At 69.8% G+C, this 230,686-nt stretch carries 198 protein-coding genes and 14 pseudogenes (1 of these 212 cut by a window edge); 104 read left to right on the top strand and 108 right to left on the bottom strand.

Annotated features, from left to right (window positions below):
- Positions 1–73 carry the beginning of a histidinol-phosphate transaminase gene (locus CPH93_RS34910; RefSeq protein WP_096215172.1) on the bottom strand. Its footprint begins 1,025 nt before the window's first position, so the window shows 73 of its 1,098 coding nt (coding positions 1–73); the start codon lies at positions 71–73; the stop codon falls past the left edge of the window.
- A gap of 469 nt (positions 74–542) precedes the next feature.
- Between CPH93_RS34910 and CPH93_RS34905 the strand changes: the two genes are divergently transcribed.
- From CPH93_RS34905 to CPH93_RS34880, 6 genes are all read left to right on the top strand, one after another.
- Positions 543–7,976 (top strand): type I polyketide synthase, encoded by a 7,434-nt coding sequence (locus CPH93_RS34905; protein ID WP_231977091.1) that lies wholly within the window; start codon positions 543–545, stop codon positions 7,974–7,976.
- 123 nt (positions 7,977–8,099) lie between these two features.
- Positions 8,100–18,170, top strand: a complete 10,071-nt coding sequence (locus CPH93_RS34900) for a type I polyketide synthase (RefSeq protein ID WP_096215171.1) — start codon at positions 8,100–8,102, stop codon at positions 18,168–18,170.
- Between the two features lie 128 nt (positions 18,171–18,298).
- A complete protein-coding gene (aroA, locus tag CPH93_RS34895) occupies positions 18,299–21,301 on the top strand; it encodes a 3-phosphoshikimate 1-carboxyvinyltransferase (RefSeq protein WP_096215170.1) in 3,003 nt (1,000 codons plus the stop codon).
- Between the two features lie 23 nt (positions 21,302–21,324).
- Positions 21,325–22,491, top strand: a complete 1,167-nt coding sequence (locus CPH93_RS34890; RefSeq protein ID WP_093481355.1) for an acyl-CoA dehydrogenase family protein — start codon at positions 21,325–21,327, stop codon at positions 22,489–22,491.
- Positions 22,488–23,330, top strand: a complete 843-nt coding sequence (locus tag CPH93_RS34885; RefSeq protein ID WP_096215169.1) for an SDR family oxidoreductase — start codon at positions 22,488–22,490, stop codon at positions 23,328–23,330. Before CPH93_RS34890 ends, CPH93_RS34885 begins: the two co-directional genes overlap by 4 nt.
- Before the next feature lie 19 nt (positions 23,331–23,349).
- On the top strand, positions 23,350–25,428 hold the full coding sequence (locus CPH93_RS34880; RefSeq protein ID WP_096215168.1) for an oxidoreductase: 2,079 nt from the start codon (positions 23,350–23,352) through the stop codon (positions 25,426–25,428).
- 68 nt (positions 25,429–25,496) lie between these two features.
- Here CPH93_RS34880 and CPH93_RS34875 read toward each other — a convergent pair whose 3' ends face one another.
- Together CPH93_RS34875 and CPH93_RS37705 are read right to left on the bottom strand one after the other, a co-directional pair.
- Positions 25,497–28,316 (bottom strand): helix-turn-helix transcriptional regulator, encoded by a 2,820-nt coding sequence (locus CPH93_RS34875; RefSeq protein WP_231977090.1) that lies wholly within the window; start codon positions 28,314–28,316, stop codon positions 25,497–25,499.
- Positions 28,300–28,923, bottom strand: a complete 624-nt coding sequence (locus CPH93_RS37705; RefSeq protein ID WP_443031477.1) for a BTAD domain-containing putative transcriptional regulator — start codon at positions 28,921–28,923, stop codon at positions 28,300–28,302. The genes CPH93_RS34875 and CPH93_RS37705 overlap by 17 nt, the downstream gene beginning before the upstream one ends.
- 1,215 nt (positions 28,924–30,138) lie before the next feature.
- Between CPH93_RS37705 and CPH93_RS34865 the strand changes: the two genes are divergently transcribed.
- Positions 30,139–31,329, top strand: a complete 1,191-nt coding sequence (locus CPH93_RS34865; protein WP_096215166.1) for a 3-deoxy-7-phosphoheptulonate synthase — start codon at positions 30,139–30,141, stop codon at positions 31,327–31,329.
- A 449-nt stretch (positions 31,330–31,778) separates the two neighbouring features.
- Here the strand turns inward: CPH93_RS34865 and CPH93_RS34855 are convergent, their stop codons facing one another.
- The 4 genes from CPH93_RS34855 to CPH93_RS36015 form a co-directional block, all read right to left on the bottom strand.
- Positions 31,779–32,978: a cytochrome P450 family protein gene (locus tag CPH93_RS34855; RefSeq protein WP_096215165.1), complete on the bottom strand. Its 1,200-nt coding sequence runs from the start codon at positions 32,976–32,978 to the stop codon at positions 31,779–31,781.
- On the bottom strand, positions 32,972–33,892 hold the full coding sequence (locus CPH93_RS34850; protein ID WP_093481362.1) for an alpha/beta fold hydrolase: 921 nt from the start codon (positions 33,890–33,892) through the stop codon (positions 32,972–32,974). The genes CPH93_RS34855 and CPH93_RS34850 overlap by 7 nt, the downstream gene beginning before the upstream one ends.
- A gap of 167 nt (positions 33,893–34,059) precedes the next feature.
- On the bottom strand, positions 34,060–35,304 hold the full coding sequence (locus CPH93_RS34845) for an MFS transporter (protein ID WP_159395123.1): 1,245 nt from the start codon (positions 35,302–35,304) through the stop codon (positions 34,060–34,062).
- 133 nt (positions 35,305–35,437) lie between these two features.
- Entirely contained in the window at positions 35,438–35,629 is a 192-nt protein-coding gene (locus CPH93_RS36015; RefSeq protein WP_159395122.1) for a hypothetical protein, read from the bottom strand.
- A 255-nt stretch (positions 35,630–35,884) separates the two neighbouring features.
- Here CPH93_RS36015 and CPH93_RS37135 point away from each other — a divergent pair.
- The 12 genes and pseudogenes from CPH93_RS37135 to CPH93_RS34790 all read left to right on the top strand — a co-directional run.
- A pseudogene (locus tag CPH93_RS37135) lies at positions 35,885–36,181 on the top strand (urease subunit gamma); the annotation flags it as partial.
- A gap of 21 nt (positions 36,182–36,202) precedes the next feature.
- Positions 36,203–36,670 carry an urease subunit beta gene (locus CPH93_RS37130; RefSeq protein ID WP_231977509.1) on the top strand — a complete coding sequence of 156 codons (468 nt, stop codon included), beginning with the start codon at positions 36,203–36,205 and terminating at the stop codon, positions 36,668–36,670.
- Positions 36,667–38,661, top strand: a complete 1,995-nt coding sequence (locus CPH93_RS34835) for an urease subunit alpha (protein ID WP_096215162.1) — start codon at positions 36,667–36,669, stop codon at positions 38,659–38,661. Before CPH93_RS37130 ends, CPH93_RS34835 begins: the two co-directional genes overlap by 4 nt.
- A gap of 93 nt (positions 38,662–38,754) precedes the next feature.
- Entirely contained in the window at positions 38,755–39,429 is a 675-nt protein-coding gene (locus tag CPH93_RS34830) for an urease accessory protein UreF (protein ID WP_096215161.1), read from the top strand.
- A gap of 34 nt (positions 39,430–39,463) precedes the next feature.
- On the top strand, positions 39,464–40,162 hold the full coding sequence (ureG, locus tag CPH93_RS34825; RefSeq protein WP_096215160.1) for an urease accessory protein UreG: 699 nt from the start codon (positions 39,464–39,466) through the stop codon (positions 40,160–40,162).
- Positions 40,159–41,004: an urease accessory protein UreD gene (locus CPH93_RS34820; RefSeq protein WP_096215159.1), complete on the top strand. Its 846-nt coding sequence runs from the start codon at positions 40,159–40,161 to the stop codon at positions 41,002–41,004. The genes ureG and CPH93_RS34820 overlap by 4 nt, the downstream gene beginning before the upstream one ends.
- Before the next feature lie 685 nt (positions 41,005–41,689).
- Positions 41,690–42,706: a GlxA family transcriptional regulator gene (locus CPH93_RS34815; protein ID WP_231977089.1), complete on the top strand. Its 1,017-nt coding sequence runs from the start codon at positions 41,690–41,692 to the stop codon at positions 42,704–42,706.
- The gene (locus CPH93_RS34810; RefSeq protein WP_096215157.1) at positions 42,703–44,475 is read left to right on the top strand and encodes a thiamine pyrophosphate-binding protein; all 1,773 of its coding nucleotides are present in this window, start codon (positions 42,703–42,705) and stop codon (positions 44,473–44,475) included. Before CPH93_RS34815 ends, CPH93_RS34810 begins: the two co-directional genes overlap by 4 nt.
- The gene (locus CPH93_RS34805; RefSeq protein ID WP_096215156.1) at positions 44,447–45,100 is read left to right on the top strand and encodes an SRPBCC family protein; all 654 of its coding nucleotides are present in this window, start codon (positions 44,447–44,449) and stop codon (positions 45,098–45,100) included. The genes CPH93_RS34810 and CPH93_RS34805 overlap by 29 nt, the downstream gene beginning before the upstream one ends.
- A complete protein-coding gene (locus CPH93_RS34800) occupies positions 45,097–46,116 on the top strand; it encodes a ketoacyl-ACP synthase III family protein (RefSeq protein ID WP_096215155.1) in 1,020 nt (339 codons plus the stop codon). Before CPH93_RS34805 ends, CPH93_RS34800 begins: the two co-directional genes overlap by 4 nt.
- Positions 46,117–46,384: 268 nt before the next feature.
- A complete protein-coding gene (locus CPH93_RS34795; protein ID WP_096215154.1) occupies positions 46,385–47,566 on the top strand; it encodes a PP2C family protein-serine/threonine phosphatase in 1,182 nt (393 codons plus the stop codon).
- A gap of 161 nt (positions 47,567–47,727) precedes the next feature.
- A pseudogene (locus CPH93_RS34790) lies at positions 47,728–48,066 on the top strand (IS5 family transposase); the annotation flags it as partial.
- A 98-nt stretch (positions 48,067–48,164) separates the two neighbouring features.
- On the opposite strand, the gene CPH93_RS34785 reads toward CPH93_RS34790, so the two are convergent.
- Positions 48,165–49,430 (bottom strand): trans-sulfuration enzyme family protein, encoded by a 1,266-nt coding sequence (locus tag CPH93_RS34785; RefSeq protein ID WP_231977088.1) that lies wholly within the window; start codon positions 49,428–49,430, stop codon positions 48,165–48,167.
- A gap of 60 nt (positions 49,431–49,490) precedes the next feature.
- Here CPH93_RS34785 and CPH93_RS34780 point away from each other — a divergent pair, with 60 nt between their 5' ends.
- The 5 genes and pseudogenes from CPH93_RS34780 to CPH93_RS37700 form a co-directional block, all read left to right on the top strand.
- The gene (locus CPH93_RS34780) at positions 49,491–50,027 is read left to right on the top strand and encodes an Lrp/AsnC family transcriptional regulator (RefSeq protein ID WP_096215152.1); all 537 of its coding nucleotides are present in this window, start codon (positions 49,491–49,493) and stop codon (positions 50,025–50,027) included.
- A gap of 351 nt (positions 50,028–50,378) precedes the next feature.
- A complete protein-coding gene (locus CPH93_RS34775; RefSeq protein ID WP_231977087.1) occupies positions 50,379–51,989 on the top strand; it encodes an alpha/beta hydrolase in 1,611 nt (536 codons plus the stop codon).
- A 152-nt stretch (positions 51,990–52,141) separates the two neighbouring features.
- Positions 52,142–52,953 (top strand): IS5 family transposase gene (locus CPH93_RS34770; RefSeq protein ID WP_231977508.1). Its coding sequence is split into 2 segments (ribosomal slippage): positions 52,142–52,465 and positions 52,468–52,953, totalling 810 coding nucleotides; the frame shifts between segments, so codons are not numbered across the junction.
- A 134-nt stretch (positions 52,954–53,087) separates the two neighbouring features.
- Positions 53,088–53,639, top strand: coding sequence for a DinB family protein (locus CPH93_RS34765; protein WP_173909938.1), 552 nt, complete (start codon positions 53,088–53,090; stop codon positions 53,637–53,639).
- 344 nt (positions 53,640–53,983) lie between these two features.
- Positions 53,984–54,088 (top strand): annotated as a pseudogene (locus CPH93_RS37700) (integrase); the annotation flags it as partial.
- A 42-nt stretch (positions 54,089–54,130) separates the two neighbouring features.
- Here CPH93_RS37700 and CPH93_RS34755 read toward each other — a convergent pair.
- Positions 54,131–54,478 (bottom strand): ASCH domain-containing protein, encoded by a 348-nt coding sequence (locus tag CPH93_RS34755; RefSeq protein WP_096215147.1) that lies wholly within the window; start codon positions 54,476–54,478, stop codon positions 54,131–54,133.
- Positions 54,479–54,680: 202 nt separating this feature from the next.
- On the opposite strand from CPH93_RS34755, the gene CPH93_RS34750 reads away from it, so the two are divergent.
- On the top strand, positions 54,681–55,580 hold the full coding sequence (locus tag CPH93_RS34750; protein ID WP_197708724.1) for an aminoglycoside phosphotransferase family protein: 900 nt from the start codon (positions 54,681–54,683) through the stop codon (positions 55,578–55,580).
- A 296-nt stretch (positions 55,581–55,876) separates the two neighbouring features.
- Here the strand turns inward: CPH93_RS34750 and CPH93_RS36010 are convergent, their stop codons facing one another.
- The 4 genes from CPH93_RS36010 to CPH93_RS34730 form a co-directional block, all read right to left on the bottom strand.
- Positions 55,877–56,020, bottom strand: a complete 144-nt coding sequence (locus CPH93_RS36010; RefSeq protein WP_159395120.1) for a hypothetical protein — start codon at positions 56,018–56,020, stop codon at positions 55,877–55,879.
- 245 nt (positions 56,021–56,265) lie between these two features.
- Positions 56,266–57,477 (bottom strand): hypothetical protein, encoded by a 1,212-nt coding sequence (locus tag CPH93_RS34745; RefSeq protein ID WP_093481371.1) that lies wholly within the window; start codon positions 57,475–57,477, stop codon positions 56,266–56,268.
- A gap of 1,046 nt (positions 57,478–58,523) precedes the next feature.
- The gene (locus tag CPH93_RS34735) at positions 58,524–58,745 is read right to left on the bottom strand and encodes a hypothetical protein (protein WP_096215144.1); all 222 of its coding nucleotides are present in this window, start codon (positions 58,743–58,745) and stop codon (positions 58,524–58,526) included.
- 143 nt (positions 58,746–58,888) lie between these two features.
- A complete protein-coding gene (locus tag CPH93_RS34730) occupies positions 58,889–59,338 on the bottom strand; it encodes an SRPBCC family protein (protein ID WP_096215143.1) in 450 nt (149 codons plus the stop codon).
- A 300-nt stretch (positions 59,339–59,638) separates the two neighbouring features.
- Between CPH93_RS34730 and CPH93_RS34725 the strand changes: the two genes are divergently transcribed.
- A complete protein-coding gene (locus CPH93_RS34725) occupies positions 59,639–60,289 on the top strand; it encodes a LysE family translocator (protein WP_096215142.1) in 651 nt (216 codons plus the stop codon).
- Positions 60,290–60,478: 189 nt separating this feature from the next.
- Positions 60,479–60,691, top strand: a pseudogene (locus tag CPH93_RS34720) (epoxide hydrolase); the annotation flags it as partial.
- A gap of 170 nt (positions 60,692–60,861) precedes the next feature.
- On the opposite strand, the gene CPH93_RS34715 reads toward CPH93_RS34720, so the two are convergent.
- Positions 60,862–61,314, bottom strand: a complete 453-nt coding sequence (locus CPH93_RS34715; RefSeq protein ID WP_231977084.1) for a DUF3237 domain-containing protein — start codon at positions 61,312–61,314, stop codon at positions 60,862–60,864.
- Entirely contained in the window at positions 61,311–62,477 is a 1,167-nt protein-coding gene (locus CPH93_RS34710) for a flavin-dependent oxidoreductase (protein ID WP_096215140.1), read from the bottom strand. Before CPH93_RS34710 ends, CPH93_RS34715 begins: the two co-directional genes overlap by 4 nt.
- A 74-nt stretch (positions 62,478–62,551) precedes the next feature.
- Here CPH93_RS34710 and CPH93_RS34705 point away from each other — a divergent pair, with 74 nt between their 5' ends.
- A complete protein-coding gene (locus CPH93_RS34705) occupies positions 62,552–63,055 on the top strand; it encodes a MarR family winged helix-turn-helix transcriptional regulator (protein WP_231977083.1) in 504 nt (167 codons plus the stop codon).
- Positions 63,056–63,324: 269 nt separating this feature from the next.
- On the opposite strand, the gene CPH93_RS36005 is transcribed toward CPH93_RS34705, so the two are convergent.
- Positions 63,325–63,546 (bottom strand): hypothetical protein, encoded by a 222-nt coding sequence (locus tag CPH93_RS36005; protein WP_096215139.1) that lies wholly within the window; start codon positions 63,544–63,546, stop codon positions 63,325–63,327.
- 29 nt (positions 63,547–63,575) lie between these two features.
- On the opposite strand from CPH93_RS36005, the pseudogene CPH93_RS34695 reads away from it, so the two are divergent.
- Positions 63,576–64,286 (top strand): annotated as a pseudogene (locus CPH93_RS34695) (Tn3 family transposase); the annotation flags it as partial.
- 19 nt (positions 64,287–64,305) lie between these two features.
- Here CPH93_RS34695 and CPH93_RS34690 read toward each other — a convergent pair.
- The 3 genes and pseudogenes from CPH93_RS34690 to CPH93_RS37480 form a co-directional block, all read right to left on the bottom strand.
- Complete coding sequence (locus CPH93_RS34690; protein WP_093648321.1) at positions 64,306–65,031, bottom strand: dienelactone hydrolase family protein; 726 nt, start codon at positions 65,029–65,031, stop codon at positions 64,306–64,308.
- Between the two features lie 546 nt (positions 65,032–65,577).
- Positions 65,578–65,955 carry a DUF6193 family natural product biosynthesis protein gene (locus CPH93_RS34680; protein ID WP_231977081.1) on the bottom strand — a complete coding sequence of 126 codons (378 nt, stop codon included), beginning with the start codon at positions 65,953–65,955 and terminating at the stop codon, positions 65,578–65,580.
- Between the two features lie 535 nt (positions 65,956–66,490).
- Positions 66,491–66,639 (bottom strand): annotated as a pseudogene (locus CPH93_RS37480) (IS5/IS1182 family transposase); the annotation flags it as partial.
- A 476-nt stretch (positions 66,640–67,115) separates the two neighbouring features.
- Between CPH93_RS37480 and CPH93_RS34665 the strand changes: the two are divergent.
- The 8 genes from CPH93_RS34665 (at position 67,116) to CPH93_RS34630 (ending at position 75,570) form a co-directional block, all read left to right on the top strand.
- Positions 67,116–68,978, top strand: coding sequence for an FAD/NAD(P)-binding protein (locus CPH93_RS34665; protein ID WP_159395119.1), 1,863 nt, complete (start codon positions 67,116–67,118; stop codon positions 68,976–68,978).
- 189 nt (positions 68,979–69,167) lie between these two features.
- Entirely contained in the window at positions 69,168–70,232 is a 1,065-nt protein-coding gene (locus tag CPH93_RS34660; RefSeq protein ID WP_093648327.1) for an ATP-grasp domain-containing protein, read from the top strand.
- Entirely contained in the window at positions 70,225–71,505 is a 1,281-nt protein-coding gene (locus CPH93_RS34655; protein ID WP_096215137.1) for an ATP-grasp domain-containing protein, read from the top strand. The genes CPH93_RS34660 and CPH93_RS34655 overlap by 8 nt, the downstream gene beginning before the upstream one ends.
- A gap of 11 nt (positions 71,506–71,516) precedes the next feature.
- Complete coding sequence (locus CPH93_RS34650; protein ID WP_159395118.1) at positions 71,517–72,728, top strand: MFS transporter; 1,212 nt, start codon at positions 71,517–71,519, stop codon at positions 72,726–72,728.
- The gene (locus CPH93_RS34645; protein WP_231977080.1) at positions 72,725–73,162 is read left to right on the top strand and encodes a cobalamin B12-binding domain-containing protein; all 438 of its coding nucleotides are present in this window, start codon (positions 72,725–72,727) and stop codon (positions 73,160–73,162) included. Before CPH93_RS34650 ends, CPH93_RS34645 begins: the two co-directional genes overlap by 4 nt.
- Positions 73,163–73,176: 14 nt before the next feature.
- Positions 73,177–74,409 (top strand): methylaspartate mutase, encoded by a 1,233-nt coding sequence (locus tag CPH93_RS34640; RefSeq protein WP_096215134.1) that lies wholly within the window; start codon positions 73,177–73,179, stop codon positions 74,407–74,409.
- A gap of 85 nt (positions 74,410–74,494) precedes the next feature.
- Positions 74,495–75,142, top strand: a complete 648-nt coding sequence (locus CPH93_RS34635; RefSeq protein WP_096215133.1) for a GNAT family N-acetyltransferase — start codon at positions 74,495–74,497, stop codon at positions 75,140–75,142.
- Positions 75,143–75,201: 59 nt separating this feature from the next.
- Positions 75,202–75,570 carry a VOC family protein gene (locus CPH93_RS34630; protein WP_096215132.1) on the top strand — a complete coding sequence of 123 codons (369 nt, stop codon included), beginning with the start codon at positions 75,202–75,204 and terminating at the stop codon, positions 75,568–75,570.
- A 35-nt stretch (positions 75,571–75,605) separates the two neighbouring features.
- On the opposite strand, the pseudogene CPH93_RS34625 reads toward CPH93_RS34630, so the two are convergent.
- Together CPH93_RS34625 and CPH93_RS35590 are read right to left on the bottom strand one after the other, a co-directional pair.
- A pseudogene (locus tag CPH93_RS34625) lies at positions 75,606–75,854 on the bottom strand (IS5/IS1182 family transposase); the annotation flags it as partial.
- A pseudogene (locus CPH93_RS35590) lies at positions 75,799–75,981 on the bottom strand (IS481 family transposase); the annotation flags it as partial. The pseudogenes CPH93_RS34625 and CPH93_RS35590, both read right to left, overlap by 56 nt.
- Positions 75,982–76,184: 203 nt before the next feature.
- On the opposite strand from CPH93_RS35590, the gene CPH93_RS37125 reads away from it, so the two are divergent.
- Complete coding sequence (locus CPH93_RS37125; RefSeq protein WP_231977079.1) at positions 76,185–77,570, top strand: LmeA family phospholipid-binding protein; 1,386 nt, start codon at positions 76,185–76,187, stop codon at positions 77,568–77,570.
- A 149-nt stretch (positions 77,571–77,719) separates the two neighbouring features.
- Here CPH93_RS37125 and CPH93_RS34610 read toward each other — a convergent pair whose 3' ends face one another.
- The 9 genes and pseudogenes from CPH93_RS34610 to CPH93_RS34565 form a co-directional block, all read right to left on the bottom strand.
- A complete protein-coding gene (locus CPH93_RS34610) occupies positions 77,720–78,688 on the bottom strand; it encodes an alpha/beta fold hydrolase (protein ID WP_093648339.1) in 969 nt (322 codons plus the stop codon).
- 692 nt (positions 78,689–79,380) lie between these two features.
- A complete protein-coding gene (locus CPH93_RS34605; protein ID WP_096215130.1) occupies positions 79,381–80,538 on the bottom strand; it encodes an FAD-dependent oxidoreductase in 1,158 nt (385 codons plus the stop codon).
- Between the two features lie 234 nt (positions 80,539–80,772).
- Complete coding sequence (locus tag CPH93_RS34600; protein WP_096215129.1) at positions 80,773–81,051, bottom strand: helix-turn-helix domain-containing protein; 279 nt, start codon at positions 81,049–81,051, stop codon at positions 80,773–80,775.
- Entirely contained in the window at positions 81,051–81,542 is a 492-nt protein-coding gene (locus CPH93_RS34595; RefSeq protein ID WP_096215128.1) for a DUF2975 domain-containing protein, read from the bottom strand. The genes CPH93_RS34600 and CPH93_RS34595 overlap by 1 nt, the downstream gene beginning before the upstream one ends.
- 348 nt (positions 81,543–81,890) lie before the next feature.
- Positions 81,891–82,853: pseudogene (locus CPH93_RS34585) on the bottom strand (IS481 family transposase).
- Between the two features lie 182 nt (positions 82,854–83,035).
- Positions 83,036–83,701 carry a nitroreductase gene (locus CPH93_RS34580; RefSeq protein WP_096215127.1) on the bottom strand — a complete coding sequence of 222 codons (666 nt, stop codon included), beginning with the start codon at positions 83,699–83,701 and terminating at the stop codon, positions 83,036–83,038.
- Between the two features lie 427 nt (positions 83,702–84,128).
- Positions 84,129–84,710 carry a GNAT family N-acetyltransferase gene (locus tag CPH93_RS34575; RefSeq protein ID WP_096215126.1) on the bottom strand — a complete coding sequence of 194 codons (582 nt, stop codon included), beginning with the start codon at positions 84,708–84,710 and terminating at the stop codon, positions 84,129–84,131.
- A 504-nt stretch (positions 84,711–85,214) separates the two neighbouring features.
- Complete coding sequence (locus CPH93_RS36000; RefSeq protein WP_159395116.1) at positions 85,215–85,388, bottom strand: hypothetical protein; 174 nt, start codon at positions 85,386–85,388, stop codon at positions 85,215–85,217.
- A 196-nt stretch (positions 85,389–85,584) separates the two neighbouring features.
- Complete coding sequence (locus tag CPH93_RS34565; RefSeq protein ID WP_096215125.1) at positions 85,585–86,220, bottom strand: TetR/AcrR family transcriptional regulator; 636 nt, start codon at positions 86,218–86,220, stop codon at positions 85,585–85,587.
- A 107-nt stretch (positions 86,221–86,327) separates the two neighbouring features.
- Between CPH93_RS34565 and CPH93_RS34560 the strand changes: the two genes are divergently transcribed.
- The 4 genes from CPH93_RS34560 (at position 86,328) to CPH93_RS34540 (ending at position 91,455) form a co-directional block, all read left to right on the top strand.
- Positions 86,328–87,239, top strand: a complete 912-nt coding sequence (locus tag CPH93_RS34560) for an alpha/beta fold hydrolase (RefSeq protein WP_443031419.1) — start codon at positions 86,328–86,330, stop codon at positions 87,237–87,239.
- A 391-nt stretch (positions 87,240–87,630) separates the two neighbouring features.
- Positions 87,631–88,617 (top strand): TIGR01777 family oxidoreductase, encoded by a 987-nt coding sequence (locus CPH93_RS34555; protein WP_096215124.1) that lies wholly within the window; start codon positions 87,631–87,633, stop codon positions 88,615–88,617.
- Positions 88,618–89,009: 392 nt separating this feature from the next.
- Positions 89,010–89,228, top strand: coding sequence for an EF-hand domain-containing protein (locus tag CPH93_RS34550; protein ID WP_006607097.1), 219 nt, complete (start codon positions 89,010–89,012; stop codon positions 89,226–89,228).
- A gap of 1,186 nt (positions 89,229–90,414) precedes the next feature.
- Positions 90,415–91,455: a VWA domain-containing protein gene (locus CPH93_RS34540; RefSeq protein ID WP_096215122.1), complete on the top strand. Its 1,041-nt coding sequence runs from the start codon at positions 90,415–90,417 to the stop codon at positions 91,453–91,455.
- Between the two features lie 180 nt (positions 91,456–91,635).
- On the opposite strand, the pseudogene CPH93_RS37695 reads toward CPH93_RS34540, so the two are convergent.
- Both CPH93_RS37695 and CPH93_RS34530 read right to left on the bottom strand, forming a co-directional pair.
- Positions 91,636–91,827 (bottom strand): annotated as a pseudogene (locus tag CPH93_RS37695) (transposase); the annotation flags it as partial.
- 25 nt (positions 91,828–91,852) lie between these two features.
- Positions 91,853–92,542, bottom strand: coding sequence for a TetR/AcrR family transcriptional regulator (locus CPH93_RS34530; protein ID WP_096215121.1), 690 nt, complete (start codon positions 92,540–92,542; stop codon positions 91,853–91,855).
- Between the two features lie 98 nt (positions 92,543–92,640).
- Between CPH93_RS34530 and CPH93_RS34525 the strand changes: the two genes are divergently transcribed.
- Together CPH93_RS34525 and CPH93_RS34520 are read left to right on the top strand one after the other, a co-directional pair.
- Complete coding sequence (locus CPH93_RS34525; RefSeq protein WP_096215120.1) at positions 92,641–93,570, top strand: alpha/beta fold hydrolase; 930 nt, start codon at positions 92,641–92,643, stop codon at positions 93,568–93,570.
- Between the two features lie 515 nt (positions 93,571–94,085).
- Complete coding sequence (locus CPH93_RS34520) at positions 94,086–94,301, top strand: hypothetical protein (RefSeq protein ID WP_096215119.1); 216 nt, start codon at positions 94,086–94,088, stop codon at positions 94,299–94,301.
- Positions 94,302–94,379: 78 nt separating this feature from the next.
- On the opposite strand, the gene CPH93_RS35995 is transcribed toward CPH93_RS34520, so the two are convergent.
- Positions 94,380–94,547, bottom strand: coding sequence for a hypothetical protein (locus CPH93_RS35995; RefSeq protein WP_159395115.1), 168 nt, complete (start codon positions 94,545–94,547; stop codon positions 94,380–94,382).
- A gap of 328 nt (positions 94,548–94,875) precedes the next feature.
- Positions 94,876–95,062 (bottom strand): annotated as a pseudogene (locus tag CPH93_RS34515) (GntR family transcriptional regulator); the annotation flags it as partial.
- Positions 95,063–95,327: 265 nt separating this feature from the next.
- Between CPH93_RS34515 and CPH93_RS34510 the strand changes: the two are divergent.
- Positions 95,328–96,479, top strand: a complete 1,152-nt coding sequence (locus tag CPH93_RS34510; RefSeq protein ID WP_093481407.1) for an ABC transporter substrate-binding protein — start codon at positions 95,328–95,330, stop codon at positions 96,477–96,479.
- Between the two features lie 1,022 nt (positions 96,480–97,501).
- Positions 97,502–99,154 carry an APC family permease gene (locus tag CPH93_RS34505; RefSeq protein WP_096215118.1) on the top strand — a complete coding sequence of 551 codons (1,653 nt, stop codon included), beginning with the start codon at positions 97,502–97,504 and terminating at the stop codon, positions 99,152–99,154.
- A 146-nt stretch (positions 99,155–99,300) separates the two neighbouring features.
- On the opposite strand, the gene CPH93_RS34500 is transcribed toward CPH93_RS34505, so the two are convergent.
- Positions 99,301–99,714: a cytidine deaminase family protein gene (locus tag CPH93_RS34500; protein ID WP_096215117.1), complete on the bottom strand. Its 414-nt coding sequence runs from the start codon at positions 99,712–99,714 to the stop codon at positions 99,301–99,303.
- Between the two features lie 452 nt (positions 99,715–100,166).
- On the opposite strand from CPH93_RS34500, the gene CPH93_RS34490 reads away from it, so the two are divergent.
- Positions 100,167–100,604: a hypothetical protein gene (locus CPH93_RS34490; protein ID WP_093481410.1), complete on the top strand. Its 438-nt coding sequence runs from the start codon at positions 100,167–100,169 to the stop codon at positions 100,602–100,604.
- A gap of 427 nt (positions 100,605–101,031) precedes the next feature.
- Here the strand turns inward: CPH93_RS34490 and CPH93_RS34485 are convergent, their stop codons facing one another.
- Complete coding sequence (locus CPH93_RS34485; RefSeq protein WP_096215116.1) at positions 101,032–101,574, bottom strand: helix-turn-helix domain-containing protein; 543 nt, start codon at positions 101,572–101,574, stop codon at positions 101,032–101,034.
- Between the two features lie 66 nt (positions 101,575–101,640).
- Between CPH93_RS34485 and CPH93_RS34480 the strand changes: the two genes are divergently transcribed.
- Complete coding sequence (locus tag CPH93_RS34480) at positions 101,641–102,576, top strand: alpha/beta fold hydrolase (RefSeq protein WP_159395114.1); 936 nt, start codon at positions 101,641–101,643, stop codon at positions 102,574–102,576.
- 149 nt (positions 102,577–102,725) lie between these two features.
- On the opposite strand, the gene CPH93_RS34475 is transcribed toward CPH93_RS34480, so the two are convergent.
- On the bottom strand, positions 102,726–103,853 hold the full coding sequence (locus tag CPH93_RS34475; RefSeq protein ID WP_159395113.1) for a hypothetical protein: 1,128 nt from the start codon (positions 103,851–103,853) through the stop codon (positions 102,726–102,728).
- A 437-nt stretch (positions 103,854–104,290) separates the two neighbouring features.
- Between CPH93_RS34475 and CPH93_RS34470 the strand changes: the two genes are divergently transcribed.
- Entirely contained in the window at positions 104,291–104,476 is a 186-nt protein-coding gene (locus CPH93_RS34470) for a hypothetical protein (protein WP_096215113.1), read from the top strand.
- 132 nt (positions 104,477–104,608) lie between these two features.
- On the opposite strand, the pseudogene CPH93_RS34465 reads toward CPH93_RS34470, so the two are convergent.
- A pseudogene (locus CPH93_RS34465) lies at positions 104,609–105,062 on the bottom strand (acetolactate synthase large subunit); the annotation flags it as partial.
- A gap of 69 nt (positions 105,063–105,131) precedes the next feature.
- Here CPH93_RS34465 and CPH93_RS34460 point away from each other — a divergent pair.
- Entirely contained in the window at positions 105,132–105,551 is a 420-nt protein-coding gene (locus tag CPH93_RS34460; RefSeq protein WP_159395112.1) for a MarR family winged helix-turn-helix transcriptional regulator, read from the top strand.
- Complete coding sequence (locus CPH93_RS34455) at positions 105,548–106,843, top strand: MFS transporter (RefSeq protein ID WP_159395111.1); 1,296 nt, start codon at positions 105,548–105,550, stop codon at positions 106,841–106,843. Before CPH93_RS34460 ends, CPH93_RS34455 begins: the two co-directional genes overlap by 4 nt.
- 132 nt (positions 106,844–106,975) lie before the next feature.
- Here CPH93_RS34455 and CPH93_RS34450 read toward each other — a convergent pair whose 3' ends face one another.
- Positions 106,976–107,515, bottom strand: coding sequence for an NAD(P)H-dependent oxidoreductase (locus tag CPH93_RS34450; protein WP_096215111.1), 540 nt, complete (start codon positions 107,513–107,515; stop codon positions 106,976–106,978).
- 11 nt (positions 107,516–107,526) lie between these two features.
- On the opposite strand from CPH93_RS34450, the pseudogene CPH93_RS34445 reads away from it, so the two are divergent.
- From CPH93_RS34445 to CPH93_RS34425, 5 genes and pseudogenes are all read left to right on the top strand, one after another.
- Positions 107,527–108,038, top strand: a pseudogene (locus CPH93_RS34445) (IS5 family transposase); the annotation flags it as partial.
- 30 nt (positions 108,039–108,068) lie between these two features.
- Positions 108,069–108,752 carry a hypothetical protein gene (locus tag CPH93_RS34440; protein ID WP_096215110.1) on the top strand — a complete coding sequence of 228 codons (684 nt, stop codon included), beginning with the start codon at positions 108,069–108,071 and terminating at the stop codon, positions 108,750–108,752.
- Between the two features lie 862 nt (positions 108,753–109,614).
- Complete coding sequence (locus CPH93_RS34435; RefSeq protein WP_231977078.1) at positions 109,615–110,115, top strand: ImmA/IrrE family metallo-endopeptidase; 501 nt, start codon at positions 109,615–109,617, stop codon at positions 110,113–110,115.
- Between the two features lie 5 nt (positions 110,116–110,120).
- Positions 110,121–111,314, top strand: coding sequence for an MAB_1171c family putative transporter (locus CPH93_RS34430; protein ID WP_096215109.1), 1,194 nt, complete (start codon positions 110,121–110,123; stop codon positions 111,312–111,314).
- A 75-nt stretch (positions 111,315–111,389) separates the two neighbouring features.
- Complete coding sequence (locus CPH93_RS34425) at positions 111,390–112,163, top strand: class I SAM-dependent methyltransferase (protein WP_096215716.1); 774 nt, start codon at positions 111,390–111,392, stop codon at positions 112,161–112,163.
- 12 nt (positions 112,164–112,175) lie between these two features.
- Here the strand turns inward: CPH93_RS34425 and CPH93_RS34420 are convergent, their stop codons facing one another.
- The 9 genes from CPH93_RS34420 to CPH93_RS34380 all read right to left on the bottom strand — a co-directional run bounded on the left by CPH93_RS34420 (position 112,176) and on the right by CPH93_RS34380 (position 121,580).
- Positions 112,176–112,865 carry a DUF998 domain-containing protein gene (locus CPH93_RS34420; RefSeq protein ID WP_231977077.1) on the bottom strand — a complete coding sequence of 230 codons (690 nt, stop codon included), beginning with the start codon at positions 112,863–112,865 and terminating at the stop codon, positions 112,176–112,178.
- 348 nt (positions 112,866–113,213) lie between these two features.
- Entirely contained in the window at positions 113,214–113,648 is a 435-nt protein-coding gene (locus tag CPH93_RS34415) for an ester cyclase (protein ID WP_096215107.1), read from the bottom strand.
- Between the two features lie 208 nt (positions 113,649–113,856).
- A complete protein-coding gene (locus tag CPH93_RS34410; RefSeq protein ID WP_096215106.1) occupies positions 113,857–114,528 on the bottom strand; it encodes a DUF6445 family protein in 672 nt (223 codons plus the stop codon).
- Positions 114,529–114,692: 164 nt separating this feature from the next.
- A complete protein-coding gene (locus tag CPH93_RS34405; protein ID WP_096215715.1) occupies positions 114,693–115,349 on the bottom strand; it encodes a class I SAM-dependent methyltransferase in 657 nt (218 codons plus the stop codon).
- Positions 115,350–115,510: 161 nt separating this feature from the next.
- Positions 115,511–116,302: an alpha/beta fold hydrolase gene (locus CPH93_RS34400; RefSeq protein WP_096215105.1), complete on the bottom strand. Its 792-nt coding sequence runs from the start codon at positions 116,300–116,302 to the stop codon at positions 115,511–115,513.
- Positions 116,303–116,573: 271 nt separating this feature from the next.
- A complete protein-coding gene (locus CPH93_RS34395; RefSeq protein WP_173910041.1) occupies positions 116,574–117,491 on the bottom strand; it encodes a DUF1259 domain-containing protein in 918 nt (305 codons plus the stop codon).
- A 288-nt stretch (positions 117,492–117,779) separates the two neighbouring features.
- Positions 117,780–119,180 carry an erythromycin esterase family protein gene (locus tag CPH93_RS34390; protein ID WP_173909937.1) on the bottom strand — a complete coding sequence of 467 codons (1,401 nt, stop codon included), beginning with the start codon at positions 119,178–119,180 and terminating at the stop codon, positions 117,780–117,782.
- Between the two features lie 249 nt (positions 119,181–119,429).
- Positions 119,430–119,630, bottom strand: coding sequence for a DUF1918 domain-containing protein (locus CPH93_RS34385; RefSeq protein WP_093481425.1), 201 nt, complete (start codon positions 119,628–119,630; stop codon positions 119,430–119,432).
- Positions 119,631–120,410: 780 nt separating this feature from the next.
- Complete coding sequence (locus CPH93_RS34380) at positions 120,411–121,580, bottom strand: FAD-dependent oxidoreductase (protein ID WP_096215103.1); 1,170 nt, start codon at positions 121,578–121,580, stop codon at positions 120,411–120,413.
- A gap of 183 nt (positions 121,581–121,763) precedes the next feature.
- On the opposite strand from CPH93_RS34380, the gene CPH93_RS34375 reads away from it, so the two are divergent.
- Together CPH93_RS34375 and CPH93_RS34370 are read left to right on the top strand one after the other, a co-directional pair.
- Positions 121,764–122,369 (top strand): TetR/AcrR family transcriptional regulator, encoded by a 606-nt coding sequence (locus CPH93_RS34375; RefSeq protein WP_096215102.1) that lies wholly within the window; start codon positions 121,764–121,766, stop codon positions 122,367–122,369.
- Positions 122,370–122,733: 364 nt separating this feature from the next.
- Entirely contained in the window at positions 122,734–123,327 is a 594-nt protein-coding gene (locus CPH93_RS34370; RefSeq protein WP_231977075.1) for a phosphotransferase, read from the top strand.
- A 147-nt stretch (positions 123,328–123,474) separates the two neighbouring features.
- On the opposite strand, the gene CPH93_RS34365 is transcribed toward CPH93_RS34370, so the two are convergent.
- From CPH93_RS34365 to CPH93_RS34345, 4 genes are all read right to left on the bottom strand, one after another.
- Positions 123,475–123,906 (bottom strand): TIGR03668 family PPOX class F420-dependent oxidoreductase, encoded by a 432-nt coding sequence (locus CPH93_RS34365; RefSeq protein ID WP_093481426.1) that lies wholly within the window; start codon positions 123,904–123,906, stop codon positions 123,475–123,477.
- A gap of 16 nt (positions 123,907–123,922) precedes the next feature.
- Positions 123,923–124,747: an LLM class F420-dependent oxidoreductase gene (locus CPH93_RS34360; protein WP_096215101.1), complete on the bottom strand. Its 825-nt coding sequence runs from the start codon at positions 124,745–124,747 to the stop codon at positions 123,923–123,925.
- 354 nt (positions 124,748–125,101) lie between these two features.
- Positions 125,102–125,599 (bottom strand): GNAT family N-acetyltransferase, encoded by a 498-nt coding sequence (locus CPH93_RS34350; RefSeq protein WP_096215100.1) that lies wholly within the window; start codon positions 125,597–125,599, stop codon positions 125,102–125,104.
- A 271-nt stretch (positions 125,600–125,870) separates the two neighbouring features.
- Positions 125,871–126,371, bottom strand: coding sequence for a lamin tail domain-containing protein (locus tag CPH93_RS34345; RefSeq protein ID WP_093481430.1), 501 nt, complete (start codon positions 126,369–126,371; stop codon positions 125,871–125,873).
- A gap of 584 nt (positions 126,372–126,955) precedes the next feature.
- Here CPH93_RS34345 and CPH93_RS34340 point away from each other — a divergent pair.
- Together CPH93_RS34340 and CPH93_RS34335 are read left to right on the top strand one after the other, a co-directional pair.
- Positions 126,956–127,648 (top strand): RraA family protein, encoded by a 693-nt coding sequence (locus tag CPH93_RS34340; RefSeq protein ID WP_096215099.1) that lies wholly within the window; start codon positions 126,956–126,958, stop codon positions 127,646–127,648.
- A gap of 237 nt (positions 127,649–127,885) precedes the next feature.
- Positions 127,886–128,767: an IS5 family transposase gene (locus CPH93_RS34335; RefSeq protein ID WP_096215098.1), complete on the top strand. Its 882-nt coding sequence runs from the start codon at positions 127,886–127,888 to the stop codon at positions 128,765–128,767.
- Between the two features lie 38 nt (positions 128,768–128,805).
- Here CPH93_RS34335 and CPH93_RS34330 read toward each other — a convergent pair whose 3' ends face one another.
- Complete coding sequence (locus CPH93_RS34330) at positions 128,806–129,528, bottom strand: hypothetical protein (RefSeq protein WP_096215097.1); 723 nt, start codon at positions 129,526–129,528, stop codon at positions 128,806–128,808.
- A gap of 392 nt (positions 129,529–129,920) precedes the next feature.
- Here CPH93_RS34330 and CPH93_RS34325 point away from each other — a divergent pair, with 392 nt between their 5' ends.
- Together CPH93_RS34325 and CPH93_RS34320 are read left to right on the top strand one after the other, a co-directional pair.
- On the top strand, positions 129,921–130,373 hold the full coding sequence (locus CPH93_RS34325) for an acyl-CoA thioesterase (protein ID WP_096215096.1): 453 nt from the start codon (positions 129,921–129,923) through the stop codon (positions 130,371–130,373).
- Between the two features lie 141 nt (positions 130,374–130,514).
- Positions 130,515–130,931 (top strand): ester cyclase, encoded by a 417-nt coding sequence (locus CPH93_RS34320; RefSeq protein WP_096215095.1) that lies wholly within the window; start codon positions 130,515–130,517, stop codon positions 130,929–130,931.
- 360 nt (positions 130,932–131,291) lie between these two features.
- Here the strand turns inward: CPH93_RS34320 and CPH93_RS34310 are convergent, their stop codons facing one another.
- From CPH93_RS34310 to CPH93_RS34300, 3 genes are all read right to left on the bottom strand, one after another.
- Positions 131,292–132,173 carry an NmrA family NAD(P)-binding protein gene (locus tag CPH93_RS34310; RefSeq protein ID WP_096215094.1) on the bottom strand — a complete coding sequence of 294 codons (882 nt, stop codon included), beginning with the start codon at positions 132,171–132,173 and terminating at the stop codon, positions 131,292–131,294.
- A 33-nt stretch (positions 132,174–132,206) separates the two neighbouring features.
- Positions 132,207–132,413 (bottom strand): ATP-binding protein, encoded by a 207-nt coding sequence (locus CPH93_RS37690; protein WP_093481434.1) that lies wholly within the window; start codon positions 132,411–132,413, stop codon positions 132,207–132,209.
- Positions 132,414–132,511: 98 nt separating this feature from the next.
- Positions 132,512–133,627, bottom strand: a complete 1,116-nt coding sequence (locus CPH93_RS34300) for an amidohydrolase family protein (RefSeq protein WP_096215093.1) — start codon at positions 133,625–133,627, stop codon at positions 132,512–132,514.
- A 99-nt stretch (positions 133,628–133,726) separates the two neighbouring features.
- Here CPH93_RS34300 and CPH93_RS34295 point away from each other — a divergent pair, with 99 nt between their 5' ends.
- Together CPH93_RS34295 and CPH93_RS34290 are read left to right on the top strand one after the other, a co-directional pair.
- Positions 133,727–134,401 carry a TetR/AcrR family transcriptional regulator gene (locus tag CPH93_RS34295; protein ID WP_093481436.1) on the top strand — a complete coding sequence of 225 codons (675 nt, stop codon included), beginning with the start codon at positions 133,727–133,729 and terminating at the stop codon, positions 134,399–134,401.
- A 272-nt stretch (positions 134,402–134,673) separates the two neighbouring features.
- Positions 134,674–135,552 (top strand): COG4705 family protein, encoded by an 879-nt coding sequence (locus CPH93_RS34290; RefSeq protein ID WP_096215713.1) that lies wholly within the window; start codon positions 134,674–134,676, stop codon positions 135,550–135,552.
- 107 nt (positions 135,553–135,659) lie between these two features.
- Here the strand turns inward: CPH93_RS34290 and CPH93_RS34285 are convergent, their stop codons facing one another.
- The 5 genes from CPH93_RS34285 to CPH93_RS34265 all read right to left on the bottom strand — a co-directional run bounded on the left by CPH93_RS34285 (position 135,660) and on the right by CPH93_RS34265 (position 138,025).
- Positions 135,660–135,833 carry a CsbD family protein gene (locus tag CPH93_RS34285; protein ID WP_093481437.1) on the bottom strand — a complete coding sequence of 58 codons (174 nt, stop codon included), beginning with the start codon at positions 135,831–135,833 and terminating at the stop codon, positions 135,660–135,662.
- An 82-nt stretch (positions 135,834–135,915) separates the two neighbouring features.
- Positions 135,916–136,167: a DUF5133 domain-containing protein gene (locus CPH93_RS35990; protein WP_269460132.1), complete on the bottom strand. Its 252-nt coding sequence runs from the start codon at positions 136,165–136,167 to the stop codon at positions 135,916–135,918.
- A gap of 70 nt (positions 136,168–136,237) precedes the next feature.
- Positions 136,238–136,408: a hydrophobic protein gene (locus CPH93_RS34275; RefSeq protein WP_093481439.1), complete on the bottom strand. Its 171-nt coding sequence runs from the start codon at positions 136,406–136,408 to the stop codon at positions 136,238–136,240.
- Positions 136,409–136,585: 177 nt separating this feature from the next.
- Complete coding sequence (locus tag CPH93_RS34270; protein ID WP_096215091.1) at positions 136,586–137,572, bottom strand: IS481 family transposase; 987 nt, start codon at positions 137,570–137,572, stop codon at positions 136,586–136,588.
- Between the two features lie 87 nt (positions 137,573–137,659).
- Positions 137,660–138,025 carry a VOC family protein gene (locus CPH93_RS34265; protein WP_030981285.1) on the bottom strand — a complete coding sequence of 122 codons (366 nt, stop codon included), beginning with the start codon at positions 138,023–138,025 and terminating at the stop codon, positions 137,660–137,662.
- Positions 138,026–138,120: 95 nt separating this feature from the next.
- On the opposite strand from CPH93_RS34265, the gene CPH93_RS34260 reads away from it, so the two are divergent.
- The gene (locus CPH93_RS34260; RefSeq protein ID WP_096215090.1) at positions 138,121–139,086 is read left to right on the top strand and encodes a helix-turn-helix transcriptional regulator; all 966 of its coding nucleotides are present in this window, start codon (positions 138,121–138,123) and stop codon (positions 139,084–139,086) included.
- Positions 139,087–139,135: 49 nt separating this feature from the next.
- On the opposite strand, the gene CPH93_RS34255 is transcribed toward CPH93_RS34260, so the two are convergent.
- The gene (locus CPH93_RS34255; RefSeq protein ID WP_231977074.1) at positions 139,136–140,236 is read right to left on the bottom strand and encodes a cation diffusion facilitator family transporter; all 1,101 of its coding nucleotides are present in this window, start codon (positions 140,234–140,236) and stop codon (positions 139,136–139,138) included.
- Between the two features lie 307 nt (positions 140,237–140,543).
- Here CPH93_RS34255 and CPH93_RS34250 point away from each other — a divergent pair, with 307 nt between their 5' ends.
- The gene (locus tag CPH93_RS34250; protein WP_093481442.1) at positions 140,544–141,089 is read left to right on the top strand and encodes a ferritin-like domain-containing protein; all 546 of its coding nucleotides are present in this window, start codon (positions 140,544–140,546) and stop codon (positions 141,087–141,089) included.
- 127 nt (positions 141,090–141,216) lie between these two features.
- Here the strand turns inward: CPH93_RS34250 and CPH93_RS34245 are convergent, their stop codons facing one another.
- Entirely contained in the window at positions 141,217–142,419 is a 1,203-nt protein-coding gene (locus tag CPH93_RS34245; protein WP_173909936.1) for a PP2C family protein-serine/threonine phosphatase, read from the bottom strand.
- Positions 142,416–143,981 carry a sensor histidine kinase gene (locus tag CPH93_RS34240; RefSeq protein WP_096215088.1) on the bottom strand — a complete coding sequence of 522 codons (1,566 nt, stop codon included), beginning with the start codon at positions 143,979–143,981 and terminating at the stop codon, positions 142,416–142,418. The genes CPH93_RS34245 and CPH93_RS34240 overlap by 4 nt, the downstream gene beginning before the upstream one ends.
- A 265-nt stretch (positions 143,982–144,246) precedes the next feature.
- On the opposite strand from CPH93_RS34240, the gene CPH93_RS34235 reads away from it, so the two are divergent.
- Positions 144,247–145,038, top strand: a complete 792-nt coding sequence (locus CPH93_RS34235) for a response regulator (protein WP_231977073.1) — start codon at positions 144,247–144,249, stop codon at positions 145,036–145,038.
- Between the two features lie 143 nt (positions 145,039–145,181).
- On the opposite strand, the gene CPH93_RS34230 is transcribed toward CPH93_RS34235, so the two are convergent.
- Entirely contained in the window at positions 145,182–145,475 is a 294-nt protein-coding gene (locus CPH93_RS34230; protein WP_162501019.1) for a hypothetical protein, read from the bottom strand.
- Positions 145,476–145,709: 234 nt separating this feature from the next.
- On the opposite strand from CPH93_RS34230, the gene CPH93_RS34225 reads away from it, so the two are divergent.
- Both CPH93_RS34225 and CPH93_RS34220 read left to right on the top strand, forming a co-directional pair.
- A complete protein-coding gene (locus CPH93_RS34225) occupies positions 145,710–146,645 on the top strand; it encodes an ABC transporter ATP-binding protein (protein WP_093481444.1) in 936 nt (311 codons plus the stop codon).
- On the top strand, positions 146,642–147,460 hold the full coding sequence (locus CPH93_RS34220) for a hypothetical protein (RefSeq protein ID WP_159395109.1): 819 nt from the start codon (positions 146,642–146,644) through the stop codon (positions 147,458–147,460). The genes CPH93_RS34225 and CPH93_RS34220 overlap by 4 nt, the downstream gene beginning before the upstream one ends.
- Before the next feature lie 299 nt (positions 147,461–147,759).
- Here CPH93_RS34220 and sufU read toward each other — a convergent pair whose 3' ends face one another.
- From sufU to CPH93_RS34205, 3 genes are read right to left on the bottom strand one after another with little or no spacing between them, the layout of a single operon-like run.
- Positions 147,760–148,197, bottom strand: coding sequence for a Fe-S cluster assembly sulfur transfer protein SufU (gene sufU, locus CPH93_RS34215; protein ID WP_096215085.1), 438 nt, complete (start codon positions 148,195–148,197; stop codon positions 147,760–147,762).
- The gene (locus CPH93_RS34210; RefSeq protein WP_231977072.1) at positions 148,188–149,498 is read right to left on the bottom strand and encodes a cysteine desulfurase; all 1,311 of its coding nucleotides are present in this window, start codon (positions 149,496–149,498) and stop codon (positions 148,188–148,190) included. The genes sufU and CPH93_RS34210 overlap by 10 nt, the downstream gene beginning before the upstream one ends.
- A gap of 5 nt (positions 149,499–149,503) precedes the next feature.
- Complete coding sequence (locus CPH93_RS34205; RefSeq protein ID WP_096215083.1) at positions 149,504–150,124, bottom strand: hypothetical protein; 621 nt, start codon at positions 150,122–150,124, stop codon at positions 149,504–149,506.
- A 433-nt stretch (positions 150,125–150,557) separates the two neighbouring features.
- On the opposite strand from CPH93_RS34205, the gene CPH93_RS34200 reads away from it, so the two are divergent.
- The 3 genes from CPH93_RS34200 to CPH93_RS34190 all read left to right on the top strand — a co-directional run bounded on the left by CPH93_RS34200 (position 150,558) and on the right by CPH93_RS34190 (position 152,686).
- Positions 150,558–151,178 (top strand): HD domain-containing protein, encoded by a 621-nt coding sequence (locus CPH93_RS34200; RefSeq protein WP_096215082.1) that lies wholly within the window; start codon positions 150,558–150,560, stop codon positions 151,176–151,178.
- 282 nt (positions 151,179–151,460) lie between these two features.
- Positions 151,461–151,832 (top strand): hypothetical protein, encoded by a 372-nt coding sequence (locus CPH93_RS34195; RefSeq protein WP_159395107.1) that lies wholly within the window; start codon positions 151,461–151,463, stop codon positions 151,830–151,832.
- A 251-nt stretch (positions 151,833–152,083) separates the two neighbouring features.
- Positions 152,084–152,686, top strand: coding sequence for a chloramphenicol phosphotransferase CPT family protein (locus tag CPH93_RS34190; RefSeq protein ID WP_231977071.1), 603 nt, complete (start codon positions 152,084–152,086; stop codon positions 152,684–152,686).
- 133 nt (positions 152,687–152,819) lie between these two features.
- On the opposite strand, the gene CPH93_RS34185 is transcribed toward CPH93_RS34190, so the two are convergent.
- The gene (locus CPH93_RS34185) at positions 152,820–153,122 is read right to left on the bottom strand and encodes a hypothetical protein (protein WP_006607039.1); all 303 of its coding nucleotides are present in this window, start codon (positions 153,120–153,122) and stop codon (positions 152,820–152,822) included.
- Positions 153,123–153,551: 429 nt separating this feature from the next.
- Here CPH93_RS34185 and CPH93_RS34180 point away from each other — a divergent pair, with 429 nt between their 5' ends.
- A complete protein-coding gene (locus CPH93_RS34180) occupies positions 153,552–153,725 on the top strand; it encodes a CsbD family protein (protein WP_096215079.1) in 174 nt (57 codons plus the stop codon).
- Positions 153,726–153,941: 216 nt separating this feature from the next.
- Complete coding sequence (locus tag CPH93_RS34175; RefSeq protein ID WP_006607038.1) at positions 153,942–154,244, top strand: hypothetical protein; 303 nt, start codon at positions 153,942–153,944, stop codon at positions 154,242–154,244.
- Positions 154,245–154,295: 51 nt separating this feature from the next.
- Here CPH93_RS34175 and CPH93_RS34170 read toward each other — a convergent pair whose 3' ends face one another.
- Both CPH93_RS34170 and CPH93_RS34165 read right to left on the bottom strand, forming a co-directional pair.
- Positions 154,296–154,919, bottom strand: a complete 624-nt coding sequence (locus CPH93_RS34170; protein ID WP_093648354.1) for a sigma-70 family RNA polymerase sigma factor — start codon at positions 154,917–154,919, stop codon at positions 154,296–154,298.
- Positions 154,920–155,278: 359 nt separating this feature from the next.
- A complete protein-coding gene (locus CPH93_RS34165) occupies positions 155,279–156,109 on the bottom strand; it encodes a hypothetical protein (RefSeq protein WP_096215078.1) in 831 nt (276 codons plus the stop codon).
- Positions 156,110–156,423: 314 nt separating this feature from the next.
- On the opposite strand from CPH93_RS34165, the gene CPH93_RS34160 reads away from it, so the two are divergent.
- Together CPH93_RS34160 and CPH93_RS34155 are read left to right on the top strand one after the other, a co-directional pair.
- Positions 156,424–157,659, top strand: coding sequence for an MFS transporter (locus CPH93_RS34160; RefSeq protein ID WP_096215077.1), 1,236 nt, complete (start codon positions 156,424–156,426; stop codon positions 157,657–157,659).
- On the top strand, positions 157,659–158,789 hold the full coding sequence (locus CPH93_RS34155; RefSeq protein ID WP_096215076.1) for a sugar ABC transporter permease: 1,131 nt from the start codon (positions 157,659–157,661) through the stop codon (positions 158,787–158,789). Before CPH93_RS34160 ends, CPH93_RS34155 begins: the two co-directional genes overlap by 1 nt.
- Here CPH93_RS34155 and CPH93_RS34150 read toward each other — a convergent pair.
- Positions 158,779–160,032, bottom strand: a complete 1,254-nt coding sequence (locus CPH93_RS34150; RefSeq protein ID WP_096215075.1) for an acyl-CoA dehydrogenase family protein — start codon at positions 160,030–160,032, stop codon at positions 158,779–158,781. The genes CPH93_RS34155 and CPH93_RS34150 overlap by 11 nt on opposite strands.
- Positions 160,033–160,283: 251 nt before the next feature.
- Here CPH93_RS34150 and CPH93_RS34145 point away from each other — a divergent pair, with 251 nt between their 5' ends.
- Together CPH93_RS34145 and CPH93_RS34140 are read left to right on the top strand one after the other, a co-directional pair.
- Entirely contained in the window at positions 160,284–162,068 is a 1,785-nt protein-coding gene (locus CPH93_RS34145; protein ID WP_173910040.1) for a CoA transferase, read from the top strand.
- The gene (locus tag CPH93_RS34140) at positions 162,065–163,738 is read left to right on the top strand and encodes a class I adenylate-forming enzyme family protein (RefSeq protein ID WP_096215074.1); all 1,674 of its coding nucleotides are present in this window, start codon (positions 162,065–162,067) and stop codon (positions 163,736–163,738) included. Before CPH93_RS34145 ends, CPH93_RS34140 begins: the two co-directional genes overlap by 4 nt.
- A 102-nt stretch (positions 163,739–163,840) precedes the next feature.
- Here the strand turns inward: CPH93_RS34140 and CPH93_RS34135 are convergent, their stop codons facing one another.
- The 3 genes from CPH93_RS34135 to CPH93_RS34125 are packed head-to-tail and all read right to left on the bottom strand — an operon-like array spanning position 163,841 to position 166,064.
- The gene (locus CPH93_RS34135; RefSeq protein ID WP_096215073.1) at positions 163,841–164,641 is read right to left on the bottom strand and encodes an ABC transporter substrate-binding protein; all 801 of its coding nucleotides are present in this window, start codon (positions 164,639–164,641) and stop codon (positions 163,841–163,843) included.
- Positions 164,599–165,462 (bottom strand): metal ABC transporter permease, encoded by an 864-nt coding sequence (locus CPH93_RS34130; RefSeq protein ID WP_096215072.1) that lies wholly within the window; start codon positions 165,460–165,462, stop codon positions 164,599–164,601. The genes CPH93_RS34135 and CPH93_RS34130 overlap by 43 nt, the downstream gene beginning before the upstream one ends.
- Positions 165,459–166,064, bottom strand: coding sequence for an ATP-binding cassette domain-containing protein (locus CPH93_RS34125; protein WP_173910039.1), 606 nt, complete (start codon positions 166,062–166,064; stop codon positions 165,459–165,461). Before CPH93_RS34125 ends, CPH93_RS34130 begins: the two co-directional genes overlap by 4 nt.
- A gap of 504 nt (positions 166,065–166,568) precedes the next feature.
- Here CPH93_RS34125 and CPH93_RS34120 point away from each other — a divergent pair.
- Positions 166,569–167,330: a GNAT family N-acetyltransferase gene (locus tag CPH93_RS34120; RefSeq protein WP_096215071.1), complete on the top strand. Its 762-nt coding sequence runs from the start codon at positions 166,569–166,571 to the stop codon at positions 167,328–167,330.
- 161 nt (positions 167,331–167,491) lie between these two features.
- Positions 167,492–169,018, top strand: a complete 1,527-nt coding sequence (locus tag CPH93_RS34115; protein WP_096215070.1) for a GMC family oxidoreductase — start codon at positions 167,492–167,494, stop codon at positions 169,016–169,018.
- A gap of 103 nt (positions 169,019–169,121) precedes the next feature.
- Here CPH93_RS34115 and CPH93_RS34110 read toward each other — a convergent pair whose 3' ends face one another.
- The 4 genes from CPH93_RS34110 to CPH93_RS34095 form a co-directional block, all read right to left on the bottom strand.
- Positions 169,122–169,397: a hypothetical protein gene (locus CPH93_RS34110; RefSeq protein WP_093481464.1), complete on the bottom strand. Its 276-nt coding sequence runs from the start codon at positions 169,395–169,397 to the stop codon at positions 169,122–169,124.
- A gap of 138 nt (positions 169,398–169,535) precedes the next feature.
- A complete protein-coding gene (locus CPH93_RS34105) occupies positions 169,536–171,359 on the bottom strand; it encodes a beta strand repeat-containing protein (protein ID WP_231977070.1) in 1,824 nt (607 codons plus the stop codon).
- A 167-nt stretch (positions 171,360–171,526) separates the two neighbouring features.
- Positions 171,527–172,279, bottom strand: a complete 753-nt coding sequence (locus tag CPH93_RS34100; protein ID WP_096215068.1) for an IPT/TIG domain-containing protein — start codon at positions 172,277–172,279, stop codon at positions 171,527–171,529.
- 122 nt (positions 172,280–172,401) lie between these two features.
- Positions 172,402–173,082, bottom strand: coding sequence for an autotransporter adhesin family protein (locus CPH93_RS34095; protein ID WP_231977069.1), 681 nt, complete (start codon positions 173,080–173,082; stop codon positions 172,402–172,404).
- 549 nt (positions 173,083–173,631) lie between these two features.
- Between CPH93_RS34095 and CPH93_RS34090 the strand changes: the two genes are divergently transcribed.
- The 3 genes from CPH93_RS34090 to CPH93_RS34080 all read left to right on the top strand — a co-directional run bounded on the left by CPH93_RS34090 (position 173,632) and on the right by CPH93_RS34080 (position 177,347).
- Positions 173,632–174,834 carry an acyltransferase family protein gene (locus tag CPH93_RS34090; protein ID WP_231977068.1) on the top strand — a complete coding sequence of 401 codons (1,203 nt, stop codon included), beginning with the start codon at positions 173,632–173,634 and terminating at the stop codon, positions 174,832–174,834.
- 88 nt (positions 174,835–174,922) lie between these two features.
- Complete coding sequence (locus CPH93_RS34085) at positions 174,923–175,981, top strand: class I SAM-dependent methyltransferase (RefSeq protein WP_093481471.1); 1,059 nt, start codon at positions 174,923–174,925, stop codon at positions 175,979–175,981.
- 103 nt (positions 175,982–176,084) lie between these two features.
- Positions 176,085–177,347 (top strand): glycosyltransferase, encoded by a 1,263-nt coding sequence (locus CPH93_RS34080; protein ID WP_093481472.1) that lies wholly within the window; start codon positions 176,085–176,087, stop codon positions 177,345–177,347.
- Between the two features lie 28 nt (positions 177,348–177,375).
- Here CPH93_RS34080 and CPH93_RS34075 read toward each other — a convergent pair whose 3' ends face one another.
- Positions 177,376–177,960, bottom strand: a complete 585-nt coding sequence (locus CPH93_RS34075; RefSeq protein WP_096215065.1) for a GNAT family N-acetyltransferase — start codon at positions 177,958–177,960, stop codon at positions 177,376–177,378.
- 201 nt (positions 177,961–178,161) lie between these two features.
- On the opposite strand from CPH93_RS34075, the gene CPH93_RS35985 reads away from it, so the two are divergent.
- Positions 178,162–178,320 (top strand): hypothetical protein, encoded by a 159-nt coding sequence (locus tag CPH93_RS35985; protein ID WP_159032194.1) that lies wholly within the window; start codon positions 178,162–178,164, stop codon positions 178,318–178,320.
- A gap of 30 nt (positions 178,321–178,350) precedes the next feature.
- Here the strand turns inward: CPH93_RS35985 and CPH93_RS34070 are convergent, their stop codons facing one another.
- Positions 178,351–179,550 carry an AI-2E family transporter gene (locus CPH93_RS34070; protein WP_096215064.1) on the bottom strand — a complete coding sequence of 400 codons (1,200 nt, stop codon included), beginning with the start codon at positions 179,548–179,550 and terminating at the stop codon, positions 178,351–178,353.
- A 327-nt stretch (positions 179,551–179,877) separates the two neighbouring features.
- On the opposite strand from CPH93_RS34070, the gene CPH93_RS34065 reads away from it, so the two are divergent.
- Together CPH93_RS34065 and CPH93_RS34060 are read left to right on the top strand one after the other, a co-directional pair.
- Entirely contained in the window at positions 179,878–180,231 is a 354-nt protein-coding gene (locus CPH93_RS34065) for a YciI family protein (protein ID WP_006607010.1), read from the top strand.
- A gap of 8 nt (positions 180,232–180,239) precedes the next feature.
- The gene (locus CPH93_RS34060; RefSeq protein WP_096215709.1) at positions 180,240–181,472 is read left to right on the top strand and encodes an RNA polymerase sigma factor; all 1,233 of its coding nucleotides are present in this window, start codon (positions 180,240–180,242) and stop codon (positions 181,470–181,472) included.
- Positions 181,473–181,542: 70 nt separating this feature from the next.
- Here the strand turns inward: CPH93_RS34060 and CPH93_RS34055 are convergent, their stop codons facing one another.
- On the bottom strand, positions 181,543–182,796 hold the full coding sequence (locus CPH93_RS34055) for an MFS transporter (protein ID WP_231977067.1): 1,254 nt from the start codon (positions 182,794–182,796) through the stop codon (positions 181,543–181,545).
- 322 nt (positions 182,797–183,118) lie between these two features.
- Here CPH93_RS34055 and CPH93_RS34050 point away from each other — a divergent pair, with 322 nt between their 5' ends.
- Together CPH93_RS34050 and CPH93_RS34045 are read left to right on the top strand one after the other, a co-directional pair.
- The gene (locus tag CPH93_RS34050) at positions 183,119–183,967 is read left to right on the top strand and encodes an alpha/beta fold hydrolase (RefSeq protein ID WP_231977066.1); all 849 of its coding nucleotides are present in this window, start codon (positions 183,119–183,121) and stop codon (positions 183,965–183,967) included.
- Positions 183,964–185,265 (top strand): cytochrome P450, encoded by a 1,302-nt coding sequence (locus CPH93_RS34045; protein WP_096215063.1) that lies wholly within the window; start codon positions 183,964–183,966, stop codon positions 185,263–185,265. Before CPH93_RS34050 ends, CPH93_RS34045 begins: the two co-directional genes overlap by 4 nt.
- Here the strand turns inward: CPH93_RS34045 and CPH93_RS34040 are convergent.
- Genes CPH93_RS34040 through CPH93_RS33995 form a run of 10 tightly spaced genes read right to left on the bottom strand, consistent with a single transcriptional unit; the run spans position 185,198 to position 196,875 of the window.
- Positions 185,198–186,838, bottom strand: coding sequence for an ABC transporter ATP-binding protein (locus CPH93_RS34040; protein ID WP_096215062.1), 1,641 nt, complete (start codon positions 186,836–186,838; stop codon positions 185,198–185,200). The two genes, CPH93_RS34045 and CPH93_RS34040, sit on opposite strands and share 68 nt — an antisense overlap.
- The gene (locus CPH93_RS34035) at positions 186,835–187,734 is read right to left on the bottom strand and encodes an ABC transporter permease subunit (protein WP_096215061.1); all 900 of its coding nucleotides are present in this window, start codon (positions 187,732–187,734) and stop codon (positions 186,835–186,837) included. Before CPH93_RS34035 ends, CPH93_RS34040 begins: the two co-directional genes overlap by 4 nt.
- Positions 187,731–188,684, bottom strand: coding sequence for an ABC transporter permease (locus tag CPH93_RS34030; RefSeq protein ID WP_093481482.1), 954 nt, complete (start codon positions 188,682–188,684; stop codon positions 187,731–187,733). The genes CPH93_RS34035 and CPH93_RS34030 overlap by 4 nt, the downstream gene beginning before the upstream one ends.
- On the bottom strand, positions 188,681–190,264 hold the full coding sequence (locus CPH93_RS34025) for an ABC transporter substrate-binding protein (RefSeq protein WP_096215060.1): 1,584 nt from the start codon (positions 190,262–190,264) through the stop codon (positions 188,681–188,683). Before CPH93_RS34025 ends, CPH93_RS34030 begins: the two co-directional genes overlap by 4 nt.
- A 49-nt stretch (positions 190,265–190,313) precedes the next feature.
- Entirely contained in the window at positions 190,314–191,105 is a 792-nt protein-coding gene (locus CPH93_RS34020; protein ID WP_093648378.1) for a class I SAM-dependent DNA methyltransferase, read from the bottom strand.
- Positions 191,102–192,490, bottom strand: a complete 1,389-nt coding sequence (locus CPH93_RS34015) for an MFS transporter (RefSeq protein ID WP_093648380.1) — start codon at positions 192,488–192,490, stop codon at positions 191,102–191,104. Before CPH93_RS34015 ends, CPH93_RS34020 begins: the two co-directional genes overlap by 4 nt.
- Positions 192,487–193,575: a dipeptide epimerase gene (locus CPH93_RS34010; RefSeq protein ID WP_096215059.1), complete on the bottom strand. Its 1,089-nt coding sequence runs from the start codon at positions 193,573–193,575 to the stop codon at positions 192,487–192,489. The genes CPH93_RS34015 and CPH93_RS34010 overlap by 4 nt, the downstream gene beginning before the upstream one ends.
- Entirely contained in the window at positions 193,572–194,759 is a 1,188-nt protein-coding gene (locus CPH93_RS34005) for a PLP-dependent cysteine synthase family protein (protein WP_096215058.1), read from the bottom strand. Before CPH93_RS34005 ends, CPH93_RS34010 begins: the two co-directional genes overlap by 4 nt.
- Positions 194,756–195,622: a Rossmann-like domain-containing protein gene (locus CPH93_RS34000; RefSeq protein WP_096215057.1), complete on the bottom strand. Its 867-nt coding sequence runs from the start codon at positions 195,620–195,622 to the stop codon at positions 194,756–194,758. Before CPH93_RS34000 ends, CPH93_RS34005 begins: the two co-directional genes overlap by 4 nt.
- Complete coding sequence (locus CPH93_RS33995; protein WP_096215056.1) at positions 195,619–196,875, bottom strand: ATP-grasp domain-containing protein; 1,257 nt, start codon at positions 196,873–196,875, stop codon at positions 195,619–195,621. The genes CPH93_RS34000 and CPH93_RS33995 overlap by 4 nt, the downstream gene beginning before the upstream one ends.
- A gap of 172 nt (positions 196,876–197,047) precedes the next feature.
- Between CPH93_RS33995 and CPH93_RS33990 the strand changes: the two genes are divergently transcribed.
- Both CPH93_RS33990 and CPH93_RS33985 read left to right on the top strand, forming a co-directional pair.
- Positions 197,048–198,535: an alpha/beta hydrolase gene (locus CPH93_RS33990; RefSeq protein ID WP_231977065.1), complete on the top strand. Its 1,488-nt coding sequence runs from the start codon at positions 197,048–197,050 to the stop codon at positions 198,533–198,535.
- Positions 198,536–198,792: 257 nt separating this feature from the next.
- Entirely contained in the window at positions 198,793–199,200 is a 408-nt protein-coding gene (locus CPH93_RS33985; RefSeq protein WP_096215055.1) for a hypothetical protein, read from the top strand.
- Positions 199,201–199,296: 96 nt separating this feature from the next.
- Here CPH93_RS33985 and CPH93_RS33980 read toward each other — a convergent pair whose 3' ends face one another.
- Genes CPH93_RS33980 through CPH93_RS33970 form a run of 3 tightly spaced genes read right to left on the bottom strand, consistent with a single transcriptional unit; the run spans position 199,297 to position 202,116 of the window.
- Positions 199,297–200,514 carry a cytochrome P450 gene (locus CPH93_RS33980; protein ID WP_096215054.1) on the bottom strand — a complete coding sequence of 406 codons (1,218 nt, stop codon included), beginning with the start codon at positions 200,512–200,514 and terminating at the stop codon, positions 199,297–199,299.
- 38 nt (positions 200,515–200,552) lie between these two features.
- On the bottom strand, positions 200,553–201,917 hold the full coding sequence (locus CPH93_RS33975; RefSeq protein WP_096215053.1) for an NAD(P)/FAD-dependent oxidoreductase: 1,365 nt from the start codon (positions 201,915–201,917) through the stop codon (positions 200,553–200,555).
- Positions 201,907–202,116, bottom strand: coding sequence for a ferredoxin (locus CPH93_RS33970; protein WP_096215706.1), 210 nt, complete (start codon positions 202,114–202,116; stop codon positions 201,907–201,909). The genes CPH93_RS33975 and CPH93_RS33970 overlap by 11 nt, the downstream gene beginning before the upstream one ends.
- Before the next feature lie 660 nt (positions 202,117–202,776).
- On the opposite strand from CPH93_RS33970, the gene CPH93_RS35980 reads away from it, so the two are divergent.
- A complete protein-coding gene (locus CPH93_RS35980) occupies positions 202,777–203,430 on the top strand; it encodes a hypothetical protein (RefSeq protein WP_159395106.1) in 654 nt (217 codons plus the stop codon).
- A 358-nt stretch (positions 203,431–203,788) separates the two neighbouring features.
- Complete coding sequence (gntA, locus tag CPH93_RS33955; RefSeq protein WP_093481496.1) at positions 203,789–204,466, top strand: guanitoxin biosynthesis heme-dependent pre-guanitoxin N-hydroxylase GntA; 678 nt, start codon at positions 203,789–203,791, stop codon at positions 204,464–204,466.
- Positions 204,467–204,562: 96 nt separating this feature from the next.
- Here the strand turns inward: gntA and CPH93_RS33950 are convergent, their stop codons facing one another.
- Both CPH93_RS33950 and CPH93_RS33945 read right to left on the bottom strand, forming a co-directional pair.
- Positions 204,563–205,204, bottom strand: coding sequence for a DUF2238 domain-containing protein (locus CPH93_RS33950; protein ID WP_443031418.1), 642 nt, complete (start codon positions 205,202–205,204; stop codon positions 204,563–204,565).
- Positions 205,205–205,583: 379 nt separating this feature from the next.
- Positions 205,584–205,970, bottom strand: coding sequence for a DUF7144 family membrane protein (locus CPH93_RS33945; RefSeq protein WP_096215050.1), 387 nt, complete (start codon positions 205,968–205,970; stop codon positions 205,584–205,586).
- A 415-nt stretch (positions 205,971–206,385) separates the two neighbouring features.
- Between CPH93_RS33945 and CPH93_RS37470 the strand changes: the two genes are divergently transcribed.
- Both CPH93_RS37470 and CPH93_RS33935 read left to right on the top strand, forming a co-directional pair.
- Positions 206,386–206,574 carry an SHOCT domain-containing protein gene (locus tag CPH93_RS37470; protein WP_093481499.1) on the top strand — a complete coding sequence of 63 codons (189 nt, stop codon included), beginning with the start codon at positions 206,386–206,388 and terminating at the stop codon, positions 206,572–206,574.
- Positions 206,575–206,743: 169 nt separating this feature from the next.
- Positions 206,744–207,385 (top strand): hypothetical protein, encoded by a 642-nt coding sequence (locus tag CPH93_RS33935; protein ID WP_231977064.1) that lies wholly within the window; start codon positions 206,744–206,746, stop codon positions 207,383–207,385.
- Positions 207,386–207,433: 48 nt separating this feature from the next.
- Here CPH93_RS33935 and CPH93_RS33930 read toward each other — a convergent pair whose 3' ends face one another.
- The 3 genes from CPH93_RS33930 to CPH93_RS33920 all read right to left on the bottom strand — a co-directional run bounded on the left by CPH93_RS33930 (position 207,434) and on the right by CPH93_RS33920 (position 208,947).
- Entirely contained in the window at positions 207,434–208,162 is a 729-nt protein-coding gene (locus CPH93_RS33930; protein WP_096215705.1) for an alpha/beta fold hydrolase, read from the bottom strand.
- Positions 208,163–208,199: 37 nt separating this feature from the next.
- Positions 208,200–208,403 carry a DUF2180 family protein gene (locus CPH93_RS33925; protein ID WP_093481501.1) on the bottom strand — a complete coding sequence of 68 codons (204 nt, stop codon included), beginning with the start codon at positions 208,401–208,403 and terminating at the stop codon, positions 208,200–208,202.
- Positions 208,404–208,704: 301 nt separating this feature from the next.
- The gene (locus CPH93_RS33920) at positions 208,705–208,947 is read right to left on the bottom strand and encodes a hypothetical protein (protein ID WP_093481502.1); all 243 of its coding nucleotides are present in this window, start codon (positions 208,945–208,947) and stop codon (positions 208,705–208,707) included.
- Between the two features lie 289 nt (positions 208,948–209,236).
- Here CPH93_RS33920 and CPH93_RS33915 point away from each other — a divergent pair, with 289 nt between their 5' ends.
- Positions 209,237–210,853, top strand: coding sequence for a phospholipase D-like domain-containing protein (locus CPH93_RS33915; protein WP_231977063.1), 1,617 nt, complete (start codon positions 209,237–209,239; stop codon positions 210,851–210,853).
- A gap of 603 nt (positions 210,854–211,456) precedes the next feature.
- Positions 211,457–212,095: a CAP domain-containing protein gene (locus CPH93_RS33910; protein ID WP_096215048.1), complete on the top strand. Its 639-nt coding sequence runs from the start codon at positions 211,457–211,459 to the stop codon at positions 212,093–212,095.
- A gap of 325 nt (positions 212,096–212,420) precedes the next feature.
- Here the strand turns inward: CPH93_RS33910 and CPH93_RS33905 are convergent, their stop codons facing one another.
- A complete protein-coding gene (locus CPH93_RS33905; protein ID WP_231977062.1) occupies positions 212,421–212,792 on the bottom strand; it encodes a MerR family transcriptional regulator in 372 nt (123 codons plus the stop codon).
- 48 nt (positions 212,793–212,840) lie between these two features.
- Here CPH93_RS33905 and CPH93_RS33900 point away from each other — a divergent pair, with 48 nt between their 5' ends.
- Complete coding sequence (locus tag CPH93_RS33900; protein ID WP_096215047.1) at positions 212,841–213,722, top strand: SDR family oxidoreductase; 882 nt, start codon at positions 212,841–212,843, stop codon at positions 213,720–213,722.
- A pseudogene (locus tag CPH93_RS37115) lies at positions 213,723–213,908 on the top strand (IS481 family transposase); the annotation flags it as partial. It lies immediately after the preceding gene.
- A 115-nt stretch (positions 213,909–214,023) separates the two neighbouring features.
- Here the strand turns inward: CPH93_RS37115 and CPH93_RS33890 are convergent.
- From CPH93_RS33890 to CPH93_RS33880, 3 genes are read right to left on the bottom strand one after another with little or no spacing between them, the layout of a single operon-like run.
- A complete protein-coding gene (locus CPH93_RS33890; RefSeq protein WP_096215046.1) occupies positions 214,024–216,360 on the bottom strand; it encodes an ABC transporter permease in 2,337 nt (778 codons plus the stop codon).
- 5 nt (positions 216,361–216,365) lie between these two features.
- Entirely contained in the window at positions 216,366–217,127 is a 762-nt protein-coding gene (locus CPH93_RS33885; protein WP_093481508.1) for an ABC transporter ATP-binding protein, read from the bottom strand.
- Positions 217,124–217,630, bottom strand: coding sequence for a PadR family transcriptional regulator (locus CPH93_RS33880; RefSeq protein ID WP_093481510.1), 507 nt, complete (start codon positions 217,628–217,630; stop codon positions 217,124–217,126). The genes CPH93_RS33885 and CPH93_RS33880 overlap by 4 nt, the downstream gene beginning before the upstream one ends.
- 170 nt (positions 217,631–217,800) lie before the next feature.
- Between CPH93_RS33880 and CPH93_RS33875 the strand changes: the two genes are divergently transcribed.
- The 6 genes from CPH93_RS33875 to CPH93_RS33850 all read left to right on the top strand — a co-directional run bounded on the left by CPH93_RS33875 (position 217,801) and on the right by CPH93_RS33850 (position 225,415).
- On the top strand, positions 217,801–219,072 hold the full coding sequence (locus CPH93_RS33875) for an ABC transporter substrate-binding protein (RefSeq protein ID WP_096215045.1): 1,272 nt from the start codon (positions 217,801–217,803) through the stop codon (positions 219,070–219,072).
- Positions 219,073–219,266: 194 nt separating this feature from the next.
- Positions 219,267–221,036 carry a glycoside hydrolase family 13 protein gene (locus tag CPH93_RS33870; RefSeq protein ID WP_096215044.1) on the top strand — a complete coding sequence of 590 codons (1,770 nt, stop codon included), beginning with the start codon at positions 219,267–219,269 and terminating at the stop codon, positions 221,034–221,036.
- Between the two features lie 46 nt (positions 221,037–221,082).
- Positions 221,083–222,417: an ABC transporter substrate-binding protein gene (locus CPH93_RS33865; RefSeq protein WP_096215043.1), complete on the top strand. Its 1,335-nt coding sequence runs from the start codon at positions 221,083–221,085 to the stop codon at positions 222,415–222,417.
- Positions 222,418–222,434: 17 nt separating this feature from the next.
- Entirely contained in the window at positions 222,435–223,841 is a 1,407-nt protein-coding gene (locus CPH93_RS33860; RefSeq protein ID WP_231977061.1) for an ABC transporter permease, read from the top strand.
- Positions 223,838–224,719 carry a carbohydrate ABC transporter permease gene (locus tag CPH93_RS33855; protein ID WP_231977060.1) on the top strand — a complete coding sequence of 294 codons (882 nt, stop codon included), beginning with the start codon at positions 223,838–223,840 and terminating at the stop codon, positions 224,717–224,719. The genes CPH93_RS33860 and CPH93_RS33855 overlap by 4 nt, the downstream gene beginning before the upstream one ends.
- 123 nt (positions 224,720–224,842) lie before the next feature.
- A complete protein-coding gene (locus CPH93_RS33850; RefSeq protein ID WP_093481516.1) occupies positions 224,843–225,415 on the top strand; it encodes a GNAT family N-acetyltransferase in 573 nt (190 codons plus the stop codon).
- 46 nt (positions 225,416–225,461) lie between these two features.
- Here the strand turns inward: CPH93_RS33850 and CPH93_RS33845 are convergent, their stop codons facing one another.
- The 4 genes from CPH93_RS33845 to CPH93_RS33830 all read right to left on the bottom strand — a co-directional run bounded on the left by CPH93_RS33845 (position 225,462) and on the right by CPH93_RS33830 (position 230,595).
- Positions 225,462–227,702, bottom strand: coding sequence for a HelD family protein (locus CPH93_RS33845; protein ID WP_096215042.1), 2,241 nt, complete (start codon positions 227,700–227,702; stop codon positions 225,462–225,464).
- Positions 227,703–227,970: 268 nt separating this feature from the next.
- Positions 227,971–228,546 carry an AMIN-like domain-containing (lipo)protein gene (locus tag CPH93_RS33840; RefSeq protein ID WP_173909934.1) on the bottom strand — a complete coding sequence of 192 codons (576 nt, stop codon included), beginning with the start codon at positions 228,544–228,546 and terminating at the stop codon, positions 227,971–227,973.
- A 181-nt stretch (positions 228,547–228,727) separates the two neighbouring features.
- A complete protein-coding gene (locus CPH93_RS33835) occupies positions 228,728–229,516 on the bottom strand; it encodes a DeoR/GlpR family DNA-binding transcription regulator (protein WP_096215041.1) in 789 nt (262 codons plus the stop codon).
- 38 nt (positions 229,517–229,554) lie between these two features.
- Positions 229,555–230,595, bottom strand: a complete 1,041-nt coding sequence (locus tag CPH93_RS33830) for an NAD(P)-dependent alcohol dehydrogenase (protein ID WP_173909933.1) — start codon at positions 230,593–230,595, stop codon at positions 229,555–229,557.
- Positions 230,596–230,686: the final 91 nt, after the last annotated feature.

Raw genomic sequence — 230,686 nt, 5'->3', positions numbered from 1 at the left:
GCGCGCCGCCCGACCGGCTCGCCGCGTGCACGGCAATGGAGTGCAGTTCTGGACGCGGCCGTGGTCCTGGCATATCAGAACACACACCTTCCCTGAAATCGAAATGGCTTGGAAGACACGTAAGGGAACGCTGGGCCAAGGGAATAGCGTTGGTACAACGGAAACCGGACATCGGCATGCCGGAGTCGCGGGCGGTTGAGGATTCCGCTCGCTTCCGCGCACGGTGGAATGGGCACGTGGCCGGCGGCGTCCGGTGCTGACGGCCCGTTCGTTTTTATCCCCCGCCGTCCCAGCAGCGGTATCGTCAGACCTTGTCAACAACCTGCCGGTCGGCGTCGTTGCCGGGCAACCCCCTATGCCCCCCTCACATCACGTACTGCCGACTATGTTTTCCAGCCTGCGCTGGAATTCGCTCCGCGGCACCCCTGACTTCCTGGCAGCGCATTACCGACCCGGCGAATCGGCAAACCGCAGCCCCGCGCACGGCATTCGGGGGTGATAGGGGTGTTGCGACCAGGCCCCTCTTGCTTGGGTTGTTCGGTATGACAGCAGGAATTCAGCGCGTCGTCGTCGTGGGTGTGGGCCGCCAGGAGGAATTCGGCGTCGCTTCGGTGTCGTCGGCGCTCTGGGCCGCGATCGAGGACGCCCACGTGGTTCCGTCCGCCCGCAGCCGTGTGGTGGTTCTGCTCGCACGGACGGACGAGGAGGACCAGCCGGACTGGGGCGACATCCCCGGTGTGAGCGTGCGTGCTCCGCGGGACTCCGGCCCGATTTTCGCGGCGGCCGAGACGTGTCTGCGCGCAGATCGCCCCGCGCTGGTCGTCGTCCGCGACAGGCCCGGCGGCGTGGCGGTGGCGCTGGCTCTGGAGACGGCCGGTGCCGAGCACTACGGCCCGCTCGCCGACGACGCCGAGGAGCGCGCGGCGCAGCTGCGCGCACTCAGGCCCCGGGACCGCACGAGTGCCCCGGATGCCACGGGTACCGGCACCGTCCCGCTGCTGCTGTCCGGCCGTACCGAGGCCGGTCTGCGCGCCCATGCCGGCCGGCTGGCGACCCACCTCCAGGAGCGTACGGACATCTCCGTGGCCGACGCCGCCTTCACCCAGGCCACGGCCCGCACGCTCTGGCCGCACCGGGCGATGGTCGCCGCGACCGACCGGGATGCCGTCGTCTCAGCTCTTCGGGCGGTGGCCGAGGGCCGGGCGGGCGACGCGGCGGTACGGGCCGGGAGCGGTGGACCAAAGTCCGCGGTGTTCGTCTTCCCGGGCCAGGGCGCCCAGTGGGTGGGGATGGCTCGCGAACTCGCCGCGACGGCCCCGGTCTTCCGCGACAAACTGGCCGAATGCGCACGGGAGTTGCGCCCGTTCGTGGACTTCGAGCTCGCCGACGTGCTCTCCGGGGCCGTCCCGCTGGAGCGGGTCGAGGTGATCCAGCCGGCCCTGTTCGCCGTCATGGTCTCGCTCGCGGAGCTGTGGCGGTCGAACGGCGTCACGCCCGCCGCGGTCGTGGGCCACAGTTTCGGCGAGATCGCGGCGGTGACCGCCGCCGGAGCGCTCACCGTGGCGGACGGCGCGCGGCTGGTCGCCGCCGTCAGCAAGGCGCTGGCGCGGCTCCAGGGCAACGGGGAGATGGTCGCCGTGGCGCTCCCCGCCGAGCAGGTCACCGCACTGGTCGCCGAGTGGGATCTGGACCTGGACATCGCGGTCGTCAACGGCCCCAGCTCCACGGTCGTCGCGGGCACCACCGAGTCCGCGGCGGCCTTGTTGGAGCGGCTGCGCGCCCGGGACGTGCGGGCCACACTGCTGCCCATCGGGATCGCCGGGCACTCGTGGCGCATGGAGCCCGCCCACGAGTACCTCGTGCAGGAGGCCGCTGCGGTTCGGCCGCGCGCCACCGGGATACCCGTGTACACGTCCACCACGACCGATCCGCTCGACACCGGCGGCCTGGATGCCGAGCACTGGTTCCTCAGCCTTCGCGAGCCCGCCCGGTTCCAGCAGGTCATCGAGGAACTGCTCGGCCAGGGCCACCGGGTGTTCGTGGAGATGAGCCCGCACCCGGTGCTCACCCTGCCGATCGAGGAGACCGCCGCGCACCTCGGCCGCGACGTCGTCGTCCTCGACACGATGCGTCGTGACGACGCGGGCCACGACCGCTACCTGCGCGCCCTGGCCGAGGCACACCTGCACGGCGTCGCCCCCGACTGGAGCACCGTCCTGCCCGACGCCCGCCGCGTCACGCTGCCTCCCTACCGGCTCGACCTGGACACGGCGGACACCGCCGGCAGCGGCGGCACCGGGCCCGGCACCGGACTGCGCGAGCGGCTGCTGGGGTGCACCCCGGCACAACGCATCGATAAGGCCCTCCGCCTCGTGGCGGACGCCGTGTCCGGGCAGATCGAGCCGTCGGCGACGGCCATCGGCGCGGACGAGGCGTTCCGGTCGCTGGGGGTGGACTCCGCCGGCGCCCTCCGGGTCCGCAACCGGCTGGTCGAGATGACCGGACTGCGGCTGCCCGTGACGGTCTTGTTCGACCACCCCACTCCGCGATCGCTGGCGGAGGAACTGGTGCGCGCGGTGCTCGGTGGCGACGCACCGGCGCCGGCCCCGGCCGCGACGGCGTCGGCCGACCCCGACGAGCCGCTCGCCATCGTCGGCATGGCCTGCCGGTTCCCCGGCGGGGTCAGGTCCCCGGACGAGTTGTGGCAGCTGGTGCACGAAGGGCGGGACGCGGTCGCGGCCTTCCCGGCCGACCGCGGCTGGGACCTCACCGCGCTGTACGACGCCGACGCCTCGCAGCCGGGCACCTCGTACCAGCGCGAAGCCGCCCTGCTCGACGGCGTGGCCGAGTTCGACGCCGCCTTCTTCGGCATCTCCTCGCGTGAGGCACGGGCGATGGACCCGCAGCAGCGGCTGCTCCTGGAGACGTCGTGGGAGGCGCTGGAACGCGGCGGAATCGACACCACGACGCTGCGGGGCAGCCGGACCGGCGTGTTCACCGGCGTCATGAGCCTGCCGTACGGCAGGCCGCTGCACCAGGCACGACCCGAGCTCGAAGGCTATGTGATGACGGGTACCACCTCCAGCGTGGTCTCCGGTCGGCTGTCCTACGTCCTGGGCCTGGAAGGTCCCGCCCTCACCCTCGACACGGCCTGCTCCTCCTCCTTGGTGGCGCTGCACCTGGCGGGTCAGTCGCTGCGCCGCGGCGAGAGCGACCTGGCCCTGGTCGGCGGGGCGACGGTGATGGCCGAACCCGGACTGTTCATCGAGTTCAGCAGGCTCCGCGCGCTCGCGCCCGACGGCCGTTCCAAACCGTTCTCCGCCGATGCCGACGGCTTCGGCATGGCCGAGGGCGTGGCTGTCCTGGTGGTGGAGCGGCTGTCCGACGCGCGGCGACTGGGCCATGACGTACTGGCGGTGGTCCGGGGCAGCGCCGTCAACCAGGACGGCGCCTCCAACGGCCTCACCGCGCCCAACGGCCCCGCCCAACAACGGGTGATCCGGGCCGCGCTGGACAGTGCCGGCCTCCGCGCCGCGGACATCGACGTGGTGGAGGCGCACGGCACCGGGACGCGGCTGGGCGACCCCATCGAGGCACAGGCGCTGATCGCGACGTACGGCAGCGACCGCCCCGCCGAACGGCCGTTGTACGTCGGGTCCTTGAAGTCGAACATCGGGCACGCGCAGGCGGCGGCCGGGGTGGCCGGGGTGGTGAAGATGGTGCAGGCGCTGCGGCACGGTGTGATGCCGCGCAGCCTGTACGCGGACAATCCGACGAAGGAGGTGGACTGGTCGTCGGACACCGTCGAGCTGCTGGCCGAGGAGCGCGCGTGGGAGCGTGGCGACGGCCGCCCGCGCCGGGCCGGTGTTTCCGCCTTCGGGATCAGCGGGACGAACGCGCACGTCATCCTGGAGGAGTTCGCCCCTGAGACTCCCGGGACCCCCGAGGGCGCGGAGTCCGCCGTCCCCTGGGCCGATGTGGCGGTGCCGCTGGTGCTCTCCGGCAAGACGCCGGACGCCGTGCGCGGGCACGCGCTGGCACTGCGGGAGCACCTCGCGTCGCACCCGGAGCTGCCGCTGGCACACGTCGCCCGGGAGCTGGCCACGCGCCGTACGGCGTTCGAGCACCGTGCCGTGGTCACGGGCGACCGGGAGGGGGTCCGGGCCGGTCTCGGCGACGTCTCCCCGGTGCTCGCCGGGTCCGGCCGGGTGGCGGCCGTGTTCTCCGGCCAGGGCGCGCAGCGCGCGGGTATGGGCCGGCAACTGGCGGCGGACTTCCCGGTGTTCGACCAGGCCTTGACGGAGGTGTGCGGCCACCTCGACCCGGTGCTCGGACGTGGACTGCGGGAAGTGATGTGGTCTGACGATCCGGAACTACTGGGCCGGACGGAGTTCGCCCAGCCCGCGCTGTTCGCGTTCGAGGTGGCGCTGGCCCGGCTGTGGCAGTCCTGGGGCGTGTCGTTCACGGCTGTCGTCGGCCACTCGGTGGGCGAGATCGCCGCCGCCGTCGTCGCCGGGGTGCTGACGGTGCCGGACGCGGCGCGGCTGGTGGTGGCCCGGGGCCGGCTGATGCAGTCCCTGCCCGGCGGGGGCGCCATGCTCGCCATCGCCGCGGGCGAGGACGAGGTGGCGGCCACGCTGGGCGATTCCGCGCTCGTCGGAATCGCCGCGGTCAACGGGCCCAAGGCGGTCGTCGTCTCCGGCGCCCGCGACGAGGTGGCACGTGTGGGCAAGATCTGGCGTGCACGCGGCCGGCGGGTCGCCGAGCTCCGGGTGAGCCACGCCTTCCACTCACCGCTCATGGAGCCGGTCCTCGACGAGTTCCGCGCGGTGGTGGAGGAACTGCGCTTCCGTCCGCCGACCGTCCCGATCAGTGCCACCGCCGACACCACCCACCCCGTCGACACCGCTGCCTACTGGGTCGACCACGCGCGCAACGCCGTACGGTTCGGCGACGCGACAGGGCGGCTCACCGAAGCCGACATCCTGATCGAGGTCGGCCCGGACGCCGCCCTGGCCCCGCTGATCGAGACCGGTCACACCGTCCTGGCCAGCACCCGGCGCGACCGGTCCGAGACGCACACCGTCCTCACCGCGCTGGGCCAGGCCCACGCCCATGGCGCCGACGTCGACTGGGCCGCCCTCCTGCCGCCCGCTCCCCGCACCGACCTGCCCACGTACGCCTTCCAGCGGCAGCGCTACTGGGACTCCGCGTCGGACACCCTCGCCCGTGTCTCCGCGGGCGCGGATCCGCAGCCGCACCCGATGCTCACCTCGCGCACGGATCTGCCGGGTGCGGGCGGCCTGCTGCTGTCCGGCAGGCTGGCACCCGGCAGCGATCCGTGGCTGTCGCACCACGTCGTCATGGGCACGATGCTGCTGCCCGGCACGGGCTTCGTCGAGCTCGCGCTCGAAGCGGCCCGCGCGGCCGGCGCCGGGTCGGTCGACGAACTCGTCCTGCGCGCGCCGATGGTGTTCGCCGAGGGCAAGCCCCGTGACCTTCAGGTGTGGGTGGGGCCGGGCCAGGACGCCGAGCGTGAACTGCAGATCCGTACCAGGGAGACCGGCGGCGACTGGACGCTGCACGCCACCGGTCTCCTCGCGGCGCGGACCGCCGACACCGCAGGCTTCAGCGACGGCGACTGGACCGGCGGGGTCTGGCCCCCGGCCGGTGCGCGGCAGCTCGTCGGCCGCTCCTTCTACGAGGAGCTCGCGGCCCGTGGCTACGAGTACGGCCCGGCTTTCCGGGGCACCAAGGCCCTCTGGGAGCGCGCCGGCGACCTCTTCGCCGAGGTCATGCTCCCCGAGAGGCAGCCGCGCGGGTTCGGTATCCACCCCGCACTGCTGGACGCCGCCCTGCATGCCCTGCCGATCACCGGCAGCCTCTACGAGGCCGGCGAGGTCCGGCTGCCGTTCTCCTTCAACAGCGTGTCCCTGTTCTCCTCGGATGCCCGGCGGCTGCGTGTGCGGATCCGGGCGGACGCCGACTCCGCCGCCGTGTGGATCGCGGACGACACCGGGTCCCCCGTCCTCGCCATGGAGGGCCTCATCTTGCGCTCCATCGAGCGCGCACAGCTGGAGACGGCGGGGGCGACCGGCCGCACCGGGTGGTTTTCCGTGACGTGGCGGCAACTGGGGCGGGCCGCCACGGCCGACCGGGTGCCCGGGAACTGGCTCCTGCTCGGCGAGGTGCCCCCGGCGCTCGGCGCCCTCTTCGACGACCCGCTCACCGCCGCTTCCTGGGACCGCTCGACCGCGCCGGACGGGGTGCTGGTCGGCGCCGGAGCCGCGGAGGATCTGCTCGCCGCCCTGCACGAGGTCGCCGGGCAGCCGACCGGCCCGGTCTGGTGCGTCACGAACGGTGCCGTCGGAGTGGGGACGGCCGACGACCCCGCCGCCGACGTGCGGGCGGCGGGTGTCTGGGGGCTCGGCCGGGTCGTCGCACTGGAACTGCCCGACCGGTGGGGCGGACTGGTGGATCTGCCCGAGCGGATCGACGATGCCACCCGGCGGGCGCTCGCCGGGATCCTCACCAGCGACGGCGCCGACGACCATGGCGCCGAGGACCAACTCGCCGTTCGCGACGGACAGCTGTGGGCTCGTAGGCTCGTGCCCGCGTCGGCGCCGCAGACCGGTACCTGGACGCCCAAGGGCACCGTGCTGATCACCGGCGGGACCGGCGGTCTCGGCGGGCACGTCGCCCGCCGGATCGCCGAGCAGGGCAGCGCCGACCGTATCCTCCTCCTCTCCCGTCAGGGTCCGGCGGCCCCCGGCGCCACCGAACTGCTGGAGGACATCTCCGCGTTCGGCGCCACGGCGGAGGCCGTCGCCGTCGATGTGACGGATCGTGCCGCGATGAGCGGCCTGATTGCCGCCCTGGCAGCGGAGGGGGCCCCCGTACGCACCGTGGTCCATGCCGCGGGCGTGGTCCGGGACGTGCGGATCGCGGAGACCGGGGCCGAGGAGCTGGCGGCCCAGATGGCGGCCAAGGTCGAAGGTGCCCTGCTGCTCGACGAACTGCTGCCGGACCTCGACGACTTCGTCCTGTTCTCCTCCATCTCCGGGGTCTGGGGCGCCGCGGGCCAGGCCGGGTACGCCGCGGGCAACGCCTGCCTCGATGCGCTCGCCCGGCGTCGGCGCGAGCAGGGCCAGCGCGCGGTCTCCGTCGCCTGGGGGCCGTGGGCGGGCGGCGGCATGCTGACGGAGCACGAGGAACGGGAGCTGCGCAAGCGTGGTCTGGCCCCTCTCCTGGTGCCGGCCGCCCTCCGGGCCATGGAGCAGAGCCTCATGGCCGACAGCACGGGGGACCCGGTGGTGGCCGACATCACCTGGTCGCGCTTCCTGCCCGCGTTCACCGTGTCCCGGCCCAGTCCGCTGCTCGGCTCGTTCGAGGAGAAGGCCGCCCCTGAGCCCCTGGCACACTCGGACGGCGGGCGGGCCGAGGGCGAGACGCAGAGCCTCACGCAGCGGCTCGCCGCGCTGCCGGACGCCGAACGGCTCCCCGCCCTGACCGAGGTCGTGCAGACCCATGTGGCGGCGCTCATCGGAGAGTCGGGGCCCGAGCGGGTCAGTCCCGACCGTGCGCTCAAGGAGATCGGGTTCGACTCCCTGATGTCCGTGGAACTGCGCAACAGGTTCGCCGGTCTCATCGGCGTCAAGCTGCCCGCCACGCTGGTCTTCGACCATCCGACGCCGAACGCGCTGGCCCGGCACCTTCTGGGGCACCTCGACCTCGGCGCGGCCGGCGCCGCACCGGCCGAGAAGCCGCTGCTGGAGGTGGTCGAGGACATCCACAGCAGGGTCCTGTCCCCGCTCACCGACGCCGCCACCCGCAAGGCCCTGGCCGGCCGTCTCACCGAGCTGCTGGACCAGCTGGCCGCACTCGACGCCAGGCCGGTCGCCGAGACGGACGGGCTCGCCTCGGCAAGCGCCGCCGAGCTGATGCAGTTCATCGACACCGAGTTGGGGGACGTCTGACGCCGGGCGGCCCCCCGGCCCCGCCGGCCCCGGGCGGAGCCGCCACCGGTCCTCTGCCACCCCTCCTGTTCCCGTCGCGCCCTGTTCCGGGCGGACAGCCGCGAAGCCGATAGGTGCTAGCTCATGACAACGGACGACAGCCAGCTCGTCGCATACCTGCGCAAGGTCACCACCGATCTGCAGAAGACCCGATTGCGGCTGCGGGACGCCGAGACGAAGAACCACGAGCCGATCGCGATCGTGGGCATCGGTTGCCGGTACCCGGACGGGGTGCACGGCGCCGATGACCTGTGGCGGCTCGTCGTGGAGGGACGCGACGCCATCGGCGGCTTCCCGCAGGACCGCGGCTGGGACGTGGCCGGCCTCTACGACCCAGACCCGGACGCCCTCGGGAAGTCGTACACCCGCGAAGGCGGCTTCCTCACCGACATCGACCTCTTCGACGCCGACTTCTTCGGCCTCAGCCCACGAGAAGCGCTGGCCATGGACCCGCAGCAGCGGCTGCTGCTGGAGACGTCCTGGGAGGCGCTGGAGAGCGCGGGCATCCGCCCCGCCACCCTGCGTGGCAGCCGCACGGGCGTGTTCACAGGTGTGATGCACCACGACTACGGCAGCCGATTCACCAAAGCCCCCGACGGGTTCGAGGGCTACGTCCACATGGGCAGCGCGGGCAGCATGGCCGTCGGCAGGGTCGCCTACCACTTCGGCCTGGAGGGGCCCGCCGTCACCGTCGACACCGCATGCTCCTCCTCGCTCGTCTCCCTGCACCTGGCATGTCAGTCGCTCCGCGCGGGCGAGTGCGATCTGGCGCTGGCCGGCGGCGTTGCGATCATGAGCGGCCCCACCTTCTTCGTCGAGTACAGCCGTCAGCGGGTGCTGTCCACCGACGGCCGTTGCCACTCCTTCGCCGACGACGGGGACGGAACCGGCTGGTCCGAGGGTGTGGGCGTGCTGGCCGTGGAGCGGTTGTCGGACGCGCGGCGGCTGGGGCACGAGGTCCTGGCGGTGGTGCGGGGCAGCGCGGTCAACCAGGACGGTGCCTCGAACGGGATGACGGCGCCGAGTGGTCCCGCTCAGGAGCGCGTCATCGACTCGGCGCTGCGCAATGCGCGTCTGAGCGCGGACGAGATCGACGTGGTGGAGGCGCACGGGACGGGAACGCGGCTGGGCGATCCCATCGAGGCACAGGCCTTGATGGCGACGTACGGCCGGGGGCGTTCGGCACAACGGCCGCTGTGGCTCGGTTCGTTGAAGTCCAACATCGGGCACACCCAGGCGGCCGCGGGCGTCGGTGGCGTGATCAAGATGGTGCAGGCGCTGCGGCACGGCGTACTGCCACGGAGCCTGTACGCGGAGCGTCCGTCGACGGAGGTCGACTGGTCCGCGGGGACGGTCGCGCTGCTGGCGCAAGAGCGGGCGTGGGAGCCCGTCGAGGACCGCCCGCGTCGGGCCGGTGTGTCCTCCTTCGGAATGAGCGGCACGAACGCGCATCTGATCGTGGAGGAGTTCGTCCCCGAGCCCGCCGAAGAGCACGAGGCGGAGCCCTCGGCCCCGTGGGCGGAGACATCGGTGCCGCTGGTGCTGTCGGGCAGGACACCGGGGGCCGTGCGCGCACAGGCGGCGGCGCTGCGGGAGCACCTGGCGGCCCGGCCGGAGCTGTCCCTCGCGCGGGCGGCGCGGGAGGCGGCCGTGCACCGGACGGCGTTCGAGCATCGTGCGTCGGTCACGGGTGACCGCGACGCCGTGCTGGCCGGGCTCGGCAGCGTCACTCCGGTGGCCGCCGGCGGCGGCCGGGTGGCGGCCGTGTTCTCCGGCCAAGGCGCTCAGCACGTCGGGATGGGCCGTCAACTGGCTGCGGAATTCCCGGTGTTCGCCGGTGCGCTGGACGAGGTGTGCGCGGTGGTGGATCCGTTGTTGGGGCGGTCGTTGCGGGAGGTGATGTGGTCGGGGCCCGCGGAGCAGTTGGAGCGGACGGAGTTCGCGCAGCCGGCGTTGTTCGCGTTCGAGGTGGCGTTGGCCCGGTTGTGGCAGTCGTGGGGCGTGGAGTTCTCCGTGCTCGCGGGGCACTCCGTGGGGGAGATCGCCGCCGCGGTGGTGTCCGGGGCACTGTCCCTGGACGACGCGGCCCGGTTGGCCGTGGTGCGCGGCCGGCTGATGCAGCGGTTGCCGGAGGGCGGAGCGATGCTGGCGGTCGCCGCCGGCGAGGAGGAGGTCGCCGCGACGCTGGGGGATCCGGCGCTCGTGGGCATCGCCGCGGTCAACGGCCCTGAGGCGGTGGTGGTCTCCGGTGCCCGTGAGGAGGTTGAGCGGGTCGCCGGGATATGGCGCGAGCGTGGTCGGCGCACGAGCCGGCTACGGGTCAGCCACGCGTTCCACTCGCCGTTGATGGATCCGGTTCTGGACGAGTTCCGGGTGGTGGCCGACGAGCTGGACCGGAGGGAGCCGACGCTGCCGGTGATGGCGTCGGCCGAGACCGCGCATCCGTTCGCCACCGCGGCCTACTGGGTCGACCACGCCCGTCGGGCGGTGCGGTTCCATGACGCCGCCGCGCGCCTTGCGGAGGCGGACGTCGTCGTCGAGATCGGCCCCGACGCGGTCCTGGCACCGCTGATCGACACCGGTCGTCCGGTTCTGCCGAGTTGCCGCCGTGAGCAGAGCGAGACCCTGATGCTGCTGACCGCGCTCGGCGAGGCCCATGCGCACGGCGTCGAGGTCGACTGGACGGCTCTCTTCCCGGCCGCTGCCCGTGCCGACCTGCCCCCCTACCCCTTCCAGCACCGACGCTACTGGCTCGCGCCCCCCGCCCTCACGGCTGCCGGTGCCGACGCGCTGGACCACCCCCTGCTGTCCGGCATCGTGGAACTGCCGGGCCAGGGCGGCGTGGTGCTCAGCGGCAGGATCTCGCCCGACCGGGACCCCTGGCTCGCCGACCACGCGGTCTCCGGTGCCGTGCTCTTCCCCGGTACCGGCTTCCTGGAACTCGCCCTGCGGGCCGCCCGGCAGGTGGGGTCGCGGCAGGTCGCCGACCTCGTCGTCCAGACCCCGCTCGTGCTGCCCGCCCCCGGCACCGACATCCAGGTCTGGGTCGAACCGCCGGGCGAGCCGGAGCGCGCGCTGGTCGTCCGGGGCCGGAGCGGCGACGGCGACTGGGTGGAGTACGCCACCGGAAGGCTCGTGGAAGAGCCCTCCGAGCCCTCCCCTCAGGGGGACCCGCCCACCGACGCCGAGTGGGCCACGGGACAGTGGCCGCCGCAGGGCGCCGAGGAGCTGCCGGTCGAGGAGCTCTACGACACCCTCGCCGCCCGTGGCTACGGCTACGGCCCGGTCTTCCGCGGTCTGCGGGCACTGTGGCGGTCCGGCGACGAGCTGTACGCCGAGGTCGTCCTCCCCGAGCGGGCCCACGACGGCCGGTACGGCTGCCACCCCGCGCTGTTGGACGCCGCCCTGCACCCGCTGGCAGCCGCCGCCGGCTCCGGTCAGCAGGTCCGGCTGCCATTCGCCTTCGGCCGGGCCACCGTGCACTCCCCCGGCGCCGCCGAACTGCGCGTACGTCTGAGGACCGGCTCCGAGACCATTCGCCTGGACGCGGCCACCAGCACCGGGGACCCGGTCCTCACTGTCGGGGAACTGGTGCTGCGGGCGGCTGACACCGCCCGGCTGACGGCACAGGCGGACGAACAGCTCCATCGCCTCGGTTACGAGGTCACCTGGCAGCTCCTGCCCGACCCACCGCGTGCCGACCGGCTCCCCGGCACCTGGATCGTCCTCGCGCCACCGGCGACGGACGTCTCCTGGACCCGGGACCTGGCCGAGCACACGCTCGCCGTCGATCTCGATGCCACCTTGGACCGCCCCGCTCTCGCGGCACGGCTGACCGACGCCACACACACCGCCACCGACCCGGACGGTGTGCTGCTCTTCGCCGCCCACCCGGACATCCTCGTCACCGCGCTGCAGGCGCTCACCGACGCCGGTGTGGACGCCCCGGTGTGGTGCCTGACCCATGAGTCCGAGGACGCGCTCGACACGGCCGCCGTGTGGGGCGCGGGCCGGGCGGCGGCCCTGGAACTCCCGGACCGCTGGGGCGGCCTGGTCGATCTGCCGCCGGCCGGCGTACGGCCCCAGCTCGACTGCCTGGCCGGCCTGCTCCGCGCGGAAACCGGCGAGGACCAGATCCGCCTCAGGGCTGACGGGGTGTCCGTACGCCGCCTGATCAAGCCGGACCGGCCGACGCAACCGCCCGCCGACTGGACGCCGTCCGGCACAGTGGTGATCACCGGGGGCACCGGGGCGCTGGGCGGTCATGTCGCGCGCTGGGTCGCGGGGCTCGGCGGCTGCTCGCTGCTGCTCGTCTCCCGCCGGGGTCCCGAGGCGCCCGGCGCGCAGGAACTGCTGGCCGAGCTGGCCGCCACCGGCACCCCGGTACGGATCGTCGCGGCCGATGTCGCCGACCGGTCCGCCATGGCCGGGCTGGTGCGTGAGGCGGCGGACACGGGCACCCCCGTCCGCGCGGTGTTCCACGCGGCGGGCGTCGCCGACGAGACACCGCTGCTGGAGACCACCCCCGACCGGTTCCACGCCGTCCTGGAGGGCAAGGCGGGCGGTGCCCGGGTCCTCGACGAGGTGCTCGGCGAAGCCGACTTGGACGCCTTCGTCGTCTTCTCCTCCGTCTCCGGTATCTGGGGAGGTTCGGGGCAGAGCGCGTACGGGGCGGGCAACGCCGTGCTGGACGCGCTGGCCGCCAGGCGCCGGGCACGCGGTCTGGCCGGCACGGCGCTCGCCTGGGGCCCATGGTCGGGCGGCGGCATGGTCGACGCCGACCTGGAGCGACGGCTGCGACGCCAGGGCCTCGTCCCGCTCCCGGTCGACGACGCCGTGGCGGCGCTGTCGACGGCGGTGTCCCTCGGCGAGAACCGGGTTCTGGCCGACGTGGCGTGGCCGCGTTTCCTGCCGGTGTTCACCGCCACCCGTCCCGCCCCGCTCTTCACCGCTCTCCGTCCCACGCCCCGCACGACGGCGTCCGCCGCGACGGCCGCGCCCGGACCGACGGCCGAGAGGCTGGCCACCCTCCCGGCCGCGGACCGCGGCAAGGCCTTGTCCGACCTCGTACGGGCCGAGATCGCCTCGGCCGTCGGGCACCACGACATGAGCGCGGTCGACGCGGAGCGCCCGCTGGGTGAGTTCGGTTTCGACTCCCTCATGTCCGTGCAACTGCGCAACCGGCTCTCGGCCGTGACCGGAGTCCGTCTGCCCGCGACGCTGGTCTTCGACCATCCGACCGCCGGCGCACTCGCCCGGCACCTGGAGAGCGAGCTCGCCACCGAGCCGTCGCCACGGCCCCGGCAGCCCGCCACACCCAGGACGGCCGTCGCCGACGAACCCATCGCCATCGTCGGGATGGCCTGCCGCTACCCGGGCGCCGTCGCCTCTCCCGAGGATTTGTGGCAACTCGTCGCGCAGGGCCGGGACGCCGTCACCGACTTCCCCACCGACCGGGGATGGGACCTGTCGGGCCTCTACCACCCGGAGCGCTCCCGGGCCGGTACCACGTACACCACTCAAGGTGGATTCCTCGACGACCCCGCCGGATTCGACGCGGAGTTCTTCGGTATCTCGCCCCGTGAGGCGCTGGCCATGGACCCGCAACAGCGGCTGCTGCTGGAGGCGTCCTGGGCAGCCGTGGAGCATGCGGGGATCGCTCCCGGGACACTGCGCGACAGCCGTACCGGTGTGTTCGTCGGCACCATGTACAACGACTACTTGTCGCGTCTGAGCAGCACGCCGGAGAGCCTTGAGGGGATCATCGGCATAGCCAACAGCAACAGCGTCATGTCGGGGCGTATCTCCTACCTGCTCGGGCTGCAGGGCCCGGCGGTCACGCTCGACACCGCCTGCTCGTCCTCGCTGGTCGCCCTGCACCTCGCCTGCCAGGCGCTGCGCCGGGGCGAGTGTGATCTCGCGCTGGCGGGCGGAGCCACGGTGATGGCGTCACCGCACATCTTCGTCGAGTTCAGCCGCCAGGGCGGGCTGGCCGTGGACGGCCGGTGCAAGTCGTTCTCCGCCGACGCGGACGGCACCGGCTGGTCGGAGGGCGTCGGCCTGCTCGCCGTGGAACGGCTGTCCGACGCGCGTCGGCTGGGACACGAGGTCCTCGCCGTGGTCCATGGCTCCGCCGTCAACCAGGACGGCGCGTCCAACGGCCTGACCGCCCCGAGCGGTCCCGCGCAGCAACGCGTCGTCGCGGCCGCGCTCGCGCAGGCGGGCATCGCAGCCACCGAGGTCGACGCCGTCGAGGCGCACGGCACCGGCACCCGGCTGGGCGATCCGATCGAGGCCCAGGCCCTGATCGCGACCTACGGCCGGGAGCGCGAGCCGGAGCGGCCGCTGTACCTCGGGTCACTGAAGTCGAACATCGGCCACGCACAGGCGGCGGCCGGAGTCGGCGGTGTGATCAAGATGGTGCAGGCGCTGCGGCACGAACTGCTGCCCCGCACGCTGCACGCCGACACGCCGTCACCCGAGGTGGACTGGTCGTCGCAGGCCGTGCGACTCCTCACCGAGGAACGCCCCTGGCCCCGGGGCGACCGGCCGCGCTTGGCCGGCGTGTCGTCGTTCGGTATCAGCGGCACGAACGCGCACGTCGTGCTGGCGGAGGGCGATCCCCTCGACGGCGAGCCCGCCGCGGAAGCACCTGTGCACGGCACGTCCGCGGGGAGCGGCACTCCCATGGACACGTCGGACTCCCCCACGGCCCGGACCCCGCTGCCGTACGTGCTCACCGCCCGCAGTGCGGCCGGCCTGCCGGCACAGGCCCGCGCCCTGCACTCCCACCTGCTCGACCACCCGGGGCTCGAACCGGCCGATGTGGCCCGGTCGTTGGTCACCACCCGGTCCCTTCACGACCATCGGGCGGTCCTGGTGGCCGAGGACCGGCAGGAACTGCTCGACGCCCTCGCCACACTCGCGGACCCGGCCGCGACGACGCCGAGCCGGGCGGTGTCCATCGGCACGGCCGGCCCCGGGCGGGTGGCGGGCCTCTTCTCCGGTCAGGGTGCGCAGCGACCGGGGATGGGGCGTGAACTGGCGGGGCGTTTCCCGGTGTTCGCCGCCGTGCTGGACGAGGTGTGCGCGGTGGTGGATCCGTTGTTGGGGCGGTCGTTGCGGGAGGTGATGTGGTCGGGGCCCGCGGAGGTGCTGGAGCGGACGGAGTTCGCGCAGCCGGCGTTGTTCGCGTTCGAGGTGGCGATGGCACGGTTGTGGCAGTCGTGGGGCGTGGAGTTCACCGTACTGGTGGGGCATTCGGTGGGCGAGATCGCCGCCGCGTGTGTGTCGGGGGCCCTGTCGTTGGCGGACGCAGCGCGGATGGCGGTGGCGCGGGGCCGGTTGATGCAGGCGTTGCCGGAGGGCGGAGCCATGGTCGCGATCGCCGCGAGCGAGGACGAGGTGGCCGCGAGCCTCGCGGACGTGCCCGACGTGGCGATCGCCGCCGTGAACGGCCCCGAAGCCGTCGTCGTCTCCGGGACGGAGGCCGACGTGCTGCGGATCGCCGACCAGTGGCGTGAACAGGGCCGCCGCACCACCCGGCTGCGGGTCAGCCACGCCTTCCACTCACCGCTCATGGACCCGATGCTCGACGACTTCGCAGCCCTCCTCGACGAGCTGACCTTCCACGATCCGACCCTCCCCATCAGCCCCTCGGCCGACAGCTCGCACCCCTTCGCGTCCGCCGGATACTGGCTCGACCACGCCCGCCACACCGTCCGCTTCGCCGACGCCCTCGGCGCCCTGGACGGCGCCGACGTGCTCGTCGAACTCGGCCCGGACGCCGCGCTGGCGCCCCTGGCAGGGACGGACAAGCCGGTCCTCCCCTCCGCGCGACGCGATCACCCGGAGGTACGTACCGTGGTCACGACGCTGGCCTCCGCGCACGCCCACGGCGTATCCGTCGACTGGACGGCGGCGCTCGGGGCGGGCCGGCAGGTCCGGCTCCCCACGTACGCCTTCCAGCACGAGCGCTACTGGCTGGACGAGGGCCCGGCGGCGGGCCGAGGCAGCGGCTCCGCGGGCGACCCGACGCAGGCACGCTTCTGGCAGGTGGTCGAAAACCAGGACCTCGACGGCCTGACCCGCACCCTCGGTCTCGACGCGGAGACGTCCCTGCGGGCTGCGTTGCCGGTGCTGCACGACTGGCACCGCACCAGCACCACGCTCGCCCGGGCCGCGGGCTGGCGCTACCGCGTCGCCTGGGACCGGCTGCCCACGGACGACACGGCCGTGGCGCTCGGCGGCACGTGGTGGATCGTCGTACCCAGGGATGCCGCCGACACCACGACGGCCGACGCCGTGCGGCGGGCGCTCGCCGCCGCAGGTGCGAACCCCCGGGTCCTCACCATCGATCCGCACCGCGCGGACCGCGCGACGTTGGCGAAGGAACTTGCCGCGGCCGCCGACGGCACGGTGGCGGGGACGGTGTCCCTGCTGGCGGAGTCCGGCGGTGAGCACACCAGGCACCGCGGCGTCGCGGCCGGGGCCCTGGCCACCCTGGTGCTCCTGCAGGCTCTGCACGACGCGGACATCTCGACCCGTCTGTGGACGCTGACGCGGGGCGCCGTACGCACCGGGCCGGCGGACACCGCACCGGACCCCTGGCACGCCCAGGTCTGGGGCCTCGGTCGCGTCGCCGCCCTCGAACACCCGGCGCTGTGGGGCGGTCTGATCGATCTCCCCGCCGAAGGGGAGCCGGCCGGCTTGGCCGCCGTCCTCTCCGGGACCGCCGGGGAGGACCAGGTGGCACTGCGCGGGGACGGCGTTCGTGCGCGTCGCCTCACCCCTGCCGACACGCACGACGCCCCGGGAGCCGACGCCCACACATCCGGTGCGTACCGGTGGACGGACGGGGCGGTTCTGATCACCGGCGGTACCGGAGCGCTCGGTGCGCACACCGCCCGCATGCTTGCCTCGCGGGGTGCATCCCGGCTGGTCCTCGTCAGCCGTCGCGGTCCCGCCGCTCCCGGCGCCGAGGCACTGCGCGCCGAACTGGAAGCGCTCGGCGCGACGGTCGACCTGACGGCCTGTGACGTGACCGACCGCGACGCCGTCGGCCGGCTGGCCGAGGGCCTCGCCGCTGAGGGCACCCCGGTCCGCGCGGTGGTCCACGCGGCGGGTGTCGCCGCCGAACAGCCGTTGACGGAACTCGTCGGGGACGACTTCTCGGCGGTGACCGACGCGAAGGTCACCGCCGCGGAAATCCTCGACGACGTGCTGGGGGACGACCTGGCGGCGTTCGTCGTCTACTCCTCCATCGCCGGCACCTGGGGCAGCGCGGGCAACGGCCCGTACGCCGCCGCCAACGCTCACCTGGACGCACTGGTCGAGCGGCGTCGGGCCCGCGGCGCCGCCGGCACGGCCGTCGCCTGGGGACCCTGGAGCGGGGGCGGCATGGCGGACGACCGCTTCCAGGAGGAGATGCTGCGCCGCGGAGTCCGCGCCCTCTCCCCCGAAGGTGCCACCGCCGCCCTGGCTCAGGCCCTGGAGCACGACGACACCACGGTCACCGTCGTCGATGTCGACTGGGACGGCTTCGCCCGCGTCTTCGCCAGCAACCGGCCCAGCCCGCTGCTCGGGCACCTGACGGAGCCCGCCGCCGCTGCCGATGAGGCCCCCGCCCGGACGGAACTGGCCGAGCGCCTCGCGGCCCTGGATGCCGAGGCGCGGCGCGGCGCGGTACTGGATCTGGTGCGCGCGGAGGTCGCGGGGGTGCTGGGCCATGCCACGTCGCAGGCCGTCGCCGTGGACCGCGCCTTCACCGACATGGGGTTCGACTCCCTCATGGCCGTCGAACTGCGCACCCGGCTCGGCGTGGTCAGCGGCCTCGCGCTGCCGACCACCCTCGTCTTCGACCACCCGAGTCCCGCCGAGGTCGCCGACTTCCTCTGCGCCCGATTCGAACCCGACCGGGACGCCCTCACCCACGAGATCCTGGAGAAGCTCGACTGGCTGGAGAACACCCTGCTGGACGCCGCGCACAGCCAGGGCGCCCGCGCACGGTTCGGCTCCCGGCTCGACGCCCTGCTCGCCCGACTCGACCGTACGACGACCCCGCCCGAGAGCCGGCTGTCGGACCCGGCCACGGACGCCATCGAATCGGCGACCGCCGAAGAACTGCTCGCATTCGTCGAGGAGCATTTCGACTAGTTCCCCGGTCCCACACATGGCGGGCCAACTCCCGCTGCGTTAGGGGGCGTTAGGGGATGTGAATCGATCTGATACTGGAGAACATTCATCAAGAGGATTTGCGAAATGTCTAGGAGTGAACAGATCCCATGCATCTTCTCGTCAAGGGAATTCAGCACCGGATTTCCAGCGAAATCCTCGTACCGAACTCCAAATATCATGCACACCGTGCGCTGATCCTCGCCTCGCTCGCGGACGGAGTGAGCCGGATCCATGGCCTGTCCGACGCCCGGCACATCGAGTACACCGTTCGGCTGCTGCGTGACCTCGGCGTACAGATCGTCCGCGAGGGCGACACCTTCGTGGTGCGGGGGCTCGGCGGCCACTACCGGCCGGTCCAGGACACCGTCTCGGCCGGCAGCTCGGGCACCACCCTCTATTTCATGACCGGGCTCGCGTCCCTGTCGAACCGCGCGGTCACGATCACCGGGCAGAAATACTTTCGGAATCGTCCCGTGGGCCCGCTGCTGCACGCACTGGAAAGGATGGGCGTACGCCTGGAGTCGGCGAATGACTGCCCGCCCATTCACGTCCTCAGCCATCGGCCCACGGGCGGCGAGGTGACCATTCCGGGCACCTTGTCCCAGTGGATATCCGGACTGCTGCTGCTCGCGCCGTTCGCCACCGGCCCCACCACCGTCACCGTGACGGGCGCGCTCAACGAACGCACCTATCTGGAGCTGACCGTCGCGATGATGCGGCAGTTCGGCCTGGAAGTGACTGTGGCCCCCGACTGGCGGCGCTTCGATGTGGCGCCGCACCAGAGCGTGCGGCCCACCGAGCTGACGTTGCCCCCCGACATCGGTTCCGCGGCCTTCGGCATCGCCACCGCCGCGCTGCACCCTTGTGACGTACTCCTGCGCGGCATCCCGAGCCTGACCGGTGGGCCCGCCGACCACCCCGAGTTCCACTTCATCGACATAGCACGCTCGATGGGCGTCCCCATGGAACTGGACCCGGTGGCCGGCGGTGTCCGGATCCAGCAGGACGCCCCTCTCCTGAAGGCCGTCGACGTCGACTGCCGTGACGTGCCGGACATGCTTCCCGTCCTCTCCACCCTCGCCACCTTCGCGCACGGCGAGTCGGTGTTCCGCAACGTCGCGCACACCCGGCTGAAGGAGTCCGACCGGGCCGGCTCGATGCTCCAGCTCAACTCCATGGGCGCCGAAATGGAGTTGGCGGACGACACGCTGCGGGTGACCGGGGTGGACTCTCTGGTCGGCGCGGAGCTGTCGTCGTACAACGACCACCGGGTGCTGATGTCGCTGGCCGTCGCCTCCTCGCGCGCCCGGGGCCACTCCACGCTGTCGTACCCCAACGCCTACCGCATCTCGTATCCGGGCTTCCTCGACATGATGAACGCCGTCGGCGTGCCGACGTCCGTGGAGAAGGGCCCCGGACGCTCCGCCAGGAGCCGTGCCCGCAAACCCGTCCGGCCCGCCGCGGACCCGGACTACGCCTGCGAGGTCACCCTGCCGGAGTGGCTGGCCCGGCACGCCGCGTCCCGCCCCGGTGACACCGCCGTCGTGGACGTACGCCCGGAGGGCGATTCCGTCGTCACCTGGAGCGACCTGGCCGGCCAGGTGGACAAGGCCGCCGCGCTGCTGCTCGAACTCGGCGTGCAGCCGGGCGAGAACGTGGCGTACCAGCTGCCCAACCGCCTGGAGTGCGTGGTGCTGTCGCTGGCGGCGCTGCGGATCGGTGCCGTCTGCTGCCCGGTCATCCCGTTCTTCCGGGAACGCGAACTCGGCTTCGTCCTGCGCCGCTCGCTGGCCCGCGTCCTGGTCGTCATGGACGAGTACCGGTCCCGGCGCCCCGCGGAGGAGGCACTCGCCCTCGCCGCCACCGGTGGCCCGGACACGGCAAAGCTGGAGCATGTCGTGGTGCTGGCCCGGTCGGGCGGCAGCAGCCGACTGCCCCAGCTGCCCCCGGACGGCGTCCGCCTGCACGACTGGGAGACCGCCCTGAAGGCGACGACGGTCGACCGGACGGTCCTCGACGCGATCCACCCGACGGCCGCGACGACGGCGCAGCTGCTGTTCACCTCGGGCACCACCGGCGAGCCCAAGGGGGTCATGCAGCCGTCCTCGAACCTGGTCCGGGCCGTCTCGATGGAGATCCGGCATCTCGGCCTCGGTCCCGAGGACGCCGTCTGGGTGCCTTCTCCGCTCTCCCACCAGACCGGGTTCCTGTACGGAATGACACTGGCGACCGTGCTGGGCGTGCCCCAGATCCTGCAGTCCGAGTGGGACGCGCGGCGCGCCCTCACCTCGCTGAACACGCACCGGGCGACGTTCGTGCAGGCCGCCACGCCGTTCCTGGCCGACCTGGTGAAAGCGGTCGAGGAGATCGGCGAGGCACCCCGGCACCTGCGGATCTTCGTGGCCACCGGCGCCACCGTGCCCCGCTCGCTGGCCGAGCACGCGAGCGGGGTGTTGGGCACGAAGGTGTGCGGCGCCTTCGGCACCACCGAAACCTGCCTCGCCGCGCTGTCCACACCGACCGACGCACCGGAGCGGCGCTGGGGCACCGACGGGCGCGTCCTGTACGGCGTACGGCTGCGGGTCACCGACGACCGGGGCGAGGTGCTGGCACCGGGCGCCGAGGGCAACTTCGAGATCCTTTCGCAGACGACCTTCGAGGGCTATCTCGACCGCCCCGACCTGACCGCCGAGGCCTTCACTCCGGACGGCTGGTTCCGCACCGGCGACCTCGCGGTGCTCGACGAGTCGGGCTATGTCCGTATCACCGGCCGGGTCAAGGACGTGATCAACCGCGGCGGCGAGAAGATCCCGGTCGGCGAGATGGAGCAGCTGCTGTTCGGTCACCCCGCCGTCGACGACGTGGCCATCGTGGCCATGCCCGACGAGCGTCTCGGCGAGCGTGCCTGCGCGTTCGTCGTGCTCAAGGACGGCGCGCTGCTCGGCTTCGAGGAGATGTGCCACTACCTGGACGGACATCAGGCAGCCAAGCAGTACTGGCCGGAACGGCTCCAGCTCGTCCCGGATCTCCCACGTAACCCGATCGGCAAGGTCCAGAAGTTCGAACTGCGGGCCAGGGCACGCCACCTGCGCCCCCATACCGTGCAGTGACAGGAGAAGACGGAGTGCGACAGATGATGGACCAGCAGCAGTTCGGAAAAGTCCGTGACGTGGTCGAGCGGTGGGTGGAAGGCCCGGGCGAGCGTTGGGCAGAACACATCGAGGAGACCGGGGAGGTCCCCGAGTCGGTGTGGACCGAGCTCAACGAGCTCGGGTTCCTGCGGCTGGCCGCCCCGGTGGAGTACGGCGGCCAGGGCCTCGGGTTCACCCAGTGGATGGAGCTGATGGAGATCTTCTCCCGCTCCCACGGTTCCCTGCGCATGATCGTGCACGTCGTCAACGGCATCTGGCGGTCGATGGACGGTCACGCCTCCGACGAACAGCGCAAGCGGTTCGTCGTGCCGGCCGTCCTGGGCGAGATCAAGATCGCGTTCACCCTGACCGAGCCGGACAACGGCACCGGAGCGGACATCACCACCTCGGTGGTCCGCGAGGGCGACACCTACTACCTGTCGGGCCGCAAGCACTTGATCACGTTCGGGATGCGCTGTGACTACTACCTCCTGGCGGCACGCGTCGCGGGCACCACGGGCCACGAGGGCACAGTCGCCCTGCTGGTGCCGCGGGACGCGCCGGGAGTCCGGGCCGAAGACTCCTCCCACACGATGGGCGTCACCGGTACCGACCACGCCTCGCTCGTCTTCGACCGCACCCCTGTGCCCGTGGACCACCGGCTCGGCGAGGAGGGCCAGGGCCTGGAGGTGTTTCTCGGCGGATTCCTCACCCCGTCGCGGATATCCGTCGCGATGAGCTGCGTCGGCCTCGCCCAGCGCGCCCAGCAGCTCGCCGTCGACTACGCCCGCTCCCGGGTGACCTTCGGCAAGACGCTGACAGAGCGTCAGGCCATTCAGTTCATGCTTGCCGAGAACGCGGCGGACATCGAGGCGGCCCGGCAGCTCGTGCTGCACGCCGCGCGCCGCTTCGAGGAGGGCGCCGACGACGCGTCCATGCAGTCCTCGATGGCCAAGATGCACGCGGTGACGATGCTGACCACCGTCACGGACAAGGCACTGCAGATCCACGGCGGCCGCGGCTACTGGAAGTCCCAGAAGATCGAGCGCGTCTACCGTGACGCCCGCGCGCAACGCTTCGAGGAGGGCTCCAACGAGGTGCAAAAAGCCGTGGTCTTCCGCGAACTGCTGCGGCAGACCGGGACCGTCACCGAGGGAGCTGCGCGATGAACGAGATCCGACAGGACCACACGACCGGCGGCGCCAAGATCTCCCTCATCACGGGCGCTTCGCGCGGCATCGGACGCGCCCTGGCACTGACCTTGGCCCGTCAGGGCGGCACCGTGGTCGTCAACTACAAGAAGAACGCCGAACTGGCCGAGAAGACCGTCGCCGACGTCGAGGAGGCCGGCGGCCGGGGCGCTGCCGTCCAGGCCGACGTCGAGACGACGGAAGGCGTCACGGCACTGTTCGACGAGGTCGCACGTCGCTACGGACGCCTGGACCACTTCGTCTCCAACGCCGCCGCCAGCGTCTTCAAGAACATCCTCGACCTCGGCCAGCACCACCTGGACCGCTCCTACGCCATGAACCTGCGCCCCTTCGTGCTCGGCGCCCAGCAGGCGGTCCGGCTCATGGACGCCGGCGGCCGGATCGTCGCGCTGTCGTCCTACGGATCGGTCCGCGCCTACCCGACATACGCCGCGCTCGGCGGGATGAAGGCGGCGATCGAGGCGTGGGTGCGTTACATGGCGGTCGAGTTCGCGCCGTACGGCATCAACGTCAATGCCGTGAACGGCGGCCTGATCGATTCCGACTCGCTCGCCTACTTCTACGGCATCGAGGGCATGCCCGACATGCGCGGCGTCCTGGACCGCATCCCTGCCGGGCGACCCGGCACCGTGCAGGAGATGGCCGACACCGTCGCCTTCCTGCTGGGTGAGGGCGCCGGATATGTCACCGGCCAGACTCTGGTCGTCGACGGGGGCCTGAGCGTGGTCGCCCCGCCGTTCTTCACGGACGCCGGCGAAGCACTGCGTCTGCCACCCCGCCCGACACGGGAATCCTGAGAGACGAGGGGCGTGCGACGTGTACGACCATGTCTTCCGGGCCGGCTCCATCGGCACCATGAGGCTTCCGCATCGCATCGTCATGGGCGCCATGCACCTCAACCTGGAGACCAGGGACGATGACGGCGCCGCCCTGGCCGCGTTCTACGCCGAGCGCGCGGCCGCGGGCGCGGCACTCATCGTCACCGGAGGAGTGGCCGTGAACGCCGTGGGCGCGGGCGGCCCGGGGTACGGGGTGATCGGCGACTCCCGGGACAGGGCGGCCCTTTCGGCGGCGGTGCGTGCGGTGCACGACCGCGGTGGACGGATCGCTCTTCAGCTCTTTCACGCGGGGCGGTACGCCCAGCCCGGCGCCCGCGAGGGGGTCGGTCGCCCCGTCGCCCCGTCGCCGGTGTACAGCGGCTTCTCCCGCTGCACCCCCCGGGAGATGTCCCCCAGGGACATCACCACCACGATCGACGACTTCGCCGAGGGTGCGTGCACCGCACGCGCCCTCGGGTTCGACGCCGTGGAGGTGATGGGCTCCGAGGGCTATCTGATCAACCAGTTCACGGCACCGCTGACCAACCTGCGCGACGACGCGTGGGGCGGTGACGCCGAACGACGGCGCAGGTTTCCGCTGGCGGTGCTGCGCGGGGTCCGCGCGGCCGTGGGCCGGGACTTCCCGGTGCTCTTCCGCATCTCCGGGAACGACTTGGTGGCCGGGGGCACTCCGCCGGGCGAGGTCACCGCGCTCGCGGTGGCGCTTGCCGAAGCCGGGGCCGACGCGCTCTCCGTCGGCGTGGGCTGGCACGAGTCACCGGTGCCCACCGTGCAGTCCCAGGTCCCCGCCGGTACCTGGGCGGCCGGCGGCAAGGAACTGAAACGCCGTCTGCTGGCCGCCGGCCACAAGGATGTCGCGGTGATCGCCTCCAACCGCTTCCACCACATCGCGCAGGCCGAAGACGCCCTGTCCGGTGGCGAGTTGGACTTCGTGGCCATGGCGCGGCCGTTCCTGGCCGACCCGGAGATCGTCGCCAAGTCGGCCGCCGGCCGCCCCGACCAGGTCAATCTGTGCATCGCCTGCAACGAGGCGTGCATCGACCGCTCCTTCGGCACCGAAAGGGTGTCCTGCCTCGTCAACCCCAGAGCCGGACACGAAGAGGAGTTTCCCCCACCACAGTCGACCCGCCACCGCAGTGTGCCGTTCGGCCGCTATGCCGTGATCGGTGCGGGCATCGCCGGACTGGAGGCCGCCCGTACGCTGGCCTGCCTCGGCCACCGTGTCGAGGTGTACGAAGCCGCGGCCCACACCGGCGGGCAGTTCCGGCTGGCCTCCCAGGTGCCGGGAAAGGCGGAATTCGCCGGGACCATCCACCACCACGTACGGGAACTACGGGACGCCGGTGTGCCGTTGCACTTGGGCCGTCGCATCGGCGGCGCGGACGTCCCGGAGCTGCGGTCGTTCGACGGTGTGGTGCTGGCCACCGGTGTGCTCCCCGCCGGATTGTCCCTCTCCGGCGCGGAGCTGCCCCACGTCCGCAACTACGCCCAGGCGTTCGCCGATCCCGAAGCGCTCGGCGGACAGATCGTCATCATCGGCGGGGGTGGTATCGCGGTCGATCTGGCGCACACCCTGACCACCGACCCGAATACCGAGGTGACGCCGGAGGAGTTCCTGGCCCGGCACGCCGTGGCCGGGAGCACTCCGCGCTCTGGGAGGGAACCCGCCGTCCGTGACGCGCCGCGCGAGGTGACGCTGTTGCGGCGTGGCCGGCGGATCGGAGCGGGCATCGGCCCCAGCACCCGCTGGGTCGTCATGCGGGACCTGAGGGCCGCCGGTGTACGGATGCTCACCGGCGTGACCTACCGGGAGATCACACCCACCGGCGTCCTCGTCACCGACGCGGAAGGCAGAGACCGCTCCATCAAAGCCGACCACGTCGTGCTTGCCGTTGGCCAGCTCCCCGTACGGGACCTGGCCCCGCTGTTGCGCGAGGCAGGCGTCCCCGTCGTCACCGCGGGCGGCGCCGCGGGAACGGACGGGCTCAACGCCGTACGGGCCACAGCGGAAGGCCTGCGCGCGGCGCACCGGATAACCCGCGTCGCCGTGGGGTGAGGACGTACGGGAGTGGGGGCACGCGAACGGAGCGGACTCCTGTCCCCACACTCCCGGACGGGTCGGTCTCAGCCGCTCTGTTCGAGGGCCATGAACACCGTGGAGAACTTGTCCAGCAGGTCCTCGCGATGCTGCACGCGGAGCTTTCGGTAGATGCGCGTCAGGTGCTGCTCCACCGTGCTGGCGGTGATGAACAGTTTCCCGGAGATCTCCCGATTCGTATGTCCCAGGATCGCCAGGACCGCCACGCGCCGTTCGGCGGAGCTCAGTTCGGCGAGTTCCGGGTGGTGGCAGACCTGGTGTTTGTCCCGTCCGACCCCCTGCGCGTCCGCGGTGACGAGATCGAGCAGCCGGCCCGCCTCGCACTGCTCGGCCATGCGCCGGGCCCGCTTCGACGTGGTCCGGGCGAGGTTCAGTCGCGAGGTCTCCCGGTAGGCGGCGGCGAGTTCGGTCAGCGTGTAGGCGAGCTGCAGCCTGCTTCCATCGCGTTCCAGAGTGTCCGCGGAGTTCTTCAGCAGGGAGAGCCGCCGGGCGTCGTCCTTGGTGGTCTTGGCGAGGAGGCGCAGCGTGGTCCCGTGAACGGACGTCTCCTCCTTGGGCAGCTGTTGCAGCTGTTGCCGGAGAGCGTCGCGGGCACCCGCCACGTCCCCGAGGGCCAGATACGCCTCCGCCATCCCGCAGCGCCAGGGCACCATCAGCTGGGTCTGGTCGGCGCGCGCGGGCGTCTCGATCCCCAGGGAGGCACTCATGTCCCTGCACGACTCGAAGTCGGCCAGCGCCGCGTGCAGCCGATCGGTCGCCAGGTGATACCTGCCGCGAGCGTATACGTACTTCAGACCGCCACACCCCTGGTACGCCGCCGGGGGAATGGGCCGGTCGAGCACTTCTGCGGCCTCCTGCGGCCTGCCCATCTCCGTCAGGGTCTGGACCAGCAGCGCGGCGATACCGGCGATCGGCGCACCCCATTCGTGCCAGGGCTTGCGCGCGAGCGCTTTCTGGATCCACCGGTACGCGGAGCCGAGGTCACCGAGCTCTAACGAGATCTTCGCCTGCACGACCGACACCAGGGCTTCCCACAGCGGCGACGGATGCGCTTCGAGCGCCTCCGACAGCTGGGTGAACCACGGCCGCGCGGCGGCCAGTGAGCCCAGGCTCTCCAGCACGGTGTAGGCGAACAACAGGGTCTCCACCGCCGAGGACTGGACCCGGATGCCCTGGAGCACCTGCTCGGCCCAGAAGATCGCCTGGGCCCGGTCTCCCTCATTGGCCGGGTCATTGATCTTGCGCAGACCGGTGAGCAGAGAATGCACGTCGGCACCCGGCCCATAACGCTCGTCGGCCTCACTGGAAGAGGACAATTTCAGCGTCGCCCAGTCCATCGGCATGCCGCTCCACAGGCTGTAGAGCGCTTCCGCGAGACCGACCTCGGCCGGATAGGGGGACCGTGGAGCCTTCTCACGCATCAGGGGCATCAGCTCTGTGGCCAGCTCCGTCAGACCGTGCCACAGCGCCGCTCGCACCAGGAACGCCAGGTCCGTCGCGTTCAGGACACCTCGGAAGGCAGCGCGGCCCAGCGTCGGCAGCAGGGAGGCCACCAGCCCTGGGTCGGTCAGCCAGGTGGTGCGCAGCAGCATCATCTCCACGGCGGAGCGCTCTTCGGGGCCGACTGCGGAGACCTTGGCCAGCTTGAGCAGCCTGCCGGCCACGTCCGTACTGCCGCTCTTCAGGGCCTGGTTGACGAGGCCCAGGACGAGGGGCAGATCCCATGGCGCGCCGATCATCCCCACCGCGGTGAGATGCTCCACGACCTGTGTCAGGGGCGCGCTGTCCTCGAAAAGGACATGTGCCGCCCGCAGATGCAGCTCTCCGCGCGCGGTGAAGCTCTCGTCCTGGAGCAGCGCCCGGCGCATGTCGGGCCGCAGGCAGTCGCCGGCCAGCATGCCGAGGTCGTTGAGCGCGCCGAAGATCCTGCTGGCCCTGGTGATGTCGATCCCGAGCAGTCGGGCCAGCCGTGGCAGGGAGGCGAAGTCGCCGAGGACGGCCACCGCGTGGGCGCCGCTGAGCATGCCGGGCATGTCCGTGTCGCTGATCATGCCCCGTACGCAGTCGTGGAAGGCCGTGTCGACGGTCAGTTCCTTCGGCTTCGGATCGGCCGACGTGAGCCACGTCCGCAGAAGACCGTCGACGAGGAGCAGGTTGCCGCCGGTCAGGTCATGGATGTCATCGGCCATGCGGTTCGCTGCCGAGCACGGGAAGGACCCGCGGAATTGCGGGATGTGCTCGGTGAGGGACCGGGCGATCTGCTTGCGTCCCAGGAGCCGCATCCGGACCAGGCTGGTGTACGGCAGTCGCAGGATGTCCGTGCGCAGGTCGTCGCAGAACGAGAGGGCGCATCCTGTTCGCTCGGCCATGGCCAGCCGGATGCGCGTCCCCTTCAGCCGTCGCGCCACGAAGCGCAGGAACAACTGCGAAGGGCCGTCGACGTAGTTGATGTCGTCGACGACTATGAGCAGGGGACGTCTCGCCGCGATCTTCAACAGCCGGGCGTACACCCACTCATAGGTCAGGCCGGACGGGTTCCGTAGACCATCCGCGAGGGACGACGAAGGGCCGGCGCCGTTCGGCTGGTCCCCGCCCTCCTCCGCCGCGTCCAACTGGTCCAGGATCTGCTGCAGGACCCCGAAGGAGGAGCCGTACTCGTTCAACCAGCCCGTCGCCCACAGGCTCAGCGCTCCGGAGTCTGCTTCCGATGCGCAGATCCGGTTGAGCGTGGTGGTCTTCCCTGTGCACTTCGGTCCACGAAGGAAGAGGAGTCCCCCATTTTTCTGCCAGTTCTTGAACTCCGGGGTCGCATGTTTCGACAGGACTACTTCAAGGATGTCGCTCACGGGGGTCCTCTCGCAAGACACAACTGCAGGTCAGCAGCGCACTATTGGCTTGGATGCGCGTGATGATGTATGCGCATCGAGGAATGAACATCCGACATTGACGACGGACCGTATCAACCGACCTGTCGTCCCTGGAATGCCTCAATGGCTGGATACTGAGGGCGAGTTCGGAAATGTCGCGCCCCCTCCCCGAGCCGTCAACCGATGGTTCGTACTCTGCCGTTCGCCGCCCTCCACCCGGTCGGACACCACCCGGTGCCCGCACCTGTGGTCCGTGCCGACCCGCGCCGGCACACGGTTCACGGACGGAGCGACACGGGCGTCGGAGGCGTCCGGCCGACATGGCGCCTACTGTGCGAGGAGGTGGCGGCACCCCGGCCCACTCTTGCGCCCTTCGGCTCTCCCTCGCGGACCCGGCCGCCGGCACCTCCAGGTCGGGGACGTGTTCGAGGATGGCGCGTTCCGGACGACGCGGCTCCCCCGACGGCTCCGGTCCGAACCGCTCCACGAGTTCGCCCCCGAGGTGCCCGAAGACCGACAGCACGTCGGTCCGCCGGCCGCACCGGTGGAGCGCCTGCATCAGCCGACCGCTCAGCCGCTCACACAGCGGGCGCGGGTGGCCACGCCCCGGCCGGCATTCAGCGGAAGACAGGTGAGCAGCCGGCGTTCCATCAGACCACCGAGCGGCGATATCGCGCCGTCCACGCCTGTCTGACGAGTGCCCTGTACGCGGAAGTGCACATCAACCTCATTTCCCTCTGCCCCCGCCTTTTATCGTTCCTGACGGCCGGTCGACCGTGGAGACATCACCACGCAGGTGGTGGCGAGAATTCACCGCGGGTGAGGCGGTGACGGGAGCGGAGCCACGCTGAGCCCGGTGCCAGCACGCCCACTCTCCATCACCCTCTGCTCATCGCTACGAATTTGGCTGGAATTCTGGAGATCTGCGTCGCCACGGAGGACTCGGAAAGAAAGGATGTGCGGATACGTGGCAGCATCCGAACTCCTGTGGATGACGCTGACTTCCTCGGATCCGGAATGGACCGGACGGACCGGTTCGGCGGATCTCGCTCTGCCACATTGCATGGATGCCCGGTCCGGAGTCCAGCTTTGCAGAAGATCTTTGCCCTTTTGAACATGCCGGCGCTCCCCCCGGGGGAGGGGCAACCGACGACCGTGGTGAACGGCCCGGGACGCCGTGAAGGGCGCACAGAGACCGCGCTCGAGCGCCTTGCGCCGGGCCACGGGCACCTGCGGTTCAGCGCGAGTCCGTCGCCCCGCGGGCCTGAGCGGCGGCGAGCGACCGAGCGGCCGGCAGGCCCGCACCAGGGCGGCGGCCAGGACCCGGGTGTGCCCGGGAAATTCCTACGTCGCAACAAGGAATACCTCATCGAAGACTAACCCGCCCCCCCTCCATGCCGAGTTGGACCGGATGGGGACCTACGGACGGCAGATCCAGACAGGCCGGCAGGCCGAAGAGCACCTGCGCTCACACCATGAAACCACTCGGCGGAGCCGACGGAAGGCACACCCCCACCAATTTCGAAGGCCCGGTTTACTCACCCCTAATATTTAGGATTCCCCCCTATTCCCCCGCACCACCCCCCTGTTTTCGCCAGCGCGCGATGTGCGCCATTCGCGGGCTGATTATAGTCAAGTCAGCCTGTGACGGTGTCCCCCATCAGGCATTCTGCGAGCAGGGCTGATTCATGGCACTTCAGGATGTTTCTTCGAGGCGAGTGCCGGCTGGTTAACCGTCGAGGGCGCTTCGCCCGTTTCTCTGCATTCCGTACGTTCCCTTCCCGACACTCTGGAGGCTGTGGTGGGTAGCTCCGTCACACAGACACGCAATCCCGCCAGGCAGCAGCCCGAATGGGCCGACCCCTTCCAGGCAGAGCGGGTACGGACGATCCTCGCCGAGCTGCCTCCTCTGGTGAGGGCGGAGGACGTCCGCGGACTCGGTGACCAGTTGGCGGGGGTGGCGCGAGGAGAGGCCCACGTCCTCCAGGCCGGTGACTGCGCGGAGCACCCCGACGAATGCACGGCGGAACATGTCTCGCGCAAGTCCGCCCTGCTTCACCTGCTCGGCGACACCCTGCAGGCCGCAACCGGCAAACCGGTTGTGCGCGTGGGTCGCATCGCCGGCCAGTTCGCCAAGCCCCGCTCGCACCGGGTCGAACCGGTCGATGGTGTCGACCTGCCCGTCTATCGCGGACACATGATCAACGCCCCCACTCGTGACCTCGCCGGCCGCCGCCACGACCCCCTGCGGATGCTGATGGCCTACCGGGCGGCCAACGACGTCATGGAGCATCTCGGCTGGCGTGGCCCCGCCGGCGACTCACACCACCCCGGTACCGGTACCTCGATTCCGACCTGGACCAGCCACGAAGCGCTGGTCCTGGACTACGAATTCCCCCTGGTCCGTGACCTGGGCGACGGACAACGCCTCCTCGGCTCCACCCATTGGCCCTGGGTCGGCAAGCGCACCGATCAGCTCGACGGTGCCCATATCGACCTGATCTCCGAGGTGCTCAACCCCGTTGCGGTGAAGGTCGGTCCCACGACCACCCCGGCCGACCTCACCGCGCTGTGTGCCCGCCTCGACCCACAGCGCCGTCCGGGACGCCTCACGCTCATCGCCCGCATGGGCGCCGATGCGGCAAGCTCATGCCTCGCCCCGCTCGTCCAGACCGTCCGCCGTGCCGGCCACCCGGTGATCTGGCTGTGCGACCCCATGCACGGCAACACCGTCACCGCCCCCGACGGCCACAAGACCCGCTTGCTGCCCACCATGGCCGATGAAGTCCAGGCCTTCTGCCGGGCCGTCACCTTCGCCGGTGGCATCGCCGGCGGACTCCACCTGGAGGCCACGCCCGACGACGTCACCGAATGCGCCCCCGACTTCCGCGCCCTCGACTCCCCCACCGTCCGCCGTACCACCCTGTGCGACCCCCGCCTCAACCCTGAACAGGCCGTCTCACTCGTCTCCAGGTGGCACCAAGACCCGTGAACACGTACGGCGGGCAAGGCCTTCTTCACCTTGCCGAGTCCCGGGACTTCAGGTTCCGCTTGGTCGTGAGCAGTGGTTCCTGCGGAAACGCGGGAATCCGCGTCTGATGCGCAACGCGCGCGAGGGCTGTTCGTGCGCAATCCGGGGATGGTGTCTGCTTCGCACGAACAGCCGTAACGAACCGAGGTCCTCAGCATCGGCGAACAGTAAGGGCACGGTGGCGTAGTACTGCTCGATGCGAGCACACAGCGAGTTGCTCATGCGGCGCAACCCCAGGGCTTGGTCAAGTTACGTAGGTGCCCGAATCGTTCATGCTCAGGATGGGGATTGATCGTCGGGGCTCGTCACGGATCGCCCGCCTTACGCGCGAAGCTGACATCGGCCGCCCGCTTGTGCACCGTCCCCGTCGCCTACCTGGACGACCGGGCCGGTTCAGCGTGCGGGAACGCTCACCAGCGCACCGGCAGACTGCGTACGCCCCGGACTCTGATGCCCGGCAGCCAGTCGAGACCGGCCGGATCGATGTCGAGCGCCAGGTCGGGACAGCGGCGCAGCAGGGTCAGGATCGCGACCCGGCTCTCCATCCGCGCCAGCCCGGCACCCAGGCAGAAGTGGATGCCGTGGCCGAAGGCGACGTGGCCACTGCGGGTGCCGGTCGTACCGCGGCGGATGTCGAACGTGTCGGGTCGCTCGAACTGCGCAGGGTCACGCCCCGCCGCCGCGATGCTGACCAGAACCGTCTCCCTGGGCGGGATCTTCGTGGCGCCGTAGCTGACGGCCTCGATGGTGAACCGCTTGGTCGACGTCTCCACCGGGCCGTCGTAGCGCAGCATCTCCTCGACCGCCTGGTCGATCAGGCCCTCCGGGTCGGTACGCAGCGCCGCCAGTTGTTCGGGGTTTGCCAGGAGCGCGCGTACCCCGTTGGTGATCAGGCTGGCCGTGGTCTCGTGGCCCGCAAGGATCAGGATGAACACCATCGAGTGCAGCTCGGCGGCCGACAGGCGGTCGTTGTCCTCCGCGTTTGTCCGCAACAGCGAGGAGATCAGGTCGCCGGTCGGCGTAGAGCGGCGCTTGTCCTCGATCAGGTTCTTCAGGTAGTCCGTCAACGCCATCCCGGCCTGCGCGAAACCCCGGCTCTTCCACCAGGCTATGGTGTCTGGTTCGGCCGGCACCAGAACCCGCTCCGTCCAGCCGCGGAAGTCCTCCCGGTCGGCGAACGGGACCCCGAGCAGTTCGCAGAGCACGGTTACCGGCAGCGGGGACGCCAGCGCCGAGACCAGGTCGGCTCGCCGCCGCCCGGCCACCATCTCATCGAGGAGACCGTCGGTGATCTCCTGGACGCGCGGGCGCATCGCCTCCACCCGGCGCGCGGTGAACTCCCGCGAGACGAGCCGTCTCAGCCGCGTGTGGTCCGGCGGATCGGTGATCAGGACGTGCCGCTCCTCCTCGCTCGGCGGGTCGAGGGACTTGGCCAGACGTGGATCGGACAGGGCCGCCCGGGCCTCGTCGTAGCCGACGATCAGCCAGAACCGGTCCCCATCGGCCAAGACAATCTCGTGCACCGGCCCGGCCTCGCGCAGCTGGGCGTAGTAGGGGTACGGGTCGGTGAAGAAACCGGGGCCGTATGCGCTCAGGTCGACGGTCACCATACGGAGGACGCCGTCTCGTCGTGCTCGGGGCGACCGGCCGGATGTTCCAGGCCGGTCAGGTAGTCGAGGCCGGCCAGCGGCTGGTCGGTGAAGAACCGCAGCACCAGGTCGGCCCAGTCGGCATTGCGTTCCAGGAACGACACGTGGCAGGTCTCGCGAATGGTCGTGAACGCCGCGCCGTTGATGCCGGCGGCCATCCTCCGCGTCAGGTCAGGGGGAGCGAGCTCGTCGTGCTCCCCGGTCACGCACAGGGCGGGTATCCCGGAGATCCGGCCCGGTAGCGTCGCCGGGTGGTCGACCAACCGCTGGGCGACGGCGAGGTACCGTACCAGTTCCGCCTCCGACGCCGTGCTCAGATGGTCGAGCAGAGCGCGCCGGACGGCCACCCGATTGCGTACGGTCCGGGTCGGGTCCCCGTTCACGCACAGTTCCACCATCGTGCGCCCGAATTCGTCCGCCCGGCCCAGCCTCAGCCAGTGTTCGAGTTCGACGGCCCCGCGACGTGCGGTGTCGCCCAACGCCGCGCCGGTGAGCATCAGCCGCGCGATCCGCTCCGGGTACTCCTGGGCGAACCGGTGCGTGGGCGCGGCGCCCAGGCTGATGCCGAGCAGGTTGATGCGGGGCAGATCCAGTTCGTCGAGCAGATAGGCCAGCGCGCCGGCGTCGAAGTCGTATCCGACGGTCCGCGGCACCGGATTGGGCGAGTACGAGCCCGGCGGCTCCATGCAGATGATGGTGGCCGAGTCGTGCCAGTACTTGTCGTAGCGGTGGTAGCTGCGGATGTTCTGGAACGCCGCGCACATGACGACTATCGGCTCGGTGACCGGTGCCGGGCACTCAAGGATCCGGCAGGCGAATTCATAGCCCTGGTACGAGAATTGCCTGACCTGTTCGGCCGCAAAGCTGTCGGCCATGGTTGCGTTCTCCGATCCGCCGGTGACCCGGCACGGTGAGGGAATTGCCGGCCCGCGGGCGACATCCACGCTGTCCTGCTCGACCGTCTTCCGGGCGTACGTCTGCAGGTGGACCAGCGGATGCCGGTCGGCCAGTGGAATAAGGGGTGATGGGGGGCGAGGCCGGATTATGCGGTGACTTCTTCGACAGTTTCGGCCGACGGTGCGCGCGGTTTGCGGCCGAATACGGTCAGCACCAGTGCGGCCACGACGAGCGCTGCGCCGGCGGCGACGGGCAGCGCAGGCCCGGAGAAGTCGAGCAGCACCCCGGTCAGCACCGCACTCAGCGCGCCGCCGCCCGCGGTTGCCGTCGCCATCCAGCCGAACGCCTCCGCCCTGCGGTCCTCCGGGGACGCCTCGGCGATCTGCTCGTAGGTAGCCGCCAGAGTCGGCGCGATGGCCGTCCCGCCGAGGAACAGCACCACGACGATCAGCCAGAGGGGCACCGTACCCAGAACCGGCGGGAGCAGGACGGCGAGCGCGGCCATCCCGGCGGCCATCCCCGCGACCCGCAGCGCCCGGGGCAGTCCCCGGGCAAAGGTACTCAGCGCGAACCCGCCGGCCAGCGAGCCGGTCGTCCAACAGGCGGTCAGCACCCCGGCCAAGGCGGGACGGCCGATGTTCTGTGTCCAGGCCACCACCGACAGGTTGACGGCGAAGATCGCGGCGGTGACCAACATCGAGATGGCGACCACCCGGACGAAGGGCCCCTCGGTCAGCAGGGACCGCGTGGCGAGCCGCTCGCCGCGCTGCGGCAACGGCTCGCCGCCCAGGCCGACACGGCCGAGCGCGGCGGCGAAGACGAGGGCCGAGACCAGGGCCAGCAGCGCCGTGACACCGACCGCCCAGTACGGCCCGGCGACGGCGATGACCAGGGCGGCGAGCAGCGGCCCGATGGTGGTGATCACCTCCGACGCGGTCGCCTCAGCTGTGTAGAGCGCGGAGGTCAGCTCCGAGCCGACGATCTTGGGCCACACCGCCCGGCTGATCTGTGACACCGGCACGGCACTGAGCCCGGTCACCAGCGCGACGACCACGACCACCGGCCACGAGGAGGCGGGCGCCCTCGCCGCGAACGTCACGATCACGGCCAAGCCCGTCGTGTAGCCGACGCCCGTGATCACCAGCAGCCGGCCGGTCGAGCCGCGGTCCGCCGCCCGTCCGCGCAGGGGCCCGGCCGCGCCCTGTCCCAGGGTCAGCGCGCAGCCGACCAGGCCGACGACGACGTACGAGTTGCTCCAACGCACCAGCATGAGCGACAGCGCGATCGGTAGAGCCGACACGTTGAGCCGGCCCAGCATCGACCAGAGGAACAGCTGGGGCAGACCGGGAACCCTCATCAGGTCCTTGACGCCACTCATCGGTTGAGACACGTGGAGTCCTTCCTGGAAGCTCAACGTGAGGCCCCCGACTCAACCAGAGCCAGCGACGGGCCAGAACCCCTACGAGCCCCTAGGAGCGTGGGTCGGTAACGAGTAAGAGGCCTGCTCCTGACTACCCGGCTGGTCAGCTGGCGAGGGCGGCGAGTCCGACGGTTCCGGCGTGTCGGAAGATTTTGCGGAGGTTGTGGCAGGCGGCCGGCGGCGTTCTCGTGCCGCAGCACGAGCAACTCGGCGTCCTTGATGGTTTCGCGGGCAGCAGCACCGACGGGACGGAGAGCAGCTTCCGGACCATCTTGTACGCCAGTGAGACGATCACGCAGACATGTTCCCAGCGGCCGACCCGTACCGCTCCCACCTGAGGCAATGACGTGTCGAGCGGCACAGCCAAGTCGGTAGCGGTTACGAAATATGCCGGGGTTTCATCAGATGGTGTAGCTCGGTCCCCGTTTGGCCGTTTCGCCGTTCTTCTGTTGCTGATGATCGGAGGGCGTCCGTCGTCGTTGAGGAGTGCTGTCCGTTGCCTTGGCGTTGCCGGCCTCATGCACCATCCGCACAACAGAAATGACTCATCGTGCATTTGACTCCGCATGAGCAGGAGCGCTTGCTGATCCACGTCGCGGCCGACGTAGCAGAAAGGCGTCGTGCTCGGGGGCTGCTCCTCAACTATCCCGAGGCCATGGCCCTGTTGACCGCTCACGTCTTCGAGGCGGCGCGTGACGGGAAGAACGTCAGCGACGTCATGGATTCGGGCCGACAGTTGCTGACCCGCGCCGACCTGATGGACGGCGTCCCGGAGATGATCAACAACGTCCAGGTGGAGGCGACCTTCCCGGACGGCACCAAGCTGGTCACGATCCACAACCCCATCCCGGAGGCCGCCGAGGAGCCCGTGATCCACCCAGGCAAGATCGAGCACCCCAAGCCTCCGCGTCAGGCGGGCTGCCCGGTCGACTGCGACGACACCGACCCGTCTGCCTGTTGCGACGCGTGCGACGAAACCGCTTCCTGGCACGAGTCGATCAAGTTCAACAAGGACCTGCAGGGCGACGCGAAGAAGAAGACCATCAAGGTCAGAAATACGTCTGACCGTCCCATTCAGGTCGGCTCCCACTACCACTTCGCCGAGGCCAACCCCGGGCTCACGGTGATCGAGAGCCCCGTCGGCACGCCCGCGAGCGATCCACTGCTCTGGAACTGCGCCGAGGCGAAGGGGCGCAGGCTCAACATCGCCGCGGGCAAGTCCGTGCGGTTCGAGCCGGGCGACGAGTGCTGCGTCGAGCTGGTGGAGATCGCGGGCGAAGCCAAGGGTGGCAAGACCGGCAAGATTCAGGGCCTGCGCAAGGGGATCGTCCGATGAGCCGCTACGAGAGTGCCAGCAACGAGCTGAGGCGCACGGAATACACCACCCTGTACGGGCCCACCACCAAGGATCGCGTCCGCCTGGCCGACACGGACCTCACCGTCGAGATCGAAGCCGACTGGGCCGGTGGGCCGCAGAACAGCGGCAACGAGATGATCTTCGGCGGCGGCAAGGTGATCCGGGAGTCGATGGGCATGTCCCACATCCCGAGGAACGGGCTCAAGGGCAAGGGCCCCAAACCCGTGGACACGGTCATCACGGGGGCGCTGATCCTCGATTGGTGGGGCGTGGTCAAGGCCGACGTCGGCATCAGGGATGGCGACATTTTCGCCATCGGCAAGGCGTACAACCCCGAGACGATGGATGCGATCTCGTCGTTCGAGGAACCCGTGCGCGACCTGGAGCCCGACATGCCGCGATGGCAGCCGGAGAACTTCGTGGTGGGGCCGAACACCGAGGTGATCGCCGGCAACGGCCGGATCCTGACCGCGGGCGGTGTGGACACCCACGTGCACTTCATCTGCCCCGGAGAGATCCACGAGGCTCTGGCCTCGGGCGTGACCACCCTCATCGGCGGCGGCACCGGTCCGGCCGAGGGCAGCACGGCCACCACCGTGACCCCCGGCGCGTGGCACATCACCCGCCTCTTCGAGGCGCTGGACGAGTTCCCGGTCAACATCGGCCTGCTCGGCAAGGGCAGCACGATGAACGAGCAGGCGCTGAACGAGCAGGTGGACGCCGGGATCATCGGGTTCAAGGTGCACGAGGACTGGGGTGCCACACCCGCGGTGATCGACCAGGCGCTGAAGGTCTGCGAGGACCGCAAGATCCAGCTCGCCCTGCACGCCGACTCGTGCAACGAGTCGGGGTTCCTGGAGAGCACCAAGGACGCCATCGGTGGGCGTTCCATCCACATCTTCCACGTCGAGGGCGCCGGCGGCGGTCATGCCCCGGACATGATCGAGCTGGTCAAGGAGCCCAATATCCTGCCTGCCTCGACCAACCCCACCCGGCCCCTGACGGTGAACACCGTCAAGGAGCACGTGGACATGATGATCGTGTGCCACCACCTCAACCCGGACATCCCCGCGGACCTGGCCTACGCGGATTCGCGCATCCGGCCGTCCACCATGGCCGCGGAGGACCTCCTCCACGACATGGGCGCCATCTCGATGATGTCCTCGGATGCCCAGGCGATGGGGCGCATCGGCGAGATGGTCATGCGAACCTGGCAGACCGCACACGTCATGAAGTGCCGCTACGGCACACTGCCCGAAGACCTGAAGTACGCGAACGTCCGGACGATCGACGAGGACAACCGCGACGCGGATTCGCGAAAGAAGGTCAAGCACAACTTCCATGCGGGCAGCCGGATGCCGAACGACAACTTCCGGGCTCGTCGGTACGTCGCGAAGTACACGATCAATCCCGCGCTCACGCACGGAATCGATCACCGTATCGGTTCCGTGGAGAAGGGGAAGCTGGCCGACCTGGTGCTGTGGGAGCCGAAGTTCTTCGGCGTCAAGACGCACATGGTCCTCAAGGGCGGACAGATCGCTTACGCGCAGTGCGGCGACGCCAACGCCTCGATCACGACGCCGCAGCCCTACCTGCCGCGGCCGGTCTGGGGATCCACCGGTCGCGCTCCAGGGAGCAACTCGGTGAACTTCGTCGCCCCGGACGCCGCGGCCAACTTGAACAAGCGGTTCGACCCCACCAGGCCGAGCAGCAACCCGGGTGTGGAGACGGACACGGTCCGTCTCCACAAGAAGTTCGTCGCGATCAAGGACACCGTGCGGGACGTCAAGAAGGAGCACATGAAGCTGAACAACGCGTTGCCCACGGGCCTCGAAGTCGACCACAACAGCTTCGAGGTCACCATCGGCGGAGCGACGACGGGCGACTCCCGCACCCAGCTCGACGGTGTGACCATTCCGCGCGCCTACGTCACTGAAGTCCCCATGGCACAGCGGTACTTCCTCTTCTGACGACTGTGTTCTGGCCGGAGCCCTGGGGCCGGGCAAGACGTGCCCGCCCCCGGGGCCGCCGCCTCCGACCCTGCGAAAGGCAGCCGCTCGCCCATGAGCCGTGCAGCCCTGCTCCTGTTGGCCGACGGCCGCTTCCCCGCCGGTGGGCACGCCCATTCCGGCGGCGTCGAGGCCGCCGTCGCGCACAACGCCGTACATGACACCGACAGCCTGGAGGCGTTCTGCCGCGGCCGTCTGCACACCACCGGTCTCACCACGGCGGGACTGGCCGCCGCAGCCGCCGCCGGGTGTGACCCGCTGCTGCTCGACGCCGCCGCCGACGCGCGCACCCCCGTGCCCGCGCTGCGTGCCGTCGCCCGCAGGCTCGGCCGGCAGATGATGCGCGCGGCCCGCGCCACCTTCCCATCAGCTGAACTCGACCAGTTGGCCGCTGCACGTCCGCAGGGCGCCCACCAGCCCATCGTGCTGGGCCTCGCCGCCCGCGCCGCCGGGCTCGCCCCGGTGGACGCCGCCCAGGCCGCCGCGTACGAGACCATCGGCGGCCCGGCCACCGCGGCGGTGCGTCTGCTGAGCCTCGACCCGCTCGACGCTTCGGGGCTCCTTGCCCGCCTCGGGCCCGAGACCGACGACGTCGCGCAAGCCGCGGCCGACGCCGCGACCCGCGCCCTGACCGAGGGCCTCGACGCCCTGCCGTCGGCCTCCTCCCCCCTGCTGGACATCACCGCCCAGCAGCACGCCGCCTGGACCGTCCGGCTCTTCGCCTCCTGAACCCCCACCACACTTCTGTCGAAACGGAGTTGCCATGCACCTCGACCACACCGAGACCTTCCCCCAGCGACACACGCACAGCGCCGAGCCGTTCCGCCCCGACGGCAGCCGACGTGCCCTGCGCGTCGGGCTGGGCGGCCCCGTCGGCTCCGGCAAGACCGCGACCGTCGCCGCCCTCTGCCGCGCCCTGCGCGACCACTGGCAGATCGCCGCCGTCACCAACGACATCTACACCCGCGAGGACGCCGAGTACCTGCTGCGCGAAGCCGTCCTGCCGCCCGAGCGCATCACCGCCGTCGAGACCGGCGCCTGCCCGCACACCGCGATCCGCGATGACATCTCCGCAAACCTGGAAGCCGTCGAGCACCTGGAAGAGACCATCCAGCACCTCGACCTCGTACTCGTCGAGTCCGGTGGCGACAACCTGACCGCCACCTTCTCCAAGGGCCTCGTCGACGTGCAGATCTTCGTCATCGATGTGGCCAGCGGCGACGACATCCCCCGCAAGGGCGGCCCCGGCATCACCACCGCCGACCTCCTCATCATCAACAAGACCGACCTCGCCCCGCACGTCGGCGCCGACCTGGACACCATGGCCATCGACGCGAAGCGACAGCGCGGCGATCTTCCCGTCCTCTTCACCGACCTCACCTCTGACGACGGCGTCCGCGACGTCGCCGACTGGGTGACCGGCCACCTCGCCCAGTGGCGCGCCGAGGCAGCCGCGGTATGAGCCCCGCCCCCCAACTCGCCGCCGCCCGCGCCCCCGCGGCCAGCGGCGGCCCAGAGTCCGCCGGACACCCGCACGGCGTACGAGCCACGGCCCGGATCCGCGCCGCACACAACGGACGCGTCACCACCCTCCCCCAACTGCACAGCGACGGCCCCTTCCACCTGCGGCACGTACGCAGCGACAGCAGCGCCGCCAGGGTGGGCATCATCGGCGCGATGAGCGCCCCGCTCGGCGGGGACCGGCTCACCCTCGACATCACCGTGGAGGACCGCGCCGAACTGGAAGTCACCACGGCCGCCGCCACGCTCGCCCTGCGCGGCCCCACCACCCACGCGGCCACCTACGACGTACGGCTCACCGCCGGGGAACACGCCCAGCTGCGCTGGCTGCCACAGCCCCTGATCAGCGCCGCCGGCAGCAACCTGCGACAGACGTACACCGTCGAACTCGCCGCCACCTCACGGCTGGTGCTGCGAGAGGAACAGCTCCTGGGCCGGGCCGCCGAGGAACCGGGTCATCTCGTCAGCCGCATCCTCGTCCACCGCGCCCGGCACCCACTGCTCGACCAGCACACCGCGTACGGGCCCCCGGAACCCGGCTGGGACGGCCCGGCCGTCCTGGGCGGACACCGCGCCGTCGGCCAGCTCTTGGTCGTGGACCCGCGCCTCGACGTCCCACGGAATCCCGTACTGCTCGGCGAGGGCACCAAGGACGGGTGCGCTGTCCTGGCACCGCTGGCAGGCGGCCCGGCACTGCTCGCCACCGCCGCCGCACCCACCACTGCGACGCTGCGGGACCTACTCGACGAGGCACAGACGCACGCGCGGGCCCTCGCCCCCTGACGCGAACAGGCCGCCGCCCGCTTGGGCGGCGGCCCACGGCCCCGGAGGTGGTCAGCCAGGTACCCGTCCAGGAACCAGACACCCAGCACAGCAGCATGTGACCGGCCCCGGACGGTTTCCTCGGCGGTGACAACACCGCGGCCGGGCATGTGCCGCCCGGGGCCCGACGCTTCGTGGCCGGCCCCCGGCCGGTGCGATGGCGGACGGCACTCAGGGACGGGCGAGAAGGCTGACCACCGGGTGATGTCGGGCAGTTGGCCGAGGGAGCCGGCGTTGGGGTGGGCCATGGTGGTCTTCCGCAGCGCCGGGACGTCCTTGCCGCCGGCCGCCCACTCGGGTCAGGCCCGAACGAGGAAACACGACCACTCCGGTGCGGAGGCCGGGGTGAGGGGCTGAAGGCCGAGAACCAGCGGCTCCATGTGAAGAGCGAGGCACGGTCGCCGGCCTCGGCCGAATGATCCGCGGTGAGGTGACCCTCGAAGCCGGACGTGCTCCGAAGGCAAGGGAGTTGGTTCGGCGCACCACTGCACCGACGCCCTGTGAGCTGCGTCACTCACCGCTGGCCGCTCGGACACACGAACTGCCTGGCCAGCGCCCCTCTCCCCCGCCCACCGACCGCTTGTTGGCTGGATACGTCAGTAATATGTCATTGCAGCCAGTGCGATGATCGATACAGGCTGTGACCGTGTTGGAGCGACGTGTTGTTGTGGTGGTGTACGCGGGGGCGATGGCCCTGGACATCACCGGACCGATTGAAGTGTTCGATACCGCCAACCGGCTCCTCGACCCGTCGGGCGCCCCCTACCGTGTCGACTTCGTCTCCGCCGACGCACCGCTGGTGCGCACGAGTTCAGGAGTGGTGGTGGCAGCCGAACCCCTGGAGGCGGGACAGGGGCCGATCGACACGCTCCTCGTGCCGGGCGGCTGGAGTCTCCACGACGCACTGCGGGACCGGGGGCTGATCTCCTGGATCGGCGGGGCGGCGGCCCGGTCGCGCAGAGTCGCCTCCGTGTGCGGCGGATCCTTTCTGCTGGCCGAGGCGGGCCTCCTCGACGGCAGACGCGCCACCACCCACTGGGCGTACAGCGAAGCGATGGCGTGCCGCTATCCGGAGGTGACGGTGGACGCCGAGCCGATCTTCGTCTGGGACGGCCCCTTCGTGACCTCCGCAGGCGTGTCGACAGGCATCGACATGGCGCTGGCTCTGGTGGAGGCCGATCACGGTGCGGCCCTCGCGCTGGAGACGGCACGGTTTCTGGTGCTGTTCCTCAAACGGCACGGAGGGCAGTCCCAGTACAGCGCAGTCCTCGACGCCCAGTTGGCCGATCATCCGCCGATCAGGGCAGCGCAGGAGTGGATTCTGGGCAACCTGCACAACCCGCTGACCGTGGCCGAGATCGCCCGGCAGGCCAACATGAGTGAGCGCAACTTCGCCCGCGTCTTCCGCCGCGAGGTGGGCACGACCCCCGGCCAGTACGTCGAGCGGACGCGTATCGCCCACGCACGCGAACTGCTGGAGACCACCGAACTGACGATCGGCCAGATCGCCGGCCGCTGCGGATTCGCCGCCCCCGAGACCTTCTTCCGCTCCTTCGCGCGAACCCTGGGACTCACCCCCAGGGAATACCGGCACCGCTTTCAGGTCATCTCGCCGGCCGGCCTCGTCGACCGGCACCACGAGAGGGACAGGAGCCCCGTATGACCAGCACGACCTCGGACCTGCGCGACGCGGAAACGGTACGCCTGGTCGACCATCTGGTCGCGGAACTCGCCAGGGCCGGCGTCAGCCACGTATTCGGCGTCGGCGGCGCGAACATCGAGGACCTGTATGACGCCGTGCACCGCTGCGGCACCGTCCGCGGCGTCGTCGCCAAACACGAGTTCTCCGCCGTCACCATGGCCGACGGATACGCACGCACCACCGGGCGCATCGGCGTCGTTGCCGCCACCTCGGGCGGTGGGGCGATGAATCTCGTACCGGGCCTGGCGGAGGCCCATGCCTCGCGGGTGCCCGTGCTGGCGCTGGTGGGCCAGCCGCCGACCGGTCAGGATGGCCGGGGGGCGTTCCAGGACTCCAGCGGCAAGGCGGGCTCCTTCGACGCTCGGGAGGTTTTCGACCCCGTCTCCCGGTTCTGCGCCCGGGTGGATGACGCGGACTCGCTCGTGCAGTTGCTGCCCCGGGCAGTGGCGGCGGCCCAGGCCGATCCGCGCGGGCCGGCCGTACTGTTGCTACCCAAGGACGTGCAGCAGGCACGGATCCGGGTGCCCGTCCGTGGCGCGGCCCCGACACCATGCGTGTCAGCGCCGACGGCATCGGCGGCGCGGCTCGACGCAGCCGCCCTCATCACCGTGTCGGACACCCTTCGCAAGGCCGGCCGCGTCCTCATGATCGCCGGCGAGGGTCTCGCCGCCGCGCACGCGCGTACGGAGCTGGCCGAACTGGCCCGGCGCCTCGGGGCGTGGGTCGCGGTCACCCCGGACGCCAAGGACGTCTTCGACAACCATGATCCCCGATTCGCAGGCGTAGCCGGGGTGATGGGCCACACCAACGTCGAAGACTGTCTACGGCGGGCCGACGTATGCCTGCTGGTCGGTACCCGGCTGCCGCTCCTGGCACGCGGCGGCCTCGACCGAGCCCTGGCCACCACCGACGTCGTCTGCCTCGGCCCCGAACCGCCGTTCGTGGCAGGAACCGCGCTGGGCGGGGACCTGCGGGACGCGCTGCGCGCGGTGACCGCCCGCCTGCCGCCCGGCCCACGTCCCTGTCCGCCGCACGCCGGTCCCCTTCCCGCCCCCATGCCGAGCCGGCTTTCCCAGGCCCGTGGGCGAACCATCCCCTACCTTCAGGCGGTCGCCGCGGTGGAAGCGGCGCTCCCCCAGGACGCACACGTCTTCGTGGACGCCGGCAACGCGGGGGCCAGCGCCATCCATCTGCTCCCGGCGCCGCGCCGCGGCCGCTTCGTAGTGGCGGTCGGCATGGGTGGCATGGGCTACACCTTCGGTGCCGGCATCGGCGCCGCGCTCGCCACCGGCCGACGCACCTACGTCCTCGCCGGAGACGGGGCCTTCTTCATGCACGGGATGGAAGTGCACACCGCCGTGGAGTACGCCGCGCCCGTGACCTTCGTGATCTTCAACAACAACGCCCACGCCATGTGCGCGCTGCGCGAGGAGTTCTTTCAGGGCGGCGTCCGCGACGACGACCTGTTCGCCCGGACCGACCTCGCCGCCGGAGTGGGCGCCGCCTTCCCTTTCCTGGATGCCACAGGGGCCGGCGATGCGGCACAGCTGCGCACGGCGCTGCTGCGCGGCAATGCGGGCGGCGGCCCCGCGTTCGTCGCAGTGGACTGCGACCCGCGGGAGATCCCGCCGTTCCTTCCCTTCCAGTCCTTCACCGACATCACCGAGAGCACCAACGGCAGCGAGAACAAGGAGGGTTCGGATGAGCCAGGAGTCGTCCACGTTGGCTGACATCCCCGGTCTGCTACGGATCGAGAACGCCGGCAAGGAGGAACTGACCGCCCACTGCATGGAACTCACCCACGCCGTCTACCCCCACCATCAGGTCTACGGGCGGTACTGCACCATCCACGAGTACGTCGACTGCCCCCCGGAGGCGGCCTACGACTACCTGCGTCAGGGGCACCACCTTCAGGAGTGGACCTGCAGCCTGCGGGACTTCGCGCCCTCCGGCACACCGGGGCTGTGGGTCGGTCACGACCGGCTCGAGGACGACACCAGGATCTACTGCGAGGTGGTCGCCAACCCCGAGGCCATGACCGTGGACTACCACTGCTCGTGGGACCAGGGCGAGAAGCTGTGGATGATCTACCTGATGCGCGTCGTTCCGGCCCGGCTGGTGCTGGACGCGCCCGGTTCGGTGATCACCTGGACCAACTGCCGCCACCCCTACTACGACACCAACCCACATCCCGAGAAGGCGCCCCGCCCGGAACGGCCCTGGGTGGGCGACTACTGGGACCTCTTCTACGCGGGGCACACGGTGGAGATGAACAACCTCAAGGCGATCCTGGAACACCGCCACCGTAACGGCCTGCCGGTCAGCGTGGCTCCGTCAAGGGCGGTGGCACAGTGACGACGGTCAGCCTCACCGACGTCGCGAGCTACCTTCCCGGCGAACCGGTGCCCGCGGAGTTCTACACCGAGTACCCCGGAGCCGAGGACAAGCTACGTGACCACCCCATGTTCAAGGTCCCGCCGTTACGGCACCACGTGGCCTCGGACGAGACGAACGCGGACATGGTCGAACGCGCCGTACAGCCTCTGATCGAACGGCACGGCAAGAAAGAGATCCGAGGCGTCGACGTGCTGTTGGTGCACAGCCAGTTGCCGGACCTGCCGTTCGTGGGCGCCGGCACCGAGGTGGCGCGCCGCCTTGGCCTGAACCCGGAGTGGCTCGTCGACGTGGCCAACGCGGGCTGCGCCTCCTTCGTGTACATGCTGAAGCTGGCCCGGCAGATCCTCACCACCACCGATGCGAGGAGCGCCCTGATCTGCAATGCCCAAAGCGCCGCGGGTCAGTGGTTCGCCCAGTCCCAGGTGCGCCGGCTCGCTCAGGCCGCGATCCCGGGAGACGGCTGCGGTGTGGGGTATGTGACGACGTCGTCCGACGCACCGGTCCTCGACGTGGAGACCCGGCACATCGGCAGTTACGCCGGGGACATGACCATAGCGGTCGACGACGGCCGCAAGTACTGGGAACCGGGAGAGTCCCAGCTGCGGATCGGGTTCACCGACGCCGGCGTCGCCAAGGTCCTGGCACGCGGGAACCGCCTCGTTCCCGAGGTGGTCACGAACCTGTGCCGACGGCTCGGCGTGGCGACCACCGACATCGACGTCCTCATCACCAACCAGCCCAACCGCACCTTTCTACGGAACTGGCGGGAGGCACTGCAACTACCGGACGAACGGCACCTGAACACCTTCGACGAGTACGGGAATCTGTTCGGGGCGGCGATCCCGATCACCCTGGACCACGCGATCAGCTCCCGGCAGGTCGAGGACGGCGACCTGGTGGTGCTCGGAGGATTCGCCCACGCGGGCGACTTCGCCGGTGCCGTCGCCGTCCGCTGGCACGGTGGACGGAACTGAGCGGTGGACATCGCCGTACTGCACCCTTGCCCCCGACAAGAGCCCGTATCCACGCTGCCTCGCGAGGCAGATGCAACTCCGGACGGCACACCTGGGCACACCTGGACCGCACGACCGGCCGGGCCATACGACGCTACAAGCGTGAAAGCCCCGCTGCCATCGTCGGCAGCGGGGCTTTGAAGTTTCGCGGGTGCCACCTGCACTGGGCCGGGTCATCCTCAATGGGCGACAGGTGGACCGCTGCTCTTCAGCGAGGCAGGCTTTACACATGCGGTCGCGCTTCCGCTCGTCTCTTCGGCCTGAAGTGGCTGGTCATAGCCGGATCCTCTTCAGACTCGCGCAGTGTGTACCCTTCACGATCATCCTGGTCGGCCTGGGCATCGAACTCTCGCCCGCGCACTTTCTGTATACGGGCCCGCTACTCACCGCGATGCCGGCGCTGGCCGCGCTAACGATGGGCCCCAAAGGTACGCTCTCGGCCGCAGCTGGTGCCCTGACTGTCAGCATCACCACCACCACCCTTCACGACGCGTGGGGTGGCATGCAGGGCTACAGCAACCTCCTGGGGCTTCTCGTGGTCTCGGTGGCGAGCGTCGTGACGAGTAACGCTGTGCGCAGGCAGAGGCAGACCGAGCTCGACCAGGTCCGGAGGATCGCCGTGGCCGCACAGGAGGTCCTGCTGCCGCCGGTACCCGCCCGGCTGGGGCCCGTACGGGCGGCCGGCATGTACCTCGCCGCCGAGGCCGGGGCGCAGATCGGCGGTGATCTGTACGAGGCCGTGCAGACCCGGTACGGGGTCCGGATGCTCGTGGGGGACGTCCGGGGCAAGGGACTGCCCGCTGTGCGTGCCGCTGCCGCCGTACTGGGTGCCTTCCGGGAGTCCGTGCACTACGAGGACGACCCTGCGGAGGTCATGAACCACTGCGCCTCCGCCCTGCAACGCCAGCGCGCCATGCCCGGCGTTGATCAGGAAGTCCAGATGGAAGGCTTCGTCACTGCGCTTGTGGCCCAGCTGTCAGCGGACACCCCTGAAGTCCAGCTGGTCAACCGCGGCCACCCACCCCCGCTGGTGCTGCACCACGGCAAGGCCCATCCCCTCATGCCCACCACACCGCTGCCGCCCCTCGGGCTGGAAGACCTCATCACCGGTCCTCCTCCGGAGGCGGAGAGCTACCCGTTCGCCCCCGGCGACCGCCTGCTGCTGCACACCGACGGCGTCATCGAGGCCCGGAACCGCGACAACGACTTTTTCGACCTTGCCAAGGCCATGGAGGCCGTGAACGCCGTTACCCCCCAGGAGTTCCTGGAGCAGCTGCACCCGGCATTGCTCCAGCACTCCCAGGGCCACCTAGCGGATGACGCCGCCATGCTCCTTGTCGAGCGGCTCAACGAAGAAGACGGCACGTGTGCACGCCAGCGTGAAGGAGAGCCACGTGGGCAACAGGATTGAGAGCCGGCCCTACCGGGTGACGTGCGACAGCGCCTGAGTGGAGGCGATCCGAGGCACCACCGTGTGTGGGAGGCGTAGCTTTACGCGAAACGCTGCTGGAGTACAGGCACTGTTTCTTGGATCTCCTGACGTGGACGGGGTGTTGGGGTCAGGCCGGCTGTATGGGCCATGGGGATCTGACGAATGCGGAGTGGGGTCGGCTGGAGCCGTTCTTACCGCGTGGCGGTGGGCGTGGTGGCCGGTGGAGTGATCACCGGCGGGTGATCAACGGGGTGCTGTACCGCGTCCGGACGGGTGTGCAGTGGCGTGATCTACCGGAGCGGTTCAGGCCGTGGGAGACGGTCTATAAGCGGCATCGTCGCTGGTCAGGGGATGGGACGTGGAAGTTGCTGCTGTCTTGCGTCCAGGCAGCCGAGGACGCGGCGGGCGGGATCGACTGGGATGTGTCGGTGGACTCGACAGCGGTGCGGGCCCACCAGCACGCCGGCGGCGCAAGGAAAGCTTCGCCCGTGAATCCGAGAAACAGTGCCTAGGTCCCGACCGCACAGGACGACGGCCGGCCCGGCCGTATCGGCCGGGCCGGTCGTCGTCTGCGGTGCTACCTGTTCGCGACCGCCGCTTCCCGGAGGACCCCGCCCGGCCCCGGCTCCGTCCCCAACGCCCGGTCGAGGTCGGCCCACAGGTCCTCCGCGTCCTCCAACCCCACCGAGAGCCGCAGCAGCCGGTCGCTGACTCCCGCGCCGCGGCGGTCGTCGGCGTCCACGATGCGGTGGCTGATGGACGCGGGGTGCTGGATGAGGGTGTCGACGCTGCCGAGGCTCACGGCCGGGGTGATCAGTCGGACGCCCGCGATGACGTCGTGGGGGTCGCCGGCTACCTCGAAGGCGACCATGGCGCCTCCGATGCGCGGGTAGTGGACGCGGGTGACGCGCGGGTCGGCGGCGAGCCGGCCGGCCAGCTCCGCCGCGTTCGAGGACGCGGCTCGGACCCGTACGGGCAGCGTCGACAGACCACGGAGCAGCAGATAGCCCGCGAGCGGATGCAGCACTCCGCCCGTGGCGAACCGCACCTGGCGCAGCCGCCCGGCGAACTCCTCGTCGCAGGCCACCACGCCGCCCATGACGTCTCCGTGGCCGCCCAGGTATTTGGTGGCGCTGTGCAGGACGAGACGGGCTCCCTGCTCGACGGGGCGTTGCAGCACGGGGGTGGCGAAGGTGTTGTCGGCGAGCAGCGGGACGGAGCCGCAGGCGTGCGCGAGGGCTTTCAGATCGAGTTCGGCGAGGGTCGGGTTGGCCGGGCTTTCGACCATCACCAGGCCGGTGTCGGGGCGCAGCGCGTCCGCGATGCCCGCCGGGTCGACCCAGGTCACCTCGGAGCCCAGCAGCCCTGCGGTGAGCAGGTGATCGCTGCATCCGTACAGCGGTCGTACGGCGACGACATGGCGCAGGCCCATCGCGTTGCGTACGAGCAGCACGGCGCTCAGCGCGGCCATCCCGGTGGCGAACGCAACCGCGCTCTCGGTGCCCTCAAGACGCGCGAGGGCGGTCTCGAAGCGGGCGACGGTCGGGTTGCCGAGGCGGCCGTAGACGGGCAGGCCCTCCGGTTCGGCACCGTCGTCCGCGAAGGCGTCTATCCGGGCGGCCTCGCCCCGGCTGTCGTACGAGGGGTACGTCGTGGACAGGTCGATCGGCGGGGCGTGCACCCCCTGCCGCGCGAGGTCGTCCCGCCCGGCGTGCACCGCCTCGGTGGCGAGCGCCCGGGGTGCGGGCACGCCCGGGACACGACGACCGGTGCCGTCGGGAGATTGGCCGGTTCCCTGCGGGTCGGCCGGTACGTCATATGCGTCAAAGCTGCCGGAGTCCATGCGCAGGATTCTGAACACTGAGCGGGATCGGAGCGCCGGACCCCGTGCTACGTTCGACATATGACCGATTCTGTCGTACTGGATCCGGTGGACCTCCATCTGCTACGGCTGCTGCAGAACGACGCACGGATGACGTACCGCGATCTCGCCGCGCAGGTCGGTGTCGCGCCTTCGACCTGCTTGGACCGGGTGACCAGGCTGCGCCGCTCGGGAGTGATTCTCGGCCATCAGCTGCGGCTGGACCCCGCGAAGCTGGGCCGAGGCCTGGAGGCACTGCTGTCCGTGCAGGTCAGGCCGCATCGGCGGGAGTTGGTGGGGCCGTTCGTGGAGCGGATCCGGGCGCTGCCGGAGTCCATTACGGTCTTCCATCTGACCGGGCCCGACGACTATCTCGTCCATGTCGCGGTCGCGGACATGGGGGATCTTCAGCGGCTGGTCCTCGACGGGTTCACCTCACGGCCCGAAGTGGCGCGCGTCGAGACCCGGTTGATCTTCCAGCAATGGGACTGCGGCCCGCTTCTGCCGCCCCGGCCCGACGGCGCTCCCGCCCCCACGACCACCTTCGACCATCAGGCCCCCGGGAACCCCGGGGCCTGATGCGTATACCGGTCCAAGCCGGAGCCACAAGCTCGGCTTCAGTGGCGGCCGCCCGCCGAAATTCGACAAGGACGAGTACAAGCAGCGGCATGGTCCTTCCATGACCTGTGCCTCGCGAGAACGGGCGGAGACTGGTTTATGGGGCTGCTCGAAGCCGACGGGTCAGTAGTGTGTTGGGCCGACTACGGCTCCGATCTCAGAGAAGCCATCCGGGGGCTGTGAGCCGCCCGGCGACTGCCCTTGATCCACTTTCGCAACAGGCCCTGGTGACCCGACCTCGCCATGGTCACAGTTCAGTAACGCACGACCCATCCCGCAAGTGTGACATTGTACATGTCACATAATTCCTCCATGAGAAGAGTCACAGCCTTGATAGCGGCCGTCGCCGCAATCGGCGGAATGACAGCGGGTGTTACGCCTGCCTCTACCTCCCGGTCAGCACCCGAGGGCGTCGGTGAAAGGAAGCTCGCCTGGAGCTCCTGCCACGACACGACGACCCCCGCGCTGCAGTGCGCCATGCTCGAAGTGCCGCTGAGCTATGCGCATCCAAACGGAACCAAGATCAAGATCAAGGTGAACCGGCTCCCGGCCACCGCCCCCAAGGACAAGCAGCAGGGCCCGATCCTGCTGAACCCCGGCGGTCCCGGCGACTCGGGTCTGTGGATGCCCGGCTACATCTCCGGAAAGATCCCGCACGACGTCGCCTCGACCTACGACTGGATCGGCTTCGACCCTCGCGGCACCAACGCCAGCACCCCACACGTCACCTGCGACCCGCACTACTTCGACGGCGAGCGGCCGGACTATCAAGTCAGCCAAGGCACCTCGAAGGTGTGGCTGGAGAAGGCGGCCAAGTACGCCGCCGACTGCGCCGCGAACTGGAGCTGGTTCCTGCCGCACATGACCACCGTCGACAACGCGCGCGACATGGACAGCATTCGTCGGGCGCTTGGCGTCCAGAAGATCAACTTCTACGGTGGCTCGTGGGGCACCTCGCTGGGCTCGACATACGGCCAGCTCTTCCCCTCGCATGTGCGCCGGATGGTGCTGGACAGCATCGTCGGCCCGACCATCGACTGGTACGACCACAACATCCTGCAGGACAAGGAGCACCAGCGCCGATTCGACGCCTTCGCGGCGTGGACCGCCAAGGCCGACTCCGTCTACCACCTCGGCACCGACGCGGCCGCCGTCGAGAAGAAATACCGCCAGGTCGAAGCCGTGCTGCGGACCAATCCGGTGGACGCCGCCCCGGCCCCTGGCAAGATCGGCCCCGCCGAGTTCGAGGACACCTTCTACGGCGGCGGCTACAACTTCCTGCGCTGGCCGCAGATGGCGACCGTGCTGTCGGCCTACCTCACCAAGAACGACACCCGCCCGCTGAACATCGCCTACAACCGCTACGCAGCCCCGGGCGCTGACGACGGCACGTTCCCGGCGTACAACGCGGTCCAGTGCACCGAGAACAACTGGCCGCGCGACTGGGAGTTCTGGAAGAGGGACCAGGCCAAGGTCAACGCCATCGCGCCCTTCTACACCTATAACAACATGTGGTACAACGCTGCCTGCATGTTCTGGCCCTACCAGGGCGACCATTCCGGCCGGCTGAAGATCACTGGTAAGGGCTTGCCCCCCGTCCTGCTCTTCCAGGCCACGGAGGACGCCGCCACCCCGTACCCGGGCGCTGTCGCGATGCACAAGGCGTTGCCCGGCTCCAAGCTGGTCGTCCAGAACGGCGGCAGCTTCCACGAGATCCTCTTCCACGGCAACGCCTGCCTGGACGACACCTTCACCGCCTACCTGCGGGACGGCAGCCTCCCCACTGGCAAGGGCTTCATCGCCAAGACCTGCGCCCCCGAACCCGACCCCACCCCGGTCTATGTGACCCCGTCCCCCTCCGCTACGAGGGCCGGGCCTGCTCTTCGGGCCACCGACCCCCAAGCGATCCACGGCACGCGGTAACAGATTCAGCGCTCAGCACCGCAACTGCGTGGTGTGGTGCCGAGGCCGCAGCTTTATCGGCTGCGGCCTCGGCGCTTGTAGTGGCTGCGCACAATGAGGTCGATCGGTCCTGGCTGCCCTGTCCAGAGCGGTAGTTGAGCGTTCGATCCGGTGTGGGGACGTCGCCGTGGATCGTGCCGGATGAGCTGTGGGACCACCTTGAACCGCTGCTGCCGCAGCGTGCGAGGCGCTTTCGGTATCCGGGCCGCAAGCCGTTGCCGGACCGGGAGGTGCTGTGCGGAATCTTGTACGTGCTGCACACCGGGATCCAGTGGGAGTACCTGCCCAAAGAGCTGGGCTTCGGCTCGGGCATGACCTGCTGGCGCCGGCTGCGGGACTGGAACGAAGCCGGAGTCTGGCACCGGCTCCACGAGGTCCTGCTGGCCGAGCAGAATGCGGCCGTGCGGCTGGACCGGTCCCGTTGTGTGGTCGACTCCTCCCACGTCAGGGCCCTAAAAGGGGGAACCACGCGGGCCCGTCACCGGTCGACCGGGGCCGAGCCGGCTCGAAGCATTACCTGATCACCGACGGACACGGCATCCCGCTCGCGGCCCTGCTGACCGGCGGCAACCGCAACGAGGTCACCCAGCTGCTGCCCCTGCTCGACGCGATCCCACCGGTCCGCGGCCGGGTCGGCCGTCCCCGCCGCAAGCCGGACTCACTGTTCGCCGACCGCGGCTACGACCATGACATCTACCGCGACCAGGTCCGCGCTCGCGGCATCGTCCCCGCGATCGCCCGCCGCGGCACCTTGCACGGCACAGGGCTGGGCACCTACCGCTGGGTCGTGGAGAGGAGTTTTGCGTGGCCGCACGGCTTCCGACGGCTGCGCATCCGATGGGAACGCAGGGCCGACATCCACGAGGCATTTCTCAAACTCGCCTGCTGTCTCATCACCCATCGACAACTCGGCTCATTGTGTTAGCCGTTGTAGCGGTGGAGGGCGCCGACGCAGCCAGCTCTTCAAGATACGGGACACCACCCCACTCGCCCCAACGCCAGTCCACCCCGGACGGGGACCAACCGTGCCCGCAGGGAAGTGCTTGTTAACGTCAATGCATGACGGCTTGCATGGAATGCGGTTTCGAATACGACCTTGCCCTGGCTCCCACAGTCTCGGCGCTCGTCAAAAGCCACGCGGATACATACGCGGATCTGCTGCAAGCCGAACCATCGGCACTGCGGCGGCGCTCCGCGCCGCACGTGTGGGCACCTCTGGAGTACGCCTGCCACATGCGCGATGTGCTCCTCGCCCAGCGGGAACGGGTACTGGCCGCGCGACGTTGCGATACGCCGGTTGCCGAGCCCATGGGACGCGACGAGCGGGTCGAGCACGACGGATATGCCCACCAGCAGCCCGCCGACGTCGCCCGCCAACTCCAGGACGCGGCGCTACTGTTCACCAATGTTCTGGACCGACTGTCGCCCGCCGATTGGGAGCGCGCACTGATTTACCCCTACCCCGAGCGGGAGGAACGTTCACTGTGCTGGCTCGCCGTGCACACCCTGCACGAGCTGCGCCACCACCTGCTCGACATCCGTCGCCAACTGGAACACCACAACGGGGACCAGTGCGATTCCGCCGACGCTCCCTCGGCATCGGCCCAATGACCCAACCTCGCCGACTCCGGGCCGGCACGGCCTCTGTGGCGGCGCGTCCTGACGCCGTGGGGTGCCAGGGGACCGTCACGTGGAACCGCCGTACCGCCGCGCCCCCTCGGTGGTCGGTGGGAAGCAGGCCCCGGCCGGGAAGGCGGCCGGGGCCTGCCATGTCCGGGGCCTGGCCGGAGGTTCGGAGACAGGGAGCTTCAGGCCGTGCGGTCTGCTGCGCTGCGCCTCAGGGGCAGTACCCCCGAGGGTTTGGATTGCGCGGATCACGAGAGTGCCGCGGAGGAAAATCTGGTTGTTCGTGGCGCAGAAGTTCGCGTCGCCGTTCGGCACCCGCGTGCAGTCACAATGCCCGCCACCCCGACGTCCTGGCCGCCCAGCGCCGTGAACGTGCCCGCATCCGCAGTGAGCGTCAGCAGCGCTGGGGCCGCCCACGTCCCGAAGCGGCGTGATCATGCGGGGAGTCACTCCAGTCGATGCCTGAGGTCACTCACTTATTTCGCCAACCGGAAGTGCACGATGGCGATGGTGTCGGTCGGCTCGATCTGGGGGTAGTGAAACCGCAGTCTGTCGTGAAGCTCGGCGAGATCACGGAAACCGTCCGCTCGGGCGTCCGACTCGCTCAGCTGGGCAATCGTCTTAGCAGTGACCTGCGTGACGACTCCCGGTAGTGCCACCTCGTCGTCCAACTCGAACACCAGGCTCACCGGGCCCGTCTCCACCGGGTCACGGAAACGCACCGTGGTCGTCTTCTGTTCGGCGCGTACTGCATCGAGATAGTCAGGATGGAAGTACAGGGTCTGAGTCGCCGTTGAGTGCTGCCATGAAGTGCTGTCGTCCATTCGGCGCACCCTAACGGAACGAGCAAACCCTCCGTGTCACACAATCCGGTGGATGCCCCGGGCCTCGGGCCGGTGAACGTTTCCGGTCACAGCACTAGCGAGGGTGCTGCCGCCAACCGTTCCGGCTAGGGCGTGTTGCGACAGGGGGCCTGCCGGAAAAGCGTTTGACGCTCGTCGGCGTCCGGCGGTCGGATGACGTGCCATGAGCACAGGGCACATGCATCCCGGGATGTATCCCGTCGACGAGGACCTTGTACACCGGCTGATCGCCGGTCAGTTTCCGCAGTGGGCGGGGCTGGTGGTGGAGCGGCTACCGTCCGGCGGCACGGTCAACGCCATGTACCGGCTGGGCGACGACATGGTCGTACGGCTTCCGCTCGTGAAGGGCGGGGCCAGCGACGTATCGATGGAACGAACGTGGCTGCCCCGGCTCGCGCCCCACCTGCCCACACGCATCCCTGAGGTGCTCGGAGCCGGGCAGCCCGCCGAGGGTTATCCGTGGCCGTGGTCGGTGTACCGGTGGCTCACGGGAGAGAATCCCGAGGCGGGGGCGCTGAGCGACCCGGTCGTGCTGGCCGAGGATCTGGCCGAATTCGTGACGGCGATGCGGAGCATCAGCTTGCCCGGGGCGCCGCAGGCCCACCGTGGCGGGCCGGTTGCCTCGCTCGATGCGGCGACCCGGGCAGCGATCGAGGAACTGCGCGGGATCCCGCAGGAGGGCGTCGACTGTGATGCCGCTGCCGCCGTGTGGGAGGAGACGCTGCGGGCCCCGGGCTGGGACGGCCCGCCGGTGTGGCTGCATGCCGATCTCATGCCGGGCAACGTGCTGGTGGAAGGTGGCAGGCTGACCTCAGTGATCGACTTCGGGTGCCTGGGGGTGGGTGATCCGGCGTGTGATCTGTTCCCGGCGTGGAATCTGCTGCCGGCCGCAGCGAGGGAAGCCTTCCGGGAGGCGCTGGGTGTGGACGACGCGACCTGGATCCGCGGCCGGGGGCGGACGCTTTCGCAGGCACTGATCGCGCTGCCGTACTACCGGAGGACGAACCAGGTGATGACGCGCAATGCCCGGCATGTGATCCAGACGGTGCTTGCCGAAGGCTGAGGCATCCCACGTGGCGTGGGGGACCGAGCTGGTCACAGCCATTCGCAGCGCAACCGTCGGCCGCCGCGACGGTGTGTGCGGTGCGGTGCGCCGGACGCGTCTGCGGTGCGGTGTGACGTGCCGGCGGACATCGTCGACCCCTCCTCGCAGGGTGGTGCGGAGTCGCTTTCCGAGGGGGCGTTCGATGAGGCTGTGGATGAGCCAGGCGGTGGCCAGCATGAGCGCGGTCACCAAGGCCACCAAGGCCGGGGCGGGGATCTGGTCCCGGTAGTGGTGGATGAGGGTGATGCCGATGTTCATGTGGATGAGCTCGTGTCCGTGGCACGGCCCCACGGCCGGGCGAGGGCGACGTAGTGGTAGAACACCACCATCAACGCGGCCAGCAGCCGCAGTCCGTCGAGTGCGGCAAGCCTGTTCCCCGAGCGGCGCTCGGTCATCATGCAACCCTCCAGGCGCTCTGATCAGGAGCGCTCCGTGCCTGAAGAGCTCACAGGCTGCACAGCACCGTGAGTACGTCGTACGTCATACGCCGTTCGTGCTGTCACCCGCAGACGAACGGCGAGCCCTGCGGCGGGGCGCGATACCGGCCGCAGGGATCACAAGCGGAAGCCGGCACCACGGCCGAGCCGGCGGAAAGCTGGTTCCCCTCCCCTACGTGGGGGCTTCCGCACCCCGATACGGGTTGTCAGCCGCGTCCGGTGAACTTCTCTCCGACGTTGAGCCGGCGCAGGTTGGCGAGGACCTGCGGGTCCTGGGCATCGAGCCAGTCGCACAGCTGGCGGAAGGAGACCATCCGGACGTCCTTGTACCTGCCGCCTCCGATGTGCTTGATCGTCTCCTCGACGGCGTCCATGTAGATGCCGCCGTTCCACTGCTCGAAGTGGTTGCCGACGAAGAAGGGCGCCCGGTTGGTCTCGTAGGCCCGCTGGAAGCCGGCGACGTAGGCGTCGGTCGCCTGCTTGCGCCAGCCCGGGTAGTTGGCCGGCGGGCCCTTGGTGGAGTTCTGGGACTGGTTGAACATCATGTTGTAGTCCATCGAGAGGACTCCGAGAGGGCGGCCGGCGAACGGGATCGTCTGGAGCGGGAAGTCCCACAGGCCCTGCTTCTTGGTGGGCCAGACCTGGAGGCCGCCGGGGGAACTGGCGTCGTACCGCCAGCCGCGCTTCTTCGCTGTCGGCAGCAGGTTTTCCTGGCCCAGCAGGCACGGTGTACGGCCGCCGACCAGTTCCTTGGTGTAGTCGAACGGGAGCGGTTCGAGGTCGGTGAAGCCGGTGTTGGTCCGCCATTTGGTGACGAAGTCCATGGCCTGCTCGATCTCGGAGTCCCACTGGGCCGGGGTCCAGTGCTTGACCGACCCCTTGTCGGCAGGCGTGTCGCCGCAGAAGTGGCCGTTGAAGTGGGTGCCTATCTCGTGGCCTTCCAGCCAGGCCGCGCGCACGTTCTTCAGCGTCTCCTTGATGTGGTCATCGGTGAGGTAGCCGATGGCGGAGGCGCCGACGGGGTTGTTCGGTGGCCGGTACAGGCGCTTCTTCGACTCGGGTAGCAGATACAGCCCGGAAAGGAAGAAGGTCATCGAGGCGTTGTGGTCGCGGGCGAGCTTGCGGAACCGCGGGAAGAGGCCGTTTCCCACCTCGCCCGCCCCGTCCCAGGAGAAGACCACGAACTGGGGCGGCTTCTGTCCCGGCTTCAGCCGCTCCGGCTTGGGCGGCTGCTTCGGCTGCTTGCCGGTGTAGCTGGTCGAGCCGTCACCAATGGGCTTGCTCTTCGCCGTCTTTCCCGGCTCGGTTCCGACCTTGCCGGAGGCCGACGATCCGGAGGATGAGCAGCCGGCGACGGAGAGCGCGGCCGCCGCTCCTATCCCGAGTCCACATATCCCCCGGCGGCTGAATTCACGCATAACGGTGCCATCGCATTCATTCGACGTTCTGGTAAATGGGGCGCCCAGAGAAGTGGGTCACCCGAAAAGAGTGGGAGCCGGATGCTGGGGTTCCGATTCGGCCCCGAGAAGGAGAATTCTCAACGGAGTGACGCGGGTTGCGTACGCTCCGAAGTCATTGGAGGGTCCCCGGGAGCTTTCCCTCGCCGGAAGCCGTCCCTGGAACGCCTGCCACGATGTTTGTGGTCGGCGCTCCGCAGACTGCCGGCGGCACCCCTGCCTCCAGGAACGGGCCCCGCAGCCCCCGCCCCTTTTCCGTCTTCGCGGCCTTCCTGGCGCGACCGTCGGTGCCCGACGTCGTCTTCTGCATTACGTGCTCCCCCGTTCGACGTGCGGGGCAGAAAGCTGAAGACCTCAGCGGCCCTCAACCCACGCCCTTGGACGCACATGACTCTCACGGAGATCGCTAGCGAACCGGTAACGCCTCACTAACAACCGTTGCGGTCCCAGCCCTGTGCGATGGACACACGCGAACAGCCAGGAGCGGATGTGGGGCTGCTCATGGACGGTTCTTCCTTGGCCGGGCGATCGGTTCGCAGGCCAGGGGGGACCGACGTGGCCGGCTGCTTCGACCGGTGGGGCAAGATCGAGCACTGCTACGGGGCTCTGCCGGCGGCCGAGCGGGCCGCACGCAGGAGATCCGACGCGGAGCAGGGAAGGCCGTACAAGAGTCCGCCCTACGGGTAGCTCCTTGCCGGCCGTCCAGAGGCCGAAGTGAAACGGTCCGTGACCGGCTGCCGAGGCCACGGACACCGTTCGGAGCTAGTTTGCCCGGCGCTGAGCTGTCTCGTGTGAGAGAGATGCCTGTGCATCGTCGAGAAGGAAGGTCTCGTTCTCCCCGAGGTCCGGGGCCTGGAAGGGGTTCGTCGCCGGAGGTGGCGATGCCGCAGTGGCATAGCGGGGCGCCCCTTCCGGAGCGGAGAACAGCGAGGTCAGGTCGATGAGAGGTCTCCCATTGGTTACAGGGTCATGAAGGTGCCTGGCATGCCGTGACCGGCACAGCGGTTCTACAGCTTGCTCATCTTGGCGTACGGACTCAAGATCCGCTCCTGAGCCGGACCGAAATCGACGAGCGCCGCGATTCCCTCCTCGATACCGATGACCCGGCCGAGGCCGTACATGTCGTGTGTGACCTGGTCGCCCACGGCAAACTGCTTGGGTGCCGGTGCGACCGGGGCCTTGAAGGGGCTGGTGGACAGATAGCGCTTCGGTGCAGCTGACTTTGTCATTGCCACCAGTATGGGCCTACGCGTACCGCTCGGTGCGGCTGTCCGCATCCGCCGTTCGTCACAGGGGCCGGACGGCGACGAGTGCTTGGCGGAGAGGGGCTGCGGATTCCTGGCGTGGCCTCGGCCGTCTCTGCCCCGGCCTCTCAGTCGAAAGTGCTGGCCAGGTAGGCGTTGCGGACTCTGATGAGGTGGGGCATGTAGCGGCCCAGGAGGACTCTGTCGACGATGCGTCCGACAGGCCCCCCTGGTGAGGCGAAGTCGATGACGTCTCTCATCACGGTGCCGCCGGCGCCGTCCGGTTCGAAATGGTGGGCGTGACGCCATCGCTTGAAGGGCCCGGACTCCTGCTCGTCCACGAAACCTCGGGGCCGGTCGTATACGGTGATGCGGGCCTTGAGCCGCCAGGTCAGGCCGAAGTGGCGGGCCTGGAAAGTCACCGTGTCACCGAGCGACAGTTCGCCCCGGCGCCTGCCATCCACCACTCGCTCCGACGAAGCGGCCATCGATCGGGTATGTGCCTGCACATCCAGGCACACCGCGAACACCTGGTCCGGGGGTGCGGCGACGGCTGTCACGACCTCGAAATTCGGCACCAGCCCATCCTAGGCGAAGTTCGGGGACGGCACCCCGCCCCGTTCCCACGGCGGTCCCTTCCCCACGGCCTCCTCAACGAGCGGCGGAAGGGACTACACGGGCACCTCCTCGCAGCCGGTGTGCCCCTTGCAATGTCTTCCACTGTGTGAGGGTCAAGTCGTGCCGCGGCTTCGCCGGCCTTGGTCTTGGTGACAGCCAGCGTGGCGAGGTGACAGCTGTCTCGGCTCGGCACGATGAGCCGCGCATGGCCGTGGGCTGCTAGGTTGCGTCGAGGCGAACGCGCGTACGGAGGCAGTGCTGTGATCGGGCTGGGAGCAATGGCAGGGATCGCGGTGGTGGAGCTCGGCATGGTGCTGACGCCAGGGCCGAACATGATCTACCTGGTCTCCCGCTCGATCGCCCAGGGCCGCCGGGCGGGGCTGATCTCGCTGGCCGGGGTCTTCCTCGGCTTCCTGGTCTACCTCTTCGCGGTGTCCGCCGGTATCGCCACCGTCTTCGCACTGGTGCCGGAGATCTACCTGGTGATCAAGCTGGCCGGAGCGGGCTACCTGCTCTGGCTGGCCTGGAAGGCTGTCCGGCCGGGCGGCCGATCCGCTGTCGTGACCCAGGAGTTGGCGCAGGACGGGGCCCGCAAGCTCTTCCTGATGGGCTTCCTCACCTGCCTGCTCAACCCCAAGGTGGCCATCCTCTACATCTCGCTGCTGCCGCAGTTCGTCGACCCGGCGCGCGGCCATGTCGGCCTGCAGGGGCTGCTGTTGGGGCTGACTCAGATCGCGGTGGGGGTAGCGGGCAACGCGTTCTTCATCGTGACGGCCGGCTCCGTCGCCGGGTTCTTCGCCCGGCACCCGCTCTGGCAGCGCCTGCACCGCTATGCGATGGGCACCGCGCTGGCGGGCTTCGCCGTCAGGATCGCCACCGAACGAACGGGCGCGGTGGTCGCCCTGCGCTGACAGCTGACAGCTGGGCGCTGAGAGCGACCACCGCAGGTGGGCTGACCAATCGTCAGCCGATGTTGCTGCGAGGAGATCTTCGTCGACGCGTCCGCCCCTCGTATTAGCTCCTCCAAGGCGCGCGAGGATTTCAGGTCTAAGGCGCCTTGTCCCCGGGGCAGGGGTGCCCACGGCAGATCCGGCGCATCTGGTGCCCCAGTCGGCCTCACCTTCGTCACGTACGAGAACCCGTCCGGCATGCACACCGCCAGCGACCGCGTCCGGGCGTTCAAGACCGGCCCGCAGGCCGATTGGTTCAACCACGTCAACGTCCACGACCAGGCCGACCACTTCATCCCCTGGGAGAACCCCGACGCCTGGGTGAGCGACCTGCGCCGCACCTTCCACGGCCGCAGTCCCTGAACGACCCTGCGGGCTCGTCTGACGACGGGCCAGGCAAACGTTTCCTGGCGGGGGCGTGCGCATCGGCCGACCGGCCCGCACCGCCCGCCACGCCGTCTGCCTGAGCCGGCCTCCCTGCGGGACCCGCTCTGACGCCGTGCACTGATCCACCAGCGATTACGGGACAGACCTTAGTCAAGGGTGTACGCCTCGTAGTGGACGGCCTCGGGGGTGCGGGCGCCCGAGGCTACGGCCAGGGTGCGGTTCAGCCACCGGTAGCGCTCGTCCCCGGTCTCGAAGCGGCAGAAGAGCCGGAAGTAGTACTCGGCAGGGTCCACCGCCTCTCCGGCGGCCAACCTCCGGAGAACCTCGGGTGAGCCGTGGCGTACGCCGCTGGTGGAGAGGTAGAGATGTGCGCCATCGTGGGTGCGCAGCGTGGAGCGGGTATCGATGCTGGCCATGCCGTCGTCGGGGTGCAGCACCTGCCAGTCCGCGCCGCCCGGCAGGATCACCCCGGACAGTCGGGGCCCTTCGAATGTCCCGCCGACGATGTTGATCACTCGGCGGCGGCCCCAGTGCGAGTCGCCGAGGTCGAGGATCGGGTCCAGTCTCACCTCGAAGACGGCAAGACTCCTCAGGTTCACCGCACGCTCCACGACGCGCGCTCGTTGAGCAGGGTCGGGTCGAAGCCTGCCGTGCGCTTGTACGAAGCGGCGATCTCCGCGCGCTCCGCGAGCGGGACGGCCTGTTCGATGTCCTTGAAGCCTCCGGGAGCCCGCTCGTGGGCGAGCCTCAGTACGACGTCGGGCCCCTGGCGCCGGTTGGCGAGTTGGAGCGCGGTGGTGGCGGGTCTGCGGATGTCCTCGTACGCGGTGGCGGCGCCGGTCGTGGCGAGCGAGTGGGCGAGTACCCGGGCGTCGATGATCGCCTGGGAAGCTCCGTTGGAGCCGACGGGGTACATCGCATGCGCGGCGTCGCCCAGGAGGACGACGTCATCCCTTGTCCAGTACGGCAGGGGCTCGCGGTCCACCATCGGGTACTCGAAGGCTGCCTCGGCTCCCGCGATGATTCCCGGTACGTCCAGCCAGTCGAACTTCCAGTCGCAGAAGTGCTCCACGACTGTGGCCAGGTTGGCGGGGCGGTTCCATTTTCCGCGCTCAGGCAGTTCGCCGTCCAGCGGCCGCTCGGCGATCCAGTTGATCAGCCGTCCGTCCCCGATCGGGTAGGCGACGAATTTCTGCGTGCCGTCTCCGGCCATGATCATGGACCGGCCGGTCAGGAACGGTTCGCCGTAGGTGGTGCCCCGCCACAGCATGAGCCCGTTCCACGGCGGCGCCCCTTCACCGGGGAAGAGCGCGGCTCTGACGGCCGAGTGAATGCCATCGGCGCCGACGAGCAGGTCGGAGTCGTGGCGCAGGCCGGTGATCCGGCTCCCGGTTCGGACGGAGTGTGCACCCAGGCGCTCGCGGACGGCGTCCAGCAGCAGCAGTTGCAGCCTGCCCCGGTGCACCGAGTACTGCGGCCACCGGTAGCCGGCGCCGAGCCCGCGCGGTTCGGACCAGATCGCCTGCCCGTACCGGTTGAAGTACGCCAGCTCCGCGGTGGGGACACCGATCGCGGCCAGCCGGTCGGCCAGGCCGAGTTCGGTCAACTCCCTTACCGCGTGAGGGAGGAGGTTGATCCCGACGCCGAGCGGACGGATCTCCTGGGCCGCTTCGTGTATGACGATGTCGTCGAGTCCGGCCGCATGCAGGCTGAGTGCGGTGGCGAGCCCGCCGATACCGCCTCCTGCGATCGTGATCCGCACAGCACCCTCCCGCGACGATTGTTATGGCCGTAACAATCTCTCGCAGCGAGCCTCCCATGCGCAAGACTCTGTCCGTGGACCGACCAGATCTCAGATACGCCGCCTACGCTCGCGACCGAGTGGCGGGCATGCCCTCACCGGCCGACCCGGAGGCATTCGCGCTCGCCTACCACCTGCTCCACCTGTCCTACCTGGTCGTCGCCGACCTGGAGAGCCACATCCACCGCCCGCGCGGCTGGACGCTCCCCGGCTTCCGGCTGATGTTCAAGCTCTGGCTGCTGGGCCCCACCCAGCCCGCCAGGCTCGCCGAGATCTCGGCGATGTCCCGCTCGGCGGTCACCAACGCCATCAACACCCTCGAACGGGAAGGCCTGGTCGAACGCCGGCCGGTCCCCGACGACCGGCGCGCGGTCGCCGTTGGCCTCACCGCCACGGGCGAGAACGCCGTCCGGGAGGCGTTCGCCGAGCAGACCCGCCGCGAGCAGCAGTGGTTCGCCACCCTCGACCCCGAGGAACGGGCCACCCTCACCGACCTGCTCACCCGTGTCCTGGCCGCGCGCCCCGAGGACGCCGACTAGACCGTTTCCTTCGGATCATCTGATCGCTGGTCCGATTGTGTCGCCGACTGATGCGCAATGGGCTCGGATCGAGCCGCTGTTGCCGGACCGGACACCGAAGCGGGGCTGGAGGTGCGGGATCATCGGCAGGTGATCGACGCGATCGCCTGGAGTACCGCACCGGCTCTCCCTCTCTCCCTGGATGGACCTGCCTGCGGAGTTCGGCTCGTGGAAGGGGGCCCCACAACCGGCTGCGGATGCGGGCTGCCGACGGAACGTGGGAGAAGGCGTCACGCACGCTCGCGCGGGCGGCGAAGGTGCTGTTCGAGGAACTGGAGTTGGTTGAGGAGCACGGCGCGGACCTGGACGTGGCCGCACTGTGGGCGGCGGTCGAGGAGGTCGCTCCGCGCCGCCGTGATGACCGCCGCGGCCACCGTGGTGACCCTGGTGCCCGAGGACGAGCACTCGGCCGAGGTCGCGATGCGGGCCGCGCTGGCGACTCGGTACGCCACGGTGCGTCCACCTCCGGTTCCGGTTCCGCGACCTGGACGATCAGCGGTTCTGGCGGGTCACGATGCCCGACGTCGAGACGGGCACATACGGCGCAGTGGAGGACCTGGCCCGCAACCGCGTGAACCTGAACAAGGTGATCACGCACTGGCCGGACATGCTGAAGGTCGCCGGTCCCCTGGTCACCAACCAGGTCCGCGCCTACGACCTGCTGCGCATGTTCGTACGCGAGGGACGCCCCACCCCCCGCTGGGCGCGACGTTCGCCGAGTACGGGCGGATCGCCAAGACCGAGCACCTGCTGCGCGTGGTCGACCCGGTGGACGACACCTACCGCAGGCAGATGGACCGCCAGCTCACGGGTGGCCGGCGCGGGTGCCGCCACCGTGCAGGAGTCCCGCCACAAGCTCGCCCGCGACGTGTGCCACGGCAAGCGCGGCACCATCCACCAGGCGTACCGCGACGGAATGGAGGATCAGCTCGGCGCACTCGGCCTGGTCCTCAACGCCATCGTGCTCTGGACCACCCGCTACATCGACGCCGCCGTCACCCAGCTCCAGGCCGAAGGCCACGAGATCCGCAAGGAGGACATCGCCCGGCTCTCCCCGCTCAAGCACCGCAACCTGAACCTGCTCGGCCGCTACAGCTGCACCGCCTCCACCCCGGCCGCCGGCGCCCTGCGCCCGCTGCGCGACCCGGACGCGCCGGAGCTGGACGAGGACGACGACGGCGGGCAGGAGTGAGTATCAGGAGCCGATCGGATCAATCCGTGACGGGCAGGCACTCGGCGAGCAGGGCGACGATGTCACGCCAGGCTCGCTGTGCGTGCCGTGGGTGGTAGCCGACGCCGGGACGCACGGTGTGGTCGACTGATGGATGGTGGAAGGCGTGAAGGGCTCCCCCGTAAACCACGAGGCGCCAGTCGACGCCCGCGGCCTGCATCTCTTCGGTGAACGCGACCCGTTGCGCGGGCGGCATGATCGGGTCTTCCGACCCGACCCCGACCCATACCGGGCAGCGAATGCGTGCCGCCTCGCCCGGTCGGCCCGTGGTCAGTGCGTTGACCGTCCCAATCGCGCGCAGGTCGACGCCATCGCGACCGAGCTCCAGTGCGACTGCGCCCCCGGTGCCGTAGCCGACGGCGGCGGTCCGGTCGGGGTCGGCCCGTGGTTCGGCACGCAACACGTCGAGCGCTGCGTGACCGATTCCTCGCATCCGGTCGGGGTCGGCGAGCAGCGGCATGCAACGGGCCAACATTTCCTCTGGGTCTTCCAAATAGCGTCCGCCGTGGAGGTCGAAGGCCAGCGCCACGTAACCCAACTCGGCCAGAGCCTCGGCCCGGCGGCGCTCGACATCGCTGAGCCCCGTCCCCTCGGGTCCGATCAGGACTGCGGGCCGGCGCTCGGCACCGGCCGGGAGCGCGAGGTATCCGATCATCGTCAGGTTGTCGGCCGGGTATTCGACCGTACGGGTTGTGATCGTCGTCATACGACTGGACGGTAATGACTGTTGCGCCTGCTCGGGGTGGTGTTCACCGATGGCAGAGCAGGTCTGTCCCGACTACATCACCTGGACGCGTCCACCCCTGTCGGCAAACGACCTTTTGCCGACAGGCGGCCGACGCGTCCAATGAACCCGTGCAATCCGGGGGTCCGCGGCGGCGCGAATCCATTCAGATCCGATGGTGATTACTGTCAGGGTTTGACGACAGATAGGGTCCGATCCTCCGTACGGAAGGGGCCCTTCGGTGGCGAATCTGGTCTACAAGCGGGTCTCGACCGACCAGCAGTCCACCGCCCGGCAGAACCTCGTCCTGCACGAGGCCGGGATCGAGGACCCTCGCGCGCATTCGCTCCTCGCAACCACTGTCGAATGCCGCACCAAGGAAGACAGGTTGAAGAACGGCATCGTGCGCTGCCTCCACGGCTCGACGCCGCGAGATCTACTGTGCACTGGCCGGCACACCCACCGAGCAATCACGCAAGCCCGGCCTTTATCCCACGGCTTGACGTCTATTTGGAGCGTCCGCCGTGACTACTCCGACTGTTCCTTTTCGGCCAGTTCCTCTGGCGTGCCGACGAAGGCGCGACCGCAGACGGGCGGAAGTCGTTCGACCACCATCGCGATGGCAGTCTCCGCGGTCGGGGCGGGGCCGACGCTCTGGGACCGCGAGGGTCCGCCGACGAAGAAGCCGCCGCCCATCACCGGGGCGATGAACGGGACGTCCCAGCTCCAAGGCGGCTCCGTGCACCGGCTGAAGTGCAGCTCGCCCATGCCGACCCAGGGGAACAGCCGCCGTAGTCGGGGCTCGGCGTAGGCAGCGCGAAGCAACCGGCCGTCCACACGATGGGCAGTAAGCAGCTTCTGCCATGCGGTTTCGATGATGTCTTCCTCGGGCGCGCCCTCAGTCATGCCCGCATTCTGCTCGACATCGAAAGATTTCGGCCAGCTCACGCTGATAACACTTGGCCCCGCCCCGGAGCACGCCTCAGCTCCAGAGGGCGAACGTTTCGTGTCGTCCCGAGTGGGCCGGGCGGGCGGCCGGGTACGAGACGGTCAGGCGGATGGAGTGCCGCCGGCCCCCGGTGGATGCGCCACGCGCGAGCGCGATCGAGAGCCCCCACTCCGGACGGGACTCAGGCACATAGGTACCGGCCAAGCTCTCGCTCGACCCACTGGGGCGCGCAGCGGCACCGGATGCGGATCTACGCGCACATGATGCCCGAGGCTGATGGCCGCGGCAGGGACGCGATGGACGCCTGGTTCGAGGCCGATTCGGAAAAGATCTCCCAAGAAACTCCCCAACTCCCCCAAGCGGCAAGACAAACGGGCCCGGATCGATCGACGATCGGGGCTCTCCTGTGTCTTCAGCGCACCCCCGCTTCGGTTGCAGGACGAATCCCTTGTCCTGGGGTTGCGTTCGACGATCTCTACGTCGATACCGAGGCCGCTTACGGCCGGGGACCCGTTTCCCGGCGTCGCGGCCGATCGTGGAGGCGGGGACCCGGCCGCGTGGGCACTCCGGGTGTCCAGGACCACCAGGGTCGGGTCCTCCAATCGCCGGGCACGTTCCCGGACTTGACAGCGCAGGAGTTCCGGTCTGCCACTTCGCCCACCCTGCATCCACAGCTTTCAGCGACACCCCGAAGACCGACGCCAGGTCCTCACGGTCCCGCCCTGCCACCAATGCAGCCACCGTCCGCAGACGCAGGGCCTCCTGCGTCGACGGCGACAGATGGCGCGCCCCCCACCGGATCGCTCACACACCACCAACTACCCGGAACCCCGGACCGGTTGGGTTCAATGGCATGTGCACTCTCCGTGTCGTTGACCACAATGCCCGCTCGGCTCGAAAGGCTTCATAGCCCCTTTCGCCCGATGTGCACTTCCCGATGCAACTCACAGTGAGGGGAGCGACACTAAGTGCAATTACCCTTTTCTGAAAACCTATTTACCTGCTTGATCTTCTTCGGTTATGGTCCGAGAAGTCGCGTGGAACGACCCTCTGCCGCGGGACGTTCCACGTTTTCCGCTACTCCCTCACTCCCTTACTCCCTCAGACGAAGGTCCCTTTGAGCGATTTCAACGGCTCCCGACATGTCTACCGAATCGCCATCGTCGGATCAGGGCCAAGGGGACTCGCGGTCCTTGAGCGCATCGCGGCGCGACTCCAGGACCTCCCCCACCATTCCAGAATCGACATTTACCTGATCGACTCGACCGAGGTCGGGTGCGGACGCATCTGGCGCACCGACCAGGACGATCTCTACAGGATGAATACCGTCGCCGATGAGGTGACCATGTTTTCCGGCCCCGCGGACAACGGGCCGGTCCGCCCAGGCGCGGGTCCGTCGCTCGCCGAATGGTGGCGATCTCGCGATCCGCGAGTGGGGGCCAATGAATACGCTCCCAGAAAACTTTACGGCCGGTACATGCGGTTCGTCCTGGACATAACGAAGAAGACCCTGCCGCCAGCAGTCTCCTTCGAAGGGATTCATGACCGCGTCGTCGACTTATACCGGGAAGCCGAAGGCTTTCACCTGCACCTCGACGGCGGACGCTTACTCCAAGCCGACAGCGTCGTCCTGGCAACCGGTCACGGCCTTCCCCACCTCAAGGGAGCCGATCTCGCTCTTGCGGACTTCGCCGCCCGAAGACCCGGAATTCAGTACATCCGAAACGACTCTCCCGCGGAGATGGACCTCGAAGGAATTCCCGCGGGCGCACCGACCGGGGTCATCGGCCTCGGCCTTTCCTCCTATGACGTGATCTTTTCCTTGACCGAGGGGCGCCAAGGAAAATTCCTCGAGGTCGCGGAGAACGAATACAGCTACCAGCCCAGCGGTCACGAGCCCTTGATCATCGCGGGCTCGCGCAGCGGACTGCCACTGCTCGCCCGGGGGCGGAACCAGAAGAGGCCCGACTACTCCTACCGGCCCACTCTGTTCAAGGCCGGCGAGATCCTCAAAAGGTCTTCCGGTCGCCCTCTGGACTTCCGGTCGGAAGTCGCCCCGTGGGTCTTCGCTGAAATGCACCTGGTGTATTTCTCGACGCTTGTGCGCGGTCTGGCCGGAGCATCCTCAGAGTCGGCGTTCGTCAAGGAGGTCAAGGAACGCGGAGCCAGTGACCCCCTGGTGATCAGGGATGCTGCCAAGGCCTTCGGTGTCCATGCCGAACCCGTCGACTTCTTCGCCGTGGCACGTCCGTTCGACGGGCTCTCCTACGCATCCCCGGAAGACTTCACGCAACAGGCGATGGCGTTCATCCGCAGGGATCTCCAGCACGCCGAGGCCGGGAACCGGCTCGATCCGCTCAAGGCCGCGCTGGACGTCCTGAGAGACACACGCAGCGAGATACGCAGATTGGTGGACTTTTCGGGGCTCACCGCGCAATCACACGCGAACGATTTCCTCGGATGGTTCAGTCCCCGAAGCTCCCTGCTGTCTTCGGGACCGCCGAGAAAACGCGTTTACCAGTTGCTCTCGCTTCTCGAAGCCGGGATCGTGCGCATCGCCGGCCCGGACACACGTTTCGGTGTGCGTGAAGCCACCGGCCGGTTCACTCTCGGATCGCCGGCAGTCACCGGCTCCGACACGGAACTCGACGTCCTCATCGATGCCAGGATTCCCGGTACGGATCTGCCCCTGGAAACCTCCCGCCTCATGGTCAACCTCCGCGATCGGGGAATGTTGACGGAATACGTCAACCACAACGGAGAAAGCTCCTTCAGAACCGGCGGTGTTGCGACGACAGGCGCCCCTTTCCATCCGGTGGGGCGAGACGGCTCGGCGCCTGAGGGGTTGCATGTGATCGGCATTCCGACCGAGAACACCCGCTGGTTCACCTTCGTCGGAAGCGGCAGACCTGGCCCCTGGAATGAGTTCTTCAATGATGCGGACGAAATAGCCAAGCATATACTTCACCGAGCAGGATGAGGCATCGTGGAAAACATTATAATGTCGCCGCTCAAAACGTTGCTCCACAATACACCACAGGAATGGTCCGACGCGACCCAGAATACAGCCTATCTATTGACGGGCACAGATCACGATCACCCGCCGGAATGGATTAAGGCTCACTATGGCGACGCATTCCCGGAAATTGAGTGCTTCCAGAATTACGGGATGAACGACCTGGTCGCGAAGCGGGCCGACCGCCTGCTCGCGAACGGCGGGTTCAAGCGGATCATCCCTATGGCGGAGGCCGACGTCCTGCGAGCGGCCTGGCTGCGCGAACGCCACGGGCTGACAGGTATCCGCCCTGAGGACGCGGTCTACATGCGCGATAAGTTCCTCATGAAGCAGTGCGCAGCTGCGGCAGGCGTCCCGGTCGCCGAGTTCAGGAAGGTCCGCAACGCCTTCGAACTGCTCGACTTCGCGGACGCGGTCGGCTTCCCGCTCGTGCTGAAGCCGATCTCGGGTAAGGGATCGGCCGAGACCTTCATCCTGAACTCGGAGACGGAGCTGGATTCCCTGCTGAGTACGGGAATATTCGCCGGGATCGACCGCGAGCCGGACATGCTCGCCGAGGCCTTCGTCGACGGGATACAGCTACGCGTCGATGGCTACTACTCCCAGGGCGTCTGCCGCTTCATGAGTGCAGCCCAGTATATCGGAAGTCATATCGATTTCCTTCATGGTGGATTCATGAGCAGCACGATACTCGACGCCCACAGCGAGCTTTCCCGGGAAGTCATCGGATTCACCAGGAATCTCCTGGAGAAGGTGCTTCCCTTCGGACCCGATGGGCTCTTCCATGTGGAACTCTGGCAGCGTCCGGACGGCAAGCTCGTCCTCGGCGAGGCCGCACAGCGGCTCGGTGGCGGCTCGGTATCGCAAGGAAACCGGGCCAGTTTCGGGGTCGATTTCACGATGGCCGCGGTCCGTGCGTTCTGCGGGTTCGAACCGCATGACTGGCCGCAAATGGAAGCCCTGCAGGAGCAGCTCGCGGGGCAGACGACGATCTCTCCCCAAGTCGGGGTCCTGACCAAGGTTCCTCAGTCGGCTCCGTTCGACTGGGTGCTGGACTACACGCACGCCCCTGCGGGCCGCCGCTACCAGGCCATGCGGCACACCAACGGCGAGATCGCGACCTTCATCGTTTCCGGCGCGACCAGTGACCAGGTCGAAGAGCGCCTTCGTACATGTGTCGACTGGTTCTACGCGAATACGGAGTGGTCAGATGAGTGATGAAAGAGCAGCGGTTGCCGAACACCTCCTCATGATCGGCGGAGCCCGCGAGATCCCGAGGGAATGCTTCCGGGCCGCTCCCGGACTCCGGATCAGCGTGATCTGCCGGCAAGAGGTCGAGAGCAAGGTCTGGGACAGGAAGGACCTGCACCGGCTGATGATCCTCGATCGTGAGACCAGCCGGGAGGAATGGCTGGGCATCGCCCGGGCCATCCATGAGCACGACCGCATCGACGCGATCGTCGATTTCACCGAGTCGGATGCGGACAAGACCAGTTACATCGCCGAGAGGCTGGGGTTGAGGTGCTACTCCGGGCAAACCGCTCAGTGGGTCACCGATAAGTACCTCATGCGCGCCCGCCTGGGCGAGACGGGCGTCGATGACACTCTCGCGAAGAGAGTCGTCGGTCCGGACGAGCTCGCCAGGGCCGCCGGGGAGCTCGGCTACCCCGTCATTTGCAAGCCCGCAGGAGGTATCGGAAGTCGGGGCATCAGCAAACTGGCGTCTCCCGCGGACGTCCCTCAGGCCTTCACATGGAGTATGGAGGGAACCTCGGGCCTGGACGCGGAGGAGCTCATAGCCGAGCCCTTCCACCAGGGCCGGGAGTTCAGCGTCGAGTGCATCAGCGAGACTGGCCGGCACTTCGTGGCGGGCATCACTCAAAAGTCCATCGATCAGGGCAGCTTCGTCGAAGTCGGGCACCTGGTGCCGGCTCCTCTTCCCGAGGCGGAGGCGGCGGCCATCTCCGACACCGTTCGCCGGATGCTGGACGCGCTTGAGGTCCGGGACGGCGCGACCCACACCGAGGTGATCCTCACCAAGGACGGTGTCCGGATCATCGAGACCCATCTGCGCTACGGCGGCGACAGGATCCCCAACATGCTCGCTGCCGCGACGGGGATCGATATCCAGAAGGCCTGGGCTCGGCAAGCGGTCGGCCACTCGATCACCGCGGAGGTCGAGGAGGCGATGAGGCGTCACCGAAGCGACGAACGGGCTGAGTTCGCAGCGATCCGGTACCGGTGCGCCGACCGCCGGGGAGTGCTCACCGCGATCCACGGCATCGAGGACGCTGAGCGGATGCCCGGCGTGGCGGAGGTCGCTGCTGTTGCCGGTGTCGGTGAGCAGATCGGCGATCTCACCGGTTCGCTCGCGCGACTCGCGTTCGCCTGGGCACTCGGCGCGACGCCGGAGGAAGCCGCCGAGCGTGCTCGGGCGGCAGTGGACTCGCTCACCTTCGACCTCGACGACGAACCAGGATGCCGCCCATGATGCTGCGTTCCATGTCGACCAATGTCCGCTTACTGGGCTTGGCAGTCTTCTTCAACCTGCTGGGCCGGGGCGCCTTCATGGCCGCCTCAGCGCTGTATTTCACCAGGTTCGCGGGGGTGACGCCCGACCAGCTCGGCGTGGGACTCGCGATCGCCGGCGCCACTGGCCTCGTCTCCGGTGTCCCGTTCGGGCATCTCGCTGATCGGCGGGGCCAGCGTGACGTGGCCGCCGTGCTCCTGATCCTCAGCGCGCTGGCCGCCGTGTTCTACCTGTTGGCCGATGGATTCGTCCAGTTCACGGCGGTCGCCGTCGTGTTCACGTTCATCGAGAGAGGTGCCTACGCGGCGCGGCAGGCGGTTCTTTCGACCCTGACCGCCGGTGAAGATTCGACCCTGGCGAGGGCCCAGATCCGTACGATCGGCAATCTGGGCGTCGCGATCGGCAGCGGTGTCGCCGGCCTGGCGATCTGGGTCGACACCCGAGAGGCCTACCTGGGCGTGATCGGCTTCAACGCGGCGTCCTATCTCTTCTGCGGCCTCATCCTCTTCGCGCTACCTCGCATCGCGGCCGTGCCGGTGACGCCCGGCGCCCCCAAGCTGCCGGTCCTGCGGGACCGCCGGTATGCGGCCGCCACAATGGTGAACATGATCATGGTGATCCATTTCGCCATGCTCGACATTGGATTCCCCTTGTGGATCGTGCATCACACCAGTGCCCCGCATTGGATGGCTGCGGCGCTGATTCTCTTCAACACTGTGGGCTGCGTCCTGTTTCAGGTATCCGCGTCACGCAGGATCGGAACGCTCGACTCGGCGCGGCGGTCGTGGCGGTTGGCCGGCTTCCTGTTCCTCGGCACCTGTGTTCTCACCGGCTTGACGGGCGGCACTTCCGCACTCGGCGCCTGTGTCCTCCTGCTCGTCGCGGCAGGCCTCCATCTCTATGGAGAGGTCATCCAGTCGGCAGCCGGCTGGGTGATCAGCTTTGACCTCGCTCCTTCCGGTCAGAACGGCCAGTACCAGGGACTCTTCAATACGGGATTCGCGTTCTCGCAGATGGTCGCCCCCTTCGTCATCACGACCCTGGTCATCGAGAACGGAACGATCGGCTGGGTCTGTCTCGGTGCGACCTTCGCGCTCACCGGGATCGCGATGACCCCGGTGCTGCGTATCGCCGACGGAGCGGCATCGACGGACCCGCACGAAAAGGAGATAACCCGCCCGTGAGTTCTCAGCCTCCCGTGGCGGTTGTCACCACCATCAGCTCTGATGCCCACACTTGGAACCTGGTCTATCTGCAGACCGTTCTCGAAGAGCGTGGGTGGCAGGTAATCAATCTCGGTTCCTGCACTCCGGTGGAACTCGTGGTCGAGTCCCTCACCGAGTCGGACGTCGATCTCCTCGTGGTCAGCACCGTCAACGGCCATGGCCTACTGGAGGTTCCTGCCCTGCTCGACGCCATCCTTCACGTGCCGGCGCGATCCCGCCCGCCTGTCGTCCTCGGTGGCAAGCTCAGCACCCACGGAGAGATCAATGACGAAGAAGTGCAGCGTTTGCGTGAAATGGGCTTTGCCGAGGTGTTCGCCGAAGAGACGGCCATCGATGCGTTCTGCTCGTACCTGTCCAGCCTTTCCGTAAGTTCAACGGCGACCGCGGCTTAGGATCGGTAATCGATATGTCGCAGATATCCAGCCTCGGCGCGTACGTCGCCGAGGCAAGGAACCGGGATGAACTGGTTGTTCAACCCCGCATGGGCTTCGCGACCCCCGAACTCATGAGGGCCGGCCTCGATGCCGTCCGGGGCGCCGGCCCTCGCGTTGCCGGGACCATCACCCTGGACAGTTTCACGCGCACGGGGCAGTTTCTGCGGGCCGGCCGAGCCATCGCTTCAGGTGAGTCGCTCAACGGCTACCCGCTCGTTTCGCACAGCGATTCGAGCAATTCCCTGCTACTGCGCGGCATGGACCTGGAGACTTTCCCCGTTCAAGTCAGGCATGGATCGCCCAAGCCCCAGGAAATCTTCCGTACCATGCTCAGGCTCGGCCTCACTGTTTCCGAGGGAGGTCCGGTCTCTTACTGCCTGCCCTACAGCAGAGTGCCACTGCGGGAATCCATCGACGCCTGGGCAGAGGGATGCCAGATCCTTGCGGAAGGTGGGCAGGGTTCCGCTCACCTTGAGACCTTCGGTGGCTGCATGCTGGGGCAGCTGTGTCCACCAGGTCTTCTGGTCGCCCTCAGCGTCCTCGAATGCCTTTTCTTTGTCGAGAACGGCATCCGCAGCGTTTCCCTCAGCTACGCCCAGCAGACAAATCCGCAGCAAGACCTCGACGCGATCCTGGCTCTGCGCACCCTCGCCGAGGAACACCTCCCCGATATCGACTGGCACGTGGTCCTCTACACCTTCATGGGTGTCTACCCGAAGTCCACGGACGGCGCCGCCGCGCTTCTGCGAGAGAGCGCCGAACTCGCCGCAACCTCCGGCTGCGAACGCCTCATCGTCAAGACAACGGTCGAGTCCCAACGGATCCCCACCATCGAGGAGAACGTCGCTGCCCTCCGCATCGCCGCGAACGCCGCCCACGGTGTCCCCCGCTCCGCACACCTCCCAAGAAGCGAAGTTATTCACGAGGCCTCAGCCCTCATCAACACCACGCTCTCCCTCAAGACCACGGTGGGCGATTCCCTCCACGAGGCATTCCGCCTCGGCCTCCTCGACGTCCCCTACTGCCTCCACCAGGACAACAGGAACCAGACCCGAACCTCGATCGACAGCAACGGCTCCCTCCGGTGGGCATCCAGAGGCAGCATGCCCCTCCCCGCGCAGTCGCCACCGGACGAACCAGGAGGAGCCGCCGACCGCCTCCTTCAGATGCTCTCCTTCAACCAGCACCGTTTCGATGCTCTCTAGTTGGATGACTAACTCCGTGCCCGTGACGAAGGTGACTAACACCGTGCCTGTGACGACGACGACCAACACCATGCCTTTGACGACGATGACCAACACCGTGCCTGTGACGACGGTGGCCAACACCGTGTCTGTGACGACCTGGTATCTGGAGCAGACGTCGCCCGACGACCTGACCCCCGCCCGGGTCCCGGACGAGACGTCCGGGATCCGGATCATGCGGGTCGGGACGCCGAGCCCGGAGTTCAACCGGTTCCTGTACACGTCCGTCGGCGCCGACGTGAGCTGGACGGACCGGCTGCCGTGGACGTACGCGCAGTGGCGGGAGTTCCTGGATCGGCCCGGCGTGGAGACCTGGGTCGCCTACGCGCACGGCACTCCCGCCGGGTTCATAGAGCTGGACGGCGCGACCGCCGAGGGCACCACCGAGATCACCTACCTCGGGCTGCTCCCCGCCTTCCGCGGTCACGGCATCGGTGGCCACCTCCTCTCCTACGGCACGGCCCGCGCCTGGGAGCTGGCGGGCCGCTGGGAGAAGCCGGAGGTCAAGCGCGTCTGGGTGCACACGCTCAGCAAGGACGGGCCGTACGCGCGGGGCAACTACGAGAAGCGCGGCTTCCGCGTCTACAGGGTGAACGAGCACCGCGAGCCCGCCGTCACGCACCCCGGCCCGTGGCCCGGCGCGGGGCCGCGACTAGGTTCTGTCGCTCCGATCTTGGACATCGACGCCGGGTAAGCGGCCAGTCGCCTCTAGCGTGTGCATCGTGAGAGTCCACCGATCGGTCCGGAGGTGCCATGCCCCTGCAGATGAAGTTGACCGCCATAACACTCGACTGCCCTGATCCGCTGGCTCTGGCGGCGTTCTATCAGCAGGCGTCCGGCCTCGAACCCCACCCGAAATCAGACGCTGATTTCGCCGGTCTCAGCCGTGAGGACGGACTCTTCATCGGCTTTCAACGGGTCGACGACTACCGGGCTCCACGCTGGCCCGACCAAGCTGTTCCCCAGCAGTTCCACCTCGACTTTGCGGTCAAGGACCTGGACGAGGCTGAGGCCCGGCTGCTGGAGCTGGGTGCGGGCAAGCCGGATCACCAGCCGGGTGGGGACAGGTGGCGGGTCTTCACCGATCCGGCAGGGCATCCGTTCTGCCTGGTCCGGTGCTGAGGACAGATCGCCAGATCAGTAGCTTCCGTACGAGATCACGATCGGAGCCATATGAGGAGGGCAGCAGCAGTGACGGTGCCGAGGTAAACGTATCCGCGTTTGTCGTAGCGGGCGGCGACGGCCCTGAACTGCTTGAGCTTGCCGATGGCCCACTCCACCGTGTTGCGATCTTTGTACCGGGCTTTGTCGAAGCCAGGAGGCCGTCCGCCGCATGAACCCCGTCGCAGGCGAGCGGCCTTGTGATCCTTCTTCTCCGGGATCACGTGCCGGATGCCGCGCTGACGAACCAGCTGTCGTGTGGCTGACCTGGAACCGTTCCGCGGCACGGCGCAACGGCCAGCCCTCATCTACGACGCACCGGGCCAGACGCAGTCTCCCGGTCGGCGTCAGCGGGGCATTACGGTGGATCACGAGGGCCCCCTGGGCATCGGTGCAGACTTCGCAATCCACACCGAAACCAGAACGCCCTCGCCTCTTTCAAGGACCACTCAACGCATGTCGCCTGTCACCAACGTCCCGGGACAGCACACCTAGGGCCTGTCCGGCGGATCAGCATGAGCTCCCCGTACTCCACAACTTGGTTCGAGTGCCTGGGCTGTGGTCGCATGGTGGCGATGTTCTCCAACGAACCTTCCGCAGACTCCAAGGGGCAGGTACCGGCGAGCCGTGCTGCCCACGACGGTCCGGCCTCGGACAACCAGGGCCCGGACGAGCCGTCGGCCCAGGGCGGCGAAGCGCCGGACGCCTCGTCGGCCCAGGGCAACACCGTCGGCGTCGACTCCGGTACAGGCACCGGCAGCGCCACAGTCGCCGATACCGCCGTCACCGACAATGGCACCGACTCGGGCCCCGGCGCTGACGTCGGCACCAGTACCGCCGCCACTGCCACCGCTACCGCCGCCGACAGCGGCACGGACTCGGCCACGACCACTGGCGCCGGCACCCGCGCCGCCGGCGCAGCTGGAGCCACCACCGCAGCCGACCCAGGCACTGACAACACGGTCACCGCCGACGAGAAGGAGCGCCCGCGGGCCGGGCGCAAGCCGCGTCGGATCGTGCGGAGGACCGCGAAGGTGGTCGTCACGCTGGCCGTCGTGCTTGCGTTTCTTGCGCTCGGTGACCGGTGGGCCGTGCTCTACGCGGAGAACCTGGCGGCGCAGCAGGTGCAGAAGGCGCTGAAGCTGCACGCCGAGCCCGAGGTGCACATCGACAGCTTCCCGTTCATCGGGCAGGTGCTCGCGGGCGACATCAACCACGTCGAGGTCAACGTCCCCGATGTCGACGCCGGGCCGGTCTCCGTCACTCAGGTGAAGGGGACGGTGGACGACATCCGGATCGTCGGCAGCCTGCCGTCCTCGGTCAAGGGTGCGGTGCTGAGCCGGGTGCGCGGTGACATCCTCCTGGACTTCAAGGACCTGAACCGCGAAGTCGGCGCGTCGCAGATCCACTTGGTGCCCGGCCCCGAGAAGAACACGGTGCTGGCCGGCGGCGACCTGCCAGTGGGCGACAAGCAGGCCCAGATCCGGGGGCGTGCACAGTTGCAGCGCACCGGGGACCGCGGCCTGCGCATGACCGTGCGGGACACGCGCGTGGTGGTCCCCGGCCTGCTCACGTACGTACCCGGCAAGGGCGGTGGCTTGCAGCTGACTGCACCCGTCGCCGACAAGATGGACGAGGGCGAGCTGCAACAGGCGACCGGGAAGCACGTCCTTCCGCAGCAGATGATGAAGGGCCGCGCGCTGGACACGCTCGTGGACCATCCGTCGCTGCTCAAGCCCACCGGCATCGATCCCTCGCTCATCCAGGGCCTACAGAAGCTCCGGGAGCCGAAGGTCGCGCAGCAGATGGAGTTCTCCGCGCAGCTGCCTAACAACCTGCCGGGCGACATTCGGCTGCGCGACATCTCCGTGACGAAGAACGGCATTCGGGCGCAGCTGACCGGCAAGGACGTACCGGTGGGCCAGGTCGTGTCCGCGAAGTCAGGGCGGTCAGAGTCGTAACGCGGGAGATGGCGACCAGGGCTTCGTAGGGGCGGGCGCGTTTGTCCAGCGGGTGGCCAGGGCCTTGTTGGCCTCCTCACGCCTCCCGGCGTGAGGAGCCTCAGCACGACAATCGGTTACTCCAAGGTGTCTACACCAGACACCGGGGCTCAGCCCCGCAGTTCCGTCAGGAACTCGACCAGCGCGGCGTTCACTTCCTCGGGCCGCTCCTGCTGGGTCCAGTGGCCGCAGCCCGGCAGCACGATCGGTTCCCGGCGCAGGTTGGGCATCAACTCCGGGAGCCTGGCGATGAGTTCGAGGGCCCCGGGGAACGCCGGGACCAGGTCGCGGTCGCCATACATATAGAGCGCGGGCGGGCTGACGACCGCGCCGTGCCAGGCGGCGGTCAGCTCCCAGTTGCGATCCAGGTTGCGGTACCAGTTCAGGGCGCCGGTGAAGCCCTTGGCGTAGTTCTCGGTGAGCTCGTCCAGATCCTGTTCGGTGAGCCAATCCGGCAGTACCTCGGGGTCGGTCATGTCCGCGAGCCAGCCCTGCGCCGGGTCGGTCACCAAGGCCTGCTCCGGGCGGCCGGCGCCGGGGGCGTCACCGGAGGCGGAGTAGAACAGCTTGCGCAGGGCGGTGCGGGCGTCCTTGGCGAACTCGGCGTCGGCGACCCCGGGCCGGTTGAAGTAGTTCCAGTAGAACCGTCCGTCGAACCGCTCCTGCATGGCCCCGAGTGGCGGGTGCTCACCACGGAAGGGCGGCGGCACGCTCAACCCCGCCACCCCGCGCACCACGTCGGGCCGCAGCAACGCGGTGTGCCAGGCAACCGGTGCACCCCAGTCGTGCCCGACGACGAACGCCTGCTTTTCACCCAGGGCGTGGATCAGCCCGATCACGTCCCCGACGAGGTGGAGGATGCTGTACGCGTCCACGTCCTCCGGGTGGTCGCTGCGGCCGTATCCGCGCTGGTCGGGGGCGACCACACGGAACCCGGCGGCGGCCAGCGGGGCGAACTGATGGCGCCAGGAGTGCCAGGACTCGGGGAAGCCGTGCAGCAGCACGACGAGCGGCCCCGTGCCCTCCTCCGCGATGTGCAGCCGGATACCGTTCACGTCGATCATGCGATGCTCAACCATGGGACGAACCTAACAAGCGCGCGGTGCCGACGGGTGAGCGACTTGACCAGGCTACGGTGGCAGACTGACGGCGCATCGAAGCTCCCTTGAGCGAAAGCGACTTGGGAAGGTCACCCGCACAACGGACCTTCGTTGCGTGCGTCGGCGACAGCGTCGCTACAAGGTTTGGCGAATGCGGTGGCTCTCGTACTCACCGGAACCCGAACTGGAGGGTCGGAACGGATCTGAACGGATCTGAACGGACCATTTGCACAGGGCGGAAATGGGCCGGGGCGTGCGCGTACTACCGCTGGGCAGAGCATGTCACCGGCCGGCCGGCTGCTCCCTTCTGTTGGTCCAGAACGCGCCCGGAGCCTGCCGTCAGGAGGCAGTGCGCCACGCCCTTGCCAGTAGGAACGGCCTTGAGGCGTGGACTGTGCCCGCCGTCCTCCTGTGTGCTCCATTTGGCTCCGCTCACTTCGGCCGGCATGCTGACCGCGCCGTTAAGGCCATCGACGTAGTCGTGCCTGACGGATTTCAGGTTGCCTCCTTCAGTCCAGGCTTTGTACGTCACGTCGGAACTCTTGGCACTCTCGGCACGGCAAGCCGACAGGAGCCCACAGGTAACAACCAGCCCTGCCATCATGGTGATGAGCTTCGTGGGCCCTGATATGGGGAGTGCAGGCATGGGCTTGGCCTCTCGCTCAGTGAGTTCACTTGGGTGTGGGGTCGGGGAAGGATCTGTCGCCGAAGAGGACTCGGCTTGCCGCGGCCCGGCCGAACGGTGTGCGTAGCAGGGGGAACGCCGCTGCCGCTGTGGCCGGCGTCCGTACGTGGCTCCATACCCGGCGCAGCGTGAGTCGTCCGCGGAAGTGGGGGCGGAGTGCGGCTCCGTCGTAGTGGGTCATCGTGTCCCGATTCCCGGTGCGCAGCGTGTCGTTGAGGACCTCGGCTGCGAGTTTCGATTGCCGTAGGCACGGGTCCAGGCCGCCGGCGGTGAGTGGGGAGACCGCGCCTGCTGCATCCCCCACGAGAAGACCGTCGGCGCAGCTGATCCGGCGCAGCAGGCCGCCGACGGGTATGGGCCCTGCGCGCCGCTCCACCGTTTCGGGACGTTCGACACCGGTCAGTCCGGGCGCTGAGGCGCTGAACCGCTCCATGGCACGGCGAAGACCGTCCGGATAGCGGTCGGCATAGCCTGCGACTCCGACATGGACGTGTTGCCCGTCGTTCACCACCCAGGCCAGGTAGCCGGGGGCAAGTGAGGGGTCGAGTACGCAGTGGAATGTCGGTGGCTGGTCGCTTCCGGGAATTTCGAAGACCTCTTCGGCGCCGACGATCAGGTGGTGATTGCGGTCGAGAGCGAGGTCGCGGGCGACTCTTGAGCGGGCCCCATCGGCGCCGACGACGAAGCGGGCCCGGACCGTGGTCGGTCCGTCGCGACCGGCCAGGTGGAAGGTGGTGCCCTGTCGGCCGGCGTAGCGCGTGCCCAGTGCTATACGTACACCGGCGTCGACCGCGGTGGTGGCGGACGCTTCGTAGAGTGGTGCCATGTCGCCCACCCGGTACTCGTCGCGAGGGCTGGTGAGGCTGATCGGCCGGCGCAGGTCAGGGGGGTAGAGGACCACGCGTCGGATCGGTGGTCCGAGACAGTTGGGGGGCAGCGGGAAGTCGTCGAGTGTCTTCCGCACGAAGATTCCTGTGGTGCGGATCGCGCGGGCAAGGCTGGTTCGGCGTTCGACCAGAAGCACGTCGTGGCCTTGTCGGGCGAGGAGTGTGGCGGTGTTCAGTCCGGCCAGGCCGGCCCCGACCACCAGTACGTCGGCACTGTCTGTGGCCCCGAGACGGTGAGAGAGGCGTGCTGTCGTCATGTCTGCCCTGTTCCTTGTCGAGTCCCTCATCGGTGCGTTCGGCGCGCAGCAGGCGCCGACTGGCGGCGGGCAGTACGGCGACGGCCCGGGCCGCGAAAGGTGAGGTGTGCGGACGTCGTCGTCAGGTCGTCACTCGGGCGCTTGCCGAGGATCAGGCGGGGTGGGTCGCGTAGCAGGGATCGTCGAGGGCGTACCTGGTGAGCGTGTGCAGGCGGCCGACTACCGCGGCTGTGGTCACCGCGGCGGGGATCCAACGGGGACATCGGATGCTCCGGATTCGTGCGCAGCCTCGTCCGGATCCCAGGGGTCATCGGGCTCCCAGCGCAGCAGGTCTCCGGGCTGGCACTCAAGCACCTCGCACAGCGCGGCGAGCGTGGTGAAGCGCACCGCCTTGGCGCGGCCGTTCTTGAGCACCGCCAGGTTGGCGGGTGTGATCCCCACCCGGTCCGCCAGTTCGCCCACGGACATCTTCCGTTTGGCCAGCATCACATCGATGTCGACGGCGATCGGCATCAGATCACCTCGGCCAACTCGGCTCCCAGCTGCGACGCCTCGACGTCGCGTGCGACGGCCTGTGCGAGCAGCATCCGCAGCACGAGCACGATGAGCGCGACCCCGAAGACCGCCAGGCCAACCCCGCCCAGCAGGGCCACCACGCCCGGGGGCACGACGTTGCCCGATGCCAGGACCACCCCGAGCGCGAACACCAGGAGCGCGGCCGCCACGAACGCGCCGATCACGAGATGGACATAGCGGAATGCGCCGTGGGAGAACACGGTTCCGCGTTGCATCATCGTCACCAGCCGCCACACGGAGACCAGAACGACCTGGATCGTCACGACGCCCAGGACTGCGATCACGAGGACCGGAGTGCGGCGGTCCGCAAGGAAGCTCACCTCCATAGCGCCCGTCAGCATCGCCACCATCGCCGCCTGGGCGCACACCGATCCGGCGTGCAGCGCCACCATCACGGCGCGCAGCGCCAGCACTGTCAGCTTTCCCAACGCCACTCCCCTGATCGATTCACGATGGAAATCTATTGATTATCGATAGGAATGGCAAGTCGGGTCCGCCGGCGGGATCGGATCGGCCTGGGTGGGTTGCTCAGGACGCGGGAGTCCGCGACGTCGGACGTGGCATGGGAGACGCCGCTTCGGTCGCGATAGCGGGCGGAGGACAGCGGGTTGATCGGATAGCTCTACCTGCCGGCGTGCAGGGATACGACCGGCAGGCCCGTCCGACGTTCACATCCCGTTCCACACCTCCACCACATCGAAGCCCTGGAAGGAGTACATGAAGTCGCCCGAGGGATAGGGCGCATGCGGGTGCGCGGCCACGCAGAGGCCGGGCCTCTAGGTGTGTTGTCCGGACAGGTTGGTGATGCGGCTGGCTGGGGTGTGGCCGCTGATTGCGGTGTGGGGTCGGTGGTAGTTGTACCAGTCCAGCCAGTCGGGAAACGCTGCTCGTCGTTCGGCGTCTGAGGTGTAGGGCTGGTGGTAGGCCCATTCGTCGAGCAGGGTGCGGTGGAAGCGTTCGACCTTGCCGTTGGTCTGGGGGCGCCAGGGCCGGGTCCAGCGGGGTTGGATGCCCAGGTCGTGGCAGGTCTGGCGCCAGGTGTTCTTGGTGTAGGCCCAGGCGTTGTCGGTCAGCACGCGTTCGACGGTGACGCCTTGGGCGGCGAACCAGGCGGTGGCGCGGGTGAGGAAGGCCGCGCAGGTCGGGGCGGTCTCGTTGGGGAGGTCTTCGGTGTAGGCCAGGCGGGAGTGGTCGTCGAGGGCGGTGTGCAGGTAGGCGTATCCCACGCCGCCTCGGCGGTCCTTGTGCGGGCTGGAGGCGGCCCGGCCGTGGACTTTGTGGCCGCCGCCGTCGGGGATGCGGCCGAGTTTCTTGACGTCGATGTGGACCAGTTCGCCAGGCCGGGCGCGTTCGTAGCGGCGGACGGGTTCGCCGGTGGCTCGGTCGCAGGCTGACAGGGCGGGCAGGTCGTGGCGTTGGAGGATGCGGTGGGCGGTGGAGGCCGCGACGCCGGCGCGGGCGGCCAGTCACAGTGGGCCGATGCGGTGTTCGCGCCGCATCCGCAGCACGTGCTCCTCGAGGGCTGGGGAGGTGCGTCGGGGCTGGTGGTGGGGGCGGCTGGAGCGGTCGTTCATGCCCGCGTGGCCATGTGATCGGTAGCGGCCGGCCCAGCGGGCGGCGGTGGTGTGGCTGACCTGGAAGCGTTCCGCAGCCCTTCGTAGCGGCCAGCCGTCGTCGACGACGCACCGGGCAAGGCGAAGCCTGCCGGTCGGCGTCAAGGGGGCGTTACGGTGGATCACGAGGGCCTCCTGTGCTCGGCGGTAGATGTCGCAATCCCCACCGAGCCAGAAGGCCCTCACCTCGTTCAAGCACCCAGGACGCGTGTCACCAACGTCCCCGGACAACACATCTAGATCGTATGCCTGGGAGTTCTTCGCCGGTTCCGGCCTGTCCGCGCGGACAGGCCGGAACCGCCTAGCGGTCACACTCCGATGAAGCTCACCGTTTCTGTCATGTCCGCCCGCCCGGTGCGCAGCCGTGGCGCGCCTTCCTTCTCGAATCCCACCGCGACACCGCAGAACAGCGCGAGCCTGTCATCGGCGCCGACTATCTGGCTGACGGTCTTGCGATACATCGTCCACATCACCTGGGGGCAGCTGTGCAGCCCTTCCGCCCTCAGCAACAGCATGACCGTCTGTAAGTACATCCCAGCGTCGCCCCACTGGCCGGGCCCCATCGTCCGGTCGAGGTAGCAGAACAGCACGACCGGCGCCCCGAACGCCTCCGAGTTCAAGGCGGCGACCTTCCGGGGCCTGTCGGGGTCGTCGCGCTCGACTCCCATCGCTTTGTACCACTGGACGGCCGCGGCGGAACGGCGATCCACATACGGCGAAGTCAGTTCGGCCGGGTACATCGGATACTCCCGCTCATCACCCGGGTCTCCCGCCAGCGCCCTGGCCGTTGCGTGCCTCTTCAGCTCGGCCAAGGGCTCGCCGGACACGGCAAACACATGCCACGGCTGGAGGTTCCCGCTCGACGGCGCCCGCGTCGCTGTAGCCAGCACTCGTTCGAGTACCTCTTTGGATACCGGCTCATCGCTGAACGCCCGCACGGACCGGCGACTGTCCACGGCTTCATACACATCCACGTCTTCTCGTCCTCTCACTCAACGACAACCACCTCTCTACCCTCTTCAGCACGCACAAGGACTCCATCGGGGGCTCCTGCTGGTGGTGGGCGGCCGTCTGCCGAGGAGCCTTTCGAGACAGACGGGCCGGCTGTTTCACGCCGCGCGTCGACCGCTACAGCCAGCTCGTGGTTCGCACCCACCGCTACTCGGTCCCGATCCGTCTGATCGGCAAGCGGGCCAGGGCCGTCCTGCACGCCTCCCCTCCCCCGCGTATGAGAAGAACGTCGAGGTGGCCCGCAACGAGATGCTGATCGCGAAGGGCGGTTGCCGCCTGGAACCGGACCACTGTGTCGAAGCCTTGAGACGCCTGGCGGCCCGCTCTCCTGGTGGCCCTCCACCTCACGGGCGGAGGGCCGCCAACAGGAGACACACGGACGACACCCGCTCAGCTCGCGCCTTCAGCGTGCTCAGCCGTTCTCGCCTTCCACTGGACTGCAGTCATCCGCCAAATGACGTCGATCCCCACTCCGCCAGGAGCGGCGGGCCCTTCAGGTGCTTGCCTGCGTTCCACCTCAGCGAATCCCAAGCGGCGGGCGACGGCTCCGCAGGCAGGGTTGGCAGCATCGTGATGGATCTCTATGCGGTCGATGCCCGCCAGTTGGAACCCTTGGCCGACAAGAGCCGCCGTGGCCATCGTGGCCAGACCCCTCCCCGTCCAACGAGGGTGAAGCCAGTAACCGATGTCGAGTCCGCCCGCACCGATGCGTCGCATGAGGCCGCACGCACCGATCAGCACAGAGCCTGAGGTGATCGCGTAGTCAAAGGCCTCCTTGGTTTCCCACTCTTTCTGTTTCCGCGTGAGGAAGTCAGCGGTCTGTTGTCTGCCCGGGTCGGCTGCCCAGGGCATCCACGGCACCAGGTGGTCCAAAGACTCGTAGATCGCTCGTTCCAAGGCGTCAAGATCGCTCATGCGCCATCGGTGCAATCCAACCTGGTCAGAACTGAGACGCTCGGCAGGCTTTTCCATACACCGGATGTTCTCGCGGTCCAGTCGAGGCCGACAACGCATTATCGGCTGCCGGCACGTCAAGACTCCTCAGCCACTGGTGACGTCATTTCTCGTGAACATCCACCGAGGCTCGGATCCTCCCCCGCCTCCCAAATCGGTGGACAAACGCTGCTACTGAGGGCGAACGAGGCCACTCGACGGATCCGCGCCGGCGTGGACGGATGCCAACTTCCCGTGCACCTCTAGACCCATACGGCCAGCCTCCCCGTCCAGCACACACCGCCGCAGCCCCGCGAGGCGCCACCACCGACTCCGGCGGGCTCGTTACCAACGGCCCTGTATTCGTCGGCACCGGATGGCGCGTCACGCACAGCTGTAGTGATGGAGTCGGGTATGGGAACTCAGAGGGACGGTGGTTCCTTCACGACCCTGAATCCGTCGACAGTGTCACCAGGGCGCAGCGGTCCCGCCAGGACCGGCACCTCTGCGGCCGGATCGACCAGCACCACCTCGTGGCCCCGCTCAAGCAGAGCTCGGGCGACCGACCGGCCCGAGCCCAGCGAAACATCCCGCTCGGGGCTTTCCCGGAATGCTGCCGAATTGCGCGGCCTTGACGGCGTAGTAGATCTCGGCCTGGGGAATCGCCTCGCGCAGCCGGTCGATGTTGTCGGACACCACGTCGAGGTCGAGCAGCAAGCAGGGGGTGGGCAGATTGTGCTTACGGAAGTATGTGTCATGCCGGGTATAGGCGAGGCCGCCGCGGGCATGTGACGGTCCGTCATAAATGCGTCTCCTCAGGAATCGCGACTTCCGAAGCCATCGGATTTCCGGAATCTTTCGAGGACTCGGGGCGTCCGATCGCCATCGCGGCTGCGACATGCGGCAGTTGACATCACTCCCGCGTCCGCGTCCCCGCGTCGGCAAGGCTGCCTCGGAAGATCCGGTCCAGGTGGTGGTCCAGAACTGTCGCGGCCGACTCCGGGCTGCGCTGGCCGACAAGGATGCTGGTGCCGAGTCCTGCAGACATGGCGAGCAGGCCGACAGCTTCCAGCCGTGCGTCCACACCAGGCTGAATGAGATCGCCATCCTCTGCCTGCCGGAGGAGTCCGACGATCGCGCTCTCAGCGGCATCAGGGTTCGCGATGAAGGGCTGGGCGGCGAGCACCTGGTCGGTGACGGACAGAACGGCGTATGAGGTGTAGACGAGGTGGAAGGTGCGGCTCTCCTCGTCGGTCGGCAATGCCGCCCTCAGCATCGCCTCGATCATCGCGCGCGGTCCCGGATTGTGGCCGGCGGCCCGAACCCGGGCGGCGACCCGCTCCCCGAACCTCTCGGCCAGATGCTGCAGTCCGTAGAGCAGCAGCTTCTCTTTGGTCTCGAAGTAGTACTGCACCAGCCGCAGCGAGACACCCGCCTCCGCTGCCACATCGCGCATACCCACGGCATGCAGCCCGCGTCGCGCCGCCACCCGAAGGAGCGCCTCGGCAATCTCGGCACGCCGCTCTGCGTGGTCCACGCGCTTGGGCATCGCCCGCTCCTCTGCTCGCTGCTTCGACTGGCCGGAGACCTTGATGATACACCCGTATCACCAAGGTGATACGCTCGTACCACAAAGAATCGAACCCGGAGGTGACCGTGTCCCAGACCGCGACTCGTACCCAGGCCGATGTCGGCCGCTATGTGAGCGATGCCAGGCGCGACCGCTACTTCGCAGCCTGCGATGCGCTCTATGCGCTGGGAGCGCCCACTCACGCGGAAACAGACGTGGAGACGTCCTTCGGCACCACGCACGTCTACAAGTACGGCCCCATGGACCCGGCCGCCCAGTCACGCACCCCCGTGGTCCTGGTGCACGGAGCGGGCTCCTGCTCTGCCATGTGGTACCCGAACACCCCCGCCCTCAGCGTCGCCCGCCCGGTCTACGCGATCGACACCCCAGGCGATCCAGGACGCAGCGTCCAGCGCGAACCCATCCATCAGCCCGAACACGCAGCACAGTGGCTGGACGAGACACTGGCCGAACTCGGGCTCGAACGCGTGCACCTGGTCGGCTCCTCCTACGGCGGATGGCTCGCGCTGAACCAAGCGCACCGCAGGCCCGACCGCCTCGCCTCGGTCACCCTCCTCGACCCCGGCGGCCTGGAGAAAGTAGGTTTGCGCTTCTTCGCCTGGATCTTCGCCAGCCTGTTCGCGACCTTCGCACCCAAGGCGCTACGACTACGACTGGCAGCGTGGCTGGAACAGCCGGTCCTCATCGTGCCGGAGCTGCGCACCATGATCAGGCTGGGCGTTCGCGCTTACCGCATACGCCGTCCCGCCCCACTGCCTCTGTCCGAAGACGAACTGTCCACCATCCACACCCCGCTCTACCTGGCGCTCGGCAAGCGAAGCCTCCTCGTACACCCGTACAGGCAAGTCGAGCGCGTCCCACGCCTGATCCCGGGCGCCCGAGCCGAAATCATCTCCGACACCGGCCACGGGCCTCAGATCGACCACGCGGACGACCTCAACCGCCGGATGCTGAGCTTCATGGACTCCATCGACTGACAGCCCCTCATCAGGCGGGCCCGAGGGACGGCTCTCGTATCAGCCTGATCACCTCACTGCCGGACCCGACCACCGCCATGCCCCGCATGGTCGGCGTGGACGAATACGCCCAGCACAGAGGCCGAATCTACGGAACCGTCAGCTCCGTCCTCCGCGGCAGGCCCCCGCCGGTCGCCCCCCGGCCGCCATCGGCCCGCGCCGTCACCCGCTGGATCCGACGGGATGCGAACTCCTCCACAAACGAGCCCGGCTGGCGTGACTCAGCGTCAGGGCCCTGGAGGAAATTGACTAGCCGGCGGTCTGTGTGACGCGCACCGACCCGACCCTTCCCCAGTTGAACATGTTCAAAAAGTAGGACTACGCTGGTGCCGAGCGAAGCCGAGGGGGTTCGATGAAGGTAGTGCTGCCCGGGGGAACCGGACAGGTAGGCACGATTCTCGCCCGCGCGATGAGGGCGGCCGGACACGAGGTCACGGTGGTGACCCGGCGTCCCGCGCGGGCGCACGACATCGGCTGGGACGGGACCACGCTCGGCCGCTGGGCCGCGGCGATCGACGGCTGCGATGTCGTGATCAACCTGGCCGGGCGCAGCGTCTCCTGCCGTTACACCGCCGAGAACCTGCGAGCCATGATGGACTCCCGGGTGGATTCTGCGCGGGTGGTCGGCGAGGCGATCGCCGCCGCCGCGCGGCCACCGCGCGTCTGGCTGCAGATGAGTACGGCGACGGTCTACGCGCACCGCTTTGACGCGGCCCACGACGAGGCGACCGGGGTGATCGGCGGCTCTGAGGCCGGGGTACCGGACTACTGGGCGTTCAGCGTCGAGATTGCGCAGAACTGGGAGCGAGCGCAGGCCGAGGCCCCGACGCCCGCGACCCGCAAGGTGGCGCTGCGCTCGGCGATGGTCATGAGCCCGGATCGGGGCGGTGTGTTCGACGTGCTGTCGCGGCTGACGCGCCTCGGACTGGGCGGTCCGGTGGCCGGCGGCGCGCAGTACGTCTCCTGGATCCACGACGAGGACTTCGTGCGAGCGGTGGAGTTCCTGATCGCCCGGGACGACATCGAGGGGCCGGTGAACCTCGCCTCGCCCGGCCCCCTTCCGCACCGCGACTTCATGCGGGCACTGCGCACGGCCTGGGGCGTCCCGGTAGGACTGCCGGCGACGCGCTGGATGGCCGAGTTGGGGGCGTTCGCGCTGCGCTCGGACACGGAGCTGCTGCTCAAGAGCCGTCGGGTAGTGCCAGGGCGGCTGCGCGCGGCCGGGTTCGCCTTCGCGCATCCCGAGTGGGAGGGGGCCGCTACGTCCCTCGTACAGCGGGCCAGGCTGGTTCGTGCGGCATCGGGTCGGGCCCGTGAATCGAGCAGCCGCGCTGTGTAGACCAGCGCAAGAAGTGGAAGCGCCGGGCTGGCCAGGAAGAGCTGCGCGATGATGGGGGGGCGGTGCGGTGGCTGTGGAAGACCTTGCGGTTGATGCCGGCGCTGCACCCACCTGACTCGCCGATGTAGTAGAGCAGCATCCAGAAGATCGTTGAAGATCTTCAGAGTGACGCAACTGTCCGCCGCGCGTGTGGAAACGAACACGTGAACCGCCGCTTCCAGGATCTGCTCGACATGGTCAGCAGCTGATCAAAAGCCCGTCTCCAGCAGGGCGATCGGGCACGCCATGGAGCCCCGAAGGATGCAGGGGCAGGGCGGCGGGCCGGTTCCTGTGGGCCTTCCGCGGCCGGATAGTCTGGGCCCGTCAGCGAAGATCGCACAAGGGCGGAGCACATGGCAGACATCATGGAGACGGCGGCGCGGAAGGTCTTCGACCGCTACGACATCGACGGCGATGGCCTGGTCACCGCAGACGAATACCGGAAGGTCGTGGCGGAGTTGGAGGGCTCGGAGATCACCGAGTCGGAAGCCCAGGAGCTGATCGACTCGCTCGACACCAACGGCGATGGCCAGATGTCCTTCGAGGAGTTCTGGGCGGCCATGAAGGGCTGACGCTGTCGGGTCCGGCACGTGAACGTGCCGCAGGTGGTGTGGCCCATTCCGCCATCGCGTGGATCGTGGATGACCCAAAACGAGGCCACGCCCGTATTCCGGCAAGGTCTCTGGCCTGAGAAGGACTGCAAGGGCCAGGAGAACGACTGGGATGTGCACGGGACGAGCAGCGTACGGGCTGACCGTCCTGATGGCCGCCGTGCCGAATAAGGGCTGGCGGCCTACAACGGCTGTGATGTCGAATCGGAGCCCTGGGCTGCCCGGTAGCCGCGGGTGCTGGTTGAGCCGGCCGAACACACCAGTACGCGGAGCCCCGGGCCGTCATGAACCCGGGGTCTCGTGTGTCTGCAGGACAACGGACGGCGCCGTGCGGACTGCGTAGGCCCTCGGCGGCTAGAGCGGCGCGGCACGGTGGGCCGGGCCTCCGCCAGGACGACGCCGGTCACGGGCTCGCGGTGCACGGGGACGTACAAACCCCCGTCGGTGTCACCGGCGGTGAGCCAGTCCGCGGCCCACGGGCCCGGGTCGGTCGACAGCTCACGGCCACCGAGCGGGCCGCCCACCGGACTCGGCAGCCGATGGACAGCACCGGATCGCACGGTGCGTGGGCCCCGGCCGTGATCAGACCCGCTCTCGCTCTTCACCAGTGAGGCTCGGCCACCGTGAACATGGACACGCGAGCACGTGCGGTGTTCTGAACTCTCCTGGTTGTCCAGGAGAAGGTGAGGCGCCACCCAGGCGGCAGCATGGGCATGGTGCGAGCCAGAACCTCCTGGATGACCCGCGTCAGGTCGGGCTATCCCTCCACGGGGCCCAGCCCGACTCCAGGTGAGGTTCGCAGGAGAAGCGGACGTTGCGGGCGACGGTCGGGCTGACGTTCTCGATGACGAGCCCGATCCCACCGCTGCTCGGATCGGGCTGGATGTCGACGATGACGCATGGCTCTTCTTGCTCCCGGTGGATGCGTTCCGAAGGCGAGTTGCTGGGTGCCAGGTCTCCGATGTGTCCTGGTCAAGCCCGCTCAGTGACGCGGGCCGACGCCTCGCACGCCGGCCCTCCCCCGAGGACGTCTGGTCAGCTGACCCGCCGGCAGGCCTTCGTGACTGCATCCCACCTGGACTCCAAGATCGATTGTCAGTGGTGGGTGAGAAGGTAGGAGCGTCGAGTCGGAAAAGGGGGAGCAGTTATGTCCGGAAACCAGAACTACATCAATCACGTTGCTCTTGTGTTGGATGCCAGTTCGTCCATGTCACACCTCAGCAGCAAGGTCGTCGAAGTCGCCGACCAGCAGATTGCATATCTGGCCCGCCGATCGAAAGAACTGGACCAGGAAACCCGCGTTACGGTGTACGTCTTCGCAGACAAGGTGGAGTGCGTCATCTACGACAAGGACGTGCTGCGGATGCCGTCCCTGAAGCAGCTGTACCGGGTCGGTGGAATGACGGCTCTGCTGGCGGCCACGCTGAAGTCGCAGCGGGAGCTGGCGCAGACGGCTCAACTTTACGGCGACCACAGCTTCCTGACTTTCGTACTGACGGATGGACAGGAGAACGCGAGTCATCGCTGTCTGGATGCCCCTACCAGGGATCCGCGTGAACTGGTGCAGGCCGTGGCCGAGATGATCGAGACGCAGGAGGACAACTGGACGCTGGCCGTCCTCGTGCCGGACCAGATGGGCAAGCGCGAGGCCATGCAAGGCGGTTTCCCGAAGGACAACATCGCCATCTGGGACGCCACGAGCACACAGGGTCTGGAGGAGGCCGGGCAGGTCATCCAGCAGGCAACCGAGAACTTCATGGTGGGCCGCGCCCAGGGCATCCGGGGATCGCGGGCGGTGTTCTCTACGGGCGCCGATGCTGTCAACAAGGACACCATAAAGGCAGCCGGTCTCACCCCGGTGGATCCGTCCGAATACCAGCTGATTCCGGTGGCTCGAGAAGCGGCGATCCGGGACTGGGTCATTGAATGCGGGCACACTTACCGTACCGGTTGTGCGTTCTATCAGCTGAGTAAGTCGGAGAAAGTCCAGGCGCGGAAGCAGATTGCCGTACTGGAGAAGAAGACGGACCGGGTGTACACGGGGCCGGAGGCCCGAGCCCTGCTCGGCCTGCCGACCATGGAAGTTCGCGTCAAGCCGGACCACAACGACGACTTCACAATCTTTGTACAGAGCACCAGCGTGAACCGAAAGCTGGTACCGCACACGCGGCTACTGCTGATGATCTGACGCCTTAGCAGCCCCGCCGGTCCGACCGGCGGGGCTCTTCGCATTCAACGCGCCGCCTGACGCCGGCTGCGTGGCCGGGGGCGACGCGAGCCTCGCGGGCAAGGCCTGGTCTGAACCTCGACCAGCGCGCCGTACTTGATGGCCTTCGCGCGGGCCTCCTCGGCGGCGCGGGGAGCGGGTCTCTTCCAGGGTGCGGCGCATGCGCCATTCCTGTCCGTAGACGCAGTCGCCCATCACCCAGGCGATCGGGAGAAGAGGCCAGGGACCGCAGGATCATCGCGCGAGCAGCTCGCCCGTGGTCGCGAACCGCCAGCTGTCAGGGACCTTCGCCGCCCGGCACCGGTCCGCCTCAACCGTCCAGGACTTGGCCACACATGGCTCCCCATCCGCCAATGTACTAGCTGAGCAGCCCCGGGAGGAGGCGGCCCAGCAGGCGTGCGAAGAGGGCGTCCCAGTCGGCGGGGCTGTCTGACGGGGGCGGCCCGGCGGTGGCCAGTGCGGCGAGCAGGTGCGGATGGCGCCCTTCGGCGGCGACGTCGGCGAGGTAGGCGGCCTGCGCGGGCGGCGTCGTCGTGGCGGTGACCTGTTGGCGGGCGAAGAGCGTGGCGAGGCCGCCGACGAGGCCGATCGTCTCCAGCTTCTGCTGGCTGGAGCCGGGTGCCTGGGCCAGTACCGCGAGGGCATGGTCGAGGTAGTCGATCGCGTGCGGTCCGATCGCGCTGCCCTGCTGGGCGAGGTCGAGCAACCAAGGGTGGCGCACGTAGGCGGCTTTGGCCTGGAGGGCGAGGCCGACGAGGTCACCGACCCAGTCGCCGCTGGGCGCGGCGGTGAGGTCGATCTCTCCCGCAACCGCGTCTGCCATCAGGTCCAGCAGGTCGTGACGACTGGCCACATACCGGTAGAGCGAAGCGGGCCCGGTGCCCAGACTCTGTGCGAGAGCGCGCATCGAAACGGCGGCCAGGCCCTCGGCGTCGGCCAGCGCGATGGCGGCGGCGGTGATCTGACGACGGCTCCGTTCGGGCGCGGGTCCGCGCGCGCCGCGCTCGGGGCGCGACCACACAGTGCGCCGGGGCTCAGGTTCGCTCACACTGCCCGCCACCTTTCCGTGCCACGGATTCCTGGACTGGCTGTAGCCTAATACTGCGAACGCTGATCGCAGTAATGTGGCCCATCGAGGGAGTCGGCATGACCTGGACCGAACGCCGCTTTACCCGCAATGACACTGTCGAGCTCGCCTACGATCGGTTCCAGGAGGGCGCGGAAGGCGAGCCACTGCTTCTGGTGATGGGCCTGGCGGTGTCTCGGCACTGGTGGCCTCGGGAGCTGTGCACGGCCTTCGCCGGCGCCGGCTTCTCCGTCGCGCGCTACGACCAGCGCGACGCGGGCGAGTCCACGCATCTGCCGGGGAACGCTTCTTCGAGCAACCCCCTCACCTCGCTGGCCTGCCGCCGCCGCGCGGCCTACACCGCCGAGGACCTGGCCGACGACGCCATCGCGGTCATGGATGCGCTCGGCTGGAAGTCGGCCCACCTCTTCGGACACTCGCTCGGCGGAGTCGTGGCTCAGCGCGTCGCGCTACGCCACCCGGACCGGGTCCGCACCCTCACCTCGTCCGCAGCGCTGCCCAGCGACGTCGGCGGGCTGGGCGCGTTCCGCCATCTCCGCCTGGGCACCCTCGCCAAGTTCGCCCGAATCAAACCCGCACACAGTCGGCAGGAAAGGATCGCGACCGGGCTCGCGGTCGCACGCCTCTGCGCGTCGCCCGACTACCCCTTGGACGAAACGGAGGCGTTGGAGCGGATCACCGCCGACGTGGATACCGGCATTGCCGACGCGAAGGCCCAGTCCCGCCAAATCGGTGCGAAGTGGCACGGCCCGTCCCTGGCAGAGCTGCGCGTCCCGACGCTGGTGTTGCACGGCACCGGCGATCCCCTGCTCAAGCCCTCCGCAGGCCGCGCCACGGCCGCAGCGATCCGCGACGCACGCTTGGTCCTCCAACCGGGCGTAGGCCACGACATCCCACGCGAGCGGCACATCGCCGTCGCCAGCGAAGTGCGGGCGTTGGCGGACCAGGCTTCCCAAGCCAGTGAACTGTCCGGCCACGGCAACAGCTAACTGCAGGCCCCGTTGACCAGCCGTGGATCTGTCACGTTCTGTCCATTCTTGTTTCGGTCGCGGCGAGCGGCGACGGGCTCCCCCCCCCGGGGGCTTTCAGCCGTCGCCGAGGGTGGCGAGGAGGTCCAGGACTGGCATGACGGAGCACCTGGCCGCGCCGCCTGCAACACGCCGAGGGCGGCAACACCGGAGGCGACCTGGACCGATGCGGATCGTCGGATACATAGGGGCCATGGTGGACGCCTGGGCACGCGATCATGTCGTACACACCGAGGTCCGCGTCGGGCATGCAACCCTCGCACGGATCGGGGCACGGCAGCTGGCGGACGCACTCGACCAGGCCGCGGCCGAGGCCGCCGTCCGGGGAGTGTCACTGGCCTGGATCTACGAATTCGACGGGGCTGCTGGGGTGGACGCCGCCGGCCACGTCGTCGGCGCGGCTCTCCACGAGCCTCCGCAGGCACTGCGGGCGGTCGGGCTGAGCGGGGACGAATCCGGGCCGGAGCGTTACGAGCGTGGCGGTCTGCGCCGACGACCCGGCCCTGTTTTGCTCCACGCTGACGAACGAATACCTCGTGGCCGCTGGGCGCTGCGGCCTGTCCGCCGAGGCCCTGCGTGCGCTGGCCCGAGGGACGGCCCGCGCTGCGCTGCTCGACGACTCCCGCCGAACGCACATCCTTGACGAAATCGACAGGTTCGGCGTGAGCGAGAACAACGAGCAGGCCGAGTAGGAAGGAACGGCCTGCCCCCACTACGGCACGGGCTGAGCGACGAGCGCTGGCCGTCCGGCTCAGCCCGCTGGCCGGCGATCAGCGGTAGGGGCTCCAGCCGCCGAAACGGGCCATCAGCTTCCGGGCCGCATCCTCGTCCAGACCGAGGGCGGCGGCCTGCTCGGCCGTCGTATCCCGCCGGGCCTCGTGAGCGGGCCAGTACCCGACCTGTACGGCGGTCACCTCCAGCCGGCGGGCTGCCCGCACGGCCGCACCCGAGGCGCCCTCGACCGAGGCGCCGAAGACGACAATGCCGCAGCCCCTACCGGCCCCACTACCGGATTCGCCAAATGGGCAAGCAGCCTGGGCAGATTACGAGGCCCAGACGGGCAGTCCGCCGCGGTCGCGTGCGTTGTCCTTGGCGATGCGGACCTACGCGACGGGCAGCGCGGCTATCGGGCCCCGCCAGCCCTGGCCCAGGACGGGCGCCGACGGATGCAGGGCCCGGCGCGGTGAGGCCACAACCCAGCAGATGGCCCGGTCGACGCCTGCGGGGCAGGCAGTGCGGCGCCCGCAGCGGCAGCACGTGCCACGGACGGGCGCCCCGGTGTGACCCGATTTGCCCCCGGCTGTCAGGGCCGCGACGGCTGGCAGACCGTGCCGCGCGAGACGTCGCAGCGGGCGGCCAGTCAGGTCTCGCGGAACAGACTGCCCGCGCTGTAGTCCTCGCGGTCGATCGCCCGCCTCAGCTCTTCGACGATCTCCTCGTGTCGTGCCGCCACGCTTCCTCTCGCACGCGGAGTTGTGCGCAAAGTGTGGAGCGCGGCCAGCCTGGACGAGGTGCCGTGACGACCCCTGCGAGCTGCCATTGTGAGCGAATCGGAGTCATTACTTTTACCAATGTTTACCTGTCGGACACCATAGTTGGGCCTAATGAGGCCCCACTTGTTCGGACACATCGTCGGACAAGTGCTCACCCCCCACGTGCATCCCCTGTGTGGCCCCGCATGAATCCCCTCAAACCTCTTGCGTACCCCTGGAGAGTCCGTGACCGTGTTCCTACCGAGGACCGCCGTCCTCACCGGCGTCCTCGCCGTCGCCTCCGCATTCACCCTCAGCGCCTGTAGCGAGGACCCCGACGCGTCGAGCGGCGGCGGAAAGAACGCGGCCACCGCGACCACGGCCGAGGCCTTCGGTGGCATCAACGCCCTGGCCACGGCGGCCAAGCGGGAGGGCACACTGCATGCGATCGCGCTGCCCCGCGACTGGGCCAACTACGGCGCCCTGATCGACGGCTTCAAAAAGAAGTACGGCATCAAGGTCGAGGTCGAGAACCCGAGTGGCGCCAGCCAGGACGAGATCAGCGCGGTCACCTCGCGCAAGGGCCAGGACAACGCGCCCGACGTCCTCGACCTCGGCAGCTCCTTCGCGCAGAGCGCCGCGCAGGAGGGGCTGCTCGCGCCGTACATGGTCGCCGGTTTCGCTGACATCCCCGATGTGCAGAGGGACTCGATCGGCCGCTGGTCAAACGACTACGGCGGCTATATCTCCTTCGGCTGCGATGCCAAGCGTGTGCACACCTGCCCGACCAGCTTCAAGGACCTGCTCCAGCCGCAGTACAAGGGGCAGGTCGCGCTCAACGGCAACCCCACCAAGTCGGGTTCGGCCTTCGGCGCCGTGTACGCGGCCGCCCTCGCCAATGGCGGCTCCTTCGACGACATCCAGCCCGGCGTGGACTTCTTCGCCAAGCTGAAGAAAAGCGGCAATTTCACCTCCGTCGAATCCACCCCGGCCACCGTCGAAAAGGGCAAGACGCCGATCAGCATCGACTGGGACTATCTCAACGCCGGGTACACCAATGAGTTCAAGTCCAAGGGCCTCGACTGGACGGTCGCGGTCCCCTCGGACGGCAAGTTCTCCCAGTACTACTCGCAGGCCATCAACAAGGATGCGCCGCACCCCGCGGCCGCGCGCCTGTGGCAGGAGTACCTCTACAGCCCCGAGGGCCAGAACATCAGACTCAAGGGATACGCCCGCCCCGCTCTGATGACCGCCATGAAGAAGGCCGGCACGCTCAACAGGACCGCGGCCGCGAAGCTGCCGAAGGTCTCCGGCACGCCGAGCTTCCCGACCGAGACCCAGCAGAGCAATGCCAAGGTCGTCATCGCCCAGAGCTGGGGCCAGGCCACTTCCGGATGACCGCGACCCGCGCCAGGGGCGAGGTGGTGCCCGACGAGTCTCCACGGTCGGTCCACCGGCCCGCGGCTGCGGCCTGCTGATCACGTCGCTGTGACCGGCACCGCGGCCTAGGGCAAAAGCCCCGCATGCCCACCTCGTTGCACCCCGGAGTCGCTACCCCGCAGCACCAGGCAGCGAGCCTTCTCGTACGTTCCGGCACCGTAACGCGGCGGCAGGAACGCCGGCTTCGACCTCGTCTTCGGCGAGGCCGGAGCCGGCATTCCTGCTGCTGCGGCCGGCGCAGGAGACCTTCTCCCCTGGCACCGGCCCTCGGACGCGCCCGAGGCGAGTGTCGACTCCCACGTCCGGTAGGTCAGGGCAGAACGCAAGCACACACATCAGCCGCAGACCGACGCCCTGGCGGCTGTCGGCCCACCCGCAAAGGCCGGGTCGAGCGGCAGTCGACACCGTCCGGGATCACATCCTGACCAGCCGGGCCTTGTCTCCCTTCAGGAGATCGACTCCCCAATCATGGCCTGGGCGCCTCTGCTGCGGCAGGCCCGGCCCCACCCCCACCGCACACCCCGCGACGTCATCACCCTGCGGCCGGCCAGAGACCATACGGCCTTACGGCCCCTGCCCGAGATACGTAAGACGACTCACCCCACGGCAGGAACCGCCGCGTCACCACCAGTGACATCGCGCCGCTCCCCCGCCACGAGGCCCTCCGGCGAGGAGGGCCGAGGCCCTCAAGGCCCGCGTCACGTCGCTCGCGCCCAAGCATCCGCTTACCCCTCGCTGTGACGCGTCTCATGCAGTGATCTCCCAGGCGGCCGACGTGTGACGTCCCGGGAGCGAACGGGCCGTGAGCCCAGGGCAGTTGGCCCTGTTCCCGTGGTCTGCCGAGGCCAGTCCTGCGTAGTGTTCCTGCAGCTCAGTGGCGTTCCCGCTATGTAGCCGGAAATAAAGTGGTCGGCGGCAACGGCAGCGGCCCCGCCCACAGCGCGGGGCATGCGCGACACCAGGATGGACGACACTTCCCCATGGACATGAGCGCCGGCGAGCGCAAGGGGCTCAGCCTCTTCGCCCTCATCATGATCGGCATCGGTTCGATCTTCGGCTCCGGCTGGCTCTTCGGGGCCGGCTCCGCCGCCCAGGTGGCGGGCCCCGCGGCGCTGGTCGCCTGGGTGATCGGCGTCGTCTTCATCGGCCTGATCGCGATGTCGTACGCGGAGGTCGGTTCGGCCTACCCGATACCCGGCGGCATGGCCCGCTACGGGCACCTCTCGCACGGCCCGGTCCTCGGCTTCCTCACCGGCTGGGCAGTGTGGATCGCGACCGCCTCACTGGTCCCTATCGAGTCGATCGCGGCCACCCAGTACATGACGTCCTGGAGCTTCGGCTGGGCGAAGGGCCTGGTCGATCCGGCCACCCACCAGCTGACCCTCTCCGGCACGGCGATGTCGCTGCTCCTGACCCTCGCGCTCTGGCTGACCTGCTTCTGGTCCGTCCAACTGCTGGCCCGCGCCAACACCGTGCTCACCCTGGTCAAGTTCGCCATCCCGGTGCTGGCGGTGCTCGCCCTGGTCGGGTCCGGCTTCCACACCTCGAACTTCACCGCCCAGGGCGGCTTCGCCCCGTACGGCTGGCCGGCCGTGCTCACCGCCGTCACCACCTGCGGAGTGGTCTTCGCCTTCAACGGCTTCCAGGCCGTGGTCAACCTCGGCGGCGCCGCGAAGAACCCTGGCCGGGCCATACCGGTCGCCCTGGTCGGTGCGCTCGCACTCGGCCTGGTGATCTACCTGGCGCTGCAGGCCGCATACCTGGGGTCGGTGCCGCCCGAGCTGCTGGCGCGGTCCGGCGGGTGGCAGGGCGTGAACCTCAATTCGCCGTTCGCCGACCTGGCGGGGCTGCTGATGCTCCACTGGGTGGTCACCATGCTCCAGTTCGGTGCGTTCATCTCGCCGGCCGGTTCCAACATCGCCAATGTCGCCTCGGCCGCGTACATGGTCACCAACCTCGCCGAGACCGGATTCTTCCCCCGGAAGCTGGCGGCCGTACACCCCCGCTACGGCACGGCCCGCCCCGCGATGTGGCTCAACCTCGGCTTCTCCGTCGTGCTGCTGCTCACCGTCGGCCGCAGCTGGCAGGCGCTGGCCGGCGTGGTGTCGGCGGCCATGGTCATCTCGTATCTGATCGGCCCGATCGCGGTGGGGGTGCTGCGGCGGACCCGCCCGGAGCTGCCCCGTCCCTTCCGGCTGCCGGCCGCCGGGGTGCTGTGCCCGGTCACCTTCGCCTTCGCCGCCTGCGCGCTGTACTGGTCGAAGTGGCCGGAGACCGGAAAGATCACCGTGCTGACGCTGGTGGCCGCACCGGTCGCGGCGCTGGTGCTGTGGCGCCGGGGCGAGCGGCAGCTGCTGCGGCAGTTCGCACCGGCCTGGTGGATGATCGCCTTCCTGGTGTGGACGGCGGCGGTGTCCGCGCTGGGCGGCAAGGAGTTCGGCGGCCGGGACGTCCTCCCCGGCGTGCTCGGCACCGCCCTGATCGCGGTCACCGCCCCGCTCTTCTACTTCTGGGCGGTGCGCTCCGGAGTCAAGGCCCACGAACGGGGCCTGACCAGCGCTCTGTCCCTCGCCGAGGCCGCCCCGACACCCGCTGCCACCCCCGACGACGCACGCCCGATGGCCTCGGTCTGAGGGCACCACGCCGGGTCCGGGTCACGACGGGCGGGAGCCGGCGCAGAAACTCCCCTCCCCCAGCTCCGCCGCCCATCACCAGTGCCGCGTCAGGCCACGTTCGCCCTGTTGTTGGCCGGCGGTGCCAGCTCGGGCTGAGTGGCGGATTACTCGGCGTCGAGCTGGTGGTCGGCCCAGACGTAGGTTTCGGGGAGCAAGTCGGTGATAGGGACGGTTCGGACGCGGTCGCCCTCGCCGACGATGACCTTCAGCGCGGGGAAGTAGTCGAAAAGGACCTGACGGCACCGGCCGCACGGCGGAACAACCCCCCGGTCGCGGTCGCCCACGGCAACGATCGTGTCCAGCTCGTAGGCGCCCTGGGCGGCTGCCGCACCGATGAGGACCAACTCGGCGCAGGGGCCTCCCGTGAAGTGGTAGGCGTTCACCGCCGTGACGATCCGGCCGTCCTGAGCACGGGCCGCGGCCGCCATGGTGTGGTTGTCGCCCCGGCAGCGAGTGCGAGCGACGTGCGCCGCGGCCCGGATGAGTTCATGGTCGACGTGGTGGGTCTGCGTGGTCATCTTCTCTGCCTTCGTCAGGTGTCAGGCGACGGTGACCCGAGTGACGAGGGTGTGCAAGCGAATATCGGTGGTGGTGTGCTTGTTCCTCCAAATGCTGTAGCGGCGGAACAAGCTGCACTGTTCCTTGTGGCTGGCGTGGCCGGGTGCCGTCGAACGTGAAGTAGCGCAGGGCGGTGAACTGGTCCTGGCCTCGATCCGGTTCGGCCACGAGCTGCTGGTCGGCGTGTAGGCAAACTCGACGTTGCCGGGCGCGGCCCAATCCCATACGTCGTTTCGCATACGTCGTTTCGGATTCTTGATCTCACGTCGCGGGCCGCCGGCGTGTCCGGCACCGCGCCACGCAGAACACCCACGGTGCCTTCATCAGCCGTCCCCACGGAGTCAGCACACAACCTTCGCTCGGTCTCGGCCGTCACACCGGTGCCAGTAGTCGTCCACTCAGGAGCTCGAACGTGAAGCGCACCGCCGCCACCGCCTTAACCGCACTCGTCCTGGCCGCCGCGCTCTCCGCGTGCAGCAGCGACAACAACAGCACCAACGCAGCGCCGAAGAGGGCAAACACCACGACGCCGAGTGCCCCCTCCAAGGCCGTTACGGACGGCGATGCCACCGCAGGTACCCCTCCCAAGCCGAATGTCGCCACGAAGCTTGGATACATCCGTGCACTGACCGGCATCGACCCGGACATCGTCCACGGCAGGGAGGACAAGGCCGTCGACCGCGGGCTCAACCAGTGCCAAACCATCCACAACTTCCCCAAGGACAAGCCGAAGCAGACGAAAATGGCGGAGATGCGGTTCACCTCGCCCAGCCACCCCGAGGGGTTCGGCAAGGTCAAGGCCGCGCAGATCGTCGAGGCCGTACACGTGAACCTGTGCCCTAAGTTCTGACCCCAAACCCAAACGGCGCCGCGGTCCTTCGGTGGTTGCCGAGCCGTTCGTCTGCGTCCGTACGCCGACGTCCTGCTCGCGCCATCGGGGGCTACGGGCAAGGAGGGTGAGGGCCGCGGCTCTTTCACTGTCCGACAAGCAGCTCACCTCGATCCGCGGCGCCCAGGTCCGTATGAACATCTGGCATGGCAGCGTGCGGTCGGCGATGCGCTGGTACTGGCCTGGCGCGCGAGTTCAATCTCACCGGCGGGCCGGTGAGAGTACCGGGGTGGAGGCATGCCTCCGCACCCTTAGCGACCCAGAACCTAGTTATCCCAGCGGTAGATCGTGATTTCGCTGAGTGAAAGTCAGGCGCGGAGATGCGTTCCGGGCAGTTATGTGATGCCGGCGCTGGATATCGGCTTCACCGGGGAGGTCGTCCCGTTGGTCAGTCGTCCTGAGGTCGTTCCTCGATGGGGAACAGGATTGGGCTCAGCAGATGAAGGCTGCGGTCCGGTGCGGGTTTGTTGTTCCTCCTGGAGGCGATGGCGCTGAGGATCTCGTCGACCAACTCGGCGAGTTCATCCCGGTTGAGCCAGAGCGGGACCTGGGCATAGCCCACCGAATCGGCGGCCGGGTCGGCGCCGTCCCGGTCGAGGTAGGTGTTGAACTCGGCGATCAGGGCCGCCATACCCGCGGCGAACCCATGGCGGTGGTCGTCCAGCGACATTGACTCGGCTGCATTCCGGTCGATCACTGCCCGCTCACGGCGCAGTCGGTAGCTGCGCTCGACGGCGCCGTGCACCCTCCGTTCGCTCTCCACCTCCAGCACCCCCGCCTCGGCCAACAGGCTGACGTGCCGGTACAGGCTGGTCTTGGGGACGTCGGGCAGGCTCGCGCACAGGTCAGAGGTGGTGCGCGTACGCCCTCCCGACATGGCGTGCACGATGCGCACCCGAACCGGGTGCAGGAGCAGTTCAAGGGTGTCCACTAGGCCACGATCCCACATCTGGTACCTTTCCCAAACTTGGGAAAGCAGATGGATGAGGAGCAGTCAATGAACGAGCAGCCGTCCACGTGCCGCCCCGAAGGGAAGGCCGCGCCCGCGCCGCCGCTGGGGCGGTACTACCAGGTGGAAGGGCGACGACTGCTGCTGCATCGCTCGGGCAACGGCAGTCCGGCGGTGGTGTTCCTGCCCGGGGGCGGCGGGGTCGGCCTGGACTACTGGAACCTCCAGCACGGGACCGCCGAGTTCACCACGAGCGTGGTCTACGACCGCACTGGAACCGGCTGGAGCGACCGCGGTGACACGCTGCCGACCTGCACCGAGGTGACCGACGAGCTGCGTGCTCTGTTACGCGCCGCCAACGTACGCGCCCCGTACTTGCTGGTCGGCCACTCCCTCGGCGGACTCTACGCCCGCCTGTACGCGACGCGCTTCCGCAGCGAAGTGGCCGGTCTGGTCCTAATGGACACCGACCATGAGGACTACCGCTCCTACATGCCCCAGCGGCTGCAGGAGATGCGGGCCGGCTGGGATCCGGACAAGGAGCTTCCCGACGAGATGCCGGACGAGGCAGTCCAGCTCTACCGCCGCCTGTTGGCGCAGATGATGGGCGACTGGCCGGAACAGATTCGCGAACCGCTCATCGAACGCCACGTCAGCCCGGAATGGATCATGGACGGCTACAAGGTGTTGCCCTACCGCGACCGGTTCCTCGAAGAGATGCGCCGTGCGGGGCCGCTGCCCGATGTTCCGCTGATCGTGCTCACGGCGATGGACATCGACGACTTCAAGAAGGCGGTACTGATCGGCGAATCCGAGGCTCTATTGCGCGAGGAGATCGACGGCAAGCGGCGACTCCACGATGCGCTGGCCGCATCGGTATCACGCGGGCAGAACCGTCTCGTCGACGGCGCCGGGCACGCCTCCATCCACTGGCGCCGTCCCGACGCCGTTCTGCAGGCGATCCGGGACCTACTCGGCAGGTGACGTCTGAAAGCCGTCACAGCGTCAGCGGTCAACTGCGGGTAATTGGAGTTCGCGACTCGTGACAACCGGGGCGCCCGGGCATCGGTCTACTCGCCGGGACGCTCCCGGATGTCACGTATGGCGCCGGAACGTCAGATCAGCACCGGAAGTCAGGGCTTGTACGCCTGCCGCAGGGCGCAGGTCCAGACGACGGCACGGGGAGTCGACGCGGCGTCGACCGCGGAACCGCCTACGCGCTGGTCGTCGCTGACGGCGTGCGCCTGGGCGTCGCCCTCCGGGGAGAGCCTGGGCAGCGCCAGCAGGGGGCCGGTTCCCGGCCATATCTGGGCCTGCGTCGGGGGCGCCGTCTCCGGCGGGAACGGCCCGACCATGTGGCTGTCGAGCGCGGTGCCCACACTCAGGTTGGTGGTGGGGCTGATGGCCTCGAAGGTGCCGCTGGTGCGCTCCCCGAGCAGCCCCGGTTCGGTTTCGGTGGTGTACGGCGGGAGCCACTGGGTGGGTGTCAGGGTGTCCAGCCGTGTGTAGTCATGGGTGCCCACGATCCGTCCGTCGCGGTCGATGTCCCGGGGGTACCAGAAGTCGTAGGGCACTCCCGAGGGCCAGAAGCGTTGAAGCGGTAGGGCCGCGGCGCCCTTCCTGGCAGGCCAGGTGACGCCCGCCGACCACGATTCGTCATCCTTGACGGCCTCGCCGGAACCGGCGATCTGTCCGGCGTTGTTGATGGCGGTCACCGAGGTGAGCGAGTATCCGGCCGGCGGCGTGAGCCTGCGATGGATCCGGGCCCCATCCCATTCGAGACCGATGAGGGCGCCCCCCTTGGCCCCGTCGCCGACGATCAGCCCCTGGTCGTTGACGTCCGCCGCGTGAGCCCCCTCCGGCAGCAGGGTCACCGTGCGGGCCCCGGCACGGAAGCTGAAGGCGGCCGTATGGCCCGCGCCCTGCAGAGACCCGACCATCAGTCCGTTCGCGTTGACCGCCGCGACCTCACCGCCGGTGAATCCGGCGGGCAGCGGTACGCGGTGTACCCGGGTACCCGTCCAGTACACGGGCAGGCCGCGCGATGCCCCTACCGCCAGTGCGCTCGGCCCGAGCCCCTTGACCTGGCTGCCTCCTGAACCGGGGAGGGAGGCCAGGACCTGGAGCGCCGGCCGGCAGTCCGCGGGCTTACGGGCGCCGTCGGCGTGCCGGGCCGGCGAGGCGGGCGCCGGGCTTGCCGTCAGCAGGGGTGCCAGGAAAGCTGTCGCGACCGCCACAGCGGCACGGATATGTCTTCGCATCAGGGTCTCCATTTCCGACGACGCGGGAATGGCCGCGTCAACACTGGAATGAGCCGGTGGGTGCCGCGAAGTAACCGGCAGCAGCACCGGAGTGGCGCAGTTCGGTCGGTGTACTCAGGGAGATGGGGCCTCGATCAGTGCAGTCACGGCTGCGGGGAGCGGTTGCCCATCCCCCACCCCCTCTAGGGCATGTCCTCCGCGCCGGTCCGTGAAGTGCCGAAAGCTCCCCCAGCCTCGGAGATGTCGCCGACTTCACGGATGCTGCCGTGACTTGCGCGGACCTTCAGAGCTCCGCTCGGGAGGTCAGAGAAACAGTCGGCCCGCGAAAACCGGACTATTACCCGCTGGGGGATTTCTACGGACCAGCCCCATTCCTACCGCACCCATGGCCGCCCGGGACCGCTCCCAGTCAGCCAATGGCCGGAAGTCATCCGGGAGTGTCCGGGTCCGTTTCCGCGGTGCTGGTGGTGTTGGTAGTGCTGGTGATGCGTGAGCAATACGCGGACGGCTCTTACCCCTCGGACATCTTCGCCGCCCAGGACAGGTGCCACGAGCACCCCCAGTCGGTGCGGGTGATGGAGTACACCGTCGCGGCCACGAGCAAGACGGCCCGATCCGGCTGATCACCACGATCCTTGACCCGGTCAGGCGCCCGGCACGGGTCACGCGCAGGCGGCTTTCCCCCTGAACGCTTGGCCGCTGGCTGGGGCCGGGCCCTGACCGAGATCACCTGCCACCTCCTACCGGTCCGCAGGCTGCCTACCCTCCCCCGGATCCTTCCACCAAGCGGTGTAGTCGCCCTTGCGGCCCTCGCTGTGCTCCTTCTGCCCGGCCTGGACCAGGCCGGCGATGACCTCGCGGGCATCCCCGACGATCGGCACGTCCGCGGCGCGTACCTTGCCGGTCTCCGCGGGTCATGTCGGCGTGCGCGATCTTCGCGTACGGGGCAAGGCTGTCCGGCCTGCCGGTGACGCGGCCGTCGAAGCGGGTGCCCAGGGCGATCAGCAGGTCCGATTTTTTCAGCACGGTGACGGCCGTGACCGCACCGTGTATGCCCGGCACTCCCACATACAGCGGGTGGCTGTCGGGGAACGAACCGAGCGCCATCGGGTGGTGACGGGCGACTCCGGCCCGCTCGAAGTGGGAAGTCGTCAACTCCCTTACGGCGCAGCGCAGTACACCCTGTCCCACCAGGCGAGATGGACGCCGGTGGAGGGAGACCCGAGAACCTCTTGCGTACTACTCTCTCGCATACAAGCGAAAGCGCGGGAGGTAGTTGTGGAGATCGACGAGTGCGTCGTCTTCGCCCTCGGCAAGGCGTACCAGAGGGCGCACGGCGAACTGAAACGCCGCCTGAGGCCACTCGGGCTGACGGTGCCTCAGTACTCCGTGCTGGCCGGCCTGTGGGAACAGGACGGCCGCACCGCGGCCCAGTTGCGTGCGCGTCTGATCATGGACAGCGCCACTCTCACCGGCGTCCTCGACCGGCTCGAACGTTCCGGCCTGGTCGTCCGGTCCCTCGACGACAAGGACCGGCGCCTCGTGCGACTGCGGCTCACGAAGGCGGGCACCGCGCTGCGCGAGGAGGTGCAGCGCACGGTCGCCGAGCTCAACGCGGAGCTCCTTCGACTGCTCCCGTCCCAGGAGACGGAGCCACTGCGCGCCGCACTGCGCAGCATAGCGAAGGGAGAACGGTGAAGAATCGGACCGCACCACGCGTCCACCCGGCCTGGGGCATGCTCGCCCTGGTCCTGCTCGGACTGCTGACCGCCCAGGGAGCCCGGATCGCCTTCGGCGCCTTCGTCCCGGCCTGGAGAGAGGGGCTGCACGCCGACCTCGGCACCATCAGCCTGATCGGCATGGTGAGTTACCTGGTCTACGGGTGCACCCAGCCGCTCGTCGGCCAGCTCGCCGGACGCTTCGGTCCCCGGGCAGTGCTCAGTGCCGGCGTCTTCATCGCGGGTGCGGGCCTGCTGCTCTCCTCCATCGCGTCCTCCGTGCCCAGTCTGATGTTCCTGTACGGCGCGCTAGCCTCGCTCGGTTTCAGCGCGGCCTCCGGCGTGACCGCGGGACTCGTGGTGCGGCACTGGTTCACCGAGCGCCGCGGCCTCGCCTTCGGCCTGGTCGAATCGGGCTTCGGCGCGGGCCAGTTCGTCTTCACCCCGCTGTCCCTGTTCCTGATCGAGGCGTACGGGTGGCGCAACACCCTCGTCGTCGAGGGCGTCCTGCTGACGGTCGTCGTAGGACCGCTGGTCACCCTGCTGCTGCGATCGACGCCCGCTGACCGGGGCCTTGAACCGTACGGTGGCCCGGACCTGACGGAGATACCGGAACACCACGCGGACCAGGGCGGTGTCGGCCGCACCGCGCGGGAGGTGCTGCGTTCCCCCTTGCTGTGGGGGTTGCTCGCGCCGTTCTTCGTGTGCGGAGTGACGACCACGGGTCTGATGGACACCCATCTGGTCTCCATCGCCCATGAGCACGGCGCCTCCACCGCGCTGACCGGCACGGCGGTCAGCCTGCTCGCCGCGGCGAACATCGCGGGCACCGTGGCGTCGGGACCGCTGAGCGACCGCTACAGCTGCACCCGCATCCTCGCCGTCCTGTACGGGGTGCGCGCGCTGATCCTGGTCCTGCTGACGCTCGCCCCCTACGGAGCGTGGCTCGTGGTGATCAGCGTCGCTTTCGGCCTCGTCGACTTCGCCACCGTGGCACCCACACATCTGATCGCCACCCGGAACTTCCCGGCCTCGTCGCTGGGCCTGGTCTTCGGCATGCTGTCGATGGCGCACCAGGTCGGCTCCGCGCTCGGCTCGTATCTGCCGGGCCTGCTCTTCGACTTGACGGCCAGTTACACCCCGACCCTCCTGGGCTGCTCCGCGGCGCTGATCGCCGCGATGATCGGCTGTCTCGCCACCCTGCCCGGCAACTCCAATGCCGTGGGGGCCGTCCAGCCCCAGCCCCAGCCGGTGAGCAGCGACGCCGCCTGAGATGTCCAACTGAGGCCTCAAACCCCTCACCATCGTAACTGGCCCCAGCCCCCTGTAGCCAACTCCGGGTACCTACCGACCTTGCCGACTGCACCGCTATGCAGCCGTGCCTGCCCGAACTGCATGGCGGTATCAGACCATCAGCGCGGCGGCCTGCTGACGTGCCTGGCGCAGCCAGGATGCGCGCAATTCCTCGGCCGAGTCGGTGACCGTACGGAAGACGATTCGGCGGACGTCGGCGACACCTACGTACGGCAGGACGCATACCGTCCAGATCTTTTGCAGCGGGTCGCCGAACTCGCTCTCCTCGCGGTCGGCAGGGGTGTCGGAGGTGTTCAGAACGAGGGCCCGGCCGGCCTTCAGCAGCCCGGCGGGCTCCCCGTCCGCGGTGCCCAGCTTGTACGCGACACCGGGCGCGAGCACACGCTGCACCCAGCCCGTGAGGACGGCGGGCGGCATGCCCCACCAGTTCGGATGGACGAACACCATGGCATCAAGGGTGGCCACCTCCGACCGGTGCAGCTCCACCTGCGCGTCACGGGCGGGGGTGGCCGACTGGACCGTCTCCGTCTCGTCGGCGGTCAGCGCAGGAGCGAATCCCTCGGCGTAGAGGTCATGCGCGAGTACGTGACACCCCCGGTCGCGCAGTTCTTCCACAACGGCAGCGAACACCGCGTGGTTGTCTGGACTGGTCGCGGTGCGCGATCGACTCCGTCAGTGTCCGGGCGACAAAAGGCGGCCTCTGACCGGACCGAATCCGACCGATCGCGGCAAGATGGGATCGAAGATCCACCTGATCACGGACCGGAACGGGCTGCCATTGTCGCTGGGTATCTCCGGCGCCAACATGCACGACAGCCAGGGCCTTGAGCCGCTCGTGCGCGGCATCCCTCCCATCCGCTCACGCCGCGGGCCCCGCAGGCGACGACCTTCCAAGCTGCACGCCGACAAGGGATACGACTACGACCACCTGCGCCGATGGCTCCGGTCACGCAGCATCACCCACCGCATCGCCCGCAAGGGCGTCGAGTCTTCCCAGCGCCTGGGCCGTCACCGCTGGATTGTCGAGAGGACCGTGTCCTGGCTGGCCGGCTGCCGACGCTTGCACCGCCGCTACGAACGCAAACCGGAACAATTCCTCGCCTTCGTCGGCATCGCCGCATCCCTCATCAACTACCGACGACTCACGGAGTGAAGGACTGCACACGGGTGCGAAACTGCCGCCATGACTATGCACCTCATCTCCGTCATCGGCAGTAGCCCTGGAGTCGGCAAGACCACCCTGTGTCGTGCGCTGTCCCAGTGGCTTACCAGCGTCGGCGCATCGCTCGACCACTTCGAGGAGGCCGACATCCTCACACGGTCAGCCTTCCAGCCCGTGGCTGAAGAGTTCGCCAGTGAGACTGCCGTCGTGCAGCCTGCGACCTTAGTTGAGTGCACTCGCGCCTACGTCGCGGAGTCGCTCGCGGCGGGCAAGGACTACCTGGTGACAGATGCCCTTCTGCCCTTCATTCCCTCTCTTGTGGCATGGGGCCACGACGAGGGGACTCTCGTCCAGGTCATGGAAGAGCTGTCCCGGGCCGTGGAGCCAGCCCAGGTCACCGTGGTGTACGTCCACGACAATCCGGAGACGGCGCTGCGACGCGCAGTCGAGCGGGAAGGCGATGCCTGGGAAGACTGGTACGTGCGAAAACTTGCCGACTCCCCTGGTACTCGGGCTGTTCACGACCTCTCGTCGGCCGCCGCTCATCTCCGCTTCGAAGCCGCCTTAACCTGTCGCCTCCTCGCACAGACCCCGTGGCATGTTCTGAACGTGAATGTAGGAACACTGAACGCTCAGGAGGCATACGCCCACACCCAGCGCCACCTGATGGACGTGCTGGAGTTGTCAGGACGACCTTCCACGTAGCCGACCCTGCCAACGACCAAAGGAAACGGCGTCATAGAACCGCAACGGCCCCGGCGCTGTTCGTCACGCCAGATGCGGTGCAGTACTAAATCAGCGGCATTGGCCGTAGCCGAGTCATGCCACCCTGGCCCCGTCCCCTGGCCGGATGTCTTCTGCCGGCCGCGGGCGGGGGCGGTGCGGGAGGGCTCCGAAGGAGAGTTGATTGCGGCGGATGGTGACCTAAGCCGACGGCACAGCGGTCTGGTCATGACGGGGCGGGGAGTTGGGGTGTGGCGGAGGAGCTACGAACAGAAGGTCGTACACCGCGGGCGAACGGCGTAACCAAAGGGCGGCAAGAGCGGGCAAAAGGCTTTCGGTGGCTGCCACGTCGAGGGGAGCAGATATCAGCAGGGCGCAAGTGCCCTACCTTCGTCTGTTACTGAAAGCACGTCAGTAAGAGCGTCGCCCCAGGTGAGTCCGCTGCCCCCGAGGGTCAGACGCCCCTTCAGGCCCAGTTGCCACACCCTGCGCCTTCGAGCAGTATGGCGATCAGGAGGTGGGCGATGGAGAAGCACGTCGGCTGCTCGCGCCGAGGCGCCAACGTCACCGCCGGGACCCTGATGAAGGTCGCGCCCGGTCTCCGCGTCCCCTTCAGTGCGTACTTCGTTCAGGACCAGCGCGTTTTCCGGCCCCGAGCCATCGACCAACTCCAGGTGACATCAACACCACATGCTGCGACCCACATTACCCAGCACGGGCCGGCCCGGCAGTGTCCGACGGCCGTTGCCCGGAGCAGGTCAGTAGACAGCCAAGAAGGTTGGCTATGCACTGCGTACACGACGTCTACTTCCACCGGTGTCCGAGCGAGGAGCGAGGCGGCACCATGACAACTCGGCAGGTCCGCAAACGGTGCCAGGCGCTCGTCAGCGCGCTCGACCTCCCCAGACCCTTCTCCGTCGAGGCTCTCATCCACGAGCTGTCGGTGCGGCGGGGCCGGCCCATCCAGATCCACACCGTGTCGCTCGGCTCCTCCCTCAACGCCTGCGGGCTGTGGATCGCCACCAAGGCCAGCGACGACATCTATGTCGAGGAGAAGACCACCAAGTTCCACCAGGAACACATCATTCTCCATGAGATCGGGCACATCCTGTGCGATCACAGCATCACTGACGAGGAGAACCAGGGCGCACTCAGCGCACTGCTGCCCAGCATCAGCCCCGAGTTGATCAGCCGGCTGCTGGCTCGTACCAACTACACCACCGAGCAAGAACAGGAAGCCGAACTCGTTGCCAGCCTGATCCACGCCGCCGCAGGGATGCTCACCCCCTCGCCGTCGACAGGTGTGCGCGGCGCGCTCGAAGCCGCCCTCGGGATCCGCGAGTAGGAGCCATGCACCCACCTTTCCTCTATGTACTGGGCGAACGCGTCGAGCTCCTGGGCGCACTGGCGCTGTGGTTGGTCATCGTCCTCCGCTGGCCCACGGCACGCCGCTCTCACCAGCAGAAGATGCTGCTGATCGCCGTCATCGGGATCGCCGGGTCGATCACCGTCTATCTCGACCCCGTGACCGCGGCCCTGAACAGCACCTTCACCTTCGCTGAGAGCTGCGGCCTGTTCATGAATGCGTGGGGCGTTCTCAGCTCGGCCCTCATCCTCGACTTCGTCCTCGCGGCCATGTCCCGGCGCCACCCCTGGCTGGTCTACGGCCCGATGGTCCTCACCATCGGCGCCCTGATCGTGCTCAACGCCACCGTCGCGCCGCACGCCGGCTGCGTCACCACTGAGGCCGTCCCCTGGTACAGCCCCTTCTGGTGGCTACTCGTCGCAGCCCACCTCGTCGGTACGATCCCCTGCGCCGTGCTGTGTATGCGCTACGGCCGCCGGGCCCGCGACGACCGGCCCCTGCGCACCGGCCTCTTGCTGCTCGCCGCCGGCTTCACCTCGTCCTCCGTGTTCTGGGCCGTCGTCCTGGCCTTCCTCCTCGCCCGCCCTGCCTGGCTGGGCGCACTGTTCCCGCTCAATATCGGTGTCACGGCTTGGTTGATGACCGCCGGGGTCTGTATGCCGCTGGCCCTCACCATCCGCCGGACGGCCCGCAACACGAGCGCCCTGTGGCGCTTGCACCCTCTGTGGCGCGACCTTACCGAGGCCGTCCCACACGTGACCCTGGAGAGACCGCACACCCGGATCCGCGCGGTGCTCGGCGGCCCACAGGCGATCCACCTCCGGCTCTACCGCCAGGTCATCGAAGTCCGCGACGTCCTGCTCATCCTGAAGGACTACGTGACGCCCGAGGTGATGGAACACGCCCGACGCCACGTCACCTCCCAGGACCTGCCGGAAGAACAGATCGAGCCGGCGATCACCGCGTGTTGGCTGCGGGCCGCCCTCTCGGCCAAGACAGCGGAAGCCACACCCCAGCCAAATCCGCTCGCCACCGAACGGCCCACAGACGACGGTCTCCGCAGCGAAACCGACTTCCTGCTCGCCGTCCTCCGGGCCCGCACACTCCCCGTCGTACGCTCCTTCGAGCTGCCGCCGGACGCGCGTACTCACCATGCCTCGGCCACCACCACGAAATAGGCGATACCCATGAAGCCCGTGAAGTCCATCAAGTCCATGACACAGCAGCCTGCCAACTCCCCTTACACCACTGGCATGTTGAGCAATGACGCCCACCGCGAGCGTGATCGCTTGGATTCCATCCAACGCAGCGTCGACGCGTTCACCACCACCCTCCTCGATGGCCTTTCCATCGAAGCCTCCTGGAACTGCCTGGAACTGGGCGCGGGCGCCGGCTCCATCGCGTATTGGCTAGCCAGCCGCTGCCCGAACGGACGCGTGGTCGCCGTCGACCTCGACACCCGCCATCTCGATGCGGGCCGGGCCGCGAACCTGGAGATCCAGGAAGCCGACATCACACATGAGGACTTCGCACCCGGCAGCTTCGACCTCATCCATGCCCGCTACCTGTTCTGCCACCTCGCACAGCGCGACGAGATGATCGCGCGGGCCACCCGCTGGCTCTCCCCCGGTGGCTGGCTCATCGTTGAAGAGCCTTACCACCTGCCGGCCGACACCTCGCCCTTCCCCCTGGTCCGGCGCATTCTCGACGCGTATCAGCGCACCTACCGCGAACACGGCGCCGACATGACCTGGGCCCGTGGCCTTCCCGCTCTCCTCGCCCGCAACGCGCTGGCCGAGGTTAGCTTCGCCGCAAACCCCGGCTGCATGGGCGGACTCGACAAGGACCGCTGGCTCCCCCTCATCACCCAGGCAGCCCCCGCCCTTCTCGCCGAGGGTCTCGTCACCGAAGCCGACCTGGCAGAGTTCGCCACCCTGCTGAAGGACCCAGCGTTCATCGACATCCCGCAGTTCACCCTCTCCGCATGGGGCCGCCGTTCCGGGGAGACCACGAACGGGCCGGCCTGAGCAGAGCTGCAGTCAACCGGTGCGCGGCTCTCGACGGTGCCGCGTGCGCAAGGCCTGGGCCACCACAAGCAGCCATGCGCCGACGAGGAGCAGGTGCACCCGTTGCGCCACCCCGTGCCAGCCCGGGCATCCGAACAAGGGGCCGACGGTGGCGACCGCGGAAACCAGGGCGCACGGCAGGATGACGGGGCCCCAGCGGCGGATCGCGGGAGCGGGGTCGGCCTCGTGGCGCGCAGCGACGGTGAGCAGAAACATCGAGGCGAAAATGGCCGTATGCACGAGGGCGCTGGTCGTCGTGTGCATCGTATTGACCACCTCGCAGCTTCGCTCCACCGAAGCCGCGCAACGCATCGGGAACAGCACATCCGCCACAGAGAACGCACCGAAGGCGATCAACGACCACCACCCGGCGCTGGACCACCGCCCCGACGCTCGGCGCAGTGCCAACAGGGCACCGGAAGTGACGCTGACCGCGGCGATCACCTCGATAATGGCGAACAACGCATGGAAGGGCTGATCGGTGGCGTAGAGCTCGCTGACGTACGAGTGTCTGGCATCCAGGCCTGTGGGCAGCACGAACGCCAGCAACCAGTCGTTGTAGATCAGCCCGGTCAGCGCCAGCAGCACCGCTGCCGGTACGTCGTGCGAAGCCTCGGAACGGGTCGGTTTCCTCGTCGGGCGGCTTGGGACGGCAAGATGCACGACTCTCCTTGTACGCGCTCGAGGCTCTATGCCGTCATTCCACACGATTCATGCCCGAACGCCGGAGTCGCCCCGCCTACAGGGCGCAACAACGATGCGGCGCGTGCCCTCACGACAGCCCTCGATCGTGCCGCTCCCGATGCGTTCTCCGGCTCCGGGAGCCCGGCTCAGGGGGGCCAGCTCCGGCAGCCCAGCCGCGGTGGTTCGGAACGCTGCCGAGACGAGGCGGTGTGCTCCTAGCGAGCCGAGTCAGAGGTCTCCTGGTCGTCCTCGCCAGAGTGCGTCATCCTCGCCGGTGTGCCTGGTCTTGCCTGACAGGCCCGCCGGATCGCCACATGCCGATACGGGCTATCCCGATGCCCCACCAGGCGGTGGGATGACACCAAGCTGCTGAAGGAAACCGAGAATGTCTTTGTCCGCCCATTTTTCGGCGAGCTTGCCGTGCTCGATGCGGTGAATCACCGTCGCGGTCATCGTGATCGGACTGCCGGTGGCAGGGATCCCGGGGAGGTCGTGCTCGTGCACTCCACGGGCCGTCAGCCGGGTCACGACCTTGTCGCCTTCCGCGATCTGGTCTTCGATCTCGTGAGTTCCGGGGGTGGCCTCCCAGAACAGCTGGAACGCCTGCTTGAGTCCTTCGCGGCCGGCTGCGAAGCCTGGAAATGGTGGCGGCGAATGGTCCAAGTAGTCCTCGGCCACGAGATCGTCCATGGCATCGAGGTTGCCCGCGTCGATCTCCTGGTAGAAACGGCGAACCAACCTCTTGTTCTCCTCGGTGGACACGAGAACCTCTCCGCATCTTCATCCGCATGGCTGGAGCAGCACGACTGCCTGAATCGTCACCTGCGGCTCCCCTGACCACATTCTCGGCGCGCCAGGACACCGTGGACGTTCACTCAGAAGCAGCTGTACGGGTAGGGGTGAGACCCAGCGGGGCAACGGTGCCTGATGTCGCACTGAGAACGGGTTCAGGGGGAGAGTGCGGGCGCCGTCAGGCCATCCAGAAGAAGACCGCCGTCATCCGCTTCTCCTGCAGGGTGGTGCCCCAGTAACGGGTCGCTGTGTGGATAAGGTTGGCGGAGTAGAGCAGCAGGCGGTTGGCGCGGTGCGGGATGCGGACGTCCTCGGTGAAGGAGTCCGGCGCGACGAAGCGGGTGCCGAGGGCGTCGACCAGGTTGTTGTGCGGAGGGGCCACCTGGTTACCTCCAAGGGTGCCGCCCGGGAGGGCCTGTCGGTAGAAGCTGGTGCCGCAGTCCTTGGGGACCAGCGGGTTGAGATAGAGCACGGCCGCGTACCGGCAGAGGTTCCGGGAGTCGGTGTGGGGGCGGGGCTCACACTCGCCCTCGCCGACGACCTGGACGCAGTTGTGGTTGACGGTCCCGCCGCCCGCGGGGCGTTCGGCCCAGATCTTCGGGGCGCCGGTCGCCTTTCGCACCAGCTTCTCGACATGGGCCAGTTCACCGGGTTCGAGCGCCGGCATGGTACGCAGACCCGGCCAGCTCTCGGGCTTGTGGGGGTAGCCCTCGGTCCAGTCGTTCCTGGCCAGACAACGCTCCCGCACGGCATCCGGGTCCGGCAGTACGTCGTCCAGCAGCCAGTAGTCCCGGCCGCGGGTCGGCTTGCGGTACGGGAGCACGGGCAGAGCCGAGGTTCGTAGAGGCATGGAGGGAACGTAGTTCGCGTCCCGCCAAGGGCTCGCCACCCAAGCGGCAACCTTCGGTCAAGGGTTGCTCATCCCGCACTTGACCCTCCGCGCAGGTGAGCAGGGCACGCGCTTCTCCGAAGCGTCGCATCGTGGTTCTGGTTCAGCTGAGACGAAGAGTCCGCTCAACGCTGATGCCATACGAGCGTGTAGCGCCAGAACAGCCGACGGCGCAGTCGTGCCCCGGGCAGGACCGCATGGGCCTTGCGGATGATGTCGGGAAAGCCCATGTGTGCTGGTCGGGTCAAGGCCGTCATCGAGGCCGGACGAGGTGCCGGACGGCCCTTGTTCTTGAGCCAGCCCGTGGCAGCGTTGAGTGGGCTGGCTGCGGCTCCGAGCAGGTAGTCGACTGGAGTGGTCGGGAGCGAGAGCCCAAGAACCACGAGGGTTCCTCCGGGCGCCAGGTGCTGACGGAATGTGGTGAGAGCACGGGTGAACGGCAGATGGTGGATCACGGCGACGCAGGTGATGACGTCGTAGGTGTCGGCGGGAATTCCGGTCAGCGCATCTGCGATCGTGAAGGTGACAGGGGTTGCCGGAGGGGTCAGCTCCTGTGCCCGGGCGATGATTTTCGAGTCGGTGTCAATGCCGTGCACCTTGGTGGCGCGCGTGGCCAAGAGCCTTGCCAGGTCGCCGCTGCCGGAGCCGACGTCCAGGGCACTGTCGAAGCGTCGGGGTAGCTGCCGCAGGATCCAAGGGTGGTAATGGGCGTTGTGGTCCCAAGGGTGGGCGCCGTTGAACTGGTCAAGTGCCCGGAGGAAGCGATGCGGCAGTGTCGTCATGCCGTCACTCTCGCCTACGGCGTACACGTACGACGGCGCCAACATGCCTTAATGCGCGTACAGTTACGCCGCACCGCTCCGGATGGGCACCATCGGCGCGCCCGGAACGATGGCGCCCTCACCAGCTTCGACCGCGCCAACTGCACCCGGCTGTCGTGCCCTCAGGCCGGCGCGTCCAGGAACGGCACGACCATCCTGGCCAGGAGGGGAGAGTGCAGGATGTCGTAGTGAGTGGCGCCCGGCAGGATGGCCAGTCGAGCTGCCGGGCGATCGGATCCGTCCCAGCCGGCGTCATGTTCGCCGCCGCCGAGGAGGGCGTAGAACTCGACTGCATGCGCGGGGCGTACCGCGTCGGCGTCGGCGAACACCAGCATCGTCGGCGCGCTGATGGCCGCTACCTCGGACGTCCAGTCGTAGTCCTGCTTTTTCAACTCGGCGATCTTGCCGACCAGCACCGGCCAGTCCTGCGGCCGGGGCGCCAGCCGCGCGTAGAGCTCATGGACAGGGGCCTGCTCCATGAGCTCGGCGGCTTCCGCGCTCATCCGGTCCATCGCGGCCACCACCTCCGGGAACCAGCCGTCCCGCCGGGCGGGGGTGGATACCACCACCAGTCGGCGCACCAGCGCGGGGTGCTGGATTGCGGTACGCAGGGCTACGTCGGCGCCCAGGGAGTAGCCCATCACGTCGGCCTGCGCCAGACCGAGGTGTTTGATCAGGTCGGCGATGTCGTTTGCCATCAGTTCCGGCTGCAGCGGACGGTCGACGTCCGCCGTGCGCCCATGCCCTTGCAGGTCGACCAGGACGACCCGGCGCTGCTCGGCCAGGGCGGGCAGGACGGGCGCGAACGTCTCGCCGGCCCCGAAGCCGCCATGGAGCAGCACCAGCGGCTCCCCCGGGCCGGAACCGTGACCCTCGAAGTACAGGGACAGCCCGTTGATCTCTGCGTAGCTCATCGCCGCACCCTTCTCCACATCGAACGGTGCCGAGGGTGGACCGTATGCCCGAACGCATCGGTCATTCCGAGGGCGTCGGCCATTCCCGGGGCAGGCCTTCGGTCAGCTCCGGGCGACCATGCGAGGCCTGCTCCCCCGGCACGGGGCAGGCCGATCCCGGCTCTCTCCCTGATCAGCCGACCCGCACCGCGCCTTCCGCCACGTCACGCTCGATCACCTCCCGGACGGCAGAGTCGCCGGAGCCCGTTCGCTCGCCACCAGGGGCAGCTGGTCAGCCGCCGGCCGGCACGACGTTGGTGGCCGCCACCGCGGGGCGCAGGGCCCGGGCAAGCCGGACGCCGTCGCCGACGGCCCAGAAGTGGGTGAAGAACAGGCGGGGTTCGTCGGTCAGACCGTGATTGTGCAGCTCGACGAGCTCGGCTCCGGCACGGCGCAGGGCCACCAGAACGTCCTGGACTTCCTTGGCGATCAGAGCGCAGTCGCCGCTGACTGCCGCCCAACCACCGCCCAGCGGCTGGAAGTTGAACGCACTGGTCGATCCCAGACCCGGAGGGAGTACCAGGCCGCCATCGGTGATGGTCTCGCGTCGGACGAAGATGGACTTGTAGATTCCGTCGTCGGTGGCGCCCTTGACGCCCAGCGCGGCATCGATGCCCGCGGTATCCAGGTCGACGGACTGCGGCGGAGCGGACGGCACCGGGCCCGGGGTGCCGGTGCTGTCGAATGCCGCGCGCAGGCCGCGGGCAATGGTCACCGGGTCGTGGCCGTGCGCATGGACGTGGATCCACCAGATGTCGGGAGTCTGGGAGAGCAGATGCTTGTGAATCGCAGTCTGCTGGATCCCGTGCTCGTGCAGGATATCGGTGAACTCCTGCAGTTCGCGTTCGGTGACCACCACGTCGCCCATCAGCAGCGTGCTGCCGTCGGCGTAACGGACGAAGGACACATGCGAGCCCAGGGCGAGGGCCGGTTTGATGGTGATCCTGCGGGACACCACCCGGAGGTCCCGGCGTGGGAGACCGGTGTGGTACATCAAATTTCGCTTCATTTCGCCGGTGCGACCCAGCTCCTGAGCCACGCCCGTCCAGTCCGACAGAGCGGTGGGCACCGGCTCGACCAGCCCGGGACTCCTCGCCCCAGGGGCCCGGGGGGCCACGGCACGAGCGGAGCTCGGCGCACCTGCCAGCATCGGCGCCAGGGCTGCCGCTGCCAGCACGCGCCGTCGCGGCGCACTTGCTCGCGGGTAGGTGTCCTGCTGTGGTTCTCGGTCTCCAGCGGTCACGTGAGCACCTCCATGACGCGATGGAAGCACGGCGGGCCGGAGACCCCGTCATTGCCGTCACGGCTTGGGGCCAGCTGGGCTAAGCAGTCGTCGCGACGGGTGAAACGGACGGACGCGGGAGGGGTCCGCCGCCATCGCTCGCGGCTCATACGCGGGCGTCGACATCGTCCCGGGGGCTGTCCCCCCGCCGGCCGCTCATGTGTCGCCCCGCAGCCGTGCCGCGGTGATGTGGTGCAGGTGGATCAGGATGTCGTAGCTGCGGCCGAGCGCGATGTCGTACGGGCCGGCCGGGTAGGCGGTGCCGATACTGCGTGTCGCCCGGGCCGCGGCCAGCCATGCGCGGGCCGGTGAGCCGACCGTACGCAGGTCGACCGCGTAGTTCCGGTGCCGCACCCGGTCCAAGGTGCGCTCGTTGCTGCCAGGGCCCGCCGGGCCGATTGTCCGCCGGTGGATCGCGCCGTCGGCACCCGTGGCATTGAACGAACCCTGGTCGAAGGTCAGCCCCACGTTCACATAGGCCGGCCCGAAGCTGTCACGCAGGAACGCGCCCTGCATCCGGGGGTACTGAGCCGGATCTGCTGTCTGATAGGCGACGTGGCCGTTGTGCGCCGACAGCAGCATCTTGGTTCCCGTGTGCTGCTGCCACCAGACCACGTTGGCCGCCATCGCGCGGTCGCGGTAGCGCATGCTCGCGGCGAGCTGTGCAGGGTCGTCGAAGTCGAAGGCGTACTGCCGGGCGGTCCGGTCGATGGCTCTCGCATTCTGCACGGCCCGGTCGAACGCCACCCGGTCCGCGCCCGGAGACCGGCGCATCAGCAGCCGAAGTGCTCGGCCGGTCCGGTCCGCCATCTCCTTGCGCGCGGCGTACGGCGCGTCCAGATAGTGCTTCAGGTACGTCCCCGTCGCCACGGTGGGACGCAGCCCTCGGTAGAGCTCGGCGAAGCGGGCATTCAGCTCCGGGTGGGTGCGGGCCACATAGCGGGTGACCGCGTCGTACACCTCCGGTCCGGTCCAGCCGATGTCGTCGCCCATGAAGCGGACCGGGTCGTGCGGGTGGCGGACGTTGTACGCGCGCATCCACTCGATGAGCCGCAGATAGTCGGTGTTGTTCCACCACAGGTAGTCACTCTGGAACTCATCGCTCATGATGCGGCCGGGGTCGCCCGTTCCGTGCAGCACGTAGTCGTTGAGGCGCAGGCCGGTGCTCCAGCTGGCCTCCAGAGCGAAGGTGCGAAAACCCTTCTTCTCGACGAGGTGACGGAAGATGCGGCTCTTCAGAGCGAAGAAGTCGTGCGAGCTGTGGGTGGCTTCGCCGATGCCGACGACCCGGGCGGCGCCGATCATGCGGTCGAGAGGACGCAGTTCGCCGGTGTCACCCCATGGTTCGACGGTCCGTAAGGGATGGGCGCTCCGGTTGAGGGCCTCGACGATCCGGGCGGTGGAGGCGCCCGAGGAGGCATCCGAAGAGGAATCCGGGGAGGCACCTGAGGAGGTGGGCGCTGGGACGGCGGCGGCCGCGGTGGACGGCACGCCCGCCGTCGCCGTACCGAGACCGAGGAGCAGAGCCAGCACGAGGGCAGAGGGATAACGTTGCATGCGCCCCAGGCTTTCGCCCCGCACGGGCCGGGACCATCCGGCGGGCTTCCGTTGCGGGTTACGGAAAACCGTGGGGCGGGCACGGGGGTTTTCCCTACGGGGTACGACTGGCCAACCGCCGCCCGGTCAGGACTTCTTCAGGTGGGAGGCGCGGAACGGGCGATACGCAGGCGGTGGAGCCCGGGATGCTCCCAGGCTCACCGGCTGACCTGCCGCACAGCGTCGACCGCGCTTCCGCTTCTGCTTCCGCTAAGGCAGGTTCGTTGCCTTGCGGTGGTCGATAACCGAGTCGGGCCCCGGCGTCATAATCGTCTCGTGACCGTTCTCCGCGCGCACGCGGTATGGCGGCGTCCCGTCCGGGCCCAGCACCTCGATGATCTCCACGACACGGTCATGTTTCCCGACCACCCGGCCATGGACCACGAGACGGTCCCCTTTGCTGGCATGCACTGTCGCGACTCCTCTCAGCACCACCATGGGACCGGCTCTCGGGCCCACGGAGCCGACTCAAGCACACAGGGATGGAGAGATCACGCAGAATCACCATACTTGCCCAGAAGCACTGTTCCCTCGGCGGGGAAGCAGCAGCCGCGAGCGGCTGCGTCCGCCGACCGGAGGTGCGCGGGCCGTCCTGGTCATGGGAAACGGCGGCGACTCGCCGATCGCCATACGCTGTTTGCCGGCCGCTCCGCAGGGCATATCCGTTCGGCAATGGTCTTGGGGTCCAAGTTGACCAGGAGGCCGAATTGACCAGGCGTCTGATCGGGCGCCACAGAGGGGGGAACGATGAAGTCGGAGCTTGCGCGCGTGGTGTATTTAGTGGGCCGGCTGCTGCGCGGGAGGTGGCCGTCTCGACTCGATCCTGCTGAGTCCCACCACCGGCACGCCAACCGTGATGCCCAACTGATCCATCACTACGTGCCGACACGACGTATCTAACGCCCTGCACCGCCTTCAGCGAGGCAGTGGACCCTTCGCCCGCTCTCGGTCCCCAGACCGCCCAACCAAGCGCAATTCCGCCCCACCTGCCCGCCTCCGAAATTCGGTATCGAGGGCGGGCGGGTAGCCGGGTGCTTTGGGCCGGTGCGACCCCTCCCTGGGCATCGGTCGCGTATCCAAGGGCGGCGCGTAAAGGCGTTCTCCGTGAGTCACGCGCGTCCAGTACGCGGGTCATCCGGTGTGGGCGCCCGTCGGCGGGCACCGAGGGGGACGGTGCCTTGACGGCCGGGCTCAGCCGGTGTGAGCGGGGCTCGAGTCAGGGAGGGCGTCGGCCGGCCAGAGGGTGTCAGGGAAGGCGGCGTCGTCGGAGTCGGTGTCGGGCATGAGGGTCGTGAGCAACTGCTCGGCGGTCTTGGCGTTGTCGATGGCGCGGGGCAGCATGACGCTTTCGTAGGCATCGAGGGCCTCGTCGATGGTGGGGTGGCCGATGACGGCTTGGGCGAGTTCGGCACCGTCGAGCAGGGCGAGGTTGGCGCCGACCCCGACGGGCGGCATCAGGTGGGCGGCGTCGCCGAGCAGGGTGATGCCGGCGACGCGCTGCCAGGTGTGAGGAACGGGCAGGACGAACATGGGCCGGTTGACGAAACCGCCCTCGTTGTCGCGCACGATGTCCAGCAGGCTCTCGTGCCAGCCCTGGTACTGGGCCAGGAGACGGGCGCGTACGGCTTCGGTGTCGGCAAGGTCGAGGCCGGCGTGCCAGTCCTGGGGGCCGCGGAAGATGAGGTAGGCGCGGACGTGTCCGTTGCTGTTGCGCTGCAACACCAGACTGCGGCGGCCCGCCTTGGCCGACATGGTGCCGGCGCCGACCAGGTGGGCGATGCCGGGGTGACGGTGGTCGACGTCGTCGAAGCGGGCTTCCACCATCGTGACGCCGGCGTAGGAAGGTTGGGCGTCGGAGAGCACGGGGCGTACCCGGGACCAGGCGCCGTCGGCGCCGATGACCAGGTCGAAGTCCTCGGCGGTCCGGTCGTCGTGGTGCAGCCGGGCGCCGCCGTGGGGTAGCGGGGTGACGGCCCTTACGCCGTGACCCCAGCGGACCGTGCCGGGGGCGAGGGAGTCCAGCAGGAGGGTACGCAACTGGCCGCGGTCGATCTCGGGCCGGCTCAGATCGCCCTCGGCGGCCTGGTCGTGGCGTATCAGAGTCGCGTGGCGGTCGTACAGGCGCCACTCCTGGCCCTCCGCCCGGGAGAGTGCGAGGAAGGGGTCGAACACCCCAGCTGCGCGCAACGCGACCTGACCGGTCTCCTCGTGGATGTCGAGGGTGCCGCCCTGGGCGCGGGAGTGGGGGTCGGCCTCCCGCTCGAAGACCGTGACCGGCACGCCGTGCCGCTGGAGGACGCGTGCGCAGACGAGGCCGCCTGGGCCGGCGCCGACGATCGCGATGCGAGGGGTGGTGGGCATGGAGTCGGGCTCCGTTTCGCGGATGAAGGCAGGAGGGAACGCGGTCCGGCCTCCGGGAGCGTGATGCCGGTCAGCCGGGCTTGCCTTTCCACGGAAGCACAGCGACTCACAAAGTACAACTGCTCCGACTTTCCACCTGATCGCCTTTACGATCGGATCGACTCCAGGGAGTAGGGTGGGGGCATGGCCGAGACGACGACAGGGCGCCGCGAGCGCAAGAAGGCCCGCACCAGGCAGGCCCTGGCGGATGCCGCACTGCGGCTGTTCACCGAACGCGGCTTTGACAACGTGGGTGTACGCGAGGTGGCGGAGGCGGCCGATGTCTCGCTGAGTACGCTCTTCAAGCACTTCCCCAACAAGGAAGCCCTGGTCTTCGATCTGGACGCGGACATCGAGAGCGCCCTGGTCGCCGCCGTTCGCGACCGAGCCCCCGGCCAGCCCGTACTGCACGCCCTGCGCGACCACATGGTGCACACCCGAACCGCCGTCCGGCCCGACGACCCCTTTTTCGTCCTCGTCGAATCCACCCCCGCGCTGCGGGACTACGCCCGGCTTATGTGGTCACGCCACGAGAAGACACTGGCCGCCGCCCTCGCCGACGCCACCGGGCTCGCCCCGGACGCCCCCGCCGTCACCGGCCTGGCACGCTTCGCCTTGGAAGCCCCCAGCATCGCCAGCGCAAGCGAAGACCCGGCCCGGACCATGCGCGAGCTGTTCACCCTGCTGGAACACGGCTGGGGCGCCACCCTCCTGGCGCAAACAGAAGGCCACCCTCGTCAGGACGGGTGAAACCCGTTCGATCGCCATGTGCCGCACCCAGGCCCGCCAGATTTCGCGGTCATCGGCCAGCTGAAGCGCTCAGTCACATTGGCGTGAGCTCCTCCCCGTCCAACTTCCGCCTCTGCCCTGGAGGCTGGCCGTTATTGAGATGTGAGCGCAGGCGGTTGGTCGGTCAGACTTGCCCTGTGCAGCACGGTGAAGAGCAGCCCTTGTCCGGTGGGAACGTCAGTGATGGCGTCGTCCGTGTAGGGAACACCGTCCGCCGACCTGTCGGCCCTGGACTCCTGCGGTGCATGCCTTGCTCACGCATCTGCACGAGGTGGGGTTCCGAGCGGCTCCTCGTCCTCTTGGTATCGATGATCAGGGTCGTGAGGTGCTGACCTTCATTCCGGGCCATGTCGTCTGGCCCGACCGGTTCTCCCTGCTGGGGCCGGCCCAGCGGTTGGCCCGAGTCGCGCGTCTCATCAGGGACTTCCACGATGCCGTGCAGGATTTCACGCCACCGCCCGACGCCCACTGGAACGTGCTGATCCCGCCCGAGGGAAGCGACATCATCGCCCACCAGGACCTGGCCCCATGGAACCTCGTAGTCGGCGGCGAGGACGAATGGGCCTTCATCGACTGGGACACGGCCGCCCCGGGGTCGCGCCTGTGGGATGTCGCGTATGCCATGCACGGCTTCATCCCGCTTTCCGCGCACCCCGACCGGCAACGCTCCAATGCCGGAGACCGGCTGCGGATCTTCGCCGACGCTTACGGCCTCGACGAGGCGGAACGCTGTCAGTTGGTTCCTCTGCTGGGGCGCCGCACTCGGTCCATGCACGACTTCCTGCGGGATCAGGCCGTCCGGGGCAACCAGCCCTGGGCAACCCTCTGGGCGGAAGGCCACGGCGACGCCTGGCGAAGCGACGCCGAATACATCGAGCACCGTCAAGAACAATGGGCCAGGGCCCTGCTCGCCAGCTGAAGAGCAGCACGATTGGATTCGACAGCTCTACTTCACCCCCACCGCCGCGGGCGCCACTCCCCCGTCCCATCTCTTCACCACCTCCTCCGGAGTCTCCGGGCACCGCGCCCAGGACGGCAGCCACCACACGCCCCCACCCCAAGACCGTCACACGGCGCGCCAGCCGGACCAACGGGACACCACGATTTCCACCACGGGCCCCGCAGGCGGGCGATCGGCGTACTGCTGCCCGTACTTCTCGCTCAGGAGGCGTACGTACCGCGCGGATGCCGTCGAGGTCTCGGCCGGTGGCAGTACGGTGGCCGTGCCATCCGCCCGTGCCCACCACAGGAGGTCCCAGTCCTCGTCGTAGTCGTCGACGAGAAGGCAAACCTCCGGGTTGGCATGGATGTTGGCCAGCCGTTTCAGCTGGGGCGAACGCTTCGGCTTGTGGTCGACGGCGAACGCCACGGTGTCACCGGTCAAGGCGAACACGACGGGGACCAGGTGCGGGCGGCCGGCGTCGTCGATGGTTGCGAGGTGGGCGACCCGGGCCCGGGCGAAGCGCTCGCGGGCCTCGCCGGTTGTCATTGCCGGCACTGCGGCTCCTGGCGGTTCACTGGAAGCGTCGCGCGAGGTCGGCGAGCTGGTCGAGGTACGGAAGCGTCTCGGCCTCCGGCTTCGTCGGCACGTAGAACAGCAGTCGTTCCACGCCGAGTTGTGTGTACTGCTCGATGATCTCGGGGTTGTTCGGGACCGCGTAGACCGTCACCGGTACGTTCCGGCCCGCGATGCTCCGCATCCGGTCGATCTGCGGACCCAATTCTTCGGGCGGGCCGCTGATGGCCAGCCACGCGTCGCCGAGTGTGGCGACTCGCGGGAAGGCTCCCTCGCCGCCGCCCACGTAGATGGGCGGGTGGGGTCGCTGGACCGGCTTCGGCCAGGAGTAGACGGCGTCGAAGTCGACGAACTCCCCGTGAAACTCGGCCTTTTCCGCCGTCCACAGCTCGCGCATGGCCCGCAGCCGCTCGTCCACGAGACGGCCCCTGGTACGCGGATCCGTGCCGTGGTTCTCCATCTCCTCCCTGTTCCAGCCGACACCGACCCCGAAGATTGCCCGCCCGCCGGAGACCAGATCCAGGGACGCCACCTCCTTGGCCGTGGTGAGGGGGTCCCGCTGGGCCACCAGGGCGATGCCGGTACCCAGCAGGAGGCGCTCGGTCACCGCGGCGGCCGCGCTGAGCGCGACGAACGGGTCGAGGGTCCGGTAGTAGATGTCCGGTAGCTCGCCGCCACCCGGGTACGGCGTGCGGCGGGACACCGGGATGTGTGTGTGCTCGGCGATGAACAAGGAGTCGAGCCCGCGCTCCTCGACGGCACGGCCGAGCGTGGTCGGTGCGATGCCCTGGTCGGTGAGGAAGGTGGATACACCGAACTTCACAGTGACTCCTTCGGGTCCGGGTGTGCGGTTTTGCCCGCCCTGGCGAGGTACCCCGATCGGAACCGGCACAACAGTCCGTGCGCCCGAACGGTGCACGGTGTGGCCCTTCTGCCGCCGTCCTAGGAGACCCCTGCGACCTCGAAGGCCTATCGGCTGAGCCGGAGGGTGGCGTCGACCATGGCTCCGCCTCCACGGCCGGCGGGCAAGTAGCCAGTAGCGGCCAGGACGGACCCGAGCTCGCTCTCCTGCCAGGTGCGCATGCGCTTCCCACCAGGGAGAACGAAGGCAGGTTGCTGGATCTGGCCCATCCGGCCGGCGGTAACCAAGGGAGGCATCTCGCCGACCACCACCCCTTCACCCCGTCGTGCCGAGCGGGGGCACTGCGTCTGGGGCCGGCCCGAGAGGCCTGGTCATGAACGTGCTGTTCGGATCGGGGCGGTAGTCCGCGAACGGCGCGCAGTACTGGAACCCGAATTTCTCGTACAGCCTCCGGGCGGGCAGGAAGAACTCGGCTGCTCCGGTCTCCAGGCTCAGCCGGGTGAGTCCCATGCGCCCGGCCTCGGTGAGGATGTGCTCCAGCAGCAGGGAAGCGATCCCGCTCTTCTGCCGCGTGGGCCTCGTACGCATCGACTTCAGCTCGCCATGGCCCGCGTCCAGCCGTTTGATCGCGCCGCAGCCCACGAGGACGTCACCGTCGGAGACTGACCAGAACGTCACTTCGGGCTTCCGGAGGCTTTCGAGATCGAGAGCGTGCTTGCTCTCCAGCGGCGTGAGGGAGCGCATCTGCTGGACGTGTTCGTCGAGGAACGCGGCAATCTCCGGGCTGGAAAGGTCGTCTACCACGATCCTCAACTTGCGCCCCTTTCTTCGGGGTTCGCGGTGCCGCGGCCCGTATCAGGTTTGGCCGCCCCACCTGCCTACTGGTGTACGTCACCGAGGCTACGGTGACCTCGACGATCAAGGCCAGATGATTCGGATCGTCCTGGCGGGCACCGGCGGGTACCGGCGGGCGGGCAACAGCGGCGGCCGGAACATGGCAGTGCGCCGCAGGGCAGGAACCCTGCGGCGCACCGTTGTGGGTGACCGGTGAGGCGGTATCAGCTCACCGGCCGGTCAAGGCCGGTCAGTGGCCGTGACCGTGGTGACCGCCGTGTCCTCCCCAGCGTCCCCAGCTTTCGATGTCGACGATGCGGCGGTGGTCGTTGCGCAGGGTGGCGGTGTCGTTGTCGTCCCAGACGTAGTTGCGGCGGTCCTGGTAGACGTCCCAGCGGGTGTCGCGACCGATGCCGGTGTGCACGCGGACCTGACCGTGCCCGTTCAGCCACAGGTTGCCGAAGCGGTAGGTGTTGCCGGAGCGGTCCGACAGAGTCCAGCCGCGGAGGTTGACCGGCCGGTGGCTGGTGTTCTTCACCGTCACGTACTCGGCGTTGAGGCTCCGGTTCGAGCGGTCGTCACGCCCGGGGCTGTCGTACTGGATCGCACCGAAAACAACCCCGTGGCGGTAGTGGTGCCAGGCCGGATCGTGGTGACTGTGGCCGGCCGCGGCGGCCGGGAGAGCGGCGGTGGCAGCAAGAGCTACGGAGCCGAGGACCGCAGCGGCGATGCGTGAAGCGTTACGGAGCACGAAAACCCCCTGGATACGGCGCCCATGACGGTGTCGCCGGAAACCGGATACCCGGCCGGTTTGACCGGGCACCCACACAGTGACGCCTCGTCACCCCTTGGCAGAAGAAATCCAGTTTGGTGTTACAAAACATGGACATATGCACAACCACACCGCGCCAGGCGCGCACTCCCCCGCGCCTACCAGCACAAACGCAACGCCCCCTACATCCATCCAGACGCCCCAAGGGTTACCGCCGGTCTCACGCAGGTCCCACACACGAGGACCGACGCCGCGATGCGGTGCCATCACCTCGACGCCGCACAGGCCGGCCGACGACGCAGCCCATTCCTTCGCGGCCACGTGGCCGACGGCCGGGTGGCCGCTCGACCGCCCCTGATCCACCTCAGCGACGACGCGGTCGTCGTTGTGCGCCGGCACCAGGGGGCGCGCCGCATGGTTGACCGGGCGCGTCGCCCAACCACCGACCGCGCATCTCCGCGGCGCGCTGAGCGTCGACGCGTGGAACCGCTCCCCGTAAAATCCCGGCGCGGCCTGCTGCACCGGGCGTCACCGGCCGCGCCAACCCGAGCCAGGGAGAACGCGTGTGGGAATCCTTTGCTGACCTATCCACGCCGCTGGTCGCCGACGCCTGTGTGCGCCACGGCGTACCGCTGCGCGCGGCGCCGCCTGGCGTCAAGGCCGTCGTCCCCGGACACCGGCTGGCCGGACGTGCGTTGCCGGTACGGCATTACGGCAGCGTGGATGTGTTCCTGGAGGCGCTCGGCCGGGCCGAAGCAGGTGATGTCCTGGTCATCGACAACGGCGGGCGGACGGACGAAGCGTGCATCGGCGACCTGGTGGTGCTGGAGGCCGAGGCGGCAGGTGCGGCGGGCCTGGTCGTGTGGGGACTGCACCGCGACACCCCGGAGTTGACGGAAATCGGCCTTCCGGTGTTCAGCTACGGCGCATACCCGCTCGGCCCGGTACGACTGGACGGGCAGGAACCCGAAGCACTCATGACGGCGCGGTTCGGCCCGCACCTGGTCACCGGCGACGACCTGACCTTCGCGGACGAGGACGGCGTCCTGTTCCTCGCCGCCGCGCATGCCGACGAGGTGCTGGCCACAGCACACCAAATCCGGCAGACGGAACGCGAACAAGCCCGCGGCATCCGAGCGGGACGGACCCTGCGCCAGCAAACCGCCTTTGACGACTACCTGGCCCGGCGCAGCGCCGACCCCGCCTATACCTTCCGGCGGCATTTGCGGAGCATCGGCGGCGCCATCGAGGAGTAGCGGAGTAGCGGTAAGCAATAGCCGCCGTTGATGTAGCAGGAGTTGTCAGGCAGCTTCTGGTGCAGGGCCTACCGCCAACGGTTGAGACGGCCTGGCACCTGACGGGCGTTGCCCGGTACCTTCATGTGACGTGAGTGACCTATGAGGTCCGACGTGTCCGGCCGGAGGGCCGGCGCCTACTAGGCGCTGTCCGATGGATCGGGTGACCAGGTAGAGGATTACGTCGTTCTGACCGGTGTGGGGCGGGGTGATCTGTCGGACCGAGAGTGGGCTCGGCTGGAGTCGCACTTGCCGAAGAATGTAGGGCGAGGCGGGCGTTGGAAGAGCCATCGCAGGGTGATCAACGGCATTCTCTTCCGGCAGCGAACCGGTGTCCCCTGGCGTGACCTGCCGGCACGGTTCGGGAAATGGAAGACCGTGCATGACAGGCATCGCAGGTGGTCGGCGGACGGCACGTGGGAAAGGATCCTGCGGGCCGTCCAGGCCGATGCCGATACGGAAGGTCGGATCGACTGGAGCATGGTCAGCGTGGACTCGACCTCCTGCCGCGCCCACCAGCACGCGGCGGGCGCCCGCACTGACACGCCGCGTATCCCTGGACGGCGCAGCCAGCCAGCTCAGCATCGTTCGGATGAGGCCCTGGGACGTTCCCGTGGCGGGCTGACCAGCAAGATCCATCTGGCCGGAGAGGGCGGCCGGCGTCCGCTCGCGTTCGTCATCACACCAGGCCAGTGGGGCGATGCCCCGCAACTGATCCCGGTCCTCGAACGCATCCGCGTCCCGCGCCCGGCTGGCGGGCATCCGCGCACACGCCCCGATCACCTGGGCGGAGATAAAGCGTACTCGTCCCGCCGGAACCGCCGATACCTGCGGCGTCGGCAGATCAAGCACACCATTCCCGAGCGCAAGGACCAGCGGGCCAACCGCCAGCGCCGCGGCAGCGCAGGCGGCCGACCCACCGGCTTCGACAAGGCGATCTACAAGCGCCGCAACGAAGTCGAACGAACCATCAACGCCCTAAAGGGGTTCCGCGCCGTAGCCACCCGATTCGACAAGAGGGCATACACCTTCCATGGCACCGTGACCGTTGCCGCCATTCGCCTCTGGCTTCGCTGGTGATCCGCCGGACAGTCCTTAGTGACCCACTGCACAGTTCCTTAGGCCACTGATAGTGCCTTGACGCCTGACAGGAGAGGGACGAGGGAGTAGTTCCCGTCGCCCGAACCGCACGCCACCCGCGTGTCAGCGGTGTTGGAGACGTTCGTTCCCGTGGCGAACCGTCCATCGCCACCCGTCACCACGGTCGTGAAGTGGTCGGTGGCTGAAGACGAGTAGTACACGCACTGGTGCAGGTTCGCGTAGCGCCCCGAGGTGAGGTCGAGTGCCTTGACGCCCGACAGGAGAGGGATGAGGGTGTAGTTCCCGTCCCCCTGACCGCACGCCACCTGCGTGTCAGCGGTGTTGGAGACGTTCGTCCCCGTGGCGAACCGTCCATCGCCGCCCGTCACCACGGTCGTGAAGTGATTGGTGGCTGAAGACGAGTAGTACACGCACTGGTGCAGGTTCAGGTAGCGCCCTGAAGCGAGGTTCAGTGCCTTGACGCCTGACAGGAGAGGGATGAGGGTGTAGTTCCCGTCCCCCTGACCGCAGGACGGCTGGGTGTCGGCAGTAGTGGAGACGTTCGTCCCCGTGGCGAACCGTCCGTCGCTGCTCGGCACCACGGTCGTGAAGTGGTTGGTGGCCGAGGACGAGTAGTACACGCACTGATGCAGGTTCAGGTAGCCCGAGGCGGCGACCTGGGCCTGCCGGGGCGGCGTAGAGGCCGGGGCGGGCGCCGTCATGCCCGTGAAGGCACATATCCCCGCCGCAGCCGCGACCACGGGCCTCCATACACGTCTGATCACCGATCGCAGCATTCCTGGTTCCTCCCCAATACCGAGCGGCACCGGGACACCCCGGCCCGCGACCAACAGGCCCAGGAGACCACCGACAGCGACGGAAAGTAGCGGATCGAACGCTACGACCCTCCCATTAGGTGACGAGTCGACCAGCCTTGCGTAACCCACGGCAAGACGCCCGAGGTTTGCCACGGCGAGAGGCACTGACCCCAGCATCCACACCGCACACGTGTGCGCGCCGCCGACAGCTGGCCCCGCTGCGTGACGCGGCAGAGACAGCAAGATCTTCACAGACGCGATGTTCGATCTCGTCGCGGATAGGGCGTACGGTGCGCGACCCGTCGGACAGGCCCTAGGAGCCGGGGGACGACAACGTGGCAGAGACAGCAGAGGAACTGGGCAGCAGCGGGCCGTTCGCCGTGGAGATCACCGTCCGCGGCTATGAAACGGACACCCAAGGCCATCTCAACCAGGCGGTCTACCTCCAGTACGCCGAGCATGCCCGCTGGTCACTGCTCCAGGCCGCCGGCATCCGGCAGAGCGCCATGGTGGAGCGGCGGATCGGCCCGGTGACGATCGAGACGACCATCCGCTACAAGCGAGAGCTGAGGGCCGGCGACGAGACCCAGGTCAGCTGTGCGTTCCTGTGGGGCGAGGGCAAAACATTTGTCATCGAGCAGACCGTCACCACGGCGGACGGCATGGTGGCCGCCGAACTGAGCGCCGTGGGCGGCCTGCTCGACCTCGACCAGCGCAAGCTGCTCCCGGACCCGCGGGCGGCCTTCCGGGCACTGGCCACCGAACCGGCGCTGCTGGGCCTGGGCTGAACTCCGCCGACCGCGGGGCGACGGCCGGGGCGGTGGCCAGCTGTTTTCGGGCGCCCCCTCAGAACCATCACCAAGTCGGTAGGTCGAGGAAGCCGGCGCCTGTCTGGTGGCGCAGCAGTCATTGCTGGATACGCTCGTACCATGTCTGACTCACCCGATGCCATCAGCGAGCGCAATGCCGATGTGGTCCGCCGCTACCTTCGAGTGTTCGAGACACAGGACGTCGATGAGTTCGCAGAACTCGTCGCCGAGGACGTACTTGTCCACGGAGCTGGCCAGCACGTGCGGGGGCGGCGCTATCCGGAGGGGTCGGTCCTGACTCCAGGTCTGTCCAACTGCCGCGTGCGGGTGGACGACCTCTTCGCCGCCGGAGATCGCGTCACCGTGGCCTTCACCTTGACCTATCACCACGACCGTACCGGGCGCGACCTGACCATGACGGGCGTGAAGTCCTATCGCCTCCGGGAAGGGCGGATCGTCGAGTTCTGGGGCGAGACGGACCTGCACGGGCTCCTTAGCCAGGCCGGGCTCGTTCCAGCGCAGATCCCGCCGTTCTGACCCTGAAGTTCACAATCACTGAGGGCAGGAGGCGAGGCAGGTGCCCGGGTGCTCGTATGCGAGGTGACGGCCAAGCAGCAGCACCTCGATTAACGCCTGGGGGTCGTCCCGCTCCTACCAGCGTCATGGACCGGGGTGAACTCGACGCCCTCACCGGTCACGTCCGGTCCTTCGCGACCATGCTCACTGAGCGCGAGGGCGAACGGCTGTAGGACGGGCAGAACACGGTCAGTCAGGACACAACCTGTCCAGCCTCCACACCCTCGCTGTCGGCATCGACCGCGAACGCGACGCAGAAATCGTCGGCCACGCCAAAGTTCGTGCGGCAGACCGGGAGCCGCTGCTACCTGACCGGGTTACTCAGGACGCGTCGACGATCTGGTGCCGGAGATGGTCGTAGGCCCAGGCGGCGAGGGTGGTCGGGGTGGTGGTCTGGATGGTGCGGCGCTGTTCGGGGACGAAGTTTTCGCGCAGGCCGGTCGACATTCCGAGCACGGCTTCGACCAATCCGTCGGTCATCCCGGCCTGGTGGAGCTGGGTGCGCATGGCGTCGTCGGGGATCTGTTCGACGCTGATCTGCCGGCCGGTGGCGGCGGTAAGGATTTCGGCGACCTGTCGCCAGGTGAGGTCGGCGGGTCCGTGAACTGCTTGTACGCAGCGTCCGGACCAGGTGGGAGACAACAGACGGGTGGCGGCGACCTCGGCGATGTCGCGAGGCGCCACCCAGGCCATGGGGTGGTCGAGTGGAAGGATCACCTGGAGGGTGCCGGCGCGCAGGGCGTTGAGTTGAAGTTCGAGGTTGGTGAAGAAGTAGCCGCAGCGGAGGTGGGTGACGTCGACACCCGTGTCATCCAAAGCAGTTTCGGTGTGTGCCAGGCCGTCGATCTCGCCGGCGCCGTGACGTTTCTCGGCGCCGACGCTGCTTTGGAAGACGACGCGGCCGATCCGGTTCTCGGTGACGGCGCGGACCACGCTGCTGGTGGCGCGGACGTAGTCGGCGAGGGGATCCTCGCTGCCGGTGGTCGGGTCCACCCAGAACAGTGCGTCAACACCTTCGGTGGCGGCCACCACCGCGTCGGCATCGTATTGGTCGACCTGCACAGCATCCACCTCGTCTTGTACCTCGGGGGCCAGCCGGGCGGGCTTGCGCAGCAAGACGCGCGGCCGGACCCCGGCGCGGACCAGCGTGGCGACGACGTGGCGGCCGACATTGCCGGTCGGGGTAGTGACAGCGATCTGCATGGTTTCCTCTCCTTCGGTGGTTCCGAATGCAGGCTAGGAGCAGAGGCGGCCTGAACCTGTCCGCCTCTGCTTGCTCTCCGCGGTCCTCGCCACCAGCCGCAGAACGGCGGTCTTGCCCATTCCGGCCTCACCGACAATGAACGCCGTCTGCCCCGAACCCCTCTCCGCGGTTGCCGCCAGCCTGGCCAATTCCGCCATCTCAGCCTCCCGACCGAAGAAACGGCCCGTGGAATGCTCCATGCCCTCACCACTGTGCGTCAGTACGTGTACGGAGCAGGGACATCACGGCCGGGTTCCTTCGCGTCAACGGAACCTTCATCTCCCCGGAGGCGGAAACGTCACCCGGTTCCCGCAATTCCGTCGTGGAAGTTCACCGGGTGCCGGGCGGGGGCGACGGAGTGGCCGTCGCACCAGATGTTGCGGATCTTGCGGGTGGCGGTGATGTCTGCCAGGGGGTCACCGTCGATGAGGAGGAGGTCGGCGCGCAGGCCCGGCTCGATGGCGCCGCGGTCGGTGAGTCCGAAGGCCCGCGCGGGCAGGATGGTGGCGGCCCGAAGAGCCTCCGCAGGGGAGATGCCTGCCTGGACGAGGCGTGCCAGCTCGTGGTGAAGGCTTTCGCCGTGCGGGACGGCGAAGGGGGGACCAGGCTGGGTGTTGGCGTCGGTGCCCGCCAGGACCTTCACGTGTGCGTGGTGGAGGTTGGCGACGCTCTTGAGTACGTGGGCGATCGGCGCCTTACCTGCCAGGACGCCCTCCATCATGGTGATCGTGGGGATGGCGATCTGGCCTGCCGCCGCCATCTTGGCGACGTCGGTCTCCGCGATGACCCCGTCGGCGGGGACATGGGTGATGAAGTCCGCGCCGGAGCCGACGGCCAACGTGAACGCGCCGACGCTGGCCGCGTGGATCACCGTCTTCAGCCCGTGGGCGCGGGCGGCGGTGACCAGGGCCCTCAGGCTCGGGCCGCTCGGGCCGCCCTCGCCGGGAGCCTCGGCGATGCCCTTGATGTAGTCGACGCCCTCCGCCACGCGCGCGGCGACATGGCTCCGGGCGTCCTGCGGTGTGCGGATGATCGCCTCCGGTGGCATCCCCGGGAAGCGGGAGTGCCCGCCGTCGGGGCCGATGGCGGGCAACCCGGCAGTACGGAAGTCCGCGTAGCCGCTGACCTTTCGCAGCGTGGCGACCAGCTCGGCGGGCCGCATCGCCATGTCCAGCCCGGTGGTCACACCGTAGGACGCCAATTGCTCCAGCGTCCGGGAGTCGTGGAGGTGTACGTGACTGTCGATCAGCCCCGGCAGCACGACGGCACCGGCCGCGTCGACCTCCCGCGCACCACGGGCGTCGGTACCGATCACGCCGTCATCGATGACGACGGTGCAGGGGGCGGACAGTCGCCGGCCGTCGAAAACACGCGCGTTGGTCAGTGCGGTCTTGGCCTCGGATGCGGTGGTCATGCGCGACACCTCCAAATAAGGGACAATTTTGTCCACTAACCTAACGCTACCACCGCCCCCGTTCGACGCGCGGCGGCGAGCACGGCTATAACCGGAGGCGTGAACGGTCTTCCTGGGGATTCCACCGACCCTGCCTCCCCCGCCGCTGCAGAAGACGGGGCGAGGGACGCCTCGCGCGCGCCTGCTCTCGCCGGGCGGCGAACGCGTCGCCGCGGAAGCGCGCTCACCCTGGCGATCTATGAGGCGACCTTCGAGGAGTTGGCCGCCACCGGCTTCGAAGGGCTCGCCTTCGACAAGATCGCCGCTCGCGCGGGGACCGGGAAGTCGGCGCTCTACCGACGTTGGTCGACCCCCGCCGAACTGGTCCTGGCTGCATTGGCCGACCCGGTAGCAGGCTTCGGCACCCCTGTGATCCCCAACACCGGAACGCTGCGCGGCGATCTCATCGCCACGCTCGGCGCCTTCGCGCGCGTCCTGGACGAGCCCCGCGGGCGCGCCCTGCTGCCCTTGCTGACCCGGCGCGCCCGCCACCCCGAACTGTTCGCCCAAGTCCAGAGACTGGTCACCCTGCCCAATCAGAAGATCTTGCTGAGCATGCTCCGCGTCGCTGTCGACCGGGGCGAGACGGACCCCCGGTGCGTCACACCACGTGTCGCCTCTGTGGGCCCACGCATGATTTTCGCCGAGCTGATGGCCAAGGGAACCGTTCCCGAGGAGGAGGTCTACGCGATCGTGGACGAGATCCTGCTCCCCCTCGTGGCCCCGCAGAGGTAGACCAGGCACCCTGTCAGCTTCGCCTTCTCAGCCACCAGCCGTGAAAGCCCGCACCGCTCGGCCAGCCGCACCACCGGGACCAACCCGGCCTGCACTGAGCCGCATCGGGGCAGGGCCTGCCGTGGCCACGTACAGGCGACTTCGTGGGTGTGGCCGTCGGTGTTCAGGTTGTGTACAGGTTCCCGCTGGGAGGGTCGGACGGCGTGTGACCTCACGCCGTAGGTGACGTCGCGTACGCCGCCCGCGCCGAACCCCCACCCGGAGAGATGGAATTGGAAAAGCCAGAAATCCTGACCGACCTGGATGTCGCCGGCACCAACAAGTACGTGATGAAGAAGCTGCCAGAGGTGACCCTGGCCTTCTGGATCATGAAGATCGCCGCGACCACGCTCGGCGAGACAGCCGGTGACCTCTTCGCGCAGACCCTCAAGCTCGGCTATTTCCTCACCACGATCGCCCTGTTCGTGGTCTTCGTGGTCACCCTGGTCGTACAGCTCCGGTCCAAGCGCTACAACCCCTTCTTCTACTGGACCGTCATCCTGTCCACCAGCATGGCCGGTACGACGATGTCCGACTTCATGAACCGGGACGCGAGCGGCAAGTACCTCACCGGCGGGGCCACTTCGCTGGGCTGGGGGCCGCAGGGCCTGGGGTTGGGGTACCCGACCGGTGCCGCGATCCTGATCTCGCTGTTGATCGCCATCTTCATCGCCTGGAAGTGCACCGGGCTGACATTTTCCATCCGCGATATCGTCACCTTCCGCGCGGAGGCCCTCTTCTGGTCGGCGATCCTGGTGTCGAACACACTGGGCACGTCGATGGGTGACTTCCTGTCCGACAGCTCCGGACTCGGGTACGCTGGCGGTGCACTGCTGGTCGCAGGCGTGCTCGCAGTCCTCGTCGGCCTCATGCGGGTTCCTGCCGTGCCGAACGTGCTGCTGTTCTGGGTCGCCTTCGTGCTCACCCGCCCCCTTGGGGCCACCGCCGGCGACTTCCTCACCAAGCCGCTCGCCAAGGGCGGTCTCGACCTCGGTACAGCGGGCTCGTCGGCCGTCCTCCTCGCCATCCTGATCGGCCTCATGGGCTACGCCCACGTACAGGAGCGCAGGAACACCACCGCACGGGACGAGGTCCTGACAGAGGTTTCCTGAGAACCGGTGTGGTCACCACGGCTGGGCTCGCCCTTGGCGAAGTCTGACACGCATGTGGTGTGCGGGGCCAGGAAGGTCGGCCTCGCACACCACAAACGTGACAGCCATCAGTCCTTGAAGGCGTCCTTGGCCTTTTCCTTGGCGCCGCGCAGATCACCCTTGGATTCCTTGGACGAGCCTTCGGCCTCCATCCGTTCATTTCCCACGGCGCGGCCGACGGCCTTTTCTGCCTTGCCGACGGCCTGCTCGGTCTTGGCCTTGGCCTTTTCTTCGGCGCTCATAGCGAATCCCTTCTTCGGTTCTTTGCGAGAGCGGATGGTTCAGGAGGAAGCGGGGAACCCCGGGGGGCCGGCCCCGCTTTGTTCAGTTGGCGAGCTGAAGTGACGACGCCGTGGGCGATGCGTAGGCCACCTCCGCCAGATCGGCGTCGAGTTGACCGGCCGCGAAGGTCAACGCTGCTTCGACGGTCCGGGTGCCGGTGGAGACGCAGAGCGTGTAGCAGGTGTCAGCAAAGTGCCGCTGCGTCTCGGCGGAGCTTCGCTCCGAGAGCCGGGCGTGCAGTTTCTCGTACTGCTTCACAAGGTCTCGCAGTATCGCCGAATGGGGCGTCAGCAACGTATTTCCTCTTCTTGTGAGCTCGACGGCGAGTGGCGCCTCACCGGTATGCGGAGGGGCACATCGATCGTCACCAGCGATACCAGCGGCCTCGCTTGCCGCCGGTTCCTGCCGAGCGCAGGACGAAGCCCAGCAACCACACCGCAAGCACAATAACGGCCACGACCCACAACGCCTTGAGCGCGAATCCCGCACCGAAAAGAAGCAGTGCGAGAAGAAGAACGAGAAGCAGGGGGACCATAGTTATCAACCTCCGCACAACCGTGTGCCCCCGCTCTCCCTTGCCATACCTTTCAATTTAGGTGTTTCTTATGCGAGGGGCGGGGCATCCGTAACAGCTTGTTCCGTGTCGGATGTGCGCGGCATTCTGCGCCTCACGGGCCGAACAGGACGCCGCACGGACGCGCCACCTACACCTCTAGATGTACTGGTCGGGGACGTTGATCAATCGTGAGAACGGGGGCTGGTTGCCGCAAGCGGTGTGCGGACGGTGCTGGTTGTACTGGTGCAGCCACGGTGGCAGAGCGTCTCGGCGTTGTTGCTCGCTGGTGTAGCAGCGGGCGTAGGCCCAGCCGTCGGCCATGGTGCGGTGGAAGCGCTCGACCTTGCCGTTGGTCTGCGGACGGTAAGGGCGCGTGAACTTCGGCGTGATCGAGAGGGCGTCGCACGTGTCGCGCCACAAGTAGGACCGGTAGGCGCCGCCGTTGTCCGAGAGCACCCTCTCGATGGTGACGCCGCGCTCGGCGAACCACTCCACCGCGCGATGCAGCACGCTGACTGCGGTCATGGCCGTCTCGTCATTGTGGACCTCGGTGTAGGCGACGCGAGAGTGGTCGTCGATGACGGTGTGCACAAACGCGTATCCGAGCTTCGGGCCGCCGTAGGCGTTGCGTGACTTGCCCGGAGTCGCGACGCGGTGCTTCTCGCCTTGGCGGCGGCCGACGTAGCGCCAGCCGCCGCCATCGGGAATGTTCCCGAGCTTCTTCACGTCCACGTGCACCAGCGATCCCGGGTGGCCGTGCTCATACCGCCGGACGGGTTCACCAGTCGCGCGATCGACGTAGGCAAGTCCGTTCAGTCGGGCTGATCGCAGGATTCGATGCACTGTCGACGGGGCGATGTCGAGTCTCGCGGCGAGCTGGACCGGCCCTTCTCGCAGACGCAGTCGCAGGTTGACGCACCTCTTCGTCACGGTGATGGTTGTCTTGCTCGGCGATATCCGGGGTCGTGAGGATCGGTCCTGCATGGACTCACCTGCAAGGTAGCGGTCGACCCAGCGCTTTACGGTTGGCCAGGACACCTGGAATCGGGCCGCGACTTCGCTGATGGGCCAGCCGTCGTCAACGACGAGTCGCGCGACTTTCAGACGGTGGCGCGGGGTGAGGGCAGCGTTCGGATGTGACATTTCTGAGCTCCTGGACAGACTGAAGGGCCGACCATCGTGTGTGGCCGGCCCTTCGACAACTAGACGTGTGGGTAGGGGGCGTGCAGATCAGTCCACCGGGGAGACCCGGATGAGGTTGCCGTCGGGGTCGGTGATCACAAACGTGCGGCCGAAGACAGCGTCGTGCGGCTCCTCCACGACATGGACTCCCTTCGAGACCCAACTCGTGAAGATCTCGTCAATCGCAGTCGCTGCTCCGGAGACCATCAGCCCGACTTCGCTTGTGCGAGGGGTGCTCGGGACCGCTTGCTCGCTGTAGCCCGTCCACAGCGCGAACAGGACACCGGGGGCAACCTCGAAAGCTACGTAGTGGGGACTGATGAAGGTCGGTTCGATCTCGAACAGGTCGCTGTAGAAGGCGGTAGCGGCCTCGGCGTCGCGGACGCCGATCAGGAACAGGTTGGGTGCGGGCATAGAGCGCTCCTCAGATCGTTGAAGTCTCGGTACCGCTCCAGTTGATCGCCTCATCGCGACAGAACCTGTCACCTTTTCTGCGAACATTAGTCAGCATGAAGGCTTCGAGGCTGTTGCACCTCTTGCTGCTCCTGCAGACCCGTCAGCGCATCACCACCACCGATCTCGCCGAGCGTCTGGAAGTGTCTCGGCGGACCGTGCTGCGGGATGTCGAGGCGCTCTCGACAGCAGGTGTGCCTGTCTATGCCGAACGCGGGCGGAACGGCGGGATCGTCTTGCTCCCCAGTGCAAGGCTCAACGCATCCCATCTGGAACCACCAGAGCTGGAGGCCCTCTCCGTAGCCGGTTTGGATAGCGCGCAACTTGAGCGTATGGGCCTGTCTGCGGTGTGGGAGTCGGCCGCGCGCAAGATAGCCGCCCGGCAGGCTGTAGCACCTGGGTCGCCGAGCCTGCTGCAACTGGCGGACCTGGTGCTGGTGGACAGCACCGCGTGGTTTGCTGACTCAGAGGCAGCGGTCGACGTATCGGATCTAGCCTCGGCCCTGCGACGCCGACGACGGCTGCGAATCCAGTACCGGCGCAGCGCCGAGAATCAGGCCTCAACGCGGGTGGTCGACCCGTACGGGATCGTGGCGAAATCAGGCCGCTGGTATCTCATCGCCGATGACCAGGGGGACGGTCGACTGTTCGCTCTGGAACGACTCTCGTCCTACGAACAACTCGACGCGCCCGCTGCTCTCCGACCAGGCGAAACCCTCCGCACCAGATGGACCGCATTAAAGGAAGGTACCGAGGGGCAAGGTCGCGTGAGCGTGACCGTCCGTCTGCCAGAAAATGGCCTCGACCTGGCGCGGCGCATCCTCGGCAACCGCATCCACGACGTCTCCGAAGCGGAAAACGGCTGGTGCACCGTCGTCGTCCGCTACCCCGACATCGAGTCAGTGCGTCAGCTCCTCCAGTTCGGCGACCACATCGAGATACTCACCCCAGAGACAGCCCGCGAACGCATCAGACAGCTCGCCAGAGACCTGGCTGAAAGGCACTCAACCCCAGCTTCGTGAGCGCCGATCGGAACGTCCTGCCCTCAATCGACGTCTCCGGTCAGTACATCTAGACGCCGTCCGCCTGTCGGCGCCGCTCCACCACGTCGTCCAGCCGGTGACGCGCGCGGACGGCGCGCGCCCGGTCGGCGGTGGACGCGTCGGTGACATCGAGGAACAGCTGGTCGAGTTGTGGCCAGCGGGCGCGGAGTTCCGCCTTCGTCCGCATCAGCGCCTCTTCGACCTGTTCGCTGTCGAGGCCGGCCACCAGGTCGATACGCGCCGCCAGCATCACCGAATCCGGGCCGAGTTGCATCGTCATGGCCGCGGTGACGGTATCGATCTCGGGCTGGTCGTGCAGGAATGTGATGACCTGCTGCTGCAATTCGGGAGCGGCTGCCTCGCCGATCAATTGCGCCCGGGCGCTCTTGCCGAGCATGAAGGCGACATAGACCAAAAGGGCGCCGATCAGCAGGGCGGCCCATGCCTCGTAGGCGCCGTTGCCGGTGGTCATGTGGAGTGCCATGCCCAGAAGGGCGAGCAGGACTCCGAGGCATGCGGTGCTGTCCTCTGCCAGGACGGTGCGCAGGGTGGGGTCCTGGGTGTTTCTGATCTCGCCGAGCGTGCTGCGGTGGTGGGACTTGGCCTGTGACCGCACCTGGGACAGCGCCCTTATCAGCGACGTCCCCTCGGCGAGCATCGCAAGGGCCAGGACGCTGAGGCCGATGAGATATCCCTCGCGGGATTCCGACTCTCCGGCGTGGAAGGCCTCGATGCCCTGGAAGAAGGAGAAACAGCCCCCAGTGACGAAAATTCCGACCGCCGCGAGCAGGGACCAGAAGAACCGTTCCTTGCCGTATCCGAATGGGTGCAGATGATCCGCGGGACGCTCGCTGCGCTTCAGAGCGGCCAGCAGGAAGAGCTCATTGAGGCTGTCCGCGACCGAATGCGCCGCTTCGGACAGCAGAGCGGGCGATCCGGCCACCGCTCCCCCGATTGCTTTGGCCACCGCGATCCCGACGTTGGCCGCGAGGGCGACCCACACCGTCTTCCTGGTCTCCCCGTCGCGGTCACCGGGCGCCGCCCCTGACGGTTCCCGTCCGGACCTCGGCCCTGACGGCTCCCGTCCGGGCGTCGTCCCTGATGGGTCCCGTCCCGAGTCCTCGCTCATCGCCGACTCTCCCTCCGGGCCGGAACTACCTCCCCCAGCACGGATGCCCCTCGATGCGTGCGCCATTCCTCGGTGGCATCCACCGCAGCCGTACGGTCCGGCCGGCGAGCGGTATTCGTCAGGCGGGGCAGGAAAGGAAACGGCAGGGCAGGGCAAGACTGGCCATCCGGCAGCCGGATTCCGGTGCCGTCCTTACGTCCGGCGGGGTGGTGCGCCGGGACACGACCGCGCGCCTGTGTCCGTCACCGGACGGCGGCCGGGGACAGTGCCCTCGTGAGAGCCGGTCGAGTGGAAACGGAAGAGACTCATGGCTGAATTCCTGACCGATGTCGAAACCCTGAGGGAGCGGGCCCGTCGTGAGATCGAGAAGGGGCCGGTCACCGATGCCTACGGCGCCGACCTGGAGCGTGTCCTCCAGGTGCTGAACGAGGCGCTGGCGACGGAGATCGTGTGCACGCTGCGGTACAAACGGCACTACTACACGGCGTCCGGGCTCTATTCGGAGCCGGTCGCGGCCGAGTTCTTGGAACACGCCGCGGAGGAGCAGCAGCACGCCGACAAGGTGGCGCAGCGCATCGTCCAGCTCGGCGGGAAGCCCGACTTCAATCCGGACACCCTGACGCGGCGGGCGCACGCGGGGTACGACGACAGTGCCGACCTGATCGAGATGATCAAGGAAGACCTGGTCGCCGAACGCGTGGCGATCGCCTCGTACACGGAGATTGCGAAGTGGCTCGGTGACGGCGATCCGACCACCCGGCGCGTGTTCGAGGAGCTCCTTGCCCAGGAGGAGGAGCACGCCGATGACCTGCGGGGTCTGTTGGAGCGGATCCCGCAGGAGAGGAAAGGCTGACGGGCACAGAGCGGGGGCTGATGGCCCGGCCGGCCCTTGGAGGCGACGGGGCCGGGCGGGCCGCAGCCGATGCTGGTGCCTTGTGGTCGGTGTCCGGCCCGCACCAGCGCGCACCCGTCGCCGGTCCTCAGCCGTTCCAGCTGAGGACGAGGACAGCCAGGTCGTCCGTGTGCCGTCCGGCGTCCATGGAGCGGGCGGTGCCGGTGAGATGGTCGATCAGGGCCGGCGGCGGCAGATGCCGGCCGCCCTCGATGATGCGGATCAGACCGTCCGTGCCCAGGCGCTGGCTGCTGTCGGTGGTGTGGCCTTCGACCAGCCCGTCGGTGTGCATGAGCAGAGCGGCGCGCGGGGGCAGGGTGCAGGGGGTGGGGTGCCAGGAGCCCTCCCCCGGGAGCATGCCCAGGGCGATGCCGTGCCGGGCCTCGACGGGGCGTGGGGCCTCGACCGGCGGGATCAGCAGCGGTTCGTCGTGGCCGGCGAGGGTCACCGTGGCCCGGTGGTGGAGGGGGTCGAGGGTGAGGATGGCGCAGGTCGCGAACATCACCGGGGAGCTGCGCTCGGCGACCAGCACCTGCTCCATGAGCCCCAGCAGCTCGGTGTCGCGGTGTCCGCCGAGGATGAGGGAGCGCCAGGTGATGCGCAGACAGACGCCGAGCGCCGCGGCGTCCGGACCGTGCCCGCTGACGTCCCCTATGACGGCGTGCAGCAGACCGTCCGGAGTCTGGACGATGTCCAGGAAGTCGCCGCCGAGCAGGGCATTCTTACGACCGGGCAGATAGCAGGTGCTGGCGAGCACGTCCGTGGAGCGCAGCAGCGGGGCGGGCAGCAGGCCGCGCTCCAGACGGGCGTTCTCCTGGGCGCGCAGTTCGTTCTCCCGCAGCCGGGCGGTGGCGCGTGCGGTGTGCTTGCGGTGCAGGGCGTAGCGGATGGCGCGTTCGAGGAGTTCGGGGGTGACCCGGCCCTTGGGCAGGTAGTCCTGGGCGCCCGCGGCCACGGCTTCGAGGCCCGCGCGGGTCTCGTCGAGGCCGGTGAGGACGATGACGGCCGCGTCGGGGCACAGGCTCTGCATGCTCTGGACGGCGCTGGTCCCCGAGGCGTCCGGCAGATGGAGGTCGAGCAGGACGCAGTCGGGGGTCCGCCCGGACAGGTAGGTGCGTGCCTCGCCCAAGGTCTGCACCCAGGTGAGGCTGACGGGCAGTTCGGTGTCGTTGAGGTACTCCTCGACGATCAGGGCATCGCCGGCGTCGTCCTCGACCAGCAGGAGGACACTGGATCCGTCCGCGGTCTGCGTCGGGATGGCGGGGAACGGCCCGGCGGATGGTGTGGTCATGAGGCGGTCGCTTCTCCCTGGAGGGCGGGCTCGGTGGTCGTCGGAGCCGGGATCACCGGGGCGTGGTCGGCCAGGGTGAAGGTGATGCGGGTGCCGGGAGCGTGGTCGTGGTCGACGCCGATGGTGCCGCCGTGGTACTCGACGACCTTCTTGCACAGGGCCAGGCCGATGCCCGTACCGGGGTAGCTCTCCCGGGTGTGGAGCCGCTGGAAGATGACGAAGATCTTCTCGCTGTAGGCGGGGTCGATGCCGATGCCGTTGTCGTCGACCGAGAACTGCCAGTACCCGTCCGTGCGGTGGGCCGAGAGATGGACGGTCGGGGGCTTGTCCGGAGAGCGGAACTTGAGGGCGTTGCTCAGGAGGTTCTGCAGCAGCATCCCGAGCTGTGTGGTGTCACCGGGGACCGTGGGCAGGGGATCGTGGGTGACGGTGGCGGCCGACTCCTCGATGGCGATGCTGAGGGACTCCAGCACCTGGCCGAGGAGCGCCTCCAGATCGACGTCCGTGTGCTCGGCGTGTACCCGCCCGACGCGGGAGAAGGCGAGCAGGTCGTTGATGAGCGCCTGCATGCGGTTGGCGCCGTCCACCGCGAAGGCGATGTACTGCTGTGCCCGGTCGTCGAGTTGTGCGGCGTTGCGGCGTTCGAGCAGCTGGCAGAAGCTGGCCACCTTGCGCAGGGGTTCCTGCAGGTCGTGCGAGGCGACGTAGGCGAACTGCTCCAGTTCGTTGTTGGAGCGCTGCAGCTCGGTGGCCTGTGCGTCCAGCTGCGCCCGGGTCTCGTCACTGAAGGCCAGCTCGTCCACGAGGCGTTGCCGCATGCCGTCGATGTCGGCGGCGAGGGCGCGCAGATCGGCCGGTCCACTCCCCTGCACAGGCCGTCGGAAGTCGCCCCGGGCCACGGCGCGGACATCCGCGGACAGCTTGCCCAGCGGGTCGGTCACGGCGCGCCGGAGGCCGATCACGGCGAGCACGAGCAGCACGAATCCCACCGCGGCGAGGCCCGAGAAGATCCCGTTCTGGAGCGCCCCCACGTCGTGAAGTTCGGCCCGTGCCTGGGCCCGCTCGTGCTCCAGATGACGCTGCTGGGCGCCGAGTGCGGCACGCACGGCGTCGAAGGTGCGCAGGCCCGCCCCCGCGCGCTGGGCGGCGAGGCGGACGGGGCTGCCGCTCGGTGCGGCGGCGACGGGCCGGGCGACCTGCTTTTGCCAGGCCTCGGTCCGGTCCAGCACGCGTGCCAGGTCCTGCGCGCCCGGCCCGTCGTGCCCGAGGAGTGCGCGCAGTCGGCCGGCCGCGGCCTTCTCCTGGGAGAGCCCGTCGTGGTAGGGCTGCAGGAACTCCCGCCGGCCGGTCAGCCCGTATCCGCGGATGCCGGTCTCCTGGTTGATCAGCGCGTTCTCCAGGCTGCCCGCGGCGATCAGGGCGGGGCTGGAGCGCTCGACGAGGCGGCCGGCGGCGTCCGCGGCGCGCGCGTGGACCCACACACCGCTGCCGCCGAGCACCAGCAGCAGCACCGTCGCCACCGCCACGCTGACGTTCAGCGCCCGGCGCGTGGTCCACGGCATTCCCGCGCGGGTCCGTAGCCGCGGCGGATCGGCAGCGGCCGGGGCAGCGGGCTCATCGGCTCCTTCGGGGCCTACGCCGTGCGGGAGTTGCTGACTCATCACGCCTGCTCTCTGCTCTACCGCCCCGGAGGAGGCGAAGGTGGGTAGGCACAAGCAGCCATAGAGTACAGAGGGTTGACAACAATGGTTGTCGAGACAGCAGGAGCCGCCGTAGGCTCGCGCCATGGCCCGCGCGCAGCCCCCCGTCCCGCTTGAACCCGAACGGATGACAGAGCTCGCCGAAAGAGCCGTCCACCAGCTCGCGGACGAACTGGTCAGACACGGCTTTCCCGCCGTTCCCGCAACGGAGCCCGACGACGGGACGACGGAGCCAGGGCAGGCCGCGGACGGCAACCCCGCCCTGGCCCGGTTGCACGCCCTCGCGTACCTGGACCGTGCCGTCGGCCGCTGCGCCCGGCAACTGGCGCAGGAGGCCGCCGGGAACGGCGCCAACTACCCTCAGCTCGGGCAGGCATGGGGCATCAGCCGGCAGGGAGCCCGGCGCCGTTGGCCCGGTCTGGTCTACGCCTCCCGCCCTGTTTCACGTCCCCTACCCACCCCCGATCACGGGAGCGCCGCCTTGAACGCGTTGACGACCGACCGCCCTTACCGCGTCCTGCTCGTGGAGGACGACCCCGCCGACGCGATGCTCATCGAGGACGCCCTCGTCGCACGGGACATGGCCCGTTCCCTCAACCAGGCCGTCGACGGGGTGGCCGCGCTGGAGTACCTGCGCGATCCGGCCAACGAACGCCCCGACCTGATCGTCCTGGACCTCAACATGCCGCGTATGAACGGCAGGGAACTCCTCGCCGTGCTCAAGGACGACTCCGACCTCTGCAGCATCCCGGTCGTCGTGCTGAGCACGTCCGCCGCGCCCGACGACATCGAGGATGCCTACCGGCAGCACGCCAATGCCTATGTGACCAAGCCCGTCAATCTCGACGACTTCGTCCGCGCCGTGCACAGCATCGACGCCTTCTTCCTCGATACCGCCGCGAAGATCACCCGGTCCTGAAGCACGGGAGGGCCGTCCGTGGTACCCCGCCGGCGGACCCTCGCCGAGCCGGGGCTTCGTACGGACGGCCTCCTTGCCGGGGCTTCGCTTCCTTGCCGGGGTGCTGATGCGGTCGGCTTCCTTGCCAAGCCCTGCCCCGGGAATCAGAGCCGGCGGATCCGGGCGGCCAGAAAGTGCCCGATGAGGACATAGACCACGGCCGGCAGCCCGAAGTTCAGTACGGTCCGCAGCCAGGCCGCGTCCATGGTGAACAGGTCGTGCGACCAGCCCGCCAGCCAGAGCGACGCCTCGTGCACCGCGCTGACCAGGTCATTGGCGCGGTTGGCGTCGAGCAGGGCGAAGAGGATCCACAGCCCCAGGATCAGCGCGGTGCAGTCCGCGATGATGACGATGACTTTCGCAGCTCCGTTGGTGCTGTCATGCATGCGTCTGGACATGACACACAGGTTGCCGCTTTCAGGCGGCCGAAACCCGTCCCCGCCGTCCGGGACCGGCATCCCGGTTCAGGCGTCCGCCCGGGGGCTCGTTCCGCATACGCCTCAGGTCGCACCCCGGCTCAGTCTCCGGGTGCGGGTGGAGGGCCGTACTCCGGCCTTGGGAGCGACGCGCCCCCGAGGTGGGGCGTCCTAGCGTCGTGAGCGTCCGAAAGAGCTTCCGTACCGAGGAACCACATGATCGAAGTAACCGGGCTGTCCAAGCGCTATGGCGACAAGAAAGCCGTCGACAACCTCACCTTCACCGTCCGCCCCGGCCTCGTCACCGGTTTTCTCGGTCCCAACGGCGCCGGTAAATCCACCACGTTGCGCATGATCGTCGGTCTCGACCGGCCGACTTCGGGTTCCGCGAGGGTGTGCGGCCGGCCGTACCACGAACTGCCCACGCCACTGCACACCGTCGGCGCCCTGCTGGAGGCCAAGGCCGTGCACGACGGCCGGACCGCCCGAGAACACCTCCGCGGGCTCGCCGCCTCCCACCGCATTCCGAGGCAGCGGGTCGACGATGTGCTCGCCATGGTCGGTCTGACGGCCGCGGCCCGCAAGCGCGTCGGCGGATTCTCGCTCGGGATGGGCCAGCGTCTCGGCATCGCGGCCGCGCTGCTGGGAGACCCCGAGATCCTCATCCTCGACGAGCCGGTGAACGGCCTCGACCCCGAAGGCATCCAGTGGGTGCGGGAGTTCATGCGCAGCATGGCCGACGACGGGCGCACCGTCCTGGTGTCCTCACACCTCATGAGCGAGATGCAGGACACCGCGGACCACCTCATCGTGATCGGCCGCGGACGGCTGGCGGCCGACAGTTCCATGGCGGACTTCCTGGCCCGCAGTTCCCACAACGGCACGGTCGTCCGCACCCCGCACGCGCCGCAGCTCGTTCCACTGCTGCAACGCGAGGGAGGCACCGTCGGCGACCTCCCCGGCGAGGCGTCCCCGGACGGCGCGCTGCTCGTACGGGGAGTGGACGCGCGGCGGATCGGGGAGCTCGCCGGGCAGCACGGGCTGTGGCTCTACGAGCTGGCACCGCAGCGGGTCTCGCTACAGGAAGCGTTCATGGAACTGACCGCGGACGCCGTCGAATACCGGGTGACGCACAGCGGAAAGGCCGCATGACCATGGCGACGACAACGACACCTCCCACCTCCGCCGCTCCCCGCAGCCACGGCACGGCCGCGCAGCGGCCACGATTCGTGGACGCGGCCGCCTTCGAGTGGATCAAAGTCCGGTCGATCCGCTCCACCTGGTGGACGCTGTTCGCCGCCTCCTTCATCACCGTCGGCGTGGGGGTGCTCGGGGGCCTGCACGCGAACTCGGCCGACAGTGCGGCGACGGTGCTGCGCGAGATCTTCGTGGGGCTTCCGCTGGGCCAGGTGGCCGTCTGCCTCTTCGGTGTGCTGGCAGCCACCTCCGAGTACGGCACCGGTTCGATCCGCAGCACCTTCACCGCCGTACCGCAGCGTCCCCGGCTGCTGGCGGCCAAGGCCCTGGTGGTCTTCGCCGTGTCGCTGGTGACCGGGCTGCTGATCTCCTTCGCCACCTACACCGCGGGATCCATGGCGCTGGGGGCGAACGTGGCACACCCTGCGCTGTCGGACGGGTCAGTTCTGCGCGCTGTGGTCGGTGGCGGCTGCTACCTGGGCGTTCTCGGCGTCTTCGCGCTCGCGCTGGGCCTGGTGCTCCGGGCCTCCGCGGGCGGGATCACGGCTGCCGTGAGCGCCACGTTCATCCTGCCCATCATGTTCCGCATGATGGGCGCCTCGGGTCAGCCGCTGCTCAAGTGGTGGCCCACCGAGGCGGGGCAGCAGATCCTCCTCCTCGTCCCCTCCCCGGAGAACCTGGCCCCGCTACCGGGGTTCGGCTACTTCGCGACGCTGACCCTGTTGGCGCTCAACGGCGCGATGGTCCTGGTCCACCGGCGGGACGCCTGACAAGTCAATCGGCGGGACGCCTGACAAAGGGGCCGGTGGCCGTCACATACGCGACGGCCACCGGTCCTCCGGCAGGCCGGCCCGAAAAGCGGGCCGGAACCGGACATCAATGAGGACGTGTAGGAAACAAAAGCGCGGTCAGTGGCCCGGGCGGCTCCCGTGCTGCCGGGCACACCGGCCCCGGCCGCGAGGACCTCCGCTTGCTGTGACCGCCCGGGCGAGCAGGGTCAGGGTGTCGTCGATTTCGAAGTCGCCTCCTGGAGAGGTCCATTGGGGCATGAGAGTGCCTGGCACATGGTTCATGAGAGTGCCTGGCGCAGTGCGGTCCAGCAGAGCAAGGCGCATTTGATCCGCGCGGGGTGATGTGACACATCGCGGAAGGCCGCGGCGTCTCCCAGATGGGACGGCCAGGCACCGGACTCCGATGCCCGTTCCCGCAACAGTGCGGCGATCTCCGTGTGCAGTTCCTCGGCCTCCCGGGCGGTACGGCCGATGACCAGATCCGTCATCACCGATACGGACGCTTGGCTGATCGAGCAGCCCTGGACCTGGTACGAGACGTCCTCGATGGCCGCCTGTTCCCCTTCTCCCTTCCGGCGTACGCGCAGGGTCAGCTCGTCCCCGCAGGTGGGGTTGAACCGCTGGACCTCGACGTCGTACGGCTCCCGGAGTCCGCTGTGGTGCGGGGTCCGGTAGTGGGCAAGGATGATCTCCTGGTGTTCTGCCGTCAGGCGCACGCCACGGTCCCCCCGCTCCGCTCCGGCCCCGGCGCCGTGGCGCCGAAGAGCGCTTGTGCCTCCCGGATCCCCGCGGCCAGCGGCTCGATGTCCGCGAGCTCGTTGTAGAGGTAGAAGCTGGCGCGCACACTGGCCGGCACGCCCAGCCGGCGGTGCAGGGGCCAGGCGCAGTGGTGCCCGACCCGGACCGCCACGCCGTGGGCGTCCAGGACCTGACTGACATCGTGCGGATGCACCCCGTCGACGACGAAGGACACCGCGCTGCCACGGGCGGCGGTCGTGGTGGGACCGAGGACCCGTACGCCGTCGATCGCGGACAGGGCGCCGAGCGCGGCCTCGGTGAGCAGCCGCTCATGAGCGGTGATGCGCTCCATGCCGACGGAGGTCAGATAGCGTACGGCCGCGGCCAGTCCGACCGCCTGGGACACCATGGGCACGCCGGCCTCGAACCGCTGGGGCGGCGCGGCGAAGGTCGACTCCGTCATCTTGACGACCTCGATCATCGAACCGCCGGTGAGAAAGGGCGGCATGACCTCCAGCAGCTCGCGCCGTCCGTAGAGGACACCCACCCCGGAGGGGCCGAGCATCTTGTGGCCGCTGAAGACCGCGAAGTCCACTCCGTAGGCGTGGAAATCGACCTCGGCGTGCGGAACCGACTGGCAGGCGTCCAGCAGGGTGAGTGCGCCGACCTCGGTGGCTCTGGCAACGATCTGCCGGACCGGGTTGATCGTGCCGAGCACATTGGACTGGTGGGCGAAGGCCACCAGCCGGGTGCGCGGCGTGATCACCTCGTCGAGCCGGGAGAGATCGAGGCGCCCTTCATCGGTCACACCGAGCCACCGCAGGGTGGCGCCGGTGCGCCGGCACAGCTCCTGCCAGGGCACCAGGTTGGCGTGGTGTTCCATCTCGGTCACCACGATCTCGTCGGCGGGGCCGAGGCGGAAGCGCGCGGCCGCGTCGCCGGAGGTGGCGGCGTTGCTCATGGCGTAGGCGACGAGGTTGATGCCTTCGGTGGCGTTCTTGGTGAAGACCACTTCTCCGGGACGTACGCCGATGAAGGCGGCGATCTGTCCACGGGCCTGCTCGTAGGCCTCGGTTGCCTCTTCGGCGAGCTGGTGCGCTCCGCGGTGCACCGCCGCGTTCGACGTCTCGGCGAAGGTCCGTTCGGCATCGAGGACCTGCACGGGCTTCTGGGACGTCGCACCGGAATCCAGATAGACGAGACGCTCTCCGCCGCCGACCGTGCGGTGCAGGATCGGGAAGTCGGCACGGATCTGCCGGGGGTCCAGGGTGCGGGCCATGGCGGTCATATGGACCCGCCGGTGGTGGGGCCGGAGGCGAGGTCGGTGAGCACCTTGTGGGTGGTCTGCAGGCACAGACCCCGGGCGCACACGGTCACGGAGTCGCTGTCCGCCTCGTCCGCGCGGTCCAGGAACTTGGGGTTGAAGCTCTCGATGCGCTTGGTACGGACGCCCTCGGCGTAGTCCTCGGGCGAGGTCCAGCAGAGGTCCTTGTACGAAGCGGTCTGCTCCGGGATGACCGTGGGGTCGTGGAGTTCCAGGATCGCTCCGAACATCAGCAGCGGTTCATAGAGCGGTTCGGGGTTCTCGGGGTCCTCGGTGGGCCGGTCGGCGACATAGCTGAAGCCCGCCCCGACCATGGAGAAGCGGCAGGTACCCAGGGGCTTCTCTCGGGAGGCCGCCTCCATGGCGCCCTCGCAGCCGAGCTTGCGGGCGAGCAGATCTCCCGCCAGGAACGAGAGTGCCGAGGACGGGTCGGGGACCACGCCGCGCGCGGCGGACTCGGGTAACCGGACCACGGTCCTCAGGTCGTCGGCCCGCAGCTCCGTCAGATGGACGGGCACGAGGCCGGTGGCCGAGGCGGCGATGCTGTCGAAGTAACATCGCGCGAATTCCAGTGGCAGCATGCTGGTGGGCGTGCTGATGACATTGGGGTGGGTCGGGTTACTGTCGGCTCGACGTGTACCTGTCAATACACTTCGGCCATTCTTCGTGTTCGCCATAATCGTCATCTGAAACACCGGCTGCCAGAGGGTTCCGGGCGCCAGGCATTCCGTCAGGGTTGCCGGACCACGTGACCGAAATCCGGTCAACTTTCCGTCGAGTTCAGACTCCGCATAGAACTTTGCCATGGGATTTCCTCTTGTTGACGGCATGTTACGTGCAGGAGGAATCTATGACCAGTCAGGGCACCGGTCAACGATCGCTTTAAGACAGCCAGGGCAGGTCAGAGGCGCAGCCCAGCGCAGCGATCGCACCGTTGGCCTGGCCTGATCACACATGCTCCGATATCGCCGGTGTTAAAGTCCGCAGAAGTTCCGGGGCACAACGGCGATACGAATGAGAGAACGGACATACGGCATGGACGGTAACCTTCGGGAAGTATTCGACTTCATTTCTTTCACCGCCCGGCTACGGGAAGTTGAGCGGCATAACAATGCCACGCCCAACCGCAAGGAAAGCGTGGCCGAACACTCATGGCATCTGGCGCTCATCAGCTGGATCCTTCACCGCGAGTTCGAGCGGGAGAGCGGCCGGTCGCTCGACCTGGAAAGGATGCTGAAGATGTGCCTGATGCACGACCTCGTGGAAATCGAGGCGGGCGACCCGTCGGCCTGGAGCACCCGGAACGGCGATGACAAGGCCCGGGTGGAGGAGGAGGTCGCCCAACGCCGCTTCGCACCACTGCCCGACGGGCTCGGCACCGAGTTCCTGAGCCTGTGGCACGAGTACGAGGAAGGGGTCACGCCCGAAGCCCGCATCGTACGAGGGGTGGACCGGCTCAACCCGGCACTCATGCGCCTGCTGACCGGCCAGGGGTGGCAGGACGTGGGCGCGGACGCGGAGGCCCTGGACCGGCTCCAACTGCCGCGCGTCCAGGTGAGCGAAACCCTCACCGCTCTCTACCAGGAGGTCAGGGACGCGGCAGTGAGCCAAGACCTGTTCACGCCCGCGCCCTGACGCCGGCGCCCCGCCTGACAGCGGGCGGGGCCCGACTCCGGCCCTCCTCACAACTACAGACTGACGACCGCCGGCCGCCGACGGCCGACCACCCCGTAGAGGTCCCGGCACCAGCTCCCCGGTGGGCATCTATTGCCTGCATTACCCCACTCCACGCAATTCGCCGCCGCACCGGAGCAACCGCCGCAGAACCACCACCCGGCGATACTCAGACCATGACCATCCGGCAGCTGAGTACAACAGCGGATATCCGCGGGCAATGTGCTCCATAGCATCCGTCACATGGAGAACATCGACGCCCCTTTCGATTCCGGTTCGCCCTTCCTTGACGACTCCGACCGCCGTCCTCGGCGTTCCGTGGCCGACTGGGGTTGGCTGACCGTTCTCGCCATGGGTGTGCTGGCCGTGGGTTTCTTTGTGGGAGGGCTTGGGCCGCTGTTCGCCATCGCCTGTGATACGTGCCAGGACGGCGTACGCAATCCGCACTCCATCGACGTGCTGATCGCCCTCGCGTGGTACGCGGTGCCGCTGACGACGCTGGGGACTGTGGTGGCCATCTTCCTCCCCCGAGGCGGTGGCCGGGCGGGCGCCATCGGCCTGGGCGTGCTCGTGGCGCTGTTGCTCCTGATGGTTTTCCTGGGCCAGTTGGTCTGATTCACCAGATCGCCGAGAAGCGTCCCGACGATGAGGCGGTCGGCCGGCGGTAAAGCATGGTGTGCCCTGTCTGAGGGCCGGAATGCGGGTGACCGGCCCGTCCGTCCGGCAAAGAGGCGCCCCCCAACCTGCCCTTCCCGCTGTGGGGTTGAGGATGGGCGGGCCAGTACGGTGGTGCCGGTCGAAGCTCAAGTGATCTGGAGAACGCGCACGATGCGAGAGCAGTCATGAGGGAAAGTCCCGCTTCCGGGGTGGAGCGCTCGGCCGGTCCGGCGGTGCCCGGGCAGTCAGCCGGCGGCCTCATCATCTTCTTGAACGGCACGTCGAGCTCCGGAAAGTCCAGCATTGCGAAGGAGCTTCTCGCGGTGCTCGGTGAGCCGTACTTTTACCTGCCCGTGGATGCCTTCCACGCCATGCGATCAGGGCCGGAGCTTCCCCCGGACGAACTTGCCCTCGTACTCAAACGCACCTGGATGGGGTTTCACCGGGCGGTCGCCGGCATGGCTGCGGCGGGCAACAACGTCGTCGTGGACCACCTCTTCAGTGAGCCGTGGCGCCTTCACGACTGCCTCGGTCTGTTCTCCCCCCAGGACGTCGTCCTCGTCGGAGTCCACTGCCCGCTGCCGGAGCTGGAACGACGCGAGCTGGCCCGCGGCGATCGACCGCCAGGGCTGGCCGCCCGCCAATTCGACCGGGTCCATGCCCATGGCCGCTACGACATCGAGTGCGACACCGGCAGTACGAGTGCGCTCGACTGCGCTCGGCAGATCAAGGAATTTCTCGGCCGGCGGCCGACCCCCACCGCATTTGAACAGATGAGAGCGAGCCTTCCCCAGCTGCCTGCGGAAGGGTGAGATCAGCGCAGTGCAGGACGGACCCGCTCACCCGCCAACTCCGCGCAGGAAACCGGGAACGTCCGAAGTCGGCCGCAACTCTGACGGCTTTCCGCTTTCCCGGCCGTACTCCCGGTTTCCCTGACCGCTTCCCTTACAACAGGCCGGCGATGCTGGGTGGGGCGAAGACGTGGCGAGCGCGGTGTTCCAGAACGAGGACGACGGGCATCTGCCGTGTCATGTCGGACTTGCACCGGTCGCAGCCCTGGTCCATGGCGGGGACTTCCGAGGTGTGGTGGGTGGCGATGTGCCGGGCGAGGTGGATCTGCGAGGAGACGATGGTGTCGAAGGGGTCACAGTCCACCCCCGGCTCGCTCGCCGCCCGCGCGGCATCCACCACTTCGGGAGCCTGCTTCATCGCCTTGTAGAGATCGGTGCACTCTTGGCAGCTCCACATCCACGACGGAGGTAGTGGCCACTTCTCAGCGGGGTCAACTGGGTCCGCGGGGTCCGAGTCCCTGGCATCCATGCGAATCAGCGTAGCGACACCCGGGCGGCGCCGACAGCAGACCGCTCGAATCGCTCCCGCCTTCGGCGTTCTTGTGACTGTCATTCCTGGTCGCGGGCCAGTCGGATGGGTGGCTGAGTTTCCTGAACGCATGCGCGGCAAGTTCAGTTGGCCGGGATGCTGTGTGACTCATCGTCCGGATGTGCCGCGGAGCGGCATCCGCTGCGGTGCAGTTGCGGTCCCGATTCACTCCCGATGCGGTTTTCAGGCCCTGGATACAAGGCAGTTGAGTGGCGCCACGAGGGGTGGGTTTCGTCGGTGTGGTGCCGGGCAGGCGGGTCTCGTCAAGGAACGGCTCGCGAGTAAAGGAGCACGACCATGACCATGCACAAGAAGTCGTCCGCGAAGGCCGACCAGCTCAAGGGCGCCGTGAAGGAAGCCGTGGGGCGCACCGTCGGGAACGAGCGGATGACGGCCGAGGGTCGCGCCGAGCGCGCCGGCGGGGATCTGCGCGAAGCCGGACAGAAGGCCCAGGACGCCGTGAAACGATGAAGGCTTCCCACAGCCCCTTCGGCAGACACGGTCGCGTGTGCAGAGATTGAGGCGGTGGCCCGGCGGACGTTCCGCCGGGTCACCGCCCTGCTCGTGGGTGCCCTGACCACCGGTTCGTCGCCCTCTACAATCCCTGAGGCGACCTGCCGCGGCTCCGGGACGAAGCCCGGCTCACCCGGTCCGCCCCACCACACCCGCGAAGGAACACACCCCACTGTGAAGAAGAGCGCGATAGCCGGCGGCTCCCTCCTCGGCCTCCTCGTCATCGCCGGCGCCTATCAAGGGTTCGCCGTCAGCAGTGACCCGTTGACGCTCGCCGAATACCAGAAGATCAAGGCCGGCAGCAGCGAGAAACTCCTCCGCGCTTACGCCAATACCTGCCAGCAGGACGGAGAATCCGAACCGGGCGATCGCTATCCCGTCACCTGGACGTGCTACGGCGCCGACGGCAGCAGCAATGCGGTGTTCTTCTACTCCGAGGGAGTGCTGTTCAGCAAGGCGGAGACCGGGCTCACCTAGGCCGGTGGGGTGGGGCAGCCGCCCGCGGTGTGACCTGCGTGGCCGGCGCATTCATCGGGCCATGGCCGGGCGGGGGACTCGTGCGCACTTCTCGGCTGACCTGAGCCATCCGGCGAGGTCGGCGCGGGCCCGGGACACCCGGGACCGTACGGTGCCGATCGGGCAGCCTACGACGGCCGCGGCGTCCGCGTAGGGCAGGCCGACCAGTTGGGTGAGGACGAAGGCTTCGCGGCGCTCGCGGTCGAGGGTGTCGAGGAGTTCGCTGAGGGCCAGGCCGTCGTCGAAGCCGGGCAGTCCGCTCGGCTGGCGGTGTTCGGCCACCGCCTGCCAGTCGTTGATGTCGGCGATCCGCGGACGGGCCGCGGCGGAGCGGTAGCGGTCGATCACCACCCGGCGGGCGATGGACAACAGCCAGGTACGTGCGCAGGAACGGCCGGCGAACTTCGGCAGACCGGTGAGGGCACGCAGAAAGGTCTCCTGAGCCAGATCGTCGGCCGCGTTCGTGTCCCCGCTCAAGTGGGCCACGAACCGCCATATGTCCCGGTGGGTGGCGTGGACGAAGCGCTCGACGGCGTCGGGGTCGCCGTCCCTGGCGGCCAGGGCAAGGCCGGTCACCTGCTCGTCGTCCGCGGCGGTCCGCTTGTAGGGGGACGGCCCGGTCAGGGCAGCAATCATGCGAGAACATCCTTCGGAGGCGGCGGGACCGCACCAGGGCATGGCAGAGCAGCGCCCGGGGTCCCGGTCGGGGTGCGGGGCCCTCCGGTTTCGCCGAGGTCTACGGCGATGAGCGAGGTGCGACGGGCGAGGCGGGCCGGTCGATGCGATGGGGTCGCGTCGTCCAGTCCAGGAGCACGCCCGTGCGCGGGCCGGAGGGCCGAGGGCAGGGGCCGGCATGTCGCGGGCGGGTGGCAGGCCGGGGAAGCCGGCCGTGCGCGGGTATGCCGACGCTTCGCACGTCACCAATTGGTCAACGCCGCCGCGAATAAAGGGGATTGAGGGGTAGCGGAGGGCGGCGCCGGGGTCGGTGCGTACGGTCAGCAGCAGACCGGGAGCCCTGGTGGGCCTCTGCGGACGACGACGTGGTGCAGGAGCGCGCCGTGCGGGCGCACGGCGGGTGTGTCGACCGGGACCCGGCGCGCGGGCGGCTCCAGGCCGGTTCGGTCCAGCGTCCGCAGGACCAGCAGCAAGGGGGCGAACAGCGCCGCCGCGAAGCTGCGGGCGAGCTGGAACGCGGCTGCCTCGCCGCGCCAGAGCCACAGGCCGCAGAGGACCGCGGCCAGCGTGTGGGCAAGCAGCATGCCGAGTGACCCATGGCCGGAAGGCGTCAGGTCCAGGTGGCCCGGGTGGCCCATGGCGCCGACGGTGGCACCGAGGTGCCCCGTGCCGGGCATCGTGGCCGTCCCTGCCATGTCGGCCATCCCGCGCATGGCACCCATCGGGGTGGGCAGCGGCGGGCGGGTGACCGTGGGGCCGAGATCTGTGAGGGGCAGGAGGCGGAGTGCCGAGGACGGTGCGGGGAGGGAGGACGGGTCGGGGGCCGTTGTTGCGTGGCGGAACAGCCGTGCTGCCCAGTGCCGTTCGGGCATGGCGTTGACGTCCTTGGCGCCGACGCAGGAGGACGAGAGGTCGAACAGTGCGTGCAGCCCGAGCTGGGCGAGGACCGTGGCTCCGGTGATGGTCGGGCCGCCCCGTTCCCGTCCGGTCAGCCACCATCCCGCCGGGCCCGTCGCCGCGAATGCGGCGAGCACGGCCCACCACGGCAGCGGTTCGGCGGCCATCAGCGCATGCCCGAGGGCCGTTGTCGTCACGCAGACGGCCGCGAAAGCCGCGGCGCGTACGGCGCGTGAGACCGGCCCGGTTGTCATGGCAATCATGCTGCCATTCCGGCCTGTTGTCCGGGCAGGGTTGCTCATGTGCGTACAAGATCTGTCGCAGCCGGTCGACAGGCTGGTTATTGGTGCTGACCTGCGCTGGGGCGCGCGGGGCGAGCAGCGCGTCCGATATCGGGCGGATCGGTTCGCTGCTGCCCCAGGCGTCTTGAGGGAGGAAGGTCGGTGGCCGGTGCGGCCTTCGTACCGCAGGGTGGCGCCGGGCCGAGTGCGGCGTCGGGAACTCACCACCAGGCCCGTACGACTGACTGGACCGGGTCCCGCGGCGGGGCCGGAGGGTCAGGAGGCGTGTGGTGCAGGTGCAGCGGGGCAGCGAAGCGGAGGGCGCCGGGCCGGAGGGGGGCATACCCCGGCCGCGGGGCGCGGGCCCGGGCCCGGGCCCGGGCGTGACGGTGTTGCTGACGTCCGCCATGGCCTTCTCGATGATGCAGCTTTTTCTGATCGGTGCGCTCGGGCCGCGGCTGGTCGGCGAGTTGGGTCTCTCCCGTACGGTGCTGGGCCTGACCACGACGGCGGGGTTCGGCGCGGCGGCGCTGCTGTCGCCGGTGGCGGGGCGCCTGGTGGACCGGGTCGGGCCTCGCCGGTGTCTGGTCGCGCTGTTGCTGCTCGCGGCGGCCTCGCTGGCACTGATCGGGGCCGCTCCAGGGGCAGTTGTGCTGCTGGCGGCCGTCGCGCTGGGCGGTCTGGCGCAGGCGCTGGCCAACCCGGCGACCAACAAGGTGATCCTTGCGGCCTTTTCGGCCGAGCGGCGCGGGGCGGTCACCGGGCTCAAGCAGTCGGGTGTCCAGGTCGGTGCCTTCGTGGCGGGGCTGCCGCTGTCGGTGCTGGCCGCGGGGGTGGGCTGGCGTGGCGCGGTGTGGACGGCGGCCGGTGCGGCGGCGCTGGCCGCGGGGTGGGCGGTCCTCGTCCTGCCGCCCGACCCGCCACGGGTCGCCGCCGGCCCGCGCTCCGCGTCGCTCACCCGTGGTGCGGTCGGGCGGTTGGCGGGGTTCTCGGTGTTGCTCGGGTGCGGCATCGCCTCCGTCAACACGTACCTGGCGCTGTTCGGTTCGCAGCGGTTGGGCCTGACGCCGGTCGCGGCCGCCGCGTTGGTGGCCGTGCTCGGAGTGGCGGGCATCGGCGGCCGGGTGGGGTGGTCGCGGATCGCCGGGCGGCCGGGGCGGGCGCGGGCGCTGCCCGGTCTGCTGGCCGCCGGGGCGGTGGGCGCGGCGCTGCTGCTGGCGCTGGCGCTCGTGCTGCCGTTGCTGGTGTGGCCGGCCGCGGTCGCGGTCGGGTCGTTCGCGGTGTCGGCGAATGCGGTGTCGATGGTGCTGGTGTTGCAGAGCGCCGCACCGGGACGTGCGGGAGCGGATTCGGCGCTGGTGTCGGCGGGCTTCTTCGCCGGCTTCGCGGTGGGTCCGCCGCTGTTCGGCGCGCTGGTGTCGGCGTGCGGCTATGGGCCGGGCTGGCTGCTGGTGGCGGTGGAGTTCGCGGCGGCCGCGGCGGTGGCCGTACCGCTGAGGTCGCGTGACCACGGGGAGGCGTGATGAGGAAGGCGGACGGCACGGTGCGGGTGGCGGCAGACACGGCGAGCGGAGCGGCCGACTGGGCCGGGCCGGCGCTGGCGGCCGTTCTGGAGCGGGTTGCGCGGACGGCGGACGAGGTCCGGGCGCGGTTCCCGTTGTACGCGGATCCGGAGGCCGGTGAGTGGACGACCACCGGGCGGGGTTCGTGGACGGGAGGCTGCTGGGCCGGGCTGCTGTGGTTGCGTGCGCTGTCCTCGGGTGCCCCGGAGGACCGGGCGGCGGCGGCCCGCTGCACCGAGCGGCTCGGGTACTGGACAGACCAGGACACCGCCACCCGGGGGCTGGTGCTCTGGTACGGCACCGCGCTTGCCGCCGGGCCGGGCGGTGACGAGGCGGCGGCCGCGCTGCGGGACCGGGCGGCCCGGGCCTGTCTGGCGGCGTACGAGCCGGAGTGGGGCGTGGTGCCGTGGGGTGGTGCGTTCGGCGGTCCGCGGCTGCTGGCGCGCGCGGACGGCGTTCCGGGGCTGGTGCCGCTGCTGGCCGGTGCACCGGGCGACGGCCGGGCCGCCGCCTACCGGCATCTGACCCGGCATCTGGCGTTGTGCCTGGCCGAGGATCCGCCGCGTCCGGCCTGGCAGGCCCGGCCGGACGGCACCTGGGCGGCGTGCGCCGAGCCGGCGCCCGGCTGGAGCCGTACGGCGGCTTGGCTGTTGCTGGGGGTCGCGGACGGGCTCCGGCACCTCGGGGAGAGCGGGCTGTGGGAGGCGGCCGGACGGCTGGTGGCGCTGCGTACGGCGCCCGGAGCGGCGCTCGTCCCGCCGGCTCAGGACGGTCCTCCGGCCGGCGCGGGGCACCCGCCGGGCCCGCCGGACACCTCCGCCGCGGCGATCGAGGCGGTGGCCGCGCTGAAGCTGGCCGCGCTCGCGCGGGCGGCCGGCCGCGGGTCCGAGGGCAACGCTCTGATGCACTGGGGAGAGCAGATTCTGCACCGGCTGAGCGTGGCGCATCTGTCCCCCTCGGGCGCGCTGCGCGACGGCTGCTACGACGCCGCCCGCGGCCTCGCCCCCCGCCATGAACTGGTCTGGGGGGACTTCTTCTTCGCGTGGGGGCTGGCGCTCCGCACCGGGCTGGTGGAGCCGTTCACGATGTGACGCCGGATGCCGACGGGTGGTCGCGCAGCACCCGGCGGGCCACCGACGCGATGTGCAGCTCGTCGGGCCCGTCGAGCAGCCGGGCGGCGCGGCCCGTGCGGAACAGGCCGGGCAGTGCGGTGTCCGGCCCGAGGCCGGCCGCGCCGTGCACCTGGATCGCGGCATCGGTGACCTGCTGCAGCATCCGGGCCGCGGCGACCTTGGCGAGGCCCGTCTCCAGCCGGGCGGAGCCGCCCGCGGCCAGCCCGGCCACCGCCTCGTGGACCAGCGGCCGGGTGGTACGGATGGCCAGCAGGGAGTCGAACACCAGCTGTTGGACGAGCTGACGGTCGGCCAGCGGGCCGGACCGCTGGGTGCGCGTACGGGCCCGGGCGCACATCAGGTCGAAGGCCCGCTCGGCCTGTCCGAGCCAGCGCAGACAGCGCAGGGTGCGGCCCAGTCCCAGTCTTTCCCCGGCGATCCGCAGGGCCTGGCCGCGCGCGCCGAGGAGATGGTCCGGGGGCACGGTGACGCCGTCGAGGGCGATCTCCCACTGGCCGCCCGCGCCGAGGACCGGCAGTTCGCGCAGCACCCGGAAGCCGGGGGCGGTGGTGGGCACCAGCAGCAGGGACAGCTCCTCGTCGCCGTCCGTCCCGCCGGTGCGGGCCAGCACGGTGACCAGGTCGGCCTCGCCGGCGCCCGAGATGAACCACTTGCGGCCGTGCAGGGTCCAGGTTCCGTCGGGGCCGGCCACGGCGCGGGTCGCGGTCTGTGCCGGGTCGGTGCCGGGGGTTTCGGGTTCGGTCATGGCGTAGCAGGTGCGCAGGTCGCCGGCCACGATGCGCCGCACAAGTCGCTCCCGGACCGGGGCACTTGCGTGCCGGCCGAGCATCAGCACGTCCAACAGGGGCGCCGAGCCGAGGGCCGCGGGGCCATGGTCGCTGGCGCCCTCGGCCTCGGCAAGGTGCGCGTAGTGGGTCAACGGCAGTCCCTGGCCCCCGAATTCGACGGGCAGCGGCAGCGCCCAGAGTCCGGCCGCCTTCGCCTCGTCCTGGAGGGTACGCAGCGCGGTCCGGGCGGCCGGGCCGCCGCCGTCGAGGACCGGCTCGCAGGGCATCACCCGTTCCCGTACGAACTGAGCGACCCGTTCGCGCAGTTGCATCGCCTCGGGCGGGCAGTCCGGCCGCCCGAACGCGGGGCCCACGGGTTGCCGGTCCTGCTGCGCGGGGGCCGGGGTGCACGAGGTGCCCTGCTCGGAATTCATGGGGTTCACGGCTTTCCTCCGCATTCACCGGGAACTCGGTGAACCGACAGTCCGACTTACTGGCCGTGGAGTTGGTCGGCCCGAGGAGTCGTCCGGTTCCCGCCCGTCCACATGCCGTCCGTCTACATCCGTCGTCCATATCCGTCCGTCCATATCCGTCCGTCCACGTCCGTTCAGGTCCGTGCGAGACGTGCGGCGCGCTGCCGCCGCCGGAGAGGAATGCCGTGGGACACCCCACTGTCATCGGTGCGATGCGACCACTGGAGGAGGTGGACATTGAGGTCTCGGGACCGGCCGCGCTCACCGCACCGTCGCTGGACACGCTGCGGGCGCTCGGTGCGCGCATCGACGCGACACCGGCCGGCGTCTCCCCGGCCGCGCCGTCGGGCCCCGCCCGATTCGCGGCCACCGGCCGCCGGCTGGGCCAGGTCACCGCGTACACCGCCTGGGCCGATGTGCTGCCGGATGCGGACGCCGACGACGAGGCGACCGTCCAGGCCGCCACCGGAATGATGCATGTGCACGGCAGACGCGACGGGTCCCCGCGGGGGCTCGCCGTCGACTACGCCGCCACCTGTGCGTCGGTGCTCTCTGTGCAGGGCCTGCTCGCCGGGCTGCTGGGCCGGGCGCGGGGCGTCAGCGGCGCCGTGGAGCTGGGCACCGGGGCCGACCGGGCCGCGCTGCTGACGCTGTCCCAGTATCTCGCCGCGGCGAACGCGCCGGAGGCGGAGGCCGTGCCGTCGGCCCCCGGCGGTCCGCCGTTCACCTCCTCCTGCGGCACGCCTTTCGAACTGGAGGCGCTGGAGCCCGGCCCCTGGGCGCGGTTCTGGCGCGCACTCGGTGCCCCCGAGGACGCGATACGCGCCGGCTGGCGCCCCTTCCAGTTCCGGTACGCCACCGCCTGCGCGCCGCTGCCCGAGCCGCTGCACACGACGGCGCGCGCCGTTTCCTGGGCGCGGGTCCGGCAGGCCGCCGCGTCCTCGGGGGCCGAGGTGTGTGCCGTGTATCCGCTGACGGGGCACCCGGCGGCGCGTTCCGGCGGGCCGTGGACCGTGACCCCGCGGGACGAGCCGGTGAGCGCGCCGGCCCAGAGCGCCACTCCCCCGGCGGCGCTCCCCCTCGCCGGTCTGACCGTGCTGGAAGCGGGCCGCCGGGTCCAGGCGCCGCTCGCCGCCCATCTGCTCGGCCTGCTCGGCGCGGACGTGCTGCGGATCGAGCCGCCGGGCGGGGACCCGCTGCGCGGCATGCCACCCTGCTGCACGGAGGTCTCCGCCCGCTGGCTCGCCCTCAACCGGGGCAAGCGCGCCGTCGAGATCGACATCAAGTCCCGTGCCGGGCAAGGTGAGTTGCGGGAGCTGGCCGCCGGTGCGTCGGTCTTCCTGCACAACTGGGCGCCGGGCAAGGCGGAACGGTTCGGGCTGGACGCCGAGCGCCTCGCATCGGTCAACCCGGGCCTGGTGTATGCGTACACCAGCGGCTGGGCGGACCGCCCGCTCCCCGACGCCCCGATGGGCACCGACTTCATGGTGCAGGCCCGTACCGGCGTCGGCGAAGCGGCCCGCCCGGTCGACGAGCCGCCCGCCCCCTCCCTGATGACCCTGCTCGATGTGCTCGGCGGGCTGCTCGGCGCCGGAGCGGTGCTGGCCGGGCTGCTGCTGCGCGAGCGCGCCGGCCGCGGCGTACGGGTGGAGTCCTCGCTGCTGGGCGCCGCGGAGCTGCTCACCGCGCCCGCCGTGCACCGGGCCGCGGGCGGCCGGGTGCAGCGCCGCCCGGCCGGGTTCCGCCGTCCGCTGCCGACCGCCGACGGCTGGCTCGCCCCGTCCGATGCCGCCGCCCGTACGGCGGCCGCCGCCTTCCCGCCGCTGCGGGACCTGCCCACGGATCAGGCAGTTGCCGCGCTGCGGGCGCGGGGCCTGTCCGCCACCGCCGTCACCACCGACCTTGCCGCGCTGCCGGCCGACCCGCGGGTGGGCGCGGCCCTGACCCGCGACACCCACGGCTCTCTGGTCGTCCCTTCGCCCTGGAGGTTTCTATGACACCCCGGTTCCACGACCTCGTCCCGGCCACCCTGCGCCGCACCTGGGCCGCCGAAGGACACTGCCCCGACCTGGATCTGTACAGCCTGTTCCGCGCCCAACGGATCGCCCGCCCCCACGACACCGCCGTGATCGACGCGCAGGGCGAAATCAGTTACGCGGACCTGGACCGCCGGGCCCGATGTCTGGCCGCGGGACTTGCCCGGACCGGCATCGGCCCGGGCGACACGGTCGGCGTCCAACTCCCCAACACCAGAGAGGCGGTGGCGGCCGACCTGGCCCTTGCCGCGCTGGGGGCCGTCGCCCTGCCGTTTCCCGTCGGGCGCGGCGGGCGGGAGGCGCTGTCCCTGCTCGGCCGCTCCGGTGCGCGGGCCGTGCTCGCGGCCACCGACTACCGCGGCCTCGCGCACGCACGGGAGCTGGCCGAACTCAGCCGTCCGTCCGGAGTCAGCGTGGAACTCGCCGCGCTGCACACGGTGATCGCGGCCGGCCCCGGTCCGGTCCCCGAGGGCTGTCTGTCGCTGGACGCGCTGCTGGACACCGAGGCGGACGACTTCGTGCCCGCGCGGCCCGACCCGGATGCGGCCGCCCGCATCCTGGTGTCCTCCGGCTCCGAGGCCGAGCCCAAGATGGTGGCGTACTCCCACAACGCGCTGGCCGGCGGCCGCGGCAACTCGCTCGCCTCGCTGCTGCGGGAGGGCACACCACCGCGCTGTCTGTTCCTGGTGCCGCTGGCCTCGGCGTTCGGCAGCAGCGGCACGGCGGTGACCCTGGCCCGGCACGGCGGCTGCCTCGTGCTGCTCGACCGGTTCACGCCGGACGCCGCCCTGGCGGCGATCCGCGCCCACCGGCCCACCCATGTCATGGCCGTGCCCACCATGGTGCGCATGATGCTCGACCGGCCGGCCGCGGAGCACGAACGGCCCGCCGCCCCCACCGCCTTGGTGCTCGGCGGTTCCGCGCTGGACGCGGCCACCCGCGAGGAGGCCCGCCGGGCGTTCGGCTGCGCCGTCGTCAACCTCTACGGTTCCGCCGACGGCGTCCACTGCCACGGCGGTCTGGCCGGGCCGGCCGGGCCGGAGACCGGTCCGGGGATCGTGGTGGGCCGGCCCGACCCCGGTGTCTGCGAGATCCGGATCGCCCCCCTCCAGGGCGGCACTTCCGGTGACGCGGGAGAGATCCTCGCCCGCGGCCCGATGACCCCGATGTGCTACGTCGGCGCGCCCGAGCTGAACATGCGCTACCGCACGGCGGACGGCTGGGTCCGTACCGGTGATCTCGGCCGGTTCGCCGAGGACGGCACCCTGCGCGTGGTCGGCCGCCTCAAGGACATCGTGATCCGCGGCGGCGCGAACGTCAGCCCCGCCGAGGTCGAAGGAGCGCTCTCGTCCCATCCGGACGTACGGGACGTGCTGTGCGTCGGCGTCCCCGATCCGCTGATGGGGGAACGCCTCGCGGCCTGCGTCGTGCCCAGGCCCGGCCGACAGCCGGCGCTGGAGAGCCTGTGTGCGCACCTGGACCGGCTCGGGCTGGAACGCCGTAAGCACCCGGAGCATCTGCTGCTGCTCACTGGCGACCTGCCGCTCACCCCGGCCGGCAAGCCCGACCGTGCGGCACTGCGGGCCCGGGCCGCCGACGCGTTCCCCGCCGACCGGACACAGGCCGGCTGACGGTCGAGAAGGAGGGGGAAGGGCCGCCGCATCCGCCGGCCCTTCCCCCCTCCTGACCGTCCCCGGCCGCGCTCCCGGTCGGCCCGTCAGCCCCTCAACCCCTCAACCGCGCGAGAACGCCTTCTCCATCTGTGCGGCGGCCTTGCCGTACACGGCCAGCAGGTCGAGGTCCCTGCCCGGGTAGTTGACGACGTTCAGCTGCTCGGCGCCCGAGCCGGGCAGTACGGTCCCGGTCGACATGTTCTCGTTCTCCAGCACGAACGCGGGCTTCTTCGCCGTCAGTGCGGACAGCTGGCCGGGGGTGACCGCCTCCGGTCCGTACGTGCCGACCACCCGCGCGCCGGCCAGATCGGCCGCCCAGGTCGTGAACTTCTGCGCCGCCACCGTGGGGGCCTTGCCGCCGGGCCAACTGGCCTTCACCTGCCGGCTGAGGGATTGCCAGCGCGCGGTGAAGGTGGAGTTCCATTTGGCGGCGGCCGGTTCCGTGCCGAACTTCTTGCCCAACTTGGTGACCTGCGCCTTCGTCGTCGCCGGCGCGTTGTCCAGGGTGAGCTCGACCAGCTTCGCCTTCGAGCCCGCCGCCTCCTTGATCCGTCCCGCGAACGGCTCGAAGGAGGCGTACAGGACGTAGTCGGCGCCGGAAACCGTCGCCAGGTCGGACGGCTTGAGGTCGTAGTCGGGCGCATGCCGGATCGACGCGGGGACGAGGGACTTGACGTTCTTGGCCCCGGCCGCCTTGGCCAGCGCCGCCTCCCAACTGGAGGTGGCGACGACGACCGGGCCGGATGCCCCCTTTGCGGCGTCCTTGTCGGCACCGGCTCCACAGCCGGTCAGGCCGGTCAGCAGGAGCAGCCCCGCACTCAGTGCGGTGACGGGGCGGAAGAAGCGGCGGGCAGGCGCCATGAGCGAGTTCTCCGTTCGGGGATGAGATGAGCGACGAGGGCGACGGCCCCCGCGGCGAGGACGAGCACCGGGCCGGGCGGCAGGTCCCAGGCCAGCGACAGCAGAAATCCGACGACGTTCACGACGACGCCGATACCGACCGCCCATGCCGTGATCGACACCAGGGAGCGGCCGAGGCGACGGGCGGCGAGGGCCGGGAGCAGGGTCAGCGCGTCCACCAGCAGCGCGCCCGTCAGCCGGATGGCACCTGCCACCGCGACCGCCACCAGGACCAGCAGCAGCACGGTCAGCCGCTGCACCGCCACCCCGGAGCACTGCGCCAGCTCCCGGTCGTGCAGCAGCAGCGCCAGATCGCGGCGGCGCCAGATGAAGAGCGCCGGGACAGCCACGGCCAGCGCACCGAGCACGGCCAGGTCGGCCGGGCGCACCGCCAGGATCGAGCCCCACAGCAGCGCGAAGGCGCCGTTGGCATTGACCCCGGAGAGCGCCAGCAGCAACAGCGCGGCGGCGATGGCCAGGCTCATCAGCAGCCCCATCGCCCCCGACAGGCCGTCCGCGGTCCGCGCCAGCGGCGCCACCCCCGCGCCGGCCAGCGCGCACGCCACCAGCGCGCACAGCACCGGGTCGAGACCCAGCAGTTGCCCGACGGCGATGCCCAGCAGCGCGACATGCATCATGGCGAAGCGCACCGGCATGATGTCGAGACCGACGATCACCACCCCGACGATCGGCAGGCCGAAGGCCGCGAGCAGCAGCCCGCCGCCGGCCCGCTGCACCGGCACCAGTTGCCACAGCTCACCGATCTGCCCGAGCGCGCTCATGACACCTCCCGCAGACGCCCGGCGGCCATCTCCCACGTCCGGTCGCAGCGCGCGGCCATCGCCCGGTCGTGGGTGACCACGAGCAGCGTCACCGGCAGGCTGGTGAGGACCTCGGCGGCCTCCTCCTGCCCCGCGAAGTCCAGCGCCGCGGTCGGCTCGTCCGCGAGCAGCACCCCGGCACCGGCCGCGACGCAGCCCACCGCGCGTGCCAGGTGCATCCGCTGCAACTGGCCGCCCGACAGGCTGCTCAGCGGCCGGTCCGCCATCATTCCGACGCCCAGCCGACCGGCCGCCTCCGCCGCCTCGGCCGGGGATCCGCTGCTCGCCAGCAGCTCACCGGCGAGCAGCGGGAACCGCCCGGCCGCCGGACGCTGCGGAATCCATGCGCAGGCCCTCCGCCGCCAGGCCCATTCGGCGGCGGTGCGCGTGCCCCGCCCGCCGACCAGGATCTCCCCGTCGACCCGCCGGTGCAGACCGAGCACCGCGCGCAACAGGGTCGTCTTCCCCGAGCCGTTGGTCCCGGTCAGCGCGATCCGCTCACCGGGCGCCACATCGAGATCGACCCCCTGCACGGCCTCCAGCCGGCCGTGCCGGCACACCACGTCCCGCAGCCGCACCGCCAGGCCGGCCCCACCACTCCCGTGCCGGGCCTCAGCGGGCCGCGGCCTCTTCGTGCTCCATTCCACAGCCCACTAGTCGGCCCGCGGGGGTGCCTGGTTCCCGCCGTCGGAAGGCGTTCCGGAGACGTGGTGCGGGGCCCGCCCCGGGAGCCGGCGCCCGGGCCACGCACCGCGGACGGGCCCGGTGCGCGGGCCGCGCGCTGCGGCCCACCGCCCGGTCTCCGCCCCCTCACCCCACCTGGGGATTCGCGCCATGGCCAGCCCGGCCGGCCGTCTCCCCGCCGGACCGCCACCCGGTGTTCACTTCCGGGTTCCGCCGCGATTTGCCCCGGGCCAGGGGCAGTGTGCGACAGTGGGCCGTCCCGGTCGGCCGGGCGCGCGCGTGCGCAGCCGCTGCCGGGATCCCCATACTCAGACAGACGGTTCCGGCCGCGTCCTGCGCGCGTCCGGGCCACGCCCCTCCCCTACGGCCTTCCCCAGAGAGCGATGCAGGCAACGACTCTTGTTCCCCGGACCGCGGACCTGTTCAACCAGGGCCTGGAGCTCAAGACCGGTGCTGCCCTGCTGCGCTTCGGCGCCGCGCGGCAGCACCCGGCCGACCGGATCAGCTGGACCGGCCACGGTGCCGTCGCCTGGCTCGACGGTGTCCGCGGACACATGTGGAGCGTCGGCGAACCGGATGCCGCCGCCGGACTCGTCCTGCGCGCCGCGCTGGGCCGTCCCGACGAGGTGCGGGAGTTCACCGGCCCGCGCGGCACCGAGGCCCTGACCGGCCGCCTGTTGCCGGTGACCGATGTCGTCGAGTGGGTCTTCCGCTGGACGCTGGAGGAACCGCCGGTCCAGCGGGCGGAGGAGCGGGTCGTGGTACTCGACGAGTCCCACCACGACGAGCTGCTCGCCTTCCTCAACATCCACAGCCCGGCCCACTCGACCGGCCCCGGTTCCGCCGACGTCAGCCTGTGGGCCGGCATCCGTGACCCCGACGGGCGACTGGTGGCCTGCGGCGCCATGAGCAGTCTGCGGGACAGCGGCGCCCCGCTGATGGCGTCCGTCGCGACCGACGCCTCCCAGCGCGGCCAGGGCCTCGGCGCGGCGCTGACCTCGTGGCTGACCCGGTATGCCGTACGCCGGTACGGGTTCTGCACGCTGTGGCAGCTCGCCGACAACGCCCCCGCCGAGCGGCTCTACACCCGCCTCGGCTTCCGCAACGAGGACCCCTGCGTGTCCGCCCGTTTCGCCGCCGCCTGACCGGCGGGCCGGAGGGGCCGGAACCCACTCCTCCTCCGTCATGTCCCCTGCGTACGGCGGGAATTGACGCGCGCCTCCTTCCTCACCGGCGGTGCGGCGACGATACGATCCGAGCCGCAGGAGGGCCGTCAGCGCGGCCTGCCGACGAAGGGGAGGGCACAGTGGTGTCGGAGGAGTTCGACTACATCGTTGTCGGGGCGGGGTCGGCGGGCTGTGTGCTGGCCGCGCGGCTGTCCGAGGACGCGGACAGAACGGTGCTGCTGCTGGAGGCCGGACCTGCGGACACCCGGGCGGAGATCGCCGCACCGCCTGCGTGGCCCGCGTTATTCGGCACCGAGGTCGACCACGCCTACACCACGGTGCCGCAGGACGGCACCGGCGGACTGGCACATCCGTACCCGAGGGGCAGAACGCTGGGCGGGTCCAGCGCGATCAACGCGATGGTCTTCCTTCGCGGGCACCGCAACGACTTCGACCGCTGGGCCGCCGACGGGTGCACGGGATGGGATTTCGAGGCGCTCCTCCCCTACTTCCGGCGGATGGAGACGGTCACCGGAAAGGATCCGAAGTTCCGGGGCGACAGCGGCCCGCTGCGCCCCGCGCCGGCCCGCCCGGAGGAGGCAAACCCGGTCTCCCAGGCCTTCGTCGACGCCGCGGTCGCGGCGGGCCACCCGGCCACCGACGACTTCAACGGCGCCGGCCAGGAGGGCGCCGGCTGGCACGACCTGAGCATCGCCGACGGCAGACGCCAGAGCACCGCGGAGGCCTATCTGCACCCGATCCGCACCCGACGGCCGAACCTGACCGTCTCGACCGACTCCCGCGCACACCGCCTGCTCCTCGACGGCGACCGGTGCACGGGGGTGGAGTTCCGCCGGGGCGCGGAGACGGTCACCGCGTATGCGAACGCCGAGGTGATCGTCAGCTCCGGCGCCATCGATTCCCCGCGCCTGCTCCTGCTCTCGGGCATCGGCCCCGCCGAGGAACTGCGACGGGCCGGGGTCGAGGTGCACCACGAGCTGCCCGGGGTGGGACGCAATCTGCACGACCACCCGCTGTGCCCGCTGGTCTTCGAGGCGAGCCGTCCGATCCCCGCGGGGCGCACCAACCTGGCGGAGGCGTCGTTGCTGTGGCGCAGCGATCCGTCGCTGCCAGGCCCTGATATGCAGCTGATGTTCGCTCATATCCCCTACCACCCGCCGACGATGCAGGCACCGGCGAACAGCTTCACCCTCGGGGTCGCAACCGTGCCGGAGAGCCGGGGATCGGTGCGCCTGGCCACCGCCGACCCGGACACCCCGCCGCTGATCGACCCGAATTACCTCGGTACGGAGTCGGACGTCCGGCGCATGCTGCACGGCTTCGAGGTGGCCCGGGAAATCACGGCGGCGGGTCCGCTCCGCCGGTGGCGCGCACGCGAGGTGCTTCCCGGCGACCACATCACCGGAGAGACGGAGCTGCGCGCCTTCCTGGCGCGCGCCACCAGCACGTACTTCCACCCCGTGGGCAGCTGCGCGATGGGGACGGGCTCGGACGCGGTGGTCGCACCGGATCTGACCGTGCACGGCCTGACGGGCCTGCGGGTGGCGGACGCGTCGGTGATGCCCACGATCGTCTCGGTCAACACGAACCCCGCAACGATCATGATCGCGGAGAAGGCCGCCGACCTCATCCGCCGCACGGCATAGACCCTGTACGGCCGTCCGTCCTCCCCGCGACCGTGTCGAGGGACATGTCACAGGGAGGACGGAGGGCGGAGCTCAGCAGGCGCGTCCGGTCCTCGCGCGCAGGTCAGCCGTCCGCGATCTCCGACAGCCGGAAGGGCCCCGCAGCACCGGGGCCGAACATCACGGGCAAGTTGCGCCCCAGCGGCACCACGACGACCGGCTCCTCACGGTACTCCCGGAGAAACCTCTCCAAGGGCTCCCAGATGAGGCTCCGGTATCCGGACTCGGTCTTTTGGCGTTCGAAGGAGAGGGTCAGCGCAGACTCCAAGACGGAGACGCTCACGGCATCCACTTCCAGCCACTCTCCGCCGATCCAGGCTTCGAGTCTCACGTGCGACATGACGCAAGGGTGCCTTGTCCGACACGTCGCTGGCAATCAGCGACGGCGCACCCCGGCGTCCGCACTGACTCGCCTCCCCCACTCCGCACCGTGCAGGGTTGTCCGGCTCCGACAGTCGGCCCCCCGCCGGTCGCCGCGTCAGATGCCGGGTGAGGCCACCCGGGTGTAGGTCTGCGGGGCACTGGTGCCACCGGGGCCGACCACGGTGACATCCACCGGCCCGACGGCTCCCGCCGGGACATCGGCGACGAGGTGGCTGTCGGAGACGAGGGTGAAGCCCACGGGCAGGCTGCCGACGAGAACCTTGGTCACCTGGGAGAAGTGGGTGCCGGTGAGGGTGACGGTGTTGCCGCCGGAGGCGGGCCCCTGGGCCGGGGCCAGCGCCGTAAGGACGGGAGCCGCGACGTAGGTGTAGGTCACCGGATTGCTGGTACCGCCGGCGGTACTGACCGTGACGTCTGCCGGTCCGGCCACCCCTGCGGGGACCACGGCGGTGATCTGGGAATCCGAGACCACGGTGAACGAACTGGCGGCGGTGTTCGCGAAGCGGACCGCCGTGGCCTCGACGAGGTGGGTGCCGAGGAGAGTGACGGTGTTGCCGCCCGCGAGCGGGCCCGAGAGCGGCGCGACGGCGGTGAGCACCGGGGCGTTGACGAAGAAGTAGGAACTCTGGAGGGTGCCGGTCCCGCCCGGAGCCGTCACGGTGATATCGACCGCCCCCGCAACCGCCGCCGGAGCCACGGCGGTGATCTGGGTCGGGGAGAGCACCGTGAAGGACGTCGCCGGGGTGGCACCGAAGTCGACCTCGGTGGTTCCGCTGAGATTGGTGCCGGTCAGGGTGACGGTGTTCCCGCCCGAGGTGGGCCCCTGGTTCGGGCTGACGCTGCTCAGGGTGGGGGCCACGGAGTAGGTGTAGGAGACCCCGTTGCTGGTGCCGCCCGGGGTGGTGACGGTGACCTGCACGGTGCCGCTCCCGGGCGGGGCGACGGCGGTGAGGACGGTGTCGGAGACGACGGTGAAGGAGGCCGCCGCGGTGGCGCCGAAACGTACCGCGCTGGTGGCGGCCAGGCCCGTGCCGGTGAGGGTGACCGTCGTCCCGCCGGCCGTAGTGCCCGAGTTCGGACTCACCGACGCCAGCACGGGAACGGAAGCCGAGGTGTACGTGAACGCCACCCCGTTGCTCGTCCCGTCAGGGGTCGTCACCGTCACCTGAGCCGTACCGGAGCCCGCCGGCGCCGTGGCGGTGATCTGCGTCGCGGAAACCACCGTGAACGACGCCGTAGCAGTACCGAACTGCACCGCGGTGGCACCGGTGAATCCCGACCCCGTCAACGTCACCACCGTCCCGCCGGCCGCCGGGCCCGAACTCGGATTCAGCGAGGACAGCACCGGAACCGATGCCGAGGTGTACGTATACGCCACCCCGTTGCTCGTCCCTCCCGGGGCCGTCACCGTCACCTGGGCAGTACCCGAGCCCGCCGGCGCCGTCGCCGCGATCTGCGTGGACGACACCACCGTGAACGACACCGGGACCGCACCGAACCGCACCGCGGTCGCCCCCGTGAACCCCGACCCCGACAGCGTCACCACCGTCCCGCCGGCCGCCGGACCCGAACTCGGACTCAGCGCGGAGAGCACGGGCGCGGCGATGGTGGTGTAGCCGTAGGTGACGAACTGGTTGCTGGTGCCGGCCGAGGTGGTGACGGTGACCTGCACCGTTCCGGTGCCCTGTGGGGTGACGGCGGTGATCTGGGTGTCGGAGTTGACGGTGAACGAGGTTGCCTGCGTGGCACCGAAGCGCACGGCGGTGGCGCCGGTGAAGCCGGTGCCGGTCACCGTCACACTGGTACCGCCCGCGGCGGAGCCCGAGGTGGGTGAGACGGACGTGACCGTGGGCGGGGCGTCGGCCAGCGGCCGCGGGGCGGAAGCGGACGGCAGGTTTTCAGAGGGATGCACAGCCATGGTCCTTCGAAGGCGGGCGCCCGGGCCCGGCACCGGCGAAGAGGTGCCAGGCCAAGGCTCGTCAAGGGAGAGGAACGGAGCCCGGGCAGGGCAGGGCGCACCCTGTCCGGGCAGGCTGTCCGGGCGCCTGTGGCGAAGCCGAGGCGGTCAGCGGACCGGGCGGGAGATCAGATGCCGGGTCCGGCCACGTAGGTGAAGCCGGCGACGGCGGTCGCGCTGCCGCCGTTGGTGGTCACGGTGACGTCGGCGGGTCCGGCTCCGCCGTCCGCCGTGGGCGGGGAGACGACGGAAAGGCTGTTGTCGTTGATGACGGAGAACGCTGCGGACAGGCCGCCGAAGGTGACGGACTGGGCGGTGCTGAGGTTGGTGCCGGTGAGGGTCACCACCGTTCCGCCGGTCGGCGGACCGGAGTTGGGGTTGAGGGTGGCGATGGTGGGTGCGTCGACATAGGTGTAGGTCAGACCGTTGTTGGTGCCGCCGGCGGTGGTGACGCTGACACTCACCGGCCCGGGCGCCACACCCGCCGGGACGGTGACGGTCAGCTGGCCGTCATTGACCACGGTCGGGGTAGCGGTGACGGTCCCGAAGTGCACCGCGCTGGCGGTGGTCAGTCCGGTGCCGTTGATGGTGACGGTGTTGCCGCCTGCCGTGACGCCGGTGAGGGGACTGAGGCTGGATTTGAACGGCGCACCGATGTAGAAGAACGACAGCGGATTGCTGGTGCCGCCGGGGGTGGTCACGGTCACCGGGACCGTCCCGGTGCCGGACGGGGACGTGACGGTGACCGAAGTGGCGGTGTTGGCGGTGATGGTGGCTGTCTTGGAGCCGAAGTGCACGGCTGTGGCGCCGGCGAGGTTGGACCCGGTGATGGTGACCGTGGTCCCGCCTCCGGTCGAGCCCTGGTTCGGGGAGATGGGCATGGCATGGCCTCCTTGATGAGGTGTGTGAAGGGGGTGAGGAACCGCGGCCGACAGGCTGCGTTCGCCGCCGGCTGTGGTGGGGACTGCGTGGTGGAGCATGCGGCCGGGGCCTCGGCCGACCGTCATGAGCAGCCGATGACGCTGCCTGACGGGGCACAGTTGTCCGGGGTGTTGCTGCTGACCGTGGTGCCCGACAGCGTCACACCGCCGGAGTTGACGTAGATCCCGCCCCCTCCGAAGGTGGCTGTGTTGCCGGCGACGGAGCTGGCGTTCAGCGTGGTGACACCGTTGTCGTTGTAGAGGCCGCCCCCGGCGACGGCGCTGTTGCCGGTGATGGAACTGAAGCGCAAGGAGACCGTGCCGCCCAGGTTCGAGATGCCGCCTCCCGGATAAGGGAACACGGCGCTGCCGCCACGGACGGTGATCCCGGCCGCGTCCAACTGCCCATGTGTTCCTGGCACGTTGGCCGATCCCTCGACCTGAAGGATGCGGAACGGTGGTGCTCCCGGAGCCCGTTCGATGATGTTGCCCAGTCCCGTCATCCTGATCGGAGTGGTGAGGGGCGGCAGTCCCACCGGTCCCGTGGAGCTGGTGCCGTGCGCACCGGTGATCCGGTAAGTGCAGAACGGAAACAGCGCCAAGGTGTCGCCGCCGGCTGCGTTCGCCGCCGTGATCGCGTTCACCAGGGCGGATTCACTGCACAGCACAGAGGTCTGGGCGTGTGCCGGGGCCGGTACCACGGCCAGCCCCACGGCGAGGACACCGACACCGAGGAGGGATCGCAGAGTACGGACAGTTGGCATGACGCCCCCGGAGAGAGATGGCGTGAGCCGCCGGGCCCCCGATGCCACGCACCGCACGGGTTGGTGCATGCGCCCCTTCCCCTCGGGAGCGCGCACCCCACGGCGCCAGAGCTGCACCGATTCCCTGCACGCTCAAGTGGTCAGTGAGGGCAGGCCGGTTGCCGCTCCCCGAGAGGGACGGGCGGGCCCACCGGACTGGAACGGAGCCAGTAATCCACCTGGGTGGACGCGTCAGCAAGGGTCTTGACGCCACGTCACCCGATCGGCAGAGCGCACATCGGCCCCGTCACAGCACACCGGCGATGCCCCAGTGGCCCTCCCCGGCGGGCTCCGGAGAAGCTGGGCCGTACGAGTGAAATCGGCCCACCCCCCTATTGCCGGGGCGTCCGGTAATGGGTCAATCAAGCCAGCCGCGCGACGGGCCGCCCACTCCTTTGCACGGGCCAGGATCAGCCATGTCATCCGATCCCAGGCGGGCCCCGCCCCATGCACCTCCCTCCCTGTACGTGGTGGTCATGGGCGTGGGCGTGCTCTCGCAGGAGGCCTCTTATGCGCCATCTCTCCAGGCTGTCATTCCGCCCCACGGCCAAGACGGGCAGCGCCCCGGCCGGCCGTACGGAGGCGGGGCCGCCAACGGGAGACGGCGGGAGTGCCGGCCGCGGGCGGTTGCCCTCGCTGACCGGTCTGCGTTTTGCCGCCGCGGGCGGAGTCGTCTTCACGCACAGCGTCCTGCTGCTCAACCCGCACCTCGCCAGGACGCTCGGGCCCGAAGTGTGGGTGGGCGCGAGTTCGGTGTCGCTCTTCTTCATCCTCAGCGGGTTCGTCCTCACCCATTCCGCCCGTCCGACGGACACCGCGCGCTCCTTCTGGCGCCGGCGGGCCGCCAAGATTCTGCCCAATCACGTGCTGACCTGGTGTGTGGTCGTAGGCGCCCTCGCCTTCGCAGGTACGGCGACCGCCAAGGGCGGTTCGGGAATGGTGGCCCACCTCGCCAGCCTCTTCCTCGTGAACACCTGGGTACCCAGCCAGCGCTTTCTCTCCGCGGGTAATCCCGTGTCCTGGTCCCTGGCCGCCGAGATGTTCTTCTACCTTCTCTTCCCGGTGCTGCTGCCCTGGATCAAGCGGCTGTCGCGGCGCGGGCTGCTGATCGGCGCGGTGTCGGCCATTGCCCTCGTCTGGGCCTTGCCGGTGTTCTGCGCGCTGGTCCTCAACCCCGAGGGCCGCTTCTTTCCCGGATACTGGTTCTTGTACATGCTCCCGGTCACCCGGCTGCCCGAGTTCGTGCTCGGCATGATCGTGGCTCGTATCTCCGCGGAGAGAATCCGGCTTCCCCGCATCGGCGTGCTGCCGGCCGCGTTCGGGGTCATCAGCGCCATCATCGTGAACGCGTCCTTTCTGCCGCACACCTTCCTGTACGCGGCCTCGACCGTGGGCTCGCTCGCCGTGCTCGTCCATGCCACCGCGGAACTGGATCTACGCGGCAGAACGTCGCTGCTGCGCACCGCACCCCTGGTGTTCCTCGGTGAGATCTCCTACGCCATGTATCTGGTGCACCTGCTGGTGCTGGGGCTGATGTTCATGGGTCTGACGCACCTGGGCTGGAGCAGACTCGCCGCGATCCTGGCCGCCCTCCCCGTGATCTTTCTGCTCTCCTGGCTGGTGTACGCGGGAGTGGAGCGCCCGTGCATGCGGCGCTTCTCCTCGCCTCGCGCCCGTCGTCGTGAACGTCCCCGGCTGGCGGCAGCCCCGTGAACGAAACCGCCGACCTCGCGTCTCGCCCGCGCCTCCCCCACCCGCAGCACCGCTCCCCCCGCAGGACGACAGCTGAAAGAGGCTCCTGATGACGTCGCGAAGCGAGCAAGTCGCCGCCCACCGGCCCCACTACCAGGAGGAGCTGGCACACGGGCTGGCGCAATTCTTCGAGCCGCCGCGCAGTACGTGCCCCTGGTGCACCTCCCCCCGACTGCGCGAGCGCCTGCGCACCACGAATCACCCCCAGCGCAAACCGGGCAGCTTCGTGCTCGACACCTGCCACAACTGCGGTCACGTCTTCCAGAACCCCCGACTGAGCCCGGAGGGCCTGGACTTCTACTACCGCGACTGTTACGACGGCCTCGGTGAGGCCACGATGGCGCGGATGGCCTCCTCGCCCCTCGCCGTCAAGCTCTACCGGACCCGCGCCCGCGCGATGCTCCCCTTCGGCCGGCCGGGCCGCTGGCTGGATGTGGGCACCGGCCACGGCCACTTCTGCGCCGAGGCCCGGCGCCTGCACCCGAGCACCGAGTTCCACGGGCTGGACTGGGGCGAGGGCGTCGAGATCGCCGCCCGCACGGGCCGCATCTCACGGGCCTACCGCGGTTCCTTCACGGGCCTGGCCGGGCAGCTCGCCGGCCACTACGACGTGGTGAGCATGTATCACTACCTGGAGCACACCCTCGCGCCCCGGCGTGAACTGACCGCCGCCCGGACGGTGCTGCGGCCCGGCGGCCACCTCCTGGTCGAAGTCCCCGACCCGCAGTCCGCCGCCGCACGGTTGCTCGGCCGGTGGTGGGGCCCGTGGCTCCAGCCCCAGCACCTGCACCTCATTCCGCTGGACAACCTCCGCAGCGCACTGACCGAGCAGGGCTTCACCATCGTGGCCACCGACCGGAAGGAGCCGCACATCCCCACCGATCTGACGTCCGCGGCGGTGAATGTGCTCAACTCCGTCCTGCCGGGCGAAGATCTGCCGTGGCTGCCGAAGAAGCCGAGCCCGCTCGGCCGGGGAATCCGTGCGCTGGCCCTGCTCGCCGCCGCACCCGCGCTGCTCGTGCTGATCGGACTCGACCTCCTGCTGGCGCCCCTCACCCGGCGCACCCGGCTGTCCAACGCCTACCGGGTGGTCGCCCGACGGGACTGACCACGGGGCGCGAGGTGGTGCGGGGTTGCGCAGATTAGTCCGCCCGGGTGACGCGGTGCGCACTCGCCCTCCTCCTCCCCCAAGAGACGGGACACTTCCGACCATGCACATCCTGATCGCCACCGCAGGTTCACACGGAGACGTGGCTCCCTACACCGGCCTCGGGAGCCGGCTGCAGGCAGCCGGCCACACGGTGGTGATGGCCACCCACACCCGCTCGGCCGCACACGTCCGCCGCAGCGGGCTGGGCTTCCACCCGCTTCCGCTCGACCCGTACGCCACCTCGGGAGCCGGGCACGAGAAGCCCGGCTGGCCCGGCGGCAAGGGCCCTGGGTACCGGCTCTCCAAGGTCCAACAGGTCCAGCTGGCAAGGGACTTGGCTCCCAAGATGGCCGACGCGCTGATCGAGGCGGGTACGTCCGGCGTCGATGTCCTGCTGTTCTCCAGCAGCGTGGCTCCCTTGGGTTTGGTGGCCGCGGCGGGACTGCGACTGCCCAGCGCCGGCGTGTTCTTGCAGCCGCTCGCCCCCACCCGGGAGTTCCCGCCCGTCATCGCCGACCTGCCGTCGCTGGGGCCGCTCGGCAACCGGGCCGCGGGACGCTGCGCCCAGTCCCTTCTGGACCTGGCGTTCGCCACCGGGGTCAAGCACCTCAAGCGACAGCTGAGTGTGACGGCCGGCGCACTCGCCCGGCGCCGGGCGACCTGGCCGGTGCAGCACGGTTTCAGCCCCGTGGTGGTGCCGCGGCCCACGGACTGGCGGCCGGGAATGGAGGTGGCGGGCTACTGGTGGCCGTGGGAGGCGCCTGACTGGACACCGGATTCCCGTCTGACGGACTTCCTGCAAGCCGGCCCGCCGCCGGTCTATGTGGGCTTCGGCAGCATGTCCCTCGACGAGCCGGAGCGCTTCGGACGCCTCGTGGGCCGGGCCCTGCGGCTGGCCGGAGTGCGCGGCGTGGTCCAGACGGCGTGGGCCGGTCTGTCGGTCGACGGCGATGACGTCCTGACCGTGGGCGAAGTCCCGCACGCACAGCTGTTTCCGCAGATGGCGGCCGTCGTGCACCACGCGGGCGCGGGCACCACGGCGGCCGGTATGCGCGCGGGGGTGCCGGCGGTCCCGGTGCCGATGATGCTCGACCAGTCGTTCTGGGCGTCGCGTCTCACCGCGCTCGGGGTCAGTCCGGGACGGGTGCCGTTCCGGCAGCTGTCCGCGGAGCGGCTCGCGGCGGCCATCCGGAAGGCCGTGGAGGAACCCCGCTACCGTCATCGCGCCCAGCAGCTCGCGGCGTTGCTCGACGCCGAGGACGGTGCCGGCCACGTCCTGACCGCGGTGGAACGACTGGCGGAGCGGGGCACCGCGGACGGCTGAGCGTCAGGCGGTGGCCGCAGACCGGCTGCTACTGAGCACGGGGCGGCCGGGGCCGGCCGGATGCGCGCAGCTCGCGCCACTGCGGGGCCAGGACCGACCAGATCTCCATGTCGTGGCGGACGCCTCGGTACAGATTGCTTTCGCGCAGCACTCCGTCCCGGACCATGCCGAGCCGCTTGGCGACGTTGATGCTCGCGGTGTTGGAGGCGGCCGCGATCCACTCCACGCGGTGGATGCCGCGCTCGTCCACCGCCCAGTCGATGAGCAGCCGGATCGCGCGGGTGATCAGCCCACGACCGGCGGCCGCCCCCTCCAGCCAGCAGCCGACCTCGCAGGTGCCCGACGCGGCGTCGAAGGTCCGGAACAGCACGCCCCCGACGAGCACACCGTCCTGCCAGATGCCGTAGAGACGACCGCTGTCGGCCGCCGCCTTGTCCGCGTAGGACTGCAGGAACGCAGTGGCGGAGGCGAGATCGGTGGCGCGCTCGGCCAGCGCGATGTACTGGCCGATGTACTCCCGGCCCCGGTCGATGTGCGCGAGGTACTCCTCGGCGTGCCAGGGTTCCAGCGGCCGCAGCTCGGCACCGTCCGCACCCAGCGATATCGCAAACACCCGGTTCCCCCCGCAGTACACCCGTAGGACGACGTTCCTGCCGCACGGTGCGGCTTCCGCCCGTGCGCAGCACCCGGAATCGTCCCACAGGGACCGAACCGGGCGTCCCTCAGCTGCCCCTTCGGGCATCAAGTCGGGGATTCAAGTGCGGTCGTGGTCGTGCCGATGGTGTCGACGACGAGACGACGAAAGGAGACTGCAATGAAGAGATCGATGCGCACGGCGATGGTGCTCTGCATTCTGCTGCCGCTCTCCGCCGCACTGGCCGGTACCGCGGTGGCCGACCCCGGAATCCGGGGCGGCGTGGGCGCACTGGGCAAGGGAAGCCTGCTGTCGCTGCTGACCACGGTGGGCCTCTGACGGGCGGCGGAAGGGGGCGGCCGGACGCGCTCAGCTCCCCTGGGACACGGCGGGCCGGGGTGCGCGCAGAACGCCGTAGACCGACCAGACCACCGAGACCAGCGGGACGGCGACGACCGCTCCGGCCACTCCGGCCGCGACACTGCCGCAGATGACGGAGAGCGCCACCACCATCGGATGCAGACGGACGGCCCGGCTCATCACGAGCGGGTGCAGCACATGGCCTTCGAGCTGCCCGATGAGCACGATCAGCAGCACCACGACCGCGGCCACCAGCGGGCCCCTCGTGGCCAGCGCCACCACGGCGGCCACGGCCAGCGCGACGGGCGAGCCCACCAGCGGAACGAAGGCGGCGAAGAACTCCAGGACGGCCAGCGGGACGGCGAGCGGCACCCGCAGTACGAACAGCGCCACTCCCACGAGCACCGCATTGGTTGCGGCCACCACCACGATTCCGCGGGTGTACCCGGTGAAGGTGACCCATGCGGCACGCCCCGCGAGATGCACCGGACGGCGGCCGCGCACCGGCAGCTGGCCGCCGAACCACGCCCACATCCGGTCGCCCGAGTACAGGAAGAAGACCGAGCAGAACAGCGCCAGTACCCCCACCGTCAGCACCGCCACCAGCCGCCCCACCCCGCTGAGCGCCGTGTTGATCAGCGTGGCCCGATGGCGCGCCACGAACCGCGACACCTGCGCCTGCACATCGGAGAGGGTCCCCGGCCGCAGGTGGAAGGGCGGGCCTTCGAGCCACCGTCCGATCCTGGCCACACCGCCGTCGAACTCCCGGCGCAGCCCCTCCCACTCGCCGGCGACATTCGCCCCGATCAGGCTCAGGACGGCGAAGAGGACCAGGATGGCCAGCAGCAGGCCGACCACGACGGCCGCCGACCGCGGCATCCAGCGGTGGAGCACGCTGACCAGCGGCTCCAGCAGAGCCGTCAGCACCAGGCCCAGGAACACCGCCAGCGTGACCAGGTGGAACCGTCCCAGCGCCGCGAAGATCAGGTAGACGGCCACTCCGACGACGATGAGTCGCCAGCCGTACGCGGCCGCCAGTCGGAGCGTCGGAGAGATGTGTGCGGCCTCCCACGAGCCGCGATCCGGGGCACCGCTGAGCGACCGGCGCGCGGCTGCCGCCCACGCGCCGCGGGCGGTACGCGGTGCACCGGTCCTGCCCCCACGGGCGGCGGAGGAGCGCGCACGCTCCCTGCCGGATGGGTTCTGCACCTGGCCGCCACCGCCTCCCACCCCCCTGCCCAGGGCCGGACGGGGGACGACTGCCCGCGAGAGGCAGACATCCGCCTCCGCGCGTACCCAGACGGGTATCACCTTGGGGTGGTCTTCGAACGTGTGCGGGCGTGCATTCCCCCGAAGGCATGCGGCAGGGGGAGGACCGCGGGCGGCCGGGAGGGACGGGGGCGCCGCGCCGCGCTCGGGCTGCGGAGAATTTTTCCGGCCGGTCGCGTCACCGTGTCGATCCGGGCCGAGGCCGTTCGTATAGAGGGTGAGAGGCCGGCGAGGCGCCGGCGGAGCGATCGGCCAAGGAGGCACACCATGACGCACTACCTGCTCAGCATCTACCAGCCCGACGGGCCGCCGCCGTCGGCGGAGTTCCTGGCGCCGATCATGCGGGACGTGGAGGCCGTGAACGCCGAGCTGAGGGCCGCCGGCGCCTGGGTCTTCGCCGGGGGGCTGCACCCGCCGAGCACGGCCACCGTGGTGCGGCAGAAGGACGACGAGATGCTGATGACGGACGGCCCGTACGTCGAGGGCAAGGAGCACATCGGCGGGTTCACCGTCATCCAGGCACCCGACCTCGACGCCGCCCTCGAATGGGGGCGCAAGCTCGCCCGCGCCACCACCCTCCCCATCGAGGTCAGGCCGTTTCAGCACGGATCCTTCGAGTGACATCCGGCATGGCGAAGGCGACCGCAGCGGACGTGGAGCGGGTGTTCCGCGAGGAGTACGGCCGTGCGGTCGCGGTCCTGGTCCGCGTCTTCGGTGACATCGACGTCGCCGAGGAGGCGGTCCAGGACGCCTTCACCACGGCCATCGAACGGTGGCCGTCCGCCGGGCTGCCCCCGAGCCCGGCGGGATGGATCATCACCACGGCCCGCCGTCGGGCCCTCGACCGCCTGCGCCGGGAGCGGTCCCGCGCGGACCGGCAGGCGCAAGCCGCTCTGCTGCACGCCGCCGGGGAACCGGACGAGGAGGGACCCGTGCGCGACGACCGGCTCCGCCTGATGTTCACCTGCTGCCATCCTTCGCTCGCTCCCGCCGCCCAGGTCGCCCTGACCCTGCGGCTCCTGGGCGGGCTGACCACCGCGGAGATCGCCCGTGCCTTCCTGGTGGCCGAGCCGACCATGGCGCAGCGGCTGGTCCGGGCCAAGGGCAAGATCCGCGATGCGCGGATTCCCTATCGGATTCCGTCCGATGCCGACCTTCCGGACCGGCTGCGGGCCGTCCTGGCCGTGGTCTACCTCATCTTCAACGAGGGCTACGCGGCCGGTTCGGGCGCGGAGCTGGTCCGCGAGGACCTCTGCCGGGAGGCGATCCGCCTCGGCCGGCTGCTGGCAGCGCTGATGCCCGACGAGCCCGAGGTGCTGGGCCTGCTGGCGCTCATGCTGCTGACCGAGTCGCGGCGGGCCACCCGCACCGGACCGCACGGCGACCTCGTGCTGCTGGCCGACCAGGACCGCGGCCGCTGGGACCGCGCCCTCATCGAGGAGGGCCAGGCACTCGTCCGGCGATGCCTGCGACGCAACCGACCCGGCCCGTATCAGATCCAGGCGGCGATCAACGCCGTGCACAGTGACGCGCCGACCGCGGCGGCCACCGACTGGGCGCAGATCCTTCAGCTCTACGACCAGTTGCTCGCGCTCGCCCCCAGCCCGGTCGTGGCCCTCCACCGTGCGGTCGCGGTGGCGGAGGTCGAGGGACCGCGGGCGGCGCTCGCGCTCGTCGACGACCTGGCCCTCGACCGCTATCACCTCTTCCATGCCATCCGCGCCGATCTGCTCCGGCGGCTGGGCCGCACCGCGGAGGCAGCCGAAGCGTACGAGCAGGCGCTCGACCGCACCGGGAATGCGGCCGAGCGCCGCTTCCTGCAGCGCAGTCGTCAGGCGCTGCCTCCGCTGCACGAGGAGTGACCTGCGCGGGTCCGGAGGGAGCGGGCCGGATCCGCGCCTGCCTTGGCGGGCCGTCCCGGCGTCGAGCCGCTCAGGTCAGCTCTCGTGCGCGGGTCTCCGGCAGCGCCAGGACGCACAGCAGCGAGAGGACCGCCATCGCGCTGAGGTACCAGCCGACCGACGCGGAACCGAACGCCGACTGGAGCCGGGTGGCGAGCAGCGGAGCGACCGCGCCGCCCAGGACACCGCCCAGGTTGTAGGCGAGCGAGGCGCCCGAGTAGCGCACCCTCGTGCTGAACAGCTCCGGCAGGTACGCCCCCATCGGGCCGTACACCACGCCCATGCAGAACAGCGCGCCCCCGATGCCGAGGGCGATCAGCACCGGCTGTGCGGTGTCCAGCAGGGGGAAGAGCACCAGCCCCCAGCCGGCCGACAGGACGCTGCCGGCGAGGACCAGCCGGCGGCGGCCGGCCGCGTCGGAGCGGGTGGCGGCGAGCCAGGTCCCGGCTGCCAGGAAGAGGCAGGCGACGAGGGAGAGGGCCAGCATGGTGTTGCGGGCGATGCCGAGGGTGCCGGTGGCGTAGGCGAGGCAGTAGGTCGTCGCGGTGTAGAAGAGGCCGTAAGCAACGATCATGCTGCCCGCGGCCAGCAGCAGTTCGCGCGGGTGGCTGCGCAGCACCTCGACGGCGGGCACCCTGGCGGCTTCCTGAGCATCCCGCACCCTGGTGAACACCGGTGTCTCACTGATCTTCAGACGGACGAACAGACCGACGCCGACCAGCAGGAACGACAACAGGAACGGCACCCGCCAGCCCCACGAGCGGAACGCCGCATCGTCGAGTCCCGACGACAGCAGCCAGAACACCCCGGTGGCCGCGAAGAACCCCACGGGCGGACCGAGTTGCGGGAAGGCGGCGTACAGCCCGCGCCGGGAGCGCGGCGCATGCTCGACCGCGAGCAGCGCGGCGCCGCCCCATTCTCCGCCCAGTCCGATGCCCTGCAGGAAGCGCAGCAGCGTCAGCACCACCGGTGCCCAGATCCCCCAGGTGTCATAGCCCGGGAGCAGTCCGACGCAGGCGGTCGACAGACCCATCAGCAGGAGGGAGACCACCAGGACGGATTTACGGCCCACCCGGTCGCCGAAGTGACCGAAGAGCACCGAGCCGAGTGGCCGTGCGGCGAAGGCCACGGCGTAGGTCGAGAACGACGCGAGGGTGGCGTTGACCGGGTCGAGCGTCGGGAAGAACGCCTGGTTGAGGACGAGCGCGGCGGCCGTGCCGTAGCAGTAGAAGTCGTAGAACTCGATCGCCGTCCCGATGAACGAGGCCACGGCCACCCGCCGCATGCTCTCCCCACCCGCCGCACCACCGGCGCTCGTCGGGTCCGGCCCCGGCCCCGATGAGTTCTCCGTCGACGTCTCTGCCGGAGGCTTCGCCGATCTCTCTGCCGGCGTCTCTGCTGATGTTGCATCACTGGTCATCAGCGCACTGTCACGCTGGGTGCAGGGGCTGGTCAAGAGCGAACGGGGCTCGTTCCGGCTGCTGAGACGACGTCAGGCTCGCGGCAGCGGCCGGGCCGTGGCGCTCTTGCAGGCGGGGGAGGTGATGGTCACTGTGGACGGACGTGGCCCTCGGCCGTCGGCGCGTAGCACCAAGTCTGGAGTGAGCGTGGCTTCTTTCGTTCTGCCTCATGCCCTGCACGGCACCGGATCGCACAAGGTCATCGCCGTGCACGGGTGGTTCAGCGACAGGTCGGCCTTCGACCCGGTCCTGCCGGATCTCGACCGGGACGCATTCCAGTACGCCGTGGTCGATCTGCGGGGCTATGGCGAAGCACGGGGTGCGGCCGGCGCGTACACCACCGGCGAAGGGGCGGGCGATGTGCTGGCGCTCGCCGACCGGCTGGGCTGGCACCGGTTCTCGGTGGTAGGCCACTCGATGGGCGCCGGCGTCGCCCAACGGGTGCTGGCCGCGGCACCGCAGCGGGTGCGACGGCTGGTCGGCATCTCACCGGTCCCGGCCTCCGGGCTGCCCCTGCCGCCGGAGCAGTGGGAGCTGTTCTCCTCCGCCGCCCATGCCCCGGAGAACCGCCGGGCCATCATCGACTTCACGTCCGGCGGGTGCCGCCCGGATGCCTGGCTGGACCGGATGGTGCGGCATTCGGTGGCGTGCAGCGATCCCACGGCGGTCCGGGCCTGGCTGGATTCCTGGTCCGGGGAGGGGTTCGCGGCCGAGGTCGACGGCTCGGCGGTGCCGGCGCTGGCGGTGACCGGGACCCTGGATCCGGCGCTGACCGCCGACCTGACGCGCCGGACCTGGATGCGCTGGTACGCCAACAGCGAGCTGATCGAGCTGGTGTCGGCAGGGCACTATGCGATGGACGAAACACCGCTGGAGCTGATCCGGGTGGTGGAGGACTTCCTGCGTGCCGACGACGACGGAGACGGCAACGGTGGTGGCGGCGGCAACAGCGGTGGGGACGGCCACGGCGATGGCGACGGGCCGGACGCGGGATGACGAGGCCCGCGGCCGGTGCCGGGGAGCCGCAGCTGCCGGACGTATTCGACCCGCGCGGTTATGTGGACGGTCTGCCGCATACGGCGTACCAGTTCCTGCGCGACTGGCATCCGGTGGCCTGGCAGGAGGAGCACGAGGTGCTCGGCTGGCCGGGCGGTCCCGGCTTCTGGGCGGTCACCCGCCATGCGGACGTCGTACGGGTCCTGAAGGACGCCCGCACCTTCTCCTCCTGCCTGGGCGCCACCCAGATCCGGGACCCCGCCCCGGCCGACCTGCCGTTCATCCGCCGCATGATGCTCAACCAGGACCCCCCGGACCACGGCCGGCTGCGGCGTGCGGTCAGCCGTGCGTTCACCCCCGGCCGGATCGACCGTTTCGCAACGGTGGTACGCCAACGGGCGCGTGATCTGCTGACTTCGGCGGTCGATACGGCACGCGGGGAGGACGGGGTGTGCGACCTCGTCGGCGCCGTCACCGACGACTTCGCGCTGCTCAACCTCGCCGATCTGCTGGGCGTACCGCCCGGTGAACGCGGGCTGCTGCTGGACTGGACCCGGCGCGTCATCGGCTACCAGGACCCGGACGAGGCGGCCCCGGCCGAAACGGGCCCGGACGGGCGGCCCGCCGACCCCCGTTCCCCCGCGATGCTCCAGGACATGTTCGCCTTCGCGCGGGAGCTGGCCGCCCACAAACGGCGGCATCCGGGCGATGACGTGATGACCACGCTCGCCTCGGATGCCGAACTGGCCGTGCCCGAGCTGGAGATGTTCTTCTTCCTGCTGACCATCGCCGGCAACGACACCGTCCGCAGCGCGGCTCCCGGCGGGCTGCTGGCCCTGGCCCGGCACCCGGAGGCGTACCGCGCGCTGCGCACCGGAGCCGTGGGCATGCCGGCAGCGGTGGAGGAACTGCTGCGCTGGCATCCGCCGGTGCTCAGCTTCCGCCGGACCGCGGCGTACGACACCGAGTTGGCCGGCCGTTCGGTGCGCGCCGGGGACAAGGTGGTCGTCTTTCACGGTGCGGCGAACTACGACGAGCGGGTCTTCGCCGCCCCGCACCGGCTGGACCTGACCCGCTCCCCCAATCCGCATGTCTCGTTCGGCGACGGCCCGCACGTCTGCCTGGGCGCCCACCTCGCCCGGCTGCAGTTGCGGGTGCTGTACGAGGAGACCTGCCGCCTGCTGCCCACTCTGGAGGTGGCCGCACCACCACGGCGGCTGGTGTCGAACTTCATCCATGGGCTGAAGTCACTGCCGTTGCGGCTGGTGGATGTGGCGTCTGCAACAGGGCCGCCGTGAGGGTGTGCCGGGGAGCGCTGCGCAGCCGGCCGGCCGGGCCCTGTTCGACGATCCGGCCCGCGTCGAGCACGGCGAGGGCGGTGGCAAGGGCCGCGGTGTCGCGGTCGTGGGTGATGAGGACCAGGGACAGGTCCGGATCGGCCCGCAGCAGGCCCTCCAGGAGGGTGAGCAGGCTCCGCCGGGTGACGGTGTCCAGGCCGGAGGTGATTTCGTCGCAGATCAGGACCCGGGGGCGGGCCAGCAGGGCGCGGGCGAGCGCGGCGCGTTGCAGCTCGCCGCCGGAGAGCTCCGCCGGTGTGCGGCGTACGAGGTCACCGGCGAGGCCGAGGGAGCGCAGGGTGCGCTCGGCCTCGGCCGTGGCCTCCGGGCGGGGGCGGTGGCGCAGTCGGATGGCGCTGCGGGCCACCTGGTCGAGGACCGGGCGGTGGGCGTCGAAGGCGGCCCGGGCGTCCTGGAAGACGTACTGGACAGCGGCCAGTTGCGCGCGGGTCCGGTCGCGGAGGCTGCGGGGCAGGACGGCACCGTCGAGCAGGACTTGTCCGTCGTAGGTCCGGTGGAGTCCGGCCAGGCAGCGGGCGAGGGTGGTCTTGCCGCTGCCCGAGCGGCCCACGACGGCCGAGCAGCCGGGCGGGAGCCGGAGTTCGGGGACGTGCAGGACGGGGGACGTGCCGTGGCGGGCGGTGAGGCCGCGCACCTGGAGGACGGTGTCCCGGGCAGGGAGGACGGCGGCCCCGGCGGGCTCGGCCACGGCCGCGTCGCGCCGCTCGTCGTCGGCGGGCTCCGTGGTGGCCTCGCTGTGGGCGGCGGGCCCGCTTTCCGGTGGTCCGGCTGGGGCGGCCGGGGTGAGGAGTGCGCGGGTCCAGGAGTGCTGCGGGGAGTGCCAGAGCTGGTCCGGTGGGCCGGATTCCACGATGCGGCCGGCGCGCAGGACATGGACCTCGTCGGCCAGGCACCGTACGACGTCCAGGTCGTGGCTCAGCAGCAGGACCGCGATGTCCTGCCGGGCGACGGCGGCCAGTTGGCGGGCGATCTCCTGCGTCGTCAGGGCGTCCTGGCCGGTGGTCGGTTCGTCCGCGACGAGGGTTCTGGCGCCGGTCAGCAGGGCCTGGGCGAGGACCATCCGCTGCTGCTGGCCGCCGGAGAGCTGGTGGGGGTAGCGGTGCAGCAGGGTTTCGCCGTCGGGTATCCGGGCCCGGGCGAGCGCGTGCAGCACCCGCTCCCGGATGGCGGGGCGGCGGGCGCGGCGCGGCAGATGACGTACCTGGGTGCGGGCGATGTCCTGGAGGAGGGCGGCGACCGGCCGGACGGGGTTGAGGACGGTGGCGGGGTCCTGGGGGACATAGCCGACGACGGCGTCGGGGACCCGCACCTCGCCGGTCACCTTGGCGCCGGGCGGGTACTCGTCGAGCAGCGCGCGTCCGGTGGTGGTCTTGCCGCTGCCGGAGGCACCGATCAGCGCAGTGATCCGGCCGGGTGCCAGCCGCAGGCTCACCCCGTCGACGAGGGCGCGGCCGCCGACTTCGACCCGCAGGTCCTGGATCCGGGCGGCCTCGTGCACGGTGTTCACGGTCACGGGTTGGGCTTCTCCATTCGGCTCGGGCCGGGGTATGTACCGTCGCCGTCGGCAGGGGTGTGGCCGGGCTGTGGTTCCCGTGCCGGTCCGGCGCTGCGGCCGCGTCCGGTGAGGGCGGCGTCGAAGAGCAGGTTGGTGCCCATGGTCAGCGCCACGATCAGCACGGCGGGCAGCGCGACGGCCCAGGGCTGGACGAACATGCCGGTGCGGTTGCGGTCGACCATCACCGCCCAGTCGGCGGCGTCCGGTGCGGCGCCGACGCCGAGGAAGGCGGCCGTGGCCACCAGGTAGAGCACGCCGGTCAGCCGCACGCCGGCGTCGGCCGCCAGGGTGCGCAGCGCCGAACGGCCCACATAGCCCAGGGCCGTGCGCACCCAGGACTCGCCCTGCATGCGCAGCGCCTCGACCACGGGACGCGAGGCCGCCTCGGCGGCCGCGGCTCGGACGGCCCGGGCGGCGTCCGGGATGTTGACCAGGGCCACCAGCAGCGCGATGCCCGCGGCGCCGGGCCGCATGACCGCCGCCACCAGCAGGATGAGCAGCAGCGACGGCACCGCGAGCAGGACGTCCAGCGGCCGCATCAACAGCTCGTCCAGCCACCGGCGGTGGGTCAGCGCGCTGAACAGGCCCAGTGGCAGGGCCACCGCGTAGGCCAGCGCCGTCGCGGCGAGCGCGGCCACGACCACCGGGCGTCCGCCGAGCAGCACCTGCCGCCAGACGTCCCGGCCGACGAAGTCGGTGCCGGCCCAGTGCCCGCCGCCGGCAGTGAAGGAGGCGGCGCGTGGCCCGGGCTCCCCCGCGAACAGCGGGCCGAGCAGGGCGAGCAGCAGCGGTACGGCGAGGATGAGGAGGGCACAGGCCCAGCGTCCGGCGCGGCCGGTCCCCCGGCGGCTCACGCCGCCACCCCGGCGCGGGGCGTACAGCGGAACACAACCGTGTCCGCGGCGAGGTTGAGTACGACGGCGGTGCCGGCGAAGACGACGGCCAGGCCCTGGAGGACGGGGACATCGCGTTCCGCCACGGCGTTCATCAGGACCGTGCCGAGTCCGGGGATCACGAAGAGGGCCTCCACGACGATGACTCCGCACAGCAGCCAGTCGACCGTGCGGGCGAGCTGCTGGGCGGCGGGTGCCAGGGCGTTGGGCAGGGCATGGGCGTAGCGGATGCGGACGCCGGGGATGCCGTAGCGGCGGGCGTGTGCGATGTAGGGCGCGGCCAGTGCGTCGATCATGCCGGCCCGGACCAGCCGTGCCAGGGAGCACACCGGCCGGGACAGCAGCACCAGCACGGGCAGCACCAGCACCGCGGGGTGGGCGAGCAGGTCTCCGCCGTAGCCGACGGCGGTCGGCGGCAGCCACCCCAGGTGCAGCGCGACGACGGTGACCAGCAGCACCCCGAAGGCGAACTCCGGTACCGCGTACACGCCGAGGGTCACGGCGCTGATGAGGCGGTCCACGAGCCGTCCCTCGTACCGGGCGGCCAGGACACCGAGGCCGCCGGCGAGGGGGACGAGCAGCAGCAGGGTGAGCGCGGCGAGCAGCAGGGTCGGGCCGAAGCCGTCGGCGAGGTAGGAGCTGACCGGCCGGCCGGAGATCAGTGAGTTGCCGAGGTCGCCGTGGAGCAGCCCGGCCGCCCACGCGCCGAGGCGTTCGGCGGCGGGCCGGTCCAGGTGCATGGCCTCGCGGATGGCGGCGATCCGTGCGGGGTCGGGCTGGTCGCCGGCGAGCGCCACGGCGGCGTCGCCGGGCAGCGCCTCGGTGAGGGCGAAGACGAGCAGCACGACGGCGGCGGTCTGCCCGGCACCGAGCAGCAGCCGGCGGATCAGCCAGGAGCGCAGTCCGGTCACGCGAGCCACACCTTGTCGAAGCGGGCCCAGTCGAGCGTGTTGGCGGGGGCCCGGCGGTCCACCCCGCGGACGGTACGGGCGGTGCCGAGGATCCAGTCGGCGAAGCCCCAGACCAGGAAGCCGCCCTCGGCGTACAGCCGGCGCTGCATGCGCGCGTACACGGCGGCCCGGTCCTTGGTGTTCCGGGTGGACTGGGCCTGCTGGTAGAGCGCGTCGAAGTCCTTGTGCCGCCAGTGGGTGGCGTTGGTGGTGGAGGCGGTCAGCAGCCGCTGGGAGAAGTGCGATTCGAGGGGCATCGCGCCGGAGCGGTAGCAGCACAGGGTGCCGGAGTCGAGGGTGTCCTGCCAGTAGCTGTCCTTGCTGCCCATCGCCACCTTCACCCGCACTCCGGCCTTGGCGGCCTGATCGCGGAAGATGGCGGCGGACTCGGTGAATCCGGCGGCGACGGGCGAGGTGTCCAGGGTGACCCGGAGCCTGTCGGCGCCGGCCTGCTTCAGCAGATGGCGGGCCCGGTCGAGGTCGGGTGCGCGTTGCGGCAGGTCGTCCGCGTAGTACTCGTATCCCTTCCCGAACAGGTCGTTGCCGATCTCGCCGGCCCCGGAGAGCGCGCCCTGGACCAGTTCCTTGCGGTCGGCGAGGAGGAAGAACGCCTCGCGCACCCGCCGGTCGTCGAACGGCGGCCGGTCGGTCTTCATCGCGAACGCCTGCATCGCGCTGTTGCGCAGCCGAATGATCTCGATCTGCCCCTTGCCCTCGTGTGCGCGGGCGGTCGTGGGCGTGAGCTCATGGGCGTATTCGACCTGGCCGCCCAGGAGGGCGTTGAGCCGCGCGGACTCCTCGTTGGCGACCAGGAATTCCAGGCGCTCCAGGTGGGGCGGGCCGTCCCAGTAGTCGTCGTGGCACCGGAAGACGGCGGACCGTCCGGGGGCGAAGGACACGAAGCGGAAGGGGCCGCTGCCGACCGGTTCGGTGAAGTCCTTGGTGCCGTCGGGGACGATGTAGGCGCCGAACGCGGCGAGCAGGTTGGGGAATTCGGCGGTGGGCCGCTTCAGGACGAATTCGACGGTGCGCGCGTCGACGGCCCGGCTGGCGGTGAGGTCTAGGGGCTCCAGCGAGGCCTTGGCACGGAAGGCCTTTTGGGGGTCGGCGATGCGCCGGTAGCTGTAGAGGACGTCCCGGGCGGTGACCGGCTTGCCGTTGTGGAAGGACGCCTTGCGCAGTGTCACCGTCCAGCGGTCGAGGCCGGCGTTCGGCTCCCAGGACGCGGCGAGCCGGGGCCGGGCGGAGAGGTCGGCGCCGAAGTCGGCGAGCTTGTCGAACAGCGCCTTGGCGCGGGCCACATCGGCGAAGAGGTTGGCCTGGTGCGGGTCGAGGGTCTCGTTGGCGCCGCCGCCGGCGAACGCGGCGCGCAGCCTGCCGCCGCGCCGGGGCCGGCCGCCGCCATCGGCGTCATCGGAGGCGGCGGGGCCGGTGCAGCCGGTGAGGGCGAGGGCGCCGAGGCCGGCGGCGCCACCGGCGGCGAGGAAGCCGCGGCGGCGCAGGCCGGGGAGGCGGGAGTCGGGAGCGGGGCCGTCGTACATGGCGGTTTCCTTGGTATGGGCGGGCGGAGAAAAGGTTGGTGCGGAGGCGTCAGGTGTTTCCGGTCAGCCGGGCGACGAGGTGGAGCCGGTCCCCGTCGGCGGACGTGCCCGGCACGGAGCCCTCCTGCCAGGCGGGCACCGTCCGCGGCCCCGGCCCGTCGTGCAGTTCGAGGACCTGGAAGCCGTGCGCAGCGAGCACCTGGTGGAGTTCCTGCGGGAAGAGCAACCGCCATGCGGAGCGCTGCTCGTGCGGCGGGGAGCCGTCGTCGGCGGTCCAGACGCGGATACGGCGCAGGAGCTGGGCCGTGCGGTCGACGGACAGCGTGGTGGTGGAGGTGTAGGCGGTGCCCTGCCAGCTGAAGGCGTGTACGGCCGGGGCGTCGAGCAGCTCCGTCCGGCCAAGGAAGAACGCGCCGTTGCGCATCTCGGCCACGAGCAGTCCGCCGGGCACCAGACCGCGTCGGCAAGAGGCGAGGAAGCCGTCGAGTTCGGTGTGGGTGTGGCAGTAGAGCAGGGCGCTGTCCAGGCAGACGACGGCGTCGAAGGGGCCGGCCGGGAGGTCGAACCCGCGCAGGTCGGCCCGTACGTATTCCGGCCCCGGGTGGTGGGTGCGGGCGTACGCCAGCATCGCGGCGGAGAGGTCGGCGCCGACCACGCGGCGGCCGGCCCGGTGCAGCTGCGCGGCGTCGCGGCCGGTGCCGCAGCCGAGGTCCAGGACGCGTCGGCCCGCACGGTGTCGTCGCAGACAGTCCTCGGCCCAGCGGCCGGCCAGCCGCTCGGCGTCGGGGAAGCGTGCCTCGTACAGCTCCGGGTTGTCGGTCAGCAGGTTGGCGCTGGTCATCGTCTCGCTCTTTCCGTCGCCGGGGCCGGCTCGGCCGTTGTCGTCGCCTCGTCCGGCGCGGTCGCTGCGGGCACTTCGGCCGGCGGGGCCCCGTCCGCCCCGGTGGGCGTCGCCGCCCCGTCCGGTGCGGGCAGCTCCGTCTCCCCCGTCGTCCGCCCCGGCAGCCCCCGCAGCCGGTGCAGCCAGGCGACGCCGGCCGCGGAGAGCAGTCCGAAGGCCAGACAGCACGCCCATGGCAGCCAGGGCGTCCGCATCCGCGACCCGGTGTCCATGGCCCAGCCGACGACGGTGTTGCCCACGGCCGCGGCGACGCCGGAGACGACGTAGAACAATCCGAAGTAGGTGCCGGTGAGTTCGGCGCGGCCGAAGGCGGGGATCAGCTCCATCACGAACGGCTGGGCGATCATGACGCCCAGATAGAGCAGCAGCGCGCCGGCCAGCACCGGAAGGGACCGCAGCACGGCGTCACCGGGGCCGCCGGGCGGGGCGTCCAGGCCCGCGACGGCCATCGGCGGGACGAAGGCCAGGCCCATCAGGACGAGCCCGGCGCCGATCCACCGCGCCCGCTCCCCGCGCTCCTTGAGCGCCCGGGTGAGGCGCATCTGGAGCGCGAGGTTGGCGAGGGTGCCGACGAGGAAGACCAGGCCGGCCGCGCCGTCCCAGCCGGTGGCCCGCCGCGCGCCGTCGGGCAGCAGCAGGTACAGCTGGTTCTGCAGGGTGAACATGCCGACCATCGCCAGCGCGAAAGCCAGGAAGACGCGGTTGCCGAGCACCTCGCGCCAGTCGGCGAGGACACCGCCCGCCGCCGGGGCGACCTCGCCGGCAGGCAGCACCAGGGCCTGGGCAACGGTGAGCAGGGCGAAGAGCGCGGCGGCGGTGAGTGCGGCGACGCGGAAGTCGACGAGCAGCAGGGCGCTGCCGAGCAGCGGCCCGACCAGGGCACCCGTGGTGGCGAAGACGTTGAAGAGGGCGAACGCCTCGGCCTGCCGGCTGCCCGCCTGCTGCGCGAGGAAGGCGCGTACGGCGGGGTTGAACAGCGCGCCGGCCAGCCCGCTGAGGACGGACGCGGCGAGCAGGACGGCCAGGCCGTCGCCGAGCGCGAACAGCCCGAAGCCGACGGTCCGCAGCGCGCAGCCGGCGATGATGACGCCGCGGGCGCCCAGCCGGTCGGACGCCGAGCCGCCGATGAGGAACAGCCCCTGCTGGCTGAGATTGCGCACGCCGAGCACGATGCCGACGACCGCGGCGGACATCCCCAGGTCCTCCCCCAGGTGCACCGCAAGGTAGGGAATGAGCAGATAGAAGCCGGTGTTGACGCCGAACTGGTTGACCAGCAGCAGGCGGATGGCGAGCGGGAAGCGGCGCAGCTCGTGCCAGGTCTTCACTGGGGTGTCTCCTGTCCGTGGGCCGGGGCACCGGCTGGCTGGGAGCGGCGGACCGGGCGGACGCCGAGGCCCGGTCGCCGGCCGGCGCGTACGGTGCCGTCCGTGCCGCCGATGCCGGTCCAGGGGTCGTGGGCGAGCAGCAGATGGCCGTCGAGGTCGGTCCAGCGGGCGCGGTCGGCGAGGTGGACGGCCGGTGCGAGGCCGAGCGTGCTGGCCGTCAGGCAGCCGAGCATCAGCGCGGTGCCGCTGCCGGCGAGGAGGTCGGCGATGCGCAGCGCCGCGGTGGCCCCGCCGCACTTCGCGAGCTTGACGTTGATGCCGTGCACCCGGCCGGCCAGCCGCCGGGCGTCCTCCTCGCCGACCGCGTCCTCGTCGGCGATGACCGGCAGCGGTGACCGTTCGGCGAGCCGGGCCAGCGCCTCGGGGTCCCCGGGGGCGAGCGGCTGCTCGACGGCCTCGACCCCGAGTGCGGCGTAACGGGGCAGCAGGACCTCGGCCAGGGCCGGGGTCCAGGCGCCGTTGGGGTCGAGCAGCAGCCGGGCGTGCGGGGCGGCGTTGCGGACCGCCAGGACGCGGTCGAGGTCGTCGTCGGGGTCCGGGACACCGGCCTTGACCTTGAGGACGGAGAAGCCCTGCCGGGCCAGCCGGGCCGCCTGCTCGGCGGCCGCGCGGGGCGAGGTGATGCCGAGGGTGCGGGCGGTGGTGGCGCACGGCGCCTCGGGGGTGCCGAGCAGCTGGTGGACGGGGCGGCCGGCGCGCTTGCCGACGAGGTCGAGCAGCGCGGACTCGACCGCCGCGGTCACCGCCGGCGGCGTACCGGGCGCGGGCAGTTCGCCGGCCCGCAGGGCGCCGAGTGCGGTCTCGGGGGTGACGCAGCGGGCGAGGTCAGCCGCGGTGTCTTGCAGCCACCGGCCGATCGTGCCGGCGTCCAGGCCGTAGTACGTACTGGTGACGGCCTCTCCGTAGCCGCGGTGCCCCTGGTGCTCGACGGCGAGCCAGACGGCGTCGCGGGCGGCCATCGTGGAGCGGGAGATCCGCAGTGGCTCGGCCAGTTGGAGTCGTACGGTGTGGTGGCGGAGCTTCACGGTGTCTCTTCCCGGGTGGTTCGGCGGTCGGGGCGGGGCGCGGCGGTGGCGGTGGGCACGCGGAGCGGGCACGGGCCGGTGGGGTCGGGCGGGCCGTCGTCCCCCGGGGCGAGCGGGCCACCCGGTGCGAGTGGGTCGGCGACGGTTCCGCACCGGGTCCACCCCGTCGCCTCCGCGGCCCGCGGGTGCGGGATTTCGACGGGGCGGGTGGCGGCACAGGTCAGGTCCAGGCCGTGGGCGGCGGCGAAGTCGTCGTCGTAGACGCTGTGGAGGTAGCGCTGCGGCCCGTCGGGGAAGACCGTGGCGACCACGGCTCCGGGGTGGACGCGCGCGGCCCATGCGGCGACGAGGGCGGCCGCGCCGGTGCTCCAGCCGCCGCTGACGAAGTTGCCGGTGGCCAGTCTGCGGCAGGCGTCCGCGGATTCGGCGGGGCCGACCCAGTGCACCTCGTCGAAGGCGTCGTAGGCGACGTTGCGCGGGTGGATGCTGCTGCCCAGGCCCCGCATGAGCCGGGCCCTGGCGGGCTGGCCGAAGATGGTCGAGCCGGTGGCGTCCACGCCGATCAGCCGCAAGTGCGGCCAGTGCCGGCGCAGCGGGCCGATGACGCCCGCGCTGTGGCCGCCGGTGCCGACGCTGCACACCAGGATGTCGAGGTGGTCCAGTGCGGCGGCCAGTTCGGCGGCGAGGGAGGCGTAACCGGCCACGTTGTCGGGGTTGTTGTACTGGTCGGGCCAGTACGCGCCGGGCAGCTCGGCGAGCAGCCGGCGCAGCCGGGCCAGCCGGGCCGCCTGCCAGCCGCCCTCGGCCGCCGGCCGGTCGACCAGTTCGAGGCGGACGCCGTAGGTCCGCAGCAGGCGGCGCATCGACGGCTCCAGCTCGGTGTCGCCGACCAGCACGACCGGATGGCCCAGCGCCTGGCCCGCGAAGGCCAGTCCGATGCCGAGGGTGCCGGAGGTGGACTCCACCACGGGGGCGCCGGGCGGCAGTTCGCCGCGTTCCCTGGCGCCGAGCAGCATGGACACCGCGGCGCGCGCCTTCATGCCGCCCGCGCCGAGCCCTTCGAGCTTGGCCCAGAAGCCGGGGTGCGGGCAGGGCAGGTCGGTGGTGACGCGGGCGAGCGGGGTGCGGCCGAGCAGGCCGAGCAGCTCCCGGTTGCCGGTGGGGCGAAGGAGGGCCGTGGTCACCGGGCGGCTCCGGGTGCCTGGGCGCGGTAGCGGTGGATGCTGCCCGGCCCGCCGTCGAGCCAGAAGAACGGGTAGGGCTCGGCACATACGGCGCTCACCCCGGAGCCGAGGAAGCGCGGCAGCACCGCACTCCCGGTCTGCGCGAACATCACCAGGGGCTTGCCGTGCCGCAGTGCGTGTTCCCGCAGCGGCTCGAAACTGCCGTTGCCCAGGGTCATCCCGGAGGCGAGCACCGCGTCGCAGCGCTCCAGTTCGGCGAGCGCATCGGTGCGTACGGCCTCGCCCCACTCGGTCGTGCCGCCCTTGAGGTCGCAGGGCACGTACGACATGCCGCGGGTCCGCAGCGCCTCCAGCAGCGAGTTGACCACTCCGATCACCAGCACCCGCGTGCCGGGCGGGGTGTCGAGCAGCCCGGTGACGGCCCGCGCCCTGGCCCGCGACTTCCGCAGCGACGATCCGGCCGGCAGCGACCAGGGCCGCGCCCCGTGCGCCGGGGTGTGCGGCAGCACCTGCATCAAGTACGCGTCCAGCGCGGCCACCCGCACCGGGCGCAGCGGGTGTTCCAGGAGGCGGGCGATGTCGGCGCCCACACAGTCCTCGACCGCGGCGTCCGGCAGCGCGCCGGGTTCCACGGCGCAGGAGCCGACCGCCGCGTCCAGCCGCAGGCTCAGCACTTCGTTGCGGTAGCCACCGCTGCGGCCCTCGTGGCGTACGGCCTGCCGGGTGCTGAAGGCCGCGGCGATCCGCCGGGTCCGCGGGTCGGGCCCGAACTCGCCGTCGAGGACCCGGGTCACCAGGTCGTCGTACGAGGCGGCCGGCGCCGGGGTGGTGACGGCGGGGGTGCGGGTGAGTGCCGTGTTCATCGGTTCACCACCTGCGGGCGCAGCCCGGACAGCAGCGCCTCGACCCGGCGGCGGGCGGCCGTGCCGTCGGCATCACCGGCCATGACGTGTCCCAGGTACGCGTTGTTGCTGCCGGTCTCCTTGACGGCCTGGCCGGGCTCGGCGAGGTGGAGTTCGAGCACGTCCGGCGCCTGACGCACGAGGTCGCCGCCGTCGATCCCCGCCAGCACACCCGCGGTCCGCGGCACGAGGAAGCCGATCGCGGCGCTGCGCAGCCCGGTGTCCCGGGCCCGCAGATCGGGCCGCTGCCCCAGCGCCACGTCGACCGCGGCGGCGGCGAGGTCGATGCCGGTGACATGGCGGACGAGTTCGGTGATGCGGTTGCCGGCGGGCCGCGGGTTGACCTCGACCAGGCGCGGCCCGTCGGGCGTCAGCTTGATCTCGGTGTGGGCCACGACGCCGTCGAGCCCGAGCGCCGCGATCGCCCGGCGGGCGGTCTCCCCGGCCGCTGCCGCGTCGTCCGCCGGGATCTCGGCGGGGAACATATGGCCGGTCTCGACGAAGGCCGGTGCACCGCCGACGCTCTTGTCGGTCACCCCGATCACCTGGGTATGGCCGTCGAACGTCACGGTCTCGACGCTGACTTCGGGACCGTGCAGCAGCTCTTCGAGGAGGAACACGGGTGCCCGGCGCTGGCCGCGCGCGTTGACGGGGAAGTCGTCGAGCGCGCGGCAGGCGGCGACCAGCTCCGCTTCGTCGTCGATACGCCGCACGAACATGCCCGCGCACAGGTCGACGGGCTTGAGCACCAGCGGATAGCCGATCTCCACCGCGGCGACGGCGGCCGCGTACCGGTCCGCGCAGACCGCGAAGCGGAGGCCGGGCAGCCCTGCGGCGGCGAGCAGCCGCCGGGTCGCGTCCTTGCGGCAGGCGTTCTCGACCGCCGCGGGTGCCGGGCCGGGCAGGTGGAGACGGCCGGCGATCCGCGCGGCCGTCGGGAGGTAGTAGTCGCAGGACGTGAGCACCCCGTCGAAGCCGAGCGCGGGGTGCAGCCCCTCGACGTACGGCAACAGAGTTTCGAGGTCGTTGGTGTCGGCGGTCAGCACATGACGGGCGCCGAGCAGCGGGTGGGCGGTGCCCTCGGGCGCGGTGCGCAGGTAGTGGTGCAGATCGCGGGTGAGGAAGGTGAACTCGTGTCCGGCTTCCCGGATCGCACGCGGGAGCAGCCTGCTCATCGCGCCGACCCAGCTTTCGACCATCAGCAGATGAGCCACGGTTTCCCTTCGTCGCGGGCGGTGTTGGGGCGTGGTGGTGGCACGTCCCCAGGGGGCGGCGGAGCCCCGGTGAGGACCATCGGGCTTGACCGAGCCACACTGTAAACGATAATCATTTTCAACACCAACCTGCACAGCCTCCTCCCTCCGCCGCTCTCCGATTGCGAGATCCGTGATATCTGCCCCACGCCGCACGGGCCTGCTCTGCGCCCTCGCGGTCACCGCCGCCGCCCTCCCGGCCGCCCCGGTGCACGCCGCTCCCCCGGCCCCCGCCCTCCACTTCGGTGCCTGCCCGGCCTCCGTACCGGACCCGCCCGCCCCCGACCGCGTCGAATGCGCCGCTCTGCACGTCCCGTTGGACCGCAGCCACCCGGACGGCAAGCAGCTCCGCCTCGCCATATCCCGCGTCCGCGCCTCCGGACCGGCGTCCGAACGGCGCGGCGTCCTGCTGGTCAACCCGGGCGGGCCCGGCGGCCCCGGCCTGGCCTACGCCGTGACCAAGCGCGCCAAACTGCCCGAGCAGGTGCGCCGTTCGTACGACGTGATCGGCTTCGATCCGCGCGGCACCGGCCACAGCACACCCGCGGACTGCGGACCGATGGGCGGTCTCTTCGACAGCCCGGGGCCTGATCCGGTGCCGGTGGGACGGACGGCCGAGAAGGCGTATCTCGACGGGCTGCGGGGGACCGCGGACGACTGCGCCCGGGGCGTCAAGGACGCCCTGCCGCATCTGTCGACCACGGAGACCGCCCGCGACATGGACGCCATACGGGCCGCGCTCGGCGAGCGCCGCATCGGCTTCCTCGGCGTCTCGTACGGCAGCTACCTCGGGGCCGCGTACGCCGCCCAGTACCCCCACCGGGTCGGCCGGATGGTGCTGGACAGCGTCGTCGGGCCCTGGGGGTGGTACGACTTCGATCTCCGCCAGAGCAAGGCGTTGGTGCGCCAGCGGGAGGTGTTCTTCGCGTGGGCTGCCCGCTCTGCGCAGCGTTTCGGGCTCGGCGCCGACGGGGCGGCGGTGCGCGCCGCGTACCAGCGGGTGCGTGACGGGCTTGCGCGGCACCCCGTGAACGGCTTCGGCCCCGCGGAGTTCGACCGCACCGTGTACCGGGCACTGGGCCGCACCGAGCGCTGGGCGGGCCTCGCCGACGGCCTGCGCAGCTACCTGCGCGACGGCACCGTCGGGCCGCTGCGCCCGGCAGAGCCCTTCGACGGCGCCGCGTCACGGACGTATGAAGCCGCCAACCGCACCGTCAAGTGCGCTGACGGACCGGCGCCCGCGCCGTCCCGCGTCCTGGCCGACATCCGGCGGATGCGGCGACTCGACCCGCAGCCGGTGCTCACCGGGATGGAGGCCTCGGTGTGCGCGTACTGGCACCACCGGCCCGCACACCCCACACCGCTCGGCAGCCCCCAGGCCCCACCCGTCCTGCTGATCGCCTCCGCGCACGACCCCGTCACCCCCATCGAAGGGGCCCGGGCACTACAGCGGCGGCTCCCCGGTTCACGCCTTGTCACCCTGCACGACGACTACTCCCACGGGGTGTTCGCCAGTCGGGGCAACAGCTGTGTGGACGGTGCGGCCGCGGCCTATCTGGTCGACGGCAGGGTGCCGCGCACCGATGTGCACTGCGCGGGGCCCGGACTGCCCAGGCCCTGATCCGGCCCCGCAGGTACAGCGGCACCCGGGCCGGCCGCGCCGCCTCACCCCCGGCGCCGCCTCGCCTGGCGCCGGCTCACGCCGGCGGGTGCCTGCACCGCATCCGCGCCGGCTCAGTACGTGTGTGAGCCCTCGGTGCCGCCGTGCGGAAGAAGTCGAATCGGTAGCGCGGGCATCCACCCAGCAGCAAACTGAAATCCGGGGGTACAGACCGGAAAGCCCGGTCCTAGTGGAATGCCCCCGTAGGGGGAGCCACCGTGTCGACAGCTACTTCTCCGACCGATCGCACCGTCGCCGCGTTCGAGGCCATCGCCACGGACGTGCACTCCTGGCAGTGGGCCTGGGAGGAGCGCAAGAGTTTCACCAAGAAGGCGATCCGCGCCACGAAGGGCGACATCACCTGCCTGATCGACCTCCACCCGAAGGTCGACCACCGCGACTGGGTATTCGGCGGGGCGTACCTGCGCGGCGTCGACAACAGCAGTACGAACATCGACGACACGACGTCCCTGGCGGCCCGTCAGGCGGTTGCCGCCCACATCACTGCCACGTTCGCGGCTGAGATCGCCGACGCCAAGCTGCACGTCGATGACGGCAGCGTCGCGAGTCGGTCGACCAACTGGCGTAGCGGTGGCGGCGGCGGGAGCAAGGAGCAGCCGAGCTGAGGTGGTGGTGGCGCGGCCCGGGATACCTCGGCCTCGGCCCGGACCGCGCAACACCACCCGGCGCAGCAGCGCGCCAGTGCTCCGGTTACCGCCCGCTCACACCCCGCCGCGCTCGATGAACAGATGCCGCGGGCCGCGCAGTACGGGGCTGCGCCGGTACTCAGGCGGGTCCTCGACCAGGCGGGGAGTGTCGAGGTGCTGGAGGAGCTCATGCAGCGCGATCTGCGTCTCCAGACGGGCCAGCGGCGCGCCGAAGCAGCTGTGCACCCCACTGCCGAAGCCGAGGTGCTGGTTGTCCTCGCGCGCGGGGTCGAAGCGGTCCGGGTCGGAGAACCGCCGGGGGTCGCGATTGCCGGAGGCGAGCATCAGTATGAGGGGGGAACCCCGGGGAACCGTGATGCCCGCGACCTCGACGTCGGCCAGCGGGGTGCGCTGCGGCAGCATCTGGACGGGTGGCTCGAAGCGCAGCAGCTCCTCTACCGCCAGGGGCATCAACGCCGGTTCGCTGCGCAGGCGCTCCAGCGCGTCGGGGTGGCGCAGCAGGGTGAGCATACCGTTGGTGATCAGGTTGACGGTCGTCTCGTGGCCGGCGATGAGCAGCAGGACGGCGGTGGTCATGGTCTCCAGCGGGGTGAGCTGCCCGCCGGGGCCCGCGTCGTTGACGAAGGCGGAGAGCATGTCGTCGGAGGGGTGGCCGCGGCGCCGCTCGGCGAGCTCGCCCAGATACAGCCCCATCGCCTTCCGGGCCTCCGTGCCGGCACGCTGCCGCTCCACGGGGTCCTCCCCGGGGGTGGGGTCGAAACCGGCAACGATCGCGTCCGACCACAGACGGAACCGCGGCTCGTCCTCGGTCGGTACGCCCAGCAGCCGGCAGATCACGGTGACGGGAAGCGGATAGGCGAAATCATCGACGACATCGATCCGTTCCTTGCCCTGGAAGTCGGCGATGAGGTCCTGCGCGATGCGGGTGATCTCCTCGTGCATGCCGTCGATCCGGTCCGGTGTGTGGGGCGGGCCGAAGGAGCGCATCGCCAGGCCGCGCAGCCGGTGGTGCTCGGGGTCGTCGAGTCCGATGAAGGACGGCGGCAGCGCCTCCTCCGCGCCCGCGGTCTCGTCGGGTGCGGTGCGATGGCGCCGGTCCGAACTGATCCGGGGGTCGTGGAGCAGCGCTGCGATCTCGTGGTACGTCCCGACCAGATAGCTGCCGTCGTCCTGCCGCGCCACCCCGTTCTCGCGGAGTTCGGCGTAGAGCGGATAGGGGTCGGCACGGTGCGCGTAATCGGTGATCCGCTGGAACAGGGTGTCCGCAGCCATGGGCGGGGGCTCCTCATCGCTAGGGAGTGGCGGTGGTCTCAGCGGGCCGGCTGCACCACGGTCAGACGCCGGTCCGGCAGGTGGCCGGTCAGGGCGACGGTCGGACCGTGCGAGAGCACCTTGGGGTCCGGTACGTCGGAGGGGATGGCCACCGGGGACTCTCTCTGGTCGGCGGCACCCGGGGCGGGCGGGAACGGCGCCGCCGTCTCGATCAGGTGCTGGTAATACTCCAGCGACCGGGCCTGGTTCACGCTCACGGCCGCGGTGACCCGCCCCCGATAGCCGTAGACGGCGACCAGCCGGGCGTCCTTGAGCGAGCCCTGGGCGATGACCACCTGGTCGGAGAACGTGGGCACCCCGACGGACTTGATGTTGAGGCCGAACTGGCTGGACCAGAACGCCGGTACCGTCAGGTGCGGGCGCCTGCGCGGTCCGGGGTTGACCATGTTGTGCGCCGCCACCTCGGCTTGCGCAACGGCGTTGCCCCAGTGCTCCAGGGACAGCAGCTGATACTCGAACAGCGGGTGCGGGAACCGGGCCACATCACCGGCGGCGAAGATGTCGTCGGTGACGATTCCGTACATGTCGAAGGCGCGGCACCCCGCGTCGCAGGTCACTCCCCGCGGGCCCGCGGCGAGCCCCGATTCGGCGAGCCACTCGGTGTTGCGGACCGCACCGAGAGCGATCACGGCGATGTCGGCGTCGATCCTCGTCCCGTCGGAGAACTGGGCGCCGGTGAGCCGGCCGTTGCCCTCCAGGGCGGTGACCGTCACCCCGCAGCGCAGGTCGACCCCGTGCGCACGCTGGAGCTTCGCCGCGAGCTCGCCCAACGCCCCGCCGAGCGCGCCGACCAGAGGCGCCGGCCCTCGCTCCGCAACCGTCACATCGAGTCCGCGCTCCCGGCAGGCGGACGCGATCTCCGAGCCGGTGAACCCGGCACCGACGACCAGCACCCGGCGCGGCCCGGCATCCAGACGCGCGGCGAGTCCGGCCGCGTCCTCCCTGGTGCGCAGGGTGAACACCCCGTCCATGGCGGCCTCGTCCGGGTTCGGCCAGGGCCGGGAACGGGTTCCGGTGGCAATCAGCAGCCGGTCGAAGGGCACGTCCGCACCATCGGCGAGGAGCACCCGTTTCCCGACCGGGTCGAGCCCGGCCGCACGCACACCGAGCCTCCAGTGTGCGTCGAGCCGACGGCGCTGCGGCAGCCCGGTCTCGGCCGCGGGTACCTTCCCGAGCAAGACCTGTTTGGACAACGGCGGCCTGTCGTACGGGGGATGTTCCTCCTCCCCGATCAGGGTCAGCGAGCCGGTGAAACCCTCCGCACGCAGCGTCTCGGCCGCCCGCAGACCGGTGAGCGACGCGCCGACGATGACGATCCGGCCGTCGCGTGGTTCACCGAGCACCGGCGCCCGCCTCCTCGCCCACGAGGATCGCCTGCACCGGACATGCGGCCACGGCCCGCTGCACCCGTTCCCGCTGGTCCTCCGAAGCAACCGGGGTGTACAGCAGACTCTCCTCGCCGTGCATCGTGAACACGCGGGGAGCGAGGAACGCGCACTGCGCATAGCCCTGACAGCGATTGAGATCGACGACGACATGCATCCCGAGCCACTCCTCCCGCTGCCGGTGCCTCGTCATACCCGTCGCCTCTGTCTACTGCCGATCCCGGTGCGGCGCAGGTGATGCTGGGCCATTCGGGGGGTTGCGCGGGGTGCTCGGCGAAGGTGGGGCGAGGTCTGTGGACCCGGTCATTTCGAGGAACGGAAGGGGAACTGTTTTCGCAGGCCGACGTCATATGGAGGGGCACTGTTGTCGCAGGCCGACGTCATGCCGTACAGCACAAGCCCCACACCCTGGTCCGCTCCCGCGACGCCCCTCCGCACCGACACCCACACCAACGGAAAGGCCCCACACCAACACCGACACCGAACGATCCCATGACACCGAACAAGACCATGCCGATCCTTCGATCAAAAGCCTCAAAGGAGTGAAAAACGGGTGCAGTTCAGTTCTGTGGCGCGACGGCCGCGGGGCCCCGGCCATCTCTCGGATGGCTCATTACAGACTCTTTTCTTCCCTGCTCAGACAGTCTGGAGAAGAGCCCAACTCCCCGCACGGAAAGGCAGGTTCGGCGACAACATTACTCTCATCGACCAAGCACCCCCAGGGCAAGAACAAGAGACCTTGGGTTAATTGCGGAGAGAGATGAGTAACATCCAGCCAACCGCAGATCGATCAGGCGAGAGAGAGCAGGCTGTTGTCATGTCAGACTCGGAGTTCGCTGCACAGGTGGCTGCCAAGCTGGAGCGCATCACACTCGAAATCGACGAGCTGCAGAAGCTCAGGTCGAAGCTGGAGGACATCCAGCTGCACCTCGGAACTCAGGCACCGGAGGAACCCGTAGCGCCGCAGCCCGCGGAGTCCGACGCCGAGGTGGCGCCTCCGGTGACGGTGCCCGCGGCGCGACGGTCGGACACCACCGCGCCGAAGGCGAAGCCGGCGAAGAAGGCGGCGAAGAAGGCCCCCGCCAAGGCGGCGCGAAGCGCGAAGAAACCCCCGGCCAAGGTTGCGGGAGGCACGAAGAAGACCCGGAAGGCCACAACGGCCCGGGTCAAGGCACGGCAGAAGAACTCCACTCGCGCCGACCGCGTGCTCGCGCTGCTCGACGAGCAGCCGCGCACAGTGGCGGAAATGACCAAGCTGCTGGCGCAGGAGCACCCGGACCACGGCGCTCCGGAGACCGCCGTGCGCAACACCCTGGAGACCTCGCTCGTCGCCAAGGGGCTGGCGCACCGCAGCAAGCAGGGACGGAGCGTCTTCTACTCCCGCCCCGCCCCCGCTGCCCCGGCCGGTACCGGGACCAAGGCGAAGGATGCCGTGGACGCCTCTGAGGAAGCCGCGCCCGCCTCAGTCTGACCCGCCTTCCTCGATCCCGTCTGCCGCGCAGCCGCCCGCGGGCCGCCCCCGGCCCGCCGCAGCAGGCGGACGGGACGGATCAGCCGCCCGTCCGAGCCGCCGGCGCAGGGCTCGGACCGGCCGACCGGTGTCCGGGGCGTGCGGGCCCCGGCAGCCGCGTGGGCGGGCACGGAGCGTGGCGGGACCGGCAGCGATCAGACCGCCGCAGCCGCGGTCCTGACGCTGTCGGCGGGGGTACTTCGAAGGGGCTCTCCGGAAGTATCTTGACGAACCGGCCTCGACCGATCTTGACTGCCAGGGTCCTACTCCCAACCGGGCCCCACCTCGGGTAATGCCCCCCTCACCGAAGGTCACGAACATGACGGTTGACGCCATCGCCACCTCGGCCGCCACCGCCGCCACCGAAGTCGGGCAGTTCCTGCTCGGCGATTCCTTTGCCTGTCTCGCGGGCCGTTCGGCCTGGCGACAGGGGGGCATCACGCACCGCCATTACACCTGGTTCGGGGATGATGCGGCGGCCGAGCAGATGGCGGCCGATCTGCAGACGTATGTGGAGACGGTGGACTGGGACGCCAAACCCTTCACCAGCTTCGTGGCCACGTTCTCGGGTCCGCTGCAACTGGAGGAGACCGAGTTCGAGCAGCTGCTGTGGCAGCACCTGCAGGCGGTGCACGACCATGACAGCCGCTCGCACGCCTGGGCCGAGGGGTACGACCCCGACCCGTCGTCGGGTGCGTTCGCGTACAGCGTCGCCGGCCACCCGTTCTTCGTGATCGGGCTGCACGAAACCCACCGCCGCATCGGCCGCCGCCCACCCTTCCCGATGCTGGCCTTCAACTCGCACGACCAGTTCAACCGGATAAAGGCCGCCGGCCTGTGGGACCGGCTGCAGGAGAAGATACGCAAGCAGGACATCCTGCTGCAGGGCGACATCAACCCCAACCTCCTGGAGTACGAGAAGCTCTCCGAGGCCCGCCGCTACTCGGGCCGGCCCAAGCCGTCCGACTGGGCCTGCCCGTTCTCCGCCCGGGTCTGAGCGCGTGGACTCCCTCCGACGAGCGGCCGGGCCGGGGCGGCCCGGCCGGCGGATGCCCGCCGCCGCACTGCGGTGGCGCCGCCGGCGACCCGGCCGTCAGGCGGTCGGCGCCCGCACGATGCCGTAGCGAGCGAGCTGACGGTCGTGGAGGCGGCTGAGGAGCAGGAGCGAGACGACCGCTCCGAGGAGAGCGCAGGCCATGTCCCACTGGGTGTCCCAGCGGTCCCCCTGCGTGGCGAGGAAGGCATCGGCCGCGGCCCCGCGCACCAGCGCCGTCCACCACTCGATCAGCTCGAAGAACGCGCTGAACGCCAGGCATGCGCAGACGGTCAGCGGAGCCAGCCAGGCGCTGCCGCGCAAGGGGGAGGTACGGACCAGCAGCTCGCGTACCAGGATGGCGGGCACAAAGCCCTGGGCCAGATGCCCGATGCGGTCGTACGGATTGCGGGAGAGGTCCAGGGCGTCCTGCAGCCAGTGGCCCAGCGGAACCTCGGAGTAGGTGTAGTGGCCGCCGACGATCAGGATCAGCGCGTGCAGGGCGAGCAGAGCGCACAGCAGCGGGCTGAGCGGGAAGCGCCTCCAGACCACGACCAGCAGCGGCAGGCCGACGATCACCCAGCAGGTCTCCATCAGCCAGGTGGGGCGGTCGTGCGGGCTCAGGCCCGACAGGGCCAGGGCGAGGAGCACGGCCGCGGCCAGCGCCGGCGGCAGCGTGCGGGGAACGGTCATGGCCTTCATGGATCAGCCTCGAAGACGTGGGGTACGGGTCGGCGCGGTCCGCCCAGGGGGGAACGGGCAGACCGCGGTCCCCACGTACGGCGCATACGGCGGCTCTCGGCCGTCGCAGCGCCCCGTACGGGACCGGGTCGGTCCTACCCGCCACGCGCACTCATCCGCTTCAGCGTCCCGGCGCGCCGTGGGCGCTGTCATGAGTACCGCTACTCAGATCCACTCAGATCCGCGCCGGGCGCCGGACGGCCGTGGCGGCGGCGGGAGGGCCGCCAAACCTGCACAGCAACACCTGCTCGGAAACACCTGGTCAGAGCGCCGGTCAGGCAGGGTCGAGGGCCTTGTGACGGTCGCGGCGGCACGCCCGGTCAGCCCGGCGTCCGCGGCGTCAGGTGTGGGCGCGCCGGTCGCCCACGCACAGCGCCCAGATGATGACGATGTCGATGGCCAGAAGGGTGAGGGCCCAGAACGGGTAGTGCGGGATCCAGAGGAAATTCGCGACGGCGCCGAGGCCCGCCAGGATCACCGCGACGATGCGTGCCCAGGTCGCTCCCTTGAAGAGCGAGAGGCCGGCCAGCAGGATGACGATTCCCAGGATCAGATGGGCCCAGCCCCAGCCGATGACGTCGAAGGAGAAGAGATAGTGCCGGGTGGTGAGGAAAATCCTGTCGTTGGCGATGGCGGAAATGCCCGCGAGAATCGTCATGGCGCCGCCGAATACCAGCAGCACTGCGGCAAACCTCGTCCACCCGGTGACGGATTTGGTTTTGGTCATGGCTCGCCTCGTTGCGGAAGAGTAGCTGCCGACCGGCCACCTGCCGGGGTGCGCTGGGAACCCTTCCAAGGTTCCACGGGTATGTTCCCGGCGCATCTCACCGCCGGGTCCGACCATTTGACCGCACCGGAGCAGAGAAGGCTGCGCAATAGAGAAGGCCGCGGTGCGCTCCCGCCCCGGCCGGCTCCGGGAAATCGGCATACGGCCATCCGGCCGTTCGGGGGACCCGTCACTATCGTCGAGTGTCCCGGTTCTCCGCACGCACGGGCCTTTTCCTCAGGTCCGCCGCGCCACCAAAATGCGGGCGGCTGCGCGGGGCGGTGCAATGGAGACCGTGGGCCGCGGATTCGGCCCGATGTGCCCGGAGCCGCACTCCAGGGCAGGGTGCGAGCCGGAGAGTGAGCGAGGTGTCCCCGTGAGTGATCAGGACTACGAGCAGGAGAGGCAAGGCGGCGGAAACGATGCCGGACCGCCTGACACGGATCCCCCCGACGACATGAGCCTCAAGATCGCCCAGCTGAAGAAGCTGACCGAATTGAAGGCTCAAGGGGCGCTCACCGACGCCGAATTCGAGGCGGAGAAGCGGAAGCTCCTGGAATCCTGACGCCCTGCGGGTCCCCCGCGGGCCCCGTGGCCTCCGCGCTCGCCTTACCCCGAACCTGCCCAGCCGTCACACCGGCCGGAAACTCTGGCTGGACTGCGCCAGTCCCCCGAGTGACGTGCACATGGCGCATATACGATCGGATGTCCCCCCTACGGGAAGGCCATCCCCCATGAAGAAAACATCCGGTCGCAGAACCAGCTGGCTCCTGCTGCTCGCCCTGGGCGGCCTGGCGGCGTTAAGCGTGCCGACCGCGAGTGCAGCCACGCGTACACCGCGCACCACCGAGGACGCAGGACGCGCACGAGGATGCGTCATGGTGTACTTCGACCTCGGCGAGACGCTGGTGCACACGGCCGAGGACGAGAGCGTGCGGTACATGCCGGGAGCCGCCGAGCATCTGCGTGCGCTGCGTGCCCGCCACATTCCGGTCGGCCTGATCACCAACGTGCCGCCCTCGTGGGGCGCCACGGACGCGGCGCGGGCGGCGAAGCTGAAGGAAGTGATCGACAAGGACTGGGCCGACACCCGCCCGTTCGCCTGGTCCGACTTCGGGGACCGGATCTTCACCCCGCGGACCGAGGCGGAGCGAAAGCCCGCGCCCGCGCTGTGGGAACGCGCCAAAAAAGCCGCGGGACGCTGCCGGGTGGTGTACCAGGCCGAGACGCTGGACGAGATCCAGGCCGGCAGGTCCGCCGGGTACATCGCCTACCTGGCCGCTCGGCCCCACTGGCCGGCTTACATGCCGGTGCCGTTGATCGCCGCACTGGCCCATCTGCCCTACCCGAACGCGGGCTCCACCAAGGTGAGTTGAGCCCCGCGGCCTCGTTCAGCTCGTCAGGCAGCCGAGCGGGGCCGCCGGTCACCTCGCCGCTGTGCGGCCGTAGCGTTCCAGCCGGTCGGCGAGCTCGGCCGGACGGGACAGCATCGGGAAGTGCCCGCCCTCCATCTCGTCGGGCACCGTGCCCAGGCGGTCGGCCACCACGGCACGCAGGAACGGAGCCGGAAAAAGGCGGTCCTGACGGCACAACAGGAAGTGTGTCGTCACGGGCGGCCAGGACGTCATCGGCCAGGGCCGCGTGGCGGGGGTGTCCGACTGCCGCCGCCAGCGGACCGCCGCCTGTGCCGCCAGCGCCGGCGGCAGATCCTGGAAGAACGGATCCGCCGCGGAGCCCGGCACCGCCGATTCCGGCATCTCGCCCTGCCCCGTCCCGGCCCCCGCCCGCTGCGCGGCCCGCCCGGCCCGTCTGACCGCGGAGTCGGGGTGCTGCGTCGCCGCCCACCACTCCCCCGGTGTCTCCCCGGGAACGGGCACCATCGCCGCCAGCAAGACCAACGCATCCACCGGTACCCGGGCACAGACCAAGGGCGCGGTGAAGCCGGCGAAGGAGTGCGCCACGAGGGTCGGCCGGCGCCGCCCCGCAAGGGCGTCCACCACCGCGTCCGCGTACTCCTCCAGCCCGGCCGTATCGTCCTCGCACGGCAGCTCCACGCTCACCACGTCATGGCCACGAGCCCGCAACTCCGCGTCCAGCAGATGCCAGTGCCATGAGCCACAGGCGGCGCCCGGGATCAACACAAAGGTCGTCACCGCACGCATCCTGCCACCCGGCGGACCGGCGCCGGACTCATTCGTCCTGGGTTGCCCCCCGGCAGACCGTGCACACGATGCGGCGGGCCAGCGCCGGCGCGGTGGTCTTGCCGACACCGTGCACCCGCACCACGGTCTGCGGCGCGGAGAAGGCATGCTGCTCGCACAGGGCGGCGCCGCAGTTCCGGCAGATCGCCACGGCGGCGGCGTCGGCGTCCGGCACACAGTCATAGCAGTTCATGACACATTCCGATCTCGTGGGAGGGGCCGGCGCGGGCCCCAGCCGCAATGTACGTCGCGGTGCCGGACGGGAGCGGGAAGAACGGTGCCGGGTCGGGCGGACTCACCTGGCCGCCCCAAGAAGGACGTCTCGCGAACGTTCAGGAGTCGAGTCAGGGGACGGCTGACGAGACGGCTGAGGAGAAGAGCACTGGTCGGCCGGGCCGGTGACGGGGGGGCAGACGCCGAGCTGCCCCGAGCGAGATGCTCAGGGCAGCCGGAGACGGAAGGGGAAGCCGGACAGCCAGACAGGCAGTGCGCCGTCAGTCCACCGGCTCATGCGGGATGGGCTGGTCGGGGTGGACGCCCGCGCCCTGGGGGCCGCCGGCCCGCCCGGTGCCGGCCTGATCGGTGTCGGGGATCGTTTCGTCGGGGCCGTCGGTCTCGTGCTCCGACAGTTCGGGGTCCCACGGGTCGGGGACCGAGCTGTCGGCATCGGCCTGCTGGCTCGGCAGATCGTGCGGCAGCGGGGAGTTGTCTTCGCCGGTCGGGTTGTTGCGGGGCATCAGTGGACGGGCCTCCTCGATGGGTGGATCCGGTGTCCTGGCCCGGTACCCGGCTTCCGCTTCGTCATGCTCGGCTGCCGACACGGTTCGGGAGGCGGTCCCTCACCAGTCGGAATGCCCTTCCCCTCATGAGGCCCCCTCAACTGCCGAGGTGACGACCACAGGAGTTGTCGCAAAGATCGTCTTCTGCGCGAGGGAACGCGGAAGGAGCCGATACCTTCTGGTGGCTACCGGAGCCGGGCAGCTGGTCAGGGCCCGGCTCTCCCCGTCACCGTAAGAAGGAAAGCTCTTGGCTCCTCACCGTCTCCGACGTCTGATACCGGCGTCCGTCGCCCTGACGACCGTGTGCGCGGCGCTACCGGCCTCATCGGCGTACGCGGCGGACACCCCGCCCACCCCTCACCTGGACTCCATCGAGCGGTCGCTGCGCGAAACCTCGCCCGGCCTCGAAGGTTCGGTGTGGCAGCGCACCAACGGCAACCGGCTGGACGCCCCGGGGGACGACCCCTCCGGCTGGCTGCTGCAGACACCTGGCTGCTGGGGCGACCCGGCCTGCAAGGACCGCACGGGATCCCGGCGGCTGCTCGACAAGATGACCCGCAACATCGCCGACGCGAAGCGCACCGTGGACATCTCCTCGCTGGCGCCCTTTCCCAACGGCGGGTTCGAGGACGCCATCGTCGCCGGCCTCAAGGAGTCCGTCGCGGCGGGGCACTCTCCCCGGGTGCGCATCCTGGTCGGTGCCGCACCGCTCTATCACCTCAATGTGGTCCCCTCCCGCTACCGGGACGAACTGATCGGCAAGCTCGGCACGGCGGCCAAGAACGTCACGCTGAACGTCGCGTCGATGACCACGTCGAAGACGTCCCTCTCCTGGAACCACTCCAAGCTCCTGGTGGTCGACGGGACGACGGCCGTCACGGGCGGGATCAACGGCTGGAAGGACGACTACCTCGACACCACCCACCCGGTGTCGGATGTGGACATGGCCCTCACCGGGCCGGCCGCCCGGTCCGCGGGGAAGTACCTCGACACGCTGTGGGGCTGGACCTGCCAGAATTCGTCCAACCCGGCCAAGGTCTGGCTCGCCACGTCGAACGGCGCGTCCTGCACGCCGTCGCTGGAGAAGGACGAGGACTCCGCCCCGGCCGCGCCCGTCGGCGACGTCCCGGTCCTCGCGGTCGGCGGTCTCGGCGTGGGCATCAAGGAATCCGACCCCTCCTCGGGGTACCACCCGGACCTGCCCACGGCCCCGGACACCAAGTGCACCGTGGGGCTGCACGACAACACCAACGCGGACCGCGACTACGACACGGTCAACCCCGAGGAGAACGCGCTGCGTTCGCTCATCGCGAGCGCGCGCAGCCACGTCGAGATCTCGCAGCAGGACCTGAACGCCACCTGCCCGCCGTTGCCGCGCTATGACATCCGGACCTATGACACGCTCGCGGCCAAGCTGGCCGCCGGGGTGAAGGTCCGCATCGTCGTCAGCGATCCCGCCAACCGCGGCGCCGTCGGCAGCGGGGGCTACTCGCAGATCAAGTCCCTGGACGAGATCAGCGACACCCTCCGCAAGCGTCTCCTGGCGCGCACCGGCGACAACGAGAAGGCGTCGCGGGCGATGTGCAGCAATCTGCAACTCGCCTCGTTCCGCAGCTCCGACAGTCGCACCTGGGGCGACGGCAAGCCGTACGCACTGCACCACAAGCTGGTCTCGGTGGACGACTCGGCGTTCTACATCGGTTCCAAGAACCTCTACCCGGCCTGGCTGCAGGACTTCGGCTACATCGTCGAGAGCCCGGCCGCGGCGCAGCAGCTCAAGACCGAGCTGCTCGACCCGGAGTGGAAGTACTCCCAGCGTGCGGCGACGACCCCGGCCGGGTGCTCCGGCCACGGGGCGGGCTGACCGAACGGATCCCGGGCAGGAGCGGCCGCACTCGCTCCTGCCCGTGCGACGCGACCCCGATGGCCGGAAGCCGCATTGAAGTCCACACCGGAACCGACGCCAGATACGTCAATATAAACGGCACCGGCGGTGAATTGCAGGCAGTTCCGACATTGCGCCGCCCTCACAAGCACCACTGACGCCAACCCGAATTCCACGGTTCCGTGACATCCGTCATAGCGCGTCTACACCCTTACTAAGCCGAGTAGTAGAAAGCCCTCGACGACATAAGAGATTTGTCCGTCTTGGCCTATGCATATCTCGCACCGGGTGCGGCGGCATTCGACCCGCGCGGGATATGTGCTCGCGTATCGCATGCATAACGACTTCTGACGGGACAACAGGAATTGCCGGTGCCGCCGGGAGCCGGACCAGCACGCCCGCATACCTATGGCAAGAGTCGTGCGGCACTACGAAGCGCGGTAGTACGTGGCCTTTGTTGCCTTGCGTACACGGCTTCCCAAGAATGCGAACCGCACGGCGTCTCCGCAGTTCAGGCGCGGGATTGCGCCGAGCTCGCCCGCGTCAGGAGGGCGCTGAAGCCATTACCGAGTGAGGTCACGCATGACGAAACATCGCAGAACGCGGCGCTACCGGAAGATAACCGTCGCCGCATTCGCCATCGGCGCCGTGGCTGTGCCCTCCGCGGCCATGGCCTGTTGGAACGAGCCCGGGCAAGCGGGCGGCCGGCACTACGGTCACTGGCAGAGTGCGGGTTACCACCATCACTGGTCGGGCAAGCACAACTGGAGCGGCAAGCCGACTGCGGGCGCCTCGAAGGCGGCCGCCCCCTCCCCGAGTGCTTCGGCATCCAGCGCCCCGGCGTCCGGAGCCACGGCCCAGGTGGTGAAACTCGTCAATGCCGAGCGCAGCAAGGCCGGATGCTCCCCGCTGACCGTGAACGCAAAGCTGACGAAGGCCGCTCAGGATCACAGCCAGGACATGGCCGACCACAAGAACATGTCCCACACGGGTTCCGACGGCTCGTCTCCGGGCGACCGGATCACCAAGGCCGGTTACAGCTGGAGCGCCTACGGCGAGAACGTCGCCTACGGCTACAGCTCCCCCGAGAGCGTGATGCAGGGCTGGATGACCAGCCCCGGCCACAAGCGCAACATCCTCGACTGCTCCTTCAAGGAGATCGGCGTCGGCCACGCCCAGCCCGGCGACTACTGGACGCAGGACTTCGGCGCGGCGCAGTAACGGGCTCGGGGATCCGGCCGGCACTCCCCCGGTCTCGTCCCCCCACCGCGGTCCGTCCGCCGCACCCGCACGGTGCCCGAGAGACCCCCGACCGGATTCCGGCCGGGGGTCTCTGCCGTGCTCGGGGGCGTGCCGTCCGGGCGCCGCCCACCGGCGGCCGGGCATCCAGGATCAGGCACCGACACCTGCGGACACTGCTTCCGGAGCTAGATGTTGCGGGACATGACGTTGGTGACGGCAGAGCAGGCCCCACGTTGCTGCTGCGCCGTGAGGAAAAGCCAAAGGTGGGCCACTCGGCGCTTGAGCTTGCCAGTGGGTGGGTGGCTCAGGCTTCACGGACGAAAGTCGCGCAATCTGGGCATTCATCGAGATATCGATGCCGACACTCAGCGGTGTGTTGCAGGAAGGCAATCGCCTCCTGCCTCTGTATGACTTCACCTTCAAGTTCAGCGATCTTGGCCCTCACGATCGCCTGCGCCGCCGACTTCTTCGGCGCCATGGCGGCGGTGGCCTCGGGCAACGAGAGACCAACACGCCGCAGTTTCAGGACCGTGCGTGCCTGTTCCACAGCCCTGTCGTCGTAGACGCGGTAGCCATTTCCATCGCGACGCACGGTGAGTGCCCCAACATTTTCCCAGTGCCGCAACACGTGGGCTTCGATTCCGAGTTCTGCGGCTACTTCTCCGATCGTCTTCACCAATCGCGCCTTGCCTTCATGTCGACCTGAACCCTTAGCGTCTCGATCATGCCTGATACCACTGGCCCCAGGGGCACCCCTTGCCGTTCATCAATCCTGGTCACCGGCGCAGCCGGCAACCTCGGCCGTGAGGTCGTCGACCGTCTCCAAGCACACGGTGCGCTCGTACGATGCCTTGTGCGCGATCAGACTGGTCCGCGCCCCGGAGTCGAGTGGGCGGTCGGCGACCTCACAGACGCCGCTGCCGTGCGCGCGGCACTCGTGGGCATCAACGCCGTCTTTCTGATCTGGCCACTGCTCGATTCGGCCCCTGCCCACGACCTGGTTACGGAACTCGTCGCAGCGGCCCCCCGTGTCGTCTACCTGTCCTCGACAGCCATAGACGACGAAGCCGCCCGCCAGAGTGATCCCATCGTTCAGGTGCACGCGGACATGGAAGCCCTGCTCCGCAATGCTGGTCTGCGCCCCCTGGTACTACGTAGCGACACATTGGCGTCCAACGCGCGGGGCTGGGCGCCGCAGCTACGGGCGGGCGACGTGGTGTCAGGCCCGGACATGGCTCGCACAGCCGTCGTCGACGAGCGCGATGTCGCTGATGCGGCCGTAGCCGTATTGCTCGCGCAGCACAACCCACTGGATTACGAACCGCACCTGTTGACGGGCCCCGAGGTACTAAGTCGCACCGACCAGGTCGCTCTCCTTGGTGCCGCGCTCCGGCGCCGTCTGCGCTTCCAAGCGGTCACCGCTGACCTCGCACGGTCACGGATGCTCACAGACGGACGTCCCGAGCGGCTGGTGGAAGCGCTGATCGCCGCCTCGATGCGCCGGCCAGAGTCAAGCCACACCACCGATCACATTGAGCGCCTCACTGGCCGACCGGCCGGCACCTTCGCGAGGTGGGCCGTCGACCATGCGGCCGAGTTCAGCTGACGGAAGATCCGCGGCACGGCCCACGGGCACATGATCCACGTCGATGTGAAGAAGGTTGGCCGCATCCCGGACGGCGGCGGCTGGCGCGTCCATGGCAAGAACAGCGACCGCGCCCGTGAGGTCGCACGACACAAAAACAAGAGTAAGCGCGGCGGCTACGTCTACCTGCACTCCGCTGTCGACGGGCCCTCGGAGTCTGGAACATCCACTACCACTACCACCGACCCCACGGCGGGGCACAAGGGCAGCCGCCGGCATCCCAGCTACGCGAAGGCGTAACCAACGTCCTGCCCTCCCACAGCTAGAGCAGATCAGCAGCCGAGTCCGCCAGGCGCCGCCGCGCCGCGCGGGCCGCAGGCAGGGCCGCAGCCGCCCCAGCGATGACCACCGCGACGGCGATGACCAGCAGCAGCACGGCGACGGCGGGGCGCTGGGCGATACCGGTCCCCCAGCCGCTGGTGCTGCCCTGGAGATTGATCAGCCACTGGGAGACGAGGACGCCCAGTCCCGTACCGGCCAGTGCGGCGGCCAGGGTGACGAAGGCGGTGGCGGAGACGATGACGGCGGTAATCTGACGGGGAGTCAGTCCGACGGCCCGGAGGGCGAGCAGATCGCGGCTGCGGTCCCGGACGCCGGCACCGACCGTGGTCGCCAGTTCCGCCAGTCCGATCAGGATCAGGACGGCGATCAGGCCGACGGCGACGGCGCGGACCACCGACAGCTGGTCGGCGGGGTTGGGTGCCTCCCGCACTTCGAGCCGGCCGGCGGACGCCTTGGTCAGGGCGTCCCGCACGGCGCCCGGGTCGGCGCCGTGGTGCAGGACCAGGTTGTAGAAGTCCGGGTGGGACGGGCCCGCCGGGGGCGCGCCGTCGCCGGTCGCGCCGTCGCGCAGGGTGTCCAGGCTGGTGGAGACGACCCGGCCGCCGTCGGCCGTTTCGATGTTGCGGCCGACGATGTGCAGGACGTACGGGCGGCCGGCGACGGTCATCCGGACCCAGTCGCCGACATGGGCGTCCAGGAGATCCAGCAGTCCCTGTCCGGCGACCGCTTCGTCGGGGCCGTGGGCGGCGCGCCCCTCCACGACGGCGAAGGGGTAGGGCCGGGTGTCCGTACCGAGCCCCCGCAGGGTGATGGTCCCGGTCTGCCCTGGTACGAGGGCCTGGACCTCGGCACCGGGGTAGGCGGTCAGCTGTGGCCGGGAGGCGAGGAGTTGGTGCAGCTCCCGGTCGCCGAGGCTGTCGGAGCGCGCGGTGAGGGCCGCGGGCAGACCGACGTGCTCGGGGTGCGAGGAGAAACGGTCCAGGGTGGTCCAGGCGCCCAGCGCCACGGTGATGAGCAGCAGCGGGACGGCCAGCCGTGCCACGGCCGCCGACGAGCGCAGCGGATGGTGGAAGGCGCTCCGCCAGCCGAGCACCAGTGCCGGGGGGACGCGCAGGCCGAGCGCCCGCCGGGTGAGGCCGGGGCCCCGGCCGCCGGTGACCGCGGCGGCGCGGGCGACGGGCACCGGCGGCACCCGCCCGGCCCGCCATGCGGCCAGACAGGTCGCCGAGCCGATGAAGACCACCACACCGCCGGAGATCACGAAGGACAGCCAGGTGTGCCCGGGAAGCTGCTGCCACACGGCCCTCGCCTCCCCGATCCGGCCGGGCATCAGGCCGCCGAGCACCTGGGTGCCCAGTGCCCCGAGGGCGACGCCCAGCAGGGCGAAGAGGAGGTGCAGGGCGAGGAACATCCGGACCACCTGGCCGGGGGTGAACCCGATGGCCTTGAGGATCGAGATGTCCCGGAGGTGCCCGCGGATCCGGGTGCTGATGGCGCCGCCCACCGCCAGGGCGGCGGCGAGCAGCGCGCCGAGCCCGAATCCGCCGAGCAGCCGGCCGAGGAGCTGGTTGTCGCCTTCGGCTTCGGCCCTGGCCTGCCGCCAGGTGGAGACATCGGTGATCTGGTCGGCGCCGAGCTGGGTGACGGCCCGCTGGACCACGTAATCGGTGTCCGCGGGGTCGGCCAGCCGGAGCCCGATGGTACGGCCGCGCTGGTCCTGGCCGGCCGTCGAGGCCGCGAGGGTCCCGGGGAGCACCCAGGCCACCCCCGGGGACTCACCGGCCCGGAAGCTGACCTCGGCGGTGTCCGCGACGCCCACCACGCGCAGATGCGTCCGGAAGCCGCTCAGCACGAGGGAGTCCCCTGGCTTGGCCCACATCGCCCGGGCCACCGAGCTGTCCAGGACGATGCCCTTGGTGGCGCCCGCGTCGGCTGCCGGGTCGAGCCAGCGGCCGGTGACGACCCGGGGCGCCGCGGTGGCGGGGCGCCGGTCGGTGCCGCGCAGCTCCAGCGTCGCCTTGGCGCCGCCGGGCTGCAGGCTCGCGGAGGTGCGGACCGTACGGAAGGGGCCGGAGGTGGCGCGTACCTCGTCCAGGTCGGCGAGCGAGCCGGCCGCGGCGCCGGCCTGGGTGTGGATCCAGACGTGGGCGCCGGAGGACTGGGTGAAGACCCGCTGCCAGGGGTCGGTGGCGTACGCGAACAGGGCGGTGGCCAGCAGCAGCGAGATGGTGATACCGGCGGTGGCCAGCACGATGAGCACCGCGGCGGGGCGGTGTGCGCGCAGATGCGCCTGGGTCCAGCGGGCCGCTGCTCGCACGCCGGTCAGCCCTTGAGCTTGAGGACGTCGGCGACCCCGGCCTCGGGACGGTGCCGGCCGCCGCCGAGGTGCGCGTCGTCGACCACCTGGCCGTCGAAGAAGCTGATCACCCGGTCCGCGGCGCTGGCCATCCTGGCGTCATGGGTGACCAGCAGGATGGTCTGTCCGCGCTGGTGGAAGCGGGCGAGCAGCCGCAGCACCTCCCTGGTGCCCTTGCTGTCGAGGCTGCCGGCGGGCTCGTCGGCCAGCAGCAGGGTGGGGGTGTTGACCAGGGCGCGGGCCAGGGCGACGCGCTGCTGTTCGCCACCGGACAGCTCGCCCGGTGCGCTGTTCTCCTTGCCGGTCAGGCCCAGCTCGTCGAGCAGCTCGCGGCGGGCGGCCCGGGCCTGCCGGGGGGACCGGCCGGCCAGCAGCGCGGGGAGCTCCACGTTGTCGGCGACGGAGAGGTTGGAGACGAGGTTGAAGAACTGGAAGACGATGCCGATGTGGTTGCGGCGCAGCTCGGCCCAGCGCGCCTCGCGGTAGCCGTCGACCTGGCGGCCGTCGAGCCAGAGCGAGCCGCTGTCGGGGCGGTCCAGGCCGCCGAGGAGATGCAGGAGAGTGGATTTGCCGGCGCCCGAGGGGCCGGTGACGGCGACGAATTCCCCGCGTGCGACGGTCAGGTCGACGCCCCGTACGGCGTGCACGGGGGCGGCGCCCTCCGGCCGGTAGGTCTTGACCAGGCCGGCTGCCCGGACTATCGGGCCGGACGGCTCGTCCGGGTTCATTCCAACTCCTCTTGACAGCGCTCCAGCCAGTCGAGATCCGCCTGTAGATGCAGCATCGCGCCCTCTATCAACAGCTGCGCGACCCGGTTCTCCCGGTCCTCGCCCGCGGCGAGTTTCGACAGGTCACGCATGGTGTTGAGGTAGTGACGGCGCTGCTTGTTGATCAGGGAGATCTGGTTGGCGGTCCCGGTGTGGGGGGCCAGGGCGAGCTTCATGAAGAACTCGTCCCGGACCCGGGGCTCGGCGGTGGACTCCTCGAACCAGGCGTCCACGGTCTCGCGGCCCGCCGCGGTGATCCGGTAGATGCGCTTGTTCGGGCGGTCCGACTGCTCGACGTCCTCTCCCTCGATCAGGCCCGCCTTCTCCAGCCTGCCCAGGGTGACGTAAATCTGGCCGACATTTGGCTGAGGGTATGCCGCGCCCAGAAGGTTCTCAAGGGCTTGTTTGAGTTCATAGCCGTGTGCGGGTCCGCCGACCAGCAGAGCCAGGAGTGGCAGCCGCACGCTCTCCCTCTCCCTCTCCGCCCTACATGCCTGTCATCTGGGCTCGTCCCACTGTGAGCCGGGTCGCTTTCGCATCTTCCTGCAGCATCTAGTATCCCGCATGGCTAACAGGTATACATGGGGCGGGCTGTCGGCCCGTGTCCCGTCGACGCCTGGTGGAGGAGGAGCCCATGCGGTGGAAGCATGCCGCGGGACGGGCCCTGCTCATCTGCTGCCTGTTGTTCGCGGGCAGTCACGGAGCCCGGGCCGGTGAGCCGGCCGGCGACTCGGACGGGCGCGGCCCCCTCACGCTGGTGACGGGCGGCGATCTCACGGGCTATCTGCGAGGCGTCCTCGACGGCTGGAACGACCGGCACCCGCGCGAGAAGGTGACCCTGGTCGAACTTCCGGACGCGGCCGACGAGGTGCGGGCCCAGATGGTCACCGAGCTGCGCTCCCACAGCGACCGCTTCGATGTGCTCAACATCGATGTGGCCTGGACGTCGGAGTTCGCGGCCGCGGGCTGGATCAAGCCGATGGACGGCGCGCAGTTCCCGCTGCGGCACTTCCTTCCTCCCGTGGTGGACACCGCCACCTTCCGCGGCCGGCTCTATGCGGTCCCGTACGTGACCAATGCCGGACTGCTCTACTACCGCAAGGACGTGCTCGACCGGGAGGGTGCGCGGCCGCCGCGCACCTGGGCCGAGTTGGAGCAGCTGGCGAAGACGGTCGCGCCCAAGTACGGGCTGGACGGCTATGCGGGCCAGTTCCTGCCGTACGAGGGGCTGACCGCCAATGTCGTCGAGGCCGTGCAGTCGGCGGGCGGCACGGTGCTCGCGGGCGAGGGCCGGCGGGTCACGGTGGACTCCCCCGCGGCCCGCCGGGGTCTGTCGTTCCTGCTGGACGGGGTGCGCGAGGGCTGGATCCCGCAGCGGGCGCTGTCCTACAAGGAGGAGGAGTCCCGCAAGGCCTTCCAGGACGGCCGGCTGTTGTTCCTGCGCAACTGGCCGTACGCGTATGCGCTCGGCAACGCCCCCTCCTCCAAGGTGGCGGGGAAGTTCGGCGCGGTGCCGCTGCCGGGTCCCGACGGGCCGGGTTCCAGCGCGCTGGGCGGCTCCAATCTGGCGGTCAATGCGCACTCCCGGCATCAGAAGACGGCCGCCGAGCTGATCTCCTATCTGACGTCCGAGCACGTCCAGCGCCAAGTGCTGACCAAGGGCGCGCTGCCTCCGGTGTGGGCCGATCTGTACAGGGATCCGGAGCTGGTGCGGCGCTTCCCGTATCTCCCGACGCTCCAGCGTGCGGTGCTGGCCGCCAAGCCGCGTCTGAAGAGCCCTCAGTACGACCAGGTGAGCCTGGCGGTGCAGGCGGTCATGCATGATGCGCTGCTCCACCGTCGGAGCACCTCGGCCACCGTCGCGCGGCTGACGCGCGAGCTGGGCGCGATCGTCGACCGCGGCTGACTCTCGGAGTCACCGCCTCCGCTTGTACTTACTTGTTAGGTACAGGCTGGCATCTCAATTCCCCACAAATTCGGGCATCTCGCGGCGAATTTCGTCCATTTCGTTGACATCGAAAAGTCATGCCTACTTAACATGCATGCATAACAGCGAAACGCAGCCGCACGGCATGCCAGGCAAGAACGGGATCACGGCAGATGCTCATAGCCACGGCAGGGAACGGCTCCTCGGCCGACTCCACGCCCTCCCCCTCGCTCCCCGGTCCGGCTTCTGCCGCACCCTCGGCCGGGTCCGGGGACACCGCCCAGCACTGGTGGCGCGATGCGGTGATCTACCAGGTCTACGTCCGCAGCTTCCTCGACACCACCGGCGACGGGATCGGCGATCTGGCCGGTGTCCGCACCGGACTGCCGTACCTCAAGAAGCTCGGGGTGGACGGCATCTGGCTCAGCCCCTTCTACCCCTCGCCGCAGCACGACCACGGCTATGACGTCGCCGACTACCGCGATGTCGACCCGGTCTACGGCGACCTCGCCGAATTCGACCTCCTGGTGGCCGACGCCCACCGGCTGGGTCTGAAGGTGCTCCTGGACATCGTCCCCAACCACTGCTCCAGCGAGCACCCGTGGTTCCGCGCCGCCCTGGCGGACGGCCCCGGCAGCGCCGCACGGTCGCTGTTCCACTTCGCCGACGGGCGCGGCCCGGACGGTGAGCTGCCGCCCAACAACTGGCGGGCGATGTTCGGCGGCCCCGCCTGGTCCCGCGTCACGGAGGCCGGTTCCGGATCCGAGGACGCGACGGGCCAGTGGTACCTCCACATGTTCACGCCCGAGCAGCCCGATCTGAACTGGCGCAACCCGGCCGTGGCCGCCGACTTCGAGGACGTGCTGCGCTTCTGGCTGGACCGTGGGGTCGACGGCTTCCGGATCGATGTGGCCGCGGGGCTCTTCAAGCACCCCGAGCTGCCCGACTCCCCCGACCCGGCGGCCGATGAGCGCACCCGCGACTCGGTCAACCCGCTGGCCTGGAACCAGCCCGAGGTGCACCAGGTGTGGCGCGAGTGGCGCGCACTGTGCGAGGAGTACACGGCCCGCGACGGCCGCGACCGGCTGCTGGTCGGCGAGGTCTCCGTACGGACGCCGAGCGAGCAGGCCGCGTACGTCCGGCCCGACGAACTCCACCAGGCGTTCTTCTTCCATCTGCTGACCGCGCGCTGGGACATCGACACCTTCCGCCGGGTGATCACCGAGGCGCTGACCGATATCGCGGGCACCGGCTCCACGGTCACCTGGGTGCTCAACAACCACGACCAGGTCCGCACCGTCACCCGCTATGCGACCGAGCCCGGCGGCGGCACGGAGGGGATCGCCGCCGGGACCGGCGGCGGGTTGGGCCCGGAGCGCGCCAGGGCCGCCGCCCTGCTGATGCTGGCGCTGCCCGGCGCGGCGTACGTCTATCAGGGCGAGGAGCTGGGCCTGCCGGAGGTCGTCGACCTGCCGGACGAGGTCCTCACCGACCCGATCTACCACCGCACGGGCAGCCGGGAGCACATCCGCGACGGCTGCCGGGTGCCGCTGCCCTGGTCGGGCCATGCCTCGCCGTTCGGCTTCACCAGCGGGACCGACGCGGCCCGCCCCTGGCTGCCGCAGCCCGACTGGTTCGCCGAGCACGCCACGGACCGGGCGCTGGCCGACACCCGCTCGTTCTGGCACCTGTACCGCGAGGGGCTGCAGCTGCGCCGCAGCCTCCCCCAACTCGGCGAAGGAACCCTGCGCTGGCTGGATTCCCCGCCCCAGGTACTGGCGTTCGTCCGCGGCGACGGCCTGGTCTGCGCCGTCAACTTCGGCACCGAGCCGGTATCCGCCCCCGTACCGGGGCTCCCCCTTCTCGCGAGCGGCGACTGCCCGGCCGGCACGCTCCCCGGTTCCACCGCCGCCTGGTGGATGCACGCTCCCGACGCCCCATAGCCCCACCACCCCCCGTCCCCGCAGTCCTCCCGAAGGGAACCCCACCATGAGACGACCCGCAGTACGACACACCCGCATTGCCGTCTCCGGCGCGGCCGTGCTCGGCCTGGCGCTCTCCGCGACCGCCTGCGGCGGCGGAGTGTCCGCCGGGGGCGGCAAGCAGGAGCTCAACGGTCAGAACGTGACCGTGGCCGGCGTCTGGACCGGCGTGGAGCAGCAGAACTTCAAGAAGGTCCTGGACGCGTTCTCCCAGAAGACCGGCGCCAAGGTGACCTTCGCCTCCACCGGCGACAACGTCTCCACGGTCATCGGCAGCCAGGTCGAGGGCGGCAACGCCCCCGACGTGGTGATGGTCCCCCAGGTCGGCGTGCTCCAGCAGTTCGCCAAGAAGGGCTGGCTGGCGCCCCTGTCGCCGGCGGTCGCCGCCGAGGCCAAGCAGAACTACGCCAAGGTGTGGAAGGACTACGGCACGGTCGACAAGACCTACTACGGCCTGTACTTCAAGGCCTCGCACAAGTCGACGGTCTGGTACAGCCCGGAGGCCTACTCCCAGGCCGGGGTCAAGCCCGCGAAGACCTACGACGAGATGCTGAAGTCGGGCCGTACGCTCTCCGACTCGGGCGTGCCGGCGTTCGCCGTCGCGGGCGAGGCCGGCTGGCCGCTCACCGACTGGTTCGAGAACATCTACCTGTCCCAGGCCGGCCAGGAGAAGTACGACAAGCTCGCCGCCCACAAGATCCCGTGGACGGACCCCAGCGTGGTCAAGGCGCTCACCGCGCTCGGCAAGCTGTTCAGCGACAAGAACCTGGTGGCCGGCGGCGGATCGGGCGCGCTGCGCACCGACTTCCCCGAGTCCGTCCAGCAGGTCTTCGGCCCGGACCCGAAGGCGGCCTCGGTGTACGAGGGTGACTTCGTCAGCGCCCTGGTCACCGACGAGCTCCACAAGCAGGTCGGCAAGGACGCCAAGTTCTACCCGTTCCCGGCCGTCGACGGCGGCAAGGCGCCGGTGGTCAGCGGCGGTGACGCCGCCGTGGTGCTCAAGGCCGGCAAGAACAAGAAGGCCGCGATGGAGCTGGTGAAGTACCTGGCCAGCCCCGAAGCGGCCAGCGTCTGGGCCAAGGCCGGCGGCTACATCTCGCCCAACAAGAAGGTCCCGGCGGACGCTTACCACGACGAGGTCACCCGCAAGGCCGCCCAGTCGCTGACCGACGCCGGGAACTCCGTCCGCTTCGACATGTCGGACCAGGCGCCCGCGGCCTTCGGCGGCACCCAGGGAGCCGGCGAATGGAAGCTGCTGCAGGACTTCCTGCGCGACCCGTCGGACCCCGCGGCAACCGCCCGCAAGCTTGAGGCCGCCGCGGCCAAGGCGTACGGAAAGTAAGGACCAAGGCCCGATCCATGCCTGTCACCTCTCCCGCGGTGCCGCCCGCCCAGGCGCGCGGCACCGCGCCCCACCCGCCTCGCGGCACACCCGGCAGCGCCGGTGCCGCCGCCGTGCGGCGCTCCGTCCGGCGCCGCCGGCGGATCGCCGCGATATTCCTGCTGCCCGCGCTGTTGCTGCTGGGCGCCCTCGTGGCGTACCCCATCGTGTTCTCGGTCGTCCGGAGCATGTACGACGCCTCCGGCAACACCTTCGTCGGGGCCGGCAACTACACCGCGATGTTCCAGGACCCGGCCACGCTCCGGGCCATCCGCAACAGTGCGATCTGGGTCGTCTTCGCCCCCGCGCTGCTGACCGGACTCGGCCTGGTGCTCGCCGTACTGACCGAGAAGATCCGCTGGAAGACGGCGTTCAAGCTGCTGATGTTCATGCCGATGGCGATCTCCTTCCTCGCCGCGGGCATCATCTTCCGGCTCACCTACGAGCAGGATCCGCAGCGCGGCGTGCTCAACGCGGTCGCCGTCGGCATCCACGACCAGTTCGAGGGGCAGTCCGCCTCCTTCCCGACCGCCAAAGCACGCCTCGGCGACAAGCGGCTGATCAAGGGGCATGACGGCTCCTACCGCACGGCGCACCGCACCGGCCCGGGCCACATCGCCAACCTCGGCCTGGTCGGTGTCGCGCCCAAGGACATGCCGCCGACGGCACGCCCCGCCGCAGCGGCCGCCAAGTCCCCCGCCGGCAGCGGCGAGGTGCGCGGTGTGGTCTACCTCGACTTTACTCCCGGCGGTGGCGGCACCACCGGCGCCGTGGACCGCGGTGAACGCGGGCTGCCGAAGCTCACCGTCGAGGCGGTCGACTCCCACGGCAAGGTGGCGGCCACGGCCACCACCGGCCCGGACGGCTCCTATCGTCTGCCGCATCTGGCTCCGGGGTCCTACGCCGTGCAGCTGCCCGCCAAGGATTTCGCCGCCCCGTACGGCGGCGTCCCCTGGCTCGGCCCGGCCCTCATCACACCCGCCATCATCGGCGCCTACATGTGGATCTGGACCGGCTTCGCGCTCGTCCTCATCGGCGCGGGGCTCTCCTCGATGCCACGGGACGTGCTGGAAGCCGCCCGGATGGACGGCGCCAACGAGTGGCAGGTCTTCCGCCGGATCACCGTGCCGCTGCTCGGCCCGGTCCTGGGCGTGGTGTTCGTGACGATGGTGATCAACGTGATGAAGGTCTTCGACCTCGTCTACATCATCGCCCCCGGTCCCGTGCAGCAGGACGCCAACGTCCTGGCCCTGCAGATGTGGCTGGTCTCCTTCGGCGGCGGCAACAACCAGGGGCTCGGCAGCGCCCTCGGCGTGCTGCTGCTCCTGCTGGTGGTCCCGGCCATGGCCCTCAACATCCGACGTTTCCGCAGGAGCCAGTCATGACCACCGCTCAGGGAACCGCCGCGCCCCGCAAGCGGGCGGCCGCAGGGCCGGCGAAGTGGCTCAGCCGCGGCGCGATCCAGCTGTTCCTGCTCGTCATCGGTCTGGTCTGGCTCACCCCCGCCGCCGGGCTGTTCCTCTCCTCCCTCCGTACGGAGGAGGCGAACGCCGGCAGCGGCTGGTGGACCGCACTCGCCTCGCCCGGGCAGCTCTCGCTGGACAACTACACGACGCTGCTGAAGGACTCGGGCATCGTCCAGGCGTTCTGGAACACCGTGCTGATCTCGGTGCCCACCACCCTCGCCGTGGTGGTGATCGCCGCGCTGGCCGGATACGCCTTCGCCTGGATGGATTTCCCCGGCCGCGACTGGATCTTCCTCGTGGTGGTCGCCATGCTGGTGGTGCCGGTGCAGATCGGTCTGCTGCCGGTGGCCAAGCTGTTCGGCGCACTCGGACTGTTCGGCTCCATCCCCGGCGTCGTGCTGTTCCACACCGCCTACGGGCTGCCGTTCGCCATCTTCCTGCTGCGCAACTACTTCGCGGAGATCCCCAAGGAGATGCTGGAGGCCGCCCGGATGGACGGCGGCGGGGAGTGGCGGATCTTCTCCCAGCTGGTCCTGCCGCTGGGCCGCCCCGCCATCGCCAGCCTGGCGATCTTCCAGTTCCTGTGGGTCTGGAACGACATGCTGGTCGCCCTGCTCTTCGCCGACAACGAATCGCAGCCGCTGACGGTGGCCCTCCAGTCGCAGATGAGGCAGTTCGGCAGCAACATCGGTGTGCTGGCGCCCGGCGCCTTCCTGTCCCTGATCGTGCCGCTGATCGTGTTCTTCGCCTTCCAACGGCACTTCGTGCAGGGCATCATGGCCGGTTCGGTCAAATAGCGGGCCCGGCCGCCGTTCCGTACGGGGCAGCCTCGACGCCGTGACCGGACGGCGTCGAGGAGCACCCTTGCCGGGGCCGGATATCCGCTCGCCCCGCGGTCGGCAGCCGGTTACGTTGGCGCGATGTCTGAACTGCGAACCGAGCGGCTGATACTCCGGGAGTGGCGGGCGTCCGACCTCGGCCCCTGGGCGGCGATGAACGCCGATCCCGAGGTCCGGGCACACTTCCCCGAGGTGCTCACCCGCGAGCAGAGCGAGGTGCGTGCCGCCGCCTTCCAGGCCGATCTCGAACGGCGCGGCTGGGGGTGGTGGGCGGTCGAGGTGCGCGCGACCGGAGAGTTCATCGGCTTCACCGGACTGGATCCGGTGGAGGACGACATGCCGTTCACGGGCGTGGAGGCCGGCTGGCGGCTGACCCGTTCGGCCTGGGGACACGGGTATGCCACCGAGGCCGGTCGCGCCGCGCTGGCCGTCGGTTTCGACACCCTGCGACTGCCGGAGATCCTCGCCGTCACCACCGCCACCAACCTCCGCTCCCAGGCGGTGATGCGCCGCCTCGGGATGACCCGCGATCCGGCCGATGACTTCGACGATCCCGACATCGCCGACGGCCCGCTGCGCCCGTGCGTGGTGTACCGGATCTCCGCCGAGGTCCACCGGAGCCTCGCGCGGGAGCAAGCGGGAGAACGAGAGTGACCTCAGGGGCGCCGCATGCCGTCATGCGGCGCCCCTCGGTCTGCGGTCACCGGACGGTCGCCGCGGCCTCCGCCGTCGGCAGCTCCGCCAGCGCTGCCGGCAACGGCTCCGTGTGGAGCACACCCAGCCGTTGTGTCGCCCGGGTGAGCGCGACGTACAGGTCGCTGGCCCCGAACTCCGCCGGTTCCACCACGATCACGGTGTCGAACTCCAGGCCCTTGGCCTGCCGTGGGCCGAGCACCACCACCGGGCGGGTCAGATCCGGGGAGGACCCGGCGGAGGCGTCCGGGAGGGCGGCGGACAGCGCCGCGCAACGGGAATCGGGCGCGATCACCGCGAGCCGCCCCTCCCCGGGCATCTCCCGTGCCACCGTCTCGGCCACCGCGCGGACCAGGTCATCGGTGCGCTGCGCCCACGGACGTATGCCGGTGGACCGGATAGACCGCGGCGGTGCGAAGGAGGGATCAGCGGACTGCGGCACCTGCGCCGCGACGTCCATGATCTCGGTCGGCGTACGGTAGTTGACGCCGAGCCTGACGTGGTGCCAGCGGTCGCCGACGTACGGTTCGAGGATCGATTCCCACGCGCCGCAGCCACCCGGTTCGGCGGTCTGCGCCGGGTCACCGACCAGGGTCATCGAGCGGATCGGGCAGCGCCGCATCAACAGCCGCCAGGCCATCGCGGACAGCTCCTGCGCCTCGTCGACGATGACGTGGCCGAAGGCCCAGGTGCGGTCGGCCGCGGCGCGTTCGGCGGCGGTGCGGTGGTCGGCCTCCTCCTGCCGGTCGGAGAGCGCTTCGGCGTCCACCAGGTCGTGCGCGGCCAGCACCTCCGAATCGTCGTCGTCGCGGTCCTCGAACTCCTGGGTGCGGGAGCCGTAGGTGAGGTCGAGCACGCCCTGGGCGTAGGCGATCTGCTCCTGGCGCTGTGCCTCGGCGGCGGCGCGAGCGGCGGAGTCGTCCTCGCCGAGGAGTTCGGCGGCCTCGTCCAGCAGGGGGATGTCCGCGGGGGTCCAGCCGCCGGACGTGCGGCGGATGGTGTCCGCGTCGGCGTCGGGGAGATGGACGGGCTCGGCGAGGAAGTCGGCGACCAGCTGCTGCGGGGTGAGCGCCGGCCACAACTCCTCGATGGCGCCGTGCACTTCGGAGCTGACGGCGATCACCTTGCCGAGCTGGGCGACGTCGTCAGGGCCGAGGAGGTTCGGCCCGCCGTAGGGGTCCGCGCCGATCCGTTCGGTGAGCTGCGCGGTGAGCGCGTCGATGACGTGGAAGGCGAAGTGCGGGCGGGCGAGGTTGTGCGGCAGGCCGGCGGCGCGGGCATGCCGGCGTGCCGCGCGTACGAGGTCCGCGTCCAGCCGGAGTTCGCCGTCCTCGTGGTCGATCACGATCACCGGATCGGGCAGGGTCTGACGGTCCCGAACGAAGTGCGCCAGCGCATCCGCCATCGCCGCCCGGCCCTTGATCTCGGCGGCCTCGGCGGTGTCGGTGCCGGTGGCGGTCACGCCCGGGAAGAGCTCGGCGGGCGTGGCGAGCAGCACGCCCGTCTCACCGAGCGCGGGCAGCACCTCCCCGATGTAGCTGAGGAAGGCCGGGTTCGGCCCGACGATCAGCACGGCGCGGCGGGCCAGTTGTTCCCGGTGCGCATAGAGCAGATACGCGGCGCGGTGCAGCGCGACGACGGTCTTGCCGGTGCCGGGCCCACCCTCCACGACGAGGACGCCGTCGTGCGGGGCACGGATGATGGCGTCCTGCTCCGCCTGGATGGTCTGCACGATGTCGTGCATCCGTCCGCTGCGCGCCGCGTCGAGCGCGGCCAGCAACACGGCGTCCGCGTCACTGCCTTCATGCCCGGTGCGTACGGCGTCGGCGAGGTCCAGGATCTCGTCGTGCAGGGCGGTGACCCTCCGGCCCTCGGTCGTGAGGTGACGTCTGCGGCGCAGCCCCATGGGGGTGTGCCCGGTGGCGAGGTAGAACGGCCGGGCGACCTCGGCCCGCCAGTCGATGACCAGCGGAGTGCGCTCCGGGTCGTCGCGCCGGATTCCGATGCGGCCGATGTGGTGGTCCCGGCCGTCGCGGAAGGCCAGCCGGCCGAAGCACAGGCCGTGTTCGCCGGCGTCGAAGGCGGCCAGCAGCCCGGACTGTTCGGCCACCAGCACATCACGCTCCAGCCGTGCCTGGGCGTTGTTCCCTTCCCGCGGCAGGGCTTCGGACACCGTCGTCGCCGCCCCGGTCCGCATTTCCGCGAGGCGTTCATAGAGGAGATCGATGAATTCCTGCTCGCGCCGCAATTCCTCGTTTGACAATTCAGCTCCGCTCGGATAAAGTTCGGTGAGAAGTTGGGCTTCAGGTCGTGAATCTACACAGACACAGAAGCCCTCAATATACGCAGAGAAATACCCCGGCTGTCAATTCAGTCCGGGGTATTTCTCTATCCGTATCCGAGCAGGGCGCGCCGCCGGGTTCCGGGTCGGTCGCCTCAGGGCGCCGGCACCCCGAGGAGCTCGGGATGCCGGCAAAGGCGGAGCAAGGCCGGGTGGCCCATGGTGCTCCGGCGGATCACCGGGCGTGCGCGACGTCCACGATCAGCTGATGGCCGGACCGGAGCACCCGGAACGGGAGCTTGGCGCGGACGCCCAGGCCGACTTGGGTCTGCCCTTCGAAGCTCGCCCCGAACTTGGTGTCCCGGAACGTCTTGTATCCGCTGATGTTCACTCCCGGCAGCGACTTGCCGGCCGACCCGCGGTAGGTCTGCTTGCCGGTCGCCGGGTCGTAACTGGGTGCGGACACATAGATCTCCAGAATGGCGCCGCCCTTGACCGGTATCTTCTCGCCCGAGCCGTCCTGGTGGAACGCGTCGACGTAGCCGACGTGGTAGCCGAGCTTGCCGGTGGCACCGCCGATGTCGAAGACCATGCGGTCGTAGCACGCGTTGCGTCCGGTCCTGATGTTCTTCAGCGGTGCGGCGTTCGCGTCCGTGGCGGACTTGTTGCCGCTGCCCCAGACGGTCGAACAGGCCGCGGACGGCGCGGCCTTGCCCGCCGGCCCGGTCGCGGCGCCGGCCACGCCGGCCGTCCCCGCCACCCCGGCGCCCGCGAGCACGAACGCCGCCGCCACTGTCCCCCACCGTCGCATATCTTACCTCCAGAGGAAATCTGAGCACAATTGCGTGCGGTAGGACGCGCGGAGCGGTGACGACGTTGTGCGCCGGCCTGCTTTTGGCCGAGAAGAGCCAGGGTGTCGCGAAAGCGGAGGTGTGGGCGGCGGAGCCGACTACTTGCCGCCCAGCCGTCGCCGGGCCCGTGGGGCACGACGGTCAGACATCGACCACTTCGACGCTCACACCCCTGCGCCGAAATTCGGCCAACTCTCCGTCAGGCGTACCGCGGTCCGTGACGACCCGGTCGTACTGGCCGATGTCGCCGTAGGCATGCGTCGCGGACTTGCCGAACTTGGTGTGGTCCACCAGCAGCAGCGACCGCTGGGCACAGTCCAGCATGGCTTCCTTGATCTCGGCGTAGTCGCGTATCGGGTGGAAGAGCCGGCCGCCGAGCACGGACACGGCCGACATCACCGCGAGATCGGCACGGAGACGGCCGAGGGCGCGCAGCACCTCGGGGCCGACACAGGAGCCGAATTCCCCGCGGTAGCGGCCGCCCAGCAGGGTGACATCGGCGCCCGGTGTGTCGTCGAACAGCCGGGCCACGCCAACGGAGTTGGTGACGACGGTGACCGCCTCGGTTCGGGCGATCCGCGCCGCGAGCGGGAAGACCGTGGTGGAGTCGTCCAGCACGATGGTGCTGCCGGGCCTGATCTCCTCGGCGACGGCGGCGCACAGCGCCTCCTTCACCGGGAGGTTCACCCCGAGACGGAAGCGGGTGGCGGTCTCCATGGTGAGCGTCGGGAACGGCGTCGCCCGCCCGCGTTCCTTGCGCAGCAGGCGGCGTTCGGCGAGCTGGTCCAGATCCCGGTGCATGGTCGCCAGGCTGACCCCGAAGCGTCGGGCCAGTTCGTCGATGCGCACTTCTCCGTGCTCGACGACATGGGCCAGTACGTCCTGCCGCCGCCGGTCGACCTCGGCCAGCGACGACCGTGTGGAAGCCATCGGGGCCGCCCCTTTCCGGTCGGACAGCGGCAGCGCGGCTACCGCTGCGGGTGCACTACGGCCTTCACCGCAGTCGCGTCGTGGGTGGCAACGGTCAGTGCGCTCTCGGCCTCGGCAAGACCGTAACTGTGGGAGACGAGGGAGTCGAGCCGGACCGCTCCCGACTGCACCAGGGCCGTCGCGGCGGGCCAGGTGTGGGCGTAGCGGAACACGCCGGTCACCTCCAGTTCGTGCTGCTGCACCCGGCTCACCGGCAGCGGCACCTCGTCACCGCCCATGCCGATCAGCACCACCCGCCCGGCCCGGCCCACCGTACGGATCGCCTCGCTGCTGACCGCGGGGACGCCGGAGCACTCCAGCAGGACGGTGGGCGTGAACTCCGCCTCGCGCAGCGGGGTCTGGGACACATCGAGGGCGGTGGCGCCGGCGGCCCGGGCGAGTGCGAGCCGGTGCGGGAGGACATCGGTGACCAGCACCTCCCGCGCGCCGAAGGCCCGTGCCGTCTGGGCCGCGACCAGGCCGATCGGGCCCGCGCCGGTGATCAGTACGCGGTCGCCGGGGGCCACCCGGGCCTTGCGGCAGGCCCAGACGGCCACGGACAGCGGTTCCAGCAGGGCGGCCTCTTCGACGGTGAGCGAGTCGGGGACCTCATGGGCGAAGTCCTGCTGCACGGCCAGGTATTCGCAGAAGGCGCCGTCGACCGGCGGGGTGGCGAGGAAGCGCATCCCGGGGCACAGGTTGTAGCGGCCCGCGCGGCACTGTGCGCAGCTGCCGCAGGGGGTGCCGGGCTCGATGGAGACGCGCCGTCCCTTCCGGCCCGCATCGGCTCCCGGACCGCAGGCGACCACCGTGCCGGCCGCTTCGTGCCCCAGGACGAGCGGCTCGCGCACGACGAAGTCGCCGATCCGTCCGTGCCGGTAGTAGTGCACGTCCGAGCCGCAGGTCCCGACCGCCTCGACGCGTACCAGGACCTCTCCGGGGCCGGGGACGGGAACGGGGCGCTCCTCGATGCTCAGCTGCCCGGGCCCGTGCAGTACGGCGGCACGCATGGTGGCGGGAATCGCGGAGGTGACGGTCATGGCGGGCTCACGGCTCCCTGGGGGTGTGGAGGACAGGGGTGTCGCGGGGGCCGGTGCCGCACCGGCGGGCCGGCACGCCACCCTGGGCTTC

Source organism: Streptomyces sp. 2323.1, assembly GCF_900221035.1.
Lineage (GTDB): Bacteria > Actinomycetota > Actinomycetes > Streptomycetales > Streptomycetaceae > Streptomyces > Streptomyces sioyaensis.
This window is presented reverse-complemented; position numbering and strand designations above follow the sequence as displayed.

Coding starts and splice junctions, on each gene's coding strand:
- CPH93_RS34905 (WP_231977091.1), top strand. CDS start 543: ATGACAGCAGGAATTCAGCGCGTCGTCGTCGTGGGTGTGGGCCGCCAG.
- CPH93_RS34900 (WP_096215171.1), top strand. CDS start 8,100: ATGACAACGGACGACAGCCAGCTCGTCGCATACCTGCGCAAGGTCACC.
- aroA (WP_096215170.1), top strand. CDS start 18,299: ATGCATCTTCTCGTCAAGGGAATTCAGCACCGGATTTCCAGCGAAATC.
- CPH93_RS34890 (WP_093481355.1), top strand. CDS start 21,325: ATGATGGACCAGCAGCAGTTCGGAAAAGTCCGTGACGTGGTCGAGCGG.
- CPH93_RS34885 (WP_096215169.1), top strand. CDS start 22,488: ATGAACGAGATCCGACAGGACCACACGACCGGCGGCGCCAAGATCTCC.
- CPH93_RS34855 (WP_096215165.1), bottom strand. CDS start 32,978: ATGGTGACCGTCGACCTGAGCGCATACGGCCCCGGTTTCTTCACCGAC.
- CPH93_RS34850 (WP_093481362.1), bottom strand. CDS start 33,892: ATGGCCGACAGCTTTGCGGCCGAACAGGTCAGGCAATTCTCGTACCAG.
- CPH93_RS34835 (WP_096215162.1), top strand. CDS start 36,667: ATGAGCCGCTACGAGAGTGCCAGCAACGAGCTGAGGCGCACGGAATAC.
- CPH93_RS34830 (WP_096215161.1), top strand. CDS start 38,755: ATGAGCCGTGCAGCCCTGCTCCTGTTGGCCGACGGCCGCTTCCCCGCC.
- ureG (WP_096215160.1), top strand. CDS start 39,464: ATGCACCTCGACCACACCGAGACCTTCCCCCAGCGACACACGCACAGC.
- CPH93_RS34820 (WP_096215159.1), top strand. CDS start 40,159: ATGAGCCCCGCCCCCCAACTCGCCGCCGCCCGCGCCCCCGCGGCCAGC.
- CPH93_RS34810 (WP_096215157.1), top strand. CDS start 42,703: ATGACCAGCACGACCTCGGACCTGCGCGACGCGGAAACGGTACGCCTG.
- CPH93_RS34805 (WP_096215156.1), top strand. CDS start 44,447: ATGAGCCAGGAGTCGTCCACGTTGGCTGACATCCCCGGTCTGCTACGG.
- CPH93_RS34795 (WP_096215154.1), top strand. CDS start 46,385: ATGCGGTCGCGCTTCCGCTCGTCTCTTCGGCCTGAAGTGGCTGGTCAT.
- CPH93_RS34785 (WP_231977088.1), bottom strand. CDS start 49,430: ATGGACTCCGGCAGCTTTGACGCATATGACGTACCGGCCGACCCGCAG.
- CPH93_RS34780 (WP_096215152.1), top strand. CDS start 49,491: ATGACCGATTCTGTCGTACTGGATCCGGTGGACCTCCATCTGCTACGG.
- CPH93_RS34775 (WP_231977087.1), top strand. CDS start 50,379: ATGAGAAGAGTCACAGCCTTGATAGCGGCCGTCGCCGCAATCGGCGGA.
- CPH93_RS34765 (WP_173909938.1), top strand. CDS start 53,088: ATGACGGCTTGCATGGAATGCGGTTTCGAATACGACCTTGCCCTGGCT.
- CPH93_RS34755 (WP_096215147.1), bottom strand. CDS start 54,478: ATGGACGACAGCACTTCATGGCAGCACTCAACGGCGACTCAGACCCTG.
- CPH93_RS34750 (WP_197708724.1), top strand. CDS start 54,681: ATGAGCACAGGGCACATGCATCCCGGGATGTATCCCGTCGACGAGGAC.
- CPH93_RS36010 (WP_159395120.1), bottom strand. CDS start 56,020: ATGATGACCGAGCGCCGCTCGGGGAACAGGCTTGCCGCACTCGACGGA.
- CPH93_RS34745 (WP_093481371.1), bottom strand. CDS start 57,477: ATGCGTGAATTCAGCCGCCGGGGGATATGTGGACTCGGGATAGGAGCG.
- CPH93_RS34735 (WP_096215144.1), bottom strand. CDS start 58,745: ATGACAAAGTCAGCTGCACCGAAGCGCTATCTGTCCACCAGCCCCTTC.
- CPH93_RS34690 (WP_093648321.1), bottom strand. CDS start 65,031: ATGACGACGATCACAACCCGTACGGTCGAATACCCGGCCGACAACCTG.
- CPH93_RS34680 (WP_231977081.1), bottom strand. CDS start 65,955: ATGACTGAGGGCGCGCCCGAGGAAGACATCATCGAAACCGCATGGCAG.
- CPH93_RS34660 (WP_093648327.1), top strand. CDS start 69,168: ATGAACGACCTGGTCGCGAAGCGGGCCGACCGCCTGCTCGCGAACGGC.
- CPH93_RS34655 (WP_096215137.1), top strand. CDS start 70,225: ATGAGTGATGAAAGAGCAGCGGTTGCCGAACACCTCCTCATGATCGGC.
- CPH93_RS34650 (WP_159395118.1), top strand. CDS start 71,517: ATGTCGACCAATGTCCGCTTACTGGGCTTGGCAGTCTTCTTCAACCTG.
- CPH93_RS34640 (WP_096215134.1), top strand. CDS start 73,177: ATGTCGCAGATATCCAGCCTCGGCGCGTACGTCGCCGAGGCAAGGAAC.
- CPH93_RS34635 (WP_096215133.1), top strand. CDS start 74,495: ATGACCAACACCGTGCCTGTGACGACGGTGGCCAACACCGTGTCTGTG.
- CPH93_RS34630 (WP_096215132.1), top strand. CDS start 75,202: ATGCCCCTGCAGATGAAGTTGACCGCCATAACACTCGACTGCCCTGAT.
- CPH93_RS37125 (WP_231977079.1), top strand. CDS start 76,185: ATGTTCTCCAACGAACCTTCCGCAGACTCCAAGGGGCAGGTACCGGCG.
- CPH93_RS34610 (WP_093648339.1), bottom strand. CDS start 78,688: ATGGTTGAGCATCGCATGATCGACGTGAACGGTATCCGGCTGCACATC.
- CPH93_RS34605 (WP_096215130.1), bottom strand. CDS start 80,538: ATGACGACAGCACGCCTCTCTCACCGTCTCGGGGCCACAGACAGTGCC.
- CPH93_RS34600 (WP_096215129.1), bottom strand. CDS start 81,051: ATGCCGATCGCCGTCGACATCGATGTGATGCTGGCCAAACGGAAGATG.
- CPH93_RS34575 (WP_096215126.1), bottom strand. CDS start 84,710: ATGGAAAAGCCTGCCGAGCGTCTCAGTTCTGACCAGGTTGGATTGCAC.
- CPH93_RS34565 (WP_096215125.1), bottom strand. CDS start 86,220: ATGCCCAAGCGCGTGGACCACGCAGAGCGGCGTGCCGAGATTGCCGAG.
- CPH93_RS34555 (WP_096215124.1), top strand. CDS start 87,631: ATGAAGGTAGTGCTGCCCGGGGGAACCGGACAGGTAGGCACGATTCTC.
- CPH93_RS34550 (WP_006607097.1), top strand. CDS start 89,010: ATGGCAGACATCATGGAGACGGCGGCGCGGAAGGTCTTCGACCGCTAC.
- CPH93_RS34540 (WP_096215122.1), top strand. CDS start 90,415: ATGTCCGGAAACCAGAACTACATCAATCACGTTGCTCTTGTGTTGGAT.
- CPH93_RS34525 (WP_096215120.1), top strand. CDS start 92,641: ATGACCTGGACCGAACGCCGCTTTACCCGCAATGACACTGTCGAGCTC.
- CPH93_RS34505 (WP_096215118.1), top strand. CDS start 97,502: ATGGACATGAGCGCCGGCGAGCGCAAGGGGCTCAGCCTCTTCGCCCTC.
- CPH93_RS34500 (WP_096215117.1), bottom strand. CDS start 99,714: ATGACCACGCAGACCCACCACGTCGACCATGAACTCATCCGGGCCGCG.
- CPH93_RS34480 (WP_159395114.1), top strand. CDS start 101,641: ATGAACGAGCAGCCGTCCACGTGCCGCCCCGAAGGGAAGGCCGCGCCC.
- CPH93_RS34475 (WP_159395113.1), bottom strand. CDS start 103,853: ATGCGAAGACATATCCGTGCCGCTGTGGCGGTCGCGACAGCTTTCCTG.
- CPH93_RS34440 (WP_096215110.1), top strand. CDS start 108,069: ATGACTATGCACCTCATCTCCGTCATCGGCAGTAGCCCTGGAGTCGGC.
- CPH93_RS34435 (WP_231977078.1), top strand. CDS start 109,615: ATGACAACTCGGCAGGTCCGCAAACGGTGCCAGGCGCTCGTCAGCGCG.
- CPH93_RS34430 (WP_096215109.1), top strand. CDS start 110,121: ATGCACCCACCTTTCCTCTATGTACTGGGCGAACGCGTCGAGCTCCTG.
- CPH93_RS34425 (WP_096215716.1), top strand. CDS start 111,390: ATGTTGAGCAATGACGCCCACCGCGAGCGTGATCGCTTGGATTCCATC.
- CPH93_RS34410 (WP_096215106.1), bottom strand. CDS start 114,528: ATGCCTCTACGAACCTCGGCTCTGCCCGTGCTCCCGTACCGCAAGCCG.
- CPH93_RS34405 (WP_096215715.1), bottom strand. CDS start 115,349: ATGACGACACTGCCGCATCGCTTCCTCCGGGCACTTGACCAGTTCAAC.
- CPH93_RS34400 (WP_096215105.1), bottom strand. CDS start 116,302: ATGAGCTACGCAGAGATCAACGGGCTGTCCCTGTACTTCGAGGGTCAC.
- CPH93_RS34395 (WP_173910041.1), bottom strand. CDS start 117,491: ATGCTGGCAGGTGCGCCGAGCTCCGCTCGTGCCGTGGCCCCCCGGGCC.
- CPH93_RS34390 (WP_173909937.1), bottom strand. CDS start 119,180: ATGCAACGTTATCCCTCTGCCCTCGTGCTGGCTCTGCTCCTCGGTCTC.
- CPH93_RS34380 (WP_096215103.1), bottom strand. CDS start 121,580: ATGCCCACCACCCCTCGCATCGCGATCGTCGGCGCCGGCCCAGGCGGC.
- CPH93_RS34375 (WP_096215102.1), top strand. CDS start 121,764: ATGGCCGAGACGACGACAGGGCGCCGCGAGCGCAAGAAGGCCCGCACC.
- CPH93_RS34320 (WP_096215095.1), top strand. CDS start 130,515: ATGTCTGACTCACCCGATGCCATCAGCGAGCGCAATGCCGATGTGGTC.
- CPH93_RS34310 (WP_096215094.1), bottom strand. CDS start 132,173: ATGCAGATCGCTGTCACTACCCCGACCGGCAATGTCGGCCGCCACGTC.
- CPH93_RS37690 (WP_093481434.1), bottom strand. CDS start 132,413: ATGGAGCATTCCACGGGCCGTTTCTTCGGTCGGGAGGCTGAGATGGCG.
- CPH93_RS34300 (WP_096215093.1), bottom strand. CDS start 133,627: ATGACCACCGCATCCGAGGCCAAGACCGCACTGACCAACGCGCGTGTT.
- CPH93_RS34285 (WP_093481437.1), bottom strand. CDS start 135,833: ATGAGCGCCGAAGAAAAGGCCAAGGCCAAGACCGAGCAGGCCGTCGGC.
- CPH93_RS34275 (WP_093481439.1), bottom strand. CDS start 136,408: ATGGTCCCCCTGCTTCTCGTTCTTCTTCTCGCACTGCTTCTTTTCGGT.
- CPH93_RS34270 (WP_096215091.1), bottom strand. CDS start 137,572: ATGTCACATCCGAACGCTGCCCTCACCCCGCGCCACCGTCTGAAAGTC.
- CPH93_RS34265 (WP_030981285.1), bottom strand. CDS start 138,025: ATGCCCGCACCCAACCTGTTCCTGATCGGCGTCCGCGACGCCGAGGCC.
- CPH93_RS34260 (WP_096215090.1), top strand. CDS start 138,121: ATGAAGGCTTCGAGGCTGTTGCACCTCTTGCTGCTCCTGCAGACCCGT.
- CPH93_RS34255 (WP_231977074.1), bottom strand. CDS start 140,236: ATGAGCGAGGACTCGGGACGGGACCCATCAGGGACGACGCCCGGACGG.
- CPH93_RS34250 (WP_093481442.1), top strand. CDS start 140,544: ATGGCTGAATTCCTGACCGATGTCGAAACCCTGAGGGAGCGGGCCCGT.
- CPH93_RS34245 (WP_173909936.1), bottom strand. CDS start 142,419: ATGACCACACCATCCGCCGGGCCGTTCCCCGCCATCCCGACGCAGACC.
- CPH93_RS34240 (WP_096215088.1), bottom strand. CDS start 143,981: ATGCCGTGGACCACGCGCCGGGCGCTGAACGTCAGCGTGGCGGTGGCG.
- CPH93_RS34235 (WP_231977073.1), top strand. CDS start 144,247: ATGACAGAGCTCGCCGAAAGAGCCGTCCACCAGCTCGCGGACGAACTG.
- CPH93_RS34230 (WP_162501019.1), bottom strand. CDS start 145,475: ATGTCCAGACGCATGCATGACAGCACCAACGGAGCTGCGAAAGTCATC.
- CPH93_RS34225 (WP_093481444.1), top strand. CDS start 145,710: ATGATCGAAGTAACCGGGCTGTCCAAGCGCTATGGCGACAAGAAAGCC.
- CPH93_RS34220 (WP_159395109.1), top strand. CDS start 146,642: ATGACCATGGCGACGACAACGACACCTCCCACCTCCGCCGCTCCCCGC.
- CPH93_RS34210 (WP_231977072.1), bottom strand. CDS start 149,498: ATGGCCCGCACCCTGGACCCCCGGCAGATCCGTGCCGACTTCCCGATC.
- CPH93_RS34205 (WP_096215083.1), bottom strand. CDS start 150,124: ATGCTGCCACTGGAATTCGCGCGATGTTACTTCGACAGCATCGCCGCC.
- CPH93_RS34200 (WP_096215082.1), top strand. CDS start 150,558: ATGAGAGAACGGACATACGGCATGGACGGTAACCTTCGGGAAGTATTC.
- CPH93_RS34195 (WP_159395107.1), top strand. CDS start 151,461: ATGGAGAACATCGACGCCCCTTTCGATTCCGGTTCGCCCTTCCTTGAC.
- CPH93_RS34185 (WP_006607039.1), bottom strand. CDS start 153,122: ATGTGGAGCTGCCAAGAGTGCACCGATCTCTACAAGGCGATGAAGCAG.
- CPH93_RS34180 (WP_096215079.1), top strand. CDS start 153,552: ATGACCATGCACAAGAAGTCGTCCGCGAAGGCCGACCAGCTCAAGGGC.
- CPH93_RS34170 (WP_093648354.1), bottom strand. CDS start 154,919: ATGATTGCTGCCCTGACCGGGCCGTCCCCCTACAAGCGGACCGCCGCG.
- CPH93_RS34165 (WP_096215078.1), bottom strand. CDS start 156,109: ATGACAACCGGGCCGGTCTCACGCGCCGTACGCGCCGCGGCTTTCGCG.
- CPH93_RS34155 (WP_096215076.1), top strand. CDS start 157,659: ATGAGGAAGGCGGACGGCACGGTGCGGGTGGCGGCAGACACGGCGAGC.
- CPH93_RS34150 (WP_096215075.1), bottom strand. CDS start 160,032: ATGAATTCCGAGCAGGGCACCTCGTGCACCCCGGCCCCCGCGCAGCAG.
- CPH93_RS34145 (WP_173910040.1), top strand. CDS start 160,284: ATGCGACCACTGGAGGAGGTGGACATTGAGGTCTCGGGACCGGCCGCG.
- CPH93_RS34140 (WP_096215074.1), top strand. CDS start 162,065: ATGACACCCCGGTTCCACGACCTCGTCCCGGCCACCCTGCGCCGCACC.
- CPH93_RS34135 (WP_096215073.1), bottom strand. CDS start 164,641: ATGGCGCCTGCCCGCCGCTTCTTCCGCCCCGTCACCGCACTGAGTGCG.
- CPH93_RS34130 (WP_096215072.1), bottom strand. CDS start 165,462: ATGAGCGCGCTCGGGCAGATCGGTGAGCTGTGGCAACTGGTGCCGGTG.
- CPH93_RS34120 (WP_096215071.1), top strand. CDS start 166,569: ATGCAGGCAACGACTCTTGTTCCCCGGACCGCGGACCTGTTCAACCAG.
- CPH93_RS34110 (WP_093481464.1), bottom strand. CDS start 169,397: ATGTCGCACGTGAGACTCGAAGCCTGGATCGGCGGAGAGTGGCTGGAA.
- CPH93_RS34105 (WP_231977070.1), bottom strand. CDS start 171,359: ATGGCTGTGCATCCCTCTGAAAACCTGCCGTCCGCTTCCGCCCCGCGG.
- CPH93_RS34100 (WP_096215068.1), bottom strand. CDS start 172,279: ATGCCCATCTCCCCGAACCAGGGCTCGACCGGAGGCGGGACCACGGTC.
- CPH93_RS34095 (WP_231977069.1), bottom strand. CDS start 173,082: ATGCCAACTGTCCGTACTCTGCGATCCCTCCTCGGTGTCGGTGTCCTC.
- CPH93_RS34090 (WP_231977068.1), top strand. CDS start 173,632: ATGCGCCATCTCTCCAGGCTGTCATTCCGCCCCACGGCCAAGACGGGC.
- CPH93_RS34085 (WP_093481471.1), top strand. CDS start 174,923: ATGACGTCGCGAAGCGAGCAAGTCGCCGCCCACCGGCCCCACTACCAG.
- CPH93_RS34080 (WP_093481472.1), top strand. CDS start 176,085: ATGCACATCCTGATCGCCACCGCAGGTTCACACGGAGACGTGGCTCCC.
- CPH93_RS35985 (WP_159032194.1), top strand. CDS start 178,162: ATGAAGAGATCGATGCGCACGGCGATGGTGCTCTGCATTCTGCTGCCG.
- CPH93_RS34065 (WP_006607010.1), top strand. CDS start 179,878: ATGACGCACTACCTGCTCAGCATCTACCAGCCCGACGGGCCGCCGCCG.
- CPH93_RS34060 (WP_096215709.1), top strand. CDS start 180,240: ATGGCGAAGGCGACCGCAGCGGACGTGGAGCGGGTGTTCCGCGAGGAG.
- CPH93_RS34055 (WP_231977067.1), bottom strand. CDS start 182,796: ATGCGGCGGGTGGCCGTGGCCTCGTTCATCGGGACGGCGATCGAGTTC.
- CPH93_RS34045 (WP_096215063.1), top strand. CDS start 183,964: ATGACGAGGCCCGCGGCCGGTGCCGGGGAGCCGCAGCTGCCGGACGTA.
- CPH93_RS34025 (WP_096215060.1), bottom strand. CDS start 190,264: ATGTACGACGGCCCCGCTCCCGACTCCCGCCTCCCCGGCCTGCGCCGC.
- CPH93_RS34020 (WP_093648378.1), bottom strand. CDS start 191,105: ATGACCAGCGCCAACCTGCTGACCGACAACCCGGAGCTGTACGAGGCA.
- CPH93_RS34000 (WP_096215057.1), bottom strand. CDS start 195,622: ATGAACACGGCACTCACCCGCACCCCCGCCGTCACCACCCCGGCGCCG.
- CPH93_RS33980 (WP_096215054.1), bottom strand. CDS start 200,514: ATGGCTGCGGACACCCTGTTCCAGCGGATCACCGATTACGCGCACCGT.
- CPH93_RS33970 (WP_096215706.1), bottom strand. CDS start 202,116: ATGCATGTCGTCGTCGATCTCAATCGCTGTCAGGGCTATGCGCAGTGC.
- CPH93_RS35980 (WP_159395106.1), top strand. CDS start 202,777: ATGTCAGACTCGGAGTTCGCTGCACAGGTGGCTGCCAAGCTGGAGCGC.
- gntA (WP_093481496.1), top strand. CDS start 203,789: ATGACGGTTGACGCCATCGCCACCTCGGCCGCCACCGCCGCCACCGAA.
- CPH93_RS33950 (WP_443031418.1), bottom strand. CDS start 205,204: ATGAAGGCCATGACCGTTCCCCGCACGCTGCCGCCGGCGCTGGCCGCG.
- CPH93_RS33945 (WP_096215050.1), bottom strand. CDS start 205,970: ATGACCAAAACCAAATCCGTCACCGGGTGGACGAGGTTTGCCGCAGTG.
- CPH93_RS33935 (WP_231977064.1), top strand. CDS start 206,744: ATGAAGAAAACATCCGGTCGCAGAACCAGCTGGCTCCTGCTGCTCGCC.
- CPH93_RS33925 (WP_093481501.1), bottom strand. CDS start 208,403: ATGAACTGCTATGACTGTGTGCCGGACGCCGACGCCGCCGCCGTGGCG.
- CPH93_RS33920 (WP_093481502.1), bottom strand. CDS start 208,947: ATGCCCCGCAACAACCCGACCGGCGAAGACAACTCCCCGCTGCCGCAC.
- CPH93_RS33910 (WP_096215048.1), top strand. CDS start 211,457: ATGACGAAACATCGCAGAACGCGGCGCTACCGGAAGATAACCGTCGCC.
- CPH93_RS33900 (WP_096215047.1), top strand. CDS start 212,841: ATGCCTGATACCACTGGCCCCAGGGGCACCCCTTGCCGTTCATCAATC.
- CPH93_RS33885 (WP_093481508.1), bottom strand. CDS start 217,127: ATGAACCCGGACGAGCCGTCCGGCCCGATAGTCCGGGCAGCCGGCCTG.
- CPH93_RS33875 (WP_096215045.1), top strand. CDS start 217,801: ATGCGGTGGAAGCATGCCGCGGGACGGGCCCTGCTCATCTGCTGCCTG.
- CPH93_RS33870 (WP_096215044.1), top strand. CDS start 219,267: ATGCTCATAGCCACGGCAGGGAACGGCTCCTCGGCCGACTCCACGCCC.
- CPH93_RS33865 (WP_096215043.1), top strand. CDS start 221,083: ATGAGACGACCCGCAGTACGACACACCCGCATTGCCGTCTCCGGCGCG.
- CPH93_RS33860 (WP_231977061.1), top strand. CDS start 222,435: ATGCCTGTCACCTCTCCCGCGGTGCCGCCCGCCCAGGCGCGCGGCACC.
- CPH93_RS33855 (WP_231977060.1), top strand. CDS start 223,838: ATGACCACCGCTCAGGGAACCGCCGCGCCCCGCAAGCGGGCGGCCGCA.
- CPH93_RS33850 (WP_093481516.1), top strand. CDS start 224,843: ATGTCTGAACTGCGAACCGAGCGGCTGATACTCCGGGAGTGGCGGGCG.
- CPH93_RS33840 (WP_173909934.1), bottom strand. CDS start 228,546: ATGCGACGGTGGGGGACAGTGGCGGCGGCGTTCGTGCTCGCGGGCGCC.
- CPH93_RS33835 (WP_096215041.1), bottom strand. CDS start 229,516: ATGGCTTCCACACGGTCGTCGCTGGCCGAGGTCGACCGGCGGCGGCAG.
- CPH93_RS33830 (WP_173909933.1), bottom strand. CDS start 230,595: ATGACCGTCACCTCCGCGATTCCCGCCACCATGCGTGCCGCCGTACTG.